Origin of the sequence: Fictibacillus phosphorivorans, assembly GCF_023715845.1 — a bacterium.
Taxonomy (GTDB): Bacteria; Bacillota; Bacilli; order Bacillales; family Fictibacillaceae; genus Fictibacillus; species Fictibacillus phosphorivorans_D.
Genome location: NZ_JAMBOR010000003.1, coordinates 1 through 230,686, shown reverse-complemented (window position 1 = coordinate 230,686; position 230,686 = coordinate 1). Strand labels below are relative to the sequence as shown.

Here is a 230,686-nt window from a genome sequence, read left to right as displayed (position 1 = left end):
GCATCAAGTTATTCGGTTGACGAGCTAGAATGACTGAAACAAAAGTAGTGGAGGGAATTATAGATGAATACTGCCACAGCAAAAGTGGAATACGCGGAAACAAAAGGTGGTTTTCCAGCTTTATTAGCCTTAGCGATTTCAGCGTTTGGAATCGGAACAACAGAATTTGTACCTGTAGGTTTATTATCATCGTTAGCGAGTGACCTGAATATATCCATCACATTAGCGGGATTATTGATCTCCGGTTATGCAATGGGTGTTGCGTTTGGAGCTCCTATCCTTACAGCTTTAACGAATAAAATAAATAGAAAAACCTTGCTGATGCTTCTTATGGTTCTTTTTATAGCAGGAAACAGCGTTGCGGCACTATCAACTAGTTTTAGTTTGCTGCTGGTTGCCCGTTTTATTACAGCTTTCTCTCATGGCGTTTTCTTTTCGATTGGAGCAACGATTGCAGCTGATTTAGTACCCGAACATAAGCGTGCGAGTGCAATAGCATTTATGTTTACAGGGTTAACCGTTGCAACCGTTACAGGAGTTCCTTTAGGTACATTTATTGGACAGACGTTCGGATGGAGAGCAACATTTTGGGCTGTAGCACTCTTAGGTGTAGTGGCAGTTATTTCCAGTGTTCTCTTAGTACCTAAAAATTTAAAAGAAGCACCCCCTTCAAGCTTGAAGGATCAAGTGAAAGTCATTAAAAACGGCCGTTTGCTGCTCGCTTTTGCTATAACTGCTCTCGGTTACGGAGGAACATTTGTCGCCTTTACTTATTTGGCACCGATTTTAGAGGATGTGACAGGGTATGATCCAAAAGCAGTTGGTTTCATTTTATTAGGATACGGAATAACTGTTGCCATTGGTAATGCCATTGGAGGTAAAGCAGCAGATAAAAATCCTATAAAAGCTTTGTACTGGATGTTTGTTGTCCAGGCGATCGTCCTAATTGTATTATCTTTTACAGCGCCATATAAAATTGCTGGAACAATCACGATATTTTTCTTAGGAATGTTAGCATTTATGAACGTACCTGGTCTTCAGGTGTATGTGGTAAAACTAGCTGAAAGATATGTCCCTTCAGCTGTAAATGTAGCATCTGCTATTAATATCGCTGCATTTAACCTAGGGATTGCAATCGGAGCATTTGTAGGAGGAATCATTGTGAACTCGATCGGAATCATTCATACACCATGGATTGGCGGAGTAATGGTGTTTGGTGCCGTTCTTTTAACAGCTTGGAGCGGGCAACTCGAAAAAAGAGAAAAATAACTCAAAAGGGGCTTATCAAAAGGAAAAGTAATTTATTCTTTTGGTAATCCCTTCTTTTTTAATATTTAAGGAAGTTTTCACGGTACGTGTTTTTTATTCTGTTACACGTTCGCTCAAGATGACCCACTCTTCGCTCAAAATCCTCGATTTACGCTCAGAATCACCGAGCTACGCTCAAAATTCCTTATCTTCGCTCAGAATGGGTAGACTTTCGCTCAAACTTGCTGATTCAAGTCATAATTAGTATTAAAAGGCAGTCGATCTCTTGTAAAGTCAGTACTTTAATCTAGTTTTGAATCATCAAAACGTCCTTTTTTCTTTTATTTGTTATAAAAAGAGGCTTGAATTCAAAGTTTTGACTCAGCCCTTTCATTATTATCAAACACTTGTTTAATGTAATTTATAGCTTCCAGGAAAACCATCGTCCGTGACCATCGGTTTCAGCAGCAATTTCCGTTTTTTCTATACCATTTATATAAGAGTCGATGTGGAGATCACGATCCCACATATTATTATAAATATGGGCGATATTACGAATTTGTCCGAAGTTTCGTATGGTTTCCTGTAGCTGGTACTTAAGTGTATCAGGAATTTGGTTAGCCACATGTGTATGGAAAACACAGATCATTGAGCTGTTAGGAATCTGTTTTATAAGTTCAGGCAATAGTGACACGCCATCACCTTCGATAAAGACTGCCTCTTTTTTATTTACGTAGGAAGCAGCTTTGTTAAATAATGCTCTTCGTTCATGATGCTCTGGCCAGATTAAAGCTTCAAGCCATTTTTTATCTTCTGGATTCGTGACATCATTTATATGTAAATCAAGTCCGTAACGATGGGAAACAGAAGGGCTGCTTAATGAAAAAGGAGGAACTTTTTCACCTTGGTACTCGGACGTTATGCGTACATTAGATTTCAAGTTTCCATAAACTTTGCCCGTATTGTATGAATAGCTGTATTTGTCCCAAAAAAGCTGTAATCCAGCACTTGTTCCAATTTCTACAAGGGCTAGAGGTTTTTCCGTCTTTGCATACAGATAAGAAAAACAGGGGTAAAGGTACCCGCATCTTCTAACTTCATTCGTTTGGAACAAGCTTCGTTTGAAGCAAAGAAATGATTTCCTTACGATACATCAAACAAAAATCTTTAAAGGCTTCATAGGAGTCAGCAACCTTTTTTGGTCGATCTGTTAAACTAGGGAAAAAATCCTTTAATTCATGGAGCGTTCCGTTCAACAAAAGATAATGAACAGTGCCAAAAACAAGGTTTGGAACCGGCTGGCCATCGCGGGAGTACGTACTTAGCTGAAGCAGATCGTTATCATTCGCTATTTTCATTGATAAAAATTCATACAAATCACTGGATCCAGAGCATTCAAGTTTTGAAAAGTCCTCAAATCTTTTCGATAAAGAATCAACCTCTATCATACTTTTCACCTCATCTAGAATTTGTTTATACCTTTAATTAGTCTAACATTAAATGTCAGAAGACGTTATTTATGTTAAAGAATTTTAAGGGTAAATACTGCTTTCTTGACACTATAGAAACTTTTTTCAATAATATAGGAAGAATAGCTTTCTAGGGTTCCGCAGTGACTGTTCGCTGGTCTGGTCCGAGAGAAAGCGCACGATCGATACATCGTGTACACGGAGGGATAAAAGCCTGGGAGGATATAATTCATATATCTTTCTGGGCTTTATTTTGTTATAGGAGGTCATATATAAATGGCATGGGTATACTTGTTTGTTGCAGGGATATTTGAAATTGTTTGGGCGATAGGGCTTAAGTATACGAATGGATTCACGCGGTTATGGCCATCCGTTATAACCATTATAGGTATGTTTATAAGTTTTTATTTTTTGTCCCAAGCTACAAAAGTACTGCCGATCGGGACGGCTTATACGATATGGACGGGGATAGGTGCAGCAGGAGCCGTGATACTGGGAATCATTCTTTTTAACGAACCGAAAACACTTCTTCGTCTTATGTTTTTGGCTTTTGTTATTACAGGGATCATTGGATTGAAAGTAACGGCGGGGAGTCAATAGAAAAGACCAGGTTCTTATAAAAAAGCTGTCTGAAACAAGGGTTTAATCATGCTGTTTGAGACAGCTTTTATGTTTTATATTTTTTCTTGTGTGCCTATCTTAGCATTTTCATCAAGTTCAAGGCTTTGTTTATATTCGATTCGGTCGATTACACATCCAGGGCCAATTTCTATCGTGTTCCCTCTAACGACTTTTGCATGTGTATATTCGAGGGAAACATGATCACCCTCGATGACTTCTGCTGTTAGCTGATCTTTTTCCTGACCCATAAAGAATTTAAGAATTTTTTTGAATCCTGAAAAATCAAGGTTCCGTTTTACGGAGATATTTTCACCGCCAATTTCTTTTGCTTCACAAAGACGCAGAAGTTCGATGTCGATATTCCCGGCATTGAGAAGGCCATTAATCTTAAAGTGGCCACGAGCTAGAAAGGATTCCGCCTCACAATCTCCACCGATGATCACTTGTCCTTTTACATCGATCTCGTCACTTGATACGTTGCCTGTAATTGAAGCTGTTCCTCTGACGTTAATTTCTTTTCCTTTCAGGTCACCTTTAATAGTAGATGAGCCTTGTATCTTCACTTCGCTGCTCGTTAAATTACCATCGATATCTGTGCTCCCATTGATGATCATTTCTCTCGCTTCCATGTTTCCTTCAACATGGGAAGACCCGTTTACCTTGGCAGTCGCCGTTTTAATATTTCCTTCGATATGTGCACTGCCGTTGCATTTGAAAATTTCGCACTCGATGTCACTGTTTATATGTGCAGAGCCGTTAACTTTAACTTGATCATATTCGCCGCCAGCAGCAGTCCCTGACCCTGAAATGCTGATATTTCGTTTTTTTGCCTTTTCCATAATTACTCCTCCTCAACGTTTAAGAAAGCTTTAATTTTAATTCTTCAATGTATTTGTTCAGCTTATAATGGGCGATAATTTTTGTTTGAGATTCTACGAGAAGTTTTGCTGGTTCCGGTGTAAGGATAAAGAAAGATACACCCATTTTTCGAATAAAAATAAGTTCGCTTTCTTGGCCTGTGATTTCGTTTGCATGCTGCTGAAGGAAGTGAAGAAGCTCCATTCCTTCCGATCGATTCATTTCTCCTGTTTGAAGCAGGGTATCTAGTAAGTATAACGTTAATAATTGATCAAAAGAGAACGTAGCCGTGTTGCCATGGTGGGTGTTATACATTTCGATAGCAGTACTAGAAACAATGTTACGTTTTACTAACTCATCTGCTGATAGAGATGTAATAGTAGGAGAGGGGGAGAACATATCAGCAAGTTCATCAAGCGATAGATCATCTTTTAAATTCTTAATTTTTTCAATCCGCTGCAAAATTTCTTCTTTTGGAAAGAAAGTCTCCTGACCCGTAAAAGTGGATTTTCGTATAAACCAGTTTTCAGGTATCAGATTCTTTCTTTTCCAGCGGTACAGTTGACCATATGAAATGTTCGCAGCTTCAAGAAGATCTTTCTTTGAAATTAACTTTTCCATACTCAACCTCCTTTAATATATATAATGTAACATAACACTGTTACGTTACACAACATTTTTCTTTTTTTGCAAGAAAATAGTCCTGTTATTGTGAATACAATAGATATGGGTGTTGTGGGGGTGGGCTATGGAACAATGGTTCGGTGTAGGAGAGTCGGGGTTTGAGCTTTTTGGGATAGGACATTTGATCAGTCTGTTAGTCATCGTATTTATCGTCCTAATCATGTACTTCTTTCGGACTCGTTTAAAAGAAATATCTTTCATCAGAATTATACTTTTGATCTGTCTTGCTTTATCTGAAGTCAGCTATCAGTGCTGGGCGCTATATAATGGGATATGGACTGTAAAATTGTATCTGCCGCTTCAGCTTTGCAGTTTAAATATCCTGCTATGCATGGTTTTACTTGTAACAGAGAATAAGAAACTTTTTGCTTTTGTGTATTTGTTTGGACTTACAGGATCAATACAAGGTTTGCTTACTCCAGAACTCTATCAAGAGCCTTGGCACTTCCGATTTATTCAATATTTTTTCGCGCATGGCTTGATTGTTTGGACAGCTTTGTATTATGCGATCATTAGGTCATTGAGGATAGCGTGGAGGCGGTTTTTCAAGTCGTTTCTTTGGCTTAATTTCTTTGCGGCATGTGTTTATCTCATTAATGTGTTATTGAATACGAATTATATGTTTCTTATGAGCAAGCCTAGAAATGCTTCTATCATGGACTTTCTCGGTCCGTATCCATGGTATATTCTTGGTTTAGAGCTAATTGCGTTTTTCATTTGCTTGCTTGTCCTGATTCCTGTACTGGACCAGCCTGCAAATCCGATTCATAAAGACCGCTCGCCGATTGGTGTGTAGCGGTCATTTTGTTGCTTTGTAACATAGATCGAGCACTTCGATTATGGATGAGCCAGTCCACTTGATGAACATAATAGAAAAGAGAATGACTTCTGAAAATGAAACGAATTGAATTTTTAAATAAAAGTTCAATTTCACCTTGTTAAATAGAAGAGCTATTTGGTACTATTTTCAGAAGGTTATAGAAAAATTCCCTCGACAGGTGAAAATAGACTATGTTTAAAAAAAATTTTGGATCGACACAACAAAAAAAGAACCACTTAACTTCTGTTCAGCTTATCGTAATCTTTTATTTATTATCCATCATTGTGGCTACGATTCTATTAGGGTTGCCGATCGGACATGAAGAGGGAGTAAAATTATCTTTTATTGATACGTTGTTTACAGCTGTAAGTGCTGTGAGTGTTACGGGTCTTACCGCTGTAAACATACAGGAGACGTTCAATCATACAGGGACAATTATTCTGGCTATCGTTGTTCAAATCGGCGGAATCGGTGTAATGACACTGGGAACTGCAATCTGGCTTCTAATTGGTAAAAGAATTGGTATGAGAGAACGACAGTTGATCATGACCGATCAAAATCAGTCAACATTAGCGGGGCTTGTTCAGTTGATGAAACAAATTTTATCTCTGATCATAGGGATAGAGATTGTGGGTACCATCTTGTTTTTTATCTTGTTCCAGCCTTATTACGATACAGACCTTGATGTCCTGTACCATGCTTTTTTTGCCTCTGTTACAGCGACAACCAATGCCGGTTTTGATATCACGGGAAACTCACTTATTCCATTTCGTCATGACTATCTCGTACAAATTGTAACCATGTTTTTAATCTCTGCAGGAGCGATTGGTTTTCCAGTATTAATCGAGATCAATAATTTTATAAAAGAAAGAAAGTACTTAGAACGCTATACCTTTACTCTTTTTACAAAGGTAACGACCATTACATTTGCTCTATTAGTAGTGACAGGAGCTTTAGGTATCTACTTATTAGAGATGCACGCTTTTCTAGAAGATAAATCTTGGCATGAAACGTTCTTCTACTCGATGTTTCAGTCCGTAACGACACGAAGCGGCGGATTATCTACGATGAACGTCTCAGAGTTTAGTGTTCCGACTTTACTCTATTTAGGAGTTATGATGTTCATCGGAGCCTCTCCAAGCAGTGTCGGAGGCGGTATCCGGACAACAACATTTGCGGTAGCAGCCTTAGCGATCTTCTTTTATGCCAAAGGCCGAAACACGATCAAAATCTTTAATCGGGAGATCTACCCGGAAGATATACAAAAATCATTCATTGTGATCATCGTTGCTATGGGGCTATGTACACTATCAACAATTATTATGTCCATCACTGACCCGCTGCCTATTGAGGAAATCTTCTTTGAAGTTTGTTCGGCATTCGGAACGACAGGGCTCTCCACAGGTATTACGGGTAATCTAAGTTCAACGGGCAAAGTAATTTTAATGATTTTAATGTTTATTGGAAGAATTGGTGTACTGTCTTTCCTTTTCATTATTCGAGGAAAAGCAGTCACTGAAAATATCCATTATCCGAAAGAAAAATTAATAATTGGTCAATAAAAGCAATCACGTTTGAATTCAGTTCGATGTTTACTTATAATGTACATAAGTAAATAGTGTCCTTCGGGGTTTGGGTGAAAGTCCCGACCGGCGGTGATGAGGCTGTTGATAGGTCTCTTAGTCCGTGACCCGGTTTTGTGAGTAAGCAAAAACGGTGGATTCGGTGAAAGTCCGAAGCCGACAGTATAGTCTGGATGGGAGAAGGAACGTGAGCGCTTTTAAACACTTGTTTTACTAAAACAGTGATTTTAAAGGTTTATTTAGTTATAGCCGTTTAACCAAAACCCCGGGAACGATTAAGTTCTCGGGGTTTTTTTAAAAGGTTTTTGCAAAAAACTCCCAGATATATGCACATTTACGATCAGCGACATCGAAACATAACGAGCAAGGGAGGCAAAGTGTTTGTTTACAGGAATTATTGAAGAACTTGGTACGATTAAGTCTATTAATAAAGGAAACGAAACCATCGTACTGACGATAGCAGCTGAAAAAGTTCTCCAGGATGTTCATCTCGGTGACAGTATCGCCGTTAACGGAGTGTGTCTTACCGTAACATCCTTTCGATCTAATCAGTTCACAGTAGATGTTATGCCTGAAACGTTCAGATCTTCCACTTTGAAGCTATTAAACAATCGGGATCTTGTTAATCTCGAACGGGCAATGGCTGCAGGGGGACGGTTCGGCGGGCATTTTGTTTCGGGCCATGTAGATGGAACCGGAGAAATCGTAGAGAAACGCCCAGAAAAGAATGCAATCTACTATACCATTTCTCTTCCTGATCATTTGATGAAGTATTTTATGTTAAAAGGGTCTGTTTGTGTGGATGGAACGAGTCTCACTGTTTTTGATGTAACGAATCATACGATCACAGTGTCACTCATTCCACATACGGCTGATCATACGATTTTAGGAAAGAAAACGACTGGTGATCTCGTAAACATCGAATGCGATATGCTGGCCAAATATGTAGCCAGAATGTTGTCACCAGAAAAAGAAGAAACTAAACAAAAGTCAAAGATGTCTCTTGAGTTCCTACAAGAGCACGGATTTTAGGAGGAGAGTCCATGTTCCACTCCATAGAAGAAGCTGTAGAAGATTTAAAAGCAGGAAAAATCGTTATTGTTGTCGATGATGAAGACCGTGAGAATGAAGGGGATTTTGTTGCCCTGGCAGATGGGATCACTGCGGAATCCATCAATTTTATGGTTACGCACGGCAGAGGTTTAGTATGTACACCGATATCAGAAGAAATCGCTGTAAAGCTTGATTTATCACCGATGGTGGCGGCGAATACAGATTCCCATGGTACGGCCTTTACGATAAGTGTGGACCACATATCCACTACAACAGGAATCTCCGCACAAGAAAGAGCGGCCACAGTTCGTGAACTGGTGAATGAGGATTCGGGCCCTTCTGACTTTAAACGTCCTGGTCATATATTTCCTTTGATCGGCAAAAAAGGCGGAGTGCTAAGAAGAGCTGGCCACACAGAAGCAGCCATCGATCTGGCAAGACTGGCAGGCAGCAAATCGGCGGGTGTAATCTGTGAAATCATGAAAGAAGACGGTACGATGGCACGTGTACCTGAACTTGTAGAATTAGCTAAACAGCACAATATGAAGCTAATTACGATTAAAGATCTGATCACGTATCGAAATAAAACGGAACAAATGGTTAAAAGAGAAGTCGAAATCAGCCTTCCAACAGAGTATGGTGATTTTAAAGCGATTGGTTTTTCTAATGTATTAGATGATAAAGAACATGTTGCGCTTGTAAAAGGCGATATTCAAGATGATGAGCCTGTATTAGTGCGTGTTCACTCAGAATGTCTGACAGGGGATGTTTTCGGATCAAACCGCTGTGACTGCGGACCTCAGCTTCATGCAGCCCTTTCACAGATCGAGAAAGAAGGCCGCGGCGTCTTATTGTATATGAGGCAAGAGGGAAGAGGCATCGGGCTGATTAACAAAATGAAAGCTTACAAACTACAAGAAGAGGGCCTTGATACCGTTGAGGCGAACGAACAGCTCGGGTTTGCGCCAGACCTCCGCGATTACGGGATCGGAGCACAAATCTTAAAAGAATTAGGAATCAACAAGATGAAGCTTCTAACAAATAACCCGAGAAAAATCGCGGGTCTTAAAGGGTATGATCTTGAAGTAACAGAGCGCGTGGCACTTCAAATGCCCCATAATGAAAGCAATGAAAATTATTTAAAAACAAAGAAAAGTAAATTGGGGCATATGCTTCATTTCTAAAACAGGAGGAACTGACATTGGCAAAATTATTCGAAGGACATTTAGTTGGATCAGGGTTAAAAGTAGGAATCATCGCAGGTCGATTTAATGATTTTATTTCAGACCGATTAGTTTCTGGGGCACAAGATGCTTTCAAAAGACACGGGGTTTCAGAAGATGATGTAGATATCGCTTGGGTACCAGGAGCGTTTGAAATTCCATTAATCGCGAAAAAGATGGCAGACAGCGGAAACTATGATGCTATTATTACATTAGGAGCTGTCATCCGTGGATCGACGCCTCACTTTGATTATGTATGTAACGAAGCTGCTAAAGGAGTTGCACAAGCTTCAATGACAAGTGGTGTACCCGTTATTTTCGGTGTTTTAACTGTAGATTCTATCGAACAGGCTATTGAACGAGCTGGGACGAAAGCAGGAAACAAAGGCTGGGAAGCAGCAGTTTCTGCGATCGAGATGGCAAACTTAACGCGCCAGTTCTCAAATTAATAGGTAAGTCAATCGACCCGTCACTTCTTGTTGGCGGGTCGTTTTTTTAGTGCGAGATATAGGGGGCTCCAAAAATGGGGATCACATTTTTTTCACCTTGTCATACATTGTGTAGGACAAAAATAAATTAATTTGGTATATCGAAAATGAATTGACATAGTTATTAGAATAGTGTTAAGATTACCAAAGTTAAGAACTACAAAATTATGGAAAGGATGGTTTGGTCATGATGAAAACAATGATTGTCACATATTTAACGGTCTGGATTGCAATGGGCGAAGACTCTACAATTTCATATCATGGCCTGCCGGAAGAAGTGTATTAAGAGTCCTTTCTTTTCGTTTTATTGATCTCTATACATATTCATTACGCAGGTCACCCCAGTCGTGACGTGTGTTTTTTTATGGTTTTTAAAGCATATCGCCTTCGAGTGGTATGCTTTTTGTTTTCATTTGCATGAAGATTGTTCTTCTTTTGCAATAAATAAAAGGCTGTGTAAGGAAACTCACACAAAATTTGGAGGTAGAGGATATGAAAAACGGAGTGTTATTGATGTGGCTAGAACGGAAGGATCATACACTTTTTGGGTAGCTCATGTAAACATTTGTTTTAAAGAAAACAGCGAGATAGGGAGGAGAGAAAGATATGTTTTCGGTTTTAGGAAAGTTAGCCTGGTTTTTTAAGAGGCATTGGATCAGGTACACAGTGGCGGTCGTTCTTTTAACGGTAGTGGGTATTATTGAAATCATTCCGCCTAAATTAATTGGTAATACGATAGACTCCATTCATATGGGCACGATCACGAGAGCAGATATGATGAAGACCCTCGGTATCTTCGTGGCGGTACTCGTCTCGATGTATGTCACGATGTACATCTGGATGTACCAGCTTTTTGGAGGCGCTTTTATTATTGAACGTACGATGCGTTCAAGGTTCATGCGTCACCTACTAAAAATGACCCCTACTTTTTTTGAGAAGAATAGAACAGGAGATTTGATGGCGCGTGCAACAAACGATTTAAAAGCCATCTCGATGACTGCCGGCTTTGGGATATTGACACTCGTTGACTCCAGTCTGTTCATGCTGACGATCTTGTTTGTGATGGGTTTTATGATCAGCTGGAAATTAACGTTCGCAGCTCTTATACCGCTGCCGATTATTGCATTCATTATTAAAAAGTACGGTAAGAAAGTGCATCAGCGTTTTACAGTTGCTCAGGATGCATTTGGGGAAATGAACGATTCCGTTCTGGAAAGTATTCAAGGCGTTCGTGTTATCCGTGCTTATGTACAGGAAGAAGCGGATGTAGAACGCTTCAATAAAGTTACGGAAGATGTTTTTGAAAAGAATCTCGCTGTTTCAAGAATTGATGCTCTTTTTGAGCCAACCATTAAGATCCTTGTGGGATTGAGCTATTTGATCGGATTAGGTTATGGAGCCTACATGGTTTTCCATAATACGATTACACTCGGAGAACTTGTTACCTTCAACGTTTATCTAGGTATGCTGATCTGGCCGATGATCGCAGTCGGTGAATTAATTAATGTAATGGAACGCGGTAGTGCATCACTGGACCGTGTAAACGAAACGCTCGCGTACGAAGCGGATGTTAAAAACGGTGAAGACCTGGTTCCTTTATCAGACCCAGGAACGATTAAATTTGAGGATGTTACGTTCAAATATCCTTCATCAGAGTCTGATAACTTAAAGGGTATCAATGTGACGGTTAAAAAAGGAGAAACCCTCGGAATTGTAGGGCGTACGGGAAGCGGCAAGACGACATTGCTGAAGCAGTTACTGAGAGAATACCCAGTTGGTGAAGGGAAAATCAGCTTCTCTGGTGTTGATATTGAAGATATCGCCTTAGAGGATCTACAAGGCTGGATCGGTTATGTACCTCAGGACGCGATTCTGTTCTCTAAGACCGTGAAGGAAAACATATTATTCGGTAATCAATTTGCTGATACGGATAAGCTGAATCACGTTATGGAGATGGCGTCCTTTAAAAATGATGTCAACTATCTCCCAGAAGGCTTGGATACCTTAGTTGGAGAAAAAGGTGTGGCGTTATCCGGAGGGCAAAAGCAGCGTGTGTCGATCGCGCGTGCACTTTGTGTGGATCCTGAAATTTTAATTCTAGATGATGCGCTTTCTGCTGTTGATGCAAAGACGGAAACAGCGATTATCAGAAATATTCGTAAAGAACGTGCAGGTAAAACGACATTTATTACAACACATCGGTTATCTGCAGTTGAACACGCAGACTGGATCATCGTTATTGAAGACGGAATGATCGTGGATGAAGGAAAACATGAGGATTTAATAGCTAGAGATGGCTGGTATAAAGAGCAGCATGAACGCCAGCAAATCGAACAAAACTTAAATGACAATAAGGCGGTGTAGCCATGAACGTAGGAAAACGCCTGTTTCAATACGCACTTCAATATAAAAAGAATTTCATTCTAGGATTGCTCATGCTGACTGTCGCTATAGCAGCCGAGCTGACGGGACCATTTATAGCGAAAACCATGATTGATGATCACATACTCGGTATTGAAAAACCTTGGTATCAGGTGAGTGAAAGAGAAAAAGCAGCAGTGAAGTACGATGGAAACTGGTATAAACGAAGTGATCATTTTGATCAGGGAGAAAATAAAGGAAAAGAAATACGGGTAGTACAGGTTAAACGTGATTATTATATCATTGATCAGCCTGTATCCATTACTGGTGAACGATCAGCGGAAAATGGGGAGGTTACGATTTTTTATAAAGGAAAATCAAATACTTACCCAGCGGAAAAGTTAAGTATCCAGGAAACTTTCGCATTTTATAAGCCAGAAATTGCAGGGATCATGAAACTTATGATGATCTATTTAGGGCTACTTTTATTTGCAGCATTCTTTCAGTACGGTCAGCGCTACATGTTGCAACGATCGTCAAACTTGGTTATCAAAAAAATTCGTCAGGATGTATTTGCTCACGTACAGCGAGTGGCTATCACTTATTTTGATAATCAGCCGGCAGGTAAAATCGTTTCGCGTATAACAAACGATACGGAAGCGATTAAAGAGCTATTTATAAACGTACTTGCCAACTTCTTCACAGGTATCATCTATCTGACCGGTATCTTCACAGCATTGTTCTTGCTCGATGTTAAGCTTGCAACGATCTGTTTGATCCTCGTTCCGATCCTGGTTGTTTGGATTAAGGTTTACCGGAAGTTCGCGTCCAAATACAACCATAAGATCCGATCAACCTTAAGTGATATTAACGGCATGATCAACGAATCGATAAATGGTATGACCATTATTCAGGCATTTAAGAGACAGAAGGAAACCACTGAAGAATTCGAGACCATGAACAAAGAATACTTCACGTTTCAAAATAAACTGTTAAGCCTGAATGCGATGACTGGGCACAATCTGGTGTTATTCTTGAAAAACCTTGCGTTCATGGCCTTTATTTGGCACTTTGGAGGTCAGGCGCTGGGAATCGGTTCCGCTATTTCGATCGGTGTGCTCTATGCATTCGTGGATTATTTGAACCGAATGTTCCACCCGGTAACCGGGATGGTGAACCAGCTTGCTCAACTGGAACAGGCACTTGTTTCCGCTGAGAGAGTTTTTGTATTAATGGATGAACCAGGCCAGACGGTGACGAAGGTCGAGATTCCTCGTTACAAAGGAAATGTAGCATTCAAGGACGTAACATTCAGCTATGTGGACGGAGAACCGGTGCTGAAAAATATTGATTTTGAAGCGAACCAAGGAGAAACTGTAGCGCTCGTTGGTCATACGGGCTCTGGTAAGAGTTCTATCATGAATTTGCTTTTCCGTTTTTACGATATCAAACAGGGTAAAATCACGATTGACGATCAGGATATCATGGAATTGTCAAAACAGGAAATGCGACAGCATATGGGAATCGTCCTTCAAGATCCGTTCCTATTCACAGGAACGATCGCCTCTAACGTAAGCCTGGGTAATCCTGAGATTACGAGAGAACAAGTTGAAAAAGCATTAACGGATGTCGGAGCGATGCCTTTCATTAATAACCTGCCAAAAAGGTTGGATGAACCGGTTATCGAGAAGGGAAGTACGCTTTCTTCCGGGCAGCGTCAGCTGATCTCGTTTGCTAGAGCACTTGCTTATAATCCAGCAATTCTAATACTAGATGAAGCAACAGCAAGTATTGATACAGAAACAGAAGCAATCATTCAGGAGGCACTTGATGTATTGAAGCGGGGAAGAACAACGTTTATTATTGCTCACCGTCTTTCAACGATTAAGAGCGCGGACCAGATTCTCGTTCTAGACCGCGGTATCATCGTAGAACGCGGAAATCATGATGAATTGATGAAGCAAGAAGGACGTTACTTCCAAATGTATCAGCTTCAGCAAGGAAAAACCGAAAAACGAGCTGAAAAAACAGCGTAAAAATAAACGAGCTGATTCAACCGTTGGTTGAGCCAGCTCGTTTTCGTTTATTTAACCTTCTTCTTTATTCTTTTCATCCATTTCATCGTTTTGCTGGCCATCATCTACACCGTTATCTTGGTCAACACCATCACCGCAAGCAGTTAATCCACCTAAGGTTAACATCGCTGCCAAAGTACCGGCTGCCCATCTTTTTTTCCACATGTGAACCACTCCTCGTTTCATTTTTTTAGACTAGTTATTTATGCTTACTTGAAGATACCCCATCTTCCGTCGATAAAACATATGAGTAACAAAATGTGATAAAAGTCACATCGATTCGCTAAATTTTGGATTAGATTATTAAGTGATCATATAGGAAGAAGGAATATAATAATGGCTTCAATCTTAAGCATTCTAACGAAGAAAACTGAAAAAAAAATTGTAGCGCAGTTATTCCAAGAGTTGATGAAAGATGTGGAAATTAGTGTACCGGCAGATAGTGAATGGCAAAAACAAATAAACATGATTTCTTTAACATACGAAGACCTGGCTGTGATCCGGTCGCTTAAACCTCTCATTTCAGAGAACATTGAAAGAATTGTTGATCAGTTTTATAAAAATATTGAATACGTACCTGGTCTGCTCGAAATGATTCAAAAACATAGTTCGATTAAACGTTTGAAAGTAACTTTAATCAAACATATCCAAGAGATGTTTGATGGTGTCATTGATGAAAGTTATGTAGATCAGAGAAAAGCAATTGCACACATTCACTTTAAAATAGGGTTACAGCCGAAATGGTATATTTGTTCGTTTCAGGATATGCTTCTTTCCATCCTTTTTATTTTAGATCAGAATGTTGAGGGGAAAGCGGAATATCAGCAAGCTGTTAAAGCCGTAACAAAGATCTTGAATTTTGAACAACAGATTGTTTTAGAAGCTTTTGAATTTGAACAGTTAAAAGAAAGAGCACGCCATGAGAAACAGAAAATGCAGATTACTCAATCAGTAGGAAATTCTGTAGATGAGCTCGCAAGCATTTCAGAGGAAACGAGCGCAGCGCTGCAAGAACTTACGTCAAAAGCTGATGAAGTTGTTGTCTTTGCAAAAGATACAGCGGAATCTGGTGGAGAAGTTTCGAAGAATTCACTTGCAGGTAAAAATAAACTTGAAGACCACCAGCAGATGATCAATAAAGTAAAAGAGCAATCTGAACAGATCTCTGCCGAGCTTGTGAATCTGGAGCAAGCTACCGTCAAAATTAATGATGTAGTCGATATCGTAACAGCTATTGCGGAACAGACGAATCTCTTATCCCTGAATGCAGCCATTGAAGCAGCGAGAGCTGGAGAAGCGGGAAAAGGATTCTCTGTTGTTGCTCATGAAGTCCGAAAATTAGCCGACCAAACCAAAACGTCCGTCTCAGGTGTATCTGATCTTGTGAAAAATACACAAAAAAGGATTGAAGCCGTTTCGGGTTCCGTAGCAAGCATTCATCATTTCATAAATGACAGTGTTTCTGAAGCTACAGAGATTACGGATTTCTTTAATGCCATTTTATTAAAAATGGATGAAAGCACCGAGAGAAGCGGGAAGCTTGAAAATGAAGTAGAAATTATGGCAGAAGTGATCGAAGAGCTCAGCCAAGCGGTAGGGCAGATCGCTATTTCTGCGGACTCCCTTTCCGATGTAACAAGGAATATGCAAGATTAATAAAGGGTCTCCCAAAAGTAAGTTCACCTTACCATTGGGAGACCCTCTAATTTTTGTTTATAACATATTGAGCTCTGCTGGTTTCAAAAGATACGATATCCGAATCAATTCTTATGTCAGTTATTCCGTCAATTGGGATTTCGTAAGTGACAGCAGGAAGTTCAACTGAAGTACCTTCTTCTGCCGCATAAGCGGTTCCGTGTAAAAACAATATATGGTCTCCTAGATATTCATCAGGTGCATCGCGCTGTTCAAATGTAGCTTTTTGCAGGGAAATCGTGATTTGATCTAAATCGCCGGTTTCTTCCTTACGAATCGCAACTTGATTTCCAACCCAGGCGTTTATTACATCTTTCAATTCAATGATTTTAGTATCGGACATTGTTTTCACCTCTTTATCAATTTTCCCGTAATACGCAATCTTAAACCGAAGAAAAAAAGCCCTCTTAACAAAGAGGACTTAGCGTTTTGATTTTAAAGAGGTTTTAAATCAGTAATCTTTTGTGCTCCCCAAGGTGCGATCTTAATAGTAACAGCCATATCACTTGCTTGCTGCTCTAACGCTTTACCGGTATTCTCCTCAACGTAATATCGTTCTAATCCATAATGAATTTGTATCTGATCGGTTGTATTTCCCCAAAATCTTTCAGCTTTCCCTTTTAAGGTAACTTGTTGATCGTCGACATCGGGTTTATCAGGATGAACGCTTATAACGTCATAATAACCTTCCTTGTTTTCTTCCAGAACAACAAATACAGTCTGCTGACCGCTGTTTAAAGATTCGCGATCACCTTTCCATTTAGAAACAGGCACCGTACTGATATCAAAACTAAGCGTTACATAATCACCATAAAGGATATCTCTTGGATCGACAGGAACAGTTTTAATCTTGATCTCTTTTCCAACGTAATCAATGCTGTAGTAGCTTCCGGCGATAAAAAGTAAAAATAACACTTGAAGGGAAGCCGCTATAATCCAGCCTTTTTTTCTATTCATCATGCGGCCCTCCGTTTTTAAGAATTTGTTTTTTCTTCCGCTGAAGAAATGCATTAAGTATGAATAACAGAATACCGCCGATTAAGAAAAATACGGACTTCGGCATGAAAGCCCATGCGAGATTAAAGTACCCCATTAAGCAAACGAGTAAGAAAAGAACGATACCGAGATTGATTTGTGAGCGACTTTCTTTTTTGTATCCGTCAGCCAGCATAAAGCCTGAATAAGCAAACATAACCACGAGATACAGTAGGCCAGTCAGCAGTGGATCTGCTACTTTTGCCAAATAGAAATAGGGAATGAAGATCAATAATTCCCAAGATGGCGGATTCGTACTACCATTTCTTTTCTTGAGAGCAGCTAGAACAAAGATTAGGATCAAAGGTGGCAGGAATAATGCCGCATTCGGGAATTCTAAATCTGCTAAAAATTCGTTCGTAAGTGTGAAATATAACCCATATGCATAAGCAAACCCGATGAGGGAGCCTACGCGTTTAAACGATCGTTTAAATAAGGTTCTATTTATCCACATGCTTGCAGTGTATAAGGCAAATCCAAATAAGAAGAACCAGAGCAAATTCAAATCTTCAATGATAACAAATAGAAAAGCTTGTATGCTTAATCCGATTGTAAACAGCCAGATTTCTAATGTTCTCGGATATAAATAAACAAAGCCCCCGATACTGATCAAAAAGATAGCGAAAAGAAAATAACTAAAAGAATCGAATTCTCCCATGCTGTACAGCTGTCCGCCAATCGTTAATACTGCTAAAAAAAAGATGTAAAGCTTGTGTCGATCTCTGAACAAATAGAATAAAGCAGGCAGACTCCAAAAGACAAAGAGTCTCGCGTCTGTGGCAGTCAGGTGAAAAGTTTGACCTAACAAGATGATACTTGCTCCGAAGGAAACGATACCAAGAAGATTTAGCGATGTTCCCAGTGTTTCATTTCCTTTTTTGAGATACATATCCCCAACTGTATAAAAGCTGATCATGATCAATAATAAGAGACCAAGCCTTGCTAATGGAGATATTTCGCTCCAGTTGGAAGCAATAAATGATAAAATACCGACTCCAATTAAAATACTTGCTAAAACAGGGAGGATGCCAGCAGGTTTTCTGATTTCTTTTGAATCTGGATATCGCGCAACGATTTGTTCAAGTTGGTCAGGCGTAATGATTTTTTCTTCAACCCACTTTTGTCCTTCATGTCTCATCCATTTTTGGTTCATCTTATCCCACCTCACCAAAAGTATATGTATGTAAATTTGAATTCAGATTATCTTTTTTTAAATATTTCTCTATAAGTGTAATATTACATCAACAAGAATTAACGAATCAAGCAATAAAAGATAATTTAAATTCGAACTATTTATTAACGAGTTACGTTTGGATTTTACCCATATACTGACATGTTAGTACATATTAAAAAAGATTGAAACAACCCGCACAAAAAAAGGTATGATTAAAGGAGTATGAATATTTTGATAAAGGGAAGTGCGCAGTATGAAAAACGTAGTGGTTGCAAAACATCCTGCTACCGGGGAAACGATTGATCAATGGCTTGAAACTGACATTCAGCAAGTACCTGATCTATATGATAAAGCTTCGGCAGCTTTTAAGTTTTGGTCTTCTCGTTCTTTAGAAACCAGACTTTCTTTTATTACGAAGATGAAGCATTATCTTTTAGATCATATGGATGAAATCGTTGAAGAAATTTGTTCAGCAACAGGGAAAGTAAAGGCTGAAGCTTTGACTGCAGACCTTACGCCTGTTATTGATATCCTGCAGTATTATGAAAAGCGCGCACCAAAAATATTAAAGCGCAAAAGAGTGTCAACACCGCTTCTTTTAGTTGGAAAATCTTCGTATGTGGATTATTTTCCTCTAGGAACAGTTCTGGTCATCAGCCCTTGGAATTTTCCGTTCCAGCTAGCAATGACGCCTGTTATTTCAGCATTGATTGCAGGAAATTCGGTGATTTTAAAACCGTCTGAAGTTACGCCTACTATAGGTTTGTTGATTGAAAAAATCGCAAGAGAGATCAATCTGCCAAAAAATCTCCTGCAAGTTGCACACGGCGGTAAAGAACTCGGTCAAGAATTAGTGGCAGGATCTCCTGACTGTATATTTTTTACAGGGTCGGTTGAAACGGGAAGAAAAATTGGAATAGAAGCAAGCAAGAGATTTATTCCTTACACGCTGGAGCTTGGCGGTAAAGATCCGATGATTGTGTTCGAAGATGCTCCGTTAAAAAGAGCGGTTCATGGTGCGATTTGGGGAGCCTTTACGAATGCAGGCCAAGTATGTATGTCAGTGGAGCGTGTTTATGTACAAAGTTCCGTTCATGGAGAATTCCTGGACCTTCTTGTAGAAGAAACAAAAAAGCTAAAGATGAAAGAAGATGTAGGTTCTATTACATTCGAGAATCAAAAAGAAGTCATAAAAGATCATGTGCTGGATGCTCTTGAAAAAGGAGCACTGCTTCTGACAGGAAAACATCCTGATCAATGGGAAGAAAGTATGTATATCGAGCCGATGGTTTTAACAAATATTACGGATGAAATGAAGATTGTGAAAGAAGAAACCTTTGGACCTGTCATGCCTGTCATCGGTTTTACTACGGAAGAAGAAGTTATTCAAAAAGCAAATAGCACGGAATTTGGTCTAAATGCAAGCGTTTGGACAAAAGACAGCCGGAAAGCAAACCGTGTTACATCAAAGCTTGTTACAGGTAGTGCTGTAATCAATGATGTTTTAGTTTCTGTAGCAAATCCTTATCTTCCGTTTGGCGGTGTTAAGAGCAGCGGAATAGGCAGTTATCATGGGGACGAAGGTCTATATACTTTCTGCAGACAAATGTCCGTTATGAAAGATCCGGGACTTAAATCAAAAGAGATTAACTGGTATCCTTACCAAAATAAATATAATAAACTTCGTACGTTAGTCAAAGCTTATTTTTCAAATAATAAACAAAAAGCAGAACTCTTCCGTTCGTTCTATAAACAGCTGCGAAAAAAATAAAAGCGATTCAGCCTATAGTGCTGAGTCGTTTTTGTATGTCAGAACTGTTTTTATGTGTGGGAAGGTCACTATAAATTGCCAGGAAGAGCCCTGCATACAGATTTTGTGAAGTATACACAATATGAACAAGGAGGTGAAACAAAATGGCAAGAAGAAACAAACTAGTGGTACCTGGTGCACAACAGGCTATCGACCAAATGAAATATGAAATTGCATCTGAGTTCGGTGTAACACTTGGACCAGATACAACAGCGCGTGCTAACGGTTCCGTTGGTGGGGAGATCACGAAACGTTTAGTCGCAATGGGACAACAACAATTAGGCGGATCTCGCTAACTCTAAAAACATGGCTGTAAAGGGGTGGAGAAATCCACTCCTTTTTATAAAGGGTTTGTCAGCAAAGGAGTAGATGATATGGGAATGTGTCCCTTATGCAATAACTTTCAAACGATAAATGTACGTTGTCCTGAGTGTGGTAGAACAGTCCATGATCAAGGTAGAGTAAGCGATTTTTTTGATGATTACAGTCCATATATGGAAGTGAATGAGCTCAAACTGGAGGATGGTTATCCAACAGACTTTAAAGACAGCCAATGCCCGCATGTCTTTTATTGTCATGATTGTCATCAAGAAGTTCTTTATTTTATCGGTGAATGGACATAAAAAAGCTTCATATCCCTATTAGAGGATATGAAGCTTATTGGCTTAACCTTATTCGTCGTTCCAATATAACCCGTAAACCGTCTAATAATGAAGTTAAGATCCAGTATATTACCGCCGCTTCTAGTAATACTGGCAACACAATCAGCTGTGAGGCACTGATCTGATCTGCCATAAGTGTCAGTTCTGGAACCGTAATAACGGATGCTAGAGAAGATGCTTTAACAATATCGATAAGCGAATTCCACACAGATGGAATGGATATTCGCCAAGCCTGTGGCAGTATGATTTCTTTATAGGTGAGATACCTGTTCATCCCGAGGGAGAACGCCGCTTCCCATTGTCCTTTCTCGATGGACTGAATAGCTCCTCGATAAGATTCAGCGATATAAGCACTAAAATGCAGGATCAAACCAGCAAGTGCCGCCTGCCATCCCTCTGGTACATAAATAAACGTAAACCCGTTGTAAAGGATCAGCAATTGAATCAATAAAGGTGTTCCTCTAAAAAAAGAAATATAGCCTTTGGCAATTCCCGAAAGAATCTTGTTTGATGACATTCTGCATAAGGCAATCACAAGACCAAAAATAAGTGCTCCTAAAATAGAAAATAGGCTAATGAGTATCGTGAAAACGGCTCCCTCCAACAGATAGGGGAGGGAGTCGATCAGTATCTCTACTAGATTATTCACTTACATCTTCTCCAAAATACTTTTCAGAGATCTTTTTTAATGTACCGTCTTTTTTCATTTCCTTAAGAGCTTTATTTACTTTTTCAACAAGTTCTTTATCATCTTTTCGGAATGCAAATGCCATTTCGTTCTTGTTAAAAGGTTCCCCGACAGCCTTTACTTTGTAATCTGTTTTCTTCAGTTCAGTTAAGATGAAAAGCTGATCGTTCATCGCTGCATCAACACGATTTACATCAAGGTCCGTTAAGACTTGTGCGATCCCTTTATAGTACTTTACTTTTGCTCCAGATTTTTCAGCTTCCGCAGCATAGTTACTTCCTTGTGTCGTTCCAACAACTTTTCCTTTTAAGTCTTTGATGCCTTTAATATCGTTGTTCTTTTCATTGACGATGATTTGACCACCTGAAACCGTATAAGGCTTAGAGAAAGCATATTTTTGTTTTCTTTCATCGGTGATCGTTACTTGGTTTGCAACAAGGTCGAAACGCTTTGAATCAAGAGAAGTGAACATGTTCTTCCACTCAGTCGCAACAAATTTCGGTTTCATATCAAGTCTTTTTGCAACTTCTTTCGCAACTTCCACGTCATAACCGGTAATGTCATTTGTTTTCTTATCACGGTATGAGAATGGTGGGTATGTAGCCTCGGTACCGATCGTTAACACTTTTTTATCTTTATCAGAACCAGTATCCTTAGATTCATCAGATTTGCCGCATGCTGCTAATAGAAGAGCAGAAAGGGCTAATGCTAACATGATTTTAACTGTGTTTTTCAAATGAAGTCCTCCTCGCCAGGTTAAACCCGACAATTTTTATAGAATTAATTGTAATGACCCTAATGTTTTTCGTCAATTATTAAACATTTTCCCCGAGAAAGAAAAAAATAACATAAATAATGGTTTGTTTTTCATGTGTATTCATCATCACATAAAAACGAATCATCACATATTATTTCCATTTATCAGGATGCGTTAACCTCAAATACAAAAAGCCCTGCTACAATTGAGCAGAGCTTTTTTAAAGACGATCAATTAACGAATGCGCAATTCTGTTTCTTTATCAAAGAAATGTGCTTTGTTCATATCAAATGCAAGAGAGATGCTTTGTCCGTTACGGATATCCGTTCGAGAATCCACACGGGCGATGAAATCTTGTCCGCTCACTGTTGAATAAAGGAACGTTTCAGCACCCATCAATTCTGCTACATCGATTTTTGCATCGATCTTCGTGTTTGCAGAAGACTCTAAGAATACAGGCTCATCATGAATGTCTTCAGGACGAATACCGAGAACGATGTCTTTACCTGAGTATCCATTGTCTTGAAGGACTTTCATCTTGCCTCCAGGAATTGCGATCTTTGTATCACCAATCTTAAAGAATCCATCCTCTAACGTTCCGTTCAAGAAGTTCATAGCAGGGCTTCCGATAAATCCGCCAACGAAAATGTTTTCAGGTGTGTCATACACTTCTTTTGGAGATCCAACTTGCTGGATGCGTCCGTCTTTCATAACAACGATACGCGTTGCCATTGTCATTGCTTCTGTTTGGTCATGCGTTACATAAATTGTAGTTGTTTGAAGACGTTGGTGAAGTTTCGTGATCTCAGCACGCATTTGAACACGTAGTTTAGCATCCAAGTTAGATAAAGGCTCATCCATCAAGAATACTTTTGCGTCACGAACGATCGCACGTCCTAGTGCAACACGCTGACGCTGACCGCCTGAAAGAGCTTTTGGTTTACGGTCTAAATATTGCTCTAAGCCAAGGATACGAGCTGCTTCCTTAACACGCTTATCAATTTCGTCTTTTGAAAACTTACGAAGCTTAAGGCCGAATGCCATGTTGTCATATACGTTCATGTGAGGATAAAGTGCATAGTTTTGGAATACCATCGCGATGTCACGGTCTTTTGGTGCAACATCATTTACGACACGTTCGTCGATGACTAATTCACCTTCAGAAATTTCTTCAAGTCCCGCAATCATACGAAGTGTAGTGGATTTACCACATCCGGATGGACCTACGAATACGATAAATTCCTTATCCGAGATATCCAGGTTGAAGTCGTGGACAGCTGTTACTTTGTTGTCATATCTTTTAACGATGTTGTTTAATTGAATGCCTGCCATTATTAAAAATCCCCTTCCTGTGTAAACGTTTTCTTAATGATTTAAGTTTACGCTTTCATAGAGTAGGCGTAAATGGACGACTTGCCCAAAATAAAAAATACCTCTTTATGCAATGTGCACAAAGAGGGCTTTAAAACTGTTCCAACGATAAGATCGCTATGTATACAGAAAGGGCATTCTTAAACTGTTTCACATCAATTCCTGTTCGTTCATAGAACTTATCTACACGATATTGAAGGCTGTTTCGGTGAATGTAGAGCTTCTTTGCAGCAAGAGTGGTGTTCATATTGCATTCAACAAAAACTTTAATGGTTTGAACGGTTTCTTTGTCTTCTTCCATCAATCCAGCAAGCAGTCCTGTTAAAGTATTTCTTGTATCAGGACTTGCGCTTTGAATCAGCATGAGTGGTAAAAGGTCCGCAATCGTATAAACGGCTTTTGGCTCTAAGTAATCCTTAATACTTAAAAAATCATTTCGTTCACGATTATAGACCTCTTTTGCGAGATTCCTATTGGTTTGGAATAAACCAATGTATATGGATAAGTCAATATAAAAATCTGTAGACAATGTATCTTTTAATGACTCATAAGGGGTGTCATTAAACGTTTGTTTAGATGTTTCAATAATTACGCCACTTTTGTTGTCCTCATTTAGCAGCATTACCGTTTCTTCAGGAAAAAGTCCGCTGACAGCCTCTGAGAAAGAAATGTGATCAAGAATTGGTTGTTTACTAAAAAAATGAATAAAACGATAAAATTCTTGTTCATCTGAAATATTTTTACCTGAAAGGATGTTTTTCCACTTTAACTGTACCGGTGTGTACCGATATATGGTTTCATTCTCATATCGATCAAATATGCTTTGCAGAAGCTGTAATTCTGAATCAGAAAGTACATTTTGTTTTATGCCAAACGGTTCTCCAGTATCTCCGGTAAACCACATGTATCCTGATTGTAAGGAAAGGTCAGTCGTTAACGCTTCTTTATAGTGGTTCTTTAACTTATCGAGCATTCAATTTCATATCCTTTCAGGGAAAAGCTTGTTATTATTATAGCAATGTTAATCTGAATTCAAAAAGGATTTGAAAGAAGGAGGAGAGATGGATGAGAAAATGCCCTTGAGTCACATCATCTACGGTCGTGTACGACTGGAATAACAAAGAGATATGGACCAATCAACAGAAATGGGCTCATCAACGTTCAAAGTCTCTTATACTTACATTTGATGATGGACCTTCTTCCGTTTTAGTGCCCATTTTAGATAGGTTAAAAATACACGATGTAAAAGCGATCTTCTTCTGGCAGTCTCGATTGTTGCACAAAAACCGTCCTTGGCAGCGGGTGCTCGATGATGGACATCTAATAGGCGGCCATTCATTACGACATAGAGACCTGACAAGACTCTCTCGCAAGGAGCAGTTCCATGACATCCTATCGAATAAGCGGCATATTGAACAAATAACCGGCCGACAGATGAAATATTTCCGTCCGCCCTATGGTCAATTTAATGAAGATACACTTGATGTGCTAAAGGAGTTAGATCTAGTCCCGTGTTTATGGGAAGTAGCAGGCCTCGATTGGGAGCATAAAGAAAATCCTGGTCATATCGTTCATAACATCCTTAATTATGCAGAGGATGGATCTATTATTCTTTTACATGAACTAAAACAAACGGTAACCATTTTAGATGAATTGATAACAGAACTGAAGTCGGAGGGCTATTCGTTCGAGTTGCCGCCTTTATAAATGAAGAAAAATAATGATGCAAAGGCAGAGGATTAGTATGAAGAAAAAAATTGTGGTTTCATTCAGCGGTGGGAAAGACTCTGTTCTAGCGTTACATAGATTGCAGAAATCGGGTGAGTGGGAAATCGATTCCCTGCTGACTACGCTAACGGAAGACTATGACCGAACGACGATGCACGGGGTTCGGAACCATATGCTGGAGGAACAAGCCAAAGCTCTCGGCATCCCTCTTCGGAAAGTGTGGATCCCGCGTGATTGCGTGAATGAAGTCTATCAACAGCGAATGGAGGAAGCGGTTGATGGAATAATTGATGATGAGATTTCCTACATCATGTTTGGTGATATTTTCTTAGAGGATGTTAAGACGTATCGTGAAAAAATGCTCGAGGGAACAGGACTGACCCCTGTTTTTCCTATTTGGGGAGAAGATTCGAAAGAGCTGATCCATGAATTCGTAGATAGCGGTTTTAAAACGGTCGTTTGCTGTGTAGATACTCATCAAATCGATTCATCCTATATAGGAAGGGTAATTGATGAACAGTTTATTTTAGATTATCCGAAAGAATATGACGTATGTGGGGAAAACGGAGAATTTCACACATTTGTGTTTAATGGGCCGAACTTCTCTTTTCCAATTGCGTATCAGTTAGGTGCGTTCAGACTCGCAAAAGATATGTATACAGGTAAAGACCGCTTTTATTATGTCGACCTGCTTTCAAACAATGGTGGTGAAAGTAAGCCTTAGGTCCAAATTGCTTGGAGCTTTTATAATGACGTATACTTAGAAAGATAGATTAAGCAGTAATGGAGAGAATGCTATGAATATGTGGCTTACATTGACAACCATGGTCATTGTCGGAGCATTTATTGGCGGATTAACGAATTTGATTGCTATTAAAATGCTTTTCAGACCATTTAATACTATATATATTGGTAAATTCAAAGTACCTTTTACTCCTGGACTCATTCCAAAAAGAAGGCACCAGTTAGCTGTTCAATTAGGAGAAACCGTTACGAAGCATCTCCTGACAGCAGAAGGTGTCCAGACGAAAATGAACGAATCAGGCTTTCGCTCAGAGATGACAGAACTTGTTCAAGGTGAGGTTAAACGATTTTTACAGAGCGACATCACATTAAAAGAACTGTTAAAAAAAGACTTTGGTGTGGAAGATGTTCAAAGCCGAATCCAAACGACAACTGAAACGTGGCTCGTGAACAGAATGAAAAAAATGCTCGAGGACTCAGACAGCAAAGAAATGAAGGACGTGCTGCCTGAAAAGTTTGTAGCAGCAGGTGAGGAAAAGCTGCCTGAAGTTGTAGACTGGCTGTTGAACAAAGGTGTGCTTTATTTAGAGAGTCCAGAAGGAAGAAAGGCTTTAGCGAGCGGAATAGACGCTTTTTTAATGGATAAAGGCATGCTCGTAAATATGGTTTCGATGTTCTTTGGAAACGTCAGTATTGCTGAAAAAGTACAGCCAGAACTTATAAAATTTCTGAAACATGACAATACAAAAGAGACATTGTTGAAACTGCTTCAGCAGGAGTACCGTGGCTTTATGGAAAAAAGGATGGGAGAAGCTGTTGGCATGCTGAATGTACCGGATATTACCACAGCTCTCGCAAAAGAAATTACGAAAAGACTGCCGATCGAAGAATATTTAGACACACCTCTCAGCACATTGGCAGAAACAATCGAAGGATGGGTACTCAATGAACTGACACCAAAAGCAGTTGCTGCGGGACTCAATCTTTTTGCTGCGAGACTTGAAGTACTTCTTGAGAAGATGCATTTGGCGAAAATCGTGGAAGAACAAGTCGAGACTTTCTCGCTTCAGCGGTTAGAAGAGATCATCATCTCCATAGCAAAGAGCGAACTGAAAATGATTACGTGGCTCGGAGCGCTTTTAGGGGGAATTATTGGTCTCGTTCAAGCTATCCTTGTACTATTTTTGTAGAGTCTGTTATAGTGGGTACCGTACTTTAATTCATGGGAGGTTTTATACCAATGGCAAACGTGTATGATGTTGCATACGATCTAGAACAAGCACTAAGAAACAGTGAAGACTTCCAAGCTTTAAAAAATAGCTATGATGAAGTTAATAATAATCCGGAAACAAAAGTACTATTTGGCAAATTCCGCGATATTCAAGTAAATCTTCAGCAGAAGCAAATGAGCGGACAAGAAGTGACACAAGAAGAGATTGAAGAAGCACAAAAGCTATTTGCTGAAGTTCAGCAAAATGAAACAATCTCTCAGCTTATGGCAGCTGAACAGCGCATGAGCACGATCATCAACGATCTGAACAAAGTGATCACAAAACCTTTGGAAGAGCTTTACGGACCAATGGTTGAAGAAGATGGACAACAGCAATAGTCATTATAATGCTGAACCCCTGTTCCTAAATGGAAGCAGGGGTTTTTTTATGTGTATAAGTTTCTAGGCTTGTCAGCGTTCTAAAGCATGTATAAAAGTCATAGACTTAACTCGAGTTCTTATACTTTATTTTCGCGAAATGGGGGGAGCAACATGGTATACCGTTTACTGGCGATTGACATCGACGGAACCCTACTGCGAAGCAATTTCCGTATCGATAAAGAAACGAAAGAAGCCATTGATTATGTGCAGCAAAAAGGGGTCTATGTCACACTTGCTTCGGGAAGGAGCTTTCCATCCACACAAAAGATCGCAAAAGCACTAAAAATCGATAATTACCTCATCAGCCACAATGGCGGTTTCATTGCTTCATCTCTTGACGAACCGCTTCAAGAAAACCGGTTGTCTGTAGAGGATACCTACAGAATGGTAGATATTCTTGAGAACTACGAATGCCATATGAGAGTTGTACACGAGCGGTTTTCGATCGGAAATCAGCTGAAGCAGAAGAGCCAGCTTGTCGCAAAACTAACGCTAAGCACCGGTGATCCGTTATTCTATCCGGTATCTTTCACTGAGAACTTAGGAGACTACATTTTATCGCAAGAAGTATCACCGCCTAAGATGGATGTTCAATTCTTTGATGAAAAAGAATGCGAGTCGGCGATCAAGTACTTAAAAGAACACATGCCAGACTTTGAGTATTCTTCATCGTCAAAATGCAATTTGGAGATTACAGCGAAAAAAGTAACCAAAGGAAATGCACTGCGGTTCCTAGGTGAAAAGCTCGGGATCGCTCCTAATGAAATGGTAGCGATCGGTGACTCTTACAATGATATGGATATGATCGAGTTCGTTGGGCTAGGCGTAGCGATGGCGAATGCGCCAGAAGAAGTAAAGAAGAAAGCAAAGTGGATCACACGCACGAACGACCAGTTAGGTGTTCCTTACATGATAAAAGAAGTATTCCGAAAGCAAATGCGATTCCAGACCATGAAAAGATAACATGTTAATGAAAAAAGAGCCTTTATGGATGCTATTTGTCCGAGAAGGGCTCTTTTTCTGTTTGTAGGGGGAACACCTCCAGCCATATCCCACCCTACAAAACCCTGCATTTTCTGCAAAAAATATGACGAATTTAGTCGGAAACGTTTCATTTGTATTACATTTGTAGAAAATGAAAGGGTTTTCATGAATCGTGACGAATTATATTTACGTAAGATTCACTTTGTAAAGGGAGGATTCAAATGGAAAAAACAGTAGACTTACAATTAAAACCAAAGGTGGCCGAATTCCTTAACGGAACAAAAAAGCATTTTATTAATGGTGAATGGGTCGCCTCAGCAAGCGGAAAAACATTTGAAACATTAAACCCTTCGAATGGAGAAGTCCTTGCGGTAGTTTCTGAAGGTGGACCAGAGGACATCGATAAAGCAGTTAAAGCGGCTAGAGCAGCATTCGAAACAGGATATTGGTCGAAGATGCCTGCATCAAAGCGCAGTTACTTAATCTACAAACTCGCTGATTTAATGGAAGAAAATAAAGAAGAGTTAGCTCAGCTTGATACATTGGATAACGGGAAGCCGATCGGTGAAACGATGAACGCTGATGTTCCGTTAGCGATTGAGCATTTCCGTTACTATGCAGGGTGGGCGACAAAGATTGTTGGTCAAACGATTCCTGTTGCAGGAAGCTTCTTCAACTATACGCGCCATGAAGCACTAGGGGTAGTTGGTCAAATCATTCCTTGGAACTTCCCGTTATTAATGGCAGCTTGGAAGCTTGGTGCAGCACTTGCGACTGGATGTACAGTTGTATTAAAACCTGCTGAGCAAACACCACTTTCTGCATTATACCTTGCTAAATTAGCTAAAGAAGCTGGGTTCCCTGAAGGCGTACTGAACGTTGTAACCGGTGCTGGTGATACTGGGGCAGCTCTAGTTGACCATCCAAATGTGGACAAGATTGCATTTACTGGATCAACTGAAGTTGGTAAGCTGATCATGCGCAATGCTTCTAACTCATTGAAGCGTGTAACACTGGAGCTTGGTGGAAAGTCTCCGAACATCATCTTGCCGGATGCTGACATGAGCCGTGCGATTCCAGGAGCGTTAAGCGGAATCATGTTCAACCAAGGACAAGTTTGCTGTGCGGGATCACGTTTATATATCCAGAAGAAATCATTTGATAATGTAGTAGCTGACCTTGTGTCACATGCTAAAAAGATCAAGCAAGGACCTGGATTAGATCCTGATACTACAATGGGACCTCTTGTATCCGAAGAACAGCATAACCGTGTATTAGGATACATCCAAAAAGGAAAAGATGAGGGTGCTGAGCTCCTTTCTGGAGGATCTGTTCCTTTTGAGAAAGGTTATTTCGTAGAGCCTACGATTTTTGCTGATGTTGATGATAAGATGACCATCGCAAAAGAAGAAATCTTTGGACCAGTTGTCGCTGCAATGCCGTTTGATGATTTAGATGATGTTATCGCTCGTGCGAACGATTCTGAGTATGGACTTGCTGCAGGACTTTGGACAGAGAATTTAAAAACAGCTCACTATGTATCTAACAAACTGCGTGCAGGTACAGTTTGGGTGAACTGCTACAACGCATTTGATGCCGCATCGCCATTCGGAGGATATAAGCAATCCGGTATCGGCCGTGAGATGGGATCTTATGCTTTGGACAATTACACAGAAGTTAAGAGCGTGTGGGTTAACCTTAAATAAACAACATAGATATTACGGGGGTCAATACATTGATCGGACTATAGGAAAACCGGGTGCCATGATCCAGCACCCGGTTTTTCTTTTTTTGATATTTTGATTGAAGTGTAAGGTGTGAGACTCCAGCGGGACGAGCGGTCAGATAAGACCCTTCATGCGTATAGCGGCAATGGGCTCACCGCACGCCCCGCGGAAAGCGAAGCCACCTGGAACGGAAATTAACCACTTAAAGCATCACTTTTATAAAACGAAGACCTGTATCATCATAATCTAAACTTCGATAGAACTCATGGGTATCGGTCCTTTGTTTTCCACTGTTCAGCAAGATAGCCGTCGCTCCTTGTTCTTTTGCCCACTCTTCTCCATAGCGGACAAGCTGCTTGCCGATGCCGTTTCCTCTGAATTCTTCACTTACAACCAGAGCAGTAATTCTGGCGTAACAGCCATTCTTCTCAAAGTACAAACCTTTCATCAGGCCGATCATACCAATCACCTGATCGTTTATGCATGCCACAAAACAGGCATAAGCTTCGTTTGGAAGAAGAGTTTCTAATCGCTCCGTCATTTCTTCAGGAGTTGTCGGATATCCAAGCTCACCCATTAATAAAGATAGTTCGTAGCTGTCCTCATAACGTGTTTCTCGAATGATAACTTCACTCACTGTTTTTCCCCTCGTTTCCATGAGTTTCATTAGCGATGGAAAAGAAGTAGCTGTCCCTTTGGTGAAGTCAGACGATGCGTTTTTTCTTGCATGTTTAATTCAGCCAGACGGGCTTCTCCACGTTTTTTTGCTTCAGTGTCATTTGATGCTGTAATGGTTTCATCTAAGATCTTTTCGCCGTTCTTTTCGTAAGCAGTTAATGCATAGGTATTCATGAGAAGTCTAACTCCTTTCGTATCTAAAAAGTGATTTCAACATTCGCCGTTTTTTTCCTGCAAGATCTTAAATAAATTTAATGAAACCAATGATAAGGTTCCCCGTATTAGGTATAATATGGTATCTTTTACAGGGGGAGGGAAGTTGATGCTACAGATAAAAGGTGTTAGAAAACAATTTGGTACTTTTACAGCAGTCGAAGGACTGAATTTAGAAATTCCAAAAGGTGAGATTTTTGGCTTATTAGGTGCGAACGGTGCTGGTAAAACCACTACATTCCGAATGATTCTCGGATTATTAACGCCCACTCAAGGAACGATTACTTGGAATCAGAAGGAGATCTCTTATCAAACGAGTGATCTTGTCGGTTATTTACCCGAAGAGAGAGGACTTTATCCTAAACTTACCGTAAAGGAACAGCTGATCTATTTAGGGCAGCTTCGCGGAATGTCGCGTTCCCTTATTCAAGAACAAGCGGATAAATGGCTTAATCGTTTTGGTGCAGAGGAGTACTTGAACAAAAAAGTAGAATCACTATCTAAGGGGAATCAGCAGAAGATACAGTTTATCGCAGCCGTTATTCATCGTCCAGAACTATTAATCTTGGATGAGCCGTTCAGCGGACTAGATCCCGTAAACGTTGAACTACTAAAGAATGCAGTTCACGAATTGAAAAAAGAAGGAACGACGATCGTATTCTCCAGCCACAGAATGGAACACGTCGAGGAACTCTGTCAGCATTTATGTATCATGCATAGAGGGAAGTCGGTCGTACAGGGCAACTTAAAAGAGATTAAGAGATCGTTTGGAAAGAAGAATGTTTCTGTCAAAGCAGACTTTGATCTTACGTATTTAAAGGATACTAGTGGCGTGATCAGTCACCGCATGACAGCTGATGGTATTACGCTCCAAGTGGAAAGAGAAGAAGTTGCACACAGTTTGTTCAAAGCTGTTCAATCAAAAGGCTTTGTGAGAAAGTTTGAACTTGAGGAGCCCTCATTAAATGATATTTTCATTGAAAAGGTAGGTGTGGTTCATGAGTAAGTTTGTTACGGTCATGATGCATACATACCGGTCTAAGATAAAGTCGAAACCGTTCATCATCACAACTCTTATTACGATCGCTTTGTTATTCGTCGTAACGAACATGAATGAAATTACTAAACTATTCGGCGAAGACGATGCAGCGAAAGTAGGCGTGATCGATAAAACAGGAGATACATTACCTGCTCTTCAAGCACAGTTAAAGCAAGCCGGAGATGACGTGAAACTTGAAAGCTACAAGAAGTCTGAAAGTGAAGCGGAAAAAGCGGTCATTGATGGTAAGCTAGACGGTCTTCTAGTCTTGGAAAAAGATGCTTCAGGCATCGTGACAGGGAAATATAAAGCGGAAGACGTTACACAGCAGAGTCTGATCACCGATATAGAGAATGCCTTACAGCAGATTAAAAATAAGATGGCAGCAGAGACAATCGGATTAAATCAAGAACAGCTCGCAGCGATCTACCTCCCTGTATCGTTTGAAAAAGAATCTCTTTCATCAACGGCCAAAAGTGAAGAAGAAGCCGCACAAGTCTATATACTTGTTTACGTGGTTTTGTTTTTCATGTATATGACTGTTATGATGTACGGCAGTATGATTGCCGTTGAAGTAGCAACAGAAAAGTCTTCTAGGGTAATGGAAATCCTGATCTCATCTGTATCGCCTGTCAAGCAGATGTTTGGTAAGATCTTTGGGATCGTTCTGATCGCACTGACACAGCTTGTGTTATTTATAGCTGGGGGATTAGCAGCAGTAAAGCTGAACGAAAACCTGAGTGGAAGCGAAAGTATTATCCAAAAACTTAATCTCAACGAAATACCAATTTCATTAGTTGTTTATGCACTAGTATTCTTTATACTAGGATTCTTCCTTTATGCTACTCTCTTTGCTATGATGGGTTCTTTGATCAGCAGGGTAGAAGAGGTAAATAATCTAATGACGCCAGTGGTGATCGTGATCGTCGCTGCCTTCATGATTGCTATGTACGGCAGAGAAAATCCAGAATCAGTATTTGTAACAGCAGCTTCCTATTTCCCGCTGTTCACACCTATGCTCATGCTGCTTCGTGTTGGTATGCTTTCGCTGCCAGTGTGGGAAATAGCGCTAGGAATTGGTGTTCTGGTTGGTGCGATCGTTCTTTTTGCAATGATCGGCGCACGGGTTTACCGAGGAGGAGTTCTAATGTACGGAAATGCACCTTCCTTAAAATTGTTCAAACAAGCACTTCTATTATCAAAACAAGAAAAAAGAGATACTACTGAACTGTAATATGGAAAAAACTGACTCGAAAGGCTGAAATCTTACCTTTAGCGTCAGTTTTTTTTATTAAAAAAATTTGTTCTCAAAACAGAAACAACTATCTAATGAGCGAACGTGTTTTCGTATATATGTTAAAATGAGGGGAAGAATGGTAGAAAAAGAGGATGAGTAAAATGATAAAGTTTTTACATTGTGCAGACCTTCATTTAGATAGTCCGTTCAAGGGGCTTACCTCGTTGCCGGAAGGGATGCTGAAGCGTCTTGTTGAAAGCACCTTCTTGTCGTTCAATAGACTTGTTGATATCGCGATCAAGGAAAAAGTAGATTTTGTGATCATCGCTGGTGATCTCTATGATAGTGGTCAGCGGAGTTTGAAAGCCCAGTTTTTTCTGAAGAATTGTTTTGCAAAACTAGCGGCTAATCATATAGAAGTTTACATAGTTCACGGCAACCATGATCCATTGGATGGTCAGTGGGTTCAACTAGAGTGGCCGAAGAATGTTCACTTTTTCCAAGGGAAAGACATTCAGACCTATTATTATGAAAGGGAAGGGGAGAAAGTTGCTTGCCTTCACGGATTTAGTTATGAAACATCTGCTGTAACAGACAACCGAACGATTCATTTTCCAGAAAAGAAAGACGATCTGTATCACATCGGTATTTTACACGGACAAGCTGATGGATACAGCGGACACAGCCGCTATGCACCGTTTTTAATATCTGAGCTCTTGAAAAAGGGCTATGATTACTGGGCTCTTGGACATATTCATAAAAAAATGGACCTTCAGGTTGAACCGCCTGTTCGTTATTCCGGGAATATCCAGGGAAGACATAGCGGTGAAACAGGAGAAAAAGGCGGATATATCGTTACGCTTAACGGCAGTGAGGCTTCAAGTGTTTTTCATGCAACTTCCGATATAGAATGGCATGAAGCCATGGTTGAATGTGATACAGCTGAAAATCTGCAAGAAGTGATTACACGATGTGAAAAAATTAAAGATACATACAGAATTTTGTATAAAGGTATTTTTCTTACGATTCGATTAACCGGTGCTACTCCGCTTTATGAAGAACTGCTGGACGGCGTTTTCTTAGAGGACTTAGAGGAAATATTGAGGGAAGAAGATACAGAAGGCTCGTTCGTACATGTCGTTTCATTAAAAAATGATATTCTGCCCGTTACTCATGATGAGTTAGCGATTAAGCAATCTCCATTTTTTCAAGATATGATGAACGTCCTGCAAGACGAACGAGAGATTGAAAGGGCTTTGTCTGATTTGAAAATGCATCGAACAGCGAGAAAATTTCTTACACTTGATGAAAAAGATTGGGAAGATGTTAAGAAACAAGCCGAGCAGCTGTTATTAGCAGAACTGTACAAAGGATAGGTGAAATATGAAAATATTAGCTTTGCATATCTATCATTTTGGTGCATTAAAAGATTGTAAACTGACTTTGGATCGTTCAGGTTTTCAATTGCTCTTTGGTGAGAATGAAGCAGGGAAAACAACATTAATGGATTTTATAAAATGTATGCTTTTCGGTTTTCCTTTAAAGAACCAATCAAAGCGGCAGTATGACCCTAAAAATGGAAATCGTGCAGGCGGAAAGATGACAGTTGAACATCCGGAACTTGGAATATGGACGATCGAACGAGTTTCTGGGACAAAAGCTTCGGGGGACGTAACCATTTTTAATGAATCTGGCCAGCAAAAAGAGGAGCTTTTCTTAAGTCAATTACTAGATGGAATGGATCAGTCTTTGTTTACTGGTGCGTATTGTTTTGGTCTTGACGGGCTGCAGAAGCTTGATAAGTTAACGTCTGAAGAATTGGGAAACTTCTTGATGAGTACGGCAATCTCGGGTGATCGAGACCTGTTGGAAATTGAACAGACCTTTGAAAAGAAACAATCGGCTCTGTTTAAAAAAGCCGGAAAAAAGCCTGTTATTAACGAGAAGTTGGAGCATTTGAAGGGTGAAGCTCAATCCCTTCAAAAGCTTAAAGAAAAAAATGAAAACTATCAAATGATCGAAAACCAGAAAGAATCTCTTGAAACGAAAATAGAAGAGACGAGCCGAGATCTTGAACTTATTCAAAAAGAGTTAAGATCAATTAAACGATTGTTTGAGCTGCGTCCTGTTTTAGAGAAGTTTAAACAGCTGAATCACGAGCTTAAGTCATTCGGAACTACACAATTGACTTTTCCAGAGAACGGTATCCAGCGGTACGAGCAATGGCAAAAAGAAGTCTCACTCTTAAATGGAGAATTGCAGTATATCGAAGACCGTCTAGACAAAATAATCAATGATCAGCAAATGCTAGAAACAGATGAGCGTTTACTTTCTCATGAAAAAGAAATTAAACAATTGTTTAACCAAATCCCACAATATGAGCATTTACAAGAGCAGATCAACCAACTTAATAGCCAAATAGATGAGTGGCATGAGGAAGAAACTGGATTGTTTGATGCGATTGGAGAAACTTGGCATGAAAGAGAGCTAAAAGAGTTATCACTTTCATTATCTTCACTTCACGAGCACGAGGAACTACTAAAACAATATCATGCGATACTGGATAAAAAGAGAAGGTTAGAAGCTGATTTAGAAGATTCCAGAGTAAAACTTGAGAGTCTCGAAAAAGAGGAAGCCGAACGGAAAGCGTTGCTTCTACCAGATGAAGAACTGACTCGGTATGAACAAGAAAGAAACAAGAAGGATCAAACGAAAGCTTTTCCTGCATACGCTTGGATGCTGCCTGTTATTTCGGCGGTTGTTCTGATCTGGTCTGGGTGGTCGTCAAAAAACCAAGCAGTCATGTATGCTGGAATTCTGCTCCTTCTCCTAGCGGGAGGTCTTGCAATCTTCACCGGTAAGAAAAGAGCTGTTCCACAAGGAGATAAACTGATTACGAATCAGCGGTATCTTGAGGACGAGGAAAATCGCAAGCTTTGGATTCAGCTAACAGCGGCACTTCAGCATGAGTATAAGGTGTATTTGCAAATCGCAAAACAGCTGGATTATTTAGAGGTAGAAGAAGCAAAAGTGTATGACAGAGCAGAAGCCTGGGCTGAACAGTGCGGATATGATGGTGATAAAGAAAAGCTGAAGGTATCAGGCTATATGAATAGTCTCATGAAAATAAAAGAAGTGATGAAACAAAAAGAAAATACGATCAAGAAACGGGAGAATACAAAGGCCGAACTCTCACGTTTAAATCATGCCGCTGAAAAACTTGCACTTCACTTAGAAATAGAAGCTGGTAGAGACTTCTCACAGCTGATTGAAACGATGCATGAAAAACTAGAAACACAGGTGCAAAACAAAACGGAAAGAGAACATTTAAGAAAAAGCTATAGAGAGCTCACAGAACGAAAAGACGCTTTATCCAAACAGATTGATAGTATTTACGATCGAATAGCTGAATTATGGGATGAAGCAGGTGTTGATACAGAAGAAGCTTATTATGAAGCAGGCAGAAAAGCGGATGCGTTCATAAAAGTATCAAATGAATTTGGTGCACTAAATAATCAGTTGCTTTCGCTTGGATTTGACCCCAACGACATTCAAACGATGGCTGAAAAGATGACAGAGAAATACGAGGAAACGGTCCAGCTTTTTGAGGAGCTTGAAAGAAAAGAAGAACGTCATAAAAATGAACACACCGCTGCTACAGAAGAGAAAGCAAAACTACTTTGGCAAATGAAGAATCTTTTAGAAGATGGTTCGTACTCAGAGCATTTACATCGGTACGAACTGCTAAAGGATGAATGGAATCTTCTTGTTAAGAAATGGGCTTCCATGCGTCTTGCTCAACATGCTTTACAGAAGGTGAAGGAAGATTACCAGAAAACGAAGCTGCCAGCAGTTTTAGAGACTTCGAGTGTTTATTTTAGTAAAATAACAGAAGGTGAATATCAATCTATCATATTTACAGATGCCAATGAGCTAATCGTTTTAAAGGCAGATGGGACGCGCTTTTATCCACATGAGTTGAGCAGGGGAACCGCAGAGCAGGTTTATTTAGCAATCAGACTGGCTGTTGCAGCCAATGCGGGTCCTGATGAATTCCCGATTTTTATGGATGATATCGCGGTGAATTTCGATCAAAACCGAACACGTCGTACGCTGTCATTGATTCAAGAGATCGCACGTGACAGACAGGTTCTATTTTTTACTTGTCACGCGCATTTAGAAGTGCTTGTACCAAATGTACCGTTTATCCACTGGCCGGACCGTTCGGTTTTGGCTGAAAAATAAATGCTACTTTTTGAAGCAACCTTGAGCGAAAATGGACTCCTTATAACTAGCAAAAATAATTGGAGGAGGGGAAATGCCCATGTCAAATGAGTATACGATCTACTTAGTAGAGGATGAGCAAGATCTTTCACATGTCTTAAAAGCTTATATGGAAAAAGAAGGATGGAATGTGTCTGTTTTTCATAATGGAGAAGAAGCATTAGAGAAGTCAGAAGGATCCCCTCCACATCTTTGGATACTAGATATCATGCTTCCGGGGATGGACGGCTATGAAATGATCAAAGATATTAAAAAGAATTCGGATATACCCGTGATTTTCATTTCTGCAAGAGATCAGGACCTTGACCGAATTGTGGGTCTTGAGCTGGGAAGTGATGATTATCTCGCGAAACCTTTCATGCCAAGAGAGCTTGTGATCCGCGTCAAGAAACTATTAACAAGAGTTTATGAAACAGGCAACAGAATGCCGCAGATCATTGAGATTACAGGGTATACGATCGATCCGATCTCAAGAAAAATTACTCGGGACGGAGACATCATCAATTTAACCGGTAAAGAAATAGACGTCTTGCTTTATTTAATCGAGAACAAGGGTAAATCCCGAAAAAGAGAAGAAATCCTGGAATATGTTTGGGGAGATGACTACTTTGGATCTGAACGTGCTGTAGATGATGTGATCAGACGTGTGCGCAAAAAGATGCCGCGGCTGAACTTAGAGACCGTCTATGGTGCTGGATACAGGATCATCCCGTCATGATTCGGCTAAATCTTACGCAGCGCATTTGGCTTTCGTTCGGGCTTCTTCTGTTTACGATCGGCCTATTGACAGCCATTATTTATCCACTGTCCATTAAGGATACACTGACAGAAGAAACATACAGAATTATTGAAAATGAACAAGAGAGAGTGCGTGATCCACAAAGGCAGTTTCCTCAAAAAGGGGAATCTTCGGTTGATTTTATCGAAAGGCGAAATGCAGAACGGTCTGTCGGTCATTTCTTAATCATCGATCAGTATGCCAACTCTCAAGGGGATCCTGTTCCTGAAGAAGTATTAGTGGAGATGGCGGAAAAGGCGTATGAACAAAAAGAGAATAAAGGCAGATATGAGTTAACGTATGAAGATGCGACTCTCTTTTATGTAATCTCTAAAGGAACGATGAACACGAAGGGAGAAGCAGTCTATCTAATCTCATATATGTGGGATTCCTACCGGGATCAGATGGTTAATAGACTGTGGCTGAGACTTGTTTTGATCTTGCTATTTACAGGGATCTTTTCCATTATTCCAGCGATCTGGCTGGCACGATATCTTCGCTCACCGCTGACCATTTTAGGAAAGCGTTTTGAGCAAATCGCAAAAAGGAACTGGCAAGAACCCTTTCATTGGAAAGGGGATGACGAGTTCTATGTCCTTTCAAAACAATTTGAGGAGATGAGGCAAAACCTCCTGAGGCATGATCATGCCCAAAAGACATTTATTCAGCACGCCTCTCATGAACTGAAAACACCGATCATGACGATCAAAAGCTATGCCCAGTCTGTTAAAGATGGCATCATGCCAAAAGAGACGACTGAAGGCATGATGGATGTAATCTTAAAAGAGACACAGCGAATGGAAAAGCGTGTTCAAAACATGCTGTACTATACAAAGCTCGATGCGATGAAGCTAGATGTTATATCAAAAGAGACCTTTGAGTTCGGTGATCTGGCTGAAGATATCGTTGAACGTTTCAGATATCAGCGTGAGGATATTAACTTCGAGATCACAGGTAACCATTATAAAATTAACGGCGATCATGAACAATGGAGCATCCTTCTCGATAATCTTGTTCAAAACGCACTCCGTTATGCGAGTGAGACGATACGATTATCAGCTTTCCATAAAGGCAGCTACTTCATTGTCGAAGTTTTTAATGATGGTGAGCAGCTGACAGACGTAACAGGAGAAGAGATTTTTCAACCGTTCCGAAAAGGAAACAAAGGACAGTTTGGCCTTGGGCTCGCTATTGTTAAACGGATTGCTGAGCTGCACGGAGGCAAAGCAACCGCACACAATACGAACAATGGTGTAGCTTTTCAGATTAAACTACCTCTAGAGGACAAGCACAAAGAAGAATAATCATCTATCATGACAACGTTTTGAAAGTTTGAGCGAAAGTTGGTCTATCTTGAACGATCATAGAACAACCAAAAGAACACGTACCGTAAAAATTAGCGGATATGCTATACTTATATCAAAGAAAGGCGGGGTGGAATATGAAAAAAGGACTAGCTTTTTATAAGGTAGGAGAAATGGTAGACGGGTTTTTTCTCGTTAAATCATCTGTAAGAGGAACTGCCAGTAACGGAAAGCCATTTTTAACGTTGATCCTCCAAGATCAGTCTGGAGATGTAGAAGCAAAATTGTGGGACAGCTCACCTGAGGATGAGGAGCTTTATGCAGCGCAAGCCATTGTGAAGCTTTCAGGCGAAATGAGCAACTACAGAGGGAAAATGCAGCTTAAGCTAAAAGCAATCCGCCCTGCAACGGAACTTGACGGCGTAAAGATAAGCGATTTTCTTGAAACCGCCCCACTTACACAAGAAGCAATGGTAGAGACGATCACACAATACATATTTGAGATGAAAAATCCGAATATCCAACGAATTACGAGACATCTGCTTAAGAAATATCAAACGGATTTCTTGGAATATCCGGCAGCTGTTAAGAATCATCATGAATTCGTTTCAGGACTCGCTTATCATGTTGTATCCATGCTTAATGTGGCTAAAGCGTTCAGCAACCTATACCCTTCCTTAGATACCGATCTTCTGTATGCAGGAATCATTCTGCATGACCTTGGAAAAGTGATCGAATTGTCTGGACCGGTTGCAGCGACTTATACGTTAGAAGGTAAGTTACTAGGTCATATTTCAATCATGGTAAATGAGATTGGAATGGCGGCAAAAGAGTTAGAGATTGAAGGTGAGGAAGTAACAGTCCTTCAGCATCTCGTGCTCAGTCACCATAGTAAGCCAGAGTGGGGTAGTCCGAAACAGCCGTTGATCAGAGAAGCAGAGATCCTTCATATGATCGATAATTTTGACGCAAGAATGAACATGATGGATCGAGCGCTTGAAAAGGTACAGCCAGGAGAGTTTACAGAGAAGCAGTTTGCCTTAGAAAACCGTTCCCTGTATAAACCTCTTTTCCAAGCAGAATTTGCCAAAAATTAACCTTCAAAAAAGATTGTGAAAAGTTTGAAATTATGTTAGATTTGGAATTGGAAATATAAAACAACGATCAGGAGGCAATGACTCATGAAAAGCATTGTTCAAATTAAGGCAGGAAAGCAAGGCTAAATAACGACCCATCCTCATTTGAGGAAAGGCTTATTTTGCTATGCATTCTACCTTCTTTTGAGCGATCTTTCTTGTGTCATCTTCAGCCTTTTATAAAAAGTCTGTGGTATGCACATGCAAAAGGTGCTTATTCATGGGCTTTTTTCTGTTTTTAGTCGGAATCCCATTTATTCCATAGCGGTCAAAAGACAGGTGAAAATTGATAAAGGTTTGGCATTTACATTACAAGAAAAGAGTGAGCAACATGAAATGGAAAGATTGGGATACTAACATTAAAGTACGTTTAATCGGAGAGTTTTTTGTAAATCTATTATTCTGGATGTTCTTCCCGTTTATGGCGATCTATTTTTCAGATGAGCTGGGAAAACAAACTGCTGGTATCTTGCTTGTACTCTCACAGGTAATTGGGGTGATCACGAACCTGGTCGGCGGCTATTGTGCAGACAGGTTTGGGCGCAAAAAGATGATGGTTATTGCAGCATGGGGGCAAGCTGCCTCGTTCGTGTTCTTCGTATTGGCTAACTCGCCATGGTTGGATTCCCCTGTTTTAACGTTCATCGCTTTTTCAGCATTAGGCCTCTTTGGCTCTTTGTATTGGCCAGCGAGTCATGCCATGATTGCTGATGTAGTAGAAGAGAAGCATCGTTCACAAGTTTTTGCTGTATTCTACACATCCATCAACATATCTGTGGTATTCGGACCGGTCTTAGGAAGTATATTCTTTTTTTCTTATCGCTTTGAATTGCTTCTTGCCTGTTTAATAGGAAGCATTATCTTGGCATGTGTTCTAGCAAAATTCGTTAAAGAAACGGTACCGGTTAAAAAAGAAATTTTGGAGCAAGTAGGATCCGATAAAAAATGGCATGAAGCCGTTTGGGAACAAATGAAGGACTATAGAGTGATAGCTAGTGACAAGTTATTTTTACTTTTCATTCTAGCGGGAATCCTTGTCGCTCAAACATTCATGCAGATGGACCTATTATTGGCTGTCTATCTAACGGAGAAAGTTCCCGAACAAACGCTTATTGCAATTGGAAACTGGGATCTTCAATTAACGGGCGAAAAAGTTTTCGGCTATTTAATCTCTCTAAACGGATTAATGGTTGCCCTTTGTACGGTTTGGATGGCCAAATGGATGAATCGTTTTAAAGAAGGAAGGGTTTTTATTCTTTCTTCGATTCTTTACGGTATATCGATGCTTGTGTTCGGCGGGACGACTATGATGTGGGTGTTGTTTGCAGCGATGGTGATTTTTACGACGGCTGAACTGATGGTCGTAGGGATTCAGGAAAGCTTTATTTCGAAGCTGGCACCTGAGAATATGAGAGGACAATACTTTGCGGCAGCGGGTCTTCGTTTTTCAATCGGACGTACGATAGCGCCCATCTCTATTCCATTAACGATGTGGATCGGCTTCGAAAACACGTTTTACTTACTCTTTATTCTAGCGATAGCAGCTGCAGGAATCTACTACGTGATGTTCCGGGCATTTGATAGAAAAGCAAAAACACGTTCAAACGCTGAAACAAAAGCAAAACCTGCACTTTCGTGACATATCTGATCAGACTCCCTCATAGATTATAGTAAAAGCTTGTCTAACAAAAGGGGGAGTTTATCGATGAAAGGATATGCTGCTTTATTTTTTGGTGCGATACTCATTGCTGCATTTGTGCTGAAAGAATACTCAGCAGGGGTAAGTGCGTTCTTTGTAATGACTCCATGGTGGATGTATTTTGTATTATGCGGCATTATTTATAGCGGTTATAAGGCTACGACTCTTTTCCAGGAAGAACGAACCATCGAACAAAAATTGATCGAGGAAGAAGGAAAGGTGTACATGAAACGCTTGGAGTTGGCGAGAGCCCATGAGGAAGCAAAGGAAATGAATGAGCAATTTAACATGATGTCAAGTGATAGTGAACATGAACCAGAGCAGAAAGCGTCTGGTGAATAAGGAAATAGGGGCTGACTCAAAAGTATAAAAACGTTTGAGTTCAGGTCCCTTTTTTTATATATAGCAAGTTAAAAAGGATGTTTTGATGAACCAAAACCAGATGAAATCAGATGAGGCATTCACTTTTTAAGGTCCCAAGCAAAAATAACCACCTATCAAGCTGTTTTTAGTGCTGAGTAAGGGTTGTATGAGTAAGTCTGCGCGAAACTCACCCTTTCTGCGCGAAAAGCAAATCATCTTGCGCGAACGTGTAACAGAATAAAAAAACACGTACCGTAAATGCCTTTAAAAACTCTTTTGATCCAATTTAAAAGAGACTGAAATTAGTCAGCCCCCTATATAATGACAAAGAAAAACCAGGCCACTGATTAGAGACCTGGTTTATCGAAATTATTGCTGTTGTTGCGGCATCTGTGGTTGCTGCGGTTGTTCAGCCTTCTTTTCGATCTTTTCTTTTAATTTTTTATCTTTAATCTTAACGTCAGCTTTTTTGCGAAGCTTCTCTAAGATTTCTGTTATTGGTTTCGCTTTTTGCTGTTTTAATTCTTGTTCAACTTGTTCTTTTTTGTCTTCGAACTTGTTTTCACGCTTGTCCGTTACTTTGATGATGTGAACACCATAGTCAGATTTAACAAGATCACTTGTTTCACCTTTATCAAGAGTGAACGCTACTTTTTCAAATTCAGGAACCATAGCACCTTTACCGAAGAAGCCTAGGTCTCCACCTTTTGATTTAGAACCAGGGTCTTTAGAGTATTCTTCTGCTAATTTAGCAAAATCTCCGCCCTCTTTAAGTTTCTTCTGTACTTCTTTAGCTGTTTTTTCATCGTCAACTAAGATGTGGCTAGCTTTTACTTCTGTTTTGTACTTTTCTTCGAATACTTTCTTCATTTCATCTTCAGAAACCTTAACGCCTTCTGTTGCTGCTTTTTCATTTAAAAGCATAGACTTAACGCGTTCTTTTAGCTGTTTCTCATCCGATAAACCGTTTTGTTCAAGCGCTTGTTTGAAAGCTTCTTCTCCGCCAAGCTCTTCTTTGATCTTGTCGATTTCTTTATCGATCTCTTTGTCGGTAACTTTATATTTATCCTCAAGTACCATTTCATCGATCATCTGGTTTAGTACTTGATCACCATATTGCTCTTTCATTTTATTGTAAAACTGTTCTTTAGTGATATCTCCAGCTTTAGATTCAACAATTGCTTCTGAGTCAGCACCAGCGTTATTACAAGCGGATAGAGAAATAAGTCCCGCTGTGAGCCCTAAAGATAACATCCATTTTTTCATTTTCAAACACTCCTACTGTGAAGTAATAATTTAACAACTCTAACTATAGCATAAACGTTGTGCGTATTCCTATTCAATAAATGAAATATGAGAAAATTTACACATTATATATTGTCTGTTTTAGCGTAAATTAATGAATTTTCCTAAAAAAATTTTAAAACCCGGGACATTCGTCTAATCAAAACAGGGCGCATCACTATATGATATGGAGAAAGAAAAGGGAGGTATGATGATGAGTTACGGTTATGGTTATGGTCACGGGTGTGGGGGAGGATTTACAGTCATTATTGTTTTATTTATCCTTCTCATCATTATAGGAGCATCTCACTGTAAATGATGAAGGTAGAAATTTCAGCCTATGAGGGCAGATGCCTATGCGTGTCTTACTCATGATGCATAGGATAGTGTACAGACTGATGAAGGAGGTGGCAACATGGGCTACGGACATGGAAGAGGCTTCGCCTTAATTGTAGTGTTGTTTATCTTATTGATTATCGTAGGTGCTGCTTGTTTCTGCTAATTTAAGAACTAATCTTGCAGTCTTTTCATTTTGAAAAGGATGTGTAGATTGAACGAAGTAAGCAGATTTGTTAGTGTTTATTAAAACTACTCTTGATCAATTAGGTGCAGCAATATGTATGTTAAGGTTAAACAAGGGGGAATGCAGTACTGGTTCCCCCTTTATTATTTGCATGATCAGAAGGATTGAAAATAACAGCCAGCAAAGATTTCTTTAAAAAACGTTTGAAATGTAAGAAGAAATGAGAAGAATAGTGATAGAAACATTGATTGTGCGATAAACCGAATCTTCCTGTTTTGTGGACAAGTTCTTTTTATCACAGAGCTTGTATGTGAGTGCGTTAAATACATATAAAAATACAGGTGCTAAAAAAACAAATAAATAGCCAGCCATTCTAAAACCTCCAACATGAACTACTTGTTTAACTTTACCAAAATATGAGGAATATGAATAGGAAAAATACTTTCAACAAGGGGAGAGAAGATGCGTAATAAATGGAAAGCAGCATTCTTTATATTATTATTAATCATCATAGCCATTCCTGCGACGGTTATCATTTTACTTTTTACAGATCCAAAAAACGGTCATTTGAATAGAAGTTCACTAGATTCAGATATTCGTCCTAATCAAAAATTATTAAGCATACATACAGAAAAAGAACAGGTGGAAGATTTGCTGAATAAAGAGCTGAAGAAAAAAGCTCCTAATGTAAATGTGTATGTTAATCTTCGGGATGAAGCGGTGCTGAATGGGTCGTTTGTGGCTTTTAATCGAGAACTTCCTTATCAAGTTACCTTCGAGCCTGAAGTTCTGGACAATGGGGACCTGTTGTTAAACGAAAAAGATATACAAGTTGGCCGTCTTCCTTTACCTGGGGAAGAGGTATTTAAACTGATTAAGAATACGGTAAAGTTTCCAGAATGGGTAGATGTATATCCTGCAGATGAAAGCATCTTGATGAGGATAACGGACATGCCTACTAAACCGGGCTATGCAGTTAAAGCAGAGGAGTTTGATTTAAAGAAGAACTCTATTCAGTTAGGCGTATATACGAAATAAAAGTAAGAGACACTCTGGTTCACAATTATAGCGGGCCAGAGTGTTTTTGTGTTGCTTGCATGGGGGGATTTCAGTTCTTAGCACTCGTTTTTTGCATCTGTAACCTTGTCTTTATTCAATCAAATAGCGATTTATTAGAAAATTTAAAACCATATCCAAATGGGGAAAGTTGGATTATAATATAGACAGAGTATGACTAGAAAGCAGGGTATGTATGGAGACGGTTGAAGAGAGGCTTGAACGATTGGAATTTTATAATATGCTAACGATCGAAAGTGTCGATCTTACTTCTTATCCATTCTTCAGACTCGTCATGGAAAAAAAGCTCACCGAAACAGAAGTGAATGATATCATTCAGCTTTGCGATGAGCTTGAAAAAATATTTTTTATGCAAAAAGAAGCAGGTTTTGTTCATTACACACACTTGCTGATTCATTTTGCTGGTATGTTGACACCAAAGCTTAGTCCTCGAGAAACGATCCTGGCATTACTGAATCAGGAAAAATTTGTTTCCTTAATGGAAAAGCTCTATGAACTTTCTCTTCGTTATGAATGAGAAGAAGCGATTTCTTCAGCTGCGATAACAGGAGCAGCGGCTTGCTCTTCGATCGTTGCTTCGATTTTTTCCTCCAGCTTGTTAAAGATAGACATGAAGTCTTCACCGTATAGATTACGGATGATCGACATCAGCTCAGGGAACTCTGGGAATTTCCCGAAAAGTTCTTTAATCGGCATTGATGCGCTGAATACACCGAATTTTGCTGGATCATATGTATTTAACGTTTGTAATAAAAGTTCTTCACCTTTATCCGTTAAGCAGATGTATGTGTTTCGTTTGTCGTCTTCCTTTTTAGAAAATGTAAGATAGCCTTGTTCTTCAAGTTTCTTTGAAAAATTAAAGGCAGTTGATACATGCATTACACCGAATTTCGCGATATCTGAAATGGACGCACCTTCCAGATGATGAGCAATCCAAAGGATATGGTGTTCGTTAATGTTTAATCCATAATCTTTAATCCAGTTTTGCCAGTCTTTTTCTACACTCTTCCATAGTGCTTTACTAATTTGAGAAAGTTTGTGACTATAGATCATGGCCTCTTGAAAACTATATAATTGATCTTTGTTCATTTTTAAAATGCCCCTCCATCTTATAAAACACATCCTATCCCTCATTATGCCAGTATTTCCTATAATAAGAAAGTAAAAATTTTCAATTTCTGCTTATTATTTAGTAAATTTGAATTATAACTTTTAGCAGATATAGTGATAAAGATAGAGAATCTATAAGTTTGATATCTCATCAAAAAAATTCCCCACTGTGGGAGAATTTTTTTGCTGTTTATTTTGTTTCCTGCTCTACTTCATCCATGGTTTCGATCGTAGAAGCGGCTGTTTCTTGCATCGCTTCCTCTTTTGCTCGATTGGTAAATTTAATCTTTGCTCTGAGCTGAATACCGTCGCGTTTGATGCTGGAGAATGTAGATTTCATTTTATCCATATTTTCTTTCAGATCTTTTCTTACCTCTTTACCTGCTTTAGGCGTTGAAAGTAAAGTAGCTGCTGCTGTCACTACCGTTCCTAATGCGAAACCTACTACCATGGATTTTGATTTAGACATCTTAAAATTCCTCCTCATTCTTTTATTATCTAATAAATTCGTGAATATCTCTTATTATCCTATGAAAAATAATGACGAATATAAAAATATTTCCCGATAGATTTCGGCATGTTTGGACATGTATACGATTTAGAAAGTTGTCTGTCAATTTGGATAAAACCCTAGAGTGGAGAGGTATTAGTTTGCTTTTTATCGTTTTAATAATAGTTACGGTGTATCTCACTGTTTGTCTGATTTAGCAGATTGTTGACAACCTTTGGCGATAAGAAAATAAAAAATTTAAAAAGGGGATTCGATATAATATTTGACGAAGAATATAAAAAGAGGGTATACATATAAAAAACGGCCAGGAGGGGAATGGGTTTGAAGCAAAATACGATCGGCAATTATTTTAATAAGATGAAAGAAAAGGCGAACGCTGTTTTAGAAAGTTCGACTCAAACCGGTGAGCTTGTTACAAAAGCCGAAAACAAAACATCTCAATCAGATAAGCAAGGCTTAAAGGATTTAGGGGCACAAGTGAAAGCCCTCGTACGATTAGTGAGGTCTTATAAAAAAGGGGAGTACCGGAACGTCTCTGCCAAATCAATGGTTCTTATCGTTGCCGGCCTTCTCTATTTTGTCAGTCCGATTGATGCTGTTCCTGATTTCTTAATCGGAGTAGGATTACTGGATGATGCTACAGTTTTGGCGTTTTTGTTTAGAACCTTATCCGGTGAAATCTCAGCTTTCCAAACGTGGGAAGAGACAGAAAAGACGGAAGAAGATCAATATATAAAGCCAGCTCCTTAAAAGGAACTGGCTTTTTTAATTGATGATTATGCAGTTAAGCTTGATCGTTTTGAGAATCGGTTTGCGACTGGAAAAATAAAAAACATGATCAGTCCGCTAATAATGCTGGTTGGAAAAACAATCATTCCAATAAAGCTGAACAATGATCCTGGTAGACCAGCGACCATCATGGCTACGAGAAGGAATAACGTTCCGCTGACAATCGTTCCAATAACCGTTAACACCACAACATTGATAGTATTTACTTTCACTTTACGAGCTAATAAAAACATTCCTAAGAATAAAAAAGCTGTTATTGGCTTTTCTACGATATTTGCGATCTGTCCACCAGCCATTCCGGTTGTCAGGGCTGAAATAACACCTGCAGCCATACTCGCTATTAAAACATTTTGCTTAGTCGGTGCAAGCATGATGGCTAAAAACATCATGACCAGAAGCAAGTCTGGTTTCATTCCAAAGAATAATGGCGGTACAACGGTGTGAAAGACATACCCTAATGCAATAAGTACGGATGTTAACGCTAATGATTTTGTTTTCATTTCTCATCTCTCCTCAGCTATTCTTTTAGCCTTAATTCTTTCCAATAGTGCCCTCATGGCCTATTGCGAAAGTACCTCTACTGTACCAAAGTTATTAATAATTTGAAAGGTGCGAACTTTACTTACCGTATTTTTCCTGAAAGTTATGCATGAAATCGGCAAGTTTCTCGCATGATTTTTTAGATACAGCGTTATAGATGGATGCTCTAAATCCACCGACTGAACGATGACCTTTTAATCCAAAGATGCCGTTTTCTTCGCTTTCTTTTATAAAGGTCTTTTCAAGTTCGGAATTCTCTAAAGTGAACGTAACGTTCATATGTGACCGTGACTCTGGTGTGGCATAGCCATTATAAAAACCGCTGCTGTCGATCGCCTGGTAAATGATATCTGCTTTCTTTCTGTTTCTTGTTTCCATCTCTTTAACACCGCCCTGTTCATCGATCCATTGAAGAACAAGGTTAAGAAGGTAAATCGAGTAGGTAGGGGGCGTGTTATAAAGTGAACGGCTTTTTGCATGTACATGATAAGACAAGATCGAAGGGAGCGACTCATCTTCTTTTAGAAGATCTTTCCGAATGATAACAGCTGTTACACCTGCTGGTCCCAGATTTTTTTGGGCTCCTGCATAGATCAGAGCATAGTTTGATACATCAAAGGGCTTACTCATGATGTCACTCGACATGTCGGCAACAAGAGTCGGATGAGAAAATGCATTTAAGTCCGGCCACTGAGTCCCATATATCGTGTTGTTGGAAGTAATGTGCAGATAAGCGTCTTGATCACCTGCTTGATAATCGACTTCTGGGAGTGATCGATAATCTGTTTCTTTCCCTGATACGACTGCTTCAGCCGAACCGATTTTAGTCGCTTCTTTAAACGCTTTTTCTGACCATGATCCCGTTAAAACATATTTAGCTGTTTTACCGGAACCGAGTAAATTCATAGGGAGCATGGCGAATTGAAGGCTTGCACCACCTTGTAAAAACAAAACATCATGTGTTTCAGGAATGTCCAATAACTTCCGCATAAGCGTTTTAGCCTGCTCATGAATCTCTTCATAAGTTGCTCCTCTGTGGCTGTGTTCCATGATGTTCAATCCTGTTTCTTTAAAGTCATCCCACTCTGACTTAGCACGTTTCATAACCTCTTTTGGCAGAGTAGTTGGTCCTGCTTGAAAAAAGATGCGTTCCATTTCTTCTCTTCTCCTCCTCTGATGTCTGTTGCTGGAATATGAAAAAACTGCCTCAACAAAGACAGGCAGTTTTTACTATGTAGTGTTAGTTCTTGACGTTAACTTTAATGGATTGAGCGATCTCAGCCATTTCACCGGCAGGAAGCTCCTGTGTTTTCCACACAGCACCGAAACCGTCGCCAGAACCGTATCGCGGAATAAAGTGTATATGATAGTGGAAGACAGACTGACCCGCAGCTTCTCCGTTGTTATTTAACAAGTTCAAACCGATGGGATTGAACGTTTGTTTAATGCTTGAAGCAATTTTAGGAACAGCAGAAAAAAGCTTGGCTGCTGTTTCTTCAGACAGCTCAAAAACATCCTTTGAATGCTCTTTTGGAATGATCAGTGTATGTCCTTTGGTTACCTGACTGATGTCTAAAAAAGCAAGAACATTCTCATCTTCATACACTTTGTAAGAAGGAATATCACCTTTTACAATTTTACAAAAAATGCAGTTTGAATCGTGGGACAAAGAGCTCACCTCATTTTTTTTACTTATCATAACACACATTACCGATGAGACAAATAAAGCAATTCATGAAAATCTGAATCTTCAATCTACGTATAAACAATTATCAAAATAAAATAAAGAAGGAGAGTCCTATAGAATAGAACTCTCCTCCTTATAGAGGTTAGAGAAGAAAGGAGAACATGAAAACAAAGCAAAAGATTTTTTAGCCATGCACCTCTACTTTAAGAATCTGTATTGCTCTAGCACTGAATAGTCCAAGAGAACCATCTCCTTAAAATGAAAAGCATTGAACTTAAAAATCAACCGTTGCATCCTTCTCCTTGAAGAAGGGGGGATACCTTCTTCAATAATTATTTTGTCCATACTGTCTCACTTGTTATACATATAAAATTGGAAAAAAGGGCTTGAATTAAGCTATTATAAGGAAAGAAAGACAAGAGGAGGGTCCTCCGTGAAAAGAAGACAATTAGTCATGACGATGGTTCTCGTTTCAAGTGTTCTTATGTCAGGATGCGGGAAAGAGAAAGAAGAAGAGCATCAGAACCATCAAGAACATTCAAAGCAAGTACATAAGGAAAGTGCACATGAAGAGCATCTTCCGAATGGTGATATTCAACAAGTAACAGCTTCTGCTGATGTTATGCCTGACTTTTTAGGTAATCAGCCTGAAAATATTTCAACGATCTATGCAGCTGTTCCAAAGTTTAAAGAACTCCTCGAATCCATGCCATGTTATTGCGGTTGCGGTGATTCTGCTGGACATAAAAACAACTATGATTGCTTTGTCGCTGATAATAAAGAAGACGGAAAGGTCCTATGGGATGACCATGGAACAAAATGCGGCACGTGTCTTGAGATTGCAGCAATCAGTATGAGTGAATCCATAGAAGGCAAGAGTGATTCTGAGATTCGAAAGATGATTGATGAGAAATACAAAGAAGGTTATGCAGAGCCTACACAGACACCATTGCCTGCTTTATAAAGGGTAAAACAAAAAATATGGTAAATAATAGTAAGGAGACAACGAAAAAAGGAGGGTAAAAAATGAAACCTATCCTAGAGGTGAATGACTTAACGGGCGGATATATGCCGAACCAGCCAGTGATCCATAATGTTAATTTTTCAATAAAAGAAAGTGAGATTGTCGGATTGATCGGATTAAACGGAGCTGGAAAAAGTACGACGATCAAACATATCCTCGGATTGATGGAACCGATGTCGGGCAGTTCGAAAATACTAGACCAGACCTTCAGGGAAGAACCTGAAAATTATCGCAGCCAATTTACATATATTCCGGAGATGCCGATTCTGTATGAAGAATTAACGTTATGGGAGCATCTTGAATTAACAGCGATGGCTTATGGTCTCGAGGAACAAACTTTCTTAACAAGAGTAAGGCCACTACTTAAAGAGTTCCGAATGGATAATAAGATTAAATGGTTTCCGAATCAATTCTCCAAAGGGATGAAGCAAAAGGTAATGATACTTTGCGCCTTATTAGTGGAGCCGAAACTATACATTGTAGACGAGCCGTTCGTAGGACTGGACCCATTAGGGATTCAATCTTTCCTTGAATATATGGTCACGTTTAAAAATAGCGGTGCAGGCGTTTTAATGTCTACACATATTCTATCTACGGCTGAGAGGTACTGTGACCGATTCTTGATCATGCATGAAGGCAGACTAGTGTTGAGCGGTACATTAGAGGAATTAAGGGAAAGAAGCGGATTGACTGATGCTACCCTTGATGAGATCTACCTTTATGTGGCCAGGGGTAATGTAACATGATCGATGTAAAAAAATTATGGCGCAAACGACGCAACGCCCATTTAACTCAAATGCTTAAATATTTTAGTTTAATGGCAAACAGCGGACTTATTGTTTCATTATATTTACTCATCATTGTGGGAAGTATTTATTACGCAAAGCTTCTGAAAGCATTGCCGGAGAATTTTCCTGCTGTACTTCTTTTAACAGTGCTGTTTTCATTATTGCTAACGAAAAGCGCCATCCGGACTTTAATAAAAGAGGGAGACCTTGTTTTCTTATTGCCTGTTGAATCAGGAATGAAGCATTATTTTTCAAAGAGTTTATCTTCTGCGATCGCGAGCGGTTCGTTTGTAACGCTTCTCATCTTTACTTTGACATGGCCGATTGTTCAAGTGTTCATTACCGATGGGTGGGAGATGTATGTTTCATTTGCTTTCTTCTTAATCGTTGCGAAAGCTTTTAATCTATATGTCGGATGGGAAGAAAGAAGACTCCCTTATAAAAGCCATCAACTGAACTATAAGATCATGAGATATATCGTGAACTTTGTTTATGTTTATCTTCTATTTGAAGAAGCATATGTCTTTTTAATTGCCATGTTTGCCATCATGTATGTGTTAAAGAACTTTGTGTTCGGCGTTTTTAAAAAGATGCACGGTTATCAATGGGAAATGCTTTTAGAGGAAGAACAGACACTTAAGATGAAAGGATATCGTTTCGTAAACTATTTTACAGATGTCCCTGCATTGAAACAGACCGTTCATAAACGTCCTTTCTTAAACATGCTCGGTAATTTTTCTTTTAAGAAGAAAAATAGGATGTCAGCCCTTTTTATGAAGACGTTTATTCGATCTGGTGATTACTTAGGCTTGTACATAAGGTTAATTGTAATCGGTTTTTTCTTTCTTTATCTGATTCCACCAGGATGGTGGCAGTTGGCTGTCGTCTTATTGTTCTTTCAGATGCTTTCGCTGCAGTTGTTCACACTCTATACGCAATACAGCTGGAATGTGATTTTCAATTTATATCCGATCGAACCTCGTGTGAAAATTTCTGCCTTTATGAAATGGCTGCGAGGACTCCTTCTGCTACAAGGACTCATGTACGGAGTATTCTACGGCATTCTTACAGGAGATTGGCTGATCGGTTTATTGATGCCAGCTGCAGCATTTGGTTACAGCATGTTACGCTTGCCAGTTTTGACGAAGAAACATCTACCGCAAACTTCCTAGCCTTAAAGGTTAGGAAGTTTTTTAATAACAGTTCCTAAAAGTGATTCTCTTGCATGGAAACCATCTAACCCTATTTGCGTATACCTAAGAGAGGAGGAATAGGATGAACACGTATGAACAAAAAGTTATTGAAGAGCTTAAACGTTGGGAAGTTGAAATGACGAAGCGTCCCTCGTTATGGAATAAGGCTACAAAATCAATTCAGACAAAGATAAATGAAAAAATCCCTCAAAAAGTACATGATGTAATTACAACAAGTATGAAGCAAATGATTAAAGCTACTTTAATCGGTTCGGAATATACGACAAAACGCACGACTCAGTTTGAAACAGGGCTTTTTGAACGAGATATGAAGCTGAAAGAGCGTCTTGCTTTTTATAAAAAGACAGCCGCGGTTGAAGGTGCTGGTACAGGGGCAGGCGGAATTTTGCTCGGACTTGCCGATTTTCCTCTATTGCTGGGGATAAAAATGAAGTTCCTTTTTGAAGCAGCAAGTATTTATGGACTGGACGTAAAAGACTACAGAGAACGGATATTCATTCTTCATGTGTTCCGTCTCGCTTTTTCTGATCCTCATAAAAGGAAAGAAGCGTTTGAAAAGGTCATCTTTTGGAAAGAGACGATTCATGAGTTTCCTGAACATCCCGGCGCGATTGAAAAATTAAACTGGCAAGAACTACAGCAGGACTATCGCGATCATATTGATTTGATCAAGATGTTTCAAATGATCCCAGGTCTTGGCGCAGTTGTTGGAGCTTATGCCAATTATCATTTTTTAGAGGATCTAGGGGAAGTGGCTCAAAACTGTTTCCGCTGGCGGGTGATGATGGAACAGAATAAGGGTGAAAAATAAAGTCTGTTTTGGATAAATCGTTGGTTCCAATGATAGTAGTTGATTTCCGCTCCAGGTTGCTCGCTTCCCATGGGGCGTGCGGTGAGCCTCCTGCCACTCCGTGCCATTTGGAGTCTCCACCTGACCGCTCGTCCCATAGGAGTCTCGCACCTTGCACGCCAATCAACTTGCATAGGAGAAAAATAAAAATAACAACCTTTTTTCAAAAAAAGCTGCATTTTTTAGCAGCCTTCAATAGAAATTTAGTACAAAAAAAGACCAGCTAGCATTCTAGCTGGTCTTCGCATATTTTTAGAAACGGCTGTCGCTTAATAGACGGTCCATTTCTTCCTTATGCTTTGTCTCATCCGCAATCATATCTTCCAACTGAACGACAAGCTCAGTAAGCTTCAGATTAGATGCTTGCTCTTTGCGCTCTTCATAGCGTCTTATTGTATCTTCTTCAGCATTGCGAGCTTCTTCAAGCATTTCGCGAACGCTTTCTACTTGTTTTACAGGCTTCGGCTGTGTTGTAGGTGTCCCGCCTAATGTTTTAATTTTTTCTGCTAGATAAAGAGCATGTCCCTGCTCATCAGCGATTTCGCCTTGGAAGAAAGGCTTTAAGATCTGGCGGTAAAGTCCAGACACTGTTGCTGCATTATGATTGTACATGATAATTGCAGCATATTCATTGGCAAGATCCTCGTTTAGTCCATCAATTAGTGCTTGTAAGTCTTTTTCCATTTATATAACCTCCTGAATTCCTGAATCTTGTTCTACAAAAGTATCCTTCCCTTTTTCCAATCATCGTAAACCGGAACAGAAAGAGAAAACCACTGAAATTCAATAAACTGTATAAACATGTTTAACATGTGTTAGAAAAGGTAAAAGAATAACAGGCCTATCACAAATATTAAACAAAGGTCATACACACATTCTTTTAAGGAGGTAACAAAAATGGAAAGCAGACACATGGTGGACAAAGAGCGTGAAGTTGATACGACTAAGGTAGAGGAAACGGCAGACCGTATGAGCGAAAGCAAAAAGGAAGAAATCTTGTCTAACTTTGAAGAGTTCAAAAGCTATCTCCACAGCAAAGTTCAAGTAGGCGAAAAGATGGGTATGAGTGAAGAAACACTTGCGAAAACGGCAGAAAAAGTGGCTGATTATCTAGCTACGCATGAGGAACCTCGCAATTCTGAAGAAAACCTTTTAAAGGAATTATGGAAAGTAGGAGAACAAGAAGAGCGTCATAAGCTTGCTCATATGCTCGTTAAACTTGTTAAGTAAAAGGAACAAGAAAAAGCTGCTTGTATACAGGCAGCTTTTTTATTTTGTCTAAAAAGCACCGCCAAGCTTGTTAAAAGCGTTTAATACGTATGCAAAGAGGAAAACTTTAGTAATAAGTTACACAGATTTTAAGAATTGAACTAGACCAAATCATACAAAAATAGATTTCTAAACAAGGAGTACTTATGTTACGAGACATCGCTCACAAATTACCTTTTCCGATTGTTCCTATCATATATATTTTAGCCGGTCTCTTACTTTCGTTTCTGTCTTTATTTATATTCTTTGAACTTTCTGAAAACCTAATAGAAGAGGAAAGGTTTCATTTTGATCAAATCATCATTCAATACATCTCAGCCATTAGAAATGATACGTTAACGGCAATTATGAAGTTTGTTACTTATTTCGGTTCTACTACCATCCTTACCCTCTTATTGGTTGGAAATCTGATTTGGCTGATCTTCAAAAGAAAGAGCTATTGGGGAGCCCTTTTTTATATCATTGCAGTCGCAGGCGGTGGCCTTTTAAACCTGGGTCTTAAACACTGGTTTGGAAGAGCGCGGCCAGAAAATAGCTTAATCATTGAACAGGGATTCAGCTATCCAAGTGGCCATTCTATGGGGAGTTTAATTTATTATGGATTCCTAGGTTATTTAGTCATAAGGAGCCAAAGAGGCAGGATGTTCAAGTTACTATTAGGGATAGGTTTTATAAGTTTGATTGTATCGATCGGATTAAGCAGAATCTATTTAGGCGTCCACTATCCGTCAGATGTTTTAGCGGGTTTTTCCGCAGGGACTGTCTGGCTGTTCCTATGCATCGGCGGCCGTGAATCTATTCGTGCCTATCAAAAAAGGACGCTTCCTTTTTTTAAAAGGAAACATCCCCAGTAAGTGCAGATAGATGTTGCTTTAAGCATGTTACGACAGAGGGTGTCTTGTGCCCCCGCTCTCCATCACAATCGATCAATTGTTGTGGATCTGTTTTTATTTGAATCTTTGAGCTCTGGAAATGATGATAGCCTTGCCCTTCAAACGAACTGTTCGACAGCCGGTTCTGGAGAACATCCCAAATAAAAGAGATAGAAGGTTCTTCGATCAGTAAACAATCTAGTTTCCCATCTTGAATATCTGTATTCGGAAAGAAGGGTTTGATCCCGCCTGTAAAAGGTCCGTTTACGGCTAAAAACATGGCTGCTTTTCCATCAAACTGAAACTCTTCAGATTCAATTGAGATTTCGAAGGGTTCCCACGTTTGCATGGATTTTGCTGCAGATAAATAGTAGGACAGCCTTCCGTATTTTTCTTTAGTATCTGGATCAATCGATTCTGATACATGTGTAATTAATCCGACTCCCCAAAAGTTTGTGAAGAATTGCCCATCGAATTCTCCGACGTCGATCTGACGTAATTTTTTCTCATTAATCTGTTCAGCGGCTTTAACAGGGTTCTGGTTCATCCCGAGAGCCCGTGAAAAGTCATTGCATGTTCCTCCAGGCAAAATGCCGAATGCAGGTTGCTCAGTTTCTAGTGACAATAATGCCTCGGCAACTTCATGGACCGTTCCGTCTCCGCCTGCTGCAAGGATAACATCTGTCTTTGAATGAAGTTCTTTGACAATAGATGCCCCTTCACCAGGGGCTGTTGTTTCGTATACTTGCACATCATCAAACCCGCTTTTTAATGCTGTAAGGACTTCCTCCCAATGATTGAGAAGGCGGCCCTGTCCAGCTTTTGGATTGAGGATAACAGAGACCCGTTTTAGTTCTGACGTATGTCTGCTCATTGGACGACCTTATATTCTTTCACATAGGATTGGCCAGAGAAAAGAGTTTCAGGAAGTCCTCTAGATGTCCCACGGTCCTTATGTGCTTCTTCATATGCCTTGGATTGCTGCCAATTGATGAAGTCTGTATGTGATCTCCAGAGCGTCATGATAATATACGGGTCTTGATGAAGAGGACGAAGGATACGAATGCCAACGAATCCAGGTTCGTTCTCGACAAGCCCTGCACGGTTCTGAAAACGTTCCTCAAAAAGACTGCGGCCATCTTCTGTAACTGGAACGTGATTCATTATGACAAAGCCTGCACCTGATAAATTTCCTCTCTGATTGATCACTTCATATTCATGTTTTTCAAAAAAAGGATTCTCTCCGTCTGTTTCAAATACGAGTGCGGAGTTCGAATCCCCCTCTAGCAGGAGCGCCTGGCTATATTTTTCATGAAAGCTGGATAGATAGTCTGTTGTTCCGTACGTGATATAGGTCTTCATATGCTAATCCCTGCCTTTATTTCGATTTATCTTTGTTTTACCCAACCCTCATGTGGGTTAAACCGTGTAAGAATCTTACTCTTTGTAATATACTTTCCATCTGAGGGAAAATTATATAAAATGTACTTTTCGACCTTGATAGAAATGAGGTTTGCTTATGGTAAAGAAAAGTCTAGTCGCACTCGGTATTTTAGTGGGGTCATTGATTATCGGATTTTTTGCCTACCTTTTTATCATTTTGGCGGGTGATTATGTTATTGATGAGAAGGACCTGGTCATGGATTCTGCTACATTTTTAGTGAACGAAAAAGGGGAAAAAATCACGAAAATATATGATGAAAACCGAGAGATCATTGATATAAATGATATTCCTGATCATGTAAAAAAAGCATTTGTGGCCGTAGAGGACTCGCGGTTTTATAAACATCACGGTATTGATGTGAAAGCTATCTCACGTGCCATCTATAAAGATATTCTAGCGGGCAGTAAGGTAGAAGGGGGAAGTACTCTCACGCAGCAGCTGGCTAAAAATGTTTTTTTATCACACGAAAAATCCTGGCTGCGTAAAACAAAAGAAGCGGTTATCGCGATCAATCTTGAACGAAGATATTCCAAAGACAAGATCTTGGAGATGTACTTGAACCAAATCTATTTTGGACACGGGGCATATGGCATTCAGCTAGCAGCCAAAACCTATTTTAATAAAGATGTAAGTGAACTAACCGTTGCAGAAGGAGCTATGCTTGCTGGTCTTCCAAAAGCTCCAGGTCATTACTCACCGATTAAACATCCAAAAGCTGCAAAAGAACGCCGCGACTTAGTTCTGAACCTAATGGAGAAGCAAAACTATCTATCTCCGACCCAAACCGTTAGAGCACAAGGCCAGACGATCGCAGTGAATTTCACGCAGGAAGAACGTAACCCCGCCTATTCTACTTATATTGATATGGTTATTAAAGAAGCAAGAGAAAAGTATCATATCTCGAGAGAAGAGTTGAGACAGGGAGGATATAAGATTGTTGTACCTATGGATCCTGCCGCTCAAAGTGCTGTCTATAAGAGCTTTCAAGAAGGAAAATATTTTATCGGAACCGGAAAGGAAAAACCTGAAGGAGCCATGGTGCTCATGGACGGCAAAACAGGTGGTTTGCTCGCAGTTCAGGGCGGTCGTAACCATGTGACAGAAGGGCTTAACCGCGTTGTAGTAAACAGGCAGCCGGGATCAACCTTTAAGCCATTAGCCGTATATGGCCCTGCTTTAGAATCCCATAAGTATAAACCGTATTCTATGCTGGTAGATGAAGAAATGAGTTATAACGGATACGAACCGAAGAATTACAACGGTAGATACGAAGGTAAAGTATCGATGGTTGGAGCGATCATACACTCTGTGAACTCATCAGCTGTATGGCTCTTAAATGAGATTGGGATTTCATACTCAAAAAAGTATCTAGAAGAGCTAGGGATGCCGATCAAGGATAAAGGACTCGGCATCGCGCTTGGCGGTATCGATGATGGGGTAAGTCCTTTGCAGATGGTTAAGGGTTACAGAAGTTTTCTTCATGAAGGGAAAACCGTTGAACCTTTTGTGATCAGCAAAATTTACAATCATGATGGCGAGCTGATCGGCAAGGCAAAGCGTGAAGAAAAGAAAGTCTGGTCGAAGCAGAACGCGTGGAACATGACGCGTATGCTGCAGCAGGTTGTACAGAACGGAACAGGTTCGGATGGTCCCGAAAATATGGAGATTGCCGGGAAAACAGGAACGACTAATTACCCTGATGTAGATAAAGGAAATAGAGATACATGGTTTGTTGGGTATACACCTGAAGTGGTCGGTGCAGTTTGGGTAGGATACGATAAAACAACAAAAGAATCCTATTTGAATAGCGGAAGTGCACAGCCTACCCTTTTATTCAAAGAGGTGATCAACCAAATGCCTTCCCAACAGGGATTAACCTTTAAGAAGCCAGAAGGGGTGAAAGATCTGGAGCCACCGATCGAAATGATCGAGATCGGTGACCTTTCTGCTGAATTTGGTATGGGTGACTACGGTATGCCATCTGTTCAGTTAAGATGGACGCCGTCTAAGGACGAACGTCTTCAATATAAAATCTATGCTGTAAACGACGGGGAAGCAACAAGATTGGATACAGTAAAAGGAAGAGGAGAATATGTGGCTTCAGGCAAGCATTTATTCACACTTCCTGACTTTTATGTCGTTCCGTATGACCCGCTTACTAAACAAGATGGGCGACCTTCCAACACCGTATCGATTTCATTCTTCCCAGGCTTTGGTGATGATGATGAAGATCCAAAAGAAAAACGCGGAAAAGGGCATAAGGGAAAGAAGAAAGACAAGAAGAAAGACAAAAAGAAGAGAAAAAAGAAACATGATTAAAAGGAAGGAGATGGGTATAGACCATCTCCTTTTATGTATGCATGGCGATTTTTGTATAAAGACCCAATAATTTTCAAGAAGACCTAATTCATTAAAAAATCCTCTAATAAAAGGAGCTTTAAACAGCGGTGACCCCTGCAATTTGCCAAAATGATGACAATTGAGTCTTCAGCCTATACTTTTATTATGAATTCCCTTACAATGTGTATGGATATTGACGTTAAAGGTTTTAAGTTTCAGCAGCTGGGAGATACCAATAGTGCTGCAGCTTTTGGTCTTGATAGAAAGGTGTGTACGTTTTGACAATGAATGAAGAGTTTTTAAGGGCGTGTCGTAAGGAGAAAAATTCACATATTCCTGTATGGTACATGAGACAGGCGGGCCGTTCCCAGCCTGAGTATCGTAAATTAAAGGAGAAGTATTCACTGTTTGACATCACTCATAGACCTGAGATCTGCGCAGGTGTTACAAAGCTGCCTGTTGATCAGCACGGTGTTGATGCAGCGATTCTATATAAGGATATCATGTCACCGATTCCAGCGATTGGTGTTGATGTAGAGATCAAGCCAGGAGTAGGTCCTGTTATTGAACATCCTGTTAGAACGCGTGAAGCTGTTGAAAGACTTGGAACGATTGACCCTGAGAAAGACGTTCCTTATGTCCTTGAAACGATTAAAATTTTACGTCAGCAATTGGAAGTTCCTCTTATCACTTTTGCAGGTGCTCCATTTACACTTGCAAGCTACATGGTTGAAGGAGGTCCTTCACGGGATTACCATAAAACAAAGCAGCTGATGTTTTCTGATCCAGAAAGCTGGTTTATGCTCATGGACAAACTTGGAGATATGACGATCGCTTATGCAAAAGCTCAAATTAAAGCAGGCGCTCAAGCTTTTCAAATTTTTGATTCCTGGGTAGGCGCTTTAAATCAGCAAGATTATGCTAAATATATTATGCCTGTTATGGACCGAATCTTCTCGGAACTTCGTGAAGAAGGTGTTCCATTGATTCTCTACGGAACAGGTGCACGCCATCTCGTGATGGAATGGAACGCACTTCCTATCGATGTGATCGGACTTGACTGGAGATTGTCTCCAAGAGAAGCTCGTCAGATGGGTGTTAACAAAGGACTGCAAGGAAACTTGGATCCTTCGCTTCTGCTTGCACCATGGGAAGTAATCGAAGCAAGAACGAAAGAAATTTTGGATGAAGGTATGGAAGAGCCAGGATTTATCTTTAACGTAGGTAAAGGTATTTTCCCTGAAGTGAATATCGCAACATTGAAGCAGTTAACCACTTTTGTCCATGAATACACGTCTAAAAAACTAGGGTGATGACAAGTGACAAAAAAGAAAATCGGATTACTCGTGATGGCGTATGGCACGCCAAGAAGTCTGGGTGAAGTAGAGAGCTATTATACGCATATAAGACGTGGCCGCAAACCTTCTCCTGAACAATTGCAAGAATTAACGGAGAGATACGAACAGATCGGTGGAATCTCTCCATTAGCAAAAATTACAGAAGATCAGGCTAAAAAACTAGAAGAAGAAATGAACCAACGCTGCCCGGATCTAGTCTTTAAGAGTTACCTAGGATTGAAACACATCGACCCTTTCATTGAAGATGCCGTTCAACAGATGAAGGAAGACGGTATCGAGGAAGCTGTTACCCTTGTATTAGCACCGCATTATTCTACGTTTAGTGTTAAATCTTACAACGGACGTGCGGTGGAAGAATCCGCGAAGATCGACGGTCCTAGATTTATTACGATCGATAGCTGGTATGATGAGCCTAAGTATGTTCAATATTGGGCAGATGGCATTCAACAAACGTTTAATCGTATTCCGGCAGAAGAACATGATCAATCGGTCGTTATCTTTTCGGCGCACAGTCTTCCGGAAAAGATTTTGCAGATGGGTGATCCTTATCCTGCTCAACTACAGGAAACAGCGGATCTGATCGGGAAAGAAGCGAACGTTCCACATTATACGATCGGCTGGCAAAGTGCAGGCAACACACCAGAACCTTGGATTGGCCCGGATGTGCAGGATTTAACGCGTGACCTGTACAATGAACATGGATACAAGCATTTTATCTACTGTCCTGTAGGATTTGTGGCTGATCATTTAGAAGTTTTATATGACAATGACTACGAGTGCAAAGTAGTAACGGATGAATTAGGCGTTAACTATTACCGTCCTGAGATGCCAAATGCAAAACCTGAATTTATTGACTGTTTGGCAACAACCGTTGAAAAAGCACTCGCAAAAGAAAGAATGTGAAACGAATGAGTGAGCGAAAGCACGTAGTTATTTTGGGCGGCGGCATTACAGGTTTAGCCGCTGCCTTTTATGTGCAAAAATATGCAAAAGAAACAAGAGAGCCTCTAACCTTTACATTGCTTGAAAGCAGCAACAGGCTTGGAGGAAAGATTGAAACAATCCAGGAAAACGGATTTGTAATCGAGCGGGGGCCAGATTCCTATCTGGCTAGAAAAACGGTTATGACCGATCTAGCAAAAGAAGTTGGTCTTGAAAATGATCTGGTTTCTAATGAAACAGGACAAGCTTATATCTTACACAATATGAAGCTGCATCCCATTCCGGAGGGTGCCGTGATGGGTGTTCCGACAAAAGTGATGCCATTCATGTTCACTCCGCTCTTTTCGATCTTTGGAAAAGCGAGAGCTAGTTTTGATCTTGTTCTTCCTAAACGTGCAGATTCCAGCAAAGATATATCGGTAGGGCACTTCTTTAGAAGACGCCTTGGTGATGAAGTAGTAGATCGTTTGATCGAGCCCTTATTGTCAGGGATCTATGCGGGTAAGATCGATCAATTAAGCTTGCAGTCTACTTTCCCGCAATTCATTGAAACTGAAAAAAAACATCGATCTTTAATTCTAGGTATGAAGAGTTCTCAGCCTAAGCCCGTAAAAGCTCAGAAGGCAGGAAAGAAAAAGGGAGCCTTTTTAACATTTAAAAATGGCCTATCCTCTTTTGTGGACGCCTTGGCCCAATCTCTTCCGGATACGAGCATAAAAATGGGTGCGAAAGCTGAATCTGTCGTTCGTTTTGAAGACGGAACGTACTCAATTAAAATGGAGGATGGCTCCGTTCTATCAGCTGATCATGTGATCGTAACCACCCCTTATGCAGTGACGAAGAAACTATTTGATGAGAAACTCTTTCCAGCACATTTTCATAAAACAAAACCAACTTCAGTAGCAACAGTTGCGATGGAATTTAATGAGGATGAAGTTTCCTTTTCTTTAGATGGCACTGGCTTTGTTATCGCCAAAAGTGAGAAAACATCAATTACAGCATGTACGTGGACAAGCCGCAAGTGGCCGCATACGACCCCTAAAGGGAAGGTGCTCCTAAGATGCTATGTCGGACGGGCTGAAGATCAGGGAATCGTCCATGAATCAGATGAAGTGATTTTAGATAAAGTGCTCAATGATCTAAAAAAGATTATGGGTGTCGATACGAGACCAGATAAGTACTATGTTTCTCGTATGATCGATTCGATGCCACAGTATGAAGTCGACCATAAAGAGTATGTGAAAGAGCTCAGAGCAACATTTGAAAATGTGTTTCCTGGCGTCCATTTTGCAGGCGCTCCATATGATGGTGTCGGCCTTCCAGATTGTGTGAACTCTGCAAAAAAAGCAGTAGAATCATTGTTAACCAAATAAAAGTGTAGTTGAAAACGACAAATGGATAAATTTGTCGTTTTTTTTATTTTTTTGGAGAACGATTCTGCTATACTGAAGAAAGAAAAGGGGAGAGGGAACTTCATGCAGGCATTTATTGAACCGTTATTCGTTAATATTGCAATCGTTTTTTCGTTTACGCATTTATTGAATATGTTCTTTCCTCTTCATCCTGGTGTGATACCGAGCTTTAAAAACAAAGTAATCTTTGGCGTAATAAGCGGGTGCGGAGCTTTAGCATGTATGATGTTCCCGATCGAAACGCTAAAAGATTCTTTTTTTGACCTCCGAAATGTTCCGATTATGATCGTTACCCTTTATGTCGGCTGGCTGCCAGGTGCGATCTGTTCGTTGTTTGTAATCTTTGCAAGGATGGGAATGGGCGGGGATTTAGCATGGCTTGGGGTAATATTAACTTTATTAGCTTATGTGATCGCCTTAATCTATCAAGGATTATTTGACGAAGATAAACGGAGATGGATTTCAGCGCTCTACATTGCTGTGATCTATACCTTATTCTATATTTTGTTCATCCATTCATTTTTGGATTTTCTTACACTTGAATTTTATTTTGTTTATTTTTCGAGTTTCTTTATCGCTTTCTTTTCCTGTATTTTTCTTATTGAGAGGCTTGTTAAGATCAATATGCAACTAAAGGAAACGGTTTATCTGGATAAACTAGCAGTAGCTGGCCAGATGGCAGCAGCAATCGCGCATGAAGTCAGAAATCCGATGACTACTATCCGAGGTATGATTCAGTTTCTAGGAAGCACAACGAGTGATGAGAAGCTGAAAGAACATTCCCCGCTGTTAATTGAGGAATTGGATCGGACGAACAAAATCATTACTGATTATTTATCCATGGTGAAACCGGATATACCCAAACTTGAAAGTATCCATATCGAAACCATATTAAACGATGTCATCAGTTTAACGGCGCCGTATGGTTCGATACACAATGTAGAAGTGACGTTACGTACAATCGGATCATACCAGGTATGTACGGACGAACCAAAACTTAAACAAGGACTTATCAATATCATTAAAAACGGGATCGAAGCGATTGATGAAAAAGGGACGATCCATATATACAAATACAAAGTCTCAAGAAAGTATTTAACGATAGCGATTGAGGATAATGGAAAAGGAATGACTGAAAAAGAGCTGGAGCAGATTGGCCTTCCTTTTTATACAACAAAAGCGAAGGGGACAGGTCTAGGGATGATGGTAACCTTTAAGCTTATAAAAGATATGGGCGGAAAACTCCGTTATGAGAGCGAACTGGACGCAGGTACAAGAGTGCTCTTATCCCTCCCTTTATGTACGAAATCTGCTCGGCTGCAAGAAGAGGTGACAATGTAATGGACCGTAGACAAAGTATATTGGAAGCAGCTGAACGTTCTTTTTCAATGTTTGGCTATAAAGCAAGTACGGTTGACCAGATCGCGAAGATTGCGAATGTAGGAAAAGGAACGATCTATACGTTTTTCGCCAATAAAGAAGAGCTGTTTTCTGAGATTATTACGAACTTGGTAAAAGAAACAAAGTTTGCAGCTTCTAAAGCCATTGATGAAGAACGGCCGTTTTATGAAAATCTGCACAACGCTCTATACGAAGTGATCGAATTTCGAAAAACGCATCAATTGGCAGTAAAGCTATCACAGGAAGTAAAAGAAATGAATACTTCACCCGTAACAGAAGCGATGCAAAGAATAGAAAAAGCGGTGCTCAGTTTTGTCCAAAAGGAGCTAGATAAGGCGATAGAAAAAGGGGAGATCAAAGAATGTCCAACTGAAATCGTGGCATTCATGATGGTCAAGCTGTATCTGGCGCTTATCTTCGATTGGGAGAGAGATCATCCTCCAATTCATAAAGAGAAGATGCTTGAAGTTTTAGAAATGTTCGTGATGGATGGATTACGAAAAGAATAATTATTGCAGAAGTAAAAGAAACATGATAGATTATTTATGACCAGATTTTGATTTTGGTCACTTTTGAAAAAGCTAAGTGTGAATCGTGTGTGCGAATCACCTTTCTTTTACAAATGAGGATAGTAAAAAGAAACCTGTATGGGTCTCTTTTTTGTAGCGAATTGACCAAATGACTAAAACAGTCAATCTGTATTTTATAAAGGAGTGAATACATTGTTTACTAGTATACGTGCACAGTTTAAAGCGGTATTTTCGAACAAAAAGATTGCGATACCGATTTTTGCTGTTCTTTTCATACCTGTTCTGTATACGGGGATGTTCTTATGGGCTTTTTGGGATCCATATGACAAGATGGAGGAACTCCCGGTAGCAGTCGTTAATCTTGATGAAGGTTATTCCTATAATGGGGACACTTTGGATGTAGGGGATGAGTTTGTAAAAAAACTCAAAGAAAATCCGCAGTTCAAATGGGATTTCGTTAATGCGAAGGAAGCCCAACAAGGGCTTGAAGATAATAGGTATTACATGATGATTGAAATTCCAGAAAATTTTTCCGAGAAAGCTACTTCTTTATCCGGAAAGAACAATCAAAAGCCGGAACTCATCTACACACCAAACGCTGGCTTTAACTTTTTAGCTGCACAGATAGGCGGTACAGCTGTTGATAAAATGAAAGAAAGCGTCTCTAATGAACTGACAAAAACGTATGCAGAAGTGATGTTTGACCAGGTGGAACAGCTTGCGGGTGGACTTGATCAAGCCGCCGATGGTTCCAGAAAAATAACAGATGGTTTAGAAAAGGCGTCGTCCGGAAGCGGTGAGCTTGCTAAAGGAATGACTGAAAAAACTCCTCAGATCAAAGAATTAGAAAGCGGGGCGGCTTTATTCCATTCCAAGATGAATGAGTTTGACAGCGGCATGGATCAATTGCTAACTGCACACAAAAAGTTAGCAACAGGTACAGAAGCGCTCAACATAGGAGCACAATCTTTAAAAAGCGGACTCAGCCAAGCAACTACTGGTTCTAAAAAGATCAAAGATGGAAGTCTTGCATTAAAAGACGGGGCGGAGAAGTTGTCGGCGGGGGCTGGCACTTTAGCGAAATCTGCAAATGAATGGAACAGCGGCGCACAAAAAGCAGCTGCCGGTTCCAAACAAGTTGAACAAGAGATCAATCAACTCATTCAAAATCAACAGAATATGTCTGATGAAGAAATAGCTGTCGCTTTAAAACAGATCGCCGCGATCAGCGGTGGAGTAAATAAAGGGATGGATGGCTTAACGGCTGCATCCAGAAAAATTGCCGGTGGCGCAAACGAAATTTCCGCAGGTGCAAAAAAATTAAGTGATTCTCAAACAGCTGTGGCACAAGGGGCTGAACAGCTTCATAGCGGACAGCTTAAACTAGTAGATGGTGTTGATCAGCTGGCTAGCGGACAAGAAAAAGTTAACACAGGAACTCAAACGTTCCAGGCTAAATTAGGTGAAGCCGCATCTGGTTCACAACAATTACTTGCAGCGAGTGGCAAGATCGCTGATGGAACGGCTACAGTATCATCTGGATGGCAAGAGGTAACAGGTCATGTCAATGAGATTCATAATGGTGAACAAAAGCTGCTTGAAGGAAGCGGAGAATTATCCTTTAAACTACGTGAAGCCGCTGATAAAACAGGTGAACTTGATCCAAATAGCGAAATGTTTGAACGAATCGCTAACCCAGTTTCTGTAAAAACAAAGAGTTTTTCTGATGTACCAAACTACGGTACCGGTTTTGCTCCTTACTTTTTATCATTAGGTTTATTTGTAGGGGCGCTGCTGATGTCTATTGTGTTCCCATTGCGTGATCAAGCAGGGAATCCACGTTCAGGCTTTGGATGGTTTGCTAGCAAGTTTTCCTTCTTAGCTGCAGTAGGTGTTGTTCAAGCCTTGATTGCTGACGCCGTTCTATTATTTGGTTTAAATATCGAAGTAAGCAATCTTCCTGCATTTATCGGACTAAGCATAATCACAAGTCTCACATTTTTAGCGGTTGTGCAATTGCTCGTAACAGTTTTAGGGGACCCTGGTCGCTTTGTTGCGATTATCATTTTGATTCTGCAGCTGACAACGAGTGCGGGTACATTCCCGTTAGAATTGATCCCGGACGGACTGCAAATCTTCAACACATGGCTTCCTATGACTTACTCTGTATCCGGCTTTAAAGCAGTGATCTCGAGCGGAGACATGAACAGTTATCTCTCTAACTTATGGGTATTAATCGGATTTATGGTTCTATGTATGATCGGAACATGGTCATATTTCGCAACTCATTTTAGAAAAAGTAATAAACAAAAGGACGAAGTTACTGCTTAATTTATACGAAAAACACCTGGAGACGTAAATCCAGGTGTTTTTTTGTTCGAATAGCTATATAGAAGGGAGGCAGTAGAAGTTTTTTTGCTTGTTTTGAGCGTAAGTGGCAAAAGTTGAGCGATCCGGAGCTTTTTTGAGCGAAACTGGCATGGTTTTGAGCGTAAGTGGGACTTTTTGAGCGTAGAATAGAAATTTTGAGCGAACGTGTAATAATAAAAGAACACGTCCCGTAACTTGGAAGGCTATCTTACTTTACATAACTAGCACCGATTTTTTTCGGATACCACTAAAAAACAGGTTTTTAAGCAAGCAAGCAAGGGAAAGAGAATAATTGGACATTCTAAAGGATGCAGCTTAATTTTTTGTAAAAAAAGGAGAGAACCCCACTTGATTACTTTCAAAAACGTAGGGAAAACGTTCCCTGACGGTTTTGAGGCTTTGAAGAACATTGACTTTCAGATTAAAGAAGGAGAGTTAGTTGCTTTAATCGGGCCTAGTGGTTGTGGAAAAACAACAACCATGCGAATGATAAACCGTTTGATCGAACCATCAAAGGGAACGATTTTAATTGATGGAGAAGACATAGCAAAGCGAAACCCCGTTGAGCTGAGAAGGAATATCGGATACGTGATCCAGCAGATCGGACTTCTGCCTCACATGACGATTGAAGACAATATTTCTCTCGTGCCACGTTTAAAAGGCTGGGAGAAAGAAAAGTATGATGGCAGAGTAGATGAATTGCTTGATTTAGTAGGGTTAGACCCTAAAACGTTCAGACAACGTTATCCTTCTGAGCTAAGCGGCGGTCAGCAGCAGCGTATAGGAGTAATTCGCGCTTTGGCGGCTGAACCTCCCATTATTTTAATGGATGAACCTTTCTCTGCTCTGGATCCGATCAGCAGAGAACAACTTCAAGATGAACTAGTTAAATTGCAGGATACGATTAAAAAAACGATCGTGTTTGTTACGCATGATATGGATGAAGCGATTAAAATCGCAGACCGAATTGCAATTTTAAATAAAGGAGAGATCGTTCAATTTGATACACCTGAACGGATTCTTAGACATCCTGCAAATGATTTTGTAAAAGGATTTATTGGTGAGAACCGACTCTCATCAGAATCAGCTATGCCTGAAGCCGTTGATTTGATGCGAAGAAATCCTATTACTTCAAAACAGTCAAGAGGACTTGCTGAAGCGTTGAAAATGATGAAACGTTATGGAGTGGACAGTCTTCTTATAACGGATCAGCACCGTAAACTTCTTGGCATTACAACTCTTGAAAGCATTGAAAGACATTATGCAGAAGAAGACAAAACAATCGGAGATCTAATGAATAAAGAATTGATCACCGTGACTACAGATGCATCGTATACAGAAGTTGCAGAGATCTTCGCGACCAATCAAGTAAATATGATTCCCGTATTAGAAGATGATAAACTTCTCGGAATCATAACGCGTGCATCAATGATGAGAGGACTTGCTGGATTGAACATCACCGCACAAAAACCTCTTGAAGGAGGTAAAGGTGATGAATAATTTATTCGATACGTTAGTAAACCGCTGGCCTGAAATTTTAGTAGGATTGCAGCAGCATTTATTCCTATCTCTTGTTTCCATCCTTATCGCTACGGTTATTGCGATTCCACTCGGGATATTTATCTCTAGACAAAAAAGAGTAGCGGAACCCATTATCGGTGTAACAGCTATTTTTCAGACGATCCCAAGTTTGGCTCTGTTTGGTTTCTTACTGCCGGTCTTTGGGATTGGGAGTACGACTGCTATCATCGCACTAACCGTGTATGCGTTACTGCCGATCTTACGCAACACATACACGGGGATTACTGGGGTAGACCGATCAGTCGTAGAAGCAGGTAAAGGGATGGGGATGACCAATTCTCAAATTCTAAGAATGATCGAACTGCCTTTAGCACTGCCTATTATCATGGCGGGTCTCAGGACCGCAACTGTCCTTACGATTGGGGTGGCTACATTAGCAGCGTTCATCGGTGCAGGCGGACTTGGTGACCTGATCTACCGCGGTCTATCCATGACTCGTAACGAGCTGGTCTTAGCTGGTGCTATTCCAGCTGCTGTATTAGCTATTCTTTTTGATCTATTGTTGCGCAGAATTGAAATGGCTACAGAACCAAAAACATCATCTAAGAAGCGTAGTTCATGGAAAATTCCGTTATTTATCGGGATTCCGATTGCGGCTCTTGTCCTATTTTTTGCACTGCGTGGCGGTGAAGATGAAGATGCGATCGTCATAACGGGTAAGAAATGGACGGAGCAATATATCCTGCCGTACATCATTTCTGAATATGTAAAAGATAAGACAGATTACCCAATTGTCGTTAAAGAAGCGGTTGGGGAGACGCCAATCTTAACAGAAGCCATTAAAAAAGGCGATATTGACATGTACGTAGAATACACCGGAACCGGATATTTGACGATCTTAAAAGAAAAGTACGATCCTGGAATGACCCCTGAAGAAATTTATGATGTTGTTAAAAAAGAGTATGAAGAAAAATACAACCTAAAATGGACAAAGCCATTAGGGTTTGAAAACACGTATGCCGTCGTTTTAAATCCTGAGAAAGCAAAGCAGTTAAACGTTAATACAATTTCAGATCTTGCTCCGATTTCAGATCAGGTCACATTTGGTGCACCAACAGAATTTTATGAACGTGAAGATGGGTACACACCATTTGCAAAAACGTACAAACTGAATTTTAAGACGAAGAAAAGCCTTGATCCGAATCTAATGTACTCAGCTGTAAAAGAAGGAAAGATCGATGCCGTTCCAGCTTTTAATACAGATGGACGGATTGTTCGATTTAATCTAAAAACGTTAGAAGACGACAAGAAGTTCTTCCCGCCTTATTTTGCAGCACCAATCGTTAGGGAAGATACTTTAAAGAAGTATCCAGAGCTTGAAGGCGTCTTAAATGAGCTTGAAGGAAAGATTACTGAGGAAGAAATGGCTGAAATGAACGCGAAAGTTGATATTGATAAAGAAGATCCGCGTAAAGTAGCTAAAGATTTCTTAGAACGTAAAGGTTTGATTAAATAATTGGAGAAACTGGCCCTTGGAGGGTCAGTTTTTTCGTTATTGAGTCCTGATTAGTGAGGAATTAGGTACAAATTTAGACCAACGACACACTTAAAAAGCTAGCGAACCCATTCTAGGAATCGCTAGCTTTATTACGATTTATAGCACTTTACTTAAAAACAGCTTTGTACGTTCATGTTGAGGGGCGCCAAACAACTCGGAAGGAACATTTTCCTCAACGATGTAGCCGCCATCCATGAAGATCACCCGGTCACCCACTTCACGGGCAAAGCCCATTTCGTGGGTCACAACGACCATCGTCATTCCTTCACGGGCGAGATCTTTCATAACCTCTAAAACCTCACCGACCATCTCTGGATCCAGTGCAGAAGTAGGTTCATCAAAGAGCATGATCTTTGGGTCCATAGCAAGTGCACGTGCTATGGCAACACGCTGCTTTTGCCCGCCGCTCAATTGAGAAGGATAAGCGTTCGCTTTATCCTGCAAGCCGACTTTCGCAAGCAATTTCAATGCCTTTTCTTTGGCTTCTTCCTTGTTTGCGTTCCTTACTTTTAGTGGAGCGAGTGTAACGTTTTCGAGAACGGTTTTATGTGGAAAAAGGTTGAACTGCTGAAAGACCATGCCAACATCTTCCCGGATTTTATTGATATTTGTTGCTGGGTCCGTAATATCTGTTCCATTCACTAGAACTTGACCGCCTGTTATTTCCTCCAGTTTATTGATGCAGCGGAGAAAGGTACTCTTTCCTGAGCCAGAAGGACCGATCACACATACGACTTCTTGTGGTTTTATTTCAGCGTTGATGTCCTTAAGTACTTCGAGAGCGCCAAAGGACTTCTTGAGGTTTTTTACTTTTATCATTTTCCGGCTCCTTTCATGGAACTACTCATTTATGTATTTTATCATAAGTTCGTTTGTTATCGAACAAACTCCTCTTTTCATTATACCAATAATAAAAACTTTCTGAAAAAGGCATTGACCTACAGAAAATAGTTGATTATACTCTCAATATGAAAACGATTTCATGATTTCGATTCCAGAAATTTTAAAGAGGAGAATCTGATGGCGACCATTCAAGATGTAGCGAAATTGGCAGGGCTGTCCCGCACGACTGTGTCCAGGGTGATCAACAACCATCCTTACGTAACAGAAGAAAAAAAGCGGCTTGTGTCAAAAGCTATGCAAGAACTCAACTATGTTCCCAATTCATCTGCAAGAAGACTGCGGCGACAGCAGACAGAAACGATTGCTGTCTATGTTCCGCGGATAACGAATCCGTTTTTCAGCCATTTGGTTGAAGTGATGGAAAAAGAGGCAGCCAAAAAAGGCTATCAGCTGATTTTGTGTCAGACGCGTTATAAAAAGCAGCAAGAGCGCAACTTTTTGGAGCTTTTAAAAACCAAGCAAGTAGATGGGTTGATTCTGACTTCTATTGAGAATGATTGGAGTGAGATAGAACCCTATTTGGCTTACGGCCCTATAGTGATGTGCAACGAATATAATGACACGGCCCAAGTTCCCATTGTTTTTTTGGATCAGATCAAAGGCGGTTACATTGGAACGAAGCACTTGATCGAGAAGGGATATACAAAGCTCGGTTTTTGTACGGGTAATCATAAAAGTTCGAGACTTGCGCATGACAGACACATGGGATTCTTAAAAGCACTGAATGAAGCGGGACTTCAGATGAAGGATGAATGGTTTTTCAGCAGTACGCACAGTATCCAAGACGGTAAAAGCACATTCGAGATCATAAAGGAACTATCCGATCCGCCAGAAGCTATTTTTACTGGTAGTGACGAGGTTGCTGCAGGACTTGTTAAGGCTGCAACGGATGAGGGATGGAAAGTGCCTGAAGATCTTGCTGTCATTGGATTTGATAATCAGCCTCTTGCTGAATTAATGGAATTGACAACTGTCGAGCAGCCTATTGAGACGATTGCCAGTCAGACGATGGAATTAATGATTGAGTCGATTAAATCTAAGAGAAAATCGGTTAGAAAAGAAGTTCTCCTGCCGTTTAATATGATTCAGCGTTCTTCCACATAGCATGAAATAGTTTACAAAACTGTAGAGTAGGGGGATAAAATTTTATGAAAAAGCTTAAAAAGATTTCAAAAGTCATTTCGACTTCACTTGCGCTTTCACTTGTGCTTGCCGCTTGCTCAGATAAAGAGGACGGCAACAGCCAATCTGGCAGCGGGGATAAAGATGAAAAGGTAAAAATCGTTTATGCACGTGGAAAGGATGATACACAAGGGACTAAAGCAATGGTGGAAGCTTTTGAAAAAAAATACCCTAACATTGACGTAGAATTTAAAGAAATGCCAGCTGATACAGGAAAGCAGCATGACGCTTATGTAACCGCTTTTAATGCTAACTCAGATGAGATCGATGTTATCGATCTGGATGTAATCTGGCCGGCTGAATTTGCACAAGCAGGATTCTTGATGCCGTTGGATCGTTTTATTGAAAAAGACGGAGTTGACCTTGAGACATATAACGAAGGCGCTATCAGTGCTGCTAAGTTCAAAGGTAAACAATGGGCACTTCCTAAGTTCATTGATGCGGGAATGTTGTTCTATCGCACTGACTTAGTTCCTGAAGGTGAGGTTCCAAAAACATGGGATGAACTTTTAGCAAAGGCAAAAGAAACTAAAGGTCAAGGCGGCACACAGTTCGGTTACTTGATGCAAGCGAAGCAATATGAAGGTCTTGTATGTAACGCTGTTGAATTCATCGCTTCTTACGGCGGAAAAATCATCGACGAAAATGGAGAAGTAAAAGTAGATTCTCCAGAAGCGGTGAAAGGGATCTCTAAACTTGTTGAGATCGTAAACTCTGACGTTGTACCACAAAACATTACAACATTTGCTGAGCCTGAATCTCATACAGCATTCATTAACGGTCAAGCAGGTTTGATCCGTAACTGGCCGTATCAATATGCGCTAGCAAACGATGAAAAGCAATCTAAGATCGCAGGTAAAGTAGCTGCTGCTCCACTACCAGCTGGTGATGCAGGATCTGCTGCAACACTTGGCGGTTGGATGGCTGGTATCAATAAGAACACGAAGCATCCTGAAGAATCATGGAAGTTCTTAAGCTTTATGGCTGGTAAAGAAGGACAGAAGATCGACGCGATCAAAGGTGGACATGCACCAACGATTCTTTCCTTATACGATGATGAAGAAGTCTTAAAAGCGAACCCTTATTACAAGGATGAAGGTTTCGTAAAAGCTTTGGAAGCGGCTGTTTCTCGTCCAGTAGCACCAAACTATCCAGAAATCTCTGACATCATCCAAGTTCAGATCTCACAAGCGATCGCTAAAAAGATCACACCTGAAGAAGCTGCAAAGAATATGCAAAAAGAAATTTCAGAAAAGCTTGAGAAGTAATTGATAAAAAATAGAGGGGCCCTTCTAAATAGAAGGTACCCTTTTCTACAATAATTGGTATCGATTCCATAAGAGTGAAATGGATGGACGTACAGCGCCCGTCCGTCGATTGCATTCGAAAAGAAGGAGCTGACCCTTTTGAAACCAAACTTGATGCCTAGTAATCCTAAACCTATTGAGGCAAAGAAGAAAACAAAGAGTAAGAAGAAACTGTCTGAACGTTCGCTCGGCTATTTCCTTATTGCACCTGCCATGATTCTTATTTTTATTATCGCGATTTGGCCAGTCTTCCAATCTTTTTATTACAGTATGTTTGACTTAAGACTAAATAATCCAGTGAAATCAGAAGCTCATACGTCCTATAGTGTGAACCTTCAAACTTATTTGGACAACTATCCTTTTTTGATGAATACATTGGATGAGGAAATCGGTGAAGCTTCAGGGAAAACGAAAGAAGAACTTGAAGCAATACAAGCTGATCTTGAAAAAATAGATTCAGAGTTGCAAAAAGACAGTGAACTGAAAGTACAATACGATCAGGTTGATGAAAGACTGATGGTTATGAAGCCAGTTAGTGAGGATCTTGCCGTTGCTGAACTAAACAAAGAAGTCGCTCTTAATTTCGAAAAGACGGTAGATGAGACAACTGATCGCATCCGTGAGCTGAAAGGCGACCTGAAAAATCCCAATGATGTGATCGGTTTATCTTCTTCATTAAGTGATTCTATCATCACACCGAACTTTATCGGGCTAAAGCATTATAAAGAAAATCTATCTGACGGCCGTATGTGGAAGGCGATTTCAAATACAACCGTCTTTACGGTAATCTCTGTTTTCGCCGAGCTTGTGATCGGTCTTGCGATAGCGATTCTGATTAATAAGGCGTTCTTTGGTAGAGGGCTAGTACGTGCAACCATCCTTATTCCATGGGCGATTCCGACCGCTGTTTCAGCATTCATGTGGAAGTATCTATATGATGGACAGAACGGGATTGTAGCGAAAGCTTTTGAAAGTATTGGCCTTTTTGACCGAATGACTGATTTGTTAACAAGCTCGAATGGAGCCATGTTCTCGGTTATTTTTGCCGATGTATGGAAAACGACACCTTATATGGCGTTGCTGTTATTGGCTGGATTACAGACGATTCCAAGTTCTCTCTATGAAGCAGCAGCGATCGATGGAGCGAGTAAGTGGAAGCAGTTCTTAAAAATCACATTGCCGTTATTAAAATCTAGCATCCTTGTTGCTTTATTGTTCCGTACATTGGATGCGTTCCGTGTATTTGACTTGATATATGTTTTAACAGGCGGAGGTCCTGCGAACTCTACGGAAACGATCTCTATATTAGCGTATAAAGTAATGTTTGCCCAAACCAATTTCGGTGAAGGATCAGCGTTATCGGTTATTGTGTTTATCTGTGTTGCAATTATCTCCATGATCTATATTAAATTCTTAGGCCGAGATCTATTAAATGATAAATAAAAACGGAGACCATAAAGGAGTGTGTAGGAAATGAACAAAAAAGCGGGTCCAATGTTTTATGTATTTCTAGCCTTGTTTGTCTTCTTTGTCATGTTTCCGTTTTTATGGGTACTGGCAAGTTCGATTAAACCGGTGGCCGAGCTGTTTGGCGATCGTGCGTTCAAACCATTTACGGATAATATGACACTCGAAAATTACGAATCTGTATTTTTAAATTATCCGTTCTTAAAATATCTGTGGAACAGTTTGGTCGTATCTACGATTACAACTGTTTATGCTGTTCTTGTAGCAAGTTTTGCAGCATATGCGATTGCACGTTTAAAGTTTAAAGGAAAAACATTTATCTTAGGTCTAGTTCTATCGGTATCAATGTTTCCTCAGATCGCTACGATTTCACCGATCTATATCGTTTTGAAAAACCTTGGACTGACGAACAGCTACCTAGGTTTGATCATTCCATATACGACATTTACGCTTCCACTTTCAATCTGGCTGCTTGTCACATTCTTCCGCAAAATTCCGTTTGATCTTGAGGAAGCAGCAAAGATTGACGGTGCATCTCTCATGCAAACATATTGGAGAGTAATCCTGCCGCTGGCGATTCCAGGGATCTTTACGACAGCGATTCTTGTTTTCATCTCAGCTTGGAACGAATTCCTGTTTGCTTTGACGATTAACACGGACGATGCTTATAAAACCGTTCCGGTCGGTATCGCGATGTTTGAAGGACAGTTCACGATTCCGTGGGGCGAAGTTACGGCAGCAACTGTTATCGTTACCGTTCCTCTTGTAATCATGGTTCTTGCTTTCCAAAGAAAGATTGTATCTGGACTTACATCGGGTGCGGTTAAAGAATAGTAACTTGATCAAAACCCTGCAGCTCTTATTGCTGCGGGGTTTTTGTTATTTTTTCTAAAATTAGACATAGAGATAAGATGAGATACTTCGTAAAGGAGGAGAAGTGAAGTTGCACGGTCATGACGTTACACATATCAAATGGAGGAGTAATGATGTTCACGTCCATCAATACTCTACCCAAACGACAGTGAATGCAGGACACTCCCATATGGTTCAAGGGGTGACAAGCCGGGTAAATAATACGATGGGGCATGTCCATACTTACCAAGGAACCACTACGTTTGATGATGGTCATGTTCACCAATTCTCGGGAACAACTGGACCTCCAATTTATACAGGAGATGGAACTCATTATCACATGATAAGCGGAACAACTACAGTTAGTGGCGGGCACACGCATCAGTACTCAGGCAGGACAGGGGAAAATGTTTCTGAACCATAAGGAAGTCTTGAAAAGGAAACACCGACTTTTTCGGTGTTTTTTAATATGTAAATTGGAAGACTATACGTAATTCTGATAATCTAAAAACATACAATAAATCGGAGGAACAATACATGAAGCTTACTGTATTAGGCTATTGGGGCGGTTACCCAGGGGCAGGGGAAGCAACGTCCGGCTATCTTTTCCAAAGTGATGGGTTTAATCTGCTTATTGATTGTGGAAGCGGTGTACTTGCTCAGCTGCAAAAATACATAAAACCAGAAGAACTAGATGCTGTCATTATTTCTCATTATCATGCTGATCATATTGCGGATATTGGCGTTCTTCAATACGCGCGTCTTATACAATCGTTTTTACAGAATGAAATGAAGACTCTGCCGATCTATGGGCATAACGAAGATGAGGCTGGATTACAATCGCTCACTCATCTTCAGCATACAAAAGGAATCGCATATGATCCTTCCCGTGAACTAAAAGTAGGGCCGTTTACGATAACCTTTCAGCTGACAAAACATGCTGCAGTTTGTTATGCGATGCGTATAACGGATGGGAAAGAAACAATCGTTTATACCGCTGATACGGCATTTATTCCTGAGCTGATTCCTTTCAGTCTAAATGCAGATCTCCTTATAGCGGAATGTAACTTTTATAAGGGAATGGATGGAAGCGGTCCAGGCCACATGACTTCTGAAGATTGCGGAAAGCTAGCACAACAAGCAGAAGCCGGCGAACTGCTGCTCACACATCTTCCTCATTTTGGTCAGTTGTCACAGCTTGTCACAGAGGCAAAAGAGGTGTATAACAATAAAGTGGGGCTCGCCTCATCCGGATGGACGTGGGGAGCTTAAGTTAGGGACTGAAAGAGGAGAAAACTATGCTTTTTATTGATAATGAAAATATTACAGACCCAAGAGTGAATTTAGCAATTGAAGAATTCGCTTTGAAGCAATTAGACATCAATGAAACGTATTTGCTTTTTTATATAAATGAACCATCCATTATCATCGGCAAGAACCAGAATACGGTTGAAGAGATTAACGCAGAATATGTGCGTGAAAATGGTATTCATGTCGTTCGTCGTTTATCTGGAGGCGGAGCTGTTTATCATGATCTTGGGAATTTGAACTTCAGCTTTATTACCAAAGATGATGGGAACTCATTTCATGATTTTAAGAAGTTCACCGATCCCGTAGTAAAAGCCTTAAATAAATTAGGGGTAAACGCTGAGTTAAGCGGCCGTAACGATATTTTGGCTGACGGGAAGAAAATCTCAGGTAATGCTCAGTTTTCAACAAAAGGGCGTATGTTCAGCCATGGAACGCTATTGTTTGATTCAGAGATTGAAAATGTAGTATCGGCTCTGAACGTAAAAATGGACAAGATTGAATCCAAAGGCATCAAGTCGATCCGCAGCCGTGTAACGAATATTCGTGAGCACTTGGATGAAGACATGACGATGGAAGAATTTAAAGAGATCCTATTAGCTTACTTGTTCGAAGAGTTTGAGCAGGTTCCAAAGTACGAACTCACGGAAGAGGATTGGGCTGAGATCCGTAAAATCTCTAGAGAGCGATATGCAAACTGGGATTGGAACTACGGAAAATCTCCGAAATTTAATGTAGAACTTTCAAATCGTTTTGCAGCTGGTTCTATCGATATTCGTCTGCACATTGTAAAAGGAATCATTCAAGAGAGTAAGATTTTTGGAGATTTCTTCGGTGTAGGTGATGTTTCAGATATCGAGAACAGGCTGAACGGTGTGCGCTACGATCGGGAAGAAATTGAAAAAGTATTGGAAGATGTTGATCTAAAACACTATTTTGGTAATGTTTCACATCAGGAATTTTTAGATCTTTTATATTAATAGAAAGTATTCGAAACCGCCTTTTTAAGGCGGTTTTTTTTAGTTTGTGGATTTAAGAGATATTTGACGTTGTTTATCCTCTAATATCAACGATTGAACTCTTAAAACCATTTGACAGAAAATTAATAAAAATGATAAGCTAAAACCAATCACATTACACAAATAATTGATAACGAAATAAAAACGTCATATTTTTTATTCTTAATTGTAATCGCTTACATAATCCTAAAAGGAGATGAAATAGCCATGATTCTTCATCCTAAAGTGGAGTGCATGAAGAGTGAGGAGAAAAAAGAGCTTCAGCTTCATCGTTTAAAGCAGACCGTCGATGCTGTTTACGAGAATGTGCCTTTCTACAAAAATGCCTTTGATGAAAAAGGAATCCATCCGACTTCCATCCAGTCATTAGACGATCTGCAGAAATTGCCGTTTACTGTAAAAAAGGATCTGCGTGATCATTATCCATTCGGACTATTTGCCGTTCCGCTCGACCATCTTGTACGGCTTCACGGTTCATCTGGAACGAGTGGAAAACCGACAGTTGTGGGGTATACAGAAGGAGACATTGAAAGATGGAGCGACATGGTAGCTCGATCAATCGCAATAGCAGGCGGGGAACCCGGTAACGTTCTGCACAATGCTTACGGCTATGGACTTTTCACAGGGGGACTGGGTCTTCATAACGGATCAGAAAAGCTTGGCATGGTGACGGTTCCTGTATCAGGAGGAAACACAGAGCGCCAGATCCTTCTTATTGAAGACTTTAAACCGCAAGTAATTTGCGGGACTCCGTCATACATCTTAACGATCGCAGAAAAGATGGAAGAGCTCGGGAAAGATCCAAGAGCTACTTCACTTCAATACGGAATCTTTGGGGCAGAGCCTTGGTCGGAGGAGATGAGGGCTACACTCGAAGAGAGATTAGGAATCAAAGCGATGGATATCTACGGATTGAGTGAAGTAATGGGTCCAGGCGTTGCGATGGAATGTCACGAAGCACAGAACGGTTTACATATTATGGATGACCACTTCATCGCTGAAATCATCAACCCCGATACACTTGAACCTATGCCGGATGGAGAATATGGTGAACTTGTTTTTACAAGTTTAACGAAAGAAGCGTTCCCGGTTATTCGCTATCGTACGGGAGATATCGCTTCACTTGAACGCACCCCGTGCATCTGTGGTAGGACTTCTGTACGAATGAGCAGGGTGAAAGGTCGAATCGACGATATGATTATCGTCAGAGGAGTGAACGTCTTCCCTTCAGAAATTGAGAACTGCCTGCTTTCTATTGAGGATATCGTGCCACATTATCAGGTGCATATACACACTGAAGGTTTGAGAGAGCATATCGAGCTTCATGTGGAGATGAGTGAAAATCTTTATGCGATTACAAATGGTGATGAAGCTCATGCAGCAACAAATCTGCTAAAACAGACCATCACTAAAAAAGTCAAAGACACATGCCTTGTGACGATGAAGATAAAAGTGTTTCCACCAAAGAGCATCCCGCGTTCCGAAGGGAAGGCAATCAGGGTTGTGAGACACGCACAGAAGAAAATGGGTGTTTAACCATTGTTCAAACGCATGACGTTAATTTATAATTACGGTAATAAAACGTAATATAACAGGAGGGAATAGCATGACAGTTGGTTTGAGCTTCAGTCAACTTAGTGAAGAAGAAAAGATGCAGCATTTTTTAGATCGGATCAATGCTGGTGAAAAGATCGAACCCGATGATTGGATGCCAGATGATTATCGTATGCAGCTGATCCGTTTGATTTCCATGCACGGCATTTCGGAAATTATGGGAGCGCTTCCAGAGAAAGAGTGGGTACCTAAAGCACCTTCCTTGCACCGAAAGCTGGCAATCATGGCGAAGGTGCAGGACGAAATGGGTCATGGCCAGTTGTTATTGCGCGTTGCAGAAGACTTGATGGCTCCGCTAGGAAAGACGCGCCACGATATCATGGAAGATCTTTTTTCAGGAAAACTGAAGTTCCATAACGTTTTCCATATGGATGCTCCAACTTGGGGTGACGCTGGAATCATTGCTTGGCTCGTTGATGGAGCAGCGATCATTTCTCAAAGTATGATGCTTGATTCTTCCTACGGTCCTTACGCACGGGCGCTAAAACGTATTTGTGCAGAAGAAGTATTCCATGCACAGCATGGAGAGAGCATTATTTTAGCGATGGCAGAAGGTACGCCTGAACAGCGTCAGATGCTGCAGGATGCTCTTAACCGCTGGTGGGAATCGCTCATCATGTTCTTCGGACCTAAATCAGCTAAAGAAACGGGTAACTCGAACGCAGATAAGAACATTATGTACAAGATCCGTACCAAAACGAATGAAGACCTAAGACAAGAATTCTTTACAAAATACATTCCGCGCATTTGGTCGCTCGGTCTTACAATACCAGATGAGACAATTCACTTTGATGAAGAAACGCAAATGTGGATCTATAAAGATGCTGATTGGAGCAATTTTAAGCAGATCGTTTCCGGAAACGGGCCACAATCGCAAAATCGCTTAGATCTTCGCCGCCGCTCATACAAAAATAACGAGTGGGTACGTGAGGCTCTGGCAGCTAAAAAAGCGATCTAAGTGCGGAAGGGAGAGAGAACCAACGTGAACGAACCAAAAAATGAATTTTACAACGTGTATGAAGTATTCAGTAAAAAGACAGATAAATCACCATTTCAGCACAGTTTCAGCCTGCTCGCTCCTAACGCTGACATGGCACTGATCATGGCGAAAGAGAACTTTTTTAGAAGAGAGCAAGTCGCTGACATCTGGGTTGTAAAAAGAGAGAACATCCGCGGTCTGAACCAGGATGAGAAAGAGATGCTCAAAAGGCTTGATAAGGAGTACAGAGAAACTAAAGGTTACGGATATTTAAAGAAAAAATGGCGTGACTACAACCAAGAGCAGTTTACTGAGCAGCACATCCTTGGCGGAAGGGGAGATAATAAATGACACAAGAAACATTAAAGCCACAAGAGAAAGCTGCATTGATCGAACTCCTCTACCAGATGGGAGACGATGATTTTATTCTTGCGTTCCGTGGATCAGAATGGCTCGGACTTGCGCCGCACATTGAAGAAGATGTAGCGTTCTCTTCGATTTCTCAGGATATGATGGGACACGCAAACCTCTACTATCGTTTATTAGAGGACCTTGGTGAAGGAGAAGCAGATAGAATTGCTCATCTCAGAACACCTGAACAGTTCCGAAACGCCATTATTTTAGAAGAAGTGAACGGGCCGGGAACGTATTTAAAAGAGCCGGATTATGACTGGGCATTCGCAGTCGTTCGCAACTATTTTTATGCGGTGCATAAGCAGATTCGGTTAGAATCGCTTCGTCATTCTTCCTATGAGCCATTAGCTGAGGCAGCACGTAAGATCATGACGGAACAATACTATCACCTCATGCACTGGGAAGTCTGGTTTAAACAACTTATGACGAGCACTGACGAAGCTATCGAGCGAATGAACGCGGCTATCAACAAAGTTTGGAGAGACTTTGGCGGGGTTCTTACACTTGGCCCTTCCTATGCAGATATCGTGAAAGCTGACTTGATCGATGATGAAGCAGTCATGAAAAAGCGGTGGATGAACAAGATGGAAGCCGTATTTAAAGAAGTCGGAGCCTTTTATCCTGGTGAGCCTCGAATGGAAAGAGGCAACGGGAGAAACGGTGTTCATACAGATGACTTGAAACAAGCCTTATCTACACTTTCTGAAGTGTATGCTACAAACCCTGCTACTGGCTGGTAAGACGATAGGAAAGGAGATGAACCACGTGTCCGAATTAAAACACAGCATGACCGATACCGTTATGGACGCGCTTGGGGATGTAAAAGATCCTGAAATCGCCTCCGTCAGCATATTAGACCTTGGTATGATACATGAAGTTGAAGTGACAGACGGAAAAGTGAAAGTATCTGTACTTCCTACCTTTTCTGGGTGCCCTGCTTTGCACATCATCGAAAGAGATATCAAAAAAGCCTTAGAATCTTTAGAAGGAATTGAATCGGCAGAAGTGAACTTTGTATTTACACCCTCATGGACGACAGACCGGATCACACCTGAAGGACGTGAGCGCTTAAAAGAGTTTGGCATCTCTCCTCCTCCTGCAAATCATGTAATGGGTGAGCCTTGGGAAATTGACTGTCCGTACTGCGGGTCAACCTATGTAACGATGGAAAATATTTTTGGTCCGACAGCATGCCGAAGCATCTTGTATTGCAAGTCTTGCAAAAACCCGTTTGAAGCAATGAAACCAGTTGCTGATATGGGATAGCAGCAAAAAAATGAGGTTAAAAATAGGGAGGAAACACACATGGTTAAACTAATCGCACTTTATAAAACACCGGAAAACATCGAACAATTCGACGAGCACTATTTTGGACATCATACTGAGATCACAAAAAAGATTCCTGGCCTTCGTAAAATGGAAGTAACCAAGATCGTTGGTTCTCCAATGGGGAAAAGCGATTATCATATCCTTTGTGAAATGTACTATGATGATCATGATTCTCTAAAAGCAGCGATGAAATCAGACGAAGGTAAAGCTTCGGGTAAAGACTTAATGAGCTTTGCAGCAGAACTTGTAACACTCATGATTGGTGAGGAAGTCAATGCGTAATTACGAAACAATCTTAACCTCAGTTGATGATGGGATTGCCTTAATTCAATTAAACAGGCCGCGTGTCCTAAACGCGATCAATCGGCCGATGGTTACGGAGCTTTTAGATGCTTTTGAGCGTTTTGACCGTAATGATGAGGTGAAAGCAATTGTTTTGACAGGCAACAGCAGGGCATTTGCAGCTGGTGCAGATATTGATGAAATGAAAAATGACGACAGTGTTTCTCTTGAACTATTAAATCAGTTCAAAGAATGGGACCGTCTAGCAACGATTAAGAAGCCTATCATTGGTGCAGTGAACGGGTATTGTTTCGGCGGAGGCTTCGAGCTCGCTCTATGTGCAGATATCCTATTTGCTGCTGAGAACGCGCAGTTCGGGTTCCCAGAAATCAAGCTTGGCGTTATGCCTGGTGCTGGAGGGACCGTAAAATTAACGAAGCTAATGGGACAGAAGAAGGCGTTGGAATGGCTATGGCTTGGTGATCCGATGACAGCTAAAGAAGCGTTAGAATATGGTGTTATCAACCGTGTTATCGCGCCGGAACTCGTTTTAGAAGAAGCAAAGAAGTATGCGAAACTCGTAGCATCCAGGGCGCCGTTATCGGTTCGTTTAATAAAAGAGTCCGTCTACAAATCTGTTGATTATTCGACTTACGAAGGCATGCAGTTTGAACGAAAAAACTTTTACCTATTATTCTCATCACAGGATCAAAAAGAAGGTATGAAAGCATTCATCGAAAAACGTCCTGCAGAGTTTAAAGGGAAGTAGGGGGAAAACCATGTTTGAAACGATAAGCTATGAAACGAGAGGAAAGACAGCTTGGATCACCTTGAACCGTCCGGACAAACTCAATGCTTTTACACCGCTCATGCATAAGGAAATGGTTACTGCGATTAAAGAGGCGAACAAAGACAGCGGTGTAAGAGCGGTTGTCTTAATAGGTGCAGGTCGGGCTTTCTGTTCAGGTCAGGATCTCTCTGGCTCAACAGATACCGATTATGGAGAAGTGCTCCGTAAAGGGTACAATCCGATCGTGCAAGCTCTTGTATCGATGGAAAAACCAGTCATTGCTGCAGTTAACGGTGTGGCTGCAGGTGCAGGTATGAGCTTGGCATTGGCGTGTGATTTTCGTATTGCGAGCGAGAAAGCGAGTTTCATAGAAGCTTTCATTCACGTTGGCTTAGTACCAGACTCAGGGAATCTTTACTTCTTGCCAAGACTTGTCGGTCACGCAAAAGCGATGGAACTGGCAGTGTTAGGTGAAAAGATTACGGCACAACAAGCAAAAGAATTTGGCCTTGTAACGAAAACGGTTAGCGAAGAGGAGTTCATGCTTGAAGTAGAAACGTTTGCGGAAAAATTAGCGAACATGCCAACAAAAGCGATCGGGCTCATCAAACGCTATATGAATAAAAGCTGGGAAAGCGACCTGAATGAAGTTCTAGAATATGAAGCACAGGCTCAAAAGATTGCAGGAGAATCTGAAGATCATCAAGAAGGTCTGGCAGCATTCTTAGATAAAAGAAAACCGGCATTCACAGGTAAATAGACATCTTAGAAAAGGGAGTGGAGAGAATGAGCACAGCTAAAACAGAAATTTATGCAGTAAAGCGTGATCAATACGATATGATTATTGGTGGGCATAGTACAGCGGGATCAGAAGGGGAGTATTTTGTTACATATAACCCGGCGACTGGTGAACCTCTAGCAAAAGTGGCAAAAGCAACGAAGGCAGATGTAGACCGTGCGGTACAAGCGGCACGAACAGCTTTTGAAACAGGGAAATGGAAGCGCTCTCCTGTCAATAAACGCTCTCGCACCATGAACAAAATCGCGAGCATCATGCGTTCACGTTTTAACGAACTGGTTGAACTGGAGATCTTAAACAGCGGAAAGTCATTAAGCGCCGCTCAGGGACAAGTAATGCAGGCGATTGAAGATTTCGAATTCTACGCAGGGGCGATCGTAAGCCACCGCGGTGCCGTTAACCCGATGCCGGGACCATTCATGAACTACACGTTAAAAGAGCCGCTCGGTGTTTGTGCACAGATCATTCCTTGGAACTACCCGATGATGATGGCAGCATGGAAAATTGCTCCTGCGATCGCAACAGGCTGTTCAGTAATCTTGAAGCCAGCAAGCTTAACACCTTTAACGGCAATCGTGATGACTGAGATCTGCCACGAAGCAGGAGTTCCAGAAGGTGTTGTAAACATCATCACAGGTGATGGAGCTACAGTTGGTTCATACCTTGCGGAGCATGAAGGTGTTGATAAAGTAGCGTTCACTGGGGAAACGGGTACAGGTAAAGACATCATGGCCAAAGCTTCTCAAACGCTAAAACGTGTAACACTTGAGCTTGGAGGTAAATCTCCTAACCTTGTATTTGCAGATGCAGATCTCGATGCTGCTGTTGATGGCTCCTTGTTTGGTATTTTCTATAACACCGGTCAATCCTGTGAAGCACGTTCACGCCTTTACATTGAGGAAAGTGTCTATGACGCGTTCATGGAAAAATTTGTTGAAAAAGCGAAGAAGCTTGTCTTAGGTAATCCGCTCGATCAAGGTACACATGTTGGAGCAATTATCTCCGAGCGTCAGCTTGAAGTGATCGACAACTATGTGAAATCAGCTGAAAAAGAAGGAGCAACTATTGCTCTAGGCGGTGGACGCGCAAAAGTAGATGGCTTCGAAAATGGTCACTGGTATTTGCCGACGATCATTACGGAAGTAAATGAAGATATGAAAGTGGTTAAAGAAGAAATCTTCGGACCGGTAGTGGTTGTATCGACATTTAAGGATGAAAAAGAGGCTGTGAAACTAGCGAACAACACGGACTTCGGTTTAGCAGCAGCGATCTGGACGAAAGACCATGCGAAAGCAACTCGTGTTGCTGGTATGATCCAAGCAGGAACAATCATGATTAACTCACCGTTCTCAGCATTCCCGGGAACGCCGTTCGGAGGCTATAAACAGTCAGGTTTCGGACGTGAGCTTTGTATTGAAACGCTGGACCTTTATACAGAAACAAAGAGTGTCGTTTCCTATACAGGATCTCGTCCGTTAAATCCTTTTAATCTATAAAATCTTAAAACAAGGCTCTTTTCTGACTGATTGTTGCTTCAGAGCGAATAGTATCATTTGCTTCCTTGAAAGTTGATTGGAGTGTAAGGTGCGAGACTCCTGCGGGACGAACGAGACAGGTGAGACTCCTAAGGGCGGTAGGAGGCTCACCGCACGCCCCGCAAAAAGCGAGCATCCTGAAACGATATCAACTACTTTAAAAAGACAACAATGATTATGGAAACAGCCAAAACAAAAGCGGGCATTCGTGCTCGCTTTTTACACACAAAAGTTAAACATTTGTTTAAAAAGAAAGGCAGGAGAGACCATGTTACAAAATGCAGTAGTCATCGGATCTGGTGTTATGGGAAGAGGGATTGCCTACGTTTGTGCGGTAGGAGGATTTGAGGTTCAACTTGTGGATGTGAATGAAGATCAGCTGGAAAATGCAAAAAAAGAAATAGATTCTATTTTTTCAAAGGCGGTATCTCGAGGTAAACTGTCACAAGAGAATGCAAGTGCAGCTCAAGAAAGACTTTCTTATACCGTGCATCTGACAGCAGCTGCCAGCGGTGCAGATATTGTCATTGAAGCTGTACCAGAAAATATAGAGATCAAGCGTGCTGTTTTTGAAGAATTAGACCATTCCGCACCTGATCATTGTGTGCTTGCCACAAACACGTCGACGATGAGTCCTACCGAAATCGGATCCTTTACAAAGCGGCCGCATAAAGTAATCGCGATGCATTTCTTCAATCCGGTTCATAGCATGCCGCTTGTTGAGATTGTGCGCGGCCATGAAACAGATTATGAGACGGTAGAACTTGCCAAAGAAGCTGCTGTAAAAATGGGCAAAGAAACAGTCACGGTAAACGAGTTTCCTGGCTTCGTAACGAGCCGTATCTCTGCCATGATCGGTAATGAAGCGTTCTATATGTTGCAAGAAGGTGTTGGTACACCTGAAGATATCGACAAAGCGATCAAGTTGGGATTAAATTTTCCGATGGGACCTTTCGAACTTGGTGACTTAGTAGGTCTTGATACGCGATTAAATAACTTGAACTACCTTCATAAAACGCTAGGTGAAAAATATCGCCCAGCTCCACTTCTTGTTAAATATGTCAAAGCAGGAAGACTTGGCCGTAAATCTGGGAAAGGGGTTTACGATTACACAACAGAAGACAACGGGGTGAAGAAATAATGAAAGAAGTTGTCATTGTTGATGCTGTCCGGACTCCAATTGGCCGTTATAAAGGTGCGCTTAAGTCAGTAAGGCCAGATGACCTCGGTGCAGTGGTTATTTCAGCTCTTTTAGCAAGAAACAAGGTCCTGCCCCCATCTGACATTGAAGAAGTGATATTTGGGAACGCAAACGGAGCAGGAGAAGATAATCGTAACGTAGCCCGTATGTCTGCCCTTTTGGCAGGACTTCCGGTTGAAGTTGGCGGAACTACGATCAATCGACTGTGTGGTTCTGGAATGGATGCCGTCATTTATGCTGCCCGTGCGATCATGGCGGGTGAAGGTGATGTATTCATAGCAGGGGGAACCGAAAGCATGACTCGTGCACCACTCGTTATGGGGAAACCTGAAGTCGAATATCCGCGCGGTGATATGAAGATGTTTGATACGACGATCGGATGGCGTTTTATTAATCCGCTTTTGGATGAAAAATACGGAACAGACTCTATGCCTGAAACAGCGGAGAATGTCGCAAAAAAATATGACATTTCAAGGGAAGCGCAAGATCAGTTTGCATTCAGCTCTCAACAAAAAGCTAAAAAAGCGATGGAGCAAGACCGATTTAAAGAAGAGATCGTACCGGTAAGGTTGGTTGACCGCAAAGGCAATGAAACATGGATGACAAAAGATGAGCACCCTCGTCCTGAAACGTCGCTTGAGAAGTTAGGTACACTTAAACCATTGTTTAAAGATGGAACCGTTACACCAGGGAATGCTTCGGGGGTAAATGATGGAGCATCTGCCCTTCTACTGATGAGCCGTGAAAAAGCAGATGAGCTTGGTCTTCAGCCTTTCGTAAGGTACGTTTCGTCAGGTGTGGCAGGAATAGAGCCTGAAGTAATGGGTGTTGGGCCGATAGAAGCCTCTCGCAAGGCATTAAAACGTGCGGGTTTATCGGTGACTGATCTGGACTTGATCGAATTGAATGAAGCATTTGCATCTCAATCGCTAGCTTGTATAAATGAGCTTGGATTAGATTCAGATAAAGTAAACGTGAACGGTGGTGCGATCGCGTTCGGTCACCCGCTTGGGGCAAGCGGTGCAAGAATTTTAACTACGCTGATCCACGAAATGAAAAAACAAGGGTCTCGATATGGTCTTGCAACGATGTGTATTGGTGTAGGACAAGGAATTGCGTCAGTTGTTGAAGCTATTAATGAGTAGGAGGATTATCCGATGAGTGCTATTTTATATGAAATAAAGGACCATGTTGCCTATGTAACATTGAACCGCCCTGAAGTTTTGAACTGTTTTAACTATGCAACTTTAAAGGAACTCGAAGAAACAGTTGAAGACATCCATCACAACAATGATGTTCGTGTTGTTATTTTTACAGGTGCAGGGGAAAAAGCATTTAGTGCTGGTGCTGACTTAAAAGAGCGCCGTACGCTAACTGAATCAGAAGTTCGCCGAAACGTACGTAAAATCCGTGATGTGTTTTCAGCGGTAGAAGCTTTGCCTCAGCCAACTATCTGTGCGATCAACGGGCATGCGTTTGGTGGAGGTTTTGAGCTAGCGCTAGCATGTGACCTTCGGGTTTCCGTACGAGAAGCCTCTATGGGGCTCACGGAGCTTAGTTGGGCGATTATTCCCGGAGCAGGCGGTACTCAGCGTTTGCCAAGGCTGATCGGTCAGGCAAAAGCGATGGAACTTATATTAACGGCGAAAAAGATGATGGCTGAAGAAGCATTTTCCTATGGCATCTTAAACCAGGTCACATCGAGAGAAGAGCTGATGGCAGTCTGTGAAAACTACGCTAGTCTTATCATGAAAAATGGCCCAGTAGCCGTTCAACAGGCAAAATATGCGATCAAACACGGAACAGAAGTTGATCTTCAGACAGGTCTTGCTATCGAGGCGAAAGCCTATGAAGTCACGATTCCGACGAAAGACAGAATGGAAGCACTCGTTGCTTTTGGAGAAAAAAGACCACCTGTATTTAAAGGAGAGTAACTTGTATTCACTCATATTGTTTTGGTAGGATTGTACAGACAATTACAGGTACAAATGAGGTTATCTAACATGCAAAATAGTTTAAACACACGTTCCATGATTTTTACCCTTTACGGGGATTATATACGGCATTATGGAAGCGAAATATGGATAGGCAGTTTGATCCGTCTTTTAGAAGAGTTCGGTCATAATGAGCAAGCCGTTCGAGCAGCGATTTCAAGAATGAACAAACAGGGGTGGATCGCAGCGAGAAAACAAGGCAATAAAAGCTATTATTATTTAACGGAACGCGGAAAAAAAAGGATGGATGAAGCGGCAAAAAGAATTTTTAAAGTCCAGCAAGAACCATGGAACGGGGAATGGCTGATGTTCACCTACACCATTCCTGAGGAAAAAAGGAGCATACGGGACGAACTTCGTAAAGAGCTTGTATGGAGCGGCTTCGGCTTGCTCGCAAACAGCTTTTGGATTTCGCCTCATAAGTCCTTTGAACAGGTTCAATCGATGATCGATAAATATCAGATCGAAGACTATGTTCATTCCTTTACAGCTGTATATAATGGCCCGAATGAGAATGAGAAACTCGTATCAGAGTGCTGGGACCTTAATGATATCAACATGAAATACAATGAGTTTATCGTGACATACTCACAGAAATATGTGATCGATAAGAACAAGATCGAAAAGGGCGAAATGACAGACGGAGAATGCTTTGTAGAAAGAACGAAACTTGTCCACGAATACCGTAAGTTCCTTTTTATTGATCCAAGCTTGCCTCAAGAGTTATTGCCGTCTGAATGGCTAGGAGATCACGCAGCCTCGCTGTTCAGTGATTACTACCGTGCACTAGCCGGACCAGCAAGCCGATTCTTTGAAAGCATTTATTCAGAAGGTAATGATCTTAAGAAGGATCTTAAGTTTGATGCATTCAACCATCCGTTGATTCAAGAAAGTCGGTCTTAGTATTTATTTTTAAATGTATAACTAAAAGTTAATCTGTGGTCATCTTTGAACAGTTGATTGGAGCGCAAGGTGCGAGACTCCTGGGGGATCAGCGGGACAGGTGAGACTCCTAACGGCGCAAAGCGCAGAGGAGGCTCACCGCACGCCCCCCGGAAAGCGAGCATCCTGGAGCGGAAATCAACAACTTCAAGTACATCTAGTAAAAACAAAAAAGCACTTTCATCTCAAACTCAATGAACGAAAGTGCATTCTAGTAGATTACTTTTGAAGTTCTGCGGCAAACTGCTTACCTTTTTCGTAATAGGTATCGATTGTGAGCTGGATTAGTTTTAGATCCTCATCGTTCAGTTCACGGATAACTTTGCCGGGTGAACCCACGACCATGACCCTCGGGGGAATTTTTTTGCCTGGGGGAATTAATGTGTTTGCCCCAATAAAGGCTTGTTCTCCGATTTCGACACCGTCAAGAATGGTGGAACCCATGCCGACGAGCGCACCTTTTTTTATCGTACAGCCATGAAGGATGACGTTATGACCGATCGAAACTTCATCTTCAAGCACAAGCGGGTATCCTTCGTAAAGGTGAAGTGTACAGTTATCTTGAACGTTTGTCTTTTTACCGATTGAGATCGGACCTTCATCACCGCGAAGGACACTATTAAACCAGATACTTGCCCCTTCACCGATCGTTACATCACCAATAACATGAGCACCTGGCGCGATAAAAACGCTTTCATGAATGTGTGGCGTTTTGCCGTTAAATGTGTATTTCATATGAACCTCCCTGAAATATAGGTTGATAGGTTCAGTATAACAAAGGAATAATAGGGAGGTGGAGAATTTGAATCCGGTTTGCGAAAAGTTAAACATCAAGTATCCGATCATACAAGGCGGTATGGGAAATGTTAGCAATGCCGAACTTGCTTCAGCTATCTCAAACGCTGGAGGATTAGGGACGATCGGTGTCGGAACCATGACGCCAGATGAAGTGGAAAAGCTGATTATTGCAACAAAGGGGATGACAGACCGCCCATTTGCTGTTAATGTACCTTTAACTGTAGCTTCTGATGTAAAAGACATTCTTAAGCTGTTGATCAAGCACGAGGTTAAAGTCGTTTCTCTTTCAGCAGGTAATCCGGCTCCTTACATACCGAAGTTGAAGGAACATGGAATAACAGTGATTACGGTGATCGCGTCTGTCTATCATGCGAAAAAAGCCGAAACTGCAGGATCTGATCTGCTCGTTGCAGAAGGCTATGAAGCAGCAGGATTGAACTCGTCGTATGAAACGACCACGATGGTGTTGCTTCCGCAGGTAAGTCGAAGTGTTTCTATTCCGGTTATCGCAGCAGGGGGAATTGCGGATGGAAGCGGACTTGCAGCAGCTTTTGCCCTTGGCGCACAAGGTGTACAGATGGGAACACGGTTTATTGCGACAAAAGAAGCGCCTTTTCATGAGTTCTATAAGTCAGCACTCCTAGATGCTGATGATACAAAAACGATGATCGTCGGCCGTTCGGTCGGAAAGATCAGAAGAATTTACGATACGCCGTATGCACAAAAATTGATTCAACTTGAAAAGAGTGGTGTAACACCAGAAGAATTTTTAAAACATACTACGGAAGATCGTCATATTTTAGGGGCAGTAAAAGGTGATCTTGAGAATGGTTTCATCAACAGCGGGCAGGTTGCGGGTACGATTACAGATATTCCAACCGTAAAAGAACTGCTTAAAACCATGATGAAAGATGCGAAGGAAACAGTTAGTTTGTTAAACAAACGTTTAATATAGGCTAGCTGTATTTGTAACAGAGGGGGAAGTTTTAATAATGAATCAGCAAGATCAATGGACGTCGAAGTTAGCCTTTATTTTAGCCGCAGCAGGATCAGCAATTGGACTTGGAGCCATTTGGAAATTCCCTTATGTCGTTGGCACAAGCGGTGGAGGAGCTTTCTTCCTTATCTTTTTATTGTTTACGTTTTTAGTAGGTTTTCCACTGTTAATGGCTGAGTTTGTAATCGGACGCGGAGCTCAGAAAGAAGCAGTCTCTGCTTACCGAACACTTGCGCCAGGATCCGCATGGCCATGGTTAGGACGCATGGGTGTAGCAACAGCATTTATTCTTTTATCCTTTTACAGTGTAATTGGCGGATGGATCGTACTTTATTTAGGTAAGAGTTTTTCAGGTGATTTTTTCAAACATGATTTTGGGGCAATGTTCGGTGAGTCGATCTCAAGCCCTTGGCCTGTTTTAATCTCACAGTTTATTTTTATGGCCATTACAATCTTTGTAGTCAGCCGTGGAATTAAAAACGGTATCGAAAAAGCGAACCAGATCATGATGCCTGCACTTTTCGTTCTGTTTGTTGTCTTAATTGTTCGTTCTTTGACATTAGACAATGCGATGGAAGGGGTAAAGTTCTTCTTGCTTCCTGACTTTTCAGAGATTGGCGGAGATGATATTCTGTTCGCGCTTGGCCAGTCTTTCTTTTCATTGAGTGTGGGGATCTCCGTTATGGTTACCTACAGCTCTTATTTAGGAAAGAATGAAAGTTTAACAAAATCTGCATCAACAATCGTATGGCTTAACGTTCTAATCTCATTGCTTGCTGGATTGGCGATCTTCCCAGGCGTTTTCTCGCTAGGACTAGAGCCTGCAGAAGGACCGGGATTGTTGTTCGTCGTGCTTCCGGCAGTATTTGATCAAATCGTGTTCGGACAATTTTTCTTTATTATTTTCTTAGCACTTTTCTTGTTCGCAACATTAACATCAGCGTTTTCGATGCTTGAAATCATTGTTGCATCTATTACGAAAGGCACGTTAACGAATCGTGCAAAATGGTCTTGGATCATCGGGTTGCTAATCTTTGCAGCAGGTATTCCTTCAGCTCTTTCAATGGGTGTCCTGTCAGATGTTACACTTTTCGGCAAGACGATCTTTGATCTATTAGATTACTTGGTTAGTAATATCCTGCTTCCGCTTGGTGCTCTATTTATCGCACTATTCGTTGGTTACCGCTATCCAAAGGAGCTATTACTGAAAGAATTCAAAGCAGGGTCTTCTGTTACAGTGAAAGGATTTGCATTGTGGCTTATGCTTGTTCGCTACATTGTACCGATCATTATTTTCATCGTGTTCCTTAACACAATTGGTGTATTTAAAATGATCACAGGATGATCTTAATAGACGCAGACCAGATTTGGTTCTGCGTCTTTTTATGCTTATAATAGAGCAGAGTAAGAAAGTGAAAGGATGACTTCAATATGTTAAAAGATAAAGTTGCTGTTATTACAGGAGCTACACGCGGCTGTGGTAAGGCGATCGCAGAAAAATTAGGAACACTTGGTGCGAAACTAACAGTTGTAGGTTCGTCTGATGGTATTTTCAAGACAGCCGATGAGCTTGAAAATAGCGGTTTCGAAGTTTTAGCAGTAAAAGCTGATGTATCCAATGAAACGGATGTTGCTGATCTTTTTAAACAAACGTTTGATCATTTTGGACAAGTAGATATTCTTGTAAACAATGCAGGTGTTGGTCAGTTTAAATTAGCGGAAGAGCACTCTTTAGCAGACTTTCAAAAGATGTTTGAAGTAAATGTGCAAGGTGTTTTCTTATGCAGTACAGCGGTAGTTCCTCATATGAAAGAGCGTAAAGAAGGAACGATCATCACGATCTCTTCTGATGTTGGAAGAAGAACCATTGCCAACGGTTCTGTATACACAGCTACAAAATATGCAGTTCAAGGATTCTCTGGTTCACTTGCTCAGGAACTTCGTGAATTTGGTGTCCGAGTTGGAACGGTAAATCCAGGTGCGATTGATACGTATTTTGCTGATAGTGAACCGGGTCTTGATTTTAAAGAAGATTGGTTAAAGGTTACAGACATCGCAGAGGCCGTTGCTTATATGGCAAGCGCTCCAAAACACATGGTGGTAGACGAGATTATGCTTCATCCATTGTCACAGGAATATCCGAACGTTTAAAGTAATTTAGCAAAATATAGATAAAGATTGAAGGCAAAAGACCCTGTCATTGAAAAAGTGGCAGGGTTTTTCGCTGATTTTAGGTGAATGGGAAGGATTTTTGCAAGGGAACATTCACGAAATGAAGAAAATCACATAAAAAGTTAAAGAAATCACATAACAAATATGTAAATGACTTTAAGGAAATAACAGCTTTCATTCTCAAAGACGATCTTTTGTTCATAACTCATTGGATGACAAAATAAACACTCTTTCATTATAAAAAACCACCTCCACTATATTTTTTACATATTTTTCACATTTCTTATAAATGGAACAATTCAGGCGATTCATTGACCGCTTATCACACAAAATGATATGATAACGTTATGAAAACGTTATATAAATTAGATGAAAGATATGAGGTGTATACATGAAACCAGGTATGGAGGTTGGTCAAAAAGCCACCATTACAGCTACGGTGACACCCGATATGTTTGCTCAATTTGAAGGGAAACTGGTTCATCCAGCATATTCAACTGTCAGCATGGTCTACCATATGGAGTGGGCAGCCCGACAGATCATATTGCCATATCTTGAAGACCATGAAGAAGGAATAGGCGGGGGCGTAACGGCAAAACATATGGCTCCGACACCAGATGGCGCTGAACTAACAATCACAGCGACATTACGTGAGATAAAAGGAAAAGCAGTGATTTGCGATGTTACCGTCCATAATGGAAAAGCACTAGCGGGTGAAGGGGAAGTCACCCAATATATCCTGCCGAGAGCAGCGATCTCACAAAAAATTGAAGAAATGAAAGTTTAATATTTTTTTAACTCATAATGAAAGCGCTTTCACTTTAAAGCAGCAAAGCGAAAAAGACGCAAAGTGAATGAGAGACATATAGGGGGATTCAGCATGTTTGAAAAAATATCACAGCACGAACAAGTCGTATTTTGTAACGATCCATCCACAGGTCTTAAGGCGATTATCGCCATACATAATACAACCTTGGGACCAGCGCTAGGTGGATGCAGAATGAGACCATATGCATCTGTTGACGAGGCACTTGAGGATGTACTGCGCCTTTCAAAAGGGATGACATACAAATGTGCAGGAGCAGATGTAGATTTTGGCGGAGGGAAGTCCGTTATTATCGGTGATCCCACAACTGACAAAACACCAGAATTGTTCCGTGCGTTCGGCCAGTTCGTTGATTCATTAAATGGACGTTTCTATACAGGAACGGACATGGGAACGACGCCAGACGATTTTGTTCATGCTTTAAAAGAAACGAACTGCATCGTTGGCGTTCCTGAGGAATATGGTGGTAGCGGTGACTCGTCAGTCCCTACCGCACAAGGCGTTATCTATGGACTGCAGGCTACCATTCAGACTTTAGAAGGTACGGATGAATTAGTGGGAAGATCTTATTCCATCCAAGGCCTCGGAAAAGTTGGTTTTAAAGTAGCAGAGCAGCTGCTTGCCGCTGGTGCACAAGTTTATGTGACAGACATCAATGAAAAGGCATTAAAACAGATTCAAGAGAGAGCTGAACTGCTTCCTGGAAATGTAGAAGTGGTTGAAGGCAATGACATATATAGTGTTGATGCTGATATTTTCATTCCTTGTGCTCTTGGTGGAATCATCCATGACGAAACAATCGAACAGCTAAAGGTGAAGGCGATCGTCGGAAGTGCGAACAATCAGCTTTTAGAAGATAAACACGGCTTATATCTGCAGCAAAAGGGGATTTTATACGGTCCTGACTATATTGTAAATGCAGGTGGACTGATTCAGGTTGCTGATGAGCTTTACGGACCAAACAAAGCACGTGTATTGACGAAGACAAGAGCGATCTATGACAGCTTACTTCAGATTTACAGCGAAAGCACAAAGAACAACATTTCGACGATGGAAGCGGCCAACCGTTTTTGTGAGGAAAAATTAGCAGCTCGTTCTAAGCGAAACAGCTTCTTTGCCCATAACAGAAGACCTAAATGGCAGGTTCGAAACTAAGGAGGGATTCATTCATGGAAAAATTATTTCCGAAATTGCAGATCATCAATGAAAACGGGGAATGGAACGATGGAGCATACAAAAGTGAAATAACAGAAGAACTTACAAAAGAATTATATACAAAAATGCTCCGTGCCCGTCTTTTTGACCGAAAAGGTGTTAACCTGCAGCGTCAAGGGCGGATTGGGACATATGTACCTTTTGAAGGACAGGAAGCATCACAGATCGGCAGCGCGATGGCTATGGGAGAAGGTGACTGGATGTTCCCGACTTATCGTGATCATGGGGCGACGATGACATTTGGCCACTCTTTAAAAACACTTTTGCTTTATTGGAAAGGTCGTCAAGAAGGGTGTATCCCACCTGAAGGGAAGAACATATTCCCGCCTGCAGTACCGATCGCCTCACAGCTTTTACATGCGACAGGTGCCGCGTGGGCTGAAAAGCTTAAAGGAACCGACCGTGCTTCCATCGTTTATTTTGGTGATGGTGCCACTTCAGAAGGGGATTTTCATGAAGGTTTGAATTTCGCAAGTGTTTTCAATGCTCCTGTTGTTTTCTTTAACCAGAATAACGGTTTTGCGATTTCGGTTCCGATTGAAAAGCAGATGAAGAGTAAGACTATTGCCCAAAAAGCAGTTGCATATGAGATCGAAGGCGTTCGTCTGGATGGTAACGATGTATTTGCAGTTTATTTCCACACACGTACTGCGGTTGAACGTGCTAGAAAGGGCGAAGGCCCAACATTGATCGAATCGGTTACATGGCGTTATGGAGCACATACGACAGCTGATGATCCATCAAAATACAGAGACCAAAACGAGTCCTCAGCAAGACGTGAAAAGACAGATCCGATTCTTCGCTTAGAACGATTTATGAAAAATGAAAATATGTGGGATGAGAAGTGGGCAGAAGAGCTGCAAGAATCTTTGACAGCTGAGATCGAAGCGGCCGTAAAGGAAATGGAAGAAGCTCCTGCACCACATTATAATGATGTGTTTGACTATGTATTTGCAGAAAATCCTTGGCCGATCGAAAGCCAAAAAGAAGCATATGCACATTCAAGAGGTGATCGATGATGACAACGGCAGTTGATACGAAAAAGTTAACAATGGTTCAAGCCGTGACAGATGGCATGCGTGTCATGATGGCAGAGCATGAAAATGTAATCGTGCTTGGAGAAGACGTTGGACAGAACGGCGGTGTATTCCGGGCCACTGACGGATTGGTTGCAGAGTTTGGCGAGAAAAGAGTAATCGACACACCGCTTGCAGAGTCAGGAATCATCGGTACGTCGATTGGTCTTGCGATGAACGGCTTTAAACCGATCGCTGAGATGCAGTTCCTAGGTTTTATCTATCCTGCCTTCAACCAGATTATGACACACGCTTCTAGGATCCGGGCAAGAACCTTAGGTCATTTTACAGTACCGATGGTGATTCGTGCCCCGTTTGGAGCAGGTGTGCGTGCACCTGAAATTCATTCTGATTCGGTTGAAGCACTTTTTACTGGAATGCCTGGAATGAAGGTAGTTGTTCCCTCAAACCCGTATGATGCTAAGGGCATGCTAATTTCGGCGATCGAAGACCCGGATCCTGTACTGTTCCTTGAGCCGATGCGCTGCTACAGAAGCACGAAGATGAATGTGCCTGAAGGAAAGTATAATGTTCCTCTAGGAAAAGCAGCTCGTCTGCAAGAGGGAAGCGATGTTTCGATCTTTGCATATGGTGCGATGATCGATGTGGTGACAAAAGCAGCTAATGCGGCAGAAGAAAAAGGGATCAAGTGTGACGTAATCGATCTTCGTACGCTTTATCCGCTCGATAAAGACATGATTGCAGAGAGCGTTCAGAAGACTGGCCGTGCAGTGATCGTACACGAAGCACCTGGAACTGGCGGGCTTGGTGAGACGATCATGTCACTGATCAATGATACTTCATTCTTATACATGAAAGCACCAATTGAGCGAGTGACTGGTTTTGATACACCTGTTCCGATGTTCGCTCTTGAAGACCACTACCTGCCGAGTGCAGATCGTGTAGTTCAGGCAATCGAGAAAGTCGCTCAATTTTAGGAGGTGGAACAGATGGTAGAAGTGAAACTGCATGATATCGGAGAAGGCATGCATGAAGGAGAAGTGATCCACTTTTTTGTAAAGACTGGGGATAAGGTTAAAGTCGACCAGCCTCTTGTTGAAGTGCAAACAGACAAAGTGACCGCTGAACTTCCTTCACCTGCAGCCGGTACAATTAAAGATATAAAAGTAAAAGAAGGCGATGTAGTGACTGTCGGCTCAGTTATTTTGACGATTGAGGCGTCATCATCAGCGGCACCTTCTAATCAAAAAACAGAGGAACAGACAAATGTTACAACCCAGCCTGTAGTCGATAAAATTATCCCTTCTAAAAATACCGTTTTTGCAGGGGGCATCTCTACGCTTAACAAGCGTGTTCTCGCTGCACCTTTTACTAGAAAAATCGCCCGTGAAAACGGAGTTGATATTGAACAGATTGTAGGCACCGGACCTGGCGGCCGCGTGACAGATCAGGATGTATATAACTTTATCGAGAATGGTTCTGCCCTTTCAGCTAAAGAGGATAACACGAGTAAAACGGTTGATGTAAGACATTCGAAAGTTCCTTCATTCCATTCAAATGAAGCTGAGGAAATACCGTTTAAAGGACGCAGAAAACAGATTGCAAAAAAGATGGTTCAATCTCTTGCAACCATTCCACATGTGACGCACTTTGAAGAAATTGATGTTACGGCTGTAATGGATCTAAAGAAGCAGCTGAAGGCGATGGACCCAGAGAATAAGCGTGGCATGAACGTTTCTGTCGCTGCCTTTTTCGTAAAAGCGATCCAAATTGCTCTGAAGGATTTCCCAATTTTCAATGCAAAGCTTGATGAAGAAAAAGAAGTGATCCGTCTTGAGAAGAATGTGAATATCGGAATTGCAACAGATTCTGATGAAGGATTGATCGTGCCGGTTATCTCACATGTCGAACAGCGTAACGTAAGGGACATCGCAAGAGATATGAAGGACAAGATCACTAGAGCGAAAACAAACAAGTTAAAGGGATCTGACATGACGGGCGGAACCTTTACGATTTCTAACGTGGGACCACTTGGATCGATCGCTGCAACACCGATTATCAACCATCCGGAAGTCGCTCTTATGGCTTTTCATAAAACGAAGAAAACACCTGTTGTCGTTGGGGATGATATCGTGATTCGTTCGATGATGAACGTATCAATGTCGTTCGACCACCGTGTAGCGGATGGTGCGACAGCGGTCATGTTCACGAACCGTGTGAAAGAACTCATCGAGAACCCTTACTTCATGACACTGGAGCTGATATAGATGGTCGTAGGTGATTTTGCAACAAAACGGCAACTGGTTATTATCGGAGGAGGACCTGGCGGTTATCATGCTGCAATTCGTGCAGCTCAGCTTGGACTCGAAGTAACACTGATCGAAAAGGAAAAGCTTGGCGGAGTTTGTCTCCATAAAGGTTGCATCCCTTCAAAGAGCTTAACGCAAACGGCAGCTAATTTTTCCGGGCTGTCTCATTATAGACAAATGGGCATCTCAATCCCTGAGGCAGCATTTGAATGCGAAACTTTTAAAAGCTACTATTCTTCTGTTGTAAATGGTCTGCAAAAGGGTGTTGAAGCACTTATTAAAGCGAATAAGATCGAATACTTAACAGGTTCTGCTTCTTTCATGTCAAGTGAGAGAATCGGTATAGATTCCGGCCACCATTTTGAGATGTATGAATTTGAACATGCCTTGATCGCGACTGGGAGCAGTCCTTTAATGCCAGGAAAAGCCAAACTCACAAAGCGTATCATGACCCCTCATACTTTATGGGAGCTAAATGAACTGCCTCAGAGTCTGCTCGTTTACGGTGAAGACTATTTTGCCTTGGAGGCCGCGATGTCTTATAGACAGCTAGGTAGTGAAGTAACACTAATTACTCCTGGAGCTGGACTCAACTTAGACAGGGGAATCGAAAAAGAACTGCTGCGAGTTTTAAAGAAAAATAAGATAAAAGTGTTCAGAAACCATCAGTGGGAAAGTGCAGAGGAATCAGATGCGACAGTTTCTGTAACATTTATGAAAGATGCTGAAGAAAAAGTTGCTATAGATGCTTCTCACGTGCTTTATGCAGCTGGTTATTCGCCGAATCTTGATGGAATGGGACTCGAAGCGATCAATGTGGAACGTGATGAGAACGGATTTATCGATGTAAATGAGCATAGCCAGACGAGTGTATCTAACATTTATGCAGCAGGTGATTGCACGATCGGCATGAAGCTCGCTTCAAAAGCGATCAAACAAGGGAAAACAGCTGCTGAACATATGGCAGGCTTACCTTCAGCTTTTAACCTGAGCTTAGTTCCGTACGTCGTCCATACCAATCCGCCGATCGCCACAGTTGGTTTAACAGAAGAACAGGCTAAAAGGGAAGGATATGAAGTGAAATCCGGGCAGTTCTCCATGAATGGGAACGGATTCGCTTCGATTCTAGGTCAAAAAGAAGGTCTCGCGAAGCTGGTCATCGATAGTAAGACAGACGTGATCCTCGGCATTCATATGATGGGTGCAGGAGCTGTTGAAATGATTCAAGCAGGCACTTACGCATTAGAGATGGTCGCCCGTGAGGAAGATCTTGCTTATCCGGTCTATGCTCATCCTGCCTTAAATGAAGCATGGCTTGAGGCGGTTGAAAGTGTAAGCGGAAAAGCGATTCACGTGCCTCCCGCAAAGAAAAAAGAGAAAAGTACAGTATAATAGGAGAAAAGCGGCCGTAAAGGACCGCTTTTTTTCTTGTTAAGGGGTCATTTGAGTTAAGCGTGAATGAGAATGCGAGTGACCGTGCAAAATGAACTGCTAACCGTACAAAAAAAGTCGCAGACTAACAAAAAATGATGTGCTAACTGTACAAAAAGGGCGAGTGACGTTTTAAAAAAGCAAGTACCCGTACAAAAAGTGAAAGCGACCGAATACATTTGTGGCTGCGCCTTCTGCGAAAATTGCTTGTGAATTAACAGATATGTATCAGGTCATTGCCATTTTCCTTTTTTCGAAACATATATTAAAATGGCGATAAGATTAAATCCGTATAAGAAATGAGAACGGATAAACAAAGAAGTGAGGAATGTAGTTTGAAGAAACTAGTTTTAACTGGCGGTGGTTCGGCAGGTCATGTGACCCCGCATTTAGCATTGATACCTAAATTAGAAAAGATGGGATGGGACCTTCATTACATTGGTTCTGTTGATGGAATAGAGAAAAGCTTAATAGAAGAAGGAACGAATGTACCGTATTACGGGATTTCAAGCGGTAAATTAAGACGCTATTTTGATTTGAAAAATATCAAAGATCCCTTCAAGGTAGCGGCTGGTGTTGCACAGGCTTATTTGAAACTCGGAAAAATCAAGCCAGATGCTGTTTTTTCAAAGGGTGGATTTGTGGCAGTCCCTGTTGTTATTGCGGCATGGCTGCGAAAGATTCCTGTCTATATTCATGAATCTGATATTACGCCAGGGCTTGCGAACAAGATCTCGTCCAAATTTGCATCCAAAATTTTTGTGACGTTTGATGAAGCGAAAAAGCATTTTGCTGCAGGGCAAGCCATCGTCACTGGTTCACCAATCCGTGACGAGCTTCTACAAGGGTCAAGAGAGAAGGGGCTCTCTTTCCTAGGGTTCAGAAGCCACTTACCCGTGTTAACGATCATGGGAGGCAGCTTAGGGGCACGCAAGATTAATGAAGCGGTAAGAGAGTCTCTACCTGAACTGGTTCGTTCTTATCAGATTGTTCATATTTGCGGAAAAGGAAATCTAGATGAGAACCTCGAACATACAGAGGGATACCGCCAGTTTGAGTACATTCAAAAAGAATTGCCCGATGTAGTGGCAGCAACAGATTTCGTGATCTCACGTGCTGGATCTAACAGTATCTTTGAATGGCTGACTCTTAAGATCCCGATGCTGTTAATTCCACTAACAAGGGCTGCAAGCCGAGGAGATCAGATTCTGAATGCACAATCCTTCGAAAAACAAGGATTTTGCCACGTGCTTTACGAAGAAGATTTAACAAAAGAAACGCTGCTGAATTCTCTAAAGCAGCTTAAAACGGATAAAGACAACATGCAGCGGAACATGGAAAGCTTTAAAGCTTCTGATAGCGTGGATCTTATTTTACGAACCATCACTGGCGGTAAATAAATTGTTCTAAATAAAGAAGGGGTCTGTCCCGGGACAGACCCCATACAATTTACATATTGAAGATGGAGATGAAGAGAATGATGCCTAGTCCTGCAATTTCTAGCGAGCAAACGGATGGACTTTGGAAGAAAGGGATTCAAGCAGGGCTCCCAATTGCAATCGGCTATATGCCGATTGCCTTTACCTTCGGCTTACTTGCCAAAACTGCTGGTCTCAGCCTTTTTGAAACGGTTGGCATGAGTATCATTGTATTTGCGGGTGCCTCCCAATATATTGCTTTATCCATGGTCGCTGCCGCGACAGGAGCAGCTGAACTTATTTTAACTACGTTTATCATGAACATCCGTCACTTGCTGATGAGTGCATCATTAAAGGAGCGCGCAACTGAAGATCCGAAGTGGATAAAAGCCATATATGCTTTTTTTATTACGGATGGAAACCTTTTCAGTAGCGGCTACATCGCAAGAAAAAAAGATAACAGGAAGTTATTTGCTAGGTCTTGGTCTAACCGCTTACAGCGCTTGGGTCGTTTTTTCAGGTGCGGGGTATTTAATGGGCTCAGGACTTCCAAAATCCCTTCAAGCAAGCATGGGGATTGCTCTATATGCCATGTTTATTGCATTGCTTGTACCCGCAGCTAAGAAAAGCCGTAAAGTCGTTGCCCTTGCAGGTACGGCTGCCGTTTTAAACTCTTTATTTTCATTGATTTCTTTTCTAAGCGGAGGCTGGGGAATTATTCTATCAACATTGATCGCTGCTGTTTCCATTGAATTTCTCGTGAAGGGGGATGAGCGAAATGAATGATTCATTCATATGGGTGATTATCGGGATGGGTCTTGTTACATATGTTCCGCGAATGCTCCCGCTTGTTATGTTGCACACAAATAACTTGCATCCAAGAGTGCAAGGCATCTTAAAAAATGTACCGTTTGCTATCTTAGGAGCGCTCATTTTTCCAGGTGTACTGACAATTCATCCTGATTCAATCTTGTATGGGGTCATAGGAGCAGCAGCAGCCTTTATTGCTGCATGGCTAAATCTCAACGTGATTATCGTTGTATTGGCTTCCATCTTAGTTCTGTACGGTTATACATTTTTGTAGAGAAATGTCATAATTTACTTTTTTAATAATTAACCTTATGAATTGTTTTTTGAAAGAGATGGGCGTATAATCACAAGTAAAGGAGGAGATTAATGTTGCCTCATTTATTTCGATTTATACTTATAGGTCTATTCTCGATCTCAGCCCTTTCAGTATTATCATTCCAAGCCGTTGAAATTTTTCACGCTTTAACGGATATGGTACAATCATTTATCTACAAAGATTAATAGGAAAAGTTTTTAAGGGGAGCTTCCAGAGCTCTTTTTTTTATTTATAAAACATAACGTGATTTGAAACATTTTACTTATGGGTAAACTTACTAATGGATTAAGCATAAAGGATGGGTTTAATGAAATTAATCGCAATAGATATGGATGGAACACTGGTTAACAGACAGTTAAAAGTAACAAAAGAAAACAGTCAGGTCATTTCCCAAGCGGTGAAAGATGGACATCATGTAGTAATCGCAACAGGGCGTTCCTATGATGAAGCAAGACATACATTAGAGGATGCAGAATTGCATCTGCCTCTTATCTGTGTAAATGGAGCAGAAATCAGGTCTGCTGAATGGGAAATTCTTTCTTCGGCACCTCTAGCGTACTCGCAATACGAAGAGATCAAACGTATTTTAGATCAAGAGGATATCTATTACGAACTTTATACTAGCAAGGGAACGTATACGGATAATCGTGAAAAAGCCTATGAAGTTATGAAAGATATTGTGATCACTTCCAATCCAGAAGCAACGGATGATGATATACAAAAGGCAGCTTTGCGCCGTTTTCGTTTAGGACTTGTAAGTGTAGTAGGAGACTTTGAAAAACTACTAGATCAAGAGGGTATAGAAGTCTATAAATTTCTTGCATTTTCAAGTGACACGGCTAAATTGCAGCGAGCGTTCCAGCATCTTCAAGCCCTGGATGAATTAGCAGTCAGTTCATCAGCGGAGAATAACTTAGAGATTACTAACAGTGAAGCACAAAAAGGGGTAGCTCTTAAAAGATTTGCAGAAATAAAAGGAATTCCATTGGAACATACAATGGCAATCGGGGATAATTACAACGATGTTTCGATGCTTGAGGTCGCAGGTTTTCCTGTTGCGATGGGGAACGCAGTTGATGAAGTGAAACAAATATCTGCATTTGTTACAAAAGAGAATGACGAAAGCGGAGTAGCGTTTGCCATTCAAAAATTTTTAGAAACAAAATAAAGTAAAGTTACGAGGCTAGTTCGAACATGTCGATCTAGCTTTTTTATTTCAACAAAAAAGGAGCGGAAGTTGATCCGCTCCATGTTTATTTTCTTAAACTTAATCGAATATTCATGATCTGCCTTAACGCGAAGTAACTTAGAACCCCGCCGATCAATGCAAAAAGATAATAAGTAATTAAAGACGGGTTATCATAAGAATCGAATATCCCTCCGCCGATCATACCAAACGTAAGAGCGAAGCAAAGGATGACACCAAAGCTGAAGAAACCCTTTCCTTTTTCAAAAACAAGCAATCTGCCATTGTTTTCATTCTTCGTACAGCTATAAAACCAGATTCCAAGCGGAAAAGTTACCGCAAAATAAATAAGGGGAGAAAGTAGAACTAAATAACTTGGCACTCTTGTATAACCTAAACCTGATGGATCATTAGAGACATCCGTATAATAGGCGAAGTCGAAAATAGGTAGAGGAAGAGTAACCGATATGACTAAATCTTCGAATGTATGGAATAATCTGTTTTCAAAAACATTCAACATGTTTAAATCCATTCCATGAACGACCAAGAAAGTCGCAATTAGAGAAATGAATCCAAGCGGGAAAAATAAGAAAATACAACTTAAGATAAACTGGGACACCATACTCCCGGCAATCGTTCCAATGAACATGCTGAAAGTGAATATAGCGATAGAAAACGGGATGACCAAAATCATGAATTGCAGTAAAAAGGAGGCATCTGCAACTTCATTGAGAATCGTAAACTTAACAATAAGCATACTTAATAATAAATTCACTAAAAGACCTGTAGTGATATGCACGACTCCAAACATCCACTTTGATAGAAAAATATCCTTTCTTTTAAAAGGCAGTGAAAATGTCAAATCAGTAGAATGTGTAGTCCTTTCTGATCCGATAAGCAAAGTTGCGAATCCTACGAGTATTAGAGTCAAAAACAAGGCAATTTGAGCCCCATGGAAACTAAATGGTAATTGCGATATGTTGACATGGAATTCGTCTATTTGTCTTTGAAAACTCTGTGCCTCTCCATAAAAGAAGAAGGGCAGAAAGAAAAATAGAGAAAGGTAGACGGCCCAGACTGCCGGACCTGCCAGCTTTTGATTCCTCATCCATAATGCTTTATGAAACATGTGTTTCTCCTCCTAGCGATGATATAAATATATCTTCAAGTGTCATCGGAAGTTCTTCTAACAATAAAGGCTGTTCTTGCCGCATCTTTTCCATGGTTGCTTCAATATCGCCTTTGATCATCAGTGTGTAAACTCTTCCCGTTTGTGAAAGAATAGTTACATTATTTAAGTCTGAAATTTTCTCAGGAAGAGAGTATTTGTATACAGCTTGAACCTTCCTGTATGTTGCCTTAGCTTCTTCTATCGAAGTCGTTGATTCAACCTGACCATCTTTCAGCATGATGAGAACATCAGCCATTTTTTCAACTTCTTCAAGGTGATGGGTGGAGATAAGAACACTCATTTGGCGTTCACTTACTTCTTCAATGATAAATTGAAGGATATTTCGTTTTACGATCGGATCCAGTCCATTTGTCGGTTCATCCAAAATAATAAAATCAGCTTTTGTCGAGAAAGATAGGATCATGAGAAATAATGCTTTCATCCCTTTGGAATATGTTCTAAGCTTTCTGTTTTTAGGAAGCTGAAAACGATCCATTAACGAGTAAAAATACATAACGTCAAAATCTTCATAGATCGCATCGTACAGTTTAACGATTTCTTTTACATTATAAGTTTTTAAAATTTCGGTAGAATCCGGGACATACGTCAGCTTTTGTTTAATCTCTGGCCGCTGATGGATATTGATTTCATTAAAGGTCACTTCTCCTTCGTCAGGATCCAGGATTCCAGCAATTGTTCTGAGCAACGTAGATTTACCTACACCGTTTCGGCCTACAATACCTGCGATCATACCAGGTTTTAGTGTGATGTTCACATTCTTTAAAACCTGGCGACCATCTATTGTCTTACTAACATTCATCATTTTAATCATTGTCGTTATTCCCTCCAAGCTCTTCAGTAATCTCTTTTAACCAAAGAGATAATGTTTGTTGATCGATTCCTAAATAGGAAGCGTCAATGACGAGCTGTTTGAACTGCTGCTTCATTTCGGCGATCTTTTGTTCATCGGCTTTAGGCGTTATGGAAGCAGAAACAAAAGTGCCCTTCCCCCGCAAGGTCTCTATAATTCCTTGGCGTTCTAATTCTTGATAAGCTTTGCTTACTGTATTTGGGTTAATCAATAATGTTCCGGATAGTTCTCTTACCGAAGGCAACTTATCTTCGGGCTGCAGGATCTCCTTCAAAATCAGTTCTTTAATTTGATGGACGACTTGCTCCCATATTGGCGTATTGCTTCGGGGATCTAAATTTAATAGCATATTATCCCACCTTCAACTACTGCGTGTGTACTACTTAATGTAGTACACTTATAACTTACATGATTAGTAAATTCCTGTCAACGTGCATTTCTTTACTTTTTTCGGTATAGCAACCTACAATAATTACAGGAGGTGTTCAGCATGAAACACATGATAGATGAAGCAAGATTATTGATATTTGATCTAGATGGAACGCTATATGAAGACACGGATCACTTTGATTATTATTGCAAACTGTTGCAGCAATGTGTTGAAGAGGATAAAAAAAAGGCATTTTGGCATACATATGAGAGCATGAAGAAGGGGACTCATCCGGTTGCAATAGGAAAAGTCTATGATATAAAAAATGATACAAGTGTTACAGTTGATCCGATGACACTCCAAGTAACGAAGGTAACTTCATTCGAAGGAGAAGAATGGCCGGAGGAAAGAATCAAGCAGGAGTATGCAGGTGAGCTTGTCTATGATTTTGACCGTCTGATCGCCATTGGAGATGGCTGGTGGCTGCCTTATGCGACAGCTATGCACTTTGGATTAAAGCAAAGCGATACGTGGGAATGCTACAACGCAACAAAAGAATATATGGTAACAGAACAGTTTCAGTTAACCAAAACACCAGGACTAAAAGATGGTTTGGCACGTTTGAAAGAGGAAAAAAAGCTTGTACTGCTTACGAACAGTGAAAGAGAAGATGTGAAAAGATTGCTTAGAGAGCTTGAGCTAGAGGGAATCTTTCATGCACTTTTTACAGAAGGACAAAAACCGCTGAAAACGAAAGAAAAAATACAAACCATTCTTGACGAATTTGACGTGCAGCCGCATGAAGCGGTTTCGATCGGCGATAATTTCATAAATGAGATTGCACCTTCGTTATTACTGGGGTTAAAAGCTATTTATATCCAGCCTAACCGCATAGAGGTCGAACATGAGAACCTGATTGTAATACCTACCTTAACGAATGCTTTGTAAAAAAGTTTTTAATGCTTGTTCTAAAATGGACAAATCCCCTTACACTTTATAGTAGGTATAAAAGGGGGCATGTATGTTGAAAAAATCCATGTGGTTTTTGCTGGGCTTCGCCATATATGGGACTTTCATGTGGTATTACTTGTTTCATGGAGCCGACTCCGCACTGCCAGTTGATCTTAAGGGATCAGCAGCTGATCCTGCCATGTTTATGACGGACAAGGAACTCGAACTAAGTACTGATTTTTCAAGAATTAAAGACTTCCTGTACTTCATTTCTGTTCCGCTTGAATGGTTGATCTATTTGTTTATTTTAGGTTTTGGCCTTTCAAAATGGTTTCGAAAAGCATCAGGAGGTCTGACGAAATTTTCAATCGTGCATACTGCGGTCTATGTGTTGCTGCTATCTTTTGCAAGCTGGTTATTAACATTCCCGCTTCGCTATTACAGTTTTACCGTATCCAAAAGCTACAAAATCTCGGTCCAATCGTTTCATAGTTGGATGAGAGACGGTCTTGTGGATTTCTGGATCAGCTGGGCATTAACAACACTCATGGTTGGGGTCATGTATTGGCTGATCAAAAAGTATGAAAAGAAATGGTGGGTGATTGCCTGGCTGCTTTCCATTCCATTTACGGTGTTTTTATACTTCATTCAGCCTGTTGTCATTGACCCTTTGTATAACAAGTTCTATCCGCTGCAGGATGAAGCTTTAAAAGAAAAGATCTTGAACATTGCTGAAAAAGCAGATATACCAGCTGAAAATGTATATGAAGTGAACATGTCTGAAAAGACCAATGCCTTAAACGCGTATGTGAACGGAATCGGTTCTAACTTAAGGATCGTCCTTTGGGATACGACCTTAAATAAATTGAACGATAACCAAGTGTTGTTTGTCATGGCCCATGAGATGGGGCATTATGTGATGAATCATCTGTATTGGAACTTAATTTCTTCCATTGTTCTATCTTTCCTAGGCTTGTGGCTTGGCAGTATCATCTATCGCAAGTGGGTTGAGAGATACGGTAAAACCTGGGGGTTAAAAGGACTGGGGGATCTTGCAGCTCTTCCTGCCTTGCTTTTAATATTTTCACTCCTCAGTTTTGCGGTCTCTCCTGTGGAAAATGCGGTTTCCCGAAAGGCAGAACGTGACGCGGATCAGTACGCGATTCAGATGACAAAGAATCCAGAAGCGGCAGTAGGTGCTTTTCAGCAGCTAGCCACCGTATCACTAAGCGAAGTGAATCCGCCTAAACTTGTAAAGTGGTTCTTATATGGCCATCCAACCATGCTTGAACGTATTCACTTTTTAGATAGCTATAAAACAGGAAAAACCTTGGATAAAGAGCAGCAGTAATGAGAGTCCGGTCTAATACTAAAAAAGCTAGCCGTAAGGAGTGAAGAAGCACTACTTCGGCTAGCTTTTTTAGTATTTTAGGAAGGTGACACATACACGCTTACCGCCTATCACCAAACCGTTCCTGATTTTCACAAACTACTTTAAGCTCTAATTCACTGCCTTCAAACTTACATTCGGAAGAACCAATACTTCGACTCGGCGGTTTTTCGCTCTGCCTTCTGCGGTTTTATTATCAGCTTTCGGCCGGTACTCCCCATAGCCGCTTGCACTTACTTGATTAGGTTTCAACTGGGGATTCTCCAGCAGAACCCGCATAAAGTTAATACCACGGAATGCGCTGAGCTCCCAGTTGGACTGAAAATCAGCTGTGCTGATTGGAACATTGTCTGTGTGCCCTGCTATTACAATATTGCGCGGAGGATTTGTAACAAGAAGATCGGATAACTTTTTGCCGATCTCTCTAGATCCAGGCTTAACGGTGGCGCTTCCAGAATCGAATAGGGCATTATCTAAAATAGTGATCAGGAGACCATTCTCCGTTAATTGCGTTTGGAGACTTGTCTGAAGGTTGTTAGCCTGAATGAAGGCATTGATCCTTTTTTCCAAGTCTTCTAGAGCTTCAAGTTCCTTCTTAGCATCTTCAAGACGTTCTTTTTCTTCTTTAGAGATTATTTCATTTTGTGTTTCGGGAATAGGCGTTGGGTCTGGAGTTGGGATAGGAGTCTGTTCGTCCATTACACCCGTACCGCTTGTGAATTCGTTTCGAAATGCACTTGCCATCTGCTTAAACTTTTGGGCATCGATCTCACTCATTGCAAACAGTACAATGAATAACGCTAAAAGCAAGGTGAGCATATCTGCATAAGGGATAAGCCATGATTCGTCTACATGATCTTCATGACGTTTCTTTTTTTTAGCCAACTGTACCACCCGCTTTGTATTGGTCGCGTTCACTAGTCGGAATGTAAGTTAAGAGCTTTTCTTCTAAGATCTTTGGTGAAGTGCCATCTTGGATCGAAAGCAATCCTTCGATCATAATTTCTTTAATCATAACTTCCTTTTTCGATTTACGCTTTAGTTTGTTGGCGAAAGGATGCCAAAGGACATATCCCGTAAAGATCCCAAACAATGTTGCGATAAATGCGGCTGAAATCGCTGACCCAAGTGCAACGATATCTGCCATATTGCTTAATGCTGCAACAAGTCCTACAACTGCACCTAATACTCCAAGGGTAGGTGCATATGTACCAGCCTGCGTGAAAATGGTGGCGTTAGACGCATGACGTTCTTCCATGGTTTCTAAGTCTTTTAAAAGAACATCCTTAATGAATTCAGGAGGCTGGCCGTCAACGATCATCTTAATGCCTTGCTGTAAAAAGGGATCATTTACTTCATCTGCTTTTGGTTCAAGGGCAAGGAGGCCTTCTTTTCTGGCTATTGTCGCCCACTCGATAAAGATTGCTACTAGTTCCTTCATACCTATGAGCTTTTGTTCTTGAAAGAGTACTTTAAACAATGCTGGTATTTTTTTTATTTCACTCATTGGAAACGCGATTAGAATGGCTGCTGCAGTCCCCGCAAAAATAATCAACATGGCTGCAGGATTGATTAAGGATGCCGGGCTGACACCTTTTAATACCATACCAACTCCAATTGCAATCATTCCAAGAATAACCCCTATTAAACTCGAGCGATCCATAAGATGTATCCCCACTTTATCTTTTATTTCTTTAGCACATTTCGTGTAGGCTTAGATATTCTTTTATATCGGAAAGATGAGGGGAAACTTAATGATAAATGATCGAAAATCACTAATCGTGGATAATTTTTAAACAACCGTTTAACAAACATCAGCAGCATAAGACAATCGTCTCCAGTTTTTGATATGATTAATATGAATAAATGAAGTGAAAAGAGGAATTTATTTGAAGTTCAAGCCGATTATTCTCATACTTTTATTTACAGGTTTGATTGGCCTTGCTTTGTATACTTCACAAAAAGAAAATGACGAAGTGAACAAACAGACAACGGTTACAGAAAATACAGGTTTAAAACCTGGGAGTAAAGCGCCTGATTTTAAATTGAATACGCTTGAGGGAAAGCAAATTTTACTTAAAGAATACCGGGGAAAAAAAGTGATATTGAATTTCTGGGCAACATGGTGTCCGCCATGCCGGAAAGAGATGCCTGAGATGCAGAAGTTTTATAAGGAGTATAAACAGAAAGATGTTGAGATCTTAGCCGTTAACTTAGAATACTCGGAAACCAAGCCTGAGAAAATAAGGGATTTTGTAAAAGAATATAAACTTGAATTTCCGATTCCACTTGATGAAAAAAATACGATTGGAAAGCAATTCAGAGCCGTTTCGATTCCAACGAGCTATTTTATTGATGAAGAAGGAACCATCACCCATATGCATGTAGGGCCGATGGACTATACGTTAATGGAAGAAGAAATAATGAAAATGAAGTAAACTAACTTATCATATGAAACCTTTGACTATTTGCGCAAAGGTTTCTTTTTTTAGAAATAGGTTATTTTTTCTTTTGGCTAAAAGTGTATAAAGGGACAAGTCATTATCCGTAATAAACTTTCAATAAGAAAAGTAATTCAAAAGACCTGTTTCCTTCTTTCGTAAAAATGGGAAACTTGACCAATAGGGAAGATTTTCTTTTTGTCGAATTAAGGTATGAGAGACCTATAGAATGTCAGGGCAATATATTTTGCTTACCACTCGTATCAGAATTATGTAAAAGAAGGGGACTGCTTAATGAACAAGCAATATGAAGAAATTGATATAAAACGTATTGCGGATTTTCACAGTACACTTTCACAATGCCCCATCCATCTGTTTGGACTAAAAAGAGAGGACAAAGGTGATTATGTTTTTACTCATTCTTCAGGAACGATGTATGACGCTCTTGGAGTTGCTAATAAACCGGCACCTGGTACAAAGCTAAATGAACTGCATTCAAAGGAACTGGTATCAAACTGGACACCACAAATAGAAAAGGCTTTCTCAGGAGAAACGCAGACTGCAGATATAGAAGTAGCAAATCAAAAAATTCGCACGACATTATATCCCGTTACTGGCGAGAATAGGGTAATCGGAACATCCTATATGTTGCCTTTACATGATCAAACGGAAAGTATTCGTGATAATAAATTTAGACAGCTGTTTGACCACGCACTTGAGGCCATTGTGTTATGTCGTTCAAATTTGGAGATCGCAGAAGTAAATGAAAGAGCCTGTGAATTATTGGAACTACCCAGAGATGAACTGGTAGGAAGAAATGCAGGAACTTTTTTTATGAAAAATGGCAAGGAAATTATTAAAAAAAAGTGGAAAGAGGTTATGTACGGTAACAAAATCTCTGGTGAATTTCGGTATAGAACGCCTGCTGGATACCTTAAAGAAATCGAATATACCTGTGAAAAGGATATGGTAGATCATTTGCATGTAACGATTCTTAAAGATGTAACCGATCAAAAAATAACAGAGCAGAAACTGTTAAAAGCTGAAACGTTAAATGTTGTAGGTGAACTGGCCGCGGGTGTCGCACATGAGATCCGAAATCCTTTAACTTCGTTAAAGGGATTTGTTCAGCTGATTCAGAACCAAACCGATGATTTTGACCAATATCTGTCCATTATTTTGTCTGAAGTAGACCGGATTGAACATATTATTAAAGAGTTTCTTGTGTTGTCCAAAAGCAATTCTCAAAACTTCAAAGAGTCTTGTATCGATGCGATCATTAAGGATACAGTTGATTTATTAAACACACAGGCGATCATGAAAAATATCGAAATTTCAACTGGATTCGAGAATGAGATTCCGCTTATTTTTTGTGATCCCATGCAATTGAAGCAGGTATTTATTAACTTTATTAAGAATGCGATAGAAGCTTCATCAGATGGAAATAAAGTAGATGTAAATATTAAATGGTGTCCAGACACAAACTATGTACAGATACAAATATGTGACTATGGATGCGGGATGGAAGAATCGGTATTAAAAAAGATAGGGAAGCCATTCTTTACGACGAAAGATGAAGGAACAGGGTTAGGTTTGATGGTAAGCAATAATATCATTAAACATCATAACGGAAAGCTTGATGTACAAAGCGAAAAAGGAATCGGAACAAAATTTATCATTTCATTACCGGTTAATCAGCAAAATTAAAAAAGCTTTCCCATAACGGGAAAGCTTTTTTAAAAATCAGAGTATATTACCCTTTGAATAATTGAACGAACATTTTACCATATTGACCACCGTCAACTACACCGATACCAACGTTAGTGAAATCAGATTTTAAGATGTTTTCACGGTGACCTTGAGAATTCATCAAGCTAGTGTGAGCACCATCAACAGAAGAGTTTCCTGCTAGGTTTTCACCAGCTGTCTTGTATTCCACACCAAACTTCTTCATCATATCGAATGGAGAACCATAAGTTGGTGAGTTGTGATCGAAATAGTTGTTGTCGATCATGTCTTTAGCTTTAACACGAGCTACTTTTGTTAATTCTGGGTCAGCTTTTAATGCTGGTAAACCTTTCTTTTCACGCTCTTGGTTTACAAGATTAAGCATTTGTTGCTCATCAGCAGTAAGTTCTGCACTTGTTTCAGCTTTTGGTGCTTCCTGAGCTGGAGCTTTTGTCTGCTCTTGCTGAGGTGCTGGAGCTGGTGCAGCTTGCTGTTGTTGTTGTGGTGCTGGAGCAGCTTGTGTTTGCTGCTGTTGATTATTATTTGAAGAAAACGGGCATTCTGCCGCTTCTGAGATTCCTGCGTTAGCGCCAAATAGGGAAGCGCCTAATACTGATGCGATTACTAATTTTTTCATAAGATGTTTCCCCTCCTAATAATTTATCTTACGTGTACATGTTTCGGGACTTTAGTAGGGGGGATGGGGGTTTGGAAGTAACTACCAGTTTAAACGACCGACAACCTGGTTACATCTTTGGATAGCGAATCGATCATGAATACATCTGGATTGGTTAAAAGCTCCCATTCTTTAAATTCAAATGACGGCTCATACAAACTAATCAACATGCTCATTAAGTTGCCATGCGTGACGAGCAATACAGAATGATGGCCCGCATCTTCTAATTCTTTTATTAGAGAATGAATTCTCTGTTTAGCCTCAAAGGATGACTCACCGCCAGGAAACTTTAAATGTTCTTCTTTATATGTACGTTCTAAATGAAACTTCCAATCCCAATTAGGATCTGTTTGTGTAGAAAGGACCCTCTCGGCTAGTCGCTTATCAGTTTTAATTTCGTTATGTGTTAACTCGGCATAAGGTTTTATCGTGTCTATGGCCCTTTTAAAAGGACTTGATAAAAGAATGTTGAAGTTGTACCTCTTTAAAAAATGGGCAAGTTTCTGTGCTTGACGGCACCCTTCTTCTGTTAAAGGAGCATCACTTTCTTGCCCGGTTGCACTGCAATGTCTAACGGCAATCATTTTCATGACCTTATCACCACTTAATATAGAAGTTTTGTTTTTTATATGGCTGGATTGTTCCTTCTGGAGAGTCGAAAATCGTTTTTTCTAAACTAAACTTTGATAAGAAGCGCTTATTATTCATTCGGGACGTTAAACCCAAATCCTTCCCGAATACTATAAGGGGAAGACGAAGGGAGATTCTTATGTATCCTGAATTAAATCACTTTACACACATGAAAAAAGAATATGATGCTGATATCGCTCGAGCTGAAGAGAAGTGGCAGCTGTTGAATAAACAAAAGGAATGGGCTTCAGCTGAATATGAAGAACTCTTGAATGAGTATGGTGCTAGGAATACAAAAGTAACAATGGAGCACTTAACCGAAGCAAAAAACAGTTATCTCAGAGCGATGGAGAAAGAACGCGAGGCTATGGATCACCTTGATGAGTTAAAAGATAAGAGAGACGACAGACTTTCAGAATACATAAAAACGGTGTACACATCACGTGACCGGGAACTCGATGCTGCAAAGAGCAGCATGGAGAAAAAGATTGATCAATTAGAGCGTCTGAAAGCAGAGTATTTAATGATGGTCCAGCAGATTCAAGAAATTCATGCCTATCGCATCTCAGTGGAAAAAGAAACAAACGAGGCGATTAACAGTTATCATCAATCTTATGAGCCAAAAGAAATTCTGCCGGTATATCCACCATTGGCACGTCTAGAGATTCCATTATCTGATATTCAATATGTTTTTCAAAAAGGAGAACTTCCGGCTCATTTAAATAAGTACCTTCATTTTAACGAAATAAAAAAGCCATAATCCTCAAAGAGGATTATGGAAAGAAAACCGAACGCATGATGAAGAAATGGGGGTAGGGAATTGCTCTACTGACCTCTTGTCAGCAGGAGAGATTTATATCTCACAATCCTACTATATGACCATATGAGATAAATGGTATGGACAAGTGCCATGGGCATTCATGTATTTTTATGACTTAAAATTGCTGGTGGTTGATTTCCGCTCCAGGTGCACGCTTTCCGCGGGGCGTGCGGTGAGCCTCCTGCCGCTACGCCCCATTAGGAGTCTCCACCTGACCGTTCGTCCCGCGGGAGTCGGCAACCTTACGCTCCAATCAACTTGCAAAGCAAGAAAAAATATAAAGCAGGCACATTAGGAAATAACTCCTCATGTGCCTGCTTCTTTTTTAGTTCACTTTCTGTTTCCACTTCTGCAATAAGTCTTTTTCTTTATCTGGATGTAAGCCTGCTTTCCATTGGTCCTGTTCGATGTTTCTTGAACGTGACCAAGCTGCTGTATCCTGGATAGTCTCTTCGATCGAACGATATACGAGTCCTTTGTTCCTGGCTTTCGAATCATCCGCATAATCCAGGCCTCGAAATTCTTCACTTGCTATCCATAAAGGCATTTCCACCCATTCTCCGACTTTTTCTTCTAAAAGAAAGGATTCAGGAACAGCTACGATGGTAGCTTCAACCTCATTTGGAATGCATGTTTGAACAAAGTCATTGAAGTGATAGATTCCTCCTACAGCTTGATACACACCATATTCCTGATTTTCTGCCATACGTACGATCCAATCGGCTAGATCTCTGGCATCGATAAACCGAATTGTAGGATCTTTCATTTCCGGTACAAGTATTTCTCCACCTTGATGACCCCTATGTGGCCAATACGTAAAGCGGTCTGTATAGTCATGGGGCCCAACAATCAATCCTGGGCGAATGATTAGTGCTTTTTCACCGAATACGTTCTGGACTTCTTTTTCACAAGCTGCTTTTAATGCACCATAATTCTCACCCATTTCAGTAGTGTCCGGGTCGTGAAGAACAGCCGTTTTGGCGTCTTCAGTTAGATAGCGGACAGATTGATCTTCATAAACGGATACCGAAGAAACAAATATATAGGAAGAAACTTTTTTTCGAAGTGCCTCTGCAGACTTTCTTACTTGCCTTGGAAAATAACCGCAAGTATCTATTACTACATCCCAGGTTCTATCTTCTAATAGAGAAAGATTTTGTTCCCGGTCACCGATTCGTTCATCAACTCCTGCAAAGTGGCCAGGAGTTGTGGTTTTTCCTCTGTGAAACAATGTGACCTCATGGTTATTTCTTAAAAAAGATTCCATCAAGTGCCTGCCTAAAAAACGTGTACCGCCAATGATTAATACTTTCATCTCATACACCGCCTATTCCATTTTTCTTAATGCAGGAAGTTTCCACATGATTAAAAGATTAACAACGATTAACGAAAGTGCCCCGCCAGCCATAATGTGATCGATGGTAAACCCATAGGAGATCAGCAACGATGTCGCGGCAAGAGATAACGGAGCGAGACCCATACTTGCCATCGTTAAAAGTCCCATCAAGCGCCCGAGTAGTTTTTTATCAACTGAAGCTTGAACGGCTGAGATGAGAGGGATGTTGGTAGCAGGGAATGTAACGCCAATAAAAAAAATCGCCATCATACAAACGTAAAGAGAAGAGCTTTGACTAAACCAAAAAAAGAAAAGATTCATCGCGAATAAAGAGACCGTTACGACTAATCCTCGTCTTTTTTTGAAATTTAGAATACCGATAATGACTAAACTGATCAGCATCCCTGCCGCCATAGAGCCTTCGATAAAACTAAAATCCAGCGCACTGCCATCCAGAATGTTTTTTACGAAAATCGGAAGACCCATCATGAGCGGACCTACAACAAAAACGTTGAGAAAGATCGTGCTTAAAAATAACGCTTTTAGAAAGGAAGATTGCTTAACAACATCAATTCCTTCCTTAATGGACTGCCACATACCAGGTTTCTTCGTTCCGGAACTTTCGGAAGCAGGGATATTTAATAAGTAGGCGATAATCGCGGAGATCAACAACATCAATGCCGGAACACCAAACGAAAGCATATAGCCTCCGCTTGAGGCCACGAGCAACCCGCCAATCATTGGGCCAAGGATAAGTGAGCTTTGCTGTGTGGTTTGGATTACTGAATTAGCACGTGTCAGCTGGGTGTGATCAACGACATTTGGCAAGAGTGAACCATTTGCCGGCCAAACGAAGGCATCCAGTACACCGAAAAGAAAACCGAAGAAGATAAAGGACAAAAGGGAAAGATGACCGGTTGCGAGCATGACAAGCAGACTGCATAACACAATAGTTCTTGTGAAATTCGCTGCAAATAATATTTTCGTCCTGCTGATCCTGTCTGCTAAAACACCGCCAACTGCCATGAACAAAATACGAGGTACATTTGCAGCAATAAAAACGATCCCTAGTGAAGCTTCCTTATCGAGTGTCTTAACGACATACCAGCTTTGGGAAAACTGAAAAATAGCAATAGAGAAGGAAGAACAAATAGTAATTGCCCAGATGAACAAAAAGGAACGCTGTTTAAATAAGGACTCTGCTTTAGGTTCAGCTAATGCTGTGGCTTGTGCCATCTCAATCAATCTCCTCTTCTGGATAAGGTGTATCTTTTAATGGAAAAGAAAGCATGAAGTAGTGGTACATCTCACCTTCTTCCTGTTCGTTCTTTTTAAATTCTGAAATCAGGTCTGAAATTTCTTTGGCTTTATCATGGAGCTGTTTTACCTGGCTGGGTGAGAGTTTGACGTGTTTATAGCCAAATTTAATCGGGGAATCTGTATAAGCTAATACTTCAGGATCCAACTTTCTTATCATGGATTTCGTTTTATCCAGCGAAACGAGGATATTCTCTTTTAACGCATCGGAAAGTTCATCTTTCACAATGTTGCGCTGATCTGGCAAAATCTCTGCGATAGAAAATGATCGAGCGACAGGTCTGTAGAACTTTTGTACAATCCCATTTTTTTCTTCGGTTCTTTCCACGACGATTAAACCAACCCGTTCCATCTCTTTAAGATGATAATGAATCTTTGGGGCAGGTACTTCCAGGATATCGGCTAGAATCTTACCGGTCTTTGCTTCATCAAGAATCTCCCACAGGATTTTAATGCGCAAAGGGTCACTGATTACCTTTAATTGTTCGATTTCATGTATATGAAAAATTTCTTGCATGTTAAACACTCCTAAAACGTTCAAATTTATTTGAAAGTTTCTTATCGCTATTATATGATATCCGTCATTCAAATTGCACATTATTTGTAAAAAATAGTTCAAATGTTATGAAAATTCTTGTATAATCCTAGTATAATGTTCGCATTACAACTAGAGGCTGGAGGTTCACAGTATGGGGAATAAGGATTTGAAATCCTATGTGGAAAGGTTAGAGAGAGTACATTATATTGTTTCAAAACGGTTGCATCCAGAAATTGCGATCGAAAAAGAATTAACGAAGACACAATTTGTTCTTTTGAAAACATTATGTGTACGAAATAAGTGGACTGTTTCAAAATTAGCCGAATATATGGGTGTTAAACCAAGTGCAATCACTGTGGGGGCAGACCGATTGTACAAGCGTGGTTTTGTACGACGCTACCGAAGTGAACTAGACCGTCGAATTGTTTATCTTGAAATCACAGATGAAGGACATGAGATTTTGAGAGAAGCTGAAAATGAGAGAGTAAGCTCTATCAGTGACTACCTGAATCACTTGTCACCAGAAGAACTAGGAACTTTTATAGATATTTATGAAAAACTTGCTAACGGTACCCAACAGGACAAAGAAGAATATGTGCTTACTACGAAAACCAGTTGATGATAACTGGTTTTTTTTTCTCTGTAATTTGGAATAAGGGGTTTTACATTTTTCTCTATTATTTTTTCATAGATTTCATTCTATTTGAATTTTTCACTGCATAGGATGTGATAGAAACGAATTAAGAAGTGGAGGACGACAAATGTTTACCCCGCAATTAAATATGAAACGTTTACCGCTTTTATTAGCAGGAGCCATGCTTTTTATCGTCATCGCCACCAGTTTCATCACATCCTTCGAGCATAAGTACAGGCTGAGCTCATCCACCATGCATAAGTGGTTAACTGAGTTTTCAGGAGAAGCACTCGTCTATTTTATAGGCTGGGAAAATCGCTATTTTACACAAGAACTTCCAAAAGAAAGCGAACCTCCAGCCTTATCGAGCATCTTGCTTGAGCTTGCAACAAGTATTAAACCTGGAGACATCAGAAGCCTGCTTGGAAACGAGCTACCAGGGTTTGCGCTCTATGACTCAACAATCATTGTTGCAGGGGAAGGGACAGACTATACCAACATCGGTTATGAATCCCCACCACCGATGGAGCTGCTTTTAAGCGGTGAAGATGCAGAAGTACAGGATATAGAACGGCTGGAAGACCCAGAACCTGCTGATCCGCAGAATCCGCCTGGTCAGACAACAGGTGGAAAAAAAGTAGCTTATATTTATCACTCTCATAGCTGGGAATCCTTTTTGCCGCATCTAAAGGGAGTGACAAACCCGGATCATGCGATTCATTCGAAAGTAAATATCACGATGGTTGGAAAGAAGCTCGGAGAGGAGCTCGAATCGAGAGGAATTGGTTCATCGGTTGATATGACAGATATGACGGAGTACCTAAAGAAAAACAACACAGACTATCGTAAGAGTTATCCGATGTCCCGAAACCTTGTAGAAAGTGCGATGGCAAGCAATAACGATCTGGACTTAATTTTCGACCTGCATAGAGATTCTTCACGCAAAAAGACGACAACTGCTACGATTGATGGAAAGTCTTATGCAAAAGTTCTGTTCGTAATCGGAAAAGGAAATCCACATTATGAAAAGAACCAAGCCGTGGCTCAAGAAATCCATAAGATTTTGGATGAAAAATATCCAGGATTAAGCCGTGGGATCATTGGAAAAAACAAATCAGAAGGAACGAACGGCGTATACAATCAAGATCTTCATGAAAGTGCACTGCTGATTGAGTTTGGTGGAGTAGATAACAACATGGATGAGCTGTACCGTAGTGCTGAAGCGATCGCTGAAGCAGTTGCAGAGTATTATTGGAAGCAAAAAGATGTGAAAGCTGAATAAACGTTTAGGCTCTAGAGGGTGTAGAATCCACTAGAGTCTTTTTATATGGCGGGTATTGAACGAGAGGACTTGTCTACGAATGTCGACTCGTGGATACATGACTAAATCTTGTGGATTGGAGCTTAAAATTTTTGGATTGAAGTCCAAAACTCGTGGATAAAGCTCCTGAATTTGTGGATTCACACTACAAACTAAGATTTATTGTTCATAACAGGCATGTATTCTGCAAATTCTAATAAAAAATGGTATAAAAAGAGAGAAATGCTTGTTTTAATTACCAGTGAACGGGAATAAAAAAGAGATAAAGAGAAGTACGTGAAAAAGGAGCTATCGCATGAAGCGGATGAAACGAATATGGGAATTTTCCCTTACCTTATTATTGTTAATTTGTTTATACATCGTGTTCTTTGCAGAAGGATATGTCATCATCAAAACGGTATTCGGGCTCCTGTACGTAGCGGTGATCTTGTATACGATCTTTTCATTAATGCTTGAAAACAGAACCGCACAGCACACACTGTTATGGATTTATGTACTCATATTCATCCCTTTTATCGGATATATGTTTTATCTGTATTCCGGACAGCTTTATCTAAAAGGACATCTTTTCAAGTCTAAGCGTAAAAAGGACCGGGAAGAATGGATTAGGGTTTCGAAACAAGATGAAAAGCCTGACTTTAGTGATTTGAAAAGACATCAGCAATGTTTTGCTACGCATGCTCATCACATCACATTAACGAAGATTAATCGTCATACCTGTACGAAGATCCTAAAGAACGGGCAAGAGACTTTTCCTGAGATCATAAGAAGACTAGAAGAGGCGAAAGAGTACATTCATATTCAATATTATATCTTTCGTTCTGACAGGCTTGGAAAAGATATCATCGATCTTTTAATCAAAAAAGCAAATGAAGGCGTTAAAGTCCGATTTCTATATGATGGAGTCGGCAGTTTATCACTTCAACAATACGATATTGACCGTATGAAAAAGGCCGGTATTCTTGTGACCGCATTCTTGCCGATCAGGTATGGATTTTTTAACCAAAAACTAAACTTTAGAAACCATAGAAAAATCATTGTGATCGATGGCAAAGTTGGTTTTGTCGGTGGTTTAAACGTAGGCGTTGAATACTTAGGGGAAGATCCAGAAATCGGATTTTGGCGTGATACTCACATGGTCATGGAAGGGGAAGCGGTTCAAGTTCTTCATGCTATTTTCCTGATGGACTGGGAATACGTGTGTGGAGAGGATCTTTTGGAAGACCCTCATTTAACGAAAGCCTATCCTTCAGAAGGAGATGGAATCGTTCACGTTGTAGCGAGTGGACCTGATACACAGCTTGGGATCATGAGTGATCTGTATTATTCACTTATCTCCTGTGCTGAGAAATCGATATGGATTGCAACGCCTTATTTTGTTCCGAACGAAGCGATTCGGACAGCCTTAAGGGTCGCTGCTAAAAAAGGTGTCCAAGTCAGACTGATGGTCCCAGAGATCAACGACGGATTTTTAACTCAATATGCAACACGTTCTTATTTTCCTGAGCTGCTTCGTTCAGGTATTGAAATCTATACGTATCAAAAGGGATTCTTGCATCAGAAAGTAATTATCATTGATGGAGATACAGCATCTATTGGTACAGCAAACATGGATATGAGAAGCTTTCATTTAAATTTTGAGGTAAATGTGTTCATGCTTAATACGAAATCAGTCGCTGATCTTGTCGAGCAATATGAAGAAGATATCGAAGACTCAACCAAGATTCGACCTGTCGAATTTTATAAGAGAGGGCTATGGGAGAGAATAAAAGAATCATTCTCCCGCCTATTCTCTGGTGTTCTCTAAACGGAAGAAGATTCGCTCATCAAAAAACAAAGAATAGAAAGTCCTCCTTGAGAATAGGGTTGTACAAGACATACTCGCGAGGAGGATTTTTTTATGGACTGGCTTGAAGCCCTTATTTTAGGCATGGTTCAAGGTTTAACCGAGTTTTTACCGGTAAGTTCGACAGGACACCTGCTGCTCGGGAGGCAGATCTTTAATCTCGAGGAAGCAGGACTATTTCTAGACAGCATGCTTCATGTTGGGACATTGATTGCGGTAATGACGGTGTATTGGAAAGATATTTTAAACGTCATGAAGAAGCCATTTAGCAAAACGGGACTGCTGCTCATCGCTGGAACGATTCCAACCGCTGTTATTGGCATTAGTTTTAAGGATTTCTTTGAAGAAATTTCAAAAACCGGTGTAACAGTTGGATGGGAGTTCTTAGCCACAGGGCTTTTGCTTTGGTGGGCTGATTCTTTTAAGAGAAATGGCTTTAAAGGAGTAGAAGAGATCACAATAAGGGATGCCCTAGTGATCGGGACATTTCAAGGAGCTGCTATTCTCCCTGCTATTTCGCGTTCCGGTTTAACGATAGCCGCTGCTCTATTTTGTAAGATTGATAAAAAAGCTGCTGCTTATTTCTCCTTTCTTTTGTCGATTCCATCCATTGCTGGGGGAGTCGTTCTGCAGTCAAAAGATCTTTTTACAGCAAATGCACCGTCTATCGCTTATTCATCTTTAATCATAGGGACGATTGCTTCTGCCTTGTTTGGCTATATCGCTGTAAAATGGATGATCAAACTTTTGCAAACGGGCACGTTAAAAGGCTTTGCCATCTACGTTTGGCTGATTGGTTTATTTGTGATCGGCTTACAATTTACGGGTAACATGTAATGGTATATGTTTACATGTCAAAAATGGATTGACAATTAAAAGGTGGAGGATTACAGTATATGTAATTCAAGATTTAGCAGGCTTTAGATCGCTGAATTCACAGTCCTTTTCTTTTTAATAAAGAAGACGGTGAAACGGGGGAACCAATCTTTTGGGGTGAATTTTGCACAGCAAAAAGGGATACTCCATTCCCTAATCCGACAGCTAACCCCGTAAGCGTCATGTCACTGGAGAGGTCGAATTGGTGAAAATCCAGACCCGCTTTTTTGTGTGGTCTTTTTTTGTTTTTACCTGCTTTTTAAGAACCTCTTATCCAGCACAGCTAGAGAACATAATAGAACTTCATGGAATTTAAGGGGAGAATGAGATGGAAAAACAGTTTGCCGTAATCGGACTGGGCCGTTTTGGAGGCAGTATATGCCGGGAGTTTGCCAAAATGGGTTATGATGTCCTCGCGATCGATAATGATATGGAAAAGGTAAATGAATTTGTGACGATTGCCACTCAGGCCGTTCAAGCGAATTCAACAGATGAAAAGGTTATGAAATCGCTAGGAATCAGGAATTTCAATCATGTGATCGTTTCGATCGGTGATGATATTCAATCGAGTATCTTAACCACACTTCTGCTAAAAGAATTTGGCGTAAACAAAGTGTGGGTAAAAGCTCAAAATGATTATCACCATAAAGTGCTCGAGAAGCTAGGAGCTGATCGTATCATCCATCCTGAACGTGATATGGCTCTTCGTGTCGCACAGCTTATCTCATCAGAGAAAATCATCGATTTTATTGAGCTGTCACATGAACACAGTATTGTCGAGATTGGTGTGACAAATAAAATTGTGAATAAAACTTTGACTGATTTAGACATTCGGGCTCGATATGGATGTAATATTGTTGCGATTAAGCGCAGTGAAGACATTCTAGTCTCCCCGATCGCGGATGTTTCCCTTCAATATGGTGATGTTCTCGTAGTGATCGGGCGAAATGAGGACTTGAACCGTTTTGAGGAAGAGGGCGTATAGTCTATACATTGTTTCAGCTAGCAAAAAGATACAGGATAACCCTTCATACCAGCTTGAAAAGGTCATTGGATCTTATCAAGCTGGTTTTTTTGATGTTCGAAACGTATCTTGGCTAATAATGGGATAAGAGGCGTTTTGTTGGGAAAGCTATTACAAGATTTAATGAATGTCATTGAAAGGGTGAGTGGCACATGCAAAAAATTAAAGAAACCTTTCTTGTTTCTCCCTTTCTTGTCTTTTTTCTCATTCATTCAGAACAAGTGGGAGTCGGAGTATTAGGCTATCAGCGAATTATTGCGAAGTTTGCAGGTTATGATTCTTGGATCTCTGTTATCATTGCGGCTGTTTTTGTTCATGTTCTGATCTGGATGATCTATTATGTGCTCGATAACGGCGATGGAGATATCGTCAGCATACATAAAAGCTTATTTGGCGGAATACTGGGAAACATCTTTAATTTAGCTCTCGTTTTGTATTTTCTTCTTTGGTCGTTAACCGTCTTAAGAACCTATATTGAGGTCATACAAGTATGGATGTTTCCAACCTTAAAACCATGGGCAGTAGCGGCTGTATTCCTCCTGTTAACATACTATGTAGTTTCTGCCGGATTCCGTACGGTGGCTGGCATTTGTTTTCTAGGTGTTGTGATTCCTTTAGGACTTATATTCCTATTGTTCTATCCGCTTGAATATACTCACTTTTCTAATCTGCTTCCCGTCTTTGATGAAAAATTGAATGATTATTTAACGGCGTCTAAAAATATGATGCTTAGCTACCTTGGATTTGAAACATTGCTTGTCTTCTATCCATTTATAAAGCATGCAAAGAGCTCACAAAAGTTTGCCCATCATGCCAATCTTCTTACCTTTATGATGTATCTTTTAGTTACTTTGTTTTCGTTTGCTTTCTTCAGTCAGGAGCAGCTTGCACGGAACATTTGGGCAACACTCTCTATGGTCAAGATCGTACAGCTCTCTTTCCTAGAACGTTTTGACTTCGTTTTTGTTTCGATGTGGTGTCTCGTCATCTTGCCGAATATAACCCTTGCCGTCTGGTGTTCGAGCCGGGTTTTGAAACTAATGTTAAACATCAGACACCACGTTACATTAATTCTTTTGTTATGTGTCGTCTTTGCAGCTTGTTTCTACATAAACACGCGCTTAAGGATTAATATGCTTAATCATTATACGAATATCATTGGTTTCTACTTGGCGATCAGCTATATCCCTTTTCTGTTTGTTGTGACTTTTATTAAGAAAAAAATCAAAAATAAAAGGACGAATAACGGTCAAACGTCTTCGTCCACTTAGATTCCATTATTAAGCTTGTAAGAGCATAGTCAGCCGGTCTTTATGTTTTTCACGCTGCTCGTTGTCTGATGTATTATGCCAATCCTCAAGTGTTTCTTTGATCAGCTGTTTCACCATGTGTCGTGTCCAGACTACGTATGCACCATACGTATCTCCTTTAAAGAAGCTTTTAAGCATATTGTTTTCAGGACCGAAGAAGAATCCAAGCTGATCATGAATTAATGTGGCATCATCTATAGAAAAAGGGATAATTTTCTCTGAGAGCGTATATTGATAAGAATTGTTTTCTTTTTTAATAAAAGCGATGCTGTAGAGTTGTCTTTCCGGAAGAAAGCCCTTTGTTGTAGGCAACAGCAATAAAGGGTTATGTTCTTTGTCATAAGCAATAAAAAAATCGTTAACATCTTCTTCAAAATGCGGAGTTCTCAACATAGAAGCAAGTGTGATCTCTTTTTGTACGGCTAACATTTGCAACCCTCATTTCGTATAATTTTATACAAACAGTGTTACCGCTAGATTGCTAGATTATACGTCTGTATCAGAACTTTTGTTGAACGAAATAAGGGATGACATCCTATACCTAAAAAAAGCATTCCTTTCTTTATTGTACTGCTGTGATAAGTTGTTGAAAGGGAATTGACGGACAAAATGTAAACGCATACACTAGAGGTAGTTAATAGTTGCGAGCAGAAAGAGTGTATAAGATATGGCATTATCTAATGAAAAACTTATCGGTAAAATGGCCATTCTAGGAGTGCTGGACGAGAGCCATTTATCAGACATCGAAAAACAGGGCTGGAAGTACTGCGTAGGCAAAGCCGGTTCTATGGATTCCCAGAAGGTAGTAGCAGCAATCGAGACAGCGGCAAAAAATGAAAAAGTCATTCAGAGCGGCATTTATCGGGAAACCCATTCTCTTTATCATGCCATCATGGAGGCTTTTCATGGTGTGACAAGGGGGCAAGTGCAGCTTGGTACGGTTCTTCGTACAGTAGGACTGCGTTTTATCGTTGTTCGTGGAAATCCTTATGAGAAAAAGGAAGAAGGCGACTGGATTGCAGTCGGACTCTATGGAACGATCGGTGCACCCGTAAAAGGGCTGGAGCATGAGGCGATTGGCCTTGGGATCAATCATATATAAATATTGCCCATAGTAATTAGCGATGAGGGGGCGTATTCGAAAGGAAGTTTTCTTTCGAGTGCGCTCTTTTTTGTTTGATAAAAAGTCGCTCTGGTTTCGCATTCCGGGGGCACTGCGGGAAGCATGCGTAAATTTTTTTAAAAGAGTCTAAGAAAAAAAGAGGGATGAAGATGGTTACTTTAACTGGAAATACGCTTTCGATGGAAGAGATCAAGCGAATTCTGCACAACAATGAACCGGTAGAAGCGTGTCCGTTAAGCATGAAAAAGGTAGCTGACAGCCGTAAAGCCGTGGAAGAGATCGTGGCCTCAGGCAAAGTTGTATACGGCATTACCACGGGTTTTGGAAAGTTCAGCGATGTGTTGATTTCAAGGGACGATGTAGAGACACTTCAGATTAACCTGATCCGAAGTCATGCATGCGGAATTGGCGAGCCGTTTCCTGAGATGATCAGCAGATTGATGCTGATTTTACGGGCAAATGCATTATTAAAAGGGTTATCGGGCATCCGCCCGGTTGTGATTGAGAGATTGCTAGACCTTGTTTCACATGGCGTGCATCCCGTTGTACCTCAGCAAGGTTCTTTGGGCGCAAGCGGTGATCTCGCACCGCTTTCTCATCTGGCACTAGTTTTAGTTGGGGAAGGTGAAGCGTTTTATAAGGGTGAACGTTTGCCAGGCCAGGAGGCACTCAAAAGAGCAGGAATTGAACCTGTCGTTCTGACAGCGAAGGAAGGACTCGCGCTGATCAATGGCACACAGGCGATGACCGCACAAGGGATAGCAGCTTATATCGAAGCAGAAAGAATCGGTTTGATGGCTGATGCGATCGCTTCCTTGACGACTGAGAGCTTAAGAGGAATTACAGACGCGTTTGATGAAGATGTTCATATTGCAAGGGGTTATAAAGAGCAGGTTGAAGTGGCAGAGAGACTTCAAAACTACTTAGAGGGTAGCCAACTTACGACCAAACAGGGAGAAATAAGAGTACAGGATGCTTATTCCTTACGCTGCATTCCTCAAGTCCATGGTGCTTCCTGGCAAGTGCTCGGCTATGTAAAAGAAAAGCTTGAGATCGAGATGAACGCCGCTACAGACAATCCGTTAATTTTTGATGATGGAAACAAAATCATCTCAGGCGGGAACTTCCATGGGCAGCCGATCGCATTTGCGATGGACTTTTTGAAGCTTGCGGCAGCAGAGTGGGCGAACATTTCAGAGCGTCGCATCGAACGGATGGTCAATCCTCAATTAAGTGACCTGCCTGGGTTCTTAAGTCCGAATCCTGGGCTTGAATCTGGTGCCATGATCATGCAATATGCGGCAGCATCACTCGTTTCAGAGAACAAAACATTGGCTCATCCAGCAAGTGTGGATTCTATTCCGTCATCTGCCAATCAGGAAGATCACGTGAGCATGGGGACAATCGCCTCCAGACATGCCGCGCAGATCATCGCAAATGCAAGACGCGTGCTCGCGGTTGAACTAATCTGTGCGATGCAGGCTGCTGATTTCAGAGGTCCTGAAAAATTGGCTCCAAAAACAAAAAAAGTTTATGAACATGGCAGAAAAGTATGTCCGTCGATTCAATGTGATCGTATGTTCCACCGTGATATGGAAGCAGTAGCATCTTGGATTTTAGACAGTTCGTGGAATGATATTTTAATAGGAACAAAAACTCAAAAACTAGCACATTAATGAGGAGGTTTTTTTATATGTCAGAAGTAAAACATTCAATTTCAGCTGCAAGGGGAACAAAATTATCTGCAAAAGGATGGGTGCAGGAAGCGGCCATTCGTATGCTCATGAACAACCTGGATGAACAAGTAGCAGAGAACCCTGATGAGCTTGTCGTTTATGGAGGAATCGGAAAGGCTGCGCGCAACTGGGAAGCTTATCATAAGATCGTTGAAACGTTAGAAAGACTTGAAAATGACGAAACACTGCTTGTACAGTCCGGAAAGCCTGTCGCTGTTTTCAAATCGCATCCTGATGCACCGCGCGTATTACTGGCAAACTCGAATCTCGTTCCAGCATGGGCAAATTGGGAAACATTCCGTGATCTTGAAAAGAGAGGTCTCATGATGTATGGACAGATGACTGCAGGAAGCTGGATCTATATCGGCACACAAGGAATTTTGCAAGGAACTTATGAAACATTTGCAGAAGCAGCCCGCAAGCATTTTAATGGTTCGTTAAAAGGAACGATTACTCTTACTGCGGGACTTGGGGGTATGGGCGGGGCTCAGCCTCTGGCGGTTACGATGAACGATGGTGTAGTTATAGCGATCGATGTAGACGAAACTAGAATCCAGCGCCGTCTTGATACACGCTACTTAGATAAAAAGACAGACAGCTTAGATGAAGCATTAAAGTTAGCAAAAGAATATGCGGCAAAAGGCGAATCGTTATCGATCGGACTATTAGGAAACGCGGCCGAAATTTTACCGAAAATGATCGAGATGGATAAGATTCCTGACCTCGTAACAGACCAGACTTCTGCACATGATCCGCTTCATGGTTATCTGCCGATCGGACTTTCTATGGAGGAAGGCACCGAACTGCGTAAACGGAATCCTGAAGCTTACATCGAAAAGTCAAAACACTCGATGGCTGTTCACGTTCAGGCCATGCTGGAGATGCAAAAGAAAGGTGCTGTCGTTTTTGATTACGGCAACAACATCAGACAAGTCGCGTTCGACGAAGGGGTAAAGAATGCGTTCGACTTCCCAGGCTTCGTACCTGCCTTCATACGTCCACTATTCTGCGAAGGAAAAGGACCGTTCCGCTGGGTAGCTTTGTCTGGCGATCCTGAAGATATCCGAAAAACAGATGAAGTGATCTTAAGAGAGTTCAGTGACAATGAGCACCTTTGCAAATGGATCAAGATGGCGCAGGAAAAAGTTCAGTTCCAAGGACTTCCTTCACGTATCTGCTGGTTAGGTTACGGGGAGCGCGCGAAATTCGGAAAAATCATTAACGAGATGGTGGCGAATGGTGAGTTGTCCGCGCCAATCGTTATCGGCCGCGACCACCTCGATTGTGGTTCAGTAGCTTCACCAAACCGTGAGACAGAGGGGATGAAGGACGGCAGTGATGCGGTTGCAGACTGGCCGATCTTGAACGCGATGATCAATGCAGTAAATGGTGCGAGCTGGGTGTCTGTCCATCATGGCGGCGGAGTGGGAATGGGTTACTCTCTACATGCTGGAATGGTCATTGTTGCAGATGGAACAGAAGAAACAGCACGTCGATTAGAGCGAGTTTTAATGAGTGATCCAGGAATGGGAATCGTGAGACATGCTGATGCGGGTTATGATCTAGCAGTTAAAACAGCGAACGAAAAAGGCGTTGACCTGCCGATGATCAATAAATAAGATTTGCAAGCGAAACCTCAATGAGTTTGAGCGAACGTGTAATAACTATAAGATCACGTACCATAAACATAACGATAAAGGAGTGTGACAGATGCTTGATACATTAATTTTTGCTTCACAAATAGTCGTTCCCGTTGGAGAAGACAGAGCACTTCGGGGAACAGAAATGAATGAACTTAAAGTCATTGATAACGGAGCAGTCGGAATAAAAGATGGAAAGATCGCTTTTGTTGGTACACATGAAGAAGCTTCCGATCTTAAAGCTAATGAAACGATGGATGCAAAAGGAAAGTTACTGTCCCCTGGGTTAGTAGATCCCCATACACATTTAGTGTTTGGGGGATCACGTGAACATGAGCTAGCGCTAAAGCAGCAAGGTATTCCTTACCTGGAAATTTTGGCACAAGGCGGAGGCATTCTTTCCACGGTAAGAGCGACTAGGGAAACGGAAGAAGATGCACTCTTTGAAAAAGTCATGTTTCATTTAAACAGATGTTTAACTTACGGCGTTACAACAATGGAAGCGAAAAGCGGTTATGGGCTTGATAAAGAAACAGAATTAAAACAGCTTCGCGTCGCAAAAAAATTGAACGAATACCATCCAATCGATCTAGTTTCTACATTCTTGGGAGCGCATGCTATTCCAGAAAACTATAAAGGGCGTCCGGATGCCTTTTTAGAGGAAATGCTGTCTATGCTGAGTGTGATCTCGAAAGAAGGTCTAGCTGAATTTGTAGATATCTTCTGTGAGACAGGTGTGTTCACGGTTGAACAGTCCCGAACATTTTTACAAAAAGCAAAAACAGCTGGGTTCGGTGTGAAGATACATGCAGATGAAATCGATCCGCTAGGCGGCACAGAGATGGCGTGTGAGATCGGTGCTATTTCGGCAGATCACCTTGTTGGAGCAAGTGACGAAGGCGTTCGCATGCTGGGTGAATCGGATACGATCGCAGTGCTGCTGCCAGGAACGACGTTTTATTTAGGAAAGGATCAATTCGCACCTGCTCGTAAAATGATTTCAAGTGGAGCGGCAGTTGCACTTTCTACTGACTTCAATCCGGGAAGTTCGCCAACGGAAAACATTCAGTTCATTATGAACCTGGCTGCACTCAAGCTGAAGATGACACCAGAAGAGATCTGGAACGCAGTAACGGTTAACGCCGCTTATGCGATTGGACGCGGTGATGTGGCTGGCAGCTTAGTGGAAGGTAGAAACGCAGACCTTGTGCTATGGGATGTACCGAACTACAAATATGTTCCGTATCATTATGGCGTAAACCACGTCAATAAAGTGTGGAAGAAGGGTGTATTGGTAGCTGGAAAGGCGGATTCATATGCAAACTATACCGTATCTTCGTAAAACAGGAGTAGCGCCGTTTACGGATAGAGGAATAAAGAAGGCCGGACAGCTCCTTAAACCTTGGTCAGGTGAGGACGTGAAAGGGATAGCGATCGCAGGAGCTCCTCTTTCAAAAACGTCGATCTCCCATTCTGGTGCGTTTATGGCACCGCAGACGATCAGACAGATGATGCACGCTTTTTCGACCTATAGTATCGAACAGGAAACAGATATGTGGGACGGGGTCATCACTGATTTTGGTGATATTGAGATGCATGTAACCGACTTGATTGAATCCCAAAACCGAATTTATTCGGCGTTAAAAGATATACAAGATCTCCACAAGGAAGCTTTAGTGATCACATTAGGCGGCGATCATTCCGTTTCTGCAGGTGCTATAAAAGCGTTTCAGGAAACGAGAGGTCGCGTAGGAATCATTCAGTTTGATGCCCATTTTGACCTCAGAAATACAGAGGATGGAGGCCCTTCAAACGGGACGCCATTCAGACAGCTTATCGAAAATGGTGTAATCAGTGGCGATCAGCTCGTACAGCTTGGTATTCGGGATTTTTCCAACGGCAGGCTTTATCATGACTATGCTAAAAATCATGGCGTAACGGTCTATACGATGGGAGATATCAAACGCGAAGGGCTTCTTACTTTGCTTAAAAAAACAGTTGAACAGTTAAAACAGACAACAGATAACATATATATTTCACTGGATATGGACGTGTTGGATCAGGCATTTGCACCGGGTTGCCCAGCAATTGGACCTGGCGGATTAGACAGTGATTCTTTAGTAGAAGGAATCCAGTGGCTTGCCGAAAACCCTTCTGTAAAAGGAATGGATATCGTGGAGATCGACCCGACGCTCGATTTTCGAAACATGACAAGCCGGCTGGCCGCGTATATCATCATGCAGTTTTCGCTGTTTTATTCAAAACGAGAAGGAGGTAAATAAAGTGAGTGAATTTGGAAGATTCATTGAGAACTCCAGAAAGCAGAAGGGCTTAAGCAAGTCCGAACTTGCGAGGAGATTAAGTATTACCCCTCAGTACATGGCTGACATCGAAAAAGGGAGAATGATCCCATCTGAAGAGAAGATCGAGAAACTCGTTACGGTGCTAGAACTGAACGAGAAAGAGGCGTTTAAGCTAGCTGACAAACTACCTTTACGTGTCCTTAGAGAGGCAAAACTAGAATACTATAAGCATGGATAAACTTCGTGAAAGCCTGTCAGGTGTGCCAGGCTTTTTCTTTAGTTCTTAGGTATACCGGTCGCTACGGAATTTGTCACGATGTGTCGACCCGTGGTTATTTTACGATTAACGTGGGATTATTTCATTTATCACAGGAAAAAAGTGAATACCCTGATTCATTTCTACTAAAAAGAATTAATTCTCCTAAATACTCATCCGCATTAGTACCTTTGAAGTAAGAAAAATGCCAATTCCATTCACCCTAACCTACTAAAAAATGTTTTTTGAAATAAATTCTAGCGCAATAGTCTGTCTAGTAAAATAAACCATCTACCTTATCCCTATTCATCCGAATTCTGTTTAAGATGGAAGTAATCACCATGAAATGGCGAAATTTTCAGACTATCTATTAAATAGGAGGGTTTTTAGGGTGAATAAAAAGAAGTTTATTGCGACAACACTCTTGGCAACATCGATCATGCTGACTCCGTTTTCAGTTATGGCAGAAAGTCCAAAACAAGTTACGGACCAAAAGATGACGGATGCACTTGTAAACGTAAATAAAAACAAACTTTTTGATAATCTGGAAAGTAAACTTCAAGAGCTTACGAATGAAGAAAAGGTACCCGTCATTATTCAGTTCAACGATGACTTCGCAGGCGGAAAGGCTTTTGAACAAGTCGCATCAAAAATAGGTGTGTTCAAAAAATCCTTTGAGTATAAAGTCATCAACGGTATGGCGGCAACAATGACAAAGAAGCAGGTCATGCTGCTGGAAAAGCTCCCTTTTGTCAAATCCGTTGAATACGATGCATCGGTTAAAATGAACTTGGAAACGGCGAATAGCTGGTTTGGTACGGCAAAAGCACGTGCTGATTATGGCTTGACAGGAGATCAAGATGGGAATGAACGTTCATATTCAAAAGTAGATAGTGTTGTAGCGGTTATTGATACCGGAATAGACGCTGCACACGTTGACTTAGATGGCGGAAAAGTAATCGGGTGGAAAGATCTTGTGAACAATCGAACAACGCCATACGATGACCAAGGGCATGGAACGCATTGTGCCAGCATTGTTGCAGGTGAAGGAGATTCAAATCCTGCCAATAAAGGTGTTGCACCAGGAGCTGCATTAGTAGGGGTAAAAGTATTGGACAGCCAGGGATCAGGCAGTATGAGTACAGTAACAGCGGGGATTGACTGGGCCGTCCAAAATAAAGATACGTACGGTATCGATGTTCTTTCATTGAGTCTTGGAACATCAGGAAGCTCAAATGGACAAGATGCGACATCGGTAGCGGTTAATAATGCATCAGCAGCTGGACTTGCTGTTACTGTTGCGGCAGGAAATTCAGGACCATCAGCTTCAACTGTCGGATCGCCAGGGGCTGCCGATCGAGCAATCACTGTTGGAGCAGGGGCAGATCTTAACGAAGGTGGTTTCAATCTCGCATACTTTTCTTCTCGCGGACCAACCGCTGATGGCAGAGTAAAGCCAGATATTTTTGCGCCAGGCTATAACATCACAGCTGCAAAAGCGAATTCAGGAAATCAATATGTAACATACAGTGGTACGAGTATGGCTACACCGTTTACGGCGGGTACGATTGCGCTCATGCATGATGCGAATCCGTCAATCACGGAGCCTCAAATTAAGAATGCTCTTTACTCAACAGCGATTGATTTTGGAAAAGCAGGCAAGGACAATGAGTACGGATATGGTCGTTTAGACGGACATGCCGCTGTAAAAACCGCTGGTAATTTCACAGGTTCTGGACCAGCTGTACCGGATCATTTCTATAAGCGAGGAACGTTAAGCTCAGGAGGATCTCAAACGTTTTCGTTGAATGTTACATCAACCGCGTATCCGATCTCAATGACAGTGGTTACAGAAAACTATAGCCCAGGCTGGCTCATTTTCCCGCCTTCTCATAACTATTCGGTTTCACTCATCGATCCTAGCGGGAAAACCGTTGTAAGTTCTTCTCAAAATGAGAGACAGGATCATGCGTTCTTCAAACCAATACAAACGGGTGTCTATAAAGTGAAGGTTTCTTCAAGCAGAGGTAGTGGAGCGTATGATTTAGACGTGAGTGCAGGTGCATCGAGTCTAAATTAATAAAAAAGCATACAAAAACACCGCTGTTGACACGATTGTGTGTACAGCGGTGTTTTCTCATGTGGTTATTAACTTTCACTTTCCTGAGGTCTGGATGGTTTTGGTTTCAGCAATCGCTTCAGTTTAGACCAGCGAAGTTCAATAAACGGCTGGGCCAGCGCGATTACTGGTTTGCTTGCTAAGAATAGGGTAACGATCACAGCTAGAAACAGTAGCATGAAGTATGCCCCGTTTTCTTTGATCGAAGCAAAAAGTTGGGTCGTAAACAAATACTTCAGCACAAACCCGTGTAGAAGGTAGATGTATAAAGTTCGTTCACCAAACTCTGTAAAAAACATCTTTCGGCGAGGCAGCAATGCTAAAAAGCTGAACGTTGAAGCAAACATGACTCCATACATCGCAAGCCGGATCAGTCCTCCATACCAGTCATTATATCCGAGAATCTCAGAATATGAAGATGAAGCGAGCAGCCATTCTTTCGTTCCATTTGGAAAAATGTAGTGATAGGAAATAAATAAAACGATTAAAAAAGTTGCTGCTGCGATCTTCGCAGAAGGTTTGAATATTTTTTTGAAATCTCTTTTTTCTAACAGGTGGCCAAGCAGGAATACCGGAAAAAAGACAAATGTTCTTAGTAAGCTTAAGAACGTTCCGATATCGTGAATATACCCGACTGCTACACCAATACCAATAGCTAGAACAAGAGGATACTTAATCCTTACAAATACTTTCAACAGAATGTTCCAGAAGACAAGACTGAGTAAGAACCATAGTGTCCAATGCGGCGAAAAGAAGTCTAGTTTCACTTCACTTTTTCCGTAAAGGTCATAATAAAAGAAACTGTACACCAACTGAAATACCAGATAAGGGACTAGAACCTTTCGGAAGATCTTAGGCAGGTAGCCGTCACGCCAGACACCCTTCGTAAAGAATCCGCCGATCAAAATGAAGGCAGGCATGTGAAACGTGTAAATAAAGTTGTAAATCGTGTAAAGCCATTCGTTCTGACCTTTTATCGGCGAAATAAAGTGCCCGAACACGACCAGGAAAATGAGAATAAATTTTGCGTTGTCAAAATAATAATCGCGTTCTTTTGCTGCAGTGCTCATCTAAATTCCTCCAATAAACTTTCACCATTAAAAGATTCACCATTTAAAGTGTTCGTTTAAAATTTACGTTTTTCTTCCTATCTTTTATAATTCCCAATCTTTCATAGTTTTCTAACCTCTAAATGTAAAAAACGCATTTTCCAGAAGCAGAAAATGCGTTTTTTTATTTAATTTTCCATAAAAGATGAAATGAACGAAGCTTATTTGTTTAAAAGTCTATCTTGATTTTAATAAATCCAGCACTTCTGAGCGCTTCGTAAATAATAACAATCGCTGGCCCAACGATCAACCCTATCATTCCAAGAAGCTGGAATCCTATATACAAGGATACGAGAGCCGCCAATGCGGAAATGCCGAGACTCGAGCCTAGAATTTTAGGTTCAATGATTCTCCTTACAATGGTGATCACACCGAACATGATTAATAGACCAAACGCCAGGTGGTCATTGTTGTTGATGAAGAACGAGTAAGCCGCCCAAGGTACGAGAAATGATCCTGTGCCCAGAATAGGAAGGATATCCACAAGGACGATCAATAGCGCGAGTATAACTGCATATTCTACATCTAAAATCATTAATCCTACTAAAGCAAGGATGTATGTAATGAAACTTAAGATGATCTGTGCTCTGAAAAAACCGACAGTCGCTCTTGAAAGCTGGCTGAATACCAGCTCAACCTTCTCACGGGCAGAAGTTGTGAATAAATTTAGAAATTCTGCATACAGACGAGGCAGATCTAATGAGAATAAAAATACCGCAACAACATAGATAATAAAATAAATAAGCATACCTGGGATCGCAGTAATAAGGCCTAAGAGTCCCGTCGTTAACCCCTTTGCGGTTTCCACACCATATTCCTTTAGTGCTACCAAACCTTCTTCAAGTGTTCGAACGACTTCAGGCGGAAGAGTTGCATAGAAGTTTTCCATTTCATAAAACGTATCTTCAGCTACTTCAAACAAATGAACCGAGTAAGATGGAAGAACGGTTATGAACTCAATCATTTGAATAACAAGTGTTGTAGTCAGCCAGTATGATAGAATCCCAAATCCAGCTAAAAATAGCACGAATGTAAGTGTGACGGACAACAATCGTCTGCCTTTAAAAAGTCTAATGAACAATTTAACTACCGGTTCAAGCATTATAGCGGTTAATAATGCGAGAAGGAGAGGTATGCTGTAAAAGACAAATATGACGATTCCAGCGAGCAATAATAATAATAAAACGATGTTTTTTACAGTCATTTTCCGGCTCCAATCTCCGTAAAATTATCCGGTTTACTCATCTTAAGGACTAGTACCCAGTATGACCGGAAAAAGAGATGAAAATTCTTTATATATTAACAATGATGTTACGATAAAGTGAAAAAGTCAATTGAAGAAAGAAAAATTTTCGAAAATCTTTTTAATTTCTGTCTGTTGTCCTTTGAGCTAGGATAGCATTTAACTGCCCTCCTGCAATGAGAATCAATGCCGAAAGATAGAACCAGATCATAAGTGTTAACAGAGCACCCATATTCCCGTAGATCTGTCCGTAATCAAAAATAGAAACATACGAAGAAAATAGGTATGAAAATAAATGCCATCCGGCAGTAGAGAAGACTGCTCCTGGCCAAACATTTCGGAAAGTTAGTTTTATGTTTGGCGCGAACCGATACAAAGCTGAAAAAATAGAGAGTAGAATGGAAAAACCAATTACGTACCTAGCAGTTTCCCAGATGTGCCATACGGGATGCGAATATCCCGTTTGCTCAAATATGTAGACCCCAATCCTACGGCCGAATACTGGCAGCAATAATGCCGTGATAACAGCCACCACTAAACCGAACGTCAAAACCATTCCGAGGATTAATTCCCGGAAGAAAGGTCGGCTTTCTTCTACTTGGTAGGCAAGGTTGAATACTCTTATGATGGCATGGGTACCAATGGTTGCAAGCCAAATCATAATGATTAATGAAATTGAAAATACATCTCCGCGGTGTTCATCCAATACGGCAATTAAATTATACTCTAATAAGGTATATGCTTCTTCTGGTGCAATAGACTGAAAAAGAGAGAGCACATAAGAAGAAGAAATCGGCAAAAAACCCAGCACCGTAAAAATCAGAAAAATAAAAGGGAATAATGAAACTAAGAAATAATAGGCTAACTGAGCTGAAAGATCAAAAACGTTATCTTCAAAAAAACGTCGTATCCATTGCTTCAAAATCCAGCGCATATGCATGCCTCCGAGATTATGGCGTTTTGTTCTATCCTGCATTATTCCCGTAATCAAAAAAAAGAACGCTTATTTTGAAACAAAACGTTCACATGCACGTATGAATAAAAGTCAAAATTTATTTTTCTTTTTCTAATCCACCTATCTTCTACAGCAGGATGAGGTTCTTGGGCGTGGACAATTGCATCGACAAGTAATAACAACAGGAGATGAAGATGTAGGCGGCGTTGGGCAAATTGGATAGCAGCAAGGATTTATAGGCTTGCATAACACAGGAACACCACAAAATAAAATGCAACTTTGACAAGTAACAGTACAGCCATAACAGCACATGAAAAAACACCCCCTTTCCTTATATATATGAAAAAATGGATAAGCCTGTAAGGGCAATAGAGGTATAAGGACAGCCTTTTTTATAAAAAAACAAATTATTTTTTTATAATTTTCACGGGGTATACTATTAAACAGATGTTTAACAGGGAGGATTTTTTGAATGGAATTATTCGCACCAGATTTTTGGTCAGCCTTGCTTGCGATCGTCATTATTGACTTAGTTTTAGCAGGAGACAACGCAATTGTTATAGGTTTAGCAGCTAGAAATCTACCGAAAGAAAATCAGAAAAAGGTTATCATTTGGGGTACGATAGGGGCCATAGTGATTCGTTCTGCTGCTACACTTGCTGTGGTTTGGCTATTAAAGATCCCAGGTTTGCTGCTGGGCGGAGGAATCATCCTTTTATATATTGCTTATAAGCTTATGATTGAAGAAAAAGAACATGATATTGAAGCACAAAACAGTGTATTGGCAGCGATTAAGACCATTATCATCGCAGATGCAGTTATGGGTCTTGATAACGTGCTAGCAGTAGCCGGTGCAGCACATGGAGATTTCCTGCTCGTTGTTATCGGATTATTGATCTCTGTACCAATCGTTGTTTGGGGAAGTACCCTTTTCCTTAAACTAATTGATAAGTTTCCTTTCATTATCACAATTGGTGCGGGTGTCCTGGCATGGACCGCTTCTAAAATGATCGTAGGCGAAAAGTTCATGAAGCCTTATTTCGAGAATGGATTCGTTAAATATGGATTTGAGATTCTGTTGATCATAATTGTTTTAGCACTCGGAACATGGAAGAAGAAAAAAGCCGCTGAAGAACGAGCAGCAGCCGATAACGAAAAAGAACCAGAGCCTTCTCATAACAAAGCATAATATTTAAGACTTGTACGGGATTTAATCCTGTACAGGTCTTTTTTTGTTCCGTATTTTAATTGAGGTTTTTAATTTTACTTCTTATGCAAGTTGATTGAAGCGATAAGTCCGAGACTCCTAATGGCACAAAGCGGCAGGAGGCTCATAACACGCCCCATGAGTGGGAGGACTTGGCAGGTAACTCTACTTTTACACTAGAGCAACAATGTCATAGCATCAAAAACCCCTTAAAAATTTTCCTCATAATTATAAAAATTCTGTAAAAATTTGTCGATATAAGTTGAGAGATGGAATGGGGGTTATGAGTTGTTTAAAAAGATACAAACAAAAATTATGCTTTCTGTCAGTGTTCTTGTCGCGGGTGCTCTACTATCTGCATCCTTATTTTCTTATTTTCAGACGAAACAGCAGATAGCCGAGAATGTTCAAGAACAAGCTGCTGGTTTAGCGAATGACGTGAAATCTTCCACTGAGCATTACTTGGATTCCTATGGAAACACGATAGATCGTTACAGTCAGGACAGCAGGTTGATTGATTACTTAAGGGCTTTAAAAGAGGATGAATCAAAAGGATTTAAAGAATCCTGGCCGATTGTTGACCAGGATTTTAAACACTTTCTAGACTTGAATAAGAATGTAGCGGTTCTCTACGTTGGAGCTGAGACAAAACAATTTAAAACCTCGCCGGTACTCGAACTTCCTGAGGGGTTTGATCCTACCGGACGTCCTTGGTATCAGATGGCTGTTCAGTCACCGGAGAAGATCATGTGGACGGAACCATATGAAGATGCCAGCTCAGGTGAATATGTCGTTACAGTAGCAAAACCCGTTTTAGATCCAGAGACGAAAGATGTTCTTGGTGTAGTGGGATTAGACTTGAGTCTTGCAGGACTTTCAGGCATGATCAACCAAACAAAAGTGAGTTATAACGGTTATCCAGTCCTGCTTGATCTAAAAGGAATGGCACTTGTTCACCCGAAACAGCAAGGAAAAGATCTGAGTAAAGAATCCTTTGTAAAAGCGATGTATAAGAATGAAAAAGGGAAGATCTCATACGAATATGAAGGTCAAGACCGAGAGCTTTATTACACGACGATCGCAGATACAGAGTGGAAGCTTGGGTTTGTGTACCAGACAGATGAGTTGTTAAAAGATGCTCAGCAGATTTTTAACATGATCTTGATCTTTGCTTCGATAGCAGTAGTGTTAGCTCTAATTGTTACGTATTTTTTGGCAAAAAGCATATCGAATCCGATTCGCAAACTGCAAAAACAAGTTCAGCTTGTAGCAGAAGGGGATCTGACTGTATCTGTTGAAGCGAAATCCAAAGATGAAGTTGGAACGCTTACTCACCATTTTAATGCCATGGTGGAGAACATGAGGGGACTCATTACATCTGTAAGCCAATCGGTTGTTACGGTAAATGAATCAGCAACCAATCTGAGTGGTATATCCGAGGAAACGATTGCAGCAAGTGAAGAAGTATCCAGAGCTGTTGCTGAAATTGCTTCAGGTGCAACCACTCAAGCTGAGGATGCAGATGAAACGAACCGCAGGACAATTAGCCTTTCTTCTCAGATTGAAAAGGTTAATGAACATGCTGAAAAGATGGCGCAACTTTCGACTTTAGCAGAAACAGCTAACAAAAACGGTCTATCTCAAATGCACGTACTCCGTGAGAAAACCGGTGAGAGTAATGAGGTGCTTCGAAATATTGAAGAAGTCATCTCAGGATTAGCAGAAAAAGTAGTGGAAATCGAGCAGGTTATTCAATCGATTACGGAAATCTCGGAGCGAACGAACCTTCTTGCTCTAAACGCAAGTATTGAGGCAGCTAGAGCAGGGGAAAGCGGAAGAGGTTTTGCCGTAGTTGCAGATGAGGTACGAAAGCTTGCTGAACAATCATCCGTTGCTGCTGATAAAGTAAGGAAGACCATCGCAGGCATCGGTGCAGAGTCAGTTCGAGCTGTGAAGGAAATGGAGCATACAAAACGTATCGCAGAAGATCAACATAATACGGTAACGGATACAGAGCGTGCCTTCGGTGAGATCGCAGACACGATGGATCAAATGGTAAAATCGATTCAGCAGATTACGAGTGAAGTAGAGATCATTAATAACTACAAAGAGGAAGTAGTCGCTTCGATCCAAAGTATCGCAGCTGTTGCTGAACAATCCGCAGCAGCAAGTGAAGAAGTAAGTGCCTCATCGGAAGAACAAGTCCGCGCGCTGGCAACCGTTTCACAGTCAGCAGAAGAATTAAATGAGGCCTCTGCAAGTTTAACAGAAATGATCAAACACTTTAAAATTTAAAAAAAATGATGAATATGTACGATATTCACCATTTATCCTGGTATTAAGTGCTGTAGGTGGTCAATCTGGACTACATGAATCGGGGGTTTGAGCGAAAAATGAAGATTTTGAGCGAAACTTAGGTAAGTTTGAGCGTAGGAAGAGAATTTTGAGCGCAGCTCGGCGATTTTGAGCGAAACTCACAAATTCTGAGCGAACGAGTAATAATTATAAGAACACGTACCGTGAAAAGATATTATCCACATAAAAAAAGAAGGAAACGGAATGACAGCTCCGTTTCCTTTTTTATTAATAGATATCGCGTTTGGAGAACGTTACAAAAGCAATGATGAAACCGGCAAGCCCCCATACGGCTAGGACAGCCATAGAGAATCCTAGTGACATCCCCTCGATCGGAGTAGCCATTCCGCTTACATAGTTTGTGAGATTCAGGTTTACCATAAAAAAGTATTTTGCACTTTCCCAAGAGGAAACCATATTCACTAATATTGCTCCTGCGATAAGTGAAGCGAGCATGATGCCCATTACCGCTGCGGTGCTTCGTAATAGTACCGACAGCATGAACGTTAATGTGCCAACAATGACAGATACATACCAGACGAGTCCGAACTCCATTAAAATATATTGCCACTGAGGTACGATATGGACACGATCTGTCAATAATTCATCACCAGAAACAGCAAATCCGGTTAAGAGCGGCATATTCCAACCGCCATATCCAAAGACCAATCCGGATATCACATAGGACAGAACAGCCACTGATAAAACGATAAAAGATACAGACATCAGCATGGCTATGTATTTGCTTAAGAGAATGCGCCACCTTTTGACCGGTCTTGTTAGCAGGAGCTTAATCGTGCCTCCGCTTGCTTCAGAAGAAACGAGATCCGCCACGATTACCATAACAAGAAGCGGGAGCAGCAGATCGATCGAGTTCTCGACGAAAATACGCATGAACGTTGGTGCTCCTGGTGCACGCGGGTCGATATCATTTTCAAGATAATATTGCTGCTGAGATAAACGGATCTTTAAATATTTTCGCCATTCATCTTGAATACGGCTGGAGCTCAATCTGTTTTGCGTATCTGTGATTTCCTGCTGAAGGACGGTGCGCCAGTCCTGATTCCCCATCTTTTCGCGCTGTTCCTGGATTTCTTTAAATTGAGCATAGGTAAAGAGCGGTACTAAAAACGCGATGATCAGAATAATGACATACAGCCTTTTCTTTCGTAAAAGTTTTAGCATTTCGTTGCGTACAAGATTAATCAATGCTTTCGCCTCCTGTCACTTCTAAGAACAGATCTTCAAGAGAAGGAAGTTGCGTTCTCATTTCTTTTACTTTAACACCTGCTGTTACTAGTTTTTCATTCCAAATCGGCAGTTGAGGTTCGTCATAAAGAGTGATAAGGGTTTGATCTAGACCTTCCTGCACTTCTGTTTCTTTTTCTAAAATCTCTTTTGCAAGGGAGAGCGGCTCAGCTTTCCAGATGACTCTCTCTTGTTCAGCTAAAAGGTTTTCCACAGAATCCGTCCTAATAACAGCACCTTTTGAAATGATCGCGACCCGGTCACACATGAGCTGAATTTCACTAAGCAAGTGGGAAGAGACTAGCACACTTAAATTTTCTTCTCTCGCAAGGGTTCGAATGAACTCACGCATCTCGCGAATACCAGCGGGATCAAGACCGTTCGTCGGCTCGTCCAATATAAGTACTTTTGGCTTTCCTAAAAGAGCCTGTGCGATTCCGAGTCGCTGCCGCATTCCAAGAGAATATGTGCTGACACGATCATGAATGCGGTTCTGTAAACCAACCTGTGTAACTACTTCGTCCAGCCTGTCTTTCGGAATAGAAGGATCCATCTTTGCAAAGTGTTCTAAGTTTTCCCATCCCGTTAAATAAGGGTAGAGTTCAGGATTCTCAACAATGCAGCCCAGGTGGCGCATCGCTTCTGTAAATTCGGTACGAACGTTTTTGCCGCCGATTTTTATCGTTCCTGAAGTGGGTGATATCAAGCCGACAATCATACGGATCGTGGTCGTTTTGCCGGCGCCATTCGGTCCCAGGAAACCGAACACCTCACCAGGATAAAGTGTAAAAGAAACACCTTTTATAATCAGTTTTCGTTTGATCTTTTTTGTCAGATTTTCTACTTCTAATGCGGGAGTATTACTCATCGTTCTTTTCCTCCTGTTCGAAGTGGACCAGTGAGGCTACACGTTCTGCGATTAACTTATAACCTTCTGTATTAAGGTGGAACTGATCAGAATATAAGTAGTTTTCAACCTGTAGCTGAAAAAGGTCAAACGTTGGTACATACACGATATTATTAAACTGCGCTGCTGTTTCGGCAGTCTGGAAGTTCCAGTCCCTTACGATTGATGAAGTGGTTTTGGCATCTTGCAGGTTGCTGAAAGGGTTGTACAGTCCGACATGATAAATGACGGCATCCTGATTTAATTCTCTGAGTTGTTTATAGATATTTTTTATATTTCTTAAGTAGATCTGCTTCTTGCCGTTGATCGCGTTTTTATCCAAACTTTCAAGGACTTTACCTTGCTGAAAAAGATCATTGCCCCCGATCGTCATCATAATTACATCTGCTTGTTTTACTTGTCTTTGAATTTCACTTTGTCTGAGCTGTTTTAAAAGGCCGCGAGAGGTTTCACCTTTAATGGCTGTATTAAATAGTGTGATATCCTGTTCTGACTTTTTCTTTAAACGTTCAGACAAATATCCGACATAGCCCTTTCCGTCTGCATCACCCGTTCCGCGGGTCAATGAATCTCCAAGAGCGAAAATAGTGAGATTGCCATCCTCTTTTTTGGAAGTGGCTGACTCCGTTTTTTCTTTTTGCTTTTGAAATTTTTCATTGGCAGTAAATTGATCTTGTAAGGTCCAGCCAAGACCAAACAACCACAGAAGAGTGGCGGCAATGGAAACTGCCGAAACGATCGTTAAGGTATATTTTTTCAAAACAGGTGTCATCCTTCCCAATTCACATGATCTCTTCTTTTTAGAATAGCAAAAAATAATTCGTATTCTAACTTATTTGCCTATTTGAGGTAAAATAAACCAAAGGGAGTGGGTTCATGAAAATTTTTATAAAGAGGTTTACTTTATGAAGTGGTCGCCTGTTGCAGAATCGCAAAGGATAGAGTCTTTAGACATCTTAAGGGGAATAGCTATTTTCGGTATTCTTCTTGTTAATATGAAGTCTTTTTCTGGGCCGGATTCATCTATAAGGACTTTAAGCTATGATTATTTTGATGAGCCTTATAACGTGTGGACGAACGTACTGCTTGAATTTTTTGTTCAGGGAAATTTTATTACTATGTTTTCGTTCCTGTTTGGATTTGGGATGATTTTGATGTCTGAAAGAGCAAAAGCAAATAACCGCCGTTTTCTGCCAACCTTTTTTAGAAGACAAGTCGTTCTGTTTTTGTTCGGAGCCATACATGTTCTGTTTTTTTGGTACGGGGATATCTTAGTGACTTATGCCATCGTTGGGTTCATCATGCTTTTGTTCTACAGATTGCCGAGTAAAGCATTGTTGATTACTGGTATAGTCATGCTCATAGCATACAGTTTGTTTATGACGGCTTTGACATACGATTATTGGACGAGCGGCGCTGCTTTAAGCTACCAGGAATCATTGGACGCAAAGCATGAAAATGAGATTGAAACATCTATACAGATCTATAGTGAAGGGACCTATTTAGAAATAATGGAAGAGCGGATTCGTGAATGGTTGAATCTTAATCAATATTTTTTGTTCTTTTTATTTGGTATCTTACCTTTGTTTTTATTTGGGGCTTATGCGGCTAAGGAGCGGCCAGTTGTAAATAAGACATTATGGAAGATGTGGGTACTGACTCTATTTCTGGGACCAGGCAGCAAAATGTTTACCGTTCTTTTCTTTCCTTATAAAGGGGAAGACTGGAGGTACGAAACCGCTATGTCGTGGGGCTATGAATTTGGCGGAGCGATGATGAGCATTTTTTATATGTGTACGATTGTGCTGCTGATTAGAAGCGGCAGGTTTAAACGAATGTTTAACATGTTTCGAATTACGGGGAGGATGGCCTTTACGAATTACCTGACTCAGTCGGTCGTTTGCACCTTTATTTTTTACAGTTATGGTCTAGGTCTATATGGGGAATACGGTCCATTAAACGGTGTTTTGGTCGCGGTCATCCTCTTTAGCCTACAAGTGCTCTTTTCAGCTTGGTGGCTCAGAAACTATAGGATGGGACCGCTTGAATGGATTTGGAGGACATTCACCTATGGAAAGCAGCCAATATTAAAAAGAACAAAGGAAACGTTGAGTTAAAAGCTGGAGCAATCCAGCTTTTTTTGCATGTTCTATGAAAGTACGTTACACTGTGAATAACATATATGAACATATATTCATATACTAAAAAAGAACGATCACAGGGGGCCTGCTTATGAATGAAAACAACGAAAAATATGAACAACTGGATGAGGAAACACTATTTATTGTATCGCAAACGTTTAAAGCACTCTCAGATCCGACAAGGATTCGAATTCTTCATTTATTAGGTGAAAAGGAATGCAGTGTTACAGAAATAGCAGAGGAACTTTCCCTGATGCAATCGACTGTTTCTCATCAGCTTCGCTTTTTAAAGAACTTACGACTTGTAAAATTTAGACGTGCAGGAACCACTCTTTTTTATTCAATAGATGATGAGCACGTGTTGGCTCTCTTGAATCAAACCATTCATCACGCAAGACACGACTAGAGAGAGGAGGAACATCAAATGAAAGAACATAAGGTTACCGGATTATCTTGTGGTCACTGTGCCATGAAACTGCAGGAACAAATTCAGCAGCTTCCGGGTGGAGAAGAGGCTCAAGTACAATTTAATTCAAGTAAAATCATCATAGATGAAGAAGTCGACTTACATGCAGTCCGTTCTATTCTTGCAAAAGAAAAGGTTCGTCTTGAAGCCGATGGGAAACCAAAAGGTCCGAATTGGCTGATGATTTTTCTGTATGTTTCAGCTGCAGCATTCATCGCTGCACTATCTTCTGAATGGTATACGGATCAGCCCGCTGTAACCATATTCTTTTATGGAATTGCGACGATTCTCTCTGGATACCCAACGTTCATGAAGGGACTTCGTAACTTAAGTAAATTAAAATTTGATATTAACACGTTGATGACGGTCGCTTTAATCGGGGCTGTCTCTATTGGAGAGTGGAAAGAAGCTGCTCTTGTGGCGATTCTTTTTGGAATCAATGAACTGCTTGAATCTTATGGCATGGAAAAAGCGCGCAAATCTATGGAGACTCTGCTAAAAGTTGCTCCAAAGGAAGCCATTTTATTAAAGGATGGAAACACTGAAATTATCTCGATCGAAGATTTGAACGTAGGCGATATTGTCCTTGTAAAAACAGGTCAAAAGATTCCTTCCGATGGTGTAGTGGTTCAAGGGAAAAGTTCAGTGAACGAAGCAGCGATTACCGGCGAGTCTCTGCCTGTAGAAAAAGAAAAGGGAGAACCCGTCTTTGGGGGAAGCATTAACAACGAGGGAGTTCTTCAGGTTAAGGTGACAAAGACCTATAATCAATCGGCTCTTTCTAAAATACTTGCACTAGTCCAGGAGGCACAAGAATCGAAGACACCCACAGAATTATTTATCAACCGGTTTGCAAATTACTATACACCCGCAATCATGATTATTTCAGCATTTGTGATGCTTGTTCCGCCACTGTTATTTGATGGTGCGTGGGGTGAATGGTTTTACCAGGGATTAGCTGTATTGATCGTCGGATGTCCTTGTGCACTGATCTTATCCTCACCGATCGCTATCCTCTCTGGAATCACAGTGAACGCCCGAAACGGTATTTTAATTAAGGGCGGAGCGTATTTAGAACAGCTCTCCAAGATTGAGGCCATCGTTTTTGATAAGACAGGGACGTTAACATTAGGAGAACCCCATGTTGTATCAGATGCATTATTTCACCCTGATTTTTATAAAGTGGCTTATGCCATAGAAAGGTCTTCATCACATCCTTTAGCTCGAGCTATTATCAAACGATGTGAAGAACTAGGTATTGATGAAGTCGAAGTTGATGAGATCCAGACGGTATCTGGCCAAGGAATATCTGCAAAGTTCGATGGTATGACGTACCGATTAGGAAATGAAAAGTTAATTGGTGAAACAGATGCTGATGAAGAAGCTAGAAAAGTGATCGAACGATTTAAAGTAGAAGGCAATACCATTGTACTCGTAGCAAAAGATAGAGAGCTATTAGGGGTTTTCGCGATCGCCGATAAGATCCGTAAAGAAAGTGCTGAAATCATTCGTGAACTTCACGATAAGGGGATTAAAGAAACGTTGATGTTAACAGGAGACCACCCTCTTGTTGCTGAAAAAGTAGCAAAGAAGACAGGAGTAACTTCTTTTATTGGAGGGCTTCTGCCGGAAGAAAAGGTTAAAAAGGTTAAAGAATTAAAAGGAAAATATAAAGTAGCGATGATTGGAGATGGAATTAACGATGCTCCGGCACTTGCTACAGCAGATCTTGGAATCGCTATGGGAAAAGGGACCGACAGTGCGATTGAGACAGCAGATATTGTTCTCATGCAGGATCATTTAGGCAAACTACCTGATGCGGTAGAAGTATCTCGCAAAGTGAACACGGTCATCAAGTGGAACATCGGCCTTTCTCTTGGATTGAAGTTGTTTGCTCTGCTGCTGACAATCCCAGGCTGGCTGACGTTATGGATCGCAATCCTTTCCGATATGGGTGCAACCATCCTGGTTACCCTGATCAGCTTAACGGTGTTGCTTCATACTGAAAAAAATACGTCTAAAAGATGAAAAAAGAGCAGGCCATCATACAGCCTGCTCTTTTTTGTTCTTTTTAGCACACTTTTGGCTTGTAGTTCTCTGTTTTTTTCAGTTGCTTTAAACCGGTTTGAGCGAAAAAGAAGGATTTTGAGCGAAACTTGAGGCGATTTGAGCGTAGCTAAAGAATTTTGAGCGAAGATCGACTTTTTTGAGCGTAACTCAGAAATTCTGAGCGAACGTGTAACAAATATAAAAACACGTACCGTGAAACCAGTCGGTAAAAGATATTGAACTCATGCAGCAGCTTGCATTTTTTAGTACCATTAAGGGGTATATGGGTAGGTAGTTTTTGAGGAGGATCGCTTACATGTCAGAAACGATTATACGTTTTTTCAACGAATACAGAGAATGGGCAATACCGGTTTCTATATTCCTAAATGTGATTATTGCGATCTTAGGGGTTGTCCCATCTGTATTTTTAACGGCTGCTAATATTCTGTTCTTTGGTTTCTGGAACGGAACCTTCATCTCATTTATAGGGGAAGGAGCAGGTGCAGCGATCTCCTTTCTTTTATATAGAAAAGGATTTAAGAACGCATCGAGAAGGAAACTTGAGGGATACCCCCGGGTGGTTAGAGTGCTTGAAGCAAAAGGGAAAGAAGCATTTATTCTTATTTTTTCGTTAAGACTTCTCCCTTTTGTTCCTTCAGGCCTAGTGACATTTGCGGGAGCGATCGGGGCCGTTTCAGCATACATATTCATTGTAGCTAGCTCCATTGGAAAGATCCCTGCACTCCTATTAGAAGCTTATTCAGTTTACAATGTTACCCAGTGGAATATGACAGGAAAGGTTATTTTAGCCCTGACAGCGGCCTTAAGCCTATCTGTATTTTTGAAAAAAAGAAGATTATAAACAATTGAGAAAATAACCCATCGATGTAAAAGTGACAAACTAGACTTGAACAATCGTTTAAAAAGATTGAGGGAAAATTAGAGACGTGAAGCAATTGAAAAAAAGGGTATGACATAAAAGCCAAATAGAAAAGCCTCCGGTTTAGGGAGGCTTACTTAACGAAAAATCTTTTTTAGAAAGTTATAAATTTCCCTTCAATGCTTTCGCCACTTTAGCGACACGTACACCTAAACGAGAAGCCATTGTTTTCTCAGCATCAACAGGCTGTCTGCTTCCGTCAGCCCCTGCTACAGTGGAAGCAGCATACGGTGAACCGCCGATACCTTCATCGGTCATCATTTCAGAGTTCTCACCGTAAGGGACTCCAACATAGATCATTCCAAAATGCATAAGCGGGACGAAAGTCGTAATGGCTGTAGATTCCTGTCCGCCATGAATCGTATTGGAGCTTGTGATCACTGCGGTTGCTTTACCTTCAAGCTCACCGTTAGCCCAAAGCCCTCCAGCCGAATCTAATAACTGTTTAATTTGTGCAGGCATCATCCCGTAACGAGTCGGGATACCCCAAATGATTCCGTCAGCCCATTTCAAATCATCCAACGTTACTTCAGGTATGTCTGCCTGGGCTTCTTGTGCTTTTACATACGCATCTTGTTGTGACATTTGTTTTTTAGTCACTTCAAACTCGGGAACTTTTACGACCTTTACTTCTGTTCCTTCTACTTGCTGAACGCCTTCTGATGCAGCGAGAGCCATCTCATGAATATGTCCATATGAACTGTAATACACAACTAAGATATTTGCCAAAATAGTACCTCCTCAAAATTTATGACTATAATACTCTTCCCGATTTTTCATTTTAGAAATCATAAAAAATCCGCCTGATTTTTTCAGGCGGTTATTTTTAATAATAGGGATAAGGATAAGGGTACGCATAAGGGTAGGGATAGGGGTACGGATAAGGATAAGGCGGATAATAATAAGGAAAAAGAGACAAAGCTGCAAGTGTTGCCAGCGGAAAGATCTGACGGTAGAACCTTCTGTACCGTGGTCTTCCGTACCACTGCCGCTGATTTTGCTGTGGAGCTCCTTGCTGCTGCATCGTTTGCTGAGGTCCAGCAGCTTGCTGTCCTGTTCCTTGTCCCTGCCCAGCTTGTGGGCCTTCTGTCTCATCAACAGGCATCATATCCTGAGGCACAAGCATATACACATTTTTCTTGTCTAGATCCGTAATGATTCCTTCCGTTTGCTGACCATCGCTGGTCTTTACAATAACATGATAATACATGTGTTGTTTGCAGGTTTGATGCATGTTTTGAGCGCGTATCTCTTCTTCGGTTCCATGTTGGCTCATGGTTATCACTCCTTCCCACTTTATTTCTATTTTTTATTTTTATTTGTTATGCATAAGTAGAGAAAATCTGTAAGTTTACATAAAAAAAGAATTGCAGACGTGCTGCAATCCTTTTTCATTCATTAACTTTTTTCTGTGCTCTGAAGTTTGGTCTTAGTCATGCGTTTAAAGAAGCTGGCAACTGTTTCTGTTTCTAGATAATAGAACAATTTGAATAATAAGCTTCCTAACAATACAGCTGCTACAACATCAAGGACAACGTGCTGTTTCACAAATAGTGTGGATAGGATAATACTGTATGAGATGGATGAAACGATGATATCCTTCTTAATCGTCCAAAGTTTGCTATGCCGTATACCTAAGATCATTAAATAACTGCTTAATACGTGAATACTTGGGAAACAATTGAAGGGCTGATCAGCTCCATATACATATCTGACCATATTGGTTAAGATGCCATTTCCGACGAGCTCTGGTCGAGGAACGGTGGTTTGAAAGAAGAAATAAATGACATAGCAAACCAGCATGCCTACACAGAAACTCAAAAGTGTCCGGTAATAAATAGCCCTGTCGTATAAGCAGAAATAAACGAACATCAAAAAGATAAACGCATACCATAAGACGTAAGGGACTACAAAAATTTCAACAAAAGGTATTTGGTAATCTACTGCTGTAATGAGCTGTCTTGCTCCACGTTCCCCATGATTTAGCACCTGATAGATGATATTTAGCAAAGGGATAGAGAGGAGAAGACTTAATGCTAAAATATTTTCTTTTACGATACGCAATACAAACTACTCCTTTGTCTATATCATCAGCTTTTAAATCTATACCCGTTTAGCAATGTTTTACACATTTGAATATACTTTTTGACATTACCATAATATGGTTTATTTGTCATAGGAAATAAGACGTATTTTCTAAAAAAATTCCGGTGTTGCGTCACATTTATAGTGTTCCCAGCAACGCGGTAAAATGGATTTCCACTATTTACGACTAGTAGTAATTCTAACCTGTTCTCACTTATAAAGTTTTTGACTTTTCTGACAAAAGGCTTATAATGAAGGTACAACCGTGTATACCTAATGCATAATTAACCTCTTGGAAAGGGAGTGTTATAGATGTATGTAGGAAATACCATTAAGATTAATCGCTATAATGGCGAATATTTTGAAATCAGCGAGAAATGGCTCATGGATGTGGTATGGAATAAGTATAATATGCCTTTGCATGAGTTTTTGCTATCGTATGATAAGTTTGACAGTGATTATATTTATTCGCTTGCTTTGAACAACGCAGAAGATGTTAAATTGGAATATGACGAAGACTACCTGCATATCGGGTAGTTTTTTTATTTTTGTTTATGTCAAAAGCCAGCCCTCCTACATACAATGATTTAGGATTCAGGGGAGGGCTCATAAATGGCGAAAAAAAGCGCGAAAAAAAAATTCAACAAATATGATAGTAACGTTAACAAATATCAGCACACAATGAAGATGGTCACGAGTGAAACATGTATTGGCTGTAAGACCCAATGCGCAAGAGGCCTGGAATATATTGAGAGAATGTCGAAACCAGGAGCTATTGGAAAAGGTGTAGCCTGTCATCTTACAAAAGGAAAAGGACATAAATAAAAGAGTTTAAGCTGGCCTATGTGGAATATGGGTCAGTTTTCTTGATTCTAATTTGTATTAGCCATCACTAACCGAAAAGTATTACAACCAAATAGACATTCAGAAGGAGTTTTTTAAGCAAATTGATCTCTTACGGAGACTTCCGACCATCATAAGTTGGGAAAACTGCTTGTTTTATACTAAAATGAAAGCACATGTTCTCCTTCAATTTTCCCAATACAAAGCGGTCTCACTCCCTGATACAATAGACTTACACCCTCTTTCGTTTGAAGGCGGGGAAAATGGTAACAGGAACGGGTGAATGACGTGAAAAAGAAAGTGCTTGTCTATTTATATCCGCAATTTAGAGAAGTGGAGATCATGACAACCTTATCTATAATCGGTAAGAAATACGAAGTGCTCCCTTTTTCGCTTTTACCGGGAACCGTTACAAGTGAATGTGGGCTAATGATGCAGCCCACGATCAAAATGAAAAACATCAGTCCGATGGATTATGAAATGCTTATTATCCCAGGCGGGAAACAAGCTTTCACACAAGGTAATCCAAGATTGCTGCACCTTGTGCAAGTATTTGATCGTGAAGGTATTAAGATTGCTGCAATCGGTAACGGTGCCACCATTTTAGGACGAGCAGGCATACTTAACGGCAGATCGTATACGATATCTTTGAAAGAAGAAGAATTCGTTAAGACTTCTAACTGGCTGAACGGAACGTATGTACCGAAACAAATCGTAGAAGATAAGAACTTATTAACAGCTAAAAGTCATGCATATATTGATTTTGGATTAACGATAGGGGACCGTTTGCAATGCTTCGACGGCCTCGAAGAATATAATTTTTTTAAAGGAACAAGCTCTTTTTAACCATGCTCCCCTTTTCGCTCTCTAGTTTATAACTGGAGGGCGTTTTTTATTGGGAATTATTACTAACTAGTGTTTGGATAATAAACAAAAGTTTATTACTTGACAAAAGTAAGTCACAGAATTAAGATATAAAAAGAATTAACTTACTAAAGGGAAGTTGGTTTAAAAAGCTATCTATAATAAATACATGAAACCTAAAGGAGAGAACGACTCATGAAAGTACTTTATATTAATTCAAATCCAAAACCATTAGATCAATCATTCGGACTTCGCTTAGGACGTCACTTCCTAAATGAGCTTTCAAATTTAAACGAAAACATTGAAGTCGAAACAGTTAATCTTTATGAAGAAAATATCCCATTAATCGATGCAGATGTTCTAGACGCTTGGGGAAAATTAGCGGCTGGTCTTGAACTATCTCCCTCACAAGTAGAGAAAACGACCCGAATGGGAGAGATTTTAGAACAGTTCCTTTCTGCTGATATGTACGTTTTCAACACACCAATGTGGAACTTAAGCTATCCTCCAATGCTTAAGGCATATATCGATAACGTTGTGATCGCTGGAAAGACTTTTAAATATACAGAAAACGGACCACAAGGACTTCTTGGGGATAAAACCGCTGTACACATTCAATCTCGAGGCGGAGTATATTCTGAGGGACCTGCTCAAAACTTTGAGTTTACAAATGGCTACTTGCAAGGTGTAATGGCCTTTATCGGAATTACAGACTACCACCATATTTACACAGAAGGAATGGCAGCAACACCAGATCGTGCTGAAGATATTCTTGATGCAGCAAGAAAGACTGCATCAGAACTGGCAAAAGAATTAGCAGCAGCTAAAAGAAACGCATAAATTGTACGCTGATAACGAACGGTTTTAAGAGGAATTATAAAAAGGTGTCTAACCGTTAAGGCACCTTTATCGTTTTTAAGGGAGTGGAATACGTTGAACGAAACATTAAAAGTTATGGAAGAAAGAGCTTCTGTCAGACTGTATCAGAAAGATAAAGAGATCCCTAATGAAACACTTCATAATATATTAGAGATGGCAGGAAAGGCACCATCTGCATGGAATCTTCAGCATTGGCGCTTTATTGTTGTAACATCTAAAGAACAAAAAGAGAAATTGTTTCCAATCGCTTACAATCAGAAGCATGTTCTAGATGCTTCCGCAGTTGTGATCGTCTTGGGAGACACAGAAGCGGATAAAGTAGCACCAGAAGTTTTCGAAAAAGCACCTGAAGAAGCTAGAAACATGTTGCTTAATAATATTAAAAGTGCCTATTCACAAGGTCGCCCATTAGGAGAGAGAGAAGCACTTAAGAACGCTTCGCTTGGAGCCATGCAGCTCATGCTCGCGGCTAAAGCCTTAGGTGTTGATTCATGTCCGATGACAGGCTTTGATCATGAAGCGATCGTGCCTGCATTAGGAATTCCTGAGCGATTCATTCCTGTCATGATGATCACGTTAGGTTATGCTGACGGACCAGCACGGCCAACAGAACGGTTTGATATAAACCGTTTAATCATGCATGAAAAATACGAAGAAAAAATCTAAAAACACAGTAAGCAGTCTAGCGTCATATCCATCGCTTAGACTGCTTTTTTTTTTGCAGAATATGCTATTATACAAGTATTAAGACAATTTTTTGCTAAAGGAGTAATTATGAGCACATTAACGATATCTATACTTATCACACTTGTCATCATTGTGTTTGTCATTATTATTTTTGCGGCTGCGATCTCAAAAGGTTATTCATACAAGCATACGGTAGATACCCTCGAAGACAACCCTTATTTAAAACATAATGAAGAAAAAGATGAGGCAGATAACCAAAAGGGTACAGAAGAAACAAAATGATCACTAAATCGTCCTAGAGGAGATGGAACGAGGTATGAATTTTTCGATTTCACCTAAGCCGCCTTTTGATTTTCAAAAAATGATGAAGCGTTTAACCGTTACCGGTAAAACGCATGTTTTAAAACTCTCTGACGATTTTACACAGTATGAAAAGATCGTACAGATAGACAACAGACCTTGTTATTTAAAAATCAAATCTGAAGGCTCTGTGGATAATCCGGTTCTTTCTTGTCAGGTGATACCGATAGATGGAAACGTTTTGGAAGCAAAAGCGAAAAAAAAAGTTCAACAGCTTTTTTCTACTGAACTGGATCTCTCCGAACTGTATGATCATTTCTCGGGACACACTGAATTAGGAGCAGTACTTAATCGATTTAAAGGCTTAAAGCTTCTTACAGAAACCGATCTTTTTGAAGCGATTATAAAAATAATCATCGGTCAGCAGGTGAATTTAACGTTTGCAGGGACATTGACTGATCGGCTGATCAAACGAGCAGGGAGGGAAATAGAGGTAGAAGGGAATGTCTTTCAAACCTTTCCTTCCCCAGAAAGTACAGCAAAATTAACGTATGAAGATCTTCGCGAACTTCAGTTCAGCCAGCGAAAAGCAGAGTATATTATTGACCTTGCCAGAATGATAGTTGATGGCAAACTAGACTTAGAAGAACTGTGGAATAAATCGGATGAGGACATTTTTCAAATCTTGCTTCCGCTCAGGGGGATAGGAAAATGGACGATCGAATGTTTATTGATTTTCGGGATGGGTCGTCCTGATATCCTTCCTGCCGCGGATATCGGTTTAAGGAATGCTGTTCGAAACGTATGGCACCTTGAAAGTCAGCCTTCTGAAGATGAAGTAAGGCAGTTAGCTGAGGATTGGAACCCGTGGAGAACATATATCACATATTATTTATGGGAAACCTTGAACCAAACACCAGAGGTTGTAGATCATACATAAAAACGGTGTCGTTTACGAGAGCTGATCAAGAGGAAACGGTTTGATCAGCCCATTCTTATTGAGGCTCATATACGAGTTTTTGAAGGTGGCTGACCAATGTCAGCCTATTTTTAGGAATCAAAAGCTAAATAACGTTTTTCACGGTACGTGTTCTTTTATTCTGTTACACGTTCGCGCAGATGACCTCATTTTCGCGCAAACTTGTTTTAGTTTCCACATCTACTTAGCACTAAAACAGCTCGAATGGACACTCATCTTTATTAATTAATCTGTTTTGATTCAACAAATCGTCTTAATTCCTTGTTTTATATAAAAATGGGGCTGACTCAAAAGTTTTACACTTTTGAGTCAGCCCCTTCGTTTTTTTATTGATTTAATTCTTTTCCTAAATACTCTGCGATTGCTTTCATACCAAATATACCCGCCTTTTCTTCGGCTTCACGGTTGTAATTTGTGTTCGTATTTACATCATACGCATACACGTTATCGGTTTGATCTGTAATGATTTCTATTCCAGCGAACGTTATGCCATTCGCTTGTAAGAATGCTTCAAAGTTTGATTGATAAGGAAGGGTAAAGTTTTCTAATATCTTAAACTTTGGTTCAGGTTCTTCAGGCTGTTCGGTGACCGGACAGAATTGATCACCAATCTGACAGGCATCAGCTGGACAAAGTTCAAATCCTTCTGAAGTATCCACTTTTACCGCGTATAGAAATTTACCGCCAATGAATTCACAGCGCACGATATAAGGTTCAGGTGCCTCTATATAATCTTGAAGGAGCGTAATCCCATCTATCGAATCATCAAAACTGTCACCGTTCACATACGTTTCAAGAGCGTCTGATGTTTGAAACAACTGAACCCCAAGCCCTTTACCAGCTCTGTTATGCTTTGTAATAAAAGGTCCATCAAAGTATGCTGCTGCCTTTAAAAGTTCTTCTTTTCCATAAGCTGCAATCGTATGGGGGACAGGAATATCAAAAGCTTTTAAAGCACTGTATTGATTAACTTTGCTGATCTCAAGCTGGAGTGCCCGGCTGTTATTGAATACCTTTCTGCCGTAGCTTTCAAGCCAAGCCAGAACAGACGAGGTATATTCCGGAGCAAAACGGTGGCCGCGTGTATGAGAGGAAGCACTCATACGGTTATAAAAAATACCTTCTGGAGGAGCTTGTCTTAAATCAATATGACCTTTTGCCATATGCCAGTCTTCATAAGGAAGGCCCAATTCCTCAAAACGCTGGAATAAGGGGGCTGTCCATTCACTATTTTCGTGGATCACATATATTTTTGGATTCATCGGAGTCCTCCTTAACATTTAAAACCGAGTGTTTCTATATTTCTAGTCTAATATAGGTGATATAGAAAGGAAAGGAATACAGATGGATAGTATGTCACTTTGTAGTCTAGCAATATGAACCGTTTAATAAAGAAAAAGAAGCCTTATTTCGACTTTTTTTTGAAGGTGCTCAGATTTCTCAAAGTTTTTAATCGCTTTTGCGTAAAAGCTGAACTCATCATTAGTTATATGTTTTTCACCGTACCGGACTTTTTCATAAGCTTGTAAAACCGCAAGTGCTTCATCACTGTTAAGTTTTAACCGTTCAAACCATAGGTGAGCGGAATCTCCCGTATCCGCGTTTGTCCATCGTTTTTTCAAATTGAAGAAACTTTTTTCTCGTTCGGTCTTTAGATTGCAGCCATCTTCACAAAAGAGAATAATCATTTACGAACTCTTGCGCCTCTATTTCGAGAATTTCTTTATTTTTACCGATTTCTAAATTGCTCTCGTTTTTTTTCTCTTGTTTAAACAGATTAATCAAATAAGCAAACAGAGGCATAAGACTGAACAATTTCCTAAAAGCAGCAAATAAAAAAGCTTACCGCAATGGAAAGCGGTAAGCTTAGTCATTTTATAGATAGAAGAATACAGCCAATATTGCGGCTATGATAAATCTATAGTAGGCAAAAGGAGTTAATTTTACTTTTGCGATTAGTTTTACAAAGAAAAGAATAGCTACGGCTGCTACTAAAAATGCTGTAACAAAACCTGTTAAAAAGAATGGTAGATCGGCTGCACTTAAATAATCCCGTGCTTTAAAAAGGTCAAGACCGGATGCTGCGATCATGATCGGAACCGCTTGGATAAATGAGAAATCTGCAGCGGTACGGTGATTGAGTCCTGAGATAATTCCGCCAGAGATTGTAGCTCCTGATCGAGAAAATCCTGGCCATAATGACAAACATTGAAACAATCCAATTTTTAAAGCTTGTTTATACGTCATTTCATCAAGATCTGCCGCATTAACTCCTTGACGTTTCTGCACCTTTTCAGCAAAAAGCATTAAAAATCCACCGACAACAAGTCCGACAATCACGGTTTCAGGAGAGAATAGATGCTCTTTAATGAAATCATGAACAATAAGTCCGATGATAACAGCTGGCAGGATGGCAATAAAAATATGGCCGAGGTTCAAGCTGTTTTCTTTCTTAGCCATTTTGCCTACACCCAATAAACTCCAAAGGCGATTCCAGTAGAGAACCACTACCGCAAGAATCGAACCAAGCTGAATAACAATTTCAAATGTCTTCGCTTTATCTCCCGTAAAATCCATCATATGGCCCGCTATGATTAAGTGGCCCGTTGATGATACCGGAAGAAATTCTGTGATACCTTCTATAATTCCCATTACAATTGCAACCCAAAGAAACATACATTCACCTTCACTTATTCAAAGTTCATCTTTATTTTAAATTCATGAAATCTATTATAGTAGAGAACAAGCGCATTGTCATATTTTTTTGCTAGTAATTTATACAAATTCATGAACAACTAAAAAAGATGGGGAAGAGTATCCCCATCTTCATTAGTTGATGATTGTGATATTTACGTTCTTTCTGCCCCAGTTCACTGCGTCTGAATAGTTCTTCATGAATACATCAATTTCTTTTCCATTGATGCCACCGCCAGTATCAGCAGCTACCGCATAACCATAACCAGGTACAAATACGACGGAACCCATTGGGATAACATCCGGATCTACTGCGATTACTTTCGCATAAGGGATTTCTTTAAGGTTTGTCCCATTTGCAGTTACACCGCTGCAGCCTTCGCAATTTACCGTGTAGGCAGTTGCAGCTACAGTCATCCCTTTTCTTTGAATATTATTTTGAATACTATTAAAAGTTTGCTGCCCTGCAATACCATCTACTTTTAATCCTTTAGCTTTTTGATATTTAATGACCGCTTCTTTAGTAACTGGACCATAATAGCCTGTTGTGACAGCGAAATCGAAGTATCCCATCGCTTTTAATTTACCTTGAAGTTCATATACATCATTGTCCCATGTGCCAGGTCGAAGAGTGTGATCACCCATTGCTGCAAATCCGCTAACGGGAGCAGATAAGAGCAATCCAAACGCCATAGCCCCTGTAATTACCCATTTTTTTATCATTATAACTCCTCCTAATATGTATAATTGGTTAAATACGTCTCGGTTTCCAATTATACTAATCGATTGTGACAATACGGTTAGGAGAAGGTAACAAAGAGATTACATTACTATATTCATATAATAATAGGAAAAAGAGTAATGAAAAGGAAAAAGATTGAGGGCAGGTAAAAAAGTAATAGAGGTTTCTGTGGTTTTCGACAAATTTCCCAGGAAATAGACAAAGCTTTTAATTGTCCTTCCGTTCTTCATGACAATCATCAAGGCGGTTTAATAGCTGATCAAGTTCTTGACTGCATATAACTGTTTCTTTCGCTGTAAGTCCATATGTTTTTCCAAGACAAAGCAAGACTTCGCGTTTTTCTTCAATTAATTGTAGCAGCATGTATTATTCACAACTTTCATGAAAGATTTTGTCTCAATAAATATGCAATATTTTTCGGAAAAGAGAAAGGGTTTCGCGGAAAGAAGTGATAATATTACAGGATTCAACAAATATCGAGTAAATATTGTCGACTATTGTCTGGTCCATAGAGTGAGATGTTTCATCTAGAAGGTGGAGAGTGAAACACTAATAAGATCACACAAATAAAGGCTATAATGCAGTCCATTTATGAATGATTAGGAGCGATAAAGTTATTTTTTTGGTCAACTGCTGTAATTTCCTTTAAAATAGATATGATATGCAATGAATGAGCAATCATCTAATTTGCTATAATTGGTAATAAAACGTAAAGGAGGGGAGACGGAATGAAGCAATCAGAGGAACAAGAAGGGGAAAAGCGAGCACAATATGATTCTCCTGAGAAGAAAGTTCAAAATACGGATTCGGTTCAGTTGTGGCGTGAGTATTTTTCAGAGCGATTCGAGACGTTCGAAAAACGGAAAATGCAAACCGTCTCCTTTCGGGATTTAGCTGATGGAAAAGATACAAGCTATACATTTGTACATATCTATCGCGATTATTATCCGGCACTTTTAAATGCTGGACAATTTTTTGATGAAGATATTGCTCTGCTCTATAGATACCACGTCCAAATCGAAACACTGATTCGCTTATTTTCATTTGAAGCACAATATGGAGTAGCTTCCTACATGCAGTCCAACTTCGAGGCTACCGTTGAGAAGTTATCGGATCAGATCTACGCTGCTTTAAAAGATATGAATAGTGAAAAGCTTCTTAATGAAAATAAAAAACTGGTGGAAGAGAGTCTCCGAAACTTTCAAAGTCTATATGAGATCCCTCCAAAATGGAGCTATTTATTATTTTACCTTTTTCAGGTGAGCTGGTCTCTTCTTTATAAAGAGCGAACTTGGGTTGAAAAGTATGAAAAACAATTGCTAGAAGAAAAAGAATCGGGTAAATCCTCTCAAATGCTTGACCTCGCACTTGTGCATTTCGCTTTTGCACGTGAAGAAGATAAACTTGCTTTTGAATGTTTAGCTCAGAACGAGAAGAACGTAGAGATGGTTCATTTTCTGGTTTGGATGAAACTCTTGGTTGATAAGCAGGAGTGGGAGCGTCTCTTGACTTGGCTTCTTTACCTAAAGCCGCATTTCCTTGAGGGTGTTAGCTCGTATTACTATCAATCTGACGCTCGTGAATTCTTTCATGAATATCTCCAATATTTTTGGAAATACGCTCAGCATACAGGTGATGAAGAAAAGTATGAAGAGATGCTCATTGAGTTTTTACCGATCACTTTCTACGAATACGGAGAATATTTAATGGTAATCGGAGAACATGAAAGATGGGTGGAGCTTCAAGTAATCATGGGTTACTCGCCAGAGCTCATTCAACGGAAAGATTTAAAAGAGGTTCTATCATTTGATAAAGAAAAGGTTCTGCCGATCTACCATCAAACGATTGACAGGCTGATCAATGAACGGACAAGAAAATCCTATCAATCGGCTATCAAACATCTAAAAACGCTTCGTACTATTTATTTTGATCTTGGTGAGGAAGAACGGTTCTCTCATTATATCCATCAAATCGCAACAACCTATGGACGGTTACGAGCGTTTCAGGAAGAGTTAAGGAAAGGAAAGTTTATTTCATGATCGATACAAGCAATCTTTTACTTCATGCAAAATGGCTTCATGGAAATATGGTTTTATGGGCCACTAAAGATAAGAAAAGAGTGCATGTGAACGATTGGAAACCTCTTTTATTTACGTGGCATCCGCCTTCTTTTTATGGGACGATGCTTGATATAGACGAAAACCAAAACATATATTTGAAAGCTGGAGAAGCCTTTGTTTTGTTTAATCGTTATCCAGACTTTTTCCTTTCTAAAGACACTTGGGAAACAGATGCATGGCAAATAGTAAAAGAAGCAAACCACTATGATCAATTATTGAAAGCTGATCTCGTGTTTCCTGACTTTGAAGCATGGAAATCAGGTGAATGGTCATGGAAAGCAGAAGGAAAACGTATCGAGTCTCCTTGGATCAATGAGGCTCTTTCAAATTTGCCTGATACCGGTTATACAGGTATGCCATCATCCTTTAACAAGGAAGTACTCAGAGGTTCAAGACCGATTATTTCTGCACTTAGCCATCTAGGCGAAGAAGAATGGCTGATTAAAATTGGCTGGAGAGAAGATCCTAAGCCTTTTCAATTGGTATTTGAACTATCCGAACCTGATGATGGTGAAGAAAAAGAAATCTGGGGTTTGCATGCTTATCTACAGGAAAAAGAAGAAGGCATCCGTGTTCCTTATAAAGGGAGAAGCACTCTTTTGCCTGACGAATGGAAAGCCTATCAACCCATGCTTGAAAGCGATATGGCATTGGTATCGAAGTTGATTTCGTGGCTAAAGGTTGGCAGCCGAAAAGAAATCAGAGAAGAGATTACAGAAAAAGAAGCTTGGGATTTCCTAACGTTAAAAAGCGATCTTCTTCGCCAAATAGGTATCTCTAGTATACTTCCCGAATGGTGGCAGACCGTTCAAGAACTGCAGCCTAAAGTTAAAGCGAAGATCAAGACTAAACCACAAACTGGCGGTGGAGCACCGTCCTTTTTAGGTTTGAACGCAATCATGCAATTTGATTGGAGACTTTCCACTGGAGACGAAGAGCTCTCAGAAGAAGAATTCCGAAAGATGGTCGATGGCAGCAGAAGGTTGATTAGAAGAAACGGGCAATGGTACAGAGTCGATCCTGAATGGATGAAACAAGTCAGACACCTCATTAAAAATGTGGACCGTAATGGCATTCAGTTAAAAGACGTATTAGAACAGCATCTTTTAAATATGGATACCAATCCTGCAGAAGATGGACTAGATGGAATTGAATTTGAAGGACCAACGCTTGATATGGAATGGGATGCGCCACTGAAGCGTTGGATGGATCAGCTTTCTGAGATCAAAACAATCCCTGTTGAGCCAAAAGCAGAAAATCTGCAGGGAACTCTTAGAGAATATCAAAAGACAGGAAGCTCTTGGATGTATTTTCTTCGCAGATTTGGGCTTGGCGGATGTTTGGCAGATGATATGGGGCTCGGTAAAACGGTTCAGACTATCGATTACTTTTTAAAGGTCAAGGAAAAAGGGGAGCAGGAAGGAACCTTTTTATTGGTCTGTCCAACATCTGTAATCGGAAACTGGCAGAAGGAGCTTGAGCATTTCTCGCCAACGTTGAAAGTTGGTTTACATTACGGCTCCAGTCGAAAAAAAGGTGAAGACTTCGAGAAATGGTATAAGGATTACGACGTTGTGATTACTTCCTATACCACATGTCAGCTTGATTTTTTAGAAGTAAGCGAGGTATTTTGGGAAGCAATCGTTCTCGATGAAGCTCAAAATATTAAAAACAGCTATACGAAACAGTCCAGAAGTATTCGAAAACTGAAAGGACGACACAAGATAGCGTTAACGGGAACACCTGTTGAGAATAGGCTGCTGGAGCTTTGGGCGATTTTTGATTTCCTTAATCCCGGCTATTTAGGAAGTGAGCCTTCTTTCAAAAAGAAGTTTGTACTGCCGGTAGAAAAAGAAAATGATAATGTCAAACTGCAACAGTTAAAAAGTTTAGTACAGCCTTTCTTGCTCAGACGTACGAAGATGGATCCCGCTGTTCAGTTGAATCTTCCTGAGAAACAGGAAATTAAAGAATACTGTCCACTATCAAAAGATCAAGCCTCTTTATATGAAAGACTCGTTCAAGATACCTTTGAACAGCTTGAAAAGGTAACAGGTATGCAGCGACGCGGTCTGCTGCTCGCTATGCTTGGTAAACTGAAGCAGATCTGTGATCATCCTGCTCTTTATACGAAGAATGAAAAATTAACGAAGCTTGAAGATCAATCTGTTAAATTTTCAAAGATGATCGAGCTTCTGGATGCGATTTTAGAAAAAGGTGAAAAATGCTTAATCTTTACTCAGTTTATCTTTATGGGTGAGCTGATCAAAAAGTATGCAGAGAAAAAGTTCGGGAAGCCTGTCTTGTTCTTGCATGGAAGCTTATCCAAACAAAAACGTGATGAGATGATTGACAGTTTCCAAAATGGAGACAACGCGATCTTCATCTTATCTCTAAAGGCAGGAGGTACTGGTTTAAATCTCACAGAAGCCAATCATGTTATTCATTATGATAGATGGTGGAACCCTGCCGTTGAGAACCAAGCTACTGACCGTGCACATCGAATCGGTCAGAAGAAATTTGTTACGGTGCATAAAATGATCACACTCGGCACACTTGAGGAAAAGATTGATTTGATGCTTGAAAGTAAAAAAGAGCTTTCCGAGAAAGTGATCCAGAGCGAAAACTGGATTACAGAATTATCTACGGATGAACTTAAAGATTTACTCACACTGCGCAAAGAGTGGGTAGAGACTTAAGACTAGAAAGACATGCTGAACTACGGGTTCTGTTTTTCTAAGAGAAGAAATAGATTATAATTGGATATGTATATGACATTAAATAAGACCAGATGATTTTGTCTGGTCTTTTTCATATAGCATTATTCAATTAAAGGACCTGATAGGAATCTAATAAACTTTCTGAAGTCAAGCTGGAAAATCTGGCTCTTTTTTTACCTCTTTTACTTGTTGGGTACTAAGTAAAAAGCTAGCTATAGCTGCAAAGCTACAAATATATGGCAGTTGAAAATATCCCCAATGAGATATGACATAACCTCCAATCATTGATCCAACAGTGATACCCATGTATAAAGCAGTATTATTCCATGCCATTACAATTCCTCGTTCTTTTGGATATTCTACCGCTAATCGTGCTTGGTACGATGTGAATCCTGCATATCCAACCAATGCCCATAGTAAAAGAAAGAAATAAACCCAATCGCCATATGAGAAAAAGATCCCTAAACAAATGAGGATTACAATCAAAAAAATTAATGTAGCCTTTGAAACCTTCCATTCTCCGTATTTGTCTGTTAATTGTCCACTTGTAATACTTCCTAAAATAGCACCGACTCCATAAAACGTAACGGCTAATGCGATTTCTGAAGATGAGAATGCATTTTCGGAATAAAGAGCTGCACCTAAATAAACATAAAGAGTGTACATGGAAATCGCCCAAATGGCAGTAACACTCACTGAACCAAGTATTCTTAATAGGTTTCCTTCAAATAGCTTTCTAGTTATATCACTTTTAGGAATGGAATCCCATGTTTTGAAATTAACTACCGTTAAAATTGCTCCAAGGATAGCCATTACAACAAAAACTGATCGCCAACCAAATAAATATTCTAATAAAGTACCAAATGGCGCTCCTGCCCAAAGAGCAGTTAAGTGTCCTGAAACAACAATCGACAGCCAAGTTCCTCTTCGTTTTTGTGGCGCAATATCTCCAATGATTGCGTATATCAAAGGGGTGATTGAAGCAACGGACAAACCAACTAAAATGCGGCTAGCAATTAGCCAGGAGAATGAAGGAGCACAGGCAGTTAGTGCATTAGAAATAGTGAACAGTAATAAACCAAAGGTAATAAATGTTCTCCGTCCCTTTTTATCTGAAAGCCACCCAAAGAAAGGAGCCGAAAAAGCATATGTAATTGCAAAAATAGTTACCATCCATCCAGTGGTCGCTGGACTAACCTTATAAGTTTCCGAAATGAAAGGTAACAATGGCGACACCACAAATAAATCGGTACCCATTAGAAATAAAGTTATCCAGCCAACGCTTAAACTTATCCTTCCTTGCAACTCTAAACACCTTCTTCACAATTATTTTTACATGTATATTCTCTAGGGTTATATAAAGGACTTTAAGTAAGTCTCCCCTGTAGTTAAATACCTCGTATCAACGCCATTCATAAAGAAAAGGCCCATTTCTTTTATTACAGCGTGCAGATAACGTGTTTTCTTAGTGCACAAATTTTCTGTGAATAATCTTTTTTTTTGCTAAACTATCATCAACGACATAAAAATACGAAAGATTACATCGAACTCTCTTAAAAGACCAGGAGGCAGCAAACATGTACTTACCTTCATTCTCTTTAAAAGGAAAAACAGCCCTTGTAACAGGGGCGGGAAGAGGGATTGGCCGCGCAATCGCTATCGGCTATGCGGAAGCCGGTGCTGATGTTGTGATTGTATCAAGGACGCAATCGGATTTAGAGGAAACCGCAAAACAGATTGAGCAAGTGGGAACGAGAGCATATAGGTTTGAAGCGGATGTGACAAACAAAAACGATATCGAAGCAATCTTTGAAAAACTAGATACGGACAATATTAAGATTGATATTCTCGTCAACAATGCGGGGATGAATATCCGATCGAAAGCTCTTGATGTCACAGATCAGGAGTGGGATACGATCATGAACACAAATCTTCGTTCAGCTTTTAAGTTTGCACAAAAGGCAGGCAAAAGAATGAAAGAGAACGGCGGAGGGAAAATTATCACGATTTCTTCCGTTGCTGGTCATGTGGCACTGCGTACAGGTGTGCTCTATGCATCCACGAAGGCGGCAATTATACAGATGACTAAAAACCTGGCACTTGAGTGGGGGCAGTACGGAATAAATGTCAATAGCATCGGTCCGTGGTATTTCAAAACACCTTTAACAGAAAAGTTGCTGGCAGATAAAGATTACTTGAATGATATTTTAGCTGTAACACCGCAAAAACGAGTAGGAGAACTACCAGACCTTGTAGGACCGGCTGTATTCTTGGCAAGTGATGCGGCGAACTATGTGAACGGCCAGACATTATTTGTAGATGGTGGTATGACGATTCAAGGTTTTTAGAATCAAGAATTACTAAGCTATATAAATCTATATAAATATTTTCGGAATTTTGTATCTTCCTGTATGAAATCTTCGTTATCCGTTAATAATGGAGCTACATAAGTAATAATCTTTAATGTTTGAAGGGAGATAACTATAATGAAAAAAATGGATTTAGTAGATGCAGTACGCAATGCGACGAGTATGAACAAGAAGGAGTCAGCACTTGCGGTTGACGCAGTATTAAATGCGATTACAGATGCTTTAAAAAACGGTGAGAGCGTACAGCTGATTGGTTTTGGAACCTTTGAAACACGCAACCGAAATGCAAGAAAAGGACGTAACCCGTTGACTGGTGAAGAAATCATGATCCAGGCAAGCAATGTTCCGGCATTCAAGCCAGGAAAAACGCTAAAAGAAGCTGTAAAAGCTGTTTAATATTTATAGTACTGCAAAAAGACGCTTTCGATGGGAAAGCGTCTTTTTTTTTGTATGTAAAAAATTGTCGACAATAAACTGATCCACGGTGTAAGAAGGTGAAGAATGCCGCGCAAGTTTAGGAAAAAAATAAAATAAAAATATGTCGTTGTCCCATTTTCTTTGTCAGAATTAGACGAAAAAAAGAGTAATTTGACGTGCGAATTATCAAAAAAATTAGAGGAATACAACCCCTTTTATTTAATAATAAACAGTACGAAGTTTTAGTAAAAGGGTGGATTATAAATGAATATAACAAGCCAGGACGACCTTCTTGCTGTTGCTACTTTTAAAGAAATGATTGATGTCCTGCCTGAATTTGTATGTATAAAATATCCTGATGGAACTTGGGCAGAAGCAAACCAGTTCGCGTTAAATATTTATGGAATATACGATAATGACTATAAGGGGAAAAGTCTGGAGGAAATGGAGACCAGACTTTCGAGTGAAGTGGTCGAAAGATGCAATCAATCTGATCAGAAAGCTTGGGAAACAAAGAAACCTACTAAAACTGCTGAAAAGATAAAATTGAACAACGGCAGGGTTGTTATGCTTGAACTGATCAAACAGCCAACTTTTACAAAAGACGGAAAACCGCAGATGCTTGTCGTAACAGGAAGGGATATTACTCCCCATAAGCAGAAAGAAGAAGAACTAAGTGTTGCTTTAGATCTTCTAGAATCCGTTCTAAAGGGGACTACCGATGCCATTCTTATCTTAAATACAAGGCAGGAAGTCATAAAAGTCAACGATGCGTTTGAACAAATGTTTGGCTGGAAAGAGGAAGACTTTTCTGAAGGGAATGGTCCCACTCCCGTTATTACGCCAACTCATTTGCAAGATGAATCCTTGGAGATTATTAAGCTATTAAAGCAGGGTCAGTCTGTTCCTCTACATGAAACGCGTCGAATTCATAAAGACGGAACAGTATTTGATGTGTCCGCTTCTTTCTCTAACATTTGTGATATGGAAGGAAAAATAATGGGTTTTGTTATCGTCTACCGTGATATTACTTCACAGAAAAAAGTAGAGCGGGCTCTACGGGAAAGTGAGGCGAAATATCGTTTGATCGCAGAACATTCGACGGATTTAATTGCTGTTATTGACCCTGCAGGAATGATTCAATATGTATCTCCATCACATTTTACGGTTTTAGGTTATGAGGAAGGAGAAATTAAGGGAGAGATTCTTGATTATGTTCATCCTGATGATGTGGATGGCTTGTCTGACCTTTTCATGAAGACACTCGTTAAGAAAATCCCTTTTCAGACGGAATTCAGACTGCGTCATAAAAACAGTGGTTGGATTCTTTTAGAAGCAAGTGGGGTTCCGGTCATGACCAAAGAAGGGCATGTGGAAAGTTTGGTTACATTTGCAAGAGACGTTACAAAAGCTAAGCAGACAGAAGAACTGATGCTCAAATCAGAAAAGCTGTCCGTATTAGGAGAATTGGCTGCAGGTGTTGCCCATGAAATCCGAAACCCCCTTACTTCATTAAAAGGGTTTACCAAGCTTTTGGCTGATGCCGACGATGTAATCCGCCAAGAGTATTTAAGAATTATGGAATCTGAACTTAACCGGATTAATGATATTGTCGGAGAGTTAATGCTCGTTGCCAAACCTCAGGCTGTAAGTTTCGAACATACAAATATAAGAGATTTGATCTATAGTGTTGTAAGATTGTTAGAAACACAGGCGATCATGCGAAATATTCAAATCTGGGTGAATATAGCTGATGATATCCCTCCTGTTTATGGTGTTGAGAACCAATTGAAGCAGTTGCTTATCAACCTGTTGAAGAATGCGATTGAAAGTATGGATTCAGATGGAGAAATTCATATTAGGATTGGGACAAAGGAAGACAGAGTTACCATCGAGGTGAACGATCAAGGATGTGGGATCCCTGCAGACCGCTTAAAGACATTGGGAGAACCTTTTTATACGACAAAAGAAAAGGGAACAGGACTAGGGTTAATGGTGTGTTTTAAAATTATTGAAGAACACGGAGGAGCCATTGACTTTTCTTCTGTAGAAGGTCAGGGAACTCGTGTTGAAATTGAACTTCCCACCGCTCCTGTCGAAATAAATTAGAGGTTTATTCCATAGAAAAGCCGACCACACTGTTACTAGAGGAGTGTGAAGGCTGTGGGAAAATATCGTATCTTTTTTGTCTATCGGATAAAAGATTTGAATTATGTTCATGTTCACGGGATGAACATGGAAGATAAGAAATTGTTTACCGTTCTTGTTCCATCACCTAATGATCATATCGATTTAGGTCAACATCAAGAGCAACTGCCTGAAGAGCTTCTATCCGTCCTCAAGAGTGAGAGTGGACGAATTAATGCTGGGATTTACGATTTAGCCCATTGGGAACCCTATACGTATAGCTAGACTCCTTTCTGTTTTGTTGAAAGGAGTTTTTTTGTGTAAAATGTTCCTAAAAGGATAAAAGGAGAACGATGGATGACACAGGATGAAATTGTAGACCTGTTAACAGGAAAAATTAAACTGGTTCGAACAGAACTTGGATATACGCAAGATAAAATGGCCGACATATTAGGAATCTCTAAGAAAACTTTGGTTCAGATTGAAAAAGAAAGAATTAAAGCTAGCTGGACAGTAATAGTCGCTTTATGTGCTCTTTTTCGTAACTCTGAAATTTTAAACAACACGCTTGGCGGTGATCCATTGGATGTGATGGAAGTTGTCGTACATAAATATGTAGCGCCGCCAAAAGAAAAAACGTGGGGTGGCCATGTCTGGTGGAAGGAAATACAATCCTATAAAGGATACACGCTGCAGCAAAATGTCATCAGTCAGCATTATCGTATTCTCGACGTTAATAACCATAGAATATATAGTTCATTTGATGAAAAGGAAGCTCGTGAACGTTTGAAGGAAAGTAATAGTGATAACTCACAATAAACGAAATTTAAGACCGTCCAGGTTCCTCTGGGCGGTTTTTCCATTTTAAGATGAAAGAACTAAAATAAATTCTCCTCCAAACCGATAAGAAGTATGAGACTTTAAGCCGAAATACCTAAAAAAGGAGCAAGTGAGATGTCACTTAGCACGCAAACGTTGAAAATAGTTTTGATTTCAAACAAAGAGGAAGAGTTTGGCCTGCCGATTCATTATGTTGCTTCCATAGAACGTGTTACGGAGATTACCCCAATGCCCGAAATGCCACAGGACGTTACAGGAGTTATTCACCTAAGAGACAACGTGATCCCGATTATTGACTTCGGACAACTGATCGGAAACCAAAATTCTTTACAAACCGATTCTTCGAGGATTGTTGTTCTACAAAATGACGATATCTTTTTAGGTCTCTTAACTGAAGCTGCAACAGATGTCATCGATATTGACCCCACTTTGGTTCAAACTCCAGGAAATTTTGCACACAAAGAAGATTCTCTCATTCAAGGAGTTGCTAAACATAAGGATCGTCTGATTGTCATTTTAAACTGCCCCGTAATCTATACAAATAGTAGTGTTTAGATTCTTCATGAATCATATTTAAGAAGAGGTGACATATGAAATTTACGTTGAGAAAAAAATTGATCGGATCCTTTTTACTTGTTGCTGTATTGTTTGCTGGGACATGTGGTATTTTCTTTTACTTTTTAAAAAACATGCAGGGTACCTATAGCGAGCTTTTAGACAGAAGAGCTGTGATTCAACAAAATGCAAAGGAGATTGAGCTCAACGCCACGATTCAAAACAATAGTGTGCGCGAGTTTTTATTAGAGCAGTCATCTGAAAGTAAAGCCAAACTCTTAGAATCTACCGAGCGAATAGACGCGCTCGTGAATGAAACGATGAAGTTGGTTAAGGCTAAAGCCGATAAGGACAGGCTTGAAAAAATCTATTACCTAAATAACGATTATCGTACAGAATCCGGAAGAGTGCTGCAGAATTCGATAAGCAACATGGAAGCGGCCAATGAATATGCAAAAAGTTCTCTGTTTCCACTAGGAAGGCAAATGCGGGATGTAACTGCTGAATTGGCTAAAAGACAAGCAAACCTTATGGATGAAGGCGAGATTACAGTTAAATCGAAAGAAAAGTTTGTCGTAACTCTTATTACTGTTTTAGGAATTGTAATCGTAATCGCTGCACTGGTAATCGGCTATTTTATTTCAAGAAATATTTCACGTCCTGTGAGAAGAATGGCAGATATGCTCAATGAAATAGCAGATGGTGACCTTACGATGGATCCGATCAAAATAAAAAATAAAGATGAAATGGGTATCCTTGCAGACGGAATCAATCATATGGGTATGAACCTTGCAAGCTTGATCCGGCAAGTACGAATTACATCTGAACAAGTCGCAGCATCTTCAGAACAGTTAACAGCAAGCGCCGAGCAGACGAGCATTGCCACTGAACAAATTGCAGGCACTATCCAGCAAGTTGCTGGGGGTTCACAAGAACAAGTAAGAACCGTTGAAGATATCGTTGAAGCGATGAACCAACTATCTGCTGGAATCCAGCAAATAGCAGTGAGCATGCAGAACATGTCTGAGTCCTCTTCAAGATCGCTTTCTGTTGCTGAAGGCGGGAATGAAACGATCAAGGAAACAATTGGCCAGATAGATGCGATTCATTCCTCAATTACCAACACCTCTCAGGTCGTAAAAGACTTAGGAGAACAATCGCAGGAAATTACAAAGATCGTAGATGTAATCACAGACATTTCGGGTCAGACGAACTTGCTTGCATTAAATGCGGCGATCGAAGCCGCGCGTGCTGGGGAGCAAGGAAGAGGGTTTGCCGTAGTTGCTGATGAAGTAAGAAAACTTGCAGAACAATCTTCAGCATCCGCTAAGCAGATCGGACAGCTTATTACAGCGATCCAAGAATTAACAGAGAAGGCTGTAGAAGCGATGGAATATGGAACGGAAGAAGTGACAGGCGGGCGAGAGCTTGTGTACCGTTCAGGGGAAGCATTTAAAAGCCTATATGAAAGTGTTGCGGAAGTGTCGAACCAGGTTGGTGAAGTATCTGCGGCAACTCAGCAAATGTCTGCGAGCACAGAACATGTGGCAGGAGCCATCGATGTCATTTCATCGATGGCTGAAACAGCAGCATCCTCCACACAAGAAGTTTCGGCATCTGCAGAAGAACAGTTGGCAAGCATGGAAGAGATTTCATCTTCATCCCATGCACTTTCAGAGCTAGCTGAAGAAATGAACGAAACGATAAATAAATTTAAAGTTTAAAAAATTTTAATAGAAGACGGGCCTGGTGGGCGGTTTTTTCTTTAAACGAGCAGTCGAGGTTATTTGTCATTAAACAAAAAAATGCTGGCTCCATTAGAAGTTAATTTACCTAACGGCCAGCATCTTTTTTCGTTATTCTTGTTTATAAAACCGATCCCCAGTATCTGGGTTATAGTAGACTCGTTCTTTTTTACCTGTTGAGGGGTCAATGGATACTTCTTCGGTCCAAATATAGCCTGAGGGAACTTTGGTCTCGCTTTTTTTATAGCGTTTATCGAAATAAAGCCAGGATAAAATCACAAGTCCAATCAAAACGAGAAAAGAGAACACTTGCCAACCGATCAAGAGGCTTATCCAACTCATTGTTTTTCAGCAATAACAGCAGTTCCATAAGCGACGATCTCACTCATGTTGCTGCCCATTTCACCAGAGTCATAGCGCATCATAATAATGGCGTTAGCACCCATTTCAGAAGCATTTTTCACCATGCGGTCGACTGCCTGTTTACGAGCATCTTCTAGCATCGTTGTATACTCTTTGATTTCACCGCCTAAAATTCCACGAAGCCCAGCCATGATATCTCCGCCGATCCCTCGTGCACGAACAACAATACCGAATGCTGTCCCTTTCACTTCTTTGATTTCATAGCCTTTAATGTTTTCTGTCGTAACAACAATCATCTTTTTATCCCCCTCAAATTGATACTTCTTTATACGATAAACCTGACTTTAAAGTTTCTTTATCTATAATATGATTTTATCCGGGTTTAAAATGCCATTAGGGTCTAGTTGTTTTTTTATTCCTGACATGATCGGCAAGGTATCCGCATGTTCTTTTGCCAGATATTTCGCTTTACCGATACCAATTCCGTGTTCCCCTGTACAGGTACCACCTTTATTCAGTGCATAATCAACGATAGAAGCATTAACCTGATCTGCTTTTACACGTTCACTAGGTTGTGAAGGGTCATACATCAGGATGGCATGGAAGTTTCCGTCACCCACATGCCCCAAAACAGCCCCGGGAACTCCAATCGCATCCATCGTTTCTCTTGCGTGAACGATGGCCCCTGACAATTCAGATAAAGGAAGACAGACATCCGTGAACATCATAGAATTCCCCGGGTACCCATGTTTAAAGGCATAAGCTAAGTGATGGCGAGCTTCCCATAGTTTTGCACGGGCTTTCGAATCACGCTCTTCTACCCATTCAACGCCACCGAAGCTTTCGAGGAGCTCTTTTGTAAGAGAAGCCTCATATGTCACGCTTGCCGGATTACCGTGGAACTCTAGAAAGAGAGTCGGTGCTTCGGTATAGGAAGTATCGCTATTCTGGTTGACTTGTACGATTGAACGTTCATCAACTAGCTCGATACGGGCAACCCCGGTACCTGAGCCGAGAACACCCGATGCCGCCTCAACAGCAGACTGGACAGAAGGGAACGTACAGCGTGCAGCTAAGACAGACTCAGGTATGCCGTAAACTTTTAATGTAATTTCGGAAAAAACTCCGAGCGTTCCTTCTGAACCAACAAACATGCTCGTAAGGTGATAACCGGCTGAAGATTTCGCTGCGAGGCCACCGGTTTGAATAATCTTTCCATCGGCTAAAACGACTTGAAGGTTTCGAACTTGGTCACGCATGATGCCATATTTCACACTGGTTGTTCCACTGGCATTAGTTGCTGCCATACCGCCGATTGTTGCATCAGCACCTGGGTATAAAGGAAAGAACAAACCATACTTTTTTAAAGCGAGGTTTAATTGAGTCCGTGTCACGCCGGGCTGCACTTTTACTAAAAAGTCCTCAGGGCGAATCTCTAAGATCTGGTTCATCTCTTGAAAATTAAGAGAGATTCCTCCTCGAACAGGAATGCAGTGACCTTCTAAACTAGAACCTGCGCCAAAAGGCACGACAGGAATTTTGTGTTCATTTGCGAATGAAATAATAGAAGAAATTTCTTCTACCGAACAAGGGTATACAACTACATCAGGCAGTACCGGTGTGTGATAAGATTCGTCACAGCTATGCTGTCTAAGAATGGTTTCATTTTGAGTTGCCCGTTTTTCAGACGTCCTTTTTTTCATTTCAAGTAAAAGATCTGCTTGAGCTATATTCAAGAAAACACGCTCCTTTTGTTGTTATAGTTCTATTTTACATAAACATCATCAAAAATCCTGTTTAAACATGAAAATCATTATTTATGCCCAAACTAACGGTGAGGTGATGATCGTGTCAAAACGTAAAAATCTGTGGAGTGTTATACTTTTAGCAATAGGTCTATCAATTGCCGTAACGGGCTGCGGAAAGGCTGACAGTCCAAACCAATCTGAGGGGAGAGAAGAACCGGTGATGGGTGATGGAAAACAAGATCAAAAGAAAGTTCGCCCTGAAGAAGGCCAGAATGGAATCGTTGCAGGAAGCATTGAGCCTTCAATAAAAGTGCTTGAGCAGCAGAATGAAAAAGGATTACTATTTCGTTTTGTATTAAAGAACCAAACAGAAAAAGAAAAGGTCTTTCAATTTCCAACAAGCCAGAAGTTTGATTATGTGATCAAAGACAAGAATGGAAAAGTCGTATATCAGTATTCAAAAAATCATATGTTCATGCAGGTATTATCCTCTATAAAGATTAAACAGGGAGACACGTTTAAACAGGACATTTTAGTCAAAGATTTAGAGCCTGGCACTTATGAATTAGAGGTCTGGCTGACCCCAAAAGGCGAAACAGAAGACTACCGTCAAAAAATTACTTTTAATTGGCAGTAAATTAGGGAAGAGATGAGTTATAAGCTCATCTCTTTTTGTTTTCTTGAACGTTTTTTTGTTAAGGTCATCCTCGCCAAGTTGATTGGAGCGCAAGATGCGAGACCCTGGAGGTTCACCACACGTCCCCCGGAAAGCGAGTATCTAGAGCGGAAATTAACTTCTCCATTTCTTTTAAAATTGGATAAAACAAAATACTTGAAAGTCAAAAAAGGTCAAAGTATAATATGAGTAAAGATGAAAGGTCAAAGAAAGTCAAAGTCAAACTTTCATCAACAAACAAGCTTTTTATTAGGAGTGAAATAAAATAATTTGAGGGGGTTACAAGTATGCGTTGTGAACAATGTGAAGTTAATCCTGCTACAATCCAAATGAGTATTTCCATGAATAAAGAGAAGAAGCAATTTGTACTTTGCTCAGATTGTTACCATAAAGTAAAACAAGAAATGAATAGTGGGGGAGGAATGAGCATGAACTTTTCTTCTTTCGATGATATCTTTCAACAGATGATGAGTGGTCAGGCATTTACTGATCATAAAAATCATCAGCAACAACGTACTCAGAAAGGAAAACATGGCGGAGGCTTTTTAGATAAATTCGGCCGTAATTTAACGGACGCTGCTAAAGCGGGAATTATTGATCCTGTAATCGGCCGTGAAAAAGAAGTACGCCGTGTGATTGAGATCTTAAACAGACGTACGAAAAACAATCCGGTACTAATTGGTGAGCCAGGTGTTGGTAAGACAGCCATCGCAGAGGGACTAGCATCAAAGATTGTAGAAGGAGATGTACCCGGAAAGCTGCTCAATAAAGAAGTTTACCTATTAGATGTCGCTTCATTAGTAGCTGATACGGGAGTAAGAGGTCAGTTTGAAGAGCGAATGAAGCAGCTGATCGCGGAACTTCAAAAGCGAAAGAATGTCATCCTCTTTGTGGATGAAGTCCATCAGATCGTAGGAGCTGGATCAGCAGAAGGGTCAATGGATGCCGGTAATATCTTAAAACCAGCATTAGCTCGCGGTGAACTTCAAATGGTTGGTGCAACGACCCTTAAAGAGTATCGCCAGATTGAGAAAGATGCTGCACTAGAACGACGATTCCAACCAGTCATCGTCAACGAGCCTACAGTAGATGAGGCGATGGAGATCTTAAAAGGTCTTGCATCTCGATACGAAGATTATCATCAAGTTAAATTTACAGAAGATGCCTTAAGAGCGTGTGTGCAGCTTTCACACCGTTATATTCAAGATAGATTCTTACCTGATAAAGCGATCGACTTAATGGATGAAGCGGGTTCAAAGAGCAATCTTCAGCACATTACAATCGAAAAATCTTCCATTGAAAAGCGTTTAGAAGAGATTGTAAAAGAAAAAGAACAAGCAGCGGCAGATGAGAACTACGAACTAGCTGCGAAATTGCGCCAGGAAGAATTAATGCTCGAAGGAAAATTAAAAACCCAGGAAGAAGATAAAAAAGCTGCCATCGTTCATGTTGAAGATATTCAAAATATCGTGGAACAAAAAACCGGAATTCCGGTTCGTAAGCTGCAGCATGATGAACAATCAAAAATGAAAGAATTGGCTTCAAGACTCTCAGCCCAGGTCATCGGACAAGACGAAGCGGTTGAAAAAGTAGCCAAAGCAATTCGCAGAAGTCGTGCAGGTCTAAAAGCGAAGAAACGCCCAATCGGATCGTTCCTGTTTGTTGGACCGACTGGTGTTGGTAAAACAGAACTAACGAAAACATTGGCGAAAGAACTCTTCGGAGATGAAGACAGCATGATTCGCTTAGATATGAGTGAATATATGGAGAAACATGCCGTCTCTAAATTGATCGGTTCACCTCCAGGATATGTAGGACATGAAGAAGCTGGTCAGTTAACAGAACAGGTGCGCCGCAAACCATATAGCATTCTATTATTAGATGAGATCGAGAAGGCTCACCCTGATGTACAGCATATGTTCCTTCAAATTATGGAGGATGGAAGATTAACAGACAGCCAAGGACGTACGGTAAGCTTTAAAGATACTGTAATCATTATGACAAGTAATGCTGGTTCATCTGTTAAACAAACAAAGAAGCTAGGTTTTAATGCTGAACAAGTGGAAAAAGAAACAAACATCCTGGATTCTTTAGGCGGATATTTCAAGCCAGAGTTCCTGAACCGTTTTGACAGCATTGTTCAGTTCCAATCTTTAAAAGAAGAACACCTTGTAAAAATTGTTGATTTGATGCTTAAAGAACTGTCTGATCAGCTTCAGGAACAAAATATTAAACTTTCCGTAACGACTGCAGCTAAACACAAACTGGCGAAGTTAGGATACCACCCGTCATTTGGTGCTAGACCGCTCCGCCGTATCATTCAAGAGCACATCGAAGACAAGATTGCAGATGTCCTTCTTGATGAAGAAAACGTTAAAAAGCTTGCAGTGAATGTAGTTGATGGACAGATCGTCGTGAAAAAAGCGTAAATCAGCTGAAACCAGCCTAAAACAAAAAACCTTGCTAGAGGATATCTCCAGCAAGGTTTTTGTTTTACAATTAAAATATAAGGTAATTCTAATACATATATGGGATATCTCGAAAAAATAAGCCATGCGCCAGCATGGCATAATCTGAAGGAAAAAATGTCTCTCTATTCTTAGGAGTTGTCTTTGGAGCGGATAATGGTAAGAACAAGCATTGAAAAACCAATCATGAGTGACATAGCTTCAAATACCGTCATCCCAATCCCTCCTTTTTATAATGGCGAAGTCTCTTACAAGATTAGAGAAGGAAAAGTATTGTATGTTTTCCATTTTATCCCGAATTCAAGGTTAGTACAAGAATCTTAATAACTATTTCTAATGATTCGATTTAGGTCAATAGGTTTATTTTACTAATATTATTATATGCGTTTTTGGTAGGTTATTTTACTTTCTATCATAAACGGGTAAAAATACCTATAATTAATACAATTTCATTTATAAAGCAGGAACAGCTAAAAACAGAGTCAGAAGGAAAATGAACACACCAAGTAAAATCATTAAACATTTTCTAGTCATTTTTCAGTCCCCCTTATTTACTTCAATGTATAAAAAAATGGGGACTTCATGACAGGTATTTTAGGATAATTTTTGAGGAGGAAAAAGGTTGGATACGTCTTATGTATGGTACGTAAGTTATGGATCAAATTTAATGGAGCATCGTTTTTTATGTTACATCCTTGGCGATCAGCCTGAAGGTTCTACGCAAAAAGAAAGAGGCTGCCGGAATCCGGCCATGCCTTTAAAAAACGGGAAAGCGGTCTTGCCGTTCCCTCTTTACTTTGCAAGAGAACGAACAAAGTGGGGCGAAGGCGGAGTAGCCTTTATCGGTCACGAAAAAAATGAGAAATACAAAACATATGGAAGAAAATATTTGGTCACCGTTGAACAATTCATGGATGTGACAGCACAAGAAAACAGCTGTGATGAGATCGAAGCAGATCTAGAGGAAGTCATCAAAAAGGGATACATTCATTTTGGTTCTGGGTGGTACAGCAGGATGGTCTATCTTGGGGAGGAGGAAGGCTATCCGATGGTCACGTTTACTTGTAATCTGGATATGCATGAGCAAGACCTCAATCCCCCTCCCGCTACTTATCTAACAACAATCGCGAAGGGACTTAGTCAGATTGGTTTGACTTGTGAAGAGGCTGTAAACTATTTTGCTGAAACGCCAGGTATTTCAGGGAAAATGAAGGAAGAGGAGATCGAACGTATTATTTGCTCACATTTTTAACATGCCAAAAGTTATATACGGCAGCCGTCAATCAAACAAATTACCGTTAAAAGGGATGGATCTAGGTCGACCGTTATATGACTTATGGAACTTTTAATCGCTATGTTTAGGTGAGATAATAAAGTCCCCTATACATAGAGAGGTGCTTTTAATAAAAGCACCTCTTTTTTTTGTAAAAAACTCCGAACTCCTCTATGTGTTCATCTTAATTTCTTTAATAGCGATGATACCCGCAGAACAGTTGAATTGTTCAGCAATTAGATTCCTGACTTGATCATGGAGATTAGATTTTCCAGGGTTGATATCCACAATAACAATGTTACCTTGAGTAACTTTTTCCTGGCCATGGCTGAGTTCAAAATCTACGAGAAGTTTAGCCATATAAATCTCTCCTTTTTTTTACATTTTTTTACGTTTACGAAAGGGGCTCTATTTACTTGAAGGACTCCTATTTCGATAGGATGTGATCTTCTCGCGTTCAAAACATCTCTAAGAAGTTTTTACATAAAAATCCACTTATTGATTCATTCGACATATTTCTGAAAATTCTGTCTGTTTATTGAAAAATCAGGCGAAAAGTATCGCAGCTTGTTCGTGAATTGTATTTTTATAACTTTGTTCATAGGACAATCTGGGCATGTATTAAGCCCTTGGTACAGCGATCAAAGTAAAAGATTGGGCATCGGGAAAATACCATATTACAAAATTTAAACGAAAAAAGAGGATAAAAATAGACTTCTTGTATTACAACCGTCTCAATAAAATTAAGCCTAATAGGACACTTGTCTCTGTCAAAATATAGGGTTGGACATATGGTGTAGAGAAAGGCAAAAACAAGCTGGGAGGTTTACCCGTTGTCATACCAAATTTACCACCTATGCCGCCGTTATCTTGGCAGATCGGTCTATATCGACTGCCATTGCGGAACAAGGTATCACGGTGTCCTAAAGCATGTAGATGAGAAAAAGGCCTACATTCTTCCGTATAGTACAAACCCACAGGATCAGGGAAGTGACCGAGTTTTCTTTGCTCCTGCACTGGTCGGTTTAGCACTTGGAACAATCGCAGGATTAGCATTGGCACCACGCCCTTTTCCGGTCTACCCTGTGTATCCGCCGTATCCGCCTTACCCATATTATTAATAGGTGAAAAGGAGCTGTCCTTCATTTGGCAGCTCTTTTTTTATTTTAGAATCTCGCAAAAGGTGTTCATCCTGAGATATTTACGATACGGATTTCTTATCGTTTTTTAAGCAGGATGCAGGAAAATAAACAGGATAGATGGAAAGTTACGTATACACAAAATGGATGCGAATAAAATTTAACACACCTTAAAGAATTTATACGAGGGGGTTTGGGAATGAAGCTTGCATTTTTGTTTCATCCGGTAAAAGATCTACAGGAATCACAAAGGTACTATGAGGGCCTCGGTATGACAGAAGCTTGGCGGGAAGGCGATCAAGTCATGGGGTTGGCTATGCCAGACTGTGAAGTTCAGTTAATGATTGAAGAAGATGAGCTTGAACTTGGACCAGGTGGGGTATTTGAAGTGGACAGTGTTGATCAATTCTATGATGAAAACGAAACGAGACTCCATTTTATTAAACCGCCTTGCAGCATTCCTCCAGGAAGGTATGCCATCTATAAAGATGAAGCTGGCAACCCGATTCGGATCATTGATTTTACGAATAAAGATTAATAGGAAAAACACGCCAGGTTGTATCTTATCTCTGGCGTGTTTTTTTTTGAAGAAAGTTTAATATAGATGAGAATTAAGCTCATCATGTAAAGCAGGATCATGCAGATCCCCTGCATAATTCAATAAACTTTCTCCTTCATAATAATAAGGCTCTACATCTTCGAGCCAACTTCGATATTCCTGATAATCATGATTGAAATTACCGGAGTAGAAGCGGTGTGCCACTTCATTCGTCAAAGTATCAATAATCACGATACCCCTATATGTATGACAGTCAGGTTCGTCATAATCACATGCTATATAATAAGCCATTGTAAAACGCTCCTTACATAATCGGTCTACACATAATGTTGCAATAATATCGTGGTTTTTTCATTCATTATTTTTCTCTTCTCTCATAAAGATTAAACGATAAGCCATCAATATTTTACAAAGTGTTTAAACAGAATTCACATGGCTTTTGTACAGTAAAAAAAGAGACAGATTGAAAAGAGGGAATGGGAGAATGAAAACATATTTTATGATTCAAGAAAAAATTAATCCTGCATGGATTCAAGAGATGGTGACAAAAGCAAATGAATTTGAACGCTGCCAGATCTATCTCGAATGCAATAAACTTCGAATTAACGCAAAAAGTCAGCTGAGTATGAGTCTATTAAATGGGATGCAAGGTATTTGCTGTGTTTCTGCACAAGGAGAAGATTGCCGTACGGCTGTAGATGAGCTGAGAAGTTTAGGGACGAAAGGGTTAAATTAACTAACACAGCATTTAAATAGTCAAAGGCTGGCTCTGTTGGAAGCGTCCTTCCGAGCCAGCCTTCATTATTTTTTATCTTTGCCACCTCTACTTGTTTGGACTAGTTTTTGCAAAAGGACTTCTTTCACGGCGGAACGTGCTTGATCTGCATCCTTATGTTCTTCTTTTGCTTTTTGTTCAATAGCTTTAATATCACTTGAATTGTGATGACTCAAAATATGGTCCACCTTTCTGCTGCCTGGTAATAGGTTATTTCTGCAAAGAGATGAACAGGGCCCTATTCCTCTAAAAGGAGAAATTATAATAAATCTATTCATTAAGATGCCGGATTATGTTAATTAAATGATTAAGCAAATTCAGAAACTTTAGATTAATCCCTTGCAATATGATCTCAAGCGTCTAAAATGGATAATTGAAATGACGCAAAAAGGAAAAGAAGGGATCATGTTTGTTTAAAGTAGTTTTGTTTTCTTGCGGAGCTTTTTTACAAGGTCTTGCAATGGCTTTATTTTTATTTCCACATGCTGTTCCTTCAGGTGGAGTAGCTGGAATCGCGATCTTAAACAATTATTTTTTTCAGGTTCCTCTTGGCCTGACACTTTGGATTATTAACTTTGGCTTACTGCTTTTAGCAGTAAAGAAACTAGGAAAACAAACGGCATTATGGACGATCTATTGTGTGGCTGTTACTTCCATAACGGTTGATTGGCTGGGGTCTTTGATCCACCATCCTATCAATAATATGTTTGTTGATGTGATTTACGGTGCTCTAATTTTTGGATTAGGAGTAGGAATTCTATTCCGTTATGGTGCTTCATCAGGGGGAATGGATATTCTGGCGCTGATTATTTCGAAGTGGACGGGAAAAAAGCCGGGTCTATTATTATTTTGGATGAACAGCACTGTATTGATCTTCACTGCTTTAACGGTTGGGGCCTCTATTATTTTGTTTGCTGTCATGTGCCAGTGGATAAGTACAAAGATTATTGATTACGTGAGAACGGCACAATTCCATAAAAAAGCGAAGCAATATATGTAAAAAAGGGGTCCGGTATAAAAACCGGACCCCTTTTTAAGCGAACAATTAGCAACAATCTTTGCCTTTGTGCGCCCATGTCGTACCAACAATTATGAGAAGGATGAATAGAACTACTATGATCGCAAAACTCTTGCCATAACCTCCGCCACCACAATAACCATATCCGCCACCATACATTGGTGCGTTTGCTAATGAAGCATTTAGTGAAGCATTTACCGGTGAATTTGCATACATTCTAAAACTCCTCCTTACGATTTGTACTTCGACTTCGATACAGTATATGTGATAGGTGATAAGCGTGTATGGACAAAAGTTTATATTTTTAGGAATTAGGCGTTGTAATATTTTGGACAAAAAAATATGTTACGTCTTCCGTGAAATGGGGTAACTTACTTTCAAGGAGGCGTTATATATGCAAACTGCAACCCAAACACAAATGAAAAAAACGAGCAGATTATTGAAAACTCAATCATGGGCTTTAATCGGACTTGGTACAGGTGCATTAGTTTGGCTCTCTTTTAAACCAAATCGTATAAAAACAAAAATGAAAATAAAAGACTTAAAACGAAGAGTGCGTCCGGACCATATTGAACAGACACAGCTGCCAATCAATAAAGCTGGTCACCCAGACCCGATGGATGTCGATGATAATAAGATGGTAGAAGAAGGAGCCATGTACTCTGTAAACTATTATAATGACCGCAAGCAATAAAAGGACGGGGGGATACCCGTCCTTTTTCATGCTTTTAAATTTGTAAAAATATAGAAGAATTCGGCTGATTCCTGCATAATCTGTAGGAAAAAATAAGTCATTATGACGATTAGCCGTGTAAAAAATTGTCCGGATTTGTAACATTACTTCTTCTTTTGTGGAAAGTATTTTCAAGTCAGCAAAAAGCCGTCATAATAAGCGAGAAGTATTAAAATGACAAAAGAGGAGCCGATTTTCGTGGAGAAAAATGAATGGAATAACTCTCTTCTACTGGAATGCATAAAAGAAAAAAAAGAAAAGCTGATTGAAGTTGCAGACCACAAGGGCCTTACCAGCAAAGAAACCGTAAAATGCAGTCAGGAATTAGATGTTCTATTAAATTTAGTCCAAAGGCAAGTCTCTCTTTAATCACCTTTTATTGAAGATGAGTTCATCTGTTAATTGATCGATACGAAGTAAAATGGCCTTTTTTGTTACTAAAGGATAATTACAGTGAAATTCCGATAACAATTCTCTAATCTCCTGAATAAGGGTAATTTCTTGTTCGGGATTCACTTTTAATGATTCAGATTTTGATTTAAATGGAATCACGTTGTCCTTCACGATAACACCCCATTTTATATATTTAGTTGGATACTACTTCCATATGAGGATGCAAATCCCTTCTAAAAGTCGAAATGTTTCCTTTCTACAGCAGAATATGACAATATCATTTTATAAGTAAAAAAATAGTAGAAATGGAGGCAATGAAACAGATGACAGCGATTAAAACGTTGCAGGATACTACCGTCTTGCAAAATGGAGTAAAGATGCCTTGGTTTGGCCTTGGAGTATTTAAAGTAGAAGAAGGGCAGGAAGTTATTAATTCTGTAAAGTGGGCAATCGAAGCTGGCTATAAGAGTATTGATACAGCAGCGATCTACAAAAACGAAGAGGGCGTTGGACAAGCCATCAAAGAAGCTGGAGTTCCACGAGAAGAACTGTTTATTACAACAAAAGTGTGGAACAAGGATCAAGGTTATGAGAGTACCCTTGCTGCTTTTGAGACAAGCATGGAAAAGCTCGGCCTTGAATATCTAGATCTTTATCTCGTTCATTGGCCGGTAAAAGGAAAATACAAAGAAACATGGCGTGCATTAGAAAAGTTATATAAAGACGGAAAAGTAAAGGCGATTGGTGTATCTAATTTCAAGGTACATCACTTAGAAGACATCCTGGCTGATTGTGAGATCAAGCCAATGGTGAACCAGGTCGAATACCATCCGCGTCTTGCACAAAAAGAACTTCTTCTGTTCTGTAAAGACAATAACATCCAAATGGAAGCATGGAGTCCGCTTATGCAAGGTGAATTGCTGGATGAGCCGACACTTGTGGAGCTTGCTGAGAAATACGGTAAATCAGTGGCACAGATCATCCTTCGCTGGGATCTTCAAAACGGCGTTGTCACGATTCCGAAATCAGTAAAAAAACATCGCATCATTGAAAATGCAGATATCTTTGACTTTGAGTTGTCCCTTGAAGATATGGCAAAAATCGATGCATTAAATGAAGACCGCCGCATCGGCCCAGACCCTGATAATTTCGACTTCTAAATGGGGTCTGACCCCAAACAAATACAAAAACACTCTTTTTGTCCACGTGGAAAATACATTCACGTGGACTTTTTGATATCCTTGAACCTGTCTGTTTTTGCTTTCCCAATAAGGGTAAAGCTAAGTAGAAGGGTTTATTGAATATAAATGACGCTTATAAAATAAACGTTTATATCGAGATAAAATATAGTTACTTGACAAAAGTAAGTTATCTTACATATACTTAACTTACAAAAAATAAGTATAATTATTGAAGGGATGTTATTAGTTTGGACATGCATACAGATGGAATTCATCATATAACAGCAATTGTGGGAAATCCTCAAGAAAATATAGATTTTTATGCGGGTATTCTAGGACTTAGGTTAGTCAAAAAAACGGTGAACTTTGATGATCCTGGAACGTATCACCTTTATTTCGGTGATGAAGGCGGAAAGCCTGGAACCATTATGACCTTCTTTCCTTGGCCAGATGCCTACCGCGGCAGAATTGGCAGCGGACAGGTAGGTACAACATCCTTTGTTGTACCTGAAGGAGCTCTTCCATTTTGGGAAGAAAGACTGCTTCATTTTCAAATCGAATATAAGAAAACAGTTCGTTTTCAAGAAGAATACCTTGCATTCACCGATCCTCATGGTCTGCAGCTCGAAATTGTTGCGAGAAGTGCAGGGGAGGACAGCACATTTGCGTTTGGTAATATAAACACGGAACATGCCATCAAGGGATTTGGTGGTGCTGTATTATTATCTGCGGCGCGTCATAAGACAGAAAGAGTATTAACAGAAGTCATGGGTCTTGAAAAGATCGGACAAGATGGAGATTATCTGCGCTTCAAAGCTAGAGGTGATCTTGGGGATGTAATGGATATAAAATTATCACCAGAACCTAGAGGGGTGAGCGGGGTAGGAACCGTTCACCATATTGCATGGCGAGCAAGCAGTTTTGAAGAGCATGAAATGTGGCAAAACCACGTAAAAGAACATGCTTTTCAAGTAACGGAGATTATCGACCGTCAATATTTTAATGCTATCTATTTTAGGGAAGAAGGTCACATCCTTTTTGAGATCGCAACCGATCCACCTGGATTTACCCGAGATGAGACAGAAGAGGAACTGGGAAAAAACTTGCTTCTGCCGCCCTGGCTTGAACCGCATCGGGATCAACTGGAAAGACAGCTGCAGCCTATTGAAGCGAGAATTTTAGAGGAGGACAAATAAATGAAACATTTGTTTAAAAAAGGTACGGATGAAAGAAAACCGGTACTTCTCTTATTGCATGGTACTGGAGGAAATGAGGAGGATTTATTACCTCTGGCAAATATGGTTTCCCCGGATTCTGACGTTTTGAGTGTTAGGGGAAATGTTTCAGAAAATGGTATGCCTCGGTTCTTTCGTCGATTAGCAGAAGGTGTCTTTGACGAAGAAGATCTAATCTTCCGTACAAAAGAACTTAACGATTTTATTGATGAATCTGCAACGAACTATCAGTTTGATAGAAACAATGTGGTTGCAGTCGGATATTCTAACGGTGCTAATATAGCAGGAAGTCTAATCTTTCATTATGAAAATGCAATAAAAGGTGCTATCCTTCATCATCCAATGGTCCCAAGAAGAGGGGTAGAACTGCCTGATCTTAAACAACTTCCTGTATTTATAGGAGCAGGTATGAATGATCCAATCTGTCCGGCAGCAGAAACAGAAGAACTTGAGAAATTGCTATCGAAAGCTGGTGCACAGGTAGAAGTTAAATGGGAGAACATGGGCCATCAGCTCACTCGAGCAGAAGTAGAAGCTGCAGCAGAATGGTTCAACAAAAATTTTAATGAATGAGGTGGCAGAATGAAATCTATCGATCCTAACGATCTTTCAATCAAAGAGAACTATAAATTTTTGACAGGGAGTATCATTCCTCGGCCAATTGCTTTTGTAACTACTCTATCAACTGATGGTGTTCTAAATGCTGCGCCATTCAGTTATTTTAATGCCCTTACTTCTAATCCGCCTCTGATCGCAATTTCTATTGGCAGAAAGAATGGCATTCAAAAAGATACATCTCGAAACGCAGAGGCATTAGGAGAGTTTGTGGTTCATATTCCAGATGAATCGTATATAGAAGCGGTAAACCTCACTGCTGCGAATTTGAGTCCTGATGAAAGTGAAGTGGATCTAGCAAAATTAACCCCCGTGGATTCCGTTAAAATAAAGGTTCCAGGTCTAGCAGAAGCAAAAATTCGAATGGAATGTGTGGTTGAACAAATTTTACCCCTTGGCGGCACACCCGACCAGCCGGCTACCGACCTACTAATCGGAAAAGTAGTCCACTATCATATTGCAGAAGACTTATATAGCAGTGGTAGAATTGATGCTGAGAAACTGCGTCCTGTTGGAAGACTTGCAGGAACTAATTATGTAAAGCTTGGAGAAACATTATCCCTAGAACGGCCAGAATAATAAACAGAAGTCTCTCTCCTTTTAAAGGGGGAGTTTTTTTTGTCAAAAATCGACAAGTCAGGTTTTGTAAGCAGTTAATATGTCCTTAGATATATAACTTTTAGAATAATAAACCGTTTACTATTTTGGGTAATATAGATCGTTTTACCCGAAATATTGATAGGCAATGTGTAGGGAGGAATTTGAACAATATCATGTTGAGAATTGATATCACTTGGGTCTACCAAATAATAAGTGAAAGAATTTGGTAGATAACTAGAAGAAATGTAACAGGAAATAAGGGACATAATTCACATTTTTTTACATAGAATTCTTATTTTACTAAAATAAGGTCGATTGTCTTATGAAAATAGACTGTATTTTTCCGAATAATTAGACAACTTAATAATTTTATTGTCCATAAGTCACAAAAACGCGAATATCGACTCAGACAAAGGATTTATTTTCCATTCGACAAAAGATTATTCGACATATTTATACATAAATTTACAGAACTTATGCTTTATTCTTTTAATAGCAACAAAGAATTACTAGATTTTCATTTAATGAAGCAGGAGGTGTGATAGGGATTACTTTTACTGGTTGGATCTGTACGACAAAAATGAACCGGGAGGGAAATGCAATTGAGTAAAAGACGAAAAAAAGTACGTTGGCTATCCGTATTTTTAGCCTTTTTAATGGTTGTTCCATTAATGTTCCCGTCTCCAGCTAATGCCGTATCGAAAGTATCAAAAGATAAACCTTCTACATCCGCTAAAAAGGCAGCTTTAGAGGGTAATAAAAGTAAGATCTCCAATAAGCTAAGTGAACAATTCAGCAAAAAGGATAAAGTTACTTTCCTTATCAAATTCAAAGAACAAGTGGACACGGCAGCGGTAGCAAAAAAAGCTGTAAAAGAAGCTAAATCTCAAAAGCTAACTGCGAATCAATCCAAATTAATGAAGCGTTCTTCAGTAGTATCCTCTCTTCGTGCAAAAGCACTAGAAACTCAACAAAACATAAAAACATACTTAGAAAAACAACAGAAAGCTGGAAAAGCATCTGGTATCCAATCTTTTTATGTTGTTAACGGTATGGCAGTAACAGCTACAAAAGATGTTATGGAAGAAATCGCAGCTTTCCCTGAAGTTGAGAAAGTTCTTCCTAACGAAACAAGACAGCTTATTCAGCCAGTAAGTTCAGTGAAACTTCCTGAAGCTCAAAAACAAAAATCTGCCTTACAGGTACAGCCGAAAAATGAAACATCATCCATAGAGTGGAATATCGAACGAGTGGGAGCTCCTGCCGTTTGGGATATGGGAATAGATGGCGCTGGAACTGTTGTTGCATCCATTGATACGGGTGTACAGTGGAATCACCCAGCCCTGAAAGAGAAGTATCGCGGATTTGATCCGGCTAACCCTGATGCTGCAAACCATGAATACAACTGGTTTGACGCTGTTGGCGGACAATCAGCACCATACGATGATCTTGGTCATGGTTCACACGTAACAGGTACTATGGTAGGTTCAGAACCTAATGGAGCGAATCAAATCGGTGTTGCGCCGGGTGCAAAATGGATTGCTGTTAAAGCGTTCTCTGCAAACGGTGGAACAGATGTTGATCTACTTGAAGCAGGTGAATGGATCCTAGCTCCAAAAGATGCAGCTGGAAATCCTCACCCTGAAAAAGCACCAGACGTTGTTAACAACTCATGGGGCGGTGGTCCTGGACTAGATGAGTGGTACAGAGAGATGGTTGCAGCATGGCGTGCAGCTGAAATTTTCCCTGAATTCTCAGCGGGTAACACTACAATTTTCAACCCAGGTGGTCCTGGATCTGTAGCGACACCTGCGAACTATCCTGAATCATTTGCAACAGGGGCAACAGATATTAATGACAGATTAGCGAGTTTCTCCCTTCAAGGACCATCTCCATACGATGAAACGAAGCCTGAAATCTCTGCTCCAGGCGTAAATATTCGTTCTTCTGTTCCTGGAAGCGCCTATGAAGGCGGATGGAATGGTACATCTATGGCGGGACCTCATGTTTCAGCCGTAGCAGCATTACTTCGTCAAGCGGATGCAAGCTTAACGGTAGAAGAAATGGAAGAAATCTTGATGTCAACTGCAACTCCTTTAACAGATGCAACGTTCCCTGAATCGCCTAACAATGGCTATGGACATGGGCTTGTAAATGCATTTACAGCTGTATCATCCGTAGTAACTGGTTTAGGAAGAATTGAAGGAACTGTAACGAAAGAGGGTGAGGACTCAGAAGCTCCTTCCATCACACATGAAGGACCAAGTGAGTCTTACAAAGCGATGCCTTTAACTCTTGAGGCACAAGCATCTGATAATATCAGTGTAACTTCTGTTCAATTAAGCTACCAAAATGAAGATGGCAGCTGGAGCCAAGTAGCAGCTGAACGTACGAGTGGAGACTTTAAGTCTGGTACGTATACAGCAACTCTTCCAGGTCAGGCCTTAACTGGTGATCAGGTTGTTTATAAGTGGGTCGCAAACGACTTCGGTGGAAATGAAGTTTCTACAGATAACTACACTGTAGCACTTCTGGACGGAATCTCAGTAGGATATGAAGAAGATTTCGAAGCCAACGCGACTGGTTGGACCTCTTATGGCCCGAACAACAGCTGGGAGCAAGGTGTTCCAACAAGTGGACCAGGAGCAGCATATTCTGGTGAAAAAGTATATGCAACGAACCTTGCTGGAAATTATGGCAGCAGTGCTAACATGACTCTAGTGATGCCTCCAGTGGATCTGCCTGCAGGCAACAGTTACCTTCAGTTCAAACAATGGCATGAACTAGAACGCAACTATGATTATGGACATGTTTTTGTTTCTACTGATATGGAAAACTGGACACAAAAACTGCGTGTTAACGATACTTCCGGAGGATGGATTGATGGCGAAGTAGACTTAAGCGAATATGCTGGTGAGCGCGTATATGTAGCATTCAATGTTACAACAGATGGCTCAGTAGTAAAAGCTGGCTGGTATTTGGATGATGTGAAACTTGTTGATCAACCTTTAGCACCTGCTCAAAAAGCAAAATTAGGTAAAGGTTCCATCGACAAAGCTCCATCTTTAGAAGCGAAGCCAAAAGTTGATCCAGCAAAAATCACACCATTGAAACCTTCAAAAGAAAAAGAAGCATCTAAGGACAATGAGGCAACACCTGTGGCCCTTCCTATGAGAGCACAAGTAAGTGTGCTTGAAACTGGAAGATCTGTATACACAAATCCTCAAGATGGATCATACGGTTTAACACATTCAGCAGGAACTTACACAGTAATGGCTGAAGCTTATGGATTCCGTTCAGCTACACAAACTGTAAATGTTGAAACAGATGGAACAGCTGTTGCGAACTTTACGCTAGAAGAAGTTCCAACAGGTACTGTTTCAGGTACAGTAACTAATGAAGTTACAGGAGCGCCGGTTGTTGGAGCTACTGTAATGGTAATGGAAGATGCTGCTGTTGCACCTGTACAAACAGATGCGAATGGATCGTACACGCTAGAAGCTTATGAAGGAGAGTACACACTTAAAGTGGTCGCTCCATCTTACTATAGTGACGAAGCTTCTATTACGATCAATGGTGGAGAAAATGTAGAACAAAACATTGAATTAAAACCATTCATTGGTTATCCAGGCGAGATCGGCTATGATGATGGAACGGCTGAAAACGCACGTGCATTCTATGATGCAGGAAATGGATGGGCAGTGAAAATGTCCCTTGCAGAAGGAAATGAAAAAGCAGCTGTAACGGGTGGATTGTTCCGATTCTGGGATACAGAATGGCCAGTACCAGGTGGAACTGATTTCCAAGTTGCGGTATACGATGCAACTGGTCCTGATGGAGCTCCTGGTAAAAAGGTCGCAGGTCCGTTTGATGCAACTGCACTTCGTAACGGTGAATGGACACATGTTGACTTAAGTGAGCATGGCATCATGGTAGAAGGTGATTTCTATATGGTGTATATTCAAAGTCATCCAAATCCAAACACACCAGGTCTTGGTACAGACGAAAACGGTAAATGGTCTGGCCGAAGCTATCAGTTGGTCGGAGGAGCATGGTCTCCATCTCCTGAGGATGAAGGAAACTACATGATCCGTGCAGTAGTTAACTACGAGGTAACAGCACCTGTTATCACGTCTCCAGCAGATGGATCGTTTACAAATGAAGAAAACGTAACAGTAACTGGTACAGCTGCTCCAACAACAAACGTTGAGATTTATAACGATGGAGAAAAAGTGGCAACTGTAGATGCTACAGATCAAGGAACGTTCTCTGCAGATATCACACTTGAAGATGGAGCAAATACCCTGACTGCAAAAGTCGTTACAGAGCAAGGTTCTACTGATGAGTCTGCACCAGTAACGATTACGCTTGATCAGACAAAACCAAAAGTGACGATCACATCACCTGAAAACAACTCAAAAACAACTCGTGAGTCTGTAACAGTTACAGGTAAAGTTGATGAGTCGAACCTTGACTGGGTTAAAGTAAACGGTCAAAAGGCGAATGTTGATGCAGAAGGCAACTATAGCCACCGTATGCTTCTAGAAGAAGGAGAAAATACGATCAAAGTGGTGGCACTTGATAAAGCCGGAAACCGTCATTCGAAGACCGTTACCGTGTACGCGAAGTTTGAAGCACCAGTGGTTGAAAATTTAAAGCCAGATACAGACAAAGAGCTGAAGAGCGGTGAGTCTGTTAAGATTGAGTTCGATAGTGAGCCTGGTCTTGATGCAGTATTCGTGATCCACATGCCTCTGACAAATGCAGGAGGATTGGCGAACGCTACTGAACTTCCGATGCGTGAAACGTCTGCAGGACATTACGAAGGTTACTACACAGCTACATCAAATGTGAAAGCACCTGGAGCTGTAGTTGAAGTAATTGCTTCTGATGATTTCGGCAACGAAACTCACCAAAGAGCAGCAGGAAAACTATATATCAACGCAAAAAAATAAAAATTAAATGAAGTAAACAAAAATTTAACCAGTTCCTTTTTAACTAGAAGGAGCTGGTTTTTTTGTGTGGTTTTAGTATCTGGTCATATGCTTTGTTCACAATTTGACAAATATAAGTAGATGAATACAACATAATATGTGTTAAGATAGATAAGATGTGACATAAAGGAGACTGATTCAATGACAGAACATTCAAAGTACGACATTCGTGAATGGAAGAAAAAATTAGCACCGTTTGAACGACCACGTATATCTGCAAGTGTATGGCAATTAATTAATTCAGTAGGGCCATTCCTGATCTTATGGGTCTTAGCTTATCTGAGTTTAAATATATCGTTTTGGTTAACACTACTTTGTGCATTCCCAGCGGCAGGCTTCTTAGTCCGCACATTTATCATTTTTCATGATTGCACACACTATTCGTTTTTTAAAAGCCGTCGCGCCAATCAAATCGTTGGTATGTTTACAGGACTATTTACTTTTTGTTCCTACGAACAGTGGAAAAACAGTCACGCTACACATCATGCTACAAATGGGAACTTAGAAAAACGAGGCACTGGTGATGTTTGGACGATGACATTACAGGAATATGCTGAAGCATCTTGGTTTAAAAGATTACAATACAGAATTTATCGTAATCCGATTGTACTTTTCTTGATCGGACCACTATATATCTTTTTAATTGATTATCGATTTAATGCTAAAAACGCATCAAAAAAAGAAAAAATGCATGTTTGGCTAACAAACGTTGCACTAGTGACGATTATTCTGTCAGTCGGCTTTGCAATAGGATGGAAAACATTCCTGTTAGTTGAGCTTCCTATCTTCTATATTGCAACATTTTCAGGCGTTTGGCTGTTTTATGTACAGCATCAGTTTGAAGATGGTTATTTCGAGAATAACGAAAAATGGAACTATGTCGAGGCTGCTTTAAAGGGAAGTTCATTCTATAAACTCCCTAAAGTACTTCAATGGTTTACTGGAAACATCGGCTTCCACCATGTGCATCACTTGAATTCACGTGTTCCAAACTATCACTTGGAGAAAGCTCACAAAAGTGACCCTAGACTTGAAGATGTTCCGACACTTACGCTTTTATCAAGTTTAAAGTCACTCACATTTAAACTGTGGGATGAACAGTCTAAGAAGTTCATCGGGAACAGAGATATCCGCAACTTTATTCGTAATAATAAAGCTGCATAATAAATACGCCATCCGCAGCTCTTCCTTTCAAGAGCAGCCGATGGTTTTTTTTATTGTTCCAAATGCCTAGATCTGAACATATATTAGATGTATGCCTACCCAGTTTAAGGAGGAGGGAAGAGATGAGGTTAAGTGTACAATATATACCCATGAGTAAAATTAAGCCTAATCTTCCTGTGAAAATAACATCGCACATAAAAAAACTTAGAAATATCATGTGGGATTGTATGCATATTTTAGTGGTGAAAAAAGAAAAGGATGGCAGCTACACGATAATCAGTGGCAATGATCGATACGAATACCTTAAAAAACATACGAAAAATAAGTTTGCCCCTTGTATTATAGATGAAAACAAACTAACTACAGATTTCAAATATTGGTTAAACCGCGTTTTCAATAGACATTATCTTGAAGGACAAAAAAATAATGTGATGGAAAAGATTAGTCCGAAAAGTGTTTCCATCATTCGCGCTTTCTTAAAAGAAGAACCTCGTTATAAGCGTCTAACGCGTTTAGAGAAAATTAAAGTTCTCCTTTTAGCGATCCGGTACAAAAAAACAGTAACAGCCGCGATGAAACTAAAAGTAGATGAATTTCTTTAATGAAAAAAACATGCACTCAGTTATCTTGAGTGCATGCTTTAATTCATATCCCATAAATCACTAACTTTAATTGTAGGGTCGACTCTTTTGACAGCAGAGAGGATTTTGCGGATGGTGATCATCCTCGGACTTTTTTTAGGATTTGACGCCAACTCTTCTACCGTTTTTCGTTCTAGACCTGAAGTTTTGGTTAACCAGTCCGTATCTCTATCATGGCGTTCCAGCCATGTGCCAAGCTTACTGTGTTTCTGCTCCACTCGATTCATTCAAAGATACCCCCAAGTCATTTTCATTTTCTCTTTCTCTATATTAATGGGTACCCTCTGGAAAAATTTTAAAACCTATTTCACCTTTTTTCTAAGCCTTTTGTACTAGCGTATGATTCAAAATTCGCCTATCTTTAGTAAAATAACACTAAAAATAGGATGTAAAATATTTTTTATTGATGGTAGGAAAGCTCAGATGGGTGGAAGTGATTTTTTTTGAAAAGCATGTGGAATGAATGCTGACCATGCAAAGTTTATAATAAATAAGACTAGAGCTATTTTCTTTTCTTTTTGAAAGTTTTTCAATTATAGTGATAGCAAAGGTGGTGCCCAAATGGAGGATATAAGAAGCTTATTTCATATGCTAAACAGAAAATATAATCGACTTGAAAAAGATTGCTGCCGTGTTGAAGGCTCAGGCATTTCACTAGTACATAGTCATATCCTTTATGAAATTGATAAGCAGCACACCCCTTCCATGCAGCAGATTGCAGATACTCTCGGCATTGACATTACAACTTTCAGCCGCCAGATCCAAACACTCACAAAAATGGGACTTGTAATTAAAAAAACAAATCCGTCAGACAAACGTTATTATTTTTTGTCTTTAACCGAAAAAGGGCAGCAGACGGCGGATGAGGTACATAGAATGATTCATTCAAGTTTAGAAGAAATCTTTTCACAAATGAATGAATTTGAACGGGATACAGTCATTCATTCATTAAAAATTTTAACAAGAACGATGGGACAATTGAACAACAGCAAAGTATCACAATAGTGAAACCCCGTTTTAGGGTTTTCTTTTTTTTTGCCTTTTTTTAAACAACAAAAAGAGCATCTGATTTCGCAGATGCCCTGAATGGATGATTGTTTAGTGTGGTATTCGCCGGACGAGCTGATTCTTTTATCTAATTTCTTTCTTTCCTGACTGAAAGAAGAAAGTGAACGAGCAGCTGTTGTAATTGTGGGTCTTGGATGTTTTTCTTGGTGAAATGACGTCTTACCAACTTTCTAATAATCACTTCACTCATTTCCTTTTCCTCCTTTCTTGTTTTCACCATAATTCTCGTCCAATCGATAAAAATCCTCCAAAATGTCGAAACAATAGGACTCGTTCCCTAGAAAAATATGTGAAAAGTGAATAACGGGACAATGGTTGGAGACGGCTTGTGAGTCCGCCGGTGGTTATCTGGTTGTGTTTTTTTGATGTTTCTGCTTAGGGGCAATGAGTGATTGTACGTTAACCGTCAGCTTGAACATGAGCTTGTCCGTACTCGTTACTATGCCCCTAGTCTCTTGTCTGCTGACGCAATCGGAATAAGGAGTGCGACGAGCAAAACGATAGACAGGGCATCAATTTGATTCATCATTATCCACCTAAAGTAAGGATACCTTTATTATATTGATATTCACTAAGCCAGAACTCTCTTATATAGAATAATACAGTAGGTTCCGCTGTCACCTGCAGCAGCTGTGATCGTGAAATCAGTTGGCTGGTTTACAGACTGAGATGCTGTGTTCCCAGGTGCAGCGCTCAATGCCCCCGCTGGTGTGGAAGTAGTCGTAGCTGTTACAGTACCGGGACTCGCGGCAGAGTTAAACACCTGAAATGTTCCAGAAAAGTAACTGCCGGCAGGGGCGGACCAGACTTCAATAGGGTCTGCGCCTCCGTTAAAATTCCCTGAAATTTTTTCCTGAAAGTATTGAGCTTGTGGATCAGTTGCACACATCCTTCATTCCTCCTGTTTAATTATCATTTCATATTATAATGAATGGTTAAACCATACCGGCCCGCACATAATTCATTGCCCCCAGAACAGACAACTTCCAGTGATGCCATTCGCGGCAATGTAGCCGACCGTGACTGGCCATACTCAGTAATTGTAAAGAGCAGCAGATCGCTTTGCCCGCTCCCTGTCGTATCCACAAACACCTTGATCACCGATAAGCATTGGCTAGTGACCGTTACAGAGGCTGCTGGCAGGTTATCTCGATCAAACCATCTCCAATACTGAACGGGCCGACCATCACTTTGCTGCTGGATCGATCCTGAGATGCAGTCTGTAATGACTTCAGGCGCTGGTGTGGGAACGGGAAAGAACGGCTCTTTATTCCTAGGATAGATGCATGAGCAGCTTTTTGGCGGAGTACTTGGGGGGCATAAGTTGGGTCTCACACGCTGTTTCATAAGACAACCCCTTTATTATCATGCTTGAGCCCTGTCCGAATGAAATTTTCACTCATATGCTATACAAACTATGTTGGAGTGAGAGCTTATGTGCATGGACTGCCAAGATTGCGGCGGATCTTCATCCATTAATAATCCAAAATTATTCTTCACCCAAACTGAAGCGAACACGCCCCTCAACTTTAACAGCGAAACCACTGTGCTGACCCTGCCGGTCGTAAGGGAGCAGAGCCTCCAGCCAGTCAAACTAGACAGTACGGTTCAAATTGTTGCCAATATCGCGCTTGGACTTACATCCTATTCATACACCGTACTTATGAGGCTGTACCGAAACGGAACGCTTTTGACCACCAAAACCCTCACTCAGGGTGCTGCGCTATCCCTCTCTCTAGCCTTCACACAAGTTACAAGCATCCCGCTCACGTACGCAGATACCGGCGGTCCCCTTGGGACAAGCACCTATACCGTAACCGTACAGTTCTCCCAGCGGTCAAGCGCAACCGTAACAACAGCAGCGCAGTCTAGGGCATTGAATGCTGTGGTGTTTGGAGTTTAAACTTACAGACCCCTTATTAGAGGGGTTTTATCTGATATTTAGCTTGTTTGAGGGTAATTTAGGGTTTGAATCCAGTTCGCTGGCGAGATTGTAGACGAACATTAAAAATGTAGTTGTCAGAAGAAATTATATTATTTTTTCCTGGCTAAAAAGAGAACAACTGCATGCTTTTTCGTGATGGACTTCCCATGTTTCAGAATAGCTCTCTCTATTCCACTAAATAAGAAACCCTTTTGCTCTTGTGGAAGGATCTGATGTTCGGAATGTGTGTTTAATAGTCCGATATAGTCATGTGGTGTGTAGATTTGTTCCCATGTGTACGTCTTTACAAGTAACTGATGGAAGTGGTCGGATTCTAGGGTAAGAGCGCTACGTTCCTTGATGAAATCTTCTTTATTTGGGATGAGGCTGTCATTTAAATGGGGTGCATGCTCTTGATAGACGGTTCTTATGGATTGGTAGACAGATTCGTCGGAAGCAATGTGTGTGAACCAAAAGAAAGCAGAAACGGCTTCTTTTTTTAAAAGAGATGCTGTTTTCGGGTATCCGGTTTCAGCTGGAATGAAGTGAAACGCTGTTCCGGAGAAGGCGAGGTCATACTGATCATCCGAATGCCAGTCCTCGAACGAAGTGTGGATGATTCTAATGTTTGGATTTGCTGCAAACTTTTCTTGCGTAAATTTTGCAAGATTCTTTCCATATTCGATGCATGTTATGTTCGAAAAGCCTTGTTCGATAAAACCTCCTGTCGCTTTCCCGGTTCCGCATCCGATTTCGAGGAGCTTGGCCGATGGCTGTAAATCAGTGTATGTAAAGATGTCTTTATACAGTTGATCAGGGTAAAGGGGACGATATTTTTCATAGGATGAAGCTACTAAATTAAACGATTGTTTAAGAGCGTTCATACAGATCAGCCCTTCCTGAGAGAGTTAAGGAAAATGATACCAAATCTGAGGCGTACTGCCTAGTGTGAATTGTTTCTAAATTGTAGGGGGTCTGTCCCGGGACAGACCCCCTACAATTTAGACAACCTTTCAGTTCTATTGGATCTGTCTCCCTACATATGATGGGGTGATGAATAATTCTGAGGGGGAGGCAAAATGAACAGCAGAGATTACTTAAGATGGACCCAACTTCCTTACTCTGGGGAACTCTATCCCCCAACGGATGGTGTTACACCTGAAGCAGGTTCATGGCCGATGTTTTTTATATCAAGAAGAGGTCAGGACTTTATCGATCCATTCGGGCAAGTCATACAGTGGAACATCAAAAACCCAAATCTGATAGATTGGCAAAGTGAACTTCAGATTGTCAAACAAACGCTTCAGAATTTAACCCCTCAACAAATTCAGATCGCGTATCGATGGGGAACAGGAGAGGTCAGCAAGCAATTGATCCCGATCATCTACAACATGATGGAAACTTACGGGATCGCATCCACGAGAGCTGCCAGGCTTCTAGGTTTTTATCACGCGGCGATTAACGATGCTTTTGTCATAGCATGGTATTTTAAGTACCTTTGGGATGTAGCGCGTCCTTGTCAATATGACCGCAATTTAAAAACAGTTTTATTTACTCCTCGTTTTCCGACCTATCCTTCAGCGCATGCCGTTATGGCGGGGTGCTCAGAATCGATATTATCATATTATTTTCCTCAAGAAAGACATCGGCTTCATGAAATGTTTGAAGAATGTGCGATGTCACGCGAATATGCAGGTGTCCATTTTAAAGTGGATAACGATGAGGGGCTTAAACTCGGCAGGCAGCTTGGTCAAATTGTTGTTAATTTAATCATAGCCCAGAATATAAGATAAAAAACCGGACAAGAGTCCGGTTTTTTAATAGCCTCTGTATACATATTCCTCTTCAGGCTTATCAATCTCATGCCAGCTTTTCACTTTTACATAAGGGATGTCCGCTTTAAAGGGCTGGTAATACATAGTTTCAATGGTGCCGTCTACTTCAATCCACTTGTCGTTCTTAAAAGTAGTCCCATTTGGAAACTCGACCATCATGCCGAAAACCCCAGAATCCGCAATACAATGAATCACCCCAAAGCGTAGAAGAAAGAGCTCATTACTTTTCGCTTTTGGTTGATCTTCTGCATGATAGGTGAAACCTTGAAACTGAATATCTTTTCCAAGAAAGATACCCGGATTATAATAGATGCTTTCCATTCCTTTTAAATAGTTCTTATCATTAAGCACAACTTTGTTTCCTTTTGTAAAAGGTTTTAATTCTTTATCCATAATGGTATTGTAGCTTTCTTTCCCATAATAGACGCTGGTATCAGGTTTTAAAAATTGATGCTGACCAAAATCCCCTTCGTTCTCGAGACCCTTAAAGTGAAACCCTTTTGTTTTAACAGTCTCTGAATCTAGGGATGCAATAGGAAAAAACAATCCCGAAATGATGGGGAAAATCAGAATGCTATTCACTGTTATATTTTTTAAGCGAGATGGCTTTTTATGATGATCGTGGCCACAATCTACGGCACACGTGTCGTCATGCTGGTGCCCATCATCTTCACTTTTTCCGTAGATATAGAACTGGACAAGCGTCAGGAAACCTAAGATAAAAATAGCAGAAAAAGAGATATACGAATATTTCATGTTGATGTATTTGCCAATATCACCTGTGGCATGCAGGTGCATAAATAAAAACGTAAATCCGATCAAAATTAGGATGCGTATCATACAACGGCACCTCCTTTTATAAGAATAATGATCCAATCCATACAAGAACGGTGATGTAAGCTATAAGGCTAAATACTAATTTCTTCTTAAATGCAGCGAGCATCATGAGCACGTTTTTAATATCCAGCATCGGTCCGTATACTAAGAATGCCACGATAGAACCGATCGTAAAGGTGCTTTGGAAAGAAGAGGCGATGAATGCATCGGCTTCAGAACAAAGCGATAACACAAATGCTAAGCCCATCATGACTAGGGATGAAGAAACTTCACCTTGTCCAATTTCTAAAAGGATAGATGTCTTTACATACGTCTGCATACCTGCTGCGATTAAAGCACCAATAACCAGGTACTTCCCCACGGAGAAAAATTCTTCGACCGCATGTACGAATGTTCCTTTTAATTTACTGAAGAAGCTTACAGGGTGGGCTTCAATGGCTGCGGCGTTTTCGTTAGCGTCTGTATTCTTTGTAGACAACAATTCGCTTTCGTTTTTGAGCATATTTGCATTCTTGAATTGAACCGCGAGAAGTAATCCGACGAGTACAGCAACAATCATCGCGAATGTGCCTCTGTAAATCATGACGTCCCATTGATTACCGAAAGCAACAAAAGTTGAGAATAAAACTACTGGATTAATGATAGGCCCTGTCAGCATAAAAGGAATCGCTGCAAAAACAGGTACACCCTTTGCGATCAACCTTCTTGTGATCGGTACGATGCCGCACTCACAGGCGGGAAAGATCGCACCTAAAAAAGCTGCAAATAACACAGCCATTCCTTTATTTTTTGGCATGATGCGTGCAACCATTTCTTCGGTAACAAACATCTGAATAACCCCGGCGATGAGCACTCCGATCAACACAAAAGGAAGTGCTTCAATGAGGATGCTAATAAATACGGTATTCATTTGTAAAAACGTTTTGTCGAGCATCCGAAAAATCCTCCAAACTCATTAACTTACTTAATGTTATGAAATATAAATATCATAAACAAATTGCACCATTACAGCATAAACCCTATCACAAAAAAATCAAAGGCAATTATCTGGAAAATAAGTTGGGAAATGGGGACAGTCCCCAAACAATTTATTTCCCGCACGGGTTTTCTTGAATGTACCTCTTTTCAGCTTTACTGTAAATGAATGCTCAATGATTGCGAAATTCGGGTAATGATAATAAAAAAGAAAAGAGAGAAGGGCTGCCTATGATTCGTACTTTAGCTGTTGTAGATCAAAAAGTAATCGTTAATCCTCCATTAGAGCGCCTAGATGAAATCCAAGCAGATTGGGTTTGGGTTGATTTTGACTGCCCGATACAAAAGGAGACCGAACTCTTGCGGTCCTTTTTTGATTTCCATCCACTTGCAGTAGAAGACTGTGTAAATAACCTGCAAAGACCCAAAGTAGAGTTTTATGAAGATCATCTCTTTTATGCCGTTCATGCGCTGGATGAGAAAACATTAGAAGCGACTGAAGTGGATTTATTTACGAAAAAGAATATGGTCGTGACTTTTCACAAAACCGAAGTCCCGGAAGTTGATTTTGTGTGGAACTATCTGAAAGGATTAAAAAGGGTTCCTCCCGAACTAGGGAAAAATGAAATCATTCATAAATTAATGGACAAGCTTGTCGATATGTATTTTCCAATCATGCATAAGCTGGATGAGCGGGTGATCTCTCTTGAAAGCAATGAGGATGATGAGGCACCAAAGCTGATAAACCAGATTTTCGATATCCGCGCAGATCTCCTCTCGCTGCGTAGAACAGTCGTACCCATGAGGGAACTCCTTTATCGGATGCTAGAATCGAAGCGAATAGGGCTGGACGCAGAAGAACGTTCTTATTTTCATGATATCTATGATCATCTTCTTCGTTTAACAGATATGATGACTTCCGCCCGAGAGATGACGTCTGATATTCGCGATAACTATATATCTTTGAACTCCTACCGGATGAATAACATCATGAAGACATTGACGGTCATTACAACCATCTTTATGCCGCTAACGTTCATCGCTGGCGTTTATGGAATGAACTTTGTTAACATGCCTGAACTGAAAACAGAAAATGGGTATTTTTATGTTTTAGGAGTTATGGGCCTATTAGGCATCATCATGTCATTATGGTTTAAGAAAAAAGGCTGGTTTGATCAGGATTAAATCATTCTAATTAGATAAAGTGGCTGATCGGACTTCTGTTTGAAGAATAGGAGAGACGCATCTCTGTCCGGTTTAAATCGTTATGAACAGGGGAACCTATTTGTAAAGAAACCGTTTGGAGTGAAGTCAGATGAAAAAAGACATTATCGGAACATATGCGAGAGAAGAAGAGGCAGTTGGGGCCATTAGAGCACTTATGGAAAAGGGCTACAAAGCATCAGAAATCTCAATCGTCGCTAAAGATGATGAGATCGTTGACCAGGTAGCAGACGAGACACACGTAAAAGAAGAAAAAGTAATGGATGATGATATGGAAAGTGCGACATATGGTACGATCGCAGGTTTCTTAACTGGAATCGGAGGCGGTGTTGCTGTTCCGGGACTCGGTACTCCAGGAATCGGACCTCTACTAGCAGCAGGGCCGTTCGCATCCATGTTTGATGATGGGGAAAACGATATGAAAGAAATTCTCCTAAAAATGGATGTTTCAGAAGAAGAAGCAGAACGTTATATGCAAGATTTAGAAGACGGAAAAATTATCGTGATGGTCGAGCATAAATAAATGGTTGTAACTGGGCACCTGATGAAGGTGCTCATTTTTTCATGTAATATTATACGAGCTTAGGGAAAAAATAAACCCAACTTTGACCTAAGTGAGTGATGCTCTATGGTACGTCGGAAAAAGAAAACAAGCTATACGCTCCTATCCTTATTGGCAATGGTGTTTACAGGTGGTCTTTTTGCGTATTTGACGTTAATCAGAAATCAAGAACCATACTTTTCACTTGATAAAAGATGGAGTCATTCTATTTATAATTCAGATCAACTGCCGTATCCACTAATGGTGCTTTTTTCAAGACTAGGATCAGGATTTTTCATAATTCCTCTTGGGGTTATGCTATTTTTCAGTTATCAACACACACGGGATCGGGACAAGAGCAGATTAATTCTTTTTAATGTGATGGGTATCCGGATAATGAATGCCTTTTGTAAATTGTTGTTTAAAAGAAAGCCGCCACAATGGGAAAGATTAATGGAAGCAAGCAAGTATGGCTATCCGAGTGCGCATACTATGAATGCTGCTGGTTTTTATGGATTGCTTCTTTTCTTATCAGGTTTGTGGAGGAATGTATGGACACTTTTAATCTCATTTCTGTTTTTAATTATGATTGGAGTCAGCAGAGTGAGACTCGGAATCCACTATATGATAGACATATTGGCTGGGTTAGCCGGTGGGGTATTTTTAAACCTGTTAAGCCTAAATACATACAGATGGTTGTTTAGACGCTGAACGTGTGTCAGCGTTTTTTGTATTGAAACTTTTTCCATTCCATAAACGTTATTACTAAATAGAGAGAAAAACAAGGGGAGGCAAGCATGGGGTTAATAATTGATATCGTCTTAAGTATTTTCATTATGACCGGTATAGGAACCGCTGTTTTTTATCTAATAAAGAACATACATGATAAAAAGAAATCAGTGCCGGTGTTTGGGTTATCTTATAGTGGCGAATATACGCAGAAGAACTTTTGGACGTATGAGATAGTGATTATTGTCATTATTACGCAAGGTTTTGGTTTTTTGAAATTATCATTACCTGTAAACGTAATGATGCTCTCTTTAATTCTCATTCTTATCCTTTTGTATTTTACCCAAATCTTACGCGGAGCGGTCGGTATGAATGGGATTGTGTCAGCAAAACATTTCTATGAATGGCAACAGGTTGATTCGGTTGAATGGATAACGGGTCTTCAGGCAGATAATCCTGGATATCCAAACTGGGGGCTTCCATATGGAAAACCATTATGTTGAATTTATGATTAAGAAAAAGATAGAAGATGAAGTAAGGTCATTTGTTGAAGAAAGGATGAAATTGGCTAAAGCGAACTAATGCCAAGGATTTGTTTTTTTTATGTTATTGGTATTCTGTTTTTTCCTTCGAATATGTTAATTGTAAAAGGAAAAAGGTGGTTTGAAGATGAAACCATGGATAAAGGCAGGACTTATAACAGCAGGTCTTATAGTTCTTATCAGCACATTTTTTATAGGTGATCAAGCAGATAAAACAGTGGTACAGACAAGGGGCTTGGATACGGATACACTCTACATCGTCAGTGTTTTGTTAGGTGCCTCCCTGATCGCGGTTGGATTAAGGATGAAGGGCGATAAAAGGAAAGATTCCACTCCTAAGAACAGTGCAAAATAAGCACTGTTTTTTCGTTTTTTGTAGGTCGTTCCAATCTTTTGTATAATACAAGTATTAACTATTACTTGTGTCAGAGGAGACAAAAATGAATTACGAAGACTTTAAAGAAATTATTCACGGCAGAAGAAGTGTCCGTAAGTTTACTGATGAAGGTGTTGCTGAGGAAGATCTGTATGAAATCATGGATTGTGCTCGTTATGCACCTAGTGACACAAACTCTCAGACGTGGGAATTTATTGTGATCCGTAATAGAAATAAAGTGAAGAAGATTGAAGAAATGACATGGGATGCCATTCATAAACTTGCTGCAAAAGCAGAAGAAAACGGAAAGACGAAGGAAGCAAAACTGCTGACACGTTCATTCGGTCCTTACGCTACAGCGTTCTCGGGAGCTCCTGTATTGATCATTTGTTTAGCAACTCCATATGAATCTAAATTCCGAGAAAAAATCTTTGATCCGATCGAGCTTGCAGAAGAGTCCGTATGGGAAGAAGAAGGCATTAAGAGCAGCTGTCTCGCTATCCAGAACCTAATGCTCGCAGCCCACGCGCGCGGTCTAGGATCTTGTCCGATGACAGGTCCCGTTCTTTTAGCACAAGAGGAGATCCGTGAATATTTAGATATCCCTGCTCAAAAGCAGATTAATATGGTCATCTCACTTGGCCATCCGCAAGATCAGCCAAAAAAGCTGGCTCGTAAACCCGTTGAAGAAATTGTAACGTACGTAGATTAATAAAAAACCGGCTACTTCTGTCAGTAAATGACATGGAGTGGCCGGTTTTTTAATACTCGCTTATTGAGATATATGCACGGTTATAAACCTCAGCTATCACTCTCCAACACTCAGTAAAATGTGGAAAAAAGGATTTTTTTCGACAGTCATCGAATTATATGTATGATAAAAGTATGATGAACAAGAAAGAGGAATATCTATGAAAGAAACACTTGATTTAATAGACTTTGCGCTGCATAAGAGCGGGATGGAACCTTTAAAAGATCCCACTCAGGTTCAATATTTAGGTGAAGGCGCTTGGCATCAGGCCTATCTTGTTCAACTGCAGACCGGGGAACCGGTAGTCGTAAGGTTTCCGATGCAGGTGGCATACGGGAAAAAGGTAGCGTTTGATGAGGCAGCAAGCCTAGCAGAATATGCAGGAACAAAAGCCTATTATCAATTAGCAAACGGTGTAAAACCGGGTATCTGTCCCGAGTTTTTTTACTATCATGTAGAGGTAGACAAGACATTTACAGTAGAATCATATGCTGGTAAAGCATTAAAACTTGAGAATTTAACGTTCATGGAAGCATTTCAGGCTGGTGCTGAAATTGGGGAATTCTTCCGAAAGATGAACACATCAAACCACGCTTTAAGAGGATTCGGTTATTTGAAATGGAACGGCACAGATATTGAAGGACAGTTCCAGTCTAGTGTTAAGGATTTCATGAAGAATGAAAATGAAGAATATGTAAGGAATTTTGAAGCGTTCATTCGACATTATAATCAGCCGATTCTCTCAACAGTCTTGTCCCATTTAGAAGACTGTGTTTTGAATAGAAAGCTCGATGAATCCCAAATTGTTCTTACCAATCAGGACACTTCTCCTGAAAATATATTGCTTCATACCGATGGAAGGGTAAGCTTGGTCGACCCGTTCCCGATTTTATACAGCGGTGATTCTTTAGCAGGCAACTTTGTAAACAATTATCAAACCCTGTTTCCCACATTTTTTAATGCATCACGCTATGCAAAGCATCAGTTTGATCAGTTTGAGGAAAAGCTGCAAACCATCGCTGATGGATTTATGGAAGGTTACTGTATGGGTGATGCCGATGTGAAGAGACGAGTGAAACAAGAGGCGTTCATAAAACTGACTAATTTAGCAGCCTACCAGTTCAAGCTCCTTCAAACTCAGGAGCTGACTAATGAGAAGAAAATTCGGTACGGAGAAAAAACAGCAATTGCGAACAGAATCCCTGTACTCGTTAAGAGAATGGAAGAGTTTCAGTGGGAAAAAAGTGGAACGAAGTTGGCATAACATGCATAGTCTGGGCATAATCTTAGGTTCAAACTGACTGTTGAACCCTGAGCATAATGTACGGACTTTTAAAAGTTTTCAAAAAACGGTTGACTTTTAAAAAGCGAATGCACTATAATCCTATTCAAGAACAAAACGAACATTAACACGTTAATGTGTTAAACATAATTTGATATCTCTTATCCAGAGAGGCGGAGGGACTAGGCCCGATGAAGCCCGGCAACCAACAAACCCCATTCGGTTTGGAAAGGTGCCAATTCCTACAGATCATTTTCGATCTGACAGATAAGAGGAGGCCGGAATCCTCTTCTTAGGAAGAGGATTTTTCTTTTTTCCTCTTCTAAACTTCACAAATACTTCCTTTCAATTTTCACTTTTAAAAGTTCATATCGGTTAAGGGAAAAAGTACTAACTATTATCCCTAGTTTTCCTATATGTTTTATTGAAATTAGACAAGAAAAGGAGAGATTTATATGACAAAATCACATGATGGATACGATATAGACACATTGCTTTTACACGGAGGGCAAGCACCTGATCCGACTACGGGTTCACGTGCGGTACCCGTCTATCAAACGACCTCTTATGTTTTTTCGGATACCGATCATGCACAAAGCTTATTCGCACTTGATGAACCAGGAAATATCTATAGCCGAATCGGAAATCCAACCGTTGATGTATTTGAAAAAAGAGTAGCACTTCTAGAAGACGGAGTGGCAGCAGTGGCAACTTCTTCAGGAATGTCGGCGATCGCTCTCGCTATCCTAAACATCGCACAAGCAGGAGACGAGATCGTAGCAGCAACAAACCTATATGGAGGGACTTACAATCTCTTTTCCATCACTCTCCCGAAATACGGAATCAACGTAAAGTTCGTTGATGCAGAGGATCCTGAAAACTTCAGAAAGGCGGTTACTCCAAACACGAAAGCGTTCTTTGCTGAAACTATCGGAAATCCAAGCCTGAACGTTCTTGATATTGAGGCAGTTGCAGATATTGCACACGAAAACGGAGTGCCGCTTTTGATCGATAATACATTCGCTACACCATATGTGACGAAGCCATTGAGCTGGGGAGCCGATATTGTTATCCATTCTGCGACGAAATGGATCGGCGGTCATGGTACAGCGATTGGCGGCGTGGTCGTTGATGGGGGTCGCTTCAATTGGAACTCAGAAAAATTCCCGGGTTTCACTGAGCCAGACCGCAGCTATAACGGATTAAGATATGCGACAGACTTTGGAACGCTCGCGTTCGCTACGAAACTTCGGGTTCAGCTTTTACGAGATTTCGGTGCATGCTTAAGTCCGCATAACGCGTTCTTGCTTTTACAAGGATTAGAAACGTTGCACCTGCGTGTTGAAAAACATGCAAAAAATGCGCAAGAGGTTGCAGAATATCTTGAAAAACATCCAGCGGTCGATTGGGTTTCCTACCCTGGCCTTAAATCCCATCGCAGTCATGAGCTTGCGAAAAAGTATTTAACGAACGGTTTTGGTTCGATCGTGAACTTTGGCATTAAAGGCGGACGTGATGCCGGTAAAAAAGTGATCGATAACATTTCCCTCTGGTCGCATGTTGCCAACGTCGGGGATGCAAAATCACTCATCATTCATCCTGCGTCAACCACTCATCAGCAGTTAAGTGATGAGGAATTAAAAGCTACTGGAGTAACGGAAGAATTGATTCGCTTATCCATCGGTCTCGAATCAGTAAAAGATTTAACAAATGATTTAGATCGGGCGATTCAAACGGCAACGGGAATTGAGACAGAAAATAAAGAGATTACGATCAATGATGAAGGAGTGATCCGCTGGGCACTGCAGTCGTCTCTGTACAGAGCAGTAGAGAACGGGCAGGAGATTCAGCGGCCAAAGACACTTGCAATCGTCGGGCTAAGTTCAAACCCAGCAAGACCAAGTCACAGACTTGCACGAAAGATGCAGCGTCTTGGATATAAAATCGTGCCGGTAAATCCAAGAGAAACGGAAGTACTTGATGAAAAAGCTTATCCTGATCTTAAGTCGATTCCGTTCCCAGTTGATGTGGTTCAAGTGTTTAGAAGCCCTGAAGCCGCGATCGAACTTGCGAAAGAAGCAGCCATTACCCAGCCAAAAGTATTTTGGCTGCAAGAAGGGGTTATCTCACCGGAAGCGGCGAAGATCGCAAAAGAAGCGGGAATTGACGTGGTTCATAATCGTTGTACCTATAAAGAGGCACAGCGTTTAAGAGGGACAATTGCTACGTATGCATGTGAAATTTAAATAAAGACATACAGAGATGCAACAGTGGAGGGAAATTCGAATGAAGAATTGGTGGAAAGGAACGCTGCTTGTGAGTTTAGCAGCTGCGCTACTATTAGGAGGCTGTTCGAGCTCAGCAAAAAAAGGAGAAAAACCAGAAAAGATTAGATTGGATTATGCGTTCTATTCGCCGACAAGTCTAGCATTGAAAAAATTCGGCTGGGCAGAAGAGAAGTTTAAAAAAGAAGGCATTGAGATCGAGTGGGTTCAGAGCCAAGGAAGCAACAAAGCACTGGAATTTCTGAATTCAGACAGTGTAGACTTTGGTTCCACAGCGGGAGCAGCAGCTCTAATCGCAAAAGATAAAGGTGCACCGATCGAATCGGTCTATATCTATTCACAACCTGAATGGACGGCACTTCTTACGAAAGAAGGCAACACCGTAAAGGATGTCAAAGACTTGAAAGGAAAAAAGGTAGCAGCAACATTTGGGACCGATCCTCACATCTTTTTATTACGTTCACTGAGTGAGGCTGGGCTTTCAGCAAAAGATGTTCAGATCGTAAACCTTCAGCATGCTGATGGAGCGAACGCACTGGTCGACGGTCAAGTTGATGCATGGGCAGGGCTTGATCCGCACATGGCAAAAACTGAGTTAGAATCTGGCGGGAAATATATTTACCGCAATAAAGATTTCAATACGTACGGAACGCTGAATGTTCGTTCGGATTTTGCTAAGAACCATCCGAAACAAGTGGAGCAAGTGATCGAGCTATACGAAAAAGCAAGAAAGTGGACGATCGAGAACCCAGAGGAAGCAGCAAAACTTTTATCTGAAGAGGCAGGGATTAAAGAAGATGTCGCTAAAAAACAACTCGAACGAAATAACTTCGCGGAACCTGTTCCAGGATCACAGCACGAAAAAGCTATATCGGCTGCAGGCGAAGTACTTCAAACAGAAGAGATTGTCAAACAGGATACAGACATTCAGAAACTCGTAAAAGAGCTGATCAACCCTAAGTATGCAGAAAAAGTAATTAATAAATAACTCAGAAGGAAGGAGGACGTGCCAGTGATTTCAGAAACGCAAAAGTGGAAAGCAGGTGAGAGAACAACCGTTACTAAGCTTTCAACTAAAAAACCTTTATTCAGAAGAGGACGTGGTTTTGTTCTTGGATCCATTCTGCCGATCGTCCTGCTCATCGCTTGGGAACTGGCGGCGAAAGCTGGATTGCTGGCGCCTCACCTGCTTCCGGCACCAAGCGTTATTTTAGAAAAAGTAATCAGTATGTACAGAGACGGCTCTTTGTTCGGCCATGTTTCAATCACATTAACACGCGTTTTCTTAGGATTTGCGATTGGTACAGGAGCTGCGGTTGTGATTGGAGCTGTCGTCGGCTATGCCAAAACAGCGGAACAACTGCTTGACCCATTATTTCAAGCCGTTCGTTCCATTCCTTCACTGGCATGGGTACCGCTCTTTATTCTATGGATGGGAATCGGTGAACCTTCTAAAATATCGTTAATCGCAGTCGGTGTATTCTTCCCCGTGTATTTGAATATCGTAGCAGGCATCCAAGGGGTTGACCGAAAGCTGATAGAGGTAGGCAAAATCTATCAACTTTCTCCCTTTCAACTGACGAAGCGCATCATTTTACCAGCTGCACTGCCATCTTTTATTACTGGAATGAGAAGCGGACTCGGGCTTGGCTGGATGTTTGTTGTCGCAGCAGAACTGATGGGAGCAAGTGAAGGGTTAGGCTATCTGCTGGTCGTCGGTCAGAACACGTATTCACCGGACACGGTCATTGCCAGTATCCTGCTTTTTGCTTTATTAGGAAAAGTGACAGACGCAATTTTAAAATATATCGAATATCGCTCTCTAAAATGGCAGGACAGCTTAAGCAATCAAGCGTAGAAGGAGGGAAAACAGATGCTTCAGATCAATCGTTTAAAACGGACGTTCAATAATAATCAGGCCGGATTCCAGAACATAAACTTCACTGTAGATAAGGGTGAGATCATTGGAATCTTAGGAACGAGCGGATGCGGAAAAAGTACACTGCTCCGGGTACTGTCAGGACTCGATCCGAACTACGAAGGTAAGATTTCTTCACAAGAAGGAAAAGACACGATCGGGATGATGTTTCAAGAACCACGGCTTTTGCCATGGCTGACTGTGAAAGATAACATTTCGTTTGGTCTTGAAAAAGAAGAACGAAAATCGAACAAATACCAAACATATTTAGACTTGGTAGGACTGACAGGCTTTGATCATCATTATCCGAAAGATCTTTCTGGTGGGATGGCACAACGGACAGCAATCGCGAGAGCACTGATCACAGATCCAGAGGTGCTCCTCTTGGATGAACCGTTCAGTGCGTTAGACGCCTTTACAAAGATGCAGCTGCAGGACCTCCTTCTATCCATTTGGCAAAAGAAACAAACGACCATGCTCCTAGTTACACACGATATTGATGAAGCACTCTACCTGTGTGACAGAATCTTCATCCTAAAAGGTCAGCCTGGAGAAGTTTTTGCTGAAGTAACTGTCGAGAAGCCAAAGCCTAGAACGCGTGGAGATGCTTATCTCTCAAAACAGAAAGCACATATTTTAAATCTATTAAACGTTGAAAAGAAAGCAGCAGGTGACGAGCGATGACAAGACTAGCAGCCATTGAACCTGTAGACGGGACCTATAATGTTGTAACGGACAGAAGTGATGCACCGTTTTCTTGGGACTCTATTAAAGAAAGGTTCAACAGAAGAGAAGACGGCAAGACGAACATGGCTTATGAATGTGTAGACCGCCATGTGGAAGAAGGGCGCGGAGAAAAGGTAGCTCTTCATTACTTAGATGATTCACAGGAATTTAAAATCACCTACCAAGAACTAAAAGATTCAACAGATCAATGGGCGGCCGTGCTTTCTAAACATGGTGTGAAAAAAGGAGACTTTGTATTTGTCTTCTTGCCCAAACACCCTGATTGTCATATCGCGATGCTTGCAGCTATTAAACTAGGAGCAGTTGTCGGCCCGCTGTTTGAAGCATTTATGTCTGATGCTGTAAGAGATCGCATTGCAGACTGCGAAGGAACGTTTTTAATTACCGATCAAGAACTCTATCAGCGCGTACCGAGAAAAGAGTTACCTAGTCTTCATACAGTCTTTTTAACAGATGGAGCCGGGGAAAACGGAGAGATATCACTAAAAGACGAACTTGAATCTATTGGTAATGCTAGTACCATTTTGGAATGGGTGGATCCAGAACACGGATTGAACATCCACTATACATCCGGTTCAACAGGAAAGCCGAAAGGAATCATTCACGCACACCGCGCGATGACTCAGCAATATTTAACTGGACGCTGGGTACTGGATATTCAAGAAGAAGATGTGTATTGGTGCACGGCGCATCCCGGCTGGGTGACCGGAACCGTGTACGGTGTATTCGCACCGCTGTTAAACGGAGCAACGATCGTGTTACACGGCGGCCGTTTTAAAGCAGAGCAATGGTATGAAACGCTGCAAAATGCGGGAGTAACGGTTTGGTATAGTGCTCCAACTGCTTTTAGAATGCTTATGGCAAAAGGGAATAAGTTGCCTGAACAATATGATCTATCAAAACTGCGTCATATTCTAAGCGTAGGTGAACCGTTAAATCCAGAGGTGATCTATTGGGGCAAAAATATTCTTGGAAAAAGAATTCATGATACGTGGTGGATGACGGAAACAGGTGCACAGCTGATCGTGAACCTGCCGAATGAAAGAATCAAGCCAGGGTCCATGGGTAAAGCTTTTCCTGGTATTACAGCAACAGTATTAGATGAAGAAGGAAAAGAACTTCCTCCATTCTCCGTAGGACACTTAGCGATCAAGGCACCATGGCCAGCTATCATGAGGGAAGTGTGGCAGAACAAAGAGAAGTATACCTCTTATTTTGGATGGGATGATTGGTACGTTTCAGGAGATCTTGCTTATCGTGATGAGGATGGCTATATCTTTTTCCAAGGGCGTTCGGATGACATGATCAATTCATCGGGAGAACGGATCGGACCGTTTGAAGTTGAAAGCAAACTCATTGAGCATGAAGCAGTTGCGGAAGCAGGAGTCATCGGAAAACCTGATCCGATTCGGGGAGAAATCGTTAAAGCATTCATTGTGCTGAAAGACGGTTATTCACAGAGCCGTGATCTGTTAGAAGAGATCCGTGTCTATGTGAGAGGGGAGCTTGCGGCACATGCAGCACCTCGTGAGATCGAAGTGGTAGAGGAACTTCCGAAAACAAAGATAAGCGGAAAAATTTTACGAAGAGAGCTGAAGGCCCGTGAGCTTCAAAAACTTGCTTGAAACCAACCGAAAAGTCGGCAAGGTTAAAATCGGTGAATTTGCCTTAGAGTCAGGTCAAGTCATGACCGATGCTTATTTGGCTTATGAGATCGTCGGAAACACAAAGGGACCGGTGCTCCTCTTATGCCATGCGCTTACTGGAAATCAGTATGCATATGGTTCTGAAGAAGAGCCAGGCTGGTGGAGAGGATTGATCGGACCCGAGGGATACATGGATACAAACCTTTTTCAGGTAATTACGTTTAATGTTCTTGGTGGATGCAGCGGTTCAACAGGACCTTCTGAAATTGATCCTGAAACCGGTAAACCTTATCACAAGACGTTTCCTTTTATTACAGTGAGAGACATGGTTCGAGCTCAGCGCCAAGCGTTAGATGTGTTGGGCGTTCCGAGGCTCTTTGCTGTTTTAGGCGGTTCTCTAGGCGGCATGCAGGCGATGGAATGGTCTGTTCAATATCCATATTTTATGGAGAAAGTATTCATTTTTGCAGCTACGCCATTCTTAAATGACTATGGTATAGGTTTCAACAGGATGGCCATCCACGCGATTGTAAATGATCCAGTCTATAGAAGCGGCCGACGGGCTGAAGGTGAAAGATTAGTAGGTCTTGAGATTGCAAGGATGGCAGGGCTACTGACATACCGTCAGCCGAAGCTCTTTAATGACCGGTTTCAAAGGGAAATTCGTGAAACAGATGTAGAAGGAAAACCCTATTTCCAGGTGGATTCTTATTTAAATTACCAAGGTGAAAAATTGACAAAACGATTTGATGTAGATAGTTATTTAACCCTTCTGTATGCGATGAATGCTTACGATATTGGGGATAAGCTAGGCGGCTGGAAACGAGCAGCCTCACAGATCCAGGCAGAGGTCCATGCTTTTGGTTATGAAGGCGACCTGCTTTATCCACCTGAAGTAATTGAAGCATTTGTGAAACACACTCGTTATGGAACATTTTACGGGATTGAAACAGACTTTGGTCATGATGGTTTCTTAGTAGAGTTCGATAAGTGGGGACCATATGTGAAAAATGCATTGAATCAAGAAAGGAGGCTGCAATATGGCACCTATTAAAGCGGCTTTGCTCGGATTTGGAACAGTCGGGCAAGGTGTTTACGAAGCGTTAAAGACTCATAGGGAACAGCTGAAATCTGCACTAGGTGAAGAAGTGGTGATTGAAGCTATTTTAGTAAAAGATGGTGCAAAAAAGCGGGATGTGGATGAACATATCCTTGTCACGACGGACTTTGATGAAATTTTAAATATTCCAGATCTGCAGATCGTTTTCGAAGCCATCGTAGGAGAAGAACCAGGATACACATATTTAAGCAAGGCCATTGAAAAAGGGTGCCACGTGATTACAGCCAACAAAGTGATGTTTGCTAGACACGGCAAGACCTTGTTGAATAAGGCAGAAGAAGCAGGTGTTTCAGTTGGTTTTGAAGCCACGACTGCTGGTGGAACACCGATTATCCGGAGTATTTCACAGCTCTTGCAAGTAAACGATATTCTATCGGTCGAAGCTATTTTGAACGGTACGTCTAATTACATCTTGACGAACATGCGTGAAAAAGGATTAGCGTTTGAAGAGGTGTTAAAAAAGGCACAGGAGCTCGGTTATGCAGAAGCCGATCCTGTTAACGACGTAGAAGGATTTGATGCTTTTTATAAGCTTATGATTCTTAGTGAATTATCTTTTGGAAATGCTCCCGACTGGGAGGATGTTGAGCGAAAAGGAATCACTGAAGTGTCTTCTGAACAGATTGAAGTGTTCAGCCGCTGGGGCTATAAAGTGAAGCATCTTGCGCGTATCAGAGGGGACCGCGGATCATTTTCGGCTTCCGTAAAACCCGTCCTCGTTGATGCAGAACATCCGCTATACGGAGTGGAAGATGTTCAAAACGCGATCATGGTCGAAACGAGCCTCGCAGGAAAAGTGACGGTCCAAGGTGCAGGCGCAGGCAAACTTCCAACAGCAAGTGCGATGGTTGAAGATTTGACCTATGTGCTTCAAGGTCATTCGGGAAGAGGCTTTGTGAAGAAGCAGCCGAATTTGAGCGCTGACTCTTTGAACGGTGAATCAGTAGCTGGACCGTTGGTAGGTGAATATGCTGTAATTGGTTCTTCCGTAGGTTTTAATGGATCAGATGATATTCAGCTTCTCAAACAAGATGTAAGAGAAGACTTGGTGTATTTATTGATCCGATGTGAGGAAAAAACAGCGGAATCATTATCAGCGAACTCAAACCTTGTTGTATATGAAGTGGCAGGAAAGCTGAAACCAGCCGAAGTGAAGATTGAAGAAAAAGATCTTGTGCTTCAGCGGGTGATGAATCTTTAAGAATATAGCTTAACTTCATCAAGTGGATATAGAAAACACTGCAGATTGGCTCCTGCAGTGTTTTTTGGTTGATTGATTGTAGGTGATTTTAATGAGTGTGCATAAAAGAGTCGTGAACGAGCATAAAACTCCGTGAAATCCATAAACTTGCCGCGAAAGTGCATAGAACTTTCGTAACCGTGCATAGAAACTCTCTAACCGTGCATAGAACCCCAATTATTGTGCATAGAAACTCTCTAACCGTGCATAGAACCCCAATTACCGTGCATAGAAACTCTCTAACCGTGCATAGAGCTCCCATAACCACTCATAGAAACTCCATAACTAGGCCTAAAAGATTTAATACAACCAGAAACTGCTCAATCAAACAGCTTTATTACTTAATCAACCCATTAAAAACAAAAAAACTGGCTCTAACGTGAACAGAAGAGCCAGTTTTTTTATCTATTCCTCTTTATTTCTTATAATCCTCATTCACTACCGTAAATTCATCAACGAATTCACCGTCTGATGTCGTGGTTGTGAAGGTTATTTTATCTTTGTTTACTTGAGCACGCATAAAGACGGCGATGTTGTCTGTGTTAACGAACTCGAACTTATCATCAACTATTGCATCATAATGTTTGTTTCCAGTTGTTCCTGCAACGACATATACGGTTCCATTTGAATTTTCTTGGCCATTTTTTAATTTCTTTGTTCGGCCATAGGAATGATCATGTCCGGAAAAGACGATATCAATTCCTAATTCATCTGCTATCGGTGGTATTTTTTCTTTGATCTTTTCGTTACCGCCAAATGGATTGGTGTAATAAGGGGGCTGATGAGTAACAAGGATCTTCCAGGGTTTATCTGAGCGTTTCATATCTTTTTTCAGCCATTGAAGCTGCTGATCGAGTATTGTTTCATTCGTTGAATAGCCTAGAACACTGATGTGCATATTGTTGTAGTCAACAGAATACGTTCCGCCTTTATCGATCTCGGGTCCGTTCTTCGGGAAGTTTAGTATCGCTTTAGCCAGCGAGCCATCTGCGTCTCCCATATATTCATGGTTGCCGAGAGCTGCTACTAAGTCGGTTGAACGAATATTTTCGTATTTGCTGAACACCCCTAGTGTTTGATCCCATTGATTGAACTTGGAAGATTCATCAATGATATCACCAACATGGATCATGAATGCTGAATCTTTTTGATCCAACTCACCAAGTATTTTTTCTAAATGGCTTAGATCAGAAGGGGACTGTGTATCCCCTAATACGGCAAAGTCAAAGGACTGCTTTCTTTTTAAAGTTGTGAATTCCTTCAGATCAGACCAGTGCTCTCCATCACCGACGCGGTAAACATACGTCGTGTTTTGCTGCAGCTTTTTAAGTGTGACACCGTTCACTCTTACGATCCCATTCTTCTTAATATCCAGTTCACCACTGAATACTTCATCGCTTGAAGTGCCTTTCTGCTTTTTTAATATAGAAGCCCCTTTTCTTTCATAGTCAGCTTTCTTTGCATATTGGATGAATGCTGATTTACCATTTGCAAGCGGGCTCGACATCCACGTGAAACCTTTTGTTTGATACGGATTGCCAGTAGTGGAAGAAAGGATATTCTTAAAGTCCGATCCACTGACAAGGGCAGTGTAGGTCTGGGTTTCGACGTTAAACGAATACTTTCCGTCCTTCACTGCATACAAAGTGAGTTTCTTAACATCCTCGGAAATAGAGTCCACTTGAAGTTTCCCGTTCGAATTCGTGGTTCCAAGAGAAAAGGGATCTTTGTCTCCATCAATAACAGCGAATATTTCGGCATTCTCTACAGGATCTCCGTTGTTATCCTTTACTGAGAGGAGTGTCGGCTTTCCAATTAATATCGGTTTATGATTCAACCCCAACGCTGCCTTAACAGGGATACTTACAGGTTCCATTGAAAAAGTTGGGATAAAATCTTCTTCCTTAGGCTCTTTGTAAGTGATATCACCCTTTATGAGTTCGTAAGCGAAGTGACTGCCTTCTTTCGTTGAGGCAGGAACTCCAACTTTGATCGTGGCAGCATCAACACTTTCAGCTGTTTCACCTGAATTTACGAGTTCTAAAGTAAGGATTCCTGTTTTCTCGTTGTAACTTGAAGTACTGGAATGGAAGTGATCTGAGAAAAGAACTTCTTTTACAGGATAGTTCTTATCGATCTTCATTTGAATAGAAGAACTGGAGATTTCATCGTTTTGGATCGTATTCACCAAAAGATTTAGATCAGCTCCCAGATAGGGCTCTTCCTGTCCGTGATGAATGTTAACCTTTGCGGATTCAGTATTCACGGTGAAATAGCTCGTATGAATCGCTTGGTTGCCAAACTTATCAGGTACGATCACCGTTACTTTATGTGTTCCATCCGCCCATTTGAAGCCGCTCAATGAAACAGAACCATCCATGTCATAAGAAAAATGTCCTTCTGCGTTTGCATAGTCTATGTCATCCACAAAAAAGCGGATTTTATCCCAGTCAATACCAGTCTTAAACGGATCTTCTTCATATTCATTTACGTTTGCTGAAATCGTAATTTCATTAGATGTAAAGTCTTCTCCATCCGTATTAACCGAATGGATGACAGGAGGGTAGAGGTCGTCTACTTTTTCTCCGTAAACGGCCCGAATGTTATCGAATAAGATAGAACCCTTCGTCATCGGACCGGTTATTCCTGATTTAGTGGACATCATCCTGATTGCCTGTGTACCTGAGAGTTTAAATGGCCCGGTAAATGAAGATGGAATTTCTGCCTCGATATATTTCCACCCCATCCAGTCAATACCTGGGTTTTCTTCGGTCAGATTAATCGTCTGATTCTTACCATTGCCATCCACGATGTACATTCTGAGCCAGTATCCTTGTGCTTCAGGTGTTCCATATACCCACATACCAATACTCGAAGGATTGCCTTCAATCGGGGTATGGGAGCCAGGTCCGGCATAAACACCTAGTGTTGTACCACTTTGAGCATTTGTAAAATCAAAATCTAGTCTTAAACTATGTTCATCAAACCGAACAGGATCAGGATATTCTGATAACGTGAGCGTTCCTTTTTCACCGCGGTTGGCTGTTGACGTTTTCCAGTTTTCTAAACCTTCTTCAAAATCGTGGAGAACGATTGGCAGTTGTCCAACGGTTACATATATATTTGCTTCAAGAGATGTGCCTTTTGCGGTAATCGTTCCTTTGCTATTTTGATCGCCGGCATGGAATACTCCATTTTCATCAATCGTTCCCATCCCATCAGGTATGTCGAATTCAATATCTTGTAAATTCCATTTCACGTTCCTTTTTTGAAAACGAGTGATGAGCTCTAATGGGGTTTCACTGTTTCTAGCTACAGTGAGTTCATTTGAACCAAAAAACATTTCATCCGGGCTCTCAATTTCTATAATGCCATTGCCGACCTCTTGACCATTATGTTTTAAAAGAATATGAAATTGACCAGTCTTTCCATTTGAAATGAACTGCCCATTTTCAATTGTTCCAAAAGAGGAATCAGATAACTCCCATATCAAACCATTGTCAGGGAGTGGAGCGGGGGCAAAGGATTTGTCCATGCCTTTCGCGTGAAGTTCGATGGTTGATCCCGGGGTAAACGATTTATCGTAAGGTTCGATGTATGCTGAATGGAATACATGATCAGAAGGCTCTTTGTTGACCACAAGCCAGGAGTTTGCCACACTTCGTTCCGTTCGGTCAGAGGGCTGATTATCTACTTCAAGATTGTCAGTGCCTAATTGGCGAGTTGCAAAGGTTGATGATCCTCCGCCATCAAGGTTAAGTGCTGTAACTGCACCAAGATCAATCATGAGTTGAGCTAAGTCTTCCATAGAAATACCGGCTGAATAAGGTTCCTGTCTGCCATCAATAACAGTGAAGAAAACATCGCCATCTGCTTTAATGCCGACAGCGGTACGAGGTTCTTTATCTTGTCCCGTTTTGGGAGTTTGATAGATCGAGCCGTCTTTAACGAGGATCGCATTGCCGCCTAGCGCTTCTTTAATCTCACTTTTTACAGCCTCATAATCCGTAGAGTTTCCGATAATCGCTGTTCCGTCTTTTTTTATACCGAAAAAATTCCAGATTCGATTGGTGTAATCTTTAATGAGTCGGCCGTCCTTATAGACGATGCCGTGCGGTTCACCTGTTGCCATGTTATAGAAATCTGCATTTACCGCTGCAACCACTCTATGATTTTCTCTATCTTCAGCTTTCGCTTGTGCGCGAACAGGCTGGAGGCCGAACCCGTCACTATCATCAGGTGTGCCAGCTTCAATAGCAACATTCTGATTATGTACATCTACATCTACGACAAAACTCTCAATCTTTTTACCTTCTTTCCCTTCAAAACTATAATGCTTTTCTTTTATGCCTGGGGCGAGATCTGCACGGTACTGATTGATAGGTGTTTGAACAATTTCAGAGGTTAGATCGAACTCTCCTAAAGCTGATGTTGTATGGGGTGAAATTGCTACTGTACTACTGATAACTGAAAAGGCAAGGACAACGGGGAGCCACTTCTTTTTCCAGTGATTTTTCATTTTTTCCTCCTGTGGAATTTTTTTTTGGACAAGCTTGTGTCTTAGATAAGGATGGAAAATTATTAATTAGATGTTATTAATTTGAAAATATGTTATATAGTTATAGTAAAAAACTAATTTAGTAGAAACAATAGGGCAAAAGTTGTTCCGTGTTAGTAGGTTAGGAGTCATGCGTATAAAATATTTAGTAAAGTAAAAGTTTAAAAGGCCTGCTCATAGGATGCAGGCCTTTTTCTCTCTAGTTCTCTCTCTATTTCTATTTTCTCTCTCATTCTATTTCTCTCTATGATTCTCTCTCTGTAGTCATCTGAGGGGTTGTTCTAAGCAAAAGGTTTTCACGCAATCGATTTTAGAATTTATCAGCGCATAACTTCAAGCTTTTGAAAGAATGGTGGTGATTAACACCAGCCTCCGTAACCTCCGCCGTAACCACCGCACCAGCAACACCCAACGATGATTAACAAGATAAATAGCACTACGATCAAAGCAAAGCTGTTTCCGTGTGACTTAAATCCCATATAACCCACCTCCTTCTTTACAATGACAGATTATTAACCGTACAAGTTAAAGGTTTGGGCGGAATTAGCCCATTTTTTCGGGACAAGAGCGGAATAAAGACCATGCTTGAAAAAAAATAACGACTATTTACCAAACTTTGGATTAAGGTATAATGACAGCAATGAGATTAGCAGCTTTCTCCAGGGGGTATTTTATGTTAGATATCATGCTTTAGCTGTACTTTGTTTTTCTGATTTTGAGCGAATGGTTAGGTCTCATTGAAGGATGGTTAAACATACCTAGTTGAAAACGACCCTAACTGGAGCACTGATCTTTATAGTGTTCTATATCTAAGGGCCTCATTACTTATACTGAAGGAGATTTAAGTGGTACAGAGGCATATTTGATTATCGATGTTTTAGGCATCTTCGGGGTAAACCGTCTTGTACTTTTAATAAAATCCTTTTTTAGGAGCTGATATCGTGTACGGAATTTTGGGGTTTCTCGATCAGGAAACCGAAAAAAGAATTGAGAAGTTAAGAGATGGAATGAAAAAAGCGGGGATTACAGATTACGCTATGAGACCACATGTCACGATAGCCACTCATCATGAGTTGGAAGTCGAGTTGTTTAAAAAAGAAATGGAAGAGTACTTTTCAAACCAGTCCGCGATAGAACTATTTTTTCCGTCAATCGGTATGTTCTTAAACAGCGGTACATTGTATGCTGCGCCCACGAAGGATCCTGTTTTAACAGACTTTCACTCTAGATATCATGAAAGGTTTAAGGGAGTAATCGATTCAGAATCTTTATATGCACCAAAACTGTGGGTCCCACATTGTACAATAGCGAGTCATCTGACTCATGAGAAACTGGTAGAAGCTTTTGATTACTCGGCGAAATTTTTGGAGCCTTTCTCTGCCAGAATAGAAAGTGTGGAGTTGCTCGAACTTGAGTTTGAGGAAGAAGTCTGTACGGATGCGAAAGATATTTTTAAAGTGGAGTTAAAGGGAAATAGATGATTCAGTCATCCTTTAAAATCGCGTTACTACTTTGTTTGTTTAGTTTATTTTGTGTGTTGTTCCTTGGAGATCCTACATACCTTGCATATGGTGATCTTTTTGGATTACCCATTGTGATAATAATTTTTGTTTTTTCTACCCTTTCGTTTATGTCAGGGTTAATTTCAATCGGTAGGATTAATGGGTTTTGGTCTTTGATCGGAACAGTAGTTGTAATTTTCCTATCTTTTGGTATAGGTGTATTTTCCGGATATATTTGGCTGTTAGGGAATACTTTTTATGAGATTAAATAGCTGAAGTTTTAGGAGATCTATTGTATGGTAATACATATAACTAGCCAAAAGAAAGGAAATCGAAAGAGATGTTGAACGAATTTAAGGCGTTTATTATGCGCGGAAACGTGATTGATCTTGCCATTGGTGTAATCATCGGGGCAGCATTCGGAAAGATTGTCACTTCTTTAGTGGAAGATGTGATCATGCCTCCAATCGGTCTATTGCTAGGAAAAGTAGACTTTAGCAACCTATACATAAACCTAGGAAAAGGGGAGTACTCCTCTTTGGCTGAAGCGCAAAAAGCGGGAGCAGCAACACTAAACTATGGTCTTTTTATTAATACACTCATCAACTTTTTAATCATTGCCGCTGTTATTTTCATGGTCGTCAAGCAGATCAATCGTTTAAAAAGGGCAGAAGAAGTTACAGAACCTGATACGAAGGAATGTCCCTATTGCCTATCTACCATTCCGTTAAAAGCTGTAAAATGCCAAAACTGTACGGCAGATTTAAATGATGCAGATACTGTTAGACAGCCTTCTACGGAATAAGAGGTTACGTAACAGTTTATAACATTAAAAAAGGCTGATAAATGGCAAAAAGAATGACGTGTGAATGGGCACACGTCATTTTCCTTTTTTATTAAGGTTTTTAGCCTCTTTTATTTTTTTTAAAAATAGCAATTGACATCATTTTTTATATTAGACCGTTACAGCCATGTTATCACCAACAATAGTTAGCGTTTGTTTAATGGTAACCGCAATTGGGGCAATGTTTAATACGGCAGGCAAAATCAATCCGATCGCCTCCAGAATTTGAAGAATGCCTAAAAATTTATGAATCCGATACTAGCGTCCTCAACCCACCTCGCGCCAGGTTGTTTAGCCAGCTTTTCCTTCGGTATGCACACCTTAGCCAGGCCACCCATTAGGGCGACTGCTGCGAGCAGTCTGGCAGCGATCCATAAACCTACATTCATTTTACTTCAGCTCCTTTATGTTTTACACATATAACAATTCAAGGTTCTGATTTGTGACATGCAACGGAAAAGGTATGTTAGGGCTTTTAAACCAGAATATTAGGTTTAGACATGCAATCTGGAACTATTTTTTTCAAATAAAAGTAAGTTTTTATAACATGGGCTGTATGTGGATACAAAATACTGGAAGACGTAGAGTTCATTTGAAAGGCTATGTGTTACTATTAAACTGCAAAAGTATTGATAGAAATCGGTAGGTGAAGTTATGCCTCAATCTGTAAAAATTCCCGTTCGGGCTCTAGTTGAATATGTCTATCGTTCAGGAAGCATCGTGTCAGGATTTAAAACAACATCCTCCTTAATAAAAGGAACGAAAGCTCATAAAACGATACAAAAAACGTACGGTGAAAGTGATTCTGCAGAAGTCTTCTTCCAGATGACCTATGCGTATGAAGAAATCGATTATACGGTAGAGGGCCGGTGTGATGGTCTTTTATTTGATGAAGACCTTGTGACGATTGATGAGATTAAATCCACAGCAAAACCGTTAGATGATATTAAGGAAGATTCTTATCCCGTCCACTGGGCTCAGGCCAAATGCTATGCCTATATGTATCTCAAGAAAGAGGGAGAAGAGAAGATAAAGGTTCAACTTACATACGTACACGTTGAGTCTGGTGAACAAAAAAGGTTTCAGGAAACCTGTACCTTTGATGAGCTAGAAGCGTTTATGCTCCATCTTATAAAAAGTTATGCTCCTTATGCGAAACTTCGATATAAGAATCTGCAGCGAAGGAAAGAGAGTATTCGTGAACTTTCATTTCCTTTTGATCATTATCGAAACGGACAACGGAATTTTGCAGGTGCGGTGTATAAGACGATCGCAGATAAAAAAACATTGTTTGCCAACGCGCCAACGGGAACCGGTAAGACGATTTCCACCCTTTTTCCGGCTGTAAAAGCAATGGGGGAGGAGAAGGCAGATAAGATTTTTTATCTTACAGCAAAGACGCTGAACCGGAAGAATGCAGAAGAAGCCTTTCAACTCATGAGTGAAAAAGGTTTGTTCTTTCAAAGTGTTACGATAACCGCAAAAGATAAGGTTTGTTTTAAAGAGGAGACCCGTTGTGATCCTGATTATTGTGAATTTGCCGAAGGGTATTTTGACCGGATTAATGATGCGGTACTAGATATTTTAAAAAATGAAACGGTAATGAATCGTGAAGTTATCTCTCACTATGCAAAAAAACATAGAGTCTGTCCGTTTGAGTTTTCGATTGACCTCGCTTATGCGGTAGATAGTGTGATTTGTGATTACAACTACGTGTTTGATCCGAGAGTTTCGTTTAAACGGTTGTTTGAAGAACAAAAGAAGCAAACGGTGCTGCTCATGGATGAAGCTCATAATCTGGTAGATCGGGCACGCAGTATGTATTCTGCAGAATTGCAGAAATCAATGTTTCTTCAGCTTTCACGTGCTTACAAAGGAAAGAACGAGAAGCTGCGGGGGGCGATTAAGGCCATAAATGATGAGATGCTTAAACTGAAAAAAGAACATGGAGAGAAGCAAGTCGCAGTAAAAGAGCTGCCTCTCGATTTGATCAGTAGTTTGGATGATTTTCTGGTACAGGCAGAAAAACTTCTGGCAGGCGGTGAGAGTGATGAACAACTGCTGGAAGCTTATTTTTCAGCACTTCAGATGGTAAAGATATCGGATTTTTATGATGAGAGATTTGTTACCTTTATCGATGTATTCAAGAGTGAAGTGGTGGTTCGTTTGTTCTGTATGGATCCATCACAGCTGCTTTTTCAAACAGGAAAAAAATACGGTTCGCGCATTTTCTTTTCTGCGACGCTTTCTCCACTATCCTACTTTATGGAGATGCTTGGAGGCGGGGAAGAAGATTATGTCATTCGCATGCCATCACCTTATGAGAAGGAACAGCTGGATGTCTTTATTCAGCCTCTGTCTACCCGTTTCAAAGATAGAGACAAGACGATCGAACCGATTACGGAAATGCTTATCGATCTTGTCGATAAGAGGCCGGGGAACTATCTCGTTTTTTTTCCTTCTTATCGTTACATGACAGACGTGGTCGATCGGCTTTTAGAAGAGGAACTAGCTTTTCATCCTCTTATTCAGCATCCGTCTATGTCAGAGGAAGAGCGCGAGGAATTCCTGGCTAACTTTGATCAAGCAGGGGACCGATCACTGGTAGGTTTTGCTGTCATGGGCGGTATTTTTTCAGAAGGAATCGACTTAAAAGGAGATCGTTTAACAGGAGCTGTGATCATTGGAGTTGGTCTGCCGCAAGTCGGACTCGAGCGTGATACGATGAAGGATTATTTTCAGAGCACAGGAAAGAATGGCTATGATTTTGCTTATGTGTATCCCGGCATGAACAAAGTGCTGCAAGCTGGGGGCAGGGTGATTAGGTCCGAAGAGGATCAGGGAACACTCGTCCTCGTCGATGACCGGTTTTTAAGCCGCAAGTATGTAGAGATGCTGCCGGAAGAATGGCGTAATTTTGTTGTACTGAAGAGGTAGGAACTGATATGCAGTACAGGAGAAAATGAAGAGAGCTGCCTCAATCGTGTAAAATCTTTGAGTTCACCCCCATTTTTAGCCGTTTTCCCTTTTTTAGGAAGAACTAAATCCACAAGTTTGTGCGAAACAACACCCTTTCTGCGCGAAGATCAAGTTTTTGCGGGTAGCTCGAGATTCTGCGCGGTACTCAAAGGTTTTGCGCGAAAATGGGGTCATCTTGCGAGAACGTATAACAGAAAACGTACCGTATTTAAATCTATTGAAATAAATAAAAAAAGGCCCCTTCAAAGGAGCTTTTTTTTATTCATCGATAATATTTTTTTTACGCAGCAATAAAGATTGAAAGTCCATGGTTCCGCCGGCTTCTGGAACGACATGAAAGTTCAGTACTTCAAAAAATGAGGATACCACTTCTTGGATATCTTCGTTTGTATAAAAAGAAAAGAATCGTTTAGGTATATAGGTATCGTCTTCCCAAACGCCTTCTGAATCTTTCCCGCCGTATACGCCCATGTAAAACAATCCATCCTCTTTTAGGACCGTATGAATATTTTGCAGAACTGCAGGCAGACTCACTTTTGGAACGTGAAGCAGGGTGTTCATCGCCCATACAGCATCAAAGGATTCAGCATGACAATCGAGTGTATAATAATCCATCACTTCTGCTTTTAATCCTTTCATACGGCATGTTTCAATCATGCTAGGAGAAAGATCGATACACGTTACATCAAAACCGTGATCAAGCAAATACTTTCCGTGCTGCCCAGAGCCGGATCCGATATCGAGAACAGTATGAAATTCTTCATTGTTTAAGGCATCTATGTAAGATTTCAGTTCAACCATCTTCCATTCTTCGATATAGCCTTTGTCTCTGGAATCCGCTTTTTCGTTATAGCTTGCTTTCAGACTTTCTTTTAATAAAAGATCCATGAAGTTCGCTCCTTAAAAAAGATGTGTTCGAAAAGCAAAATAATAAATTCATTATAGCGAAAGATGTCCAACTGGTAAATTTTAAAATGAAAGAAAATTCTGCAAAGGAAAGCCCTTACAATTGCCCTTTCCCTTGATATAAGTGGAATGTAGTAAGAAAGTAGTGTTTATAATTGCCCCTTGAAAGCGTGTCGAACAGTCTGTAGAATGTTAGGAAATTCAATTTTCTGAATAATCATAACGAAGGGGAGGGGCAACATGACACGTTCAGCTATTAAAGCAGTACCATCACCAAAACCGCCAGAGCCAGATCAAAATCCTAAGAACATTTTTAACAAGCTATTGGATTGGGTAGAGAAAAACGGAAATAAGCTTCCGGATGTTCTTACTTTATTTGTGATTATTACAGCACTTATCCTTATCGGCTCGCTAATAGCGGGAGTATCAGGCTGGAGTGCAGTGAATCCTGCCAACAACGAAAGAATAACAGCGGTGAATCTATTAAACGAAGAGGGCATTAGACGAATGCTGACAGAATTGGTCAGCAACTTTGTAAACTTCCCTCCACTAGGACTCGTTCTCGTTGTCATGCTAGGGGTGGGACTAGCTGAATCAACAGGTCTGATTTCCGCCTTTATGCGCAGAGTTGTTCTTGCCTCTCCAAAAGCGCTGATCTTGCCGATTATTATTTTTATCGGGGTCGTCGGAAATGCTGCTGCAGATGCTGCATTAATTGTCCTTCCGCCTGTAGCAGCGATGGTCTTCTTAACCCTTGGCCGTCATCCAATCGCAGGACTTGCAGCTGCGTATGCTGCAGTTGCAGGCGGCTTTAGTGCTAACATCATCATCAGTATGCTCGATGTTATGCTCGCCGGTTTCACAGAATCCGCAGCACATCTTCATGATAAAGAGTATACAGCGAATCCAGCAATGAATTATTATTTCATGCTCGCTTCCACATTTGTTCTCTTGCCTGTAGCTGTTTGGGTTACAACAAAAATCGTAGAACCAAGACTAGGGGAGTATCATACTCCTGAAGATCTTGAGGTTAAAAAACAAGCTCTTTCCTCAAACGAAAAAAGAGGCTTAAAGTGGGCGGTAATCTCTCTCCTCGTATATACAGGTATTATATTGCTCGTGACTATTCCTGAAGGTGCTATGCTTCGTCATCCAAAAACAGGCGAGTTGATCGACTCACCATTCATGGATGGGCTTGTGCCGATTATGCTTTTGTTCTTTTTAATTCCTGCCATGGCTTATGGATTTGGTTCTAAGGTGTTAAAGAGTGATAAAGATGTTGCCGAGCATTTAACAAAGGCGATGAGCGGAATGGGGTACTATATTGTTCTTGCTTTTATCGCTGCACAAATGATCGCTTACTTCAGCTGGAGTAACTTAGGATCAATCATCGCCATAACTGGCGCTGACTTTTTAAAGGAATCTGGCTTTACGGGGCTGCCGCTATTGCTGTCTTTCATTCTATTTACAGCACTCGTCAACTTGCTCATTGCAAGTTCTTCAGCAAAGTGGGCGATTTTAGGACCTGTGTTTGTACCGATGTTCATGGCATTAGATTACAGTCCAGCATTTACACAGATGGCATATCGAATAGGTGACTCGATAACAAATACAATCACACCAATGCTGGCGTACTTCGCGATATTGTTAACATTTGCTAAAAAGTTTGATAAGAACATGGGGATGGGGACACTTATTTCGTCCTTGCTTCCATACACAATCGCCTACACGATTTTCTGGTGTCTCTTATTTGCTGTCTGGTATGTGCTAGGACTTCCATTAGGTCCTGGCGAATATATAAAAATGTAGAATATATAGAAGGAGTGAGCGGTTTTGGAACAGTTATTCAGCCGGTTAGCAAACTATCAAGATGAAATGGTGGAGATCCGCAGGCATCTTCATCAAAACCCTGAACTGTCATTTGAAGAAGTGGAAACACCAGCTTTTATTGCGGCTTATCATGAAAGATTAGGATTAGATGTTCGGACAGGTGTAGGCGGAAGAGGTGTAGTAGCGACGTTAAGAGGCGGAAAACCAGGCAAAACAGTCGCCCTTAGAGCTGATTTTGACGCCCTTCCGATTCAGGAAGAAAACGATTTACCTTACAAATCAAAAGTTCCAGGGGTCATGCATGCTTGTGGACATGATGGCCATACAGCTACACTCCTTGTCTTGGCGAAAGTATTGAATGAAATGAAAGCTGAGCTTGAAGGAAATATTGTATTTATTCATCAACACGCTGAAGAATTAGCACCAGGCGGGGCGATAGCCATGATCGAAGACGGTTGTCTGGATGGCGTTGACGTCATTTACGGAACGCACCTTTGGGCCACGATGCCAACTGGAACGATCGGATACAGAACAGGTCCAGTGATGGCCGCTGCGGACTCTTTTATAATAAAAGTGCAAGGAAAAGGCGGTCATGGCGCTCAGCCTCATAAAACGAAAGACAGCATCGTGATCGGAGCACAACTTGTTTCCAACCTTCAGCAGATTGTAAGCCGCCGGGTAAATCCACTTGATGCCGCTGTTGTTTCAGTGGGTGCGTTCGAAGCGAAGAATGCTTTTAACGTCATCGCCGATTCAGCGAAACTCACAGGTACTGTTCGAACGTTTAAAGAAGATGTCAGGGTTGCCATCGAAGAGGAGATCGATCGTATTGCGAAAGGAACATGTCTCGCAGCAGATGCATCCTATGAATATGTATTTAAGCGCGGCTATCCAGCAGTCGTCAATCACAAAGAAGATACAGAGTTTTTAGTCGATGTTGCTAAAAAAGTGCCAGGCGTAAGTGAGCTTGAAGAGATTGAACCGCAGATGGGCGGGGAAGATTATGCATATTATCTAGAAAGAGTTCCAGGAACATTCTTCTTCACAGGTGCAGAAGACACAGCTTGGGATGAAACATATCCACACCATCATCCAAAATTTAAAATTAATGAAGCTGCATTATTGATTGCTGCAAATCTACTAGGAGCGGCAACATTATCGTACTTAAAGCAAAACGCCATCGAAAAAATCGGTGCTGCAAAATAAAAAAGCCCTTAAAAAGGGCTTTTCAGCTTGTAGACAAAGTCATGTCTACAAGCTTTTTTTATTGTACAATTAAAGTAGATAATGTTTGAGGGGAGAAATATACATGTTATCTAAGCATACTACTGAAGGACGTCACCAAGTAACTCT

Annotated in this window: 227 protein-coding genes, 2 pseudogenes and 4 riboswitches; of the genes and pseudogenes, 159 read left to right on the top strand and 70 right to left on the bottom strand. The window is 40.6% G+C overall.

Annotated elements, in window-relative coordinates:
* Positions 1-63: 63 nt before the first annotated feature.
* The gene (locus M3206_RS04225; protein ID WP_251311254.1) at positions 64-1,269 is read left to right on the top strand and encodes an MFS transporter; all 1,206 of its coding nucleotides are present in this window, start codon (positions 64-66) and stop codon (positions 1,267-1,269) included.
* 400 nt (positions 1,270-1,669) lie between these two features.
* Here M3206_RS04225 and M3206_RS04220 read toward each other — a convergent pair.
* Positions 1,670-2,696 (bottom strand): annotated as a pseudogene (locus M3206_RS04220) (DUF2332 domain-containing protein).
* A gap of 140 nt (positions 2,697-2,836) precedes the next feature.
* Positions 2,837-2,940: riboswitch (guanidine-I (ykkC/yxkD leader) on the top strand.
* A 53-nt stretch (positions 2,941-2,993) separates the two neighbouring features.
* Here M3206_RS04220 and sugE point away from each other — a divergent pair.
* Positions 2,994-3,317, top strand: coding sequence for a quaternary ammonium compound efflux SMR transporter SugE (gene sugE, locus M3206_RS04215; RefSeq protein ID WP_251311253.1), 324 nt, complete (start codon positions 2,994-2,996; stop codon positions 3,315-3,317).
* 74 nt (positions 3,318-3,391) lie between these two features.
* Here the strand turns inward: sugE and M3206_RS04210 are convergent, their stop codons facing one another.
* Positions 3,392-4,177 carry a polymer-forming cytoskeletal protein gene (locus M3206_RS04210; protein ID WP_251311252.1) on the bottom strand — a complete coding sequence of 262 codons (786 nt, stop codon included), beginning with the start codon at positions 4,175-4,177 and terminating at the stop codon, positions 3,392-3,394.
* Between the two features lie 19 nt (positions 4,178-4,196).
* A complete protein-coding gene (locus tag M3206_RS04205) occupies positions 4,197-4,817 on the bottom strand; it encodes a YhbD family protein (RefSeq protein ID WP_251311251.1) in 621 nt (206 codons plus the stop codon).
* Positions 4,818-4,944: 127 nt separating this feature from the next.
* On the opposite strand from M3206_RS04205, the gene M3206_RS04200 reads away from it, so the two are divergent.
* The 7 genes from M3206_RS04200 (at position 4,945) to M3206_RS04170 (ending at position 14,444) form a co-directional block, all read left to right on the top strand.
* Positions 4,945-5,676: a TIGR02206 family membrane protein gene (locus M3206_RS04200; protein WP_251311250.1), complete on the top strand. Its 732-nt coding sequence runs from the start codon at positions 4,945-4,947 to the stop codon at positions 5,674-5,676.
* Between the two features lie 215 nt (positions 5,677-5,891).
* Positions 5,892-7,262 carry a TrkH family potassium uptake protein gene (locus tag M3206_RS04195; protein ID WP_251311249.1) on the top strand — a complete coding sequence of 457 codons (1,371 nt, stop codon included), beginning with the start codon at positions 5,892-5,894 and terminating at the stop codon, positions 7,260-7,262.
* Between the two features lie 55 nt (positions 7,263-7,317).
* Positions 7,318-7,472, top strand: a riboswitch (FMN riboswitch).
* Between the two features lie 192 nt (positions 7,473-7,664).
* Entirely contained in the window at positions 7,665-8,315 is a 651-nt protein-coding gene (gene ribE, locus M3206_RS04190) for a riboflavin synthase (protein ID WP_251311248.1), read from the top strand.
* Between the two features lie 11 nt (positions 8,316-8,326).
* On the top strand, positions 8,327-9,520 hold the full coding sequence (locus tag M3206_RS04185; RefSeq protein ID WP_251311247.1) for a bifunctional 3,4-dihydroxy-2-butanone-4-phosphate synthase/GTP cyclohydrolase II: 1,194 nt from the start codon (positions 8,327-8,329) through the stop codon (positions 9,518-9,520).
* A gap of 17 nt (positions 9,521-9,537) precedes the next feature.
* Positions 9,538-10,008: a 6,7-dimethyl-8-ribityllumazine synthase gene (gene ribH, locus M3206_RS04180; RefSeq protein WP_251311246.1), complete on the top strand. Its 471-nt coding sequence runs from the start codon at positions 9,538-9,540 to the stop codon at positions 10,006-10,008.
* A 645-nt stretch (positions 10,009-10,653) separates the two neighbouring features.
* Complete coding sequence (locus M3206_RS04175; RefSeq protein ID WP_251311245.1) at positions 10,654-12,411, top strand: ABC transporter ATP-binding protein; 1,758 nt, start codon at positions 10,654-10,656, stop codon at positions 12,409-12,411.
* Between the two features lie 2 nt (positions 12,412-12,413).
* Entirely contained in the window at positions 12,414-14,444 is a 2,031-nt protein-coding gene (locus M3206_RS04170; RefSeq protein ID WP_251311244.1) for an ABC transporter ATP-binding protein, read from the top strand.
* A 51-nt stretch (positions 14,445-14,495) separates the two neighbouring features.
* Here the strand turns inward: M3206_RS04170 and M3206_RS04165 are convergent, their stop codons facing one another.
* Positions 14,496-14,648, bottom strand: coding sequence for a hypothetical protein (locus M3206_RS04165; protein ID WP_197468147.1), 153 nt, complete (start codon positions 14,646-14,648; stop codon positions 14,496-14,498).
* A 171-nt stretch (positions 14,649-14,819) separates the two neighbouring features.
* Here M3206_RS04165 and M3206_RS04160 point away from each other — a divergent pair, with 171 nt between their 5' ends.
* Positions 14,820-16,139, top strand: a complete 1,320-nt coding sequence (locus tag M3206_RS04160; protein WP_251311243.1) for a globin-coupled sensor protein — start codon at positions 14,820-14,822, stop codon at positions 16,137-16,139.
* A 46-nt stretch (positions 16,140-16,185) separates the two neighbouring features.
* Here M3206_RS04160 and M3206_RS04155 read toward each other — a convergent pair whose 3' ends face one another.
* The 3 genes from M3206_RS04155 to M3206_RS04145 form a co-directional block, all read right to left on the bottom strand.
* Entirely contained in the window at positions 16,186-16,521 is a 336-nt protein-coding gene (locus tag M3206_RS04155; RefSeq protein ID WP_251311242.1) for a hypothetical protein, read from the bottom strand.
* 92 nt (positions 16,522-16,613) lie between these two features.
* Positions 16,614-17,135 (bottom strand): GDYXXLXY domain-containing protein, encoded by a 522-nt coding sequence (locus M3206_RS04150; RefSeq protein ID WP_251311241.1) that lies wholly within the window; start codon positions 17,133-17,135, stop codon positions 16,614-16,616.
* Positions 17,128-18,366: a DUF2157 domain-containing protein gene (locus tag M3206_RS04145; protein ID WP_251311240.1), complete on the bottom strand. Its 1,239-nt coding sequence runs from the start codon at positions 18,364-18,366 to the stop codon at positions 17,128-17,130. The genes M3206_RS04150 and M3206_RS04145 overlap by 8 nt, the downstream gene beginning before the upstream one ends.
* 274 nt (positions 18,367-18,640) lie before the next feature.
* Here M3206_RS04145 and M3206_RS04140 point away from each other — a divergent pair, with 274 nt between their 5' ends.
* The 3 genes from M3206_RS04140 (at position 18,641) to M3206_RS04130 (ending at position 20,820) form a co-directional block, all read left to right on the top strand.
* Positions 18,641-20,158 carry an aldehyde dehydrogenase family protein gene (locus tag M3206_RS04140; protein ID WP_251311239.1) on the top strand — a complete coding sequence of 506 codons (1,518 nt, stop codon included), beginning with the start codon at positions 18,641-18,643 and terminating at the stop codon, positions 20,156-20,158.
* 143 nt (positions 20,159-20,301) lie between these two features.
* On the top strand, positions 20,302-20,493 hold the full coding sequence (locus M3206_RS04135; protein ID WP_251311238.1) for an alpha/beta-type small acid-soluble spore protein: 192 nt from the start codon (positions 20,302-20,304) through the stop codon (positions 20,491-20,493).
* Between the two features lie 78 nt (positions 20,494-20,571).
* Entirely contained in the window at positions 20,572-20,820 is a 249-nt protein-coding gene (locus M3206_RS04130) for a hypothetical protein (RefSeq protein WP_251311237.1), read from the top strand.
* A gap of 34 nt (positions 20,821-20,854) precedes the next feature.
* On the opposite strand, the gene M3206_RS04125 is transcribed toward M3206_RS04130, so the two are convergent.
* The 4 genes from M3206_RS04125 to M3206_RS04110 all read right to left on the bottom strand — a co-directional run bounded on the left by M3206_RS04125 (position 20,855) and on the right by M3206_RS04110 (position 24,648).
* Positions 20,855-21,508, bottom strand: coding sequence for an amino acid ABC transporter permease (locus M3206_RS04125; RefSeq protein ID WP_251311236.1), 654 nt, complete (start codon positions 21,506-21,508; stop codon positions 20,855-20,857).
* Complete coding sequence (locus M3206_RS04120; protein ID WP_251311312.1) at positions 21,501-22,262, bottom strand: transporter substrate-binding domain-containing protein; 762 nt, start codon at positions 22,260-22,262, stop codon at positions 21,501-21,503. The genes M3206_RS04125 and M3206_RS04120 overlap by 8 nt, the downstream gene beginning before the upstream one ends.
* A gap of 276 nt (positions 22,263-22,538) precedes the next feature.
* Positions 22,539-23,636 carry an ABC transporter ATP-binding protein gene (locus M3206_RS04115; protein WP_251311235.1) on the bottom strand — a complete coding sequence of 366 codons (1,098 nt, stop codon included), beginning with the start codon at positions 23,634-23,636 and terminating at the stop codon, positions 22,539-22,541.
* A 130-nt stretch (positions 23,637-23,766) separates the two neighbouring features.
* On the bottom strand, positions 23,767-24,648 hold the full coding sequence (locus M3206_RS04110) for a PucR family transcriptional regulator (RefSeq protein WP_251311234.1): 882 nt from the start codon (positions 24,646-24,648) through the stop codon (positions 23,767-23,769).
* Between the two features lie 128 nt (positions 24,649-24,776).
* Here M3206_RS04110 and M3206_RS04105 point away from each other — a divergent pair, with 128 nt between their 5' ends.
* The 6 genes from M3206_RS04105 (at position 24,777) to M3206_RS04080 (ending at position 30,488) form a co-directional block, all read left to right on the top strand.
* Positions 24,777-25,382, top strand: coding sequence for a polysaccharide deacetylase family protein (locus M3206_RS04105; protein WP_251311233.1), 606 nt, complete (start codon positions 24,777-24,779; stop codon positions 25,380-25,382).
* 37 nt (positions 25,383-25,419) lie between these two features.
* Positions 25,420-26,127 carry a diphthine--ammonia ligase gene (locus M3206_RS04100; RefSeq protein WP_251311232.1) on the top strand — a complete coding sequence of 236 codons (708 nt, stop codon included), beginning with the start codon at positions 25,420-25,422 and terminating at the stop codon, positions 26,125-26,127.
* Positions 26,128-26,200: 73 nt separating this feature from the next.
* Positions 26,201-27,337, top strand: coding sequence for a DUF445 domain-containing protein (locus M3206_RS04095; protein ID WP_251311231.1), 1,137 nt, complete (start codon positions 26,201-26,203; stop codon positions 27,335-27,337).
* 50 nt (positions 27,338-27,387) lie between these two features.
* On the top strand, positions 27,388-27,756 hold the full coding sequence (locus M3206_RS04090) for a YlbF family regulator (protein WP_251311230.1): 369 nt from the start codon (positions 27,388-27,390) through the stop codon (positions 27,754-27,756).
* Positions 27,757-27,909: 153 nt separating this feature from the next.
* The gene (locus tag M3206_RS04085; RefSeq protein ID WP_251311229.1) at positions 27,910-28,761 is read left to right on the top strand and encodes a Cof-type HAD-IIB family hydrolase; all 852 of its coding nucleotides are present in this window, start codon (positions 27,910-27,912) and stop codon (positions 28,759-28,761) included.
* Between the two features lie 242 nt (positions 28,762-29,003).
* Positions 29,004-30,488, top strand: coding sequence for an aldehyde dehydrogenase family protein (locus M3206_RS04080; RefSeq protein WP_251311228.1), 1,485 nt, complete (start codon positions 29,004-29,006; stop codon positions 30,486-30,488).
* 223 nt (positions 30,489-30,711) lie between these two features.
* On the opposite strand, the gene M3206_RS04075 is transcribed toward M3206_RS04080, so the two are convergent.
* Both M3206_RS04075 and M3206_RS04070 read right to left on the bottom strand, forming a co-directional pair.
* On the bottom strand, positions 30,712-31,146 hold the full coding sequence (locus M3206_RS04075) for a GNAT family N-acetyltransferase (RefSeq protein ID WP_251311227.1): 435 nt from the start codon (positions 31,144-31,146) through the stop codon (positions 30,712-30,714).
* Positions 31,147-31,175: 29 nt separating this feature from the next.
* A complete protein-coding gene (locus M3206_RS04070) occupies positions 31,176-31,361 on the bottom strand; it encodes a YhzD family protein (protein ID WP_251311226.1) in 186 nt (61 codons plus the stop codon).
* Positions 31,362-31,509: 148 nt separating this feature from the next.
* Here M3206_RS04070 and M3206_RS04065 point away from each other — a divergent pair, with 148 nt between their 5' ends.
* The 9 genes from M3206_RS04065 (at position 31,510) to M3206_RS04025 (ending at position 43,219) form a co-directional block, all read left to right on the top strand.
* A complete protein-coding gene (locus M3206_RS04065) occupies positions 31,510-32,406 on the top strand; it encodes an ABC transporter ATP-binding protein (RefSeq protein ID WP_251311225.1) in 897 nt (298 codons plus the stop codon).
* Entirely contained in the window at positions 32,399-33,673 is a 1,275-nt protein-coding gene (locus M3206_RS04060; protein WP_251311224.1) for an ABC transporter permease, read from the top strand. Before M3206_RS04065 ends, M3206_RS04060 begins: the two co-directional genes overlap by 8 nt.
* 164 nt (positions 33,674-33,837) lie before the next feature.
* Entirely contained in the window at positions 33,838-35,052 is a 1,215-nt protein-coding gene (locus M3206_RS04055) for a metallophosphoesterase family protein (protein ID WP_251311223.1), read from the top strand.
* A gap of 7 nt (positions 35,053-35,059) precedes the next feature.
* Complete coding sequence (locus M3206_RS04050; RefSeq protein WP_251311222.1) at positions 35,060-37,921, top strand: ATP-binding protein; 2,862 nt, start codon at positions 35,060-35,062, stop codon at positions 37,919-37,921.
* A 79-nt stretch (positions 37,922-38,000) separates the two neighbouring features.
* Entirely contained in the window at positions 38,001-38,678 is a 678-nt protein-coding gene (locus tag M3206_RS04045) for a response regulator transcription factor (protein WP_251311221.1), read from the top strand.
* Complete coding sequence (locus M3206_RS04040; protein ID WP_251311220.1) at positions 38,675-40,042, top strand: HAMP domain-containing sensor histidine kinase; 1,368 nt, start codon at positions 38,675-38,677, stop codon at positions 40,040-40,042. The genes M3206_RS04045 and M3206_RS04040 overlap by 4 nt, the downstream gene beginning before the upstream one ends.
* A 137-nt stretch (positions 40,043-40,179) precedes the next feature.
* Positions 40,180-41,139 (top strand): 3'-5' exoribonuclease YhaM, encoded by a 960-nt coding sequence (gene yhaM, locus M3206_RS04035; RefSeq protein WP_251311219.1) that lies wholly within the window; start codon positions 40,180-40,182, stop codon positions 41,137-41,139.
* 370 nt (positions 41,140-41,509) lie between these two features.
* Positions 41,510-42,817 carry an MDR family MFS transporter gene (locus M3206_RS04030; RefSeq protein WP_251311218.1) on the top strand — a complete coding sequence of 436 codons (1,308 nt, stop codon included), beginning with the start codon at positions 41,510-41,512 and terminating at the stop codon, positions 42,815-42,817.
* Between the two features lie 66 nt (positions 42,818-42,883).
* The gene (locus M3206_RS04025; protein ID WP_251311217.1) at positions 42,884-43,219 is read left to right on the top strand and encodes a sporulation YhaL family protein; all 336 of its coding nucleotides are present in this window, start codon (positions 42,884-42,886) and stop codon (positions 43,217-43,219) included.
* Positions 43,220-43,609: 390 nt separating this feature from the next.
* On the opposite strand, the gene M3206_RS04020 is transcribed toward M3206_RS04025, so the two are convergent.
* Positions 43,610-44,506 (bottom strand): peptidylprolyl isomerase, encoded by an 897-nt coding sequence (locus M3206_RS04020; protein WP_251311216.1) that lies wholly within the window; start codon positions 44,504-44,506, stop codon positions 43,610-43,612.
* A gap of 205 nt (positions 44,507-44,711) precedes the next feature.
* Between M3206_RS04020 and M3206_RS04015 the strand changes: the two genes are divergently transcribed.
* Both M3206_RS04015 and M3206_RS04010 read left to right on the top strand, forming a co-directional pair.
* Positions 44,712-44,843 carry a YjcZ family sporulation protein gene (locus M3206_RS04015; protein ID WP_285876705.1) on the top strand — a complete coding sequence of 44 codons (132 nt, stop codon included), beginning with the start codon at positions 44,712-44,714 and terminating at the stop codon, positions 44,841-44,843.
* 96 nt (positions 44,844-44,939) lie between these two features.
* Complete coding sequence (locus M3206_RS04010) at positions 44,940-45,026, top strand: YjcZ family sporulation protein (RefSeq protein ID WP_251311311.1); 87 nt, start codon at positions 44,940-44,942, stop codon at positions 45,024-45,026.
* 213 nt (positions 45,027-45,239) lie between these two features.
* On the opposite strand, the gene M3206_RS04005 is transcribed toward M3206_RS04010, so the two are convergent.
* Positions 45,240-45,419: a hypothetical protein gene (locus tag M3206_RS04005; RefSeq protein WP_251311214.1), complete on the bottom strand. Its 180-nt coding sequence runs from the start codon at positions 45,417-45,419 to the stop codon at positions 45,240-45,242.
* 90 nt (positions 45,420-45,509) lie between these two features.
* Between M3206_RS04005 and M3206_RS04000 the strand changes: the two genes are divergently transcribed.
* Both M3206_RS04000 and M3206_RS03995 read left to right on the top strand, forming a co-directional pair.
* On the top strand, positions 45,510-46,085 hold the full coding sequence (locus M3206_RS04000) for a YpmS family protein (RefSeq protein WP_251311213.1): 576 nt from the start codon (positions 45,510-45,512) through the stop codon (positions 46,083-46,085).
* Between the two features lie 214 nt (positions 46,086-46,299).
* A complete protein-coding gene (locus M3206_RS03995; protein ID WP_251311212.1) occupies positions 46,300-46,641 on the top strand; it encodes a DUF1878 family protein in 342 nt (113 codons plus the stop codon).
* On the opposite strand, the gene M3206_RS03990 is transcribed toward M3206_RS03995, so the two are convergent.
* Positions 46,632-47,213: an HTH-type transcriptional regulator Hpr gene (locus M3206_RS03990; RefSeq protein ID WP_251311211.1), complete on the bottom strand. Its 582-nt coding sequence runs from the start codon at positions 47,211-47,213 to the stop codon at positions 46,632-46,634. The genes M3206_RS03995 and M3206_RS03990 overlap by 10 nt on opposite strands.
* Before the next feature lie 211 nt (positions 47,214-47,424).
* Positions 47,425-47,703, bottom strand: a complete 279-nt coding sequence (locus M3206_RS03985) for a YtxH domain-containing protein (protein WP_251311210.1) — start codon at positions 47,701-47,703, stop codon at positions 47,425-47,427.
* Positions 47,704-48,066: 363 nt separating this feature from the next.
* Here M3206_RS03985 and M3206_RS03980 point away from each other — a divergent pair, with 363 nt between their 5' ends.
* Positions 48,067-48,495 carry a YkvA family protein gene (locus M3206_RS03980; protein ID WP_251311209.1) on the top strand — a complete coding sequence of 143 codons (429 nt, stop codon included), beginning with the start codon at positions 48,067-48,069 and terminating at the stop codon, positions 48,493-48,495.
* Positions 48,496-48,521: 26 nt separating this feature from the next.
* Here the strand turns inward: M3206_RS03980 and M3206_RS03975 are convergent, their stop codons facing one another.
* From M3206_RS03975 to M3206_RS03965, 3 genes are all read right to left on the bottom strand, one after another.
* Positions 48,522-49,034 carry a tryptophan transporter gene (locus tag M3206_RS03975; protein WP_251311208.1) on the bottom strand — a complete coding sequence of 171 codons (513 nt, stop codon included), beginning with the start codon at positions 49,032-49,034 and terminating at the stop codon, positions 48,522-48,524.
* Positions 49,035-49,152: 118 nt separating this feature from the next.
* On the bottom strand, positions 49,153-50,229 hold the full coding sequence (gene serC / locus M3206_RS03970) for a 3-phosphoserine/phosphohydroxythreonine transaminase (protein ID WP_251311207.1): 1,077 nt from the start codon (positions 50,227-50,229) through the stop codon (positions 49,153-49,155).
* Between the two features lie 85 nt (positions 50,230-50,314).
* Positions 50,315-50,743 (bottom strand): HIT family protein, encoded by a 429-nt coding sequence (locus tag M3206_RS03965; protein WP_425590705.1) that lies wholly within the window; start codon positions 50,741-50,743, stop codon positions 50,315-50,317.
* 451 nt (positions 50,744-51,194) lie between these two features.
* Here M3206_RS03965 and M3206_RS03960 point away from each other — a divergent pair, with 451 nt between their 5' ends.
* The 4 genes from M3206_RS03960 to M3206_RS03945 all read left to right on the top strand — a co-directional run bounded on the left by M3206_RS03960 (position 51,195) and on the right by M3206_RS03945 (position 54,598).
* The gene (locus M3206_RS03960; protein ID WP_251311205.1) at positions 51,195-51,725 is read left to right on the top strand and encodes a PCYCGC domain-containing protein; all 531 of its coding nucleotides are present in this window, start codon (positions 51,195-51,197) and stop codon (positions 51,723-51,725) included.
* A 62-nt stretch (positions 51,726-51,787) separates the two neighbouring features.
* The gene (locus tag M3206_RS03955; RefSeq protein WP_251311204.1) at positions 51,788-52,531 is read left to right on the top strand and encodes an ABC transporter ATP-binding protein; all 744 of its coding nucleotides are present in this window, start codon (positions 51,788-51,790) and stop codon (positions 52,529-52,531) included.
* Entirely contained in the window at positions 52,528-53,745 is a 1,218-nt protein-coding gene (locus M3206_RS03950) for an ABC transporter permease (RefSeq protein WP_251311203.1), read from the top strand. The genes M3206_RS03955 and M3206_RS03950 overlap by 4 nt, the downstream gene beginning before the upstream one ends.
* Before the next feature lie 103 nt (positions 53,746-53,848).
* The gene (locus M3206_RS03945; RefSeq protein ID WP_251311202.1) at positions 53,849-54,598 is read left to right on the top strand and encodes an EcsC family protein; all 750 of its coding nucleotides are present in this window, start codon (positions 53,849-53,851) and stop codon (positions 54,596-54,598) included.
* A gap of 291 nt (positions 54,599-54,889) precedes the next feature.
* Here M3206_RS03945 and M3206_RS03940 read toward each other — a convergent pair whose 3' ends face one another.
* On the bottom strand, positions 54,890-55,321 hold the full coding sequence (locus tag M3206_RS03940; RefSeq protein ID WP_251311201.1) for a ferritin-like domain-containing protein: 432 nt from the start codon (positions 55,319-55,321) through the stop codon (positions 54,890-54,892).
* 228 nt (positions 55,322-55,549) lie between these two features.
* Between M3206_RS03940 and M3206_RS03935 the strand changes: the two genes are divergently transcribed.
* Together M3206_RS03935 and M3206_RS03930 are read left to right on the top strand one after the other, a co-directional pair.
* Positions 55,550-55,867: a DUF3243 domain-containing protein gene (locus tag M3206_RS03935; RefSeq protein ID WP_425590706.1), complete on the top strand. Its 318-nt coding sequence runs from the start codon at positions 55,550-55,552 to the stop codon at positions 55,865-55,867.
* 185 nt (positions 55,868-56,052) lie between these two features.
* Positions 56,053-56,760 carry a phosphatase PAP2 family protein gene (locus tag M3206_RS03930; protein ID WP_251311199.1) on the top strand — a complete coding sequence of 236 codons (708 nt, stop codon included), beginning with the start codon at positions 56,053-56,055 and terminating at the stop codon, positions 56,758-56,760.
* Here M3206_RS03930 and M3206_RS03925 read toward each other — a convergent pair.
* Together M3206_RS03925 and M3206_RS03920 are read right to left on the bottom strand one after the other, a co-directional pair.
* On the bottom strand, positions 56,738-57,652 hold the full coding sequence (locus M3206_RS03925; protein ID WP_251311198.1) for a diacylglycerol/lipid kinase family protein: 915 nt from the start codon (positions 57,650-57,652) through the stop codon (positions 56,738-56,740). The two genes, M3206_RS03930 and M3206_RS03925, sit on opposite strands and share 23 nt — an antisense overlap.
* On the bottom strand, positions 57,649-58,140 hold the full coding sequence (locus M3206_RS03920) for an antibiotic biosynthesis monooxygenase family protein (protein ID WP_251311197.1): 492 nt from the start codon (positions 58,138-58,140) through the stop codon (positions 57,649-57,651). Before M3206_RS03920 ends, M3206_RS03925 begins: the two co-directional genes overlap by 4 nt.
* A gap of 157 nt (positions 58,141-58,297) precedes the next feature.
* On the opposite strand from M3206_RS03920, the gene M3206_RS03915 reads away from it, so the two are divergent.
* The 9 genes from M3206_RS03915 to M3206_RS03875 all read left to right on the top strand — a co-directional run bounded on the left by M3206_RS03915 (position 58,298) and on the right by M3206_RS03875 (position 71,612).
* Entirely contained in the window at positions 58,298-60,541 is a 2,244-nt protein-coding gene (locus M3206_RS03915) for a transglycosylase domain-containing protein (RefSeq protein WP_251311196.1), read from the top strand.
* Positions 60,542-60,846: 305 nt separating this feature from the next.
* On the top strand, positions 60,847-61,875 hold the full coding sequence (hemE, locus tag M3206_RS03910; protein ID WP_251311310.1) for a uroporphyrinogen decarboxylase: 1,029 nt from the start codon (positions 60,847-60,849) through the stop codon (positions 61,873-61,875).
* Between the two features lie 6 nt (positions 61,876-61,881).
* Positions 61,882-62,823: a ferrochelatase gene (hemH, locus tag M3206_RS03905; protein WP_251311195.1), complete on the top strand. Its 942-nt coding sequence runs from the start codon at positions 61,882-61,884 to the stop codon at positions 62,821-62,823.
* 5 nt (positions 62,824-62,828) lie between these two features.
* The gene (gene hemY / locus M3206_RS03900; protein ID WP_251311194.1) at positions 62,829-64,235 is read left to right on the top strand and encodes a protoporphyrinogen oxidase; all 1,407 of its coding nucleotides are present in this window, start codon (positions 62,829-62,831) and stop codon (positions 64,233-64,235) included.
* A 102-nt stretch (positions 64,236-64,337) separates the two neighbouring features.
* Positions 64,338-65,615, top strand: coding sequence for an ATP-binding protein (locus M3206_RS03895; protein ID WP_251311193.1), 1,278 nt, complete (start codon positions 64,338-64,340; stop codon positions 65,613-65,615).
* Positions 65,615-66,184: a TetR/AcrR family transcriptional regulator gene (locus M3206_RS03890; protein WP_251311192.1), complete on the top strand. Its 570-nt coding sequence runs from the start codon at positions 65,615-65,617 to the stop codon at positions 66,182-66,184. The genes M3206_RS03895 and M3206_RS03890 overlap by 1 nt, the downstream gene beginning before the upstream one ends.
* Positions 66,185-66,397: 213 nt before the next feature.
* Positions 66,398-68,536: a YhgE/Pip domain-containing protein gene (locus M3206_RS03885; protein ID WP_251311191.1), complete on the top strand. Its 2,139-nt coding sequence runs from the start codon at positions 66,398-66,400 to the stop codon at positions 68,534-68,536.
* Between the two features lie 387 nt (positions 68,537-68,923).
* The gene (locus tag M3206_RS03880) at positions 68,924-70,075 is read left to right on the top strand and encodes an ABC transporter ATP-binding protein (RefSeq protein WP_251311190.1); all 1,152 of its coding nucleotides are present in this window, start codon (positions 68,924-68,926) and stop codon (positions 70,073-70,075) included.
* Positions 70,068-71,612: a glycine betaine ABC transporter substrate-binding protein gene (locus tag M3206_RS03875; protein ID WP_251311189.1), complete on the top strand. Its 1,545-nt coding sequence runs from the start codon at positions 70,068-70,070 to the stop codon at positions 71,610-71,612. The genes M3206_RS03880 and M3206_RS03875 overlap by 8 nt, the downstream gene beginning before the upstream one ends.
* A gap of 138 nt (positions 71,613-71,750) precedes the next feature.
* On the opposite strand, the gene M3206_RS03870 is transcribed toward M3206_RS03875, so the two are convergent.
* Positions 71,751-72,473, bottom strand: coding sequence for an amino acid ABC transporter ATP-binding protein (locus M3206_RS03870; protein ID WP_251311188.1), 723 nt, complete (start codon positions 72,471-72,473; stop codon positions 71,751-71,753).
* Positions 72,474-72,674: 201 nt separating this feature from the next.
* Here M3206_RS03870 and M3206_RS03865 point away from each other — a divergent pair, with 201 nt between their 5' ends.
* The 20 genes from M3206_RS03865 to paaX all read left to right on the top strand — a co-directional run bounded on the left by M3206_RS03865 (position 72,675) and on the right by paaX (position 91,532).
* Entirely contained in the window at positions 72,675-73,661 is a 987-nt protein-coding gene (locus M3206_RS03865; RefSeq protein ID WP_251311187.1) for a LacI family DNA-binding transcriptional regulator, read from the top strand.
* A gap of 44 nt (positions 73,662-73,705) precedes the next feature.
* Positions 73,706-75,007 carry an ABC transporter substrate-binding protein gene (locus tag M3206_RS03860; RefSeq protein WP_251311186.1) on the top strand — a complete coding sequence of 434 codons (1,302 nt, stop codon included), beginning with the start codon at positions 73,706-73,708 and terminating at the stop codon, positions 75,005-75,007.
* A gap of 153 nt (positions 75,008-75,160) precedes the next feature.
* Complete coding sequence (locus M3206_RS03855) at positions 75,161-76,489, top strand: carbohydrate ABC transporter permease (protein WP_251311309.1); 1,329 nt, start codon at positions 75,161-75,163, stop codon at positions 76,487-76,489.
* A gap of 30 nt (positions 76,490-76,519) precedes the next feature.
* The gene (locus M3206_RS03850) at positions 76,520-77,347 is read left to right on the top strand and encodes a carbohydrate ABC transporter permease (RefSeq protein ID WP_251311185.1); all 828 of its coding nucleotides are present in this window, start codon (positions 76,520-76,522) and stop codon (positions 77,345-77,347) included.
* A 103-nt stretch (positions 77,348-77,450) separates the two neighbouring features.
* Positions 77,451-77,789 carry a YmaF family protein gene (locus M3206_RS03845; protein WP_251311184.1) on the top strand — a complete coding sequence of 113 codons (339 nt, stop codon included), beginning with the start codon at positions 77,451-77,453 and terminating at the stop codon, positions 77,787-77,789.
* A 113-nt stretch (positions 77,790-77,902) separates the two neighbouring features.
* Positions 77,903-78,637, top strand: a complete 735-nt coding sequence (locus M3206_RS03840) for an MBL fold metallo-hydrolase (protein ID WP_251311183.1) — start codon at positions 77,903-77,905, stop codon at positions 78,635-78,637.
* Between the two features lie 26 nt (positions 78,638-78,663).
* The gene (locus tag M3206_RS03835) at positions 78,664-79,653 is read left to right on the top strand and encodes a lipoate--protein ligase (protein ID WP_251311182.1); all 990 of its coding nucleotides are present in this window, start codon (positions 78,664-78,666) and stop codon (positions 79,651-79,653) included.
* Positions 79,654-79,899: 246 nt separating this feature from the next.
* Entirely contained in the window at positions 79,900-81,228 is a 1,329-nt protein-coding gene (locus M3206_RS03830) for a phenylacetate--CoA ligase family protein (RefSeq protein ID WP_251311181.1), read from the top strand.
* Positions 81,229-81,298: 70 nt separating this feature from the next.
* Positions 81,299-82,264 carry a 1,2-phenylacetyl-CoA epoxidase subunit PaaA gene (gene paaA / locus M3206_RS03825; protein ID WP_251311180.1) on the top strand — a complete coding sequence of 322 codons (966 nt, stop codon included), beginning with the start codon at positions 81,299-81,301 and terminating at the stop codon, positions 82,262-82,264.
* 24 nt (positions 82,265-82,288) lie between these two features.
* On the top strand, positions 82,289-82,636 hold the full coding sequence (gene paaB / locus M3206_RS03820; protein WP_251311179.1) for a 1,2-phenylacetyl-CoA epoxidase subunit PaaB: 348 nt from the start codon (positions 82,289-82,291) through the stop codon (positions 82,634-82,636).
* The gene (gene paaC, locus M3206_RS03815) at positions 82,633-83,439 is read left to right on the top strand and encodes a 1,2-phenylacetyl-CoA epoxidase subunit PaaC (protein WP_251311178.1); all 807 of its coding nucleotides are present in this window, start codon (positions 82,633-82,635) and stop codon (positions 83,437-83,439) included. The genes paaB and paaC overlap by 4 nt, the downstream gene beginning before the upstream one ends.
* Positions 83,440-83,455: 16 nt before the next feature.
* A complete protein-coding gene (paaD, locus tag M3206_RS03810) occupies positions 83,456-83,965 on the top strand; it encodes a 1,2-phenylacetyl-CoA epoxidase subunit PaaD (RefSeq protein ID WP_251311177.1) in 510 nt (169 codons plus the stop codon).
* A 39-nt stretch (positions 83,966-84,004) separates the two neighbouring features.
* On the top strand, positions 84,005-84,310 hold the full coding sequence (locus M3206_RS03805) for an EthD family reductase (RefSeq protein ID WP_251311176.1): 306 nt from the start codon (positions 84,005-84,007) through the stop codon (positions 84,308-84,310).
* Positions 84,303-85,079 carry an enoyl-CoA hydratase/isomerase family protein gene (locus tag M3206_RS03800; protein WP_251311175.1) on the top strand — a complete coding sequence of 259 codons (777 nt, stop codon included), beginning with the start codon at positions 84,303-84,305 and terminating at the stop codon, positions 85,077-85,079. The genes M3206_RS03805 and M3206_RS03800 overlap by 8 nt, the downstream gene beginning before the upstream one ends.
* Before the next feature lie 10 nt (positions 85,080-85,089).
* Positions 85,090-85,860, top strand: coding sequence for an enoyl-CoA hydratase-related protein (locus M3206_RS03795; RefSeq protein WP_251311174.1), 771 nt, complete (start codon positions 85,090-85,092; stop codon positions 85,858-85,860).
* A gap of 26 nt (positions 85,861-85,886) precedes the next feature.
* Positions 85,887-87,395 (top strand): aldehyde dehydrogenase family protein, encoded by a 1,509-nt coding sequence (locus M3206_RS03790; protein ID WP_425590704.1) that lies wholly within the window; start codon positions 85,887-85,889, stop codon positions 87,393-87,395.
* A 307-nt stretch (positions 87,396-87,702) separates the two neighbouring features.
* On the top strand, positions 87,703-88,575 hold the full coding sequence (locus M3206_RS03785; RefSeq protein ID WP_251311173.1) for a 3-hydroxyacyl-CoA dehydrogenase: 873 nt from the start codon (positions 87,703-87,705) through the stop codon (positions 88,573-88,575).
* Complete coding sequence (locus tag M3206_RS03780) at positions 88,575-89,780, top strand: thiolase family protein (protein ID WP_251311172.1); 1,206 nt, start codon at positions 88,575-88,577, stop codon at positions 89,778-89,780. The genes M3206_RS03785 and M3206_RS03780 overlap by 1 nt, the downstream gene beginning before the upstream one ends.
* Positions 89,781-89,792: 12 nt before the next feature.
* Positions 89,793-90,569 (top strand): enoyl-CoA hydratase-related protein, encoded by a 777-nt coding sequence (locus M3206_RS03775; RefSeq protein ID WP_251311171.1) that lies wholly within the window; start codon positions 89,793-89,795, stop codon positions 90,567-90,569.
* Between the two features lie 69 nt (positions 90,570-90,638).
* Positions 90,639-91,532: a phenylacetic acid degradation operon negative regulatory protein PaaX gene (gene paaX, locus M3206_RS03770; protein WP_251311170.1), complete on the top strand. Its 894-nt coding sequence runs from the start codon at positions 90,639-90,641 to the stop codon at positions 91,530-91,532.
* 258 nt (positions 91,533-91,790) lie between these two features.
* Here the strand turns inward: paaX and M3206_RS03765 are convergent, their stop codons facing one another.
* The gene (locus M3206_RS03765) at positions 91,791-92,306 is read right to left on the bottom strand and encodes a gamma carbonic anhydrase family protein (RefSeq protein WP_251311169.1); all 516 of its coding nucleotides are present in this window, start codon (positions 92,304-92,306) and stop codon (positions 91,791-91,793) included.
* 67 nt (positions 92,307-92,373) lie between these two features.
* On the opposite strand from M3206_RS03765, the gene M3206_RS03760 reads away from it, so the two are divergent.
* The 14 genes and pseudogenes from M3206_RS03760 (at position 92,374) to M3206_RS03700 (ending at position 106,068) form a co-directional block, all read left to right on the top strand.
* Positions 92,374-93,324 carry an NAD(P)H-dependent flavin oxidoreductase gene (locus M3206_RS03760; protein WP_251311168.1) on the top strand — a complete coding sequence of 317 codons (951 nt, stop codon included), beginning with the start codon at positions 92,374-92,376 and terminating at the stop codon, positions 93,322-93,324.
* Between the two features lie 37 nt (positions 93,325-93,361).
* Positions 93,362-94,711: a sodium-dependent transporter gene (locus M3206_RS03755; protein ID WP_251311167.1), complete on the top strand. Its 1,350-nt coding sequence runs from the start codon at positions 93,362-93,364 to the stop codon at positions 94,709-94,711.
* A gap of 86 nt (positions 94,712-94,797) precedes the next feature.
* Positions 94,798-95,517 carry an SDR family oxidoreductase gene (locus tag M3206_RS03750; RefSeq protein ID WP_251311166.1) on the top strand — a complete coding sequence of 240 codons (720 nt, stop codon included), beginning with the start codon at positions 94,798-94,800 and terminating at the stop codon, positions 95,515-95,517.
* 412 nt (positions 95,518-95,929) lie between these two features.
* Positions 95,930-96,325, top strand: a complete 396-nt coding sequence (locus M3206_RS03745; protein WP_251311165.1) for a thioesterase family protein — start codon at positions 95,930-95,932, stop codon at positions 96,323-96,325.
* A 93-nt stretch (positions 96,326-96,418) separates the two neighbouring features.
* Complete coding sequence (locus M3206_RS03740) at positions 96,419-97,519, top strand: Leu/Phe/Val dehydrogenase (RefSeq protein ID WP_251311164.1); 1,101 nt, start codon at positions 96,419-96,421, stop codon at positions 97,517-97,519.
* A 14-nt stretch (positions 97,520-97,533) separates the two neighbouring features.
* Complete coding sequence (gene pdhA, locus M3206_RS03735; RefSeq protein WP_251311163.1) at positions 97,534-98,598, top strand: pyruvate dehydrogenase (acetyl-transferring) E1 component subunit alpha; 1,065 nt, start codon at positions 97,534-97,536, stop codon at positions 98,596-98,598.
* Positions 98,598-99,593 (top strand): alpha-ketoacid dehydrogenase subunit beta, encoded by a 996-nt coding sequence (locus M3206_RS03730; protein WP_251311307.1) that lies wholly within the window; start codon positions 98,598-98,600, stop codon positions 99,591-99,593. The genes pdhA and M3206_RS03730 overlap by 1 nt, the downstream gene beginning before the upstream one ends.
* A gap of 12 nt (positions 99,594-99,605) precedes the next feature.
* Complete coding sequence (locus M3206_RS03725) at positions 99,606-100,883, top strand: dihydrolipoamide acetyltransferase family protein (RefSeq protein WP_251311162.1); 1,278 nt, start codon at positions 99,606-99,608, stop codon at positions 100,881-100,883.
* Positions 100,884-102,317: a dihydrolipoyl dehydrogenase gene (gene lpdA / locus M3206_RS03720; RefSeq protein WP_251311161.1), complete on the top strand. Its 1,434-nt coding sequence runs from the start codon at positions 100,884-100,886 to the stop codon at positions 102,315-102,317.
* Positions 102,318-102,691: 374 nt separating this feature from the next.
* A complete protein-coding gene (locus tag M3206_RS03715) occupies positions 102,692-103,756 on the top strand; it encodes an undecaprenyldiphospho-muramoylpentapeptide beta-N-acetylglucosaminyltransferase (protein WP_251311160.1) in 1,065 nt (354 codons plus the stop codon).
* A gap of 80 nt (positions 103,757-103,836) precedes the next feature.
* A pseudogene (locus tag M3206_RS03710) lies at positions 103,837-104,560 on the top strand (AzlC family ABC transporter permease).
* Complete coding sequence (locus M3206_RS03705; protein WP_251311159.1) at positions 104,553-104,858, top strand: AzlD domain-containing protein; 306 nt, start codon at positions 104,553-104,555, stop codon at positions 104,856-104,858. Before M3206_RS03710 ends, M3206_RS03705 begins: the two are co-directional and overlap by 8 nt.
* A gap of 92 nt (positions 104,859-104,950) precedes the next feature.
* A complete protein-coding gene (locus M3206_RS18975; RefSeq protein ID WP_285876699.1) occupies positions 104,951-105,085 on the top strand; it encodes a hypothetical protein in 135 nt (44 codons plus the stop codon).
* A 122-nt stretch (positions 105,086-105,207) separates the two neighbouring features.
* Positions 105,208-106,068: a Cof-type HAD-IIB family hydrolase gene (locus M3206_RS03700; RefSeq protein ID WP_251311158.1), complete on the top strand. Its 861-nt coding sequence runs from the start codon at positions 105,208-105,210 to the stop codon at positions 106,066-106,068.
* A gap of 85 nt (positions 106,069-106,153) precedes the next feature.
* Here M3206_RS03700 and M3206_RS03695 read toward each other — a convergent pair whose 3' ends face one another.
* From M3206_RS03695 to M3206_RS03685, 3 genes are read right to left on the bottom strand one after another with little or no spacing between them, the layout of a single operon-like run.
* Positions 106,154-107,215, bottom strand: a complete 1,062-nt coding sequence (locus tag M3206_RS03695) for a hypothetical protein (protein WP_251311157.1) — start codon at positions 107,213-107,215, stop codon at positions 106,154-106,156.
* Entirely contained in the window at positions 107,205-108,089 is an 885-nt protein-coding gene (locus tag M3206_RS03690; protein ID WP_251311156.1) for an ABC transporter ATP-binding protein, read from the bottom strand. The genes M3206_RS03695 and M3206_RS03690 overlap by 11 nt, the downstream gene beginning before the upstream one ends.
* Complete coding sequence (locus M3206_RS03685; protein WP_251311155.1) at positions 108,082-108,477, bottom strand: GntR family transcriptional regulator; 396 nt, start codon at positions 108,475-108,477, stop codon at positions 108,082-108,084. Before M3206_RS03685 ends, M3206_RS03690 begins: the two co-directional genes overlap by 8 nt.
* 141 nt (positions 108,478-108,618) lie before the next feature.
* Between M3206_RS03685 and M3206_RS03680 the strand changes: the two genes are divergently transcribed.
* Both M3206_RS03680 and M3206_RS03675 read left to right on the top strand, forming a co-directional pair.
* Positions 108,619-109,446 (top strand): HAD family hydrolase, encoded by an 828-nt coding sequence (locus tag M3206_RS03680; RefSeq protein WP_251311154.1) that lies wholly within the window; start codon positions 108,619-108,621, stop codon positions 109,444-109,446.
* Positions 109,447-109,519: 73 nt separating this feature from the next.
* The gene (locus tag M3206_RS03675) at positions 109,520-110,800 is read left to right on the top strand and encodes a M48 family metallopeptidase (protein WP_251311153.1); all 1,281 of its coding nucleotides are present in this window, start codon (positions 109,520-109,522) and stop codon (positions 110,798-110,800) included.
* A gap of 150 nt (positions 110,801-110,950) precedes the next feature.
* On the opposite strand, the gene motB is transcribed toward M3206_RS03675, so the two are convergent.
* Both motB and motA read right to left on the bottom strand, forming a co-directional pair.
* Complete coding sequence (gene motB / locus M3206_RS03670; protein WP_251311152.1) at positions 110,951-111,724, bottom strand: flagellar motor protein MotB; 774 nt, start codon at positions 111,722-111,724, stop codon at positions 110,951-110,953.
* On the bottom strand, positions 111,717-112,502 hold the full coding sequence (gene motA / locus M3206_RS03665; protein WP_251311151.1) for a flagellar motor stator protein MotA: 786 nt from the start codon (positions 112,500-112,502) through the stop codon (positions 111,717-111,719). Before motA ends, motB begins: the two co-directional genes overlap by 8 nt.
* A 226-nt stretch (positions 112,503-112,728) precedes the next feature.
* Between motA and M3206_RS03660 the strand changes: the two genes are divergently transcribed.
* A complete protein-coding gene (locus tag M3206_RS03660) occupies positions 112,729-113,277 on the top strand; it encodes a peroxiredoxin family protein (RefSeq protein WP_251311150.1) in 549 nt (182 codons plus the stop codon).
* A 297-nt stretch (positions 113,278-113,574) separates the two neighbouring features.
* Positions 113,575-114,987, top strand: coding sequence for an ATP-binding protein (locus M3206_RS03655; RefSeq protein ID WP_251311149.1), 1,413 nt, complete (start codon positions 113,575-113,577; stop codon positions 114,985-114,987).
* A gap of 46 nt (positions 114,988-115,033) precedes the next feature.
* On the opposite strand, the gene M3206_RS03650 is transcribed toward M3206_RS03655, so the two are convergent.
* Both M3206_RS03650 and M3206_RS03645 read right to left on the bottom strand, forming a co-directional pair.
* Entirely contained in the window at positions 115,034-115,645 is a 612-nt protein-coding gene (locus M3206_RS03650; protein WP_251311148.1) for a CAP domain-containing protein, read from the bottom strand.
* An 89-nt stretch (positions 115,646-115,734) separates the two neighbouring features.
* Positions 115,735-116,274, bottom strand: a complete 540-nt coding sequence (locus tag M3206_RS03645) for a histidine phosphatase family protein (RefSeq protein WP_251311147.1) — start codon at positions 116,272-116,274, stop codon at positions 115,735-115,737.
* 179 nt (positions 116,275-116,453) lie between these two features.
* Here M3206_RS03645 and M3206_RS03640 point away from each other — a divergent pair, with 179 nt between their 5' ends.
* Entirely contained in the window at positions 116,454-117,074 is a 621-nt protein-coding gene (locus M3206_RS03640; protein WP_251311146.1) for a hypothetical protein, read from the top strand.
* Between the two features lie 385 nt (positions 117,075-117,459).
* Here the strand turns inward: M3206_RS03640 and M3206_RS03635 are convergent, their stop codons facing one another.
* Genes M3206_RS03635 through M3206_RS03625 form a run of 3 tightly spaced genes read right to left on the bottom strand, consistent with a single transcriptional unit; the run spans position 117,460 to position 120,304 of the window.
* A complete protein-coding gene (locus M3206_RS03635) occupies positions 117,460-118,449 on the bottom strand; it encodes an NAD-dependent epimerase/dehydratase family protein (RefSeq protein WP_251311145.1) in 990 nt (329 codons plus the stop codon).
* A gap of 12 nt (positions 118,450-118,461) precedes the next feature.
* Positions 118,462-119,706 (bottom strand): MFS transporter, encoded by a 1,245-nt coding sequence (locus M3206_RS03630; protein WP_251311144.1) that lies wholly within the window; start codon positions 119,704-119,706, stop codon positions 118,462-118,464.
* 1 nt (position 119,707) lies between these two features.
* A complete protein-coding gene (locus M3206_RS03625) occupies positions 119,708-120,304 on the bottom strand; it encodes an ArsR/SmtB family transcription factor (RefSeq protein WP_251311143.1) in 597 nt (198 codons plus the stop codon).
* A 172-nt stretch (positions 120,305-120,476) separates the two neighbouring features.
* Here M3206_RS03625 and M3206_RS03620 point away from each other — a divergent pair, with 172 nt between their 5' ends.
* The 6 genes from M3206_RS03620 to M3206_RS03595 all read left to right on the top strand — a co-directional run bounded on the left by M3206_RS03620 (position 120,477) and on the right by M3206_RS03595 (position 127,297).
* On the top strand, positions 120,477-120,944 hold the full coding sequence (locus tag M3206_RS03620; protein ID WP_251311142.1) for a MarR family winged helix-turn-helix transcriptional regulator: 468 nt from the start codon (positions 120,477-120,479) through the stop codon (positions 120,942-120,944).
* A 142-nt stretch (positions 120,945-121,086) separates the two neighbouring features.
* A complete protein-coding gene (spoIIP, locus tag M3206_RS03615; protein ID WP_251311141.1) occupies positions 121,087-122,241 on the top strand; it encodes a stage II sporulation protein P in 1,155 nt (384 codons plus the stop codon).
* Between the two features lie 334 nt (positions 122,242-122,575).
* Positions 122,576-124,087, top strand: coding sequence for a cardiolipin synthase (cls, locus tag M3206_RS03610; protein ID WP_425590703.1), 1,512 nt, complete (start codon positions 122,576-122,578; stop codon positions 124,085-124,087).
* A 93-nt stretch (positions 124,088-124,180) separates the two neighbouring features.
* On the top strand, positions 124,181-124,963 hold the full coding sequence (locus M3206_RS03605) for an undecaprenyl-diphosphate phosphatase (RefSeq protein ID WP_251311140.1): 783 nt from the start codon (positions 124,181-124,183) through the stop codon (positions 124,961-124,963).
* A gap of 79 nt (positions 124,964-125,042) precedes the next feature.
* A riboswitch (cyclic di-AMP (ydaO/yuaA leader) is annotated at positions 125,043-125,198 on the top strand.
* A gap of 132 nt (positions 125,199-125,330) precedes the next feature.
* Positions 125,331-125,987 (top strand): potassium channel family protein, encoded by a 657-nt coding sequence (locus tag M3206_RS03600; RefSeq protein ID WP_251311139.1) that lies wholly within the window; start codon positions 125,331-125,333, stop codon positions 125,985-125,987.
* A gap of 191 nt (positions 125,988-126,178) precedes the next feature.
* The gene (locus M3206_RS03595; protein WP_251311138.1) at positions 126,179-127,297 is read left to right on the top strand and encodes a GerAB/ArcD/ProY family transporter; all 1,119 of its coding nucleotides are present in this window, start codon (positions 126,179-126,181) and stop codon (positions 127,295-127,297) included.
* A gap of 9 nt (positions 127,298-127,306) precedes the next feature.
* On the opposite strand, the gene M3206_RS03590 is transcribed toward M3206_RS03595, so the two are convergent.
* Positions 127,307-127,765, bottom strand: coding sequence for a hypothetical protein (locus M3206_RS03590; protein WP_251311137.1), 459 nt, complete (start codon positions 127,763-127,765; stop codon positions 127,307-127,309).
* Positions 127,766-128,003: 238 nt separating this feature from the next.
* Here M3206_RS03590 and hutP point away from each other — a divergent pair, with 238 nt between their 5' ends.
* From hutP to M3206_RS03555, 7 genes are all read left to right on the top strand, one after another.
* The gene (hutP, locus tag M3206_RS03585; protein WP_251311136.1) at positions 128,004-128,438 is read left to right on the top strand and encodes a hut operon transcriptional regulator HutP; all 435 of its coding nucleotides are present in this window, start codon (positions 128,004-128,006) and stop codon (positions 128,436-128,438) included.
* 170 nt (positions 128,439-128,608) lie between these two features.
* Positions 128,609-130,135, top strand: a complete 1,527-nt coding sequence (hutH, locus tag M3206_RS03580) for a histidine ammonia-lyase (RefSeq protein WP_251311135.1) — start codon at positions 128,609-128,611, stop codon at positions 130,133-130,135.
* A 17-nt stretch (positions 130,136-130,152) separates the two neighbouring features.
* Positions 130,153-131,814 (top strand): urocanate hydratase, encoded by a 1,662-nt coding sequence (gene hutU, locus M3206_RS03575; RefSeq protein ID WP_251311134.1) that lies wholly within the window; start codon positions 130,153-130,155, stop codon positions 131,812-131,814.
* Positions 131,815-131,905: 91 nt separating this feature from the next.
* On the top strand, positions 131,906-133,177 hold the full coding sequence (gene hutI, locus M3206_RS03570) for an imidazolonepropionase (protein WP_251311133.1): 1,272 nt from the start codon (positions 131,906-131,908) through the stop codon (positions 133,175-133,177).
* Entirely contained in the window at positions 133,152-134,117 is a 966-nt protein-coding gene (gene hutG / locus M3206_RS03565) for a formimidoylglutamase (protein WP_251311132.1), read from the top strand. Before hutI ends, hutG begins: the two co-directional genes overlap by 26 nt.
* Before the next feature lies 1 nt (position 134,118).
* On the top strand, positions 134,119-134,376 hold the full coding sequence (locus M3206_RS03560) for a helix-turn-helix domain-containing protein (RefSeq protein WP_251311131.1): 258 nt from the start codon (positions 134,119-134,121) through the stop codon (positions 134,374-134,376).
* Positions 134,377-134,785: 409 nt separating this feature from the next.
* A complete protein-coding gene (locus M3206_RS03555) occupies positions 134,786-136,474 on the top strand; it encodes a S8 family serine peptidase (protein ID WP_251311130.1) in 1,689 nt (562 codons plus the stop codon).
* A gap of 68 nt (positions 136,475-136,542) precedes the next feature.
* On the opposite strand, the gene M3206_RS03550 is transcribed toward M3206_RS03555, so the two are convergent.
* The 3 genes from M3206_RS03550 to M3206_RS03540 all read right to left on the bottom strand — a co-directional run bounded on the left by M3206_RS03550 (position 136,543) and on the right by M3206_RS03540 (position 139,799).
* The gene (locus M3206_RS03550; protein WP_251311129.1) at positions 136,543-137,583 is read right to left on the bottom strand and encodes an acyltransferase family protein; all 1,041 of its coding nucleotides are present in this window, start codon (positions 137,581-137,583) and stop codon (positions 136,543-136,545) included.
* Positions 137,584-137,791: 208 nt separating this feature from the next.
* On the bottom strand, positions 137,792-138,826 hold the full coding sequence (gene ytvI, locus M3206_RS03545; RefSeq protein WP_251311128.1) for a sporulation integral membrane protein YtvI: 1,035 nt from the start codon (positions 138,824-138,826) through the stop codon (positions 137,792-137,794).
* A gap of 160 nt (positions 138,827-138,986) precedes the next feature.
* Positions 138,987-139,799 (bottom strand): YihY/virulence factor BrkB family protein, encoded by an 813-nt coding sequence (locus tag M3206_RS03540; protein WP_251311127.1) that lies wholly within the window; start codon positions 139,797-139,799, stop codon positions 138,987-138,989.
* A gap of 493 nt (positions 139,800-140,292) precedes the next feature.
* Between M3206_RS03540 and M3206_RS03535 the strand changes: the two genes are divergently transcribed.
* The gene (locus M3206_RS03535) at positions 140,293-141,009 is read left to right on the top strand and encodes a TerC family protein (protein ID WP_251311126.1); all 717 of its coding nucleotides are present in this window, start codon (positions 140,293-140,295) and stop codon (positions 141,007-141,009) included.
* Positions 141,010-141,315: 306 nt separating this feature from the next.
* The gene (locus M3206_RS03530) at positions 141,316-143,322 is read left to right on the top strand and encodes a methyl-accepting chemotaxis protein (protein WP_251311125.1); all 2,007 of its coding nucleotides are present in this window, start codon (positions 141,316-141,318) and stop codon (positions 143,320-143,322) included.
* A gap of 288 nt (positions 143,323-143,610) precedes the next feature.
* On the opposite strand, the gene M3206_RS03525 is transcribed toward M3206_RS03530, so the two are convergent.
* The 3 genes from M3206_RS03525 to M3206_RS03515 are packed head-to-tail and all read right to left on the bottom strand — an operon-like array spanning position 143,611 to position 146,297.
* Positions 143,611-144,591, bottom strand: a complete 981-nt coding sequence (locus M3206_RS03525; protein ID WP_251311124.1) for an ABC transporter permease — start codon at positions 144,589-144,591, stop codon at positions 143,611-143,613.
* The gene (locus M3206_RS03520; RefSeq protein WP_251311123.1) at positions 144,584-145,498 is read right to left on the bottom strand and encodes an ABC transporter ATP-binding protein; all 915 of its coding nucleotides are present in this window, start codon (positions 145,496-145,498) and stop codon (positions 144,584-144,586) included. The genes M3206_RS03525 and M3206_RS03520 overlap by 8 nt, the downstream gene beginning before the upstream one ends.
* Complete coding sequence (locus tag M3206_RS03515) at positions 145,491-146,297, bottom strand: GDSL-type esterase/lipase family protein (RefSeq protein ID WP_251311122.1); 807 nt, start codon at positions 146,295-146,297, stop codon at positions 145,491-145,493. Before M3206_RS03515 ends, M3206_RS03520 begins: the two co-directional genes overlap by 8 nt.
* A gap of 145 nt (positions 146,298-146,442) precedes the next feature.
* On the opposite strand from M3206_RS03515, the gene M3206_RS03510 reads away from it, so the two are divergent.
* From M3206_RS03510 to M3206_RS03495, 4 genes are all read left to right on the top strand, one after another.
* Positions 146,443-147,654, top strand: coding sequence for a DUF418 domain-containing protein (locus M3206_RS03510; protein ID WP_251311121.1), 1,212 nt, complete (start codon positions 146,443-146,445; stop codon positions 147,652-147,654).
* A gap of 115 nt (positions 147,655-147,769) precedes the next feature.
* Entirely contained in the window at positions 147,770-148,084 is a 315-nt protein-coding gene (locus M3206_RS03505) for an ArsR/SmtB family transcription factor (RefSeq protein WP_251311120.1), read from the top strand.
* Between the two features lie 18 nt (positions 148,085-148,102).
* Positions 148,103-150,172 carry a heavy metal translocating P-type ATPase gene (locus M3206_RS03500; RefSeq protein WP_251311119.1) on the top strand — a complete coding sequence of 690 codons (2,070 nt, stop codon included), beginning with the start codon at positions 148,103-148,105 and terminating at the stop codon, positions 150,170-150,172.
* A 337-nt stretch (positions 150,173-150,509) separates the two neighbouring features.
* Positions 150,510-151,055 carry a TVP38/TMEM64 family protein gene (locus M3206_RS03495; RefSeq protein WP_251311118.1) on the top strand — a complete coding sequence of 182 codons (546 nt, stop codon included), beginning with the start codon at positions 150,510-150,512 and terminating at the stop codon, positions 151,053-151,055.
* A gap of 180 nt (positions 151,056-151,235) precedes the next feature.
* On the opposite strand, the gene wrbA is transcribed toward M3206_RS03495, so the two are convergent.
* The 3 genes from wrbA to M3206_RS03480 form a co-directional block, all read right to left on the bottom strand.
* Positions 151,236-151,862 (bottom strand): NAD(P)H:quinone oxidoreductase, encoded by a 627-nt coding sequence (gene wrbA / locus M3206_RS03490; protein WP_251311117.1) that lies wholly within the window; start codon positions 151,860-151,862, stop codon positions 151,236-151,238.
* A 97-nt stretch (positions 151,863-151,959) separates the two neighbouring features.
* Positions 151,960-152,409 (bottom strand): hypothetical protein, encoded by a 450-nt coding sequence (locus M3206_RS03485; RefSeq protein ID WP_251311116.1) that lies wholly within the window; start codon positions 152,407-152,409, stop codon positions 151,960-151,962.
* A gap of 122 nt (positions 152,410-152,531) precedes the next feature.
* Positions 152,532-153,197 (bottom strand): phosphatase PAP2 family protein, encoded by a 666-nt coding sequence (locus M3206_RS03480; protein ID WP_251311115.1) that lies wholly within the window; start codon positions 153,195-153,197, stop codon positions 152,532-152,534.
* Between the two features lie 333 nt (positions 153,198-153,530).
* Between M3206_RS03480 and M3206_RS03475 the strand changes: the two genes are divergently transcribed.
* The 7 genes from M3206_RS03475 (at position 153,531) to M3206_RS03445 (ending at position 157,731) form a co-directional block, all read left to right on the top strand.
* Positions 153,531-153,755, top strand: coding sequence for a hypothetical protein (locus M3206_RS03475; protein ID WP_251311114.1), 225 nt, complete (start codon positions 153,531-153,533; stop codon positions 153,753-153,755).
* Between the two features lie 75 nt (positions 153,756-153,830).
* A complete protein-coding gene (locus M3206_RS03470) occupies positions 153,831-154,043 on the top strand; it encodes a hypothetical protein (RefSeq protein ID WP_251311113.1) in 213 nt (70 codons plus the stop codon).
* Between the two features lie 306 nt (positions 154,044-154,349).
* Positions 154,350-154,907, top strand: a complete 558-nt coding sequence (locus M3206_RS03465; RefSeq protein WP_251311112.1) for a DJ-1/PfpI family protein — start codon at positions 154,350-154,352, stop codon at positions 154,905-154,907.
* Positions 154,908-155,120: 213 nt separating this feature from the next.
* Complete coding sequence (locus M3206_RS03460) at positions 155,121-155,765, top strand: FMN-dependent NADH-azoreductase (RefSeq protein WP_251311111.1); 645 nt, start codon at positions 155,121-155,123, stop codon at positions 155,763-155,765.
* A 93-nt stretch (positions 155,766-155,858) separates the two neighbouring features.
* A complete protein-coding gene (locus M3206_RS03455) occupies positions 155,859-156,470 on the top strand; it encodes a nitroreductase family protein (RefSeq protein WP_251311110.1) in 612 nt (203 codons plus the stop codon).
* Between the two features lie 108 nt (positions 156,471-156,578).
* The gene (ytzI, locus tag M3206_RS03450; RefSeq protein WP_251311109.1) at positions 156,579-156,773 is read left to right on the top strand and encodes a YtzI protein; all 195 of its coding nucleotides are present in this window, start codon (positions 156,579-156,581) and stop codon (positions 156,771-156,773) included.
* 34 nt (positions 156,774-156,807) lie between these two features.
* Positions 156,808-157,731: a DNA-3-methyladenine glycosylase family protein gene (locus M3206_RS03445; protein ID WP_251311108.1), complete on the top strand. Its 924-nt coding sequence runs from the start codon at positions 156,808-156,810 to the stop codon at positions 157,729-157,731.
* A gap of 365 nt (positions 157,732-158,096) precedes the next feature.
* On the opposite strand, the gene M3206_RS03440 is transcribed toward M3206_RS03445, so the two are convergent.
* The 5 genes from M3206_RS03440 to M3206_RS03415 all read right to left on the bottom strand — a co-directional run bounded on the left by M3206_RS03440 (position 158,097) and on the right by M3206_RS03415 (position 161,569).
* Positions 158,097-159,032, bottom strand: a complete 936-nt coding sequence (locus M3206_RS03440) for an ATP-grasp domain-containing protein (protein WP_251311107.1) — start codon at positions 159,030-159,032, stop codon at positions 158,097-158,099.
* A gap of 123 nt (positions 159,033-159,155) precedes the next feature.
* Positions 159,156-159,458, bottom strand: a complete 303-nt coding sequence (locus M3206_RS03435) for a hypothetical protein (RefSeq protein ID WP_251311106.1) — start codon at positions 159,456-159,458, stop codon at positions 159,156-159,158.
* Positions 159,459-159,645: 187 nt separating this feature from the next.
* Positions 159,646-160,446, bottom strand: a complete 801-nt coding sequence (gene bacA, locus M3206_RS03430; protein WP_251311105.1) for an undecaprenyl-diphosphate phosphatase — start codon at positions 160,444-160,446, stop codon at positions 159,646-159,648.
* 153 nt (positions 160,447-160,599) lie between these two features.
* On the bottom strand, positions 160,600-161,187 hold the full coding sequence (locus tag M3206_RS19165) for a 3D domain-containing protein (RefSeq protein ID WP_425590702.1): 588 nt from the start codon (positions 161,185-161,187) through the stop codon (positions 160,600-160,602).
* A gap of 226 nt (positions 161,188-161,413) precedes the next feature.
* Positions 161,414-161,569: an aspartyl-phosphate phosphatase Spo0E family protein gene (locus tag M3206_RS03415; protein ID WP_285876692.1), complete on the bottom strand. Its 156-nt coding sequence runs from the start codon at positions 161,567-161,569 to the stop codon at positions 161,414-161,416.
* 365 nt (positions 161,570-161,934) lie between these two features.
* Here M3206_RS03415 and M3206_RS03410 point away from each other — a divergent pair, with 365 nt between their 5' ends.
* Positions 161,935-163,245 carry a hypothetical protein gene (locus tag M3206_RS03410; protein WP_251311104.1) on the top strand — a complete coding sequence of 437 codons (1,311 nt, stop codon included), beginning with the start codon at positions 161,935-161,937 and terminating at the stop codon, positions 163,243-163,245.
* Positions 163,242-166,025, top strand: a complete 2,784-nt coding sequence (locus tag M3206_RS03405; RefSeq protein ID WP_251311103.1) for a DEAD/DEAH box helicase — start codon at positions 163,242-163,244, stop codon at positions 166,023-166,025. Before M3206_RS03410 ends, M3206_RS03405 begins: the two co-directional genes overlap by 4 nt.
* 168 nt (positions 166,026-166,193) lie before the next feature.
* On the opposite strand, the gene M3206_RS03400 is transcribed toward M3206_RS03405, so the two are convergent.
* Positions 166,194-167,351 carry an MFS transporter gene (locus M3206_RS03400; protein ID WP_251311102.1) on the bottom strand — a complete coding sequence of 386 codons (1,158 nt, stop codon included), beginning with the start codon at positions 167,349-167,351 and terminating at the stop codon, positions 166,194-166,196.
* 272 nt (positions 167,352-167,623) lie between these two features.
* Between M3206_RS03400 and M3206_RS03395 the strand changes: the two genes are divergently transcribed.
* The 7 genes from M3206_RS03395 (at position 167,624) to M3206_RS03365 (ending at position 174,078) form a co-directional block, all read left to right on the top strand.
* The gene (locus M3206_RS03395) at positions 167,624-168,394 is read left to right on the top strand and encodes an SDR family NAD(P)-dependent oxidoreductase (protein WP_251311101.1); all 771 of its coding nucleotides are present in this window, start codon (positions 167,624-167,626) and stop codon (positions 168,392-168,394) included.
* 138 nt (positions 168,395-168,532) lie between these two features.
* Positions 168,533-168,811, top strand: a complete 279-nt coding sequence (locus M3206_RS03390) for an HU family DNA-binding protein (protein ID WP_251311100.1) — start codon at positions 168,533-168,535, stop codon at positions 168,809-168,811.
* A gap of 285 nt (positions 168,812-169,096) precedes the next feature.
* Positions 169,097-170,941 (top strand): PAS domain-containing sensor histidine kinase, encoded by a 1,845-nt coding sequence (locus tag M3206_RS03385; RefSeq protein ID WP_251311099.1) that lies wholly within the window; start codon positions 169,097-169,099, stop codon positions 170,939-170,941.
* Positions 170,942-170,995: 54 nt separating this feature from the next.
* Complete coding sequence (locus M3206_RS03380; protein ID WP_251311098.1) at positions 170,996-171,244, top strand: hypothetical protein; 249 nt, start codon at positions 170,996-170,998, stop codon at positions 171,242-171,244.
* Between the two features lie 72 nt (positions 171,245-171,316).
* Positions 171,317-171,778: a helix-turn-helix transcriptional regulator gene (locus tag M3206_RS03375; RefSeq protein WP_251311097.1), complete on the top strand. Its 462-nt coding sequence runs from the start codon at positions 171,317-171,319 to the stop codon at positions 171,776-171,778.
* Positions 171,779-171,913: 135 nt separating this feature from the next.
* Complete coding sequence (locus M3206_RS03370) at positions 171,914-172,354, top strand: chemotaxis protein CheW (protein WP_251311096.1); 441 nt, start codon at positions 171,914-171,916, stop codon at positions 172,352-172,354.
* A gap of 35 nt (positions 172,355-172,389) precedes the next feature.
* Positions 172,390-174,078 carry a methyl-accepting chemotaxis protein gene (locus M3206_RS03365; RefSeq protein ID WP_251311095.1) on the top strand — a complete coding sequence of 563 codons (1,689 nt, stop codon included), beginning with the start codon at positions 172,390-172,392 and terminating at the stop codon, positions 174,076-174,078.
* 132 nt (positions 174,079-174,210) lie between these two features.
* On the opposite strand, the gene M3206_RS03360 is transcribed toward M3206_RS03365, so the two are convergent.
* The 3 genes from M3206_RS03360 to M3206_RS03350 all read right to left on the bottom strand — a co-directional run bounded on the left by M3206_RS03360 (position 174,211) and on the right by M3206_RS03350 (position 176,165).
* On the bottom strand, positions 174,211-174,441 hold the full coding sequence (locus tag M3206_RS03360) for a hypothetical protein (protein WP_251311094.1): 231 nt from the start codon (positions 174,439-174,441) through the stop codon (positions 174,211-174,213).
* A complete protein-coding gene (locus tag M3206_RS03355; RefSeq protein WP_251311093.1) occupies positions 174,438-174,758 on the bottom strand; it encodes a YbjQ family protein in 321 nt (106 codons plus the stop codon). The genes M3206_RS03360 and M3206_RS03355 overlap by 4 nt, the downstream gene beginning before the upstream one ends.
* A 63-nt stretch (positions 174,759-174,821) precedes the next feature.
* Complete coding sequence (locus M3206_RS03350; protein WP_251311304.1) at positions 174,822-176,165, bottom strand: FAD-binding oxidoreductase; 1,344 nt, start codon at positions 176,163-176,165, stop codon at positions 174,822-174,824.
* A gap of 145 nt (positions 176,166-176,310) precedes the next feature.
* Here M3206_RS03350 and M3206_RS03345 point away from each other — a divergent pair, with 145 nt between their 5' ends.
* Positions 176,311-176,847 (top strand): BsuPI-related putative proteinase inhibitor, encoded by a 537-nt coding sequence (locus tag M3206_RS03345; RefSeq protein WP_251311092.1) that lies wholly within the window; start codon positions 176,311-176,313, stop codon positions 176,845-176,847.
* A 326-nt stretch (positions 176,848-177,173) separates the two neighbouring features.
* The gene (locus tag M3206_RS03340; RefSeq protein WP_251311091.1) at positions 177,174-179,315 is read left to right on the top strand and encodes an ATP-dependent Clp protease ATP-binding subunit; all 2,142 of its coding nucleotides are present in this window, start codon (positions 177,174-177,176) and stop codon (positions 179,313-179,315) included.
* Between the two features lie 170 nt (positions 179,316-179,485).
* On the opposite strand, the gene M3206_RS19160 is transcribed toward M3206_RS03340, so the two are convergent.
* Positions 179,486-179,569 (bottom strand): putative holin-like toxin, encoded by an 84-nt coding sequence (locus tag M3206_RS19160; protein WP_226536613.1) that lies wholly within the window; start codon positions 179,567-179,569, stop codon positions 179,486-179,488.
* A 407-nt stretch (positions 179,570-179,976) separates the two neighbouring features.
* On the opposite strand from M3206_RS19160, the gene M3206_RS03335 reads away from it, so the two are divergent.
* Positions 179,977-180,606 (top strand): hypothetical protein, encoded by a 630-nt coding sequence (locus M3206_RS03335; protein ID WP_251311090.1) that lies wholly within the window; start codon positions 179,977-179,979, stop codon positions 180,604-180,606.
* A 192-nt stretch (positions 180,607-180,798) separates the two neighbouring features.
* On the opposite strand, the gene M3206_RS03330 is transcribed toward M3206_RS03335, so the two are convergent.
* On the bottom strand, positions 180,799-180,987 hold the full coding sequence (locus tag M3206_RS03330) for a hypothetical protein (protein WP_251311089.1): 189 nt from the start codon (positions 180,985-180,987) through the stop codon (positions 180,799-180,801).
* A 473-nt stretch (positions 180,988-181,460) separates the two neighbouring features.
* Between M3206_RS03330 and M3206_RS03325 the strand changes: the two genes are divergently transcribed.
* Both M3206_RS03325 and M3206_RS03320 read left to right on the top strand, forming a co-directional pair.
* The gene (locus M3206_RS03325) at positions 181,461-181,748 is read left to right on the top strand and encodes a hypothetical protein (protein ID WP_251311088.1); all 288 of its coding nucleotides are present in this window, start codon (positions 181,461-181,463) and stop codon (positions 181,746-181,748) included.
* Between the two features lie 217 nt (positions 181,749-181,965).
* Complete coding sequence (locus M3206_RS03320; protein WP_251311087.1) at positions 181,966-182,304, top strand: VOC family protein; 339 nt, start codon at positions 181,966-181,968, stop codon at positions 182,302-182,304.
* A gap of 57 nt (positions 182,305-182,361) precedes the next feature.
* Here the strand turns inward: M3206_RS03320 and M3206_RS03315 are convergent, their stop codons facing one another.
* Entirely contained in the window at positions 182,362-182,616 is a 255-nt protein-coding gene (locus tag M3206_RS03315; protein ID WP_251311086.1) for a hypothetical protein, read from the bottom strand.
* Positions 182,617-182,809: 193 nt separating this feature from the next.
* On the opposite strand from M3206_RS03315, the gene M3206_RS03310 reads away from it, so the two are divergent.
* Complete coding sequence (locus M3206_RS03310) at positions 182,810-183,061, top strand: HPr family phosphocarrier protein (protein ID WP_251311085.1); 252 nt, start codon at positions 182,810-182,812, stop codon at positions 183,059-183,061.
* Positions 183,062-183,126: 65 nt separating this feature from the next.
* Here M3206_RS03310 and M3206_RS03305 read toward each other — a convergent pair whose 3' ends face one another.
* Entirely contained in the window at positions 183,127-183,276 is a 150-nt protein-coding gene (locus M3206_RS03305; protein ID WP_251311084.1) for a hypothetical protein, read from the bottom strand.
* Between the two features lie 233 nt (positions 183,277-183,509).
* Here M3206_RS03305 and M3206_RS03300 point away from each other — a divergent pair, with 233 nt between their 5' ends.
* Positions 183,510-184,100: a YitT family protein gene (locus M3206_RS03300; RefSeq protein WP_251311083.1), complete on the top strand. Its 591-nt coding sequence runs from the start codon at positions 183,510-183,512 to the stop codon at positions 184,098-184,100.
* Between the two features lie 45 nt (positions 184,101-184,145).
* On the opposite strand, the gene M3206_RS03295 is transcribed toward M3206_RS03300, so the two are convergent.
* On the bottom strand, positions 184,146-184,277 hold the full coding sequence (locus tag M3206_RS03295) for a YjcZ family sporulation protein (RefSeq protein WP_251311303.1): 132 nt from the start codon (positions 184,275-184,277) through the stop codon (positions 184,146-184,148).
* Positions 184,278-184,512: 235 nt separating this feature from the next.
* Here M3206_RS03295 and M3206_RS03290 point away from each other — a divergent pair, with 235 nt between their 5' ends.
* The gene (locus tag M3206_RS03290; protein ID WP_251311082.1) at positions 184,513-184,812 is read left to right on the top strand and encodes a hypothetical protein; all 300 of its coding nucleotides are present in this window, start codon (positions 184,513-184,515) and stop codon (positions 184,810-184,812) included.
* Positions 184,813-185,049: 237 nt separating this feature from the next.
* Positions 185,050-185,220: a Spo0E family sporulation regulatory protein-aspartic acid phosphatase gene (locus M3206_RS03285; protein WP_251311081.1), complete on the top strand. Its 171-nt coding sequence runs from the start codon at positions 185,050-185,052 to the stop codon at positions 185,218-185,220.
* On the opposite strand, the gene M3206_RS03280 is transcribed toward M3206_RS03285, so the two are convergent.
* Entirely contained in the window at positions 185,221-185,415 is a 195-nt protein-coding gene (locus M3206_RS03280; RefSeq protein WP_251311080.1) for a hypothetical protein, read from the bottom strand. It abuts the gene before it with no gap.
* 152 nt (positions 185,416-185,567) lie between these two features.
* Between M3206_RS03280 and M3206_RS03275 the strand changes: the two genes are divergently transcribed.
* From M3206_RS03275 to M3206_RS03245, 7 genes are all read left to right on the top strand, one after another.
* Complete coding sequence (locus M3206_RS03275) at positions 185,568-186,404, top strand: aldo/keto reductase (protein ID WP_251311079.1); 837 nt, start codon at positions 185,568-185,570, stop codon at positions 186,402-186,404.
* A gap of 269 nt (positions 186,405-186,673) precedes the next feature.
* The gene (locus tag M3206_RS03270; protein ID WP_425590701.1) at positions 186,674-187,621 is read left to right on the top strand and encodes a ring-cleaving dioxygenase; all 948 of its coding nucleotides are present in this window, start codon (positions 186,674-186,676) and stop codon (positions 187,619-187,621) included.
* On the top strand, positions 187,622-188,233 hold the full coding sequence (locus M3206_RS03265; protein ID WP_251311078.1) for an alpha/beta hydrolase: 612 nt from the start codon (positions 187,622-187,624) through the stop codon (positions 188,231-188,233).
* Between the two features lie 9 nt (positions 188,234-188,242).
* Positions 188,243-188,854 (top strand): flavin reductase family protein, encoded by a 612-nt coding sequence (locus M3206_RS03260; protein ID WP_251311077.1) that lies wholly within the window; start codon positions 188,243-188,245, stop codon positions 188,852-188,854.
* Positions 188,855-189,471: 617 nt separating this feature from the next.
* Entirely contained in the window at positions 189,472-193,830 is a 4,359-nt protein-coding gene (locus tag M3206_RS03255) for a S8 family peptidase (RefSeq protein WP_251311076.1), read from the top strand.
* A gap of 180 nt (positions 193,831-194,010) precedes the next feature.
* Complete coding sequence (locus M3206_RS03250; RefSeq protein ID WP_251311075.1) at positions 194,011-195,033, top strand: fatty acid desaturase; 1,023 nt, start codon at positions 194,011-194,013, stop codon at positions 195,031-195,033.
* 227 nt (positions 195,034-195,260) lie between these two features.
* Positions 195,261-195,635 (top strand): hypothetical protein, encoded by a 375-nt coding sequence (locus M3206_RS03245; protein ID WP_251311074.1) that lies wholly within the window; start codon positions 195,261-195,263, stop codon positions 195,633-195,635.
* A 38-nt stretch (positions 195,636-195,673) separates the two neighbouring features.
* On the opposite strand, the gene M3206_RS03240 is transcribed toward M3206_RS03245, so the two are convergent.
* Positions 195,674-195,901 carry an XRE family transcriptional regulator gene (locus M3206_RS03240; protein ID WP_251311073.1) on the bottom strand — a complete coding sequence of 76 codons (228 nt, stop codon included), beginning with the start codon at positions 195,899-195,901 and terminating at the stop codon, positions 195,674-195,676.
* 334 nt (positions 195,902-196,235) lie between these two features.
* On the opposite strand from M3206_RS03240, the gene M3206_RS03235 reads away from it, so the two are divergent.
* Complete coding sequence (locus tag M3206_RS03235; protein WP_251311072.1) at positions 196,236-196,679, top strand: MarR family winged helix-turn-helix transcriptional regulator; 444 nt, start codon at positions 196,236-196,238, stop codon at positions 196,677-196,679.
* Between the two features lie 130 nt (positions 196,680-196,809).
* Here M3206_RS03235 and M3206_RS18965 read toward each other — a convergent pair whose 3' ends face one another.
* The 4 genes from M3206_RS18965 to M3206_RS03220 form a co-directional block, all read right to left on the bottom strand.
* Positions 196,810-196,932, bottom strand: a complete 123-nt coding sequence (locus tag M3206_RS18965) for a hypothetical protein (protein ID WP_285876689.1) — start codon at positions 196,930-196,932, stop codon at positions 196,810-196,812.
* 381 nt (positions 196,933-197,313) lie between these two features.
* On the bottom strand, positions 197,314-197,631 hold the full coding sequence (locus M3206_RS03230; RefSeq protein WP_251311071.1) for an S-Ena type endospore appendage: 318 nt from the start codon (positions 197,629-197,631) through the stop codon (positions 197,314-197,316).
* 23 nt (positions 197,632-197,654) lie between these two features.
* Positions 197,655-198,089, bottom strand: coding sequence for an S-Ena type endospore appendage (locus tag M3206_RS03225; RefSeq protein WP_251311070.1), 435 nt, complete (start codon positions 198,087-198,089; stop codon positions 197,655-197,657).
* A 687-nt stretch (positions 198,090-198,776) separates the two neighbouring features.
* Positions 198,777-199,550 carry a class I SAM-dependent methyltransferase gene (locus M3206_RS03220; RefSeq protein WP_251311069.1) on the bottom strand — a complete coding sequence of 258 codons (774 nt, stop codon included), beginning with the start codon at positions 199,548-199,550 and terminating at the stop codon, positions 198,777-198,779.
* A 195-nt stretch (positions 199,551-199,745) separates the two neighbouring features.
* On the opposite strand from M3206_RS03220, the gene M3206_RS03215 reads away from it, so the two are divergent.
* Positions 199,746-200,459 carry a vanadium-dependent haloperoxidase gene (locus M3206_RS03215; RefSeq protein ID WP_251311068.1) on the top strand — a complete coding sequence of 238 codons (714 nt, stop codon included), beginning with the start codon at positions 199,746-199,748 and terminating at the stop codon, positions 200,457-200,459.
* A 24-nt stretch (positions 200,460-200,483) separates the two neighbouring features.
* On the opposite strand, the gene M3206_RS03210 is transcribed toward M3206_RS03215, so the two are convergent.
* Entirely contained in the window at positions 200,484-201,341 is an 858-nt protein-coding gene (locus tag M3206_RS03210; protein ID WP_251311067.1) for a TIGR03943 family putative permease subunit, read from the bottom strand.
* 16 nt (positions 201,342-201,357) lie between these two features.
* Positions 201,358-202,272, bottom strand: a complete 915-nt coding sequence (locus tag M3206_RS03205; protein WP_251311066.1) for a permease — start codon at positions 202,270-202,272, stop codon at positions 201,358-201,360.
* A 272-nt stretch (positions 202,273-202,544) separates the two neighbouring features.
* Between M3206_RS03205 and corA the strand changes: the two genes are divergently transcribed.
* The 14 genes from corA (at position 202,545) to M3206_RS03135 (ending at position 216,675) form a co-directional block, all read left to right on the top strand.
* Complete coding sequence (corA, locus tag M3206_RS03200; protein WP_251311065.1) at positions 202,545-203,498, top strand: magnesium/cobalt transporter CorA; 954 nt, start codon at positions 202,545-202,547, stop codon at positions 203,496-203,498.
* 130 nt (positions 203,499-203,628) lie between these two features.
* Positions 203,629-204,060 carry a general stress protein gene (locus M3206_RS03195; protein ID WP_251311064.1) on the top strand — a complete coding sequence of 144 codons (432 nt, stop codon included), beginning with the start codon at positions 203,629-203,631 and terminating at the stop codon, positions 204,058-204,060.
* A 105-nt stretch (positions 204,061-204,165) separates the two neighbouring features.
* Positions 204,166-204,789: a phosphatase PAP2 family protein gene (locus M3206_RS03190; protein WP_251311063.1), complete on the top strand. Its 624-nt coding sequence runs from the start codon at positions 204,166-204,168 to the stop codon at positions 204,787-204,789.
* Positions 204,790-204,875: 86 nt separating this feature from the next.
* Positions 204,876-205,310 carry a hypothetical protein gene (locus tag M3206_RS03185; protein WP_251311062.1) on the top strand — a complete coding sequence of 145 codons (435 nt, stop codon included), beginning with the start codon at positions 204,876-204,878 and terminating at the stop codon, positions 205,308-205,310.
* A 166-nt stretch (positions 205,311-205,476) separates the two neighbouring features.
* On the top strand, positions 205,477-205,704 hold the full coding sequence (locus M3206_RS03180; protein WP_251311061.1) for a hypothetical protein: 228 nt from the start codon (positions 205,477-205,479) through the stop codon (positions 205,702-205,704).
* 85 nt (positions 205,705-205,789) lie between these two features.
* Positions 205,790-206,437, top strand: coding sequence for a nitroreductase family protein (locus M3206_RS03175; RefSeq protein WP_251311060.1), 648 nt, complete (start codon positions 205,790-205,792; stop codon positions 206,435-206,437).
* A 199-nt stretch (positions 206,438-206,636) separates the two neighbouring features.
* Entirely contained in the window at positions 206,637-207,740 is a 1,104-nt protein-coding gene (locus M3206_RS03170) for a hypothetical protein (protein ID WP_251311059.1), read from the top strand.
* Positions 207,741-207,916: 176 nt separating this feature from the next.
* Positions 207,917-208,032: riboswitch (SAM riboswitch) on the top strand.
* A 181-nt stretch (positions 208,033-208,213) separates the two neighbouring features.
* A complete protein-coding gene (locus M3206_RS03165; RefSeq protein WP_251311058.1) occupies positions 208,214-210,004 on the top strand; it encodes a PLP-dependent aspartate aminotransferase family protein in 1,791 nt (596 codons plus the stop codon).
* Between the two features lie 40 nt (positions 210,005-210,044).
* Positions 210,045-211,031, top strand: coding sequence for an aliphatic sulfonate ABC transporter substrate-binding protein (locus M3206_RS03160; protein WP_251311057.1), 987 nt, complete (start codon positions 210,045-210,047; stop codon positions 211,029-211,031).
* 24 nt (positions 211,032-211,055) lie between these two features.
* Positions 211,056-211,901 carry an ABC transporter permease gene (locus M3206_RS03155; protein WP_425590700.1) on the top strand — a complete coding sequence of 282 codons (846 nt, stop codon included), beginning with the start codon at positions 211,056-211,058 and terminating at the stop codon, positions 211,899-211,901.
* Between the two features lie 15 nt (positions 211,902-211,916).
* Complete coding sequence (locus M3206_RS03150) at positions 211,917-212,645, top strand: ABC transporter ATP-binding protein (RefSeq protein ID WP_251311056.1); 729 nt, start codon at positions 211,917-211,919, stop codon at positions 212,643-212,645.
* Entirely contained in the window at positions 212,642-214,333 is a 1,692-nt protein-coding gene (gene acsA / locus M3206_RS03145; protein ID WP_251311055.1) for an acetate--CoA ligase, read from the top strand. Before M3206_RS03150 ends, acsA begins: the two co-directional genes overlap by 4 nt.
* Complete coding sequence (gene metX, locus M3206_RS03140) at positions 214,311-215,408, top strand: homoserine O-acetyltransferase MetX (RefSeq protein WP_251311054.1); 1,098 nt, start codon at positions 214,311-214,313, stop codon at positions 215,406-215,408. Before acsA ends, metX begins: the two co-directional genes overlap by 23 nt.
* A complete protein-coding gene (locus M3206_RS03135) occupies positions 215,395-216,675 on the top strand; it encodes a homoserine dehydrogenase (RefSeq protein WP_251311053.1) in 1,281 nt (426 codons plus the stop codon). Before metX ends, M3206_RS03135 begins: the two co-directional genes overlap by 14 nt.
* 454 nt (positions 216,676-217,129) lie before the next feature.
* Here M3206_RS03135 and M3206_RS03130 read toward each other — a convergent pair whose 3' ends face one another.
* Together M3206_RS03130 and M3206_RS03125 are read right to left on the bottom strand one after the other, a co-directional pair.
* Positions 217,130-221,233 carry a phosphodiester glycosidase family protein gene (locus M3206_RS03130; RefSeq protein ID WP_251311052.1) on the bottom strand — a complete coding sequence of 1,368 codons (4,104 nt, stop codon included), beginning with the start codon at positions 221,231-221,233 and terminating at the stop codon, positions 217,130-217,132.
* 398 nt (positions 221,234-221,631) lie between these two features.
* On the bottom strand, positions 221,632-221,751 hold the full coding sequence (locus M3206_RS03125; RefSeq protein ID WP_251311051.1) for a YjcZ family sporulation protein: 120 nt from the start codon (positions 221,749-221,751) through the stop codon (positions 221,632-221,634).
* 462 nt (positions 221,752-222,213) lie between these two features.
* On the opposite strand from M3206_RS03125, the gene M3206_RS03120 reads away from it, so the two are divergent.
* The 3 genes from M3206_RS03120 (at position 222,214) to M3206_RS03110 (ending at position 226,555) form a co-directional block, all read left to right on the top strand.
* Positions 222,214-222,753, top strand: a complete 540-nt coding sequence (locus tag M3206_RS03120; protein ID WP_251311050.1) for a 2'-5' RNA ligase family protein — start codon at positions 222,214-222,216, stop codon at positions 222,751-222,753.
* A gap of 361 nt (positions 222,754-223,114) precedes the next feature.
* A complete protein-coding gene (mscL, locus tag M3206_RS03115; RefSeq protein ID WP_251311049.1) occupies positions 223,115-223,579 on the top strand; it encodes a large conductance mechanosensitive channel protein MscL in 465 nt (154 codons plus the stop codon).
* Positions 223,580-224,272: 693 nt separating this feature from the next.
* Complete coding sequence (locus tag M3206_RS03110; protein ID WP_251311048.1) at positions 224,273-226,555, top strand: ATP-dependent DNA helicase; 2,283 nt, start codon at positions 224,273-224,275, stop codon at positions 226,553-226,555.
* Positions 226,556-226,855: 300 nt separating this feature from the next.
* Here the strand turns inward: M3206_RS03110 and M3206_RS03105 are convergent, their stop codons facing one another.
* The gene (locus M3206_RS03105) at positions 226,856-227,485 is read right to left on the bottom strand and encodes a class I SAM-dependent methyltransferase (protein WP_251311047.1); all 630 of its coding nucleotides are present in this window, start codon (positions 227,483-227,485) and stop codon (positions 226,856-226,858) included.
* 258 nt (positions 227,486-227,743) lie between these two features.
* On the opposite strand from M3206_RS03105, the gene M3206_RS03100 reads away from it, so the two are divergent.
* Entirely contained in the window at positions 227,744-229,312 is a 1,569-nt protein-coding gene (locus M3206_RS03100) for an AbgT family transporter (RefSeq protein ID WP_251311046.1), read from the top strand.
* A 66-nt stretch (positions 229,313-229,378) separates the two neighbouring features.
* The gene (locus tag M3206_RS03095; RefSeq protein ID WP_251311300.1) at positions 229,379-230,539 is read left to right on the top strand and encodes a M20 family metallopeptidase; all 1,161 of its coding nucleotides are present in this window, start codon (positions 229,379-229,381) and stop codon (positions 230,537-230,539) included.
* Positions 230,540-230,686: the final 147 nt, after the last annotated feature.

Bases quoted from the DNA above. Each gene is read 5' to 3' on its own strand.
- M3206_RS03840 (WP_251311183.1), top strand. From the start codon at position 77,903: ATGAAGCTTACTGTATTAGGCTATTGGGGCGGTTACCCAGGGGCAGGG.
- M3206_RS03235 (WP_251311072.1), top strand. From the start codon at position 196,236: ATGGAGGATATAAGAAGCTTATTTCATATGCTAAACAGAAAATATAAT.
- M3206_RS04175 (WP_251311245.1), top strand. From the start codon at position 10,654: ATGTTTTCGGTTTTAGGAAAGTTAGCCTGGTTTTTTAAGAGGCATTGG.
- M3206_RS04050 (WP_251311222.1), top strand. From the start codon at position 35,060: ATGAAAATATTAGCTTTGCATATCTATCATTTTGGTGCATTAAAAGAT.
- M3206_RS03675 (WP_251311153.1), top strand. From the start codon at position 109,520: ATGTTGAAAAAATCCATGTGGTTTTTGCTGGGCTTCGCCATATATGGG.
- M3206_RS03385 (WP_251311099.1), top strand. From the start codon at position 169,097: ATGAATATAACAAGCCAGGACGACCTTCTTGCTGTTGCTACTTTTAAA.
- M3206_RS03940 (WP_251311201.1), bottom strand. From the start codon at position 55,321: ATGGAAAAAGACTTACAAGCACTAATTGATGGACTAAACGAGGATCTT.
- M3206_RS03890 (WP_251311192.1), top strand. From the start codon at position 65,615: ATGGACCGTAGACAAAGTATATTGGAAGCAGCTGAACGTTCTTTTTCA.
- M3206_RS03550 (WP_251311129.1), bottom strand. From the start codon at position 137,583: ATGAGCACTGCAGCAAAAGAACGCGATTATTATTTTGACAACGCAAAA.
- M3206_RS03765 (WP_251311169.1), bottom strand. From the start codon at position 92,306: ATGAAATACACATTTAACGGCAAAACGCCACACATTCATGAAAGCGTT.
- M3206_RS03805 (WP_251311176.1), top strand. From the start codon at position 84,005: ATGGTTAAACTAATCGCACTTTATAAAACACCGGAAAACATCGAACAA.
- M3206_RS03875 (WP_251311189.1), top strand. From the start codon at position 70,068: ATGAATAATTTATTCGATACGTTAGTAAACCGCTGGCCTGAAATTTTA.
- M3206_RS03520 (WP_251311123.1), bottom strand. From the start codon at position 145,498: ATGAGTAATACTCCCGCATTAGAAGTAGAAAATCTGACAAAAAAGATC.
- M3206_RS04185 (WP_251311247.1), top strand. From the start codon at position 8,327: ATGTTCCACTCCATAGAAGAAGCTGTAGAAGATTTAAAAGCAGGAAAA.
- M3206_RS03860 (WP_251311186.1), top strand. From the start codon at position 73,706: ATGAAAAAGCTTAAAAAGATTTCAAAAGTCATTTCGACTTCACTTGCG.
- M3206_RS03685 (WP_251311155.1), bottom strand. From the start codon at position 108,477: ATGCTATTAAATTTAGATCCCCGAAGCAATACGCCAATATGGGAGCAA.
- serC (WP_251311207.1), bottom strand. From the start codon at position 50,229: ATGGAACGCATCTTTTTTCAAGCAGGACCAACTACTCTGCCAAAAGAG.
- M3206_RS19165 (WP_425590702.1), bottom strand. From the start codon at position 161,187: ATGATAAAAAAATGGGTAATTACAGGGGCTATGGCGTTTGGATTGCTC.
- M3206_RS03790 (WP_425590704.1), top strand. From the start codon at position 85,887: ATGAGCACAGCTAAAACAGAAATTTATGCAGTAAAGCGTGATCAATAC.
- M3206_RS03415 (WP_285876692.1), bottom strand. From the start codon at position 161,569: ATGCTGCTACAATTAATTGAAGAAAAACGCGAAGTCTTGCTTTGTCTT.
- M3206_RS03915 (WP_251311196.1), top strand. From the start codon at position 58,298: ATGGTAAAGAAAAGTCTAGTCGCACTCGGTATTTTAGTGGGGTCATTG.
- hutP (WP_251311136.1), top strand. From the start codon at position 128,004: ATGGCATTATCTAATGAAAAACTTATCGGTAAAATGGCCATTCTAGGA.
- M3206_RS03295 (WP_251311303.1), bottom strand. From the start codon at position 184,277: ATGTATGGTGGCGGATATGGTTATTGTGGTGGCGGAGGTTATGGCAAG.
- M3206_RS03495 (WP_251311118.1), top strand. From the start codon at position 150,510: ATGTCAGAAACGATTATACGTTTTTTCAACGAATACAGAGAATGGGCA.
- M3206_RS03210 (WP_251311067.1), bottom strand. From the start codon at position 201,341: ATGATACGCATCCTAATTTTGATCGGATTTACGTTTTTATTTATGCAC.
- M3206_RS04065 (WP_251311225.1), top strand. From the start codon at position 31,510: ATGCTACAGATAAAAGGTGTTAGAAAACAATTTGGTACTTTTACAGCA.
- M3206_RS04020 (WP_251311216.1), bottom strand. From the start codon at position 44,506: ATGAAAAAATGGATGTTATCTTTAGGGCTCACAGCGGGACTTATTTCT.
- ytvI (WP_251311128.1), bottom strand. From the start codon at position 138,826: ATGACTGTAAAAAACATCGTTTTATTATTATTATTGCTCGCTGGAATC.
- M3206_RS03360 (WP_251311094.1), bottom strand. From the start codon at position 174,441: ATGAGTTGGATAAGCCTCTTGATCGGTTGGCAAGTGTTCTCTTTTCTC.
- M3206_RS04120 (WP_251311312.1), bottom strand. From the start codon at position 22,262: ATGTTAGCATTAGCCCTTTCTGCTCTTCTATTAGCAGCATGCGGCAAA.
- M3206_RS03510 (WP_251311121.1), top strand. From the start codon at position 146,443: ATGAAGTGGTCGCCTGTTGCAGAATCGCAAAGGATAGAGTCTTTAGAC.
- M3206_RS03645 (WP_251311147.1), bottom strand. From the start codon at position 116,274: ATGAAAATGATTGCCGTTAGACATTGCAGTGCAACCGGGCAAGAAAGT.
- M3206_RS03135 (WP_251311053.1), top strand. From the start codon at position 215,395: ATGGCACCTATTAAAGCGGCTTTGCTCGGATTTGGAACAGTCGGGCAA.
- M3206_RS03975 (WP_251311208.1), bottom strand. From the start codon at position 49,034: ATGAAAACAAAATCATTAGCGTTAACATCCGTACTTATTGCATTAGGG.
- M3206_RS03870 (WP_251311188.1), bottom strand. From the start codon at position 72,473: ATGATAAAAGTAAAAAACCTCAAGAAGTCCTTTGGCGCTCTCGAAGTA.
- M3206_RS03920 (WP_251311197.1), bottom strand. From the start codon at position 58,140: ATGAAGACCTATATCACGTACGGAACAACAGACTATCTATCCAGCTTT.
- M3206_RS04145 (WP_251311240.1), bottom strand. From the start codon at position 18,366: ATGAACCAAAAATGGATGAGACATGAAGGACAAAAGTGGGTTGAAGAA.
- spoIIP (WP_251311141.1), top strand. From the start codon at position 121,087: ATGTTTACCCCGCAATTAAATATGAAACGTTTACCGCTTTTATTAGCA.
- M3206_RS03175 (WP_251311060.1), top strand. From the start codon at position 205,790: ATGAATTACGAAGACTTTAAAGAAATTATTCACGGCAGAAGAAGTGTC.
- M3206_RS03130 (WP_251311052.1), bottom strand. From the start codon at position 221,233: ATGAAAAATCACTGGAAAAAGAAGTGGCTCCCCGTTGTCCTTGCCTTT.
- ytzI (WP_251311109.1), top strand. From the start codon at position 156,579: ATGAGCACATTAACGATATCTATACTTATCACACTTGTCATCATTGTG.
- hemE (WP_251311310.1), top strand. From the start codon at position 60,847: ATGAATGAAGAGTTTTTAAGGGCGTGTCGTAAGGAGAAAAATTCACAT.
- hutU (WP_251311134.1), top strand. From the start codon at position 130,153: ATGTCAGAAGTAAAACATTCAATTTCAGCTGCAAGGGGAACAAAATTA.
- M3206_RS03505 (WP_251311120.1), top strand. From the start codon at position 147,770: ATGAATGAAAACAACGAAAAATATGAACAACTGGATGAGGAAACACTA.
- M3206_RS04015 (WP_285876705.1), top strand. From the start codon at position 44,712: ATGGAGAAAGAAAAGGGAGGTATGATGATGAGTTACGGTTATGGTTAT.
- M3206_RS03310 (WP_251311085.1), top strand. From the start codon at position 182,810: ATGAAAACATATTTTATGATTCAAGAAAAAATTAATCCTGCATGGATT.
- M3206_RS18965 (WP_285876689.1), bottom strand. From the start codon at position 196,932: ATGAGTGAAGTGATTATTAGAAAGTTGGTAAGACGTCATTTCACCAAG.
- M3206_RS03485 (WP_251311116.1), bottom strand. From the start codon at position 152,409: ATGAGCCAACATGGAACCGAAGAAGAGATACGCGCTCAAAACATGCAT.
- M3206_RS03895 (WP_251311193.1), top strand. From the start codon at position 64,338: ATGCAGGCATTTATTGAACCGTTATTCGTTAATATTGCAATCGTTTTT.
- yhaM (WP_251311219.1), top strand. From the start codon at position 40,180: ATGAAAAAAGGACTAGCTTTTTATAAGGTAGGAGAAATGGTAGACGGG.
- M3206_RS03100 (WP_251311046.1), top strand. From the start codon at position 227,744: ATGACACGTTCAGCTATTAAAGCAGTACCATCACCAAAACCGCCAGAG.
- M3206_RS03395 (WP_251311101.1), top strand. From the start codon at position 167,624: ATGTACTTACCTTCATTCTCTTTAAAAGGAAAAACAGCCCTTGTAACA.
- M3206_RS03690 (WP_251311156.1), bottom strand. From the start codon at position 108,089: ATGATTAAAATGATGAATGTTAGTAAGACAATAGATGGTCGCCAGGTT.
- M3206_RS03220 (WP_251311069.1), bottom strand. From the start codon at position 199,550: ATGAACGCTCTTAAACAATCGTTTAATTTAGTAGCTTCATCCTATGAA.
- bacA (WP_251311105.1), bottom strand. From the start codon at position 160,446: ATGTTTCTTTGGGTTGCAATTGTAATGGGAATTATAGAAGGTATCACA.
- M3206_RS03290 (WP_251311082.1), top strand. From the start codon at position 184,513: ATGCAAACTGCAACCCAAACACAAATGAAAAAAACGAGCAGATTATTG.
- paaD (WP_251311177.1), top strand. From the start codon at position 83,456: ATGAACCACGTGTCCGAATTAAAACACAGCATGACCGATACCGTTATG.
- M3206_RS03535 (WP_251311126.1), top strand. From the start codon at position 140,293: ATGGAATTATTCGCACCAGATTTTTGGTCAGCCTTGCTTGCGATCGTC.
- M3206_RS03950 (WP_251311203.1), top strand. From the start codon at position 52,528: ATGATCGATGTAAAAAAATTATGGCGCAAACGACGCAACGCCCATTTA.
- paaX (WP_251311170.1), top strand. From the start codon at position 90,639: ATGCAAAATAGTTTAAACACACGTTCCATGATTTTTACCCTTTACGGG.
- M3206_RS03595 (WP_251311138.1), top strand. From the start codon at position 126,179: ATGCAAAAAATTAAAGAAACCTTTCTTGTTTCTCCCTTTCTTGTCTTT.
- M3206_RS03445 (WP_251311108.1), top strand. From the start codon at position 156,808: ATGAATTTTTCGATTTCACCTAAGCCGCCTTTTGATTTTCAAAAAATG.
- M3206_RS03640 (WP_251311146.1), top strand. From the start codon at position 116,454: ATGTATCCTGAATTAAATCACTTTACACACATGAAAAAAGAATATGAT.
- M3206_RS04205 (WP_251311251.1), bottom strand. From the start codon at position 4,817: ATGGAAAAGTTAATTTCAAAGAAAGATCTTCTTGAAGCTGCGAACATT.
- M3206_RS03375 (WP_251311097.1), top strand. From the start codon at position 171,317: ATGACACAGGATGAAATTGTAGACCTGTTAACAGGAAAAATTAAACTG.
- M3206_RS03865 (WP_251311187.1), top strand. From the start codon at position 72,675: ATGGCGACCATTCAAGATGTAGCGAAATTGGCAGGGCTGTCCCGCACG.
- M3206_RS03650 (WP_251311148.1), bottom strand. From the start codon at position 115,645: ATGAAAAAATTAGTAATCGCATCAGTATTAGGCGCTTCCCTATTTGGC.
- M3206_RS03245 (WP_251311074.1), top strand. From the start codon at position 195,261: ATGCATATTTTAGTGGTGAAAAAAGAAAAGGATGGCAGCTACACGATA.
- M3206_RS03350 (WP_251311304.1), bottom strand. From the start codon at position 176,165: ATGAAAAAAAGGACGTCTGAAAAACGGGCAACTCAAAATGAAACCATT.
- M3206_RS03435 (WP_251311106.1), bottom strand. From the start codon at position 159,458: ATGATTATTCTCTTTTGTGAAGATGGCTGCAATCTAAAGACCGAACGA.
- M3206_RS03370 (WP_251311096.1), top strand. From the start codon at position 171,914: ATGTCACTTAGCACGCAAACGTTGAAAATAGTTTTGATTTCAAACAAA.
- M3206_RS04060 (WP_251311224.1), top strand. From the start codon at position 32,399: ATGAGTAAGTTTGTTACGGTCATGATGCATACATACCGGTCTAAGATA.
- M3206_RS04040 (WP_251311220.1), top strand. From the start codon at position 38,675: ATGATTCGGCTAAATCTTACGCAGCGCATTTGGCTTTCGTTCGGGCTT.
- M3206_RS03800 (WP_251311175.1), top strand. From the start codon at position 84,303: ATGCGTAATTACGAAACAATCTTAACCTCAGTTGATGATGGGATTGCC.
- M3206_RS04130 (WP_251311237.1), top strand. From the start codon at position 20,572: ATGGGAATGTGTCCCTTATGCAATAACTTTCAAACGATAAATGTACGT.
- M3206_RS03160 (WP_251311057.1), top strand. From the start codon at position 210,045: ATGAAGAATTGGTGGAAAGGAACGCTGCTTGTGAGTTTAGCAGCTGCG.
- M3206_RS03190 (WP_251311063.1), top strand. From the start codon at position 204,166: ATGGTACGTCGGAAAAAGAAAACAAGCTATACGCTCCTATCCTTATTG.
- M3206_RS03225 (WP_251311070.1), bottom strand. From the start codon at position 198,089: ATGAAACAGCGTGTGAGACCCAACTTATGCCCCCCAAGTACTCCGCCA.
- M3206_RS03355 (WP_251311093.1), bottom strand. From the start codon at position 174,758: ATGATTGTTGTTACGACAGAAAACATTAAAGGCTATGAAATCAAAGAA.
- M3206_RS03785 (WP_251311173.1), top strand. From the start codon at position 87,703: ATGTTACAAAATGCAGTAGTCATCGGATCTGGTGTTATGGGAAGAGGG.
- M3206_RS04135 (WP_251311238.1), top strand. From the start codon at position 20,302: ATGGCAAGAAGAAACAAACTAGTGGTACCTGGTGCACAACAGGCTATC.
- cls (WP_425590703.1), top strand. From the start codon at position 122,576: ATGAAGCGGATGAAACGAATATGGGAATTTTCCCTTACCTTATTATTG.
- M3206_RS03780 (WP_251311172.1), top strand. From the start codon at position 88,575: ATGAAAGAAGTTGTCATTGTTGATGCTGTCCGGACTCCAATTGGCCGT.
- M3206_RS03320 (WP_251311087.1), top strand. From the start codon at position 181,966: ATGAAGCTTGCATTTTTGTTTCATCCGGTAAAAGATCTACAGGAATCA.
- M3206_RS03700 (WP_251311158.1), top strand. From the start codon at position 105,208: ATGAAATTAATCGCAATAGATATGGATGGAACACTGGTTAACAGACAG.
- M3206_RS03655 (WP_251311149.1), top strand. From the start codon at position 113,575: ATGAACAAGCAATATGAAGAAATTGATATAAAACGTATTGCGGATTTT.
- M3206_RS04030 (WP_251311218.1), top strand. From the start codon at position 41,510: ATGAAATGGAAAGATTGGGATACTAACATTAAAGTACGTTTAATCGGA.
- motA (WP_251311151.1), bottom strand. From the start codon at position 112,502: ATGGATCGCTCGAGTTTAATAGGGGTTATTCTTGGAATGATTGCAATT.
- M3206_RS04160 (WP_251311243.1), top strand. From the start codon at position 14,820: ATGGCTTCAATCTTAAGCATTCTAACGAAGAAAACTGAAAAAAAAATT.
- M3206_RS03165 (WP_251311058.1), top strand. From the start codon at position 208,214: ATGACAAAATCACATGATGGATACGATATAGACACATTGCTTTTACAC.
- paaC (WP_251311178.1), top strand. From the start codon at position 82,633: ATGACACAAGAAACATTAAAGCCACAAGAGAAAGCTGCATTGATCGAA.
- M3206_RS03460 (WP_251311111.1), top strand. From the start codon at position 155,121: ATGAAAGTACTTTATATTAATTCAAATCCAAAACCATTAGATCAATCA.
- M3206_RS03620 (WP_251311142.1), top strand. From the start codon at position 120,477: ATGGGGAATAAGGATTTGAAATCCTATGTGGAAAGGTTAGAGAGAGTA.
- lpdA (WP_251311161.1), top strand. From the start codon at position 100,884: ATGGTCGTAGGTGATTTTGCAACAAAACGGCAACTGGTTATTATCGGA.
- M3206_RS04155 (WP_251311242.1), bottom strand. From the start codon at position 16,521: ATGTCCGATACTAAAATCATTGAATTGAAAGATGTAATAAACGCCTGG.
- M3206_RS03500 (WP_251311119.1), top strand. From the start codon at position 148,103: ATGAAAGAACATAAGGTTACCGGATTATCTTGTGGTCACTGTGCCATG.
- M3206_RS19160 (WP_226536613.1), bottom strand. From the start codon at position 179,569: ATGACGGTATTTGAAGCTATGTCACTCATGATTGGTTTTTCAATGCTT.
- M3206_RS04045 (WP_251311221.1), top strand. From the start codon at position 38,001: ATGTCAAATGAGTATACGATCTACTTAGTAGAGGATGAGCAAGATCTT.
- M3206_RS03795 (WP_251311174.1), top strand. From the start codon at position 85,090: ATGTTTGAAACGATAAGCTATGAAACGAGAGGAAAGACAGCTTGGATC.
- mscL (WP_251311049.1), top strand. From the start codon at position 223,115: ATGTTGAACGAATTTAAGGCGTTTATTATGCGCGGAAACGTGATTGAT.
- acsA (WP_251311055.1), top strand. From the start codon at position 212,642: ATGACAAGACTAGCAGCCATTGAACCTGTAGACGGGACCTATAATGTT.
- M3206_RS03945 (WP_251311202.1), top strand. From the start codon at position 53,849: ATGAACACGTATGAACAAAAAGTTATTGAAGAGCTTAAACGTTGGGAA.
- M3206_RS03600 (WP_251311139.1), top strand. From the start codon at position 125,331: ATGGAAAAACAGTTTGCCGTAATCGGACTGGGCCGTTTTGGAGGCAGT.
- M3206_RS03995 (WP_251311212.1), top strand. From the start codon at position 46,300: ATGGAGACGGTTGAAGAGAGGCTTGAACGATTGGAATTTTATAATATG.
- M3206_RS03850 (WP_251311185.1), top strand. From the start codon at position 76,520: ATGAACAAAAAAGCGGGTCCAATGTTTTATGTATTTCTAGCCTTGTTT.
- M3206_RS03440 (WP_251311107.1), bottom strand. From the start codon at position 159,032: ATGAATCCAAAAATATATGTGATCCACGAAAATAGTGAATGGACAGCC.
- M3206_RS03365 (WP_251311095.1), top strand. From the start codon at position 172,390: ATGAAATTTACGTTGAGAAAAAAATTGATCGGATCCTTTTTACTTGTT.
- M3206_RS04165 (WP_197468147.1), bottom strand. From the start codon at position 14,648: ATGTGGAAAAAAAGATGGGCAGCCGGTACTTTGGCAGCGATGTTAACC.
- M3206_RS03170 (WP_251311059.1), top strand. From the start codon at position 206,637: ATGAAAGAAACACTTGATTTAATAGACTTTGCGCTGCATAAGAGCGGG.
- pdhA (WP_251311163.1), top strand. From the start codon at position 97,534: ATGGAAAAATTATTTCCGAAATTGCAGATCATCAATGAAAACGGGGAA.
- M3206_RS04025 (WP_251311217.1), top strand. From the start codon at position 42,884: ATGAAAGGATATGCTGCTTTATTTTTTGGTGCGATACTCATTGCTGCA.
- M3206_RS04140 (WP_251311239.1), top strand. From the start codon at position 18,641: ATGAAAAACGTAGTGGTTGCAAAACATCCTGCTACCGGGGAAACGATT.
- hemY (WP_251311194.1), top strand. From the start codon at position 62,829: ATGAGTGAGCGAAAGCACGTAGTTATTTTGGGCGGCGGCATTACAGGT.
- M3206_RS03390 (WP_251311100.1), top strand. From the start codon at position 168,533: ATGAAAAAAATGGATTTAGTAGATGCAGTACGCAATGCGACGAGTATG.
- M3206_RS03725 (WP_251311162.1), top strand. From the start codon at position 99,606: ATGGTAGAAGTGAAACTGCATGATATCGGAGAAGGCATGCATGAAGGA.
- M3206_RS03340 (WP_251311091.1), top strand. From the start codon at position 177,174: ATGCGTTGTGAACAATGTGAAGTTAATCCTGCTACAATCCAAATGAGT.
- M3206_RS03265 (WP_251311078.1), top strand. From the start codon at position 187,622: ATGAAACATTTGTTTAAAAAAGGTACGGATGAAAGAAAACCGGTACTT.
- M3206_RS03240 (WP_251311073.1), bottom strand. From the start codon at position 195,901: ATGAATCGAGTGGAGCAGAAACACAGTAAGCTTGGCACATGGCTGGAA.
- hutI (WP_251311133.1), top strand. From the start codon at position 131,906: ATGCTTGATACATTAATTTTTGCTTCACAAATAGTCGTTCCCGTTGGA.
- M3206_RS03635 (WP_251311145.1), bottom strand. From the start codon at position 118,449: ATGAAAGTATTAATCATTGGCGGTACACGTTTTTTAGGCAGGCACTTG.
- M3206_RS03185 (WP_251311062.1), top strand. From the start codon at position 204,876: ATGGGGTTAATAATTGATATCGTCTTAAGTATTTTCATTATGACCGGT.
- M3206_RS03405 (WP_251311103.1), top strand. From the start codon at position 163,242: ATGATCGATACAAGCAATCTTTTACTTCATGCAAAATGGCTTCATGGA.
- M3206_RS04070 (WP_251311226.1), bottom strand. From the start codon at position 31,361: ATGAATACCTATGCATTAACTGCTTACGAAAAGAACGGCGAAAAGATC.
- M3206_RS04195 (WP_251311249.1), top strand. From the start codon at position 5,892: ATGTTTAAAAAAAATTTTGGATCGACACAACAAAAAAAGAACCACTTA.
- M3206_RS03775 (WP_251311171.1), top strand. From the start codon at position 89,793: ATGAGTGCTATTTTATATGAAATAAAGGACCATGTTGCCTATGTAACA.
- M3206_RS04210 (WP_251311252.1), bottom strand. From the start codon at position 4,177: ATGGAAAAGGCAAAAAAACGAAATATCAGCATTTCAGGGTCAGGGACT.
- M3206_RS03680 (WP_251311154.1), top strand. From the start codon at position 108,619: ATGAAACACATGATAGATGAAGCAAGATTATTGATATTTGATCTAGAT.
- M3206_RS03275 (WP_251311079.1), top strand. From the start codon at position 185,568: ATGACAGCGATTAAAACGTTGCAGGATACTACCGTCTTGCAAAATGGA.
- M3206_RS03250 (WP_251311075.1), top strand. From the start codon at position 194,011: ATGACAGAACATTCAAAGTACGACATTCGTGAATGGAAGAAAAAATTA.
- M3206_RS03855 (WP_251311309.1), top strand. From the start codon at position 75,161: ATGCCTAGTAATCCTAAACCTATTGAGGCAAAGAAGAAAACAAAGAGT.
- M3206_RS03330 (WP_251311089.1), bottom strand. From the start codon at position 180,987: ATGGCTAAACTTCTCGTAGATTTTGAACTCAGCCATGGCCAGGAAAAA.
- M3206_RS03590 (WP_251311137.1), bottom strand. From the start codon at position 127,765: ATGTTAGCCGTACAAAAAGAGATCACACTTGCTTCTATGTTGAGAACT.
- M3206_RS04090 (WP_251311230.1), top strand. From the start codon at position 27,388: ATGGCAAACGTGTATGATGTTGCATACGATCTAGAACAAGCACTAAGA.
- M3206_RS03750 (WP_251311166.1), top strand. From the start codon at position 94,798: ATGTTAAAAGATAAAGTTGCTGTTATTACAGGAGCTACACGCGGCTGT.
- M3206_RS03990 (WP_251311211.1), bottom strand. From the start codon at position 47,213: ATGAACAAAGATCAATTATATAGTTTTCAAGAGGCCATGATCTATAGT.
- M3206_RS03195 (WP_251311064.1), top strand. From the start codon at position 203,629: ATGAAAAAAGACATTATCGGAACATATGCGAGAGAAGAAGAGGCAGTT.
- M3206_RS03315 (WP_251311086.1), bottom strand. From the start codon at position 182,616: ATGGCTTATTATATAGCATGTGATTATGACGAACCTGACTGTCATACA.
- hutG (WP_251311132.1), top strand. From the start codon at position 133,152: ATGCAAACTATACCGTATCTTCGTAAAACAGGAGTAGCGCCGTTTACG.
- M3206_RS03755 (WP_251311167.1), top strand. From the start codon at position 93,362: ATGAATCAGCAAGATCAATGGACGTCGAAGTTAGCCTTTATTTTAGCC.
- M3206_RS03625 (WP_251311143.1), bottom strand. From the start codon at position 120,304: ATGCAAGAAATTTTTCATATACATGAAATCGAACAATTAAAGGTAATC.
- M3206_RS03630 (WP_251311144.1), bottom strand. From the start codon at position 119,706: ATGGCACAAGCCACAGCATTAGCTGAACCTAAAGCAGAGTCCTTATTT.
- M3206_RS03180 (WP_251311061.1), top strand. From the start codon at position 205,477: ATGAAACCATGGATAAAGGCAGGACTTATAACAGCAGGTCTTATAGTT.
- M3206_RS04095 (WP_251311231.1), top strand. From the start codon at position 26,201: ATGAATATGTGGCTTACATTGACAACCATGGTCATTGTCGGAGCATTT.
- M3206_RS04010 (WP_251311311.1), top strand. From the start codon at position 44,940: ATGGGCTACGGACATGGAAGAGGCTTCGCCTTAATTGTAGTGTTGTTT.
- M3206_RS03215 (WP_251311068.1), top strand. From the start codon at position 199,746: ATGAACAGCAGAGATTACTTAAGATGGACCCAACTTCCTTACTCTGGG.
- M3206_RS03740 (WP_251311164.1), top strand. From the start codon at position 96,419: ATGTTTGAAAAAATATCACAGCACGAACAAGTCGTATTTTGTAACGAT.
- M3206_RS04115 (WP_251311235.1), bottom strand. From the start codon at position 23,636: ATGGCAGGCATTCAATTAAACAACATCGTTAAAAGATATGACAACAAA.
- M3206_RS03835 (WP_251311182.1), top strand. From the start codon at position 78,664: ATGCTTTTTATTGATAATGAAAATATTACAGACCCAAGAGTGAATTTA.
- M3206_RS03695 (WP_251311157.1), bottom strand. From the start codon at position 107,215: ATGTTTCATAAAGCATTATGGATGAGGAATCAAAAGCTGGCAGGTCCG.
- M3206_RS03955 (WP_251311204.1), top strand. From the start codon at position 51,788: ATGAAACCTATCCTAGAGGTGAATGACTTAACGGGCGGATATATGCCG.
- M3206_RS04100 (WP_251311232.1), top strand. From the start codon at position 25,420: ATGAAGAAAAAAATTGTGGTTTCATTCAGCGGTGGGAAAGACTCTGTT.
- M3206_RS04200 (WP_251311250.1), top strand. From the start codon at position 4,945: ATGGAACAATGGTTCGGTGTAGGAGAGTCGGGGTTTGAGCTTTTTGGG.
- M3206_RS03925 (WP_251311198.1), bottom strand. From the start codon at position 57,652: ATGAGCAGACATACGTCAGAACTAAAACGGGTCTCTGTTATCCTCAAT.
- sugE (WP_251311253.1), top strand. From the start codon at position 2,994: ATGGCATGGGTATACTTGTTTGTTGCAGGGATATTTGAAATTGTTTGG.
- M3206_RS04055 (WP_251311223.1), top strand. From the start codon at position 33,838: ATGATAAAGTTTTTACATTGTGCAGACCTTCATTTAGATAGTCCGTTC.
- M3206_RS03605 (WP_251311140.1), top strand. From the start codon at position 124,181: ATGGACTGGCTTGAAGCCCTTATTTTAGGCATGGTTCAAGGTTTAACC.
- M3206_RS04085 (WP_251311229.1), top strand. From the start codon at position 27,910: ATGGTATACCGTTTACTGGCGATTGACATCGACGGAACCCTACTGCGA.
- M3206_RS03105 (WP_251311047.1), bottom strand. From the start codon at position 227,485: ATGGATCTTTTATTAAAAGAAAGTCTGAAAGCAAGCTATAACGAAAAA.
- M3206_RS03470 (WP_251311113.1), top strand. From the start codon at position 153,831: ATGGCGAAAAAAAGCGCGAAAAAAAAATTCAACAAATATGATAGTAAC.
- M3206_RS04000 (WP_251311213.1), top strand. From the start codon at position 45,510: ATGCGTAATAAATGGAAAGCAGCATTCTTTATATTATTATTAATCATC.
- M3206_RS03260 (WP_251311077.1), top strand. From the start codon at position 188,243: ATGAAATCTATCGATCCTAACGATCTTTCAATCAAAGAGAACTATAAA.
- M3206_RS18975 (WP_285876699.1), top strand. From the start codon at position 104,951: ATGTTGCCTCATTTATTTCGATTTATACTTATAGGTCTATTCTCGATC.
- M3206_RS03410 (WP_251311104.1), top strand. From the start codon at position 161,935: ATGAAGCAATCAGAGGAACAAGAAGGGGAAAAGCGAGCACAATATGAT.
- M3206_RS03095 (WP_251311300.1), top strand. From the start codon at position 229,379: ATGGTGGAGATCCGCAGGCATCTTCATCAAAACCCTGAACTGTCATTT.
- M3206_RS03930 (WP_251311199.1), top strand. From the start codon at position 56,053: ATGTTACGAGACATCGCTCACAAATTACCTTTTCCGATTGTTCCTATC.
- M3206_RS03935 (WP_425590706.1), top strand. From the start codon at position 55,550: ATGGTGGACAAAGAGCGTGAAGTTGATACGACTAAGGTAGAGGAAACG.
- M3206_RS03745 (WP_251311165.1), top strand. From the start codon at position 95,930: ATGAAACCAGGTATGGAGGTTGGTCAAAAAGCCACCATTACAGCTACG.
- M3206_RS03705 (WP_251311159.1), top strand. From the start codon at position 104,553: ATGAATGATTCATTCATATGGGTGATTATCGGGATGGGTCTTGTTACA.
- M3206_RS03255 (WP_251311076.1), top strand. From the start codon at position 189,472: ATGCAATTGAGTAAAAGACGAAAAAAAGTACGTTGGCTATCCGTATTT.
- M3206_RS03475 (WP_251311114.1), top strand. From the start codon at position 153,531: ATGTATGTAGGAAATACCATTAAGATTAATCGCTATAATGGCGAATAT.
- M3206_RS03205 (WP_251311066.1), bottom strand. From the start codon at position 202,272: ATGCTCGACAAAACGTTTTTACAAATGAATACCGTATTTATTAGCATC.
- hutH (WP_251311135.1), top strand. From the start codon at position 128,609: ATGGTTACTTTAACTGGAAATACGCTTTCGATGGAAGAGATCAAGCGA.
- M3206_RS03230 (WP_251311071.1), bottom strand. From the start codon at position 197,631: ATGTGTGCAACTGATCCACAAGCTCAATACTTTCAGGAAAAAATTTCA.
- M3206_RS03110 (WP_251311048.1), top strand. From the start codon at position 224,273: ATGCCTCAATCTGTAAAAATTCCCGTTCGGGCTCTAGTTGAATATGTC.
- M3206_RS04170 (WP_251311244.1), top strand. From the start codon at position 12,414: ATGAACGTAGGAAAACGCCTGTTTCAATACGCACTTCAATATAAAAAG.
- M3206_RS03985 (WP_251311210.1), bottom strand. From the start codon at position 47,703: ATGTCTAAATCAAAATCCATGGTAGTAGGTTTCGCATTAGGAACGGTA.
- paaA (WP_251311180.1), top strand. From the start codon at position 81,299: ATGACAGTTGGTTTGAGCTTCAGTCAACTTAGTGAAGAAGAAAAGATG.
- M3206_RS04005 (WP_251311214.1), bottom strand. From the start codon at position 45,419: ATGGCTGGCTATTTATTTGTTTTTTTAGCACCTGTATTTTTATATGTA.
- M3206_RS03730 (WP_251311307.1), top strand. From the start codon at position 98,598: ATGACAACGGCAGTTGATACGAAAAAGTTAACAATGGTTCAAGCCGTG.
- M3206_RS04110 (WP_251311234.1), bottom strand. From the start codon at position 24,648: ATGCTCGATAAGTTAAAGAACCACTATAAAGAAGCGTTAACGACTGAC.
- M3206_RS04225 (WP_251311254.1), top strand. From the start codon at position 64: ATGAATACTGCCACAGCAAAAGTGGAATACGCGGAAACAAAAGGTGGT.
- M3206_RS04150 (WP_251311241.1), bottom strand. From the start codon at position 17,135: ATGAATAGAAAAAAAGGCTGGATTATAGCGGCTTCCCTTCAAGTGTTA.
- M3206_RS03125 (WP_251311051.1), bottom strand. From the start codon at position 221,751: ATGGGATTTAAGTCACACGGAAACAGCTTTGCTTTGATCGTAGTGCTA.
- M3206_RS03540 (WP_251311127.1), bottom strand. From the start codon at position 139,799: ATGCGCTGGATTTTGAAGCAATGGATACGACGTTTTTTTGAAGATAAC.
- M3206_RS03830 (WP_251311181.1), top strand. From the start codon at position 79,900: ATGATTCTTCATCCTAAAGTGGAGTGCATGAAGAGTGAGGAGAAAAAA.
- M3206_RS03150 (WP_251311056.1), top strand. From the start codon at position 211,917: ATGCTTCAGATCAATCGTTTAAAACGGACGTTCAATAATAATCAGGCC.
- corA (WP_251311065.1), top strand. From the start codon at position 202,545: ATGATTCGTACTTTAGCTGTTGTAGATCAAAAAGTAATCGTTAATCCT.
- M3206_RS04080 (WP_251311228.1), top strand. From the start codon at position 29,004: ATGGAAAAAACAGTAGACTTACAATTAAAACCAAAGGTGGCCGAATTC.